Source organism: Duganella sp. BJB1802, assembly GCF_013369445.1.
In the GTDB taxonomy this organism is placed as follows: domain Bacteria; phylum Pseudomonadota; class Gammaproteobacteria; order Burkholderiales; family Burkholderiaceae_D; genus Rugamonas; species Rugamonas vulcania_A.
Genome location: NZ_JABWEF010000001.1, coordinates 506463 through 688707 on the forward strand (window position 1 = coordinate 506463; position 182245 = coordinate 688707).

Here is a 182245-nt window from a genome sequence, read left to right on the forward strand (position 1 = left end):
ACGGGAACTCCTGCGCGCCGCTGTTATGCACCGTGAATTGCGCATCGAGCGCGTCGCCGTGCAGCGTGAAGCGCAGCGTCAGCTCAAAGGCGTGCGGCCAGGCTTGCGCGTGTTCGGGCGCCAGGTCGTTTTGATCGAGGCCGAATTCGAGGAAGGACTGGCCGCCGTCGCCGCCGCTGCCGGTCAGGCGCCAGGTGCTGACGCGGGCGAAGCCGTGGCGCAGGCCGGGGCCGCGCACATTAAACTGCGGGAAGATCACCGGCACGCCGCCGCGTATGGCCTTGCTGCCGTCCAGCGGCGTCTGCGCGCTGACGAATAGGCGCTCCCTGCCGTCGCCCGTCTTCCATGACAGCAGGTGGGCGCCGAACAGCGACACCGTCGCCTGGCTGCCGTCGGCCGCTGTGATTTGTACTGCTGGCAGTGCGCCGTATTCCGTATTGATTACTACAGCCATGTCTCGTCCGTTTTAGTTTTAAGTCAGCCGGTTCTTTGCCAGCGGTGGGTTCTTCGCGAAATAGTGCCGGATGCCCTTGACGATGGCGTCGGCCAATTGGTTCTGGTAGCCGTCGTCGAGCAGCTTGGCTTCCTCCTCCGGGTTGGAGATGAAGGCGGTCTCGATCAGGATCGACGGAATGTCCGGCGCCTTCAGCACCGCGAAGCCGGCCTGCTCGACCGAGCCTTTGTGCAGGCGGTTGATGCCGCCGATCTCGCCCAGCACCGACTTGCCCAGCTTGAGCGAATCGTTGATCTGCGCCGTGGTCGACAGGTCCAGCAGCACGCTGGCCAGTTGCCGGTCGTGGTTCTTGACGTTGACGCCGCCGATGGTGTCGGCCAAGTTCTCCTTGTCCGCCAGCCAGCGCGCCGCCGAGGAGCTGGCGCCTTTTTCCGACAGCACGAACACCGACGAGCCGCGCGCGGTGGACTGCACGAAGGCGTCGGCGTGGATGGACACGAACAGGTCGGCCTGCACCTTGCGCGCCTTGTCGACGCGCGTGCCCAAGGGGACGAAGTAGTCGGCGTCGCGCGTGAGCATCACGCGCATGTTGGGGAATTCCTCGATCTTGGTCTTCAGGCGCTTGGCGATGGCCAGCACGATGTCCTTTTCGCGGCTGCCGTTCTTGCCGGAGGCACCGGGGTCTTCGCCGCCGTGGCCGGGGTCTAGCACCACGGTCAGCATGCGTATCAGCTTGCCGTTCTTGTCGGTTTTTTCGCTGGCGCGGACTTGCGCTTCGGCGGTTTTCAGCTCGTTGCGCAGCTCCGTGCGCGGATCGGCTTTGGATGCATCCGGCGGCGTTTGCGGTGCGTTGGCGAGGGCTTCGGCTTCGGCGGGCTTCAGCGGCGGCATGTCGCCCTTGGGCGCGCTGCCGGTTGCGGCCGCGCTGGACGGCGGCGTTTTGCCGTCGCCCGACCAGTCGCCTTTTTCGATCATCGCGGCGATCGGGTCGACCGGCTTGACCGGGTACAGGTCGAAGATCAGGCGGTGCTTGTAGTTGCCGGCCGGGGCCAGCGTGAACACCTGCGGCGTGATTTCTTCTTTTAAGTCGAACACCAGGCGTACCACGTTGGGCCGGTTCTGGCCCACGCGCACCTGCTTGATGTACGGGTCGTTGGACTGGATCTTGGCGACCAGGCTTTTGAGCGTCGGGTTCAGCTCCAGGCCTTCGATGTCGACCACCATGCGCTCCGGGTCCTTGACGATGAAGTGGGTGGCCTTGAGCGCGGCGTCGTTTTCCAGCGTGACGCGGGTGTAGTCCTCCGCCGGCCAGACCCGCACCGCCAGGATCTGCGCGGCGTAGGCGCGCACCGGCGCCAGCACGGACAGCAGCAGCGTGGAGCCGGCCTTGAGGACGGTACGGCGCGTAACAGCCTTGCTGTTTACATGTTGGGGGCGAATTTGAGGCGTTGAAGGCATGAGTTACCCAGTGCGGTGGTCGCCTGCAATTCTACATCACGGCCGTCCCCGGCCACGGTCAGAAACAGGTTGATATCGGCGGCAGGCAGCACGCGGTCGGCCTTTTCGGGCCATTCGACGATGCAGATGTTGTCGCCATTGAAGTCTTCACGGAAGCCGGCGTCGAGGAATTCCTCCGGGCTGCCCATGCGGTACAGGTCGAAATGGATCACGCTGACGCTGCGGCCGTCGAGCTGGATCGCGTACGGTTCGGACAAGGTGTAGGTCGGGCTCTTGACCGTGCCCACGTGGCCGGCCGCGTGCAGCAGGGCGCGGGTGAGGGCGGTCTTGCCGGCCCCCAGGTCGCCGTGCAGGTAGATCACCAGGCCGGGCGCCAGGGCGCGCGCCAGGGCCGTGCCCAGGGCGGCGGTGCCGGCTTCGTCATGGAGATGGGCTTGGAAGTGCTGCATCAATTAGAATGTCGTGTTGGTTGGATCGCCAGCCATTGTAACCGCCACCTGCCACCGATGTCCCTGCCAGTAACCAATTTAGCCCAACTTGCCCTCAGCATCAAGCGCTGGGGTGTGGAGCTTGGCTTCGCCGAAATCCGCATCACCGACATCGACCTCAGTCACGCCGAGGCGGGCCTGCAGGCGTGGCTGGACGCAGGCATGCATGGCGAAATGGACTACATGGCCACCCACGGCATGATGCGCGCCCGTCCGGCCGAGCTGGTGCCGGGCACGGTGCGGGTGATCAGCGCCCGCATGGACTATCTGCCGAGGGACACGGAAAACGATTGGCGCGAGCGGGAGGCGGCCCGTCTGGCCGATCCCGGCGCCGCCGTGATCTCGGTCTATGCGCGCGGCAGGGACTATCACAAGGTGCTGCGCGCGCGGCTGCAGCAGCTGGCCGACAAGGTGAAGGCGGAAATCGGGGAATTCGGCTACCGCGTGTTCACCGACTCGGCGCCGGTCATGGAGCTGCCGCTGGCCGAGAAGGCCGGTCTGGGATGGCGCGGCAAGCACACCTTGCTGCTGTCGCGCACCGCCGGGTCGATGTTCTTCATGGGCGAGTTCCTGGTCGATTTGCCGCTGCCGGTGGACGAGCCGACCGGCCGGCATTGCGGCCAGTGCTCGGCGTGCATCGACGTCTGCCCGACCCAGGCCATCCTCGGGCCGGGCAAGCTGGATGCGCGGCGCTGCATATCCTACCTGACCATCGAATTGAAAAGCGCGATCCCACTGGAGATGCGGCCGTTGATCGGCAACCGCGTCTACGGCTGCGACGACTGCCAGACCGCCTGCCCGTGGAACAAGTTCGCTCAGCGCGCGGTGCTGCCGGACTTCGACGAGCGCCATGGCTTGGGCAGTGCTTCGATGGTGGAATTGTTCGCGTGGACCGAGGAGGAATTCAACCGCAAGATGGAGGGCAGCCCGATACGCCGCATCGGCCATGAGCGCTGGCTGCGCAATATCGCGGTCGGCCTGGGCAACGCGGCGGCGGCCGGCGCCAAGGGCGATGCGGCCATCGTGGCCGCGCTGATGGCGCGCCGCGAGCACCCGTCGGCGCTGGTGCGCGAGCATGTCGAATGGGCGATCGCCCGTCACGCCTGAACTGCGCTACACTCGGGCGTTTCGATTATCAGGCCCGGGTCCATGCTTACTTCAACCAGATTCATCTCGCTGCTTGCGGGCGCATCCTTCACGCTGGCCGCGCATGGCGCGAGCTTCGACGACTGGGCCGACAAGGTGGCCAACGCCAAGGTGCGCAACGATCCCGAACAGGCCACGCTGAAGCAGTACTTCAGCGGCAAGGAGCAGGACCGGTTGGATCGCAAGCTGACGCCCAACACCATCGTCTACCGCGCCGGTGAAGTAGCCGCCGCCAAGACCGCGCTGGCGCAGCTGGCGAGGATCGACAAGCAGACGCTCACGCCGCAGCAGCGCGCCAGCGCCGCCAGCATCGCCTGGAATCTGCAGGGCGCGGTGGATGCGTGGCCGTATGCGGACTATAACTTCGTGTTCAACCAGTTCGGCGGGTTGCATGTGCAGCTGGTGAACTTCCTGACGCAGGCGCACCCGATCCGCAACCAGCGCGACGTGGAGAACTATCTGGTGCGCTTGAAGGCGGTGGCCGGCAAGATGGACACCGGCATCCTGCAGGCGCGCGGCCTGGGCGCGCGTGGCATCCTGATGCCGACCTTCCTGACGCAGTCCTCGATCGGGCAATTGGATCGCTTCCTCGACGGTGGGCCGGAGAACAACGTGTTCGTCGCTACGCTGAAGCAGCGCATGGGCGGCTTGAAGGATGTGACGCCGGAACAGCAGGCCAGGTTCGCGGCGGCGGCCGAGGACATCGTCAAGCGCTCGGTCATTCCCGTGTTCCAGCGCGCCCGCGCGATGCTGCAGGAGCAGCTGCCGCGCACCACCGACGATGCCGGCCTGTGGCGCCTGCCCAATGGCGGCAAGGCCTATGCGCTGCTGCTCAAGCAGATGACCTCCAGCGATTACACGCCGGAGCAGATCCACAACATCGGCCTGCGCGAAGTGGCGCGCATCGAGAAGGAGATGGATGGCTTGCTGGCGTCGTTGGGCTACATCGACGGCAGCATCAAGCAGCGCATGGCGCAGCTGGAGAAGGACTCGCAGCCGAAGGAAGCCGATCCGCGTCCGGCGCTGCTGGCCCGCTACGACAGCGTGCTGCGCGACGCCGAGGCGCGCGCGAAGGAGCTCTTCGATGTCACGCCGAAAGCGCCGGTGGTGGTCAAGCGCGAGCCGCCGTTCACCGAGAAGACGGCGGCGGCGCATTACACCGGGCCGGCCAAGGATGGCACGCGGCCGGGCATCTTCTGGGCGCCGATGCCGGGGCCTGAGTTCCGCATCGTCGGCATGCGCACGCTGGTGTATCACGAAGGCGTGCCGGGGCACCACTTCCAAGTCGCGCTGCAGCAGGAGAACGACAAGCTGCCGCGCTACCGGCGCGACCGCGTGTTCGCGGTCGGCTCGGCGTATGGCGAGGGCTGGGCGCTGTACGCGGAGCAGCTGGCGGCGGAGAACAACTGGTACGAGGGCGATGTGGTGGGCCATCTGGGGCAGCTGGATGCGGAGCTGTTCCGCGCACGGCGGCTGGTGGTGGACACGGGCCTGCACGCGATGAAGTGGACGCGCCAGCAGGGCATCGACTACGGCATCCCTGCGGCGGAAGTGGAGCGCTACGTTGCCATGCCTGGGCAGGCGTGCGCCTACAAGATCGGCATGATGCGCATCCTCGACCTGCGCGCCAAGGCGCAGAAAGCGCTGGGCGACAAGTTCTCGATCAAAGCCTTCCACAACGTGGTGCTGGAGACCGGCAACGTGCCGCTACCGGTGCTGGAGCAAGTCGTGGACGAGTGGATCGCCAAGCAATAAAACAATGGGGTCAAGTCTGACATTCGGACACGAGCTCTGCTGTAGCACGCCTATACAGCAGAGCTCATTGATGTCTGGCTGGTTGAGCAGGCCGGCGAGCTCGACGGCGGTTTTGACTTGCATCTTGTCGAAGATGTGGGCGCGGTGGACTTCCACCGTACGCATGCTGATGCCCAGTTGGTCGGCCACCACCTTGTTCATCTTCCCCGCCAGGATCAGGTCCAGCACTTCGCGCTCGCGCGCCGACAGCGTGGCCAGGCGCGCGTGCACCGCCGCCATCGCGCCGGCCTGGCGCGAGTTGGCCAGCGCTTCCTGCACACGGTCCATCAGCTGGTTGTCGTTGAAGGGCTTTTCGCAGAAGTCGAAGGCGCCGCGCTTGAGCGTGTCCACCGCCATCGGCACGTCGCCGTGCCCGGTCAGGAAGATCACCGGCATGCGCTGCGTCAGCCCGCGCGCGGACAGATGGTCGAACACGGCCACGCCGTTCATGTCCGGCATGCGTACGTCGAGCAGAACGCAGTCGCCTTCGGCGTCGAACTGCCCGGCCTCGGTGTGGGCCAGGAATTGCACCGCGCTGTCGTACGCGCGCGAGGGGATGCCGCGCGACGTGGCCAGCCAGGTCAGGGAGTCGCGTACGACCGCTTCATCATCAACGATATGCAGCATGCTTCAAGTCTCCTGTTCCGCGGCCGCCAGCATCGCCGGCAGCACGAAGGTAAATATGGTGCCACCTTGCGGATTGGCGCTGTAGGTCAGCGCGCCGCCGTGGAATTCTATCGCGGTGCGGCAGATGTTGAGCCCCATGCCCATGCCTTCCGCCTTGGTCGAGAAAAACGGCGAGAACAAGCGCTGCGCCACGTCCTCCGGTATGCCGTGCCCCTGGTCGATCACCGCCACGCTGACCTGCGCGCTGGCCGCATCATACGCCGCCACCACGTTGAGCATGCGCCGCTGCGGCGGGATGTGGGCCATCGCTTCGATGGCGTTGCGGGTCAGGTTGAGCAGCACCTGTTCGATCATCACGCGGTCGGCGCGCACCGGCGGCAGGTCGGCCGGGATGCTGGCGTTGAAGGAGACGTAGGCCTGGCGCGCCTGCAGCTCGATCAGCGCGCGGATCCCTTCCAGCAGCGAGGCGATGGCCACTTCCTGCCGCTGCGGTTCGCTCTTCTTGACGAATTCGTGCACGCTGCGGATGATCTGGCCGGCCCGCTGCGCCTGCGCGCTGGCCTGTTCCAGCGCCGGCTTGAGGACGTTGCAGTCGACCGCCGTGCCGCTGTCGGCGGCGCGCGCCAGCACGTTGAGCGCGCCGGTGGTGTAGCTGGAGATGGCGGCCAGCGGCTGGTTCAGCTCATGCGCCAGCATCGACGAGATCTCGCCCATCGTCGCCAGGCGCGCGCTGGCCTGCAGCTTTTCGTGCTGCTGGCGGTTCAGCTCCTCGATGCGCTTGCGGTCCGAGATGTCGAGGATGGAGCCCATCCAGCCGGTCTGCTTGCCGTCCTTGTCGACCAGTGGCGCTTCGAAGATCAGCACCGGCACGCGCTCGCCGTCGGGCCGCAGGAAGAAGGTCTCGAACTGCGGCGTGACGTTGCCCGCCAAAACGGAGGCGAAGCGGGTCTGGTATTCGGTCATCGCCTCCGGCGCCCAGTAGGGCATGGGTGGCAGCATGCCGACCAGCTCCTCGGCCGGATGGCCGACGATCTGGCAGAACGCCGGATTGACGTAGGTGATGCGTCCTTCGAGGTCGCGCGCGCGCAGGCCGGTCACCAGCGAGTTCTCCATCGCGGTGCGGAACGACATCTGCTGGCGCAGCGCGCCTTCGGCCTCCAGCCGCCGCGAGATGTGGCCCCACAACGCCAGCAGGCTCCATAACAATCCCAGCGACAGCACGATCACCGAGCCGACCAGCAAATTGGGCAGCAGCTGCGGTTCGCTCTTGACGCTGTCCGTCACCAGCGTGATGGTGGCGCCGGGCAGGTCGAGCGCGCGCTTGTGCGTGTAGACGCCGTGCCCCGGTCCGGCGGCGGCGCGGCGCGCCAGCACCTTGTCGTCGCGGTCGATCAGCGAGACCTGGTTGTCCTGCGCGAACCACCACGGCACCATCTCGTCGAGCAGCGCGCTGGTTTGGTAGGTGGCCACCAGGTCGCCCAGGTATTCGTCGCCGCGGTACAGCGGCACGTGATAGTCCATCAGCACGGCGGCGGGGGCGGCCGACAGGTTGGGCGTCTGCGCTTCCGGTTGGGTGTACATCGCGTGGCGGGTTTGGCGCGATAACTCCATGGTCGCCAGCGAGGCGGCCGACAGCTCCACCGGCGTGGCCTGCGGATCGCTGCTGGCGGCCAGTTTGCCGTCCGGCCGCAGCCAGATCACGCGCAGCAGTTCGTGGCCGTTCTTCAGCAGGCGCGCCAGCCGTTCGTGCAGCTGCGCTGGTGGCAGCTTGCCGGCGCTGATCTCGGCGCCCAGCCCGCGCAGGCTTTCCTCGTCGCGCCCCAGCTGGAAGCGGATGGTTTGTTCGACCCACAGTGTGTCGGCGATCAATTGCTCCTGGCGCTCGTTGCTCTCCATTTGGCGCGCTTGCCACGGTAGCCAGATCAGGATCGCCAAAAAGAACAGCACCAGCATGATGGGCAGCAGCCAGCGCAGCGAGGAGCTGTAATGTGCGCGGCGCGGCAGGGCTGGAGCGGGTGTGCTGGTCATGGACAATCAGGGTAAAGCCTTGGGAAGGCGGCGGTATTGTGGTTTTCCACAGTAGCCACCCTTGCCACGATTAGTAAGAATCAGTCAAACTAGAACAATACTGCATTTTAAATCCCTCTGGAGACTTCATGAAACTGAAATCCGTTTTACTGGCTATGAGCGTGGCGCTCAGCTTCAATGCTTACGCCCAGGCGCCGATCGTTATCAAATTCAGCCACGTGGTGGCGACCGACACGCCGAAGGGCCAGGCCGCGGAGCGCTTCAAGCAGCTGGCCGAGAAGGCCACCAATGGCCGCGTCAAGGTGGAAGTCTACCCAAACAGCCAACTGTATAAAGACAAAGAGGAACTGGAGGCGCTGCAGCTGGGCGCCGTGCAGATGCTGGCGCCGTCGCTGGCAAAATTCGGCCCGCTGGGCGTGAAGGAGTTCGAGGCGTTCGACCTGCCGTACATCTTCCCGTCCAAGACCGCGCTGTATAACGTCACCGAAGGCGAAATCGGCAAGGGCCTGATGAAGAAGCTGGAACCGAAGGGCATCACCGGCCTGGCGTTCTGGGACAACGGCTTCAAGGTCATGTCGGCCAATAAGCCGCTGCATACGCCGGCGGATTTCAAGGGCCTGAAGATGCGTATCCAGTCGTCCAAGGTGCTGGACGCGCAGATGCGCGCATTGGGCGCGAACCCGCAGGTGCTGGCGTTCTCCGAGGTGTATCAGGCGCTGCAGACCGGCGTGGTCGATGGCACCGAGAATCCGCCGTCGAACATGTACACGCAGAAGATGCACGAGGTGCAGAAGTATGTGACCGTGTCCAACCACGGCTACCTGGGTTATGCGGTCATCGTCAACAAGAAGTTCTGGGACGGCCTGCCTGCGGACATCCGCACCGCGCTGGATAAGGCGATGAAGGAAGCCACCACGTTCGAGAAGGCCATCGCACAGCGCGACAACGACATGGCGCTGGAAGCGATCAAGAAGGCTGGCAAGACCACCATTTATACGCTGAGCGTGAAGGAGCAGGCGGACTGGCGCAAGGCGCTGCTGCCGGTGCAGAAGGATATGGAAGGCCGTATCGGCAAGGACCTGATCGCGGCGATCAACAAGGAAGCAGCTAAATAATTTAGCTGGTTTTGAAATGAGAAGGGAGGCCAGCGGCCTCCCTTTTTTATTACATCAACCCCATCGCCTTGGGCAGCCACAAGGACAGCCCCGGCCAGTAGGTCACGATCACCAGGAACACCAGCATCGTCAGCAGCCACGGCATCACGGCCACGGTCAGCTCGGAGATGCTCATCTTCGAGATGCCGCTGGCCACGTACAGGTTCAGGCCGACCGGCGGATGGCACAGGCCCACTTCCATGTTCGCGTCGATCATGATGCCGAAGTGGACGGCGTCGATGCCCAGGCGGATCGCGGCGGGGTGCAGGATAGGCGCCATCACCAGGATGATCGACGACGGTTCCATCACGTTACCGGCCAACAGCAGCAGGATGTTGGTGAAGAACAGGAAGCCGGCCTGGCCCAGGTCCTTGGCCAGGATCCAGTCCGCCATCGCCTGCGGGATGTTCTCGTGCGCCATCAGGAAGGAGAACAGCACGGCGTTGGTGATGATGTACAACAGCATCGCGCTCAGGCTGGCCGATTTCTTCAGCACTTCCGGCGTCTTCTTCAGCGGCATGTCCTTGTAGACGAACACCGAGATGATGAACGCATACACCGCGCTCATCGCGGCCGCCTCGGTCGGCGTGAAGATGCCCTTGGTGATGCCGCCGATGATGATCACCACCAGCATCAGACCCCACACGCTGTCCTTGAAGGCCTTGGCGCGCTCGCCCCAGGTGGCCTTGCGCATGCGCGGATAGCCGTTCTTCTTGGCCAGCACCCAGGTGGTGGTGCACAGCATCACGGTCAGCAGGATGCCGGGGAACAGGCCGGCCAGGAACAGCGCGCCGATCGAGGTGTTGGTGGAGATCGCGTAGATCACTTTCGGGATCGACGGCAGCATCAAAATGCCCAGCGAGCCGGCGGTGATGATGACGCCGGCGCCGAAGCGCTTCGGATAACCCTGCTTGACCATGGCCGGCAGGATGATGGAGCCGATCGCCACGACGGTCGCCACCGACGAGCCGCACACCAGCGCGAACATGGCGCAGGCGATGATGCCGGCCAGCGCCAGGCCGCCGTGCCAGTGGCCGATCAGGCTGGTGGCGAACTTGATCATGCGCTTGGCCACGCCGCCGTGGGTGAGGAAGTTACCGGCCAGGATGAACAGCGGGATGGCCATGATCTCGAACTTCTCGATGCCGCTGAACAGCTTGAGCGCCACCGCCTCGACCGGCACGTGGGTCAGCAGGTACATGAACATCAGCACCGTCAGGCCGAGCGCGATCGAGACCGGGATGCCGGTCAACATCAGCGCCAGCAGCAGCGCGAACACGATGCCGACCTTGCCGCCGATGACGCACACCGACAGCAAAATGGCGGCGATGCCGATCAGCCAGGCCGCGGCGCGCTTCTTGGACATGACCTTGACCGAATCGAGTGCCGTCGCGCCGCTCATTTCGCACCTCCGTGGGCCGGGGCAGGGTGGGCGACGGCGAACATGTCGTCGTCTTCGTCATCGTCCAGGCCCTCGACGTGCGATTCGTCCTGGTGCGGCATCTCGCCGGTGCGCCAGTAGACCAGCGACACCTGGATGAAGCGGAAGCACATCAGGTAGGAGCCCATCGGCACCACCGAGTAGATGAACCAGGTCGGCCATTCGAGGTCGGGCGTGGTCGGCCCCTCGGTCAGCGCGCTGACGTCCATGCCCAGCTTGTTGAACAGCGCGTAGTGCATGCCGTTCTCCCACACGAAGGTCAGGCCCAGCGTGCCGATGATGCCGGTGAACAGCATGCCGCAGGCCAGCGCGACGTAGGTGGCGCGGCGGCGCCAGGCATCCGGCAGGCGGCTGACCAGCACGTCGACGCCCACGTGCACGCCCATGCGCACGCCGTACGCGGCGCCGAACTTGGCCATCCACACGAACATGATGATGGCCAGCTCCTGCGCCCACTCGAAGTGCAGCGACAGCAGGTAGTCCTGGACGCCGGGAATGGGCAGGCCGGTGCCGTAACGGTGCACCACGGACAGGAAGATGATCAGGGTGGCCCCTGCCATCAGGAAGGTGATGATCCACTCCTCCAGATGATCCAGTAGTTTTGTGAACATGATTGTCTCTAGTTTTATTGATGCCAGGAAATCCGGCATTTTCGCTTAAATTATATTTTTGTCGCGCACGGAGCAATGAGGGGTACTACTAGGTTTTTTGCCAAGAGCCATGCCTAATACCACAACTTTCCTGATGTGCGTCAAATTTGTTTCACGTTTAAAGCAAGGGGGGCGCGGGACCGAAAAAAAAGGAGAAAAAGCCAAATAGATACGATATGATTGCGTCGCTCTCAGGGATAACTGCATATCGATATGCGACCCGGTAGCAAGAGCCCAGAATTGTAGGTGGGGAGTGTGTAGAGAAACGGTACTGAATACCGGCGAAAGATCGAGGAGACACACGTTTTACAGAATGTCGTTGTTATAGTCGCTGCAGGCCGCCACAAGCGCGCTACGGGGACAGGCAAACGACCGGGAACGTGAAGCAGGATTTGAAAACGCACCGCAAGGTGCGTTTTTTTTCGCCTGTCGTCTTCGGCGCGGAATTACAATGCAATTGTGTGGTTTTTTTAATGTAGTTTGAATGCAACAAAATGGTGCATTTCGACAACTTCAGCCGGCTTTTTTGGTGCATAGAGTGTGATGAAAATACAACAGCAGCATGAATTGTTTTCCGCCGTTTTGGACTTGCCGCTTGGAAAATTGGGTGTACGCACGGCCAGTGGTCTGATCACCGAGCTCTGCTACCTGCCGCCCCACTTTGATGCAAAAGCGCCACAGGACTCGGCCGCGGAGCTGGCGGCGACGCAGCTGGCCCGCTACTGCGAGGACGCCGATTTCGCCTTCGACCTGCCGCTCAAGCGCGCCGGCACCGAGTTCCAGCACAAGGTCTGGGACGCCATCCGCTCCATCCCGCGCGGGAGCGTGCGGACCTACGGCGAGCTGGCCAGGCACATCGGCTCGGCGCCGCGCGCGGTGGGCCAGGCCTGCGGCGCCAACTGGTTCCCGGTGGTGATTCCGTGCCACCGCGTGACGTCCTCGTCCGGCCTGGGTGGCTTCGCCAACAGCGACGACCCCAACGGCTACCTGCTGGGCATCAAGCGCTGGCTGCTGGCGCACGAAGGATCGAGCGAATACGCATGGCAACAGACAACACTGCTCTGATCGACGAGTTCTGCGACAGCCTGTGGCTGGAGGACGGCCTGTCGAAGAACACGCTGGAGGCCTACCGGCGCGACATGCGCCTGTTCGCCACCTGGCTGGAGAAGAAGCGGCCGCAGGTGGCCGGGCTGGCGGCGGTGGCCGCGCACGACATCGAGGCCTATATCGCCGCCCGCCACCAGGACAGCGGCAAGGCCACCTCGTCGAACCGGCGCTTGTCGGTGCTGCGGCGCTTCTACCAGATGCTGCTGCGCCAGCGCCGCATCGCCGACGATCCGACGCTCAAGCTGGTGTCGGCCAGGCAGCCGGTCCGCTTCGTCCACACCTTGAGCGAAATTCAAGTGGAGGCGCTGCTGGCCGCGCCCGACGTCGCCACGCCGCTGGGCCTGCGCGAGCGCACCATGCTGGAGCTGATGTACGCCAGCGGGCTGCGCGTGTCCGAGCTGGTCACGCTCAAGCTGCTGGAGCTGAGTTTGAACGACGGCGTGCTGCGCATCACCGGCAAGGGCGCCAAGACGCGGCTGGTGCCGTTCGGGCAGCAGGCGCGGGTGTGGATCGAGCGCTATGTCAAGGAGGCGCGCGGCATCATCCTCAACGGCCAGGTCGACGACGCGCTGTTCGTCACCGCGCGCGGCGGGCCGATGACGCGGCAGATGTTCTGGGTCTTGATTAAAAAACATGCCTTGAAGGCCGGCATCACCGCGCCGTTGTCGCCGCACACGCTGCGCCACGCCTTCGCCACCCACCTGCTGAACCACGGCGCCGACCTGCGCGTGGTGCAGCTGCTGCTGGGCCATTCGGACATTTCGACGACGCAAATCTACACCCATGTCGCCCGCGAACGCCTGAAGCAGCTGCATGCGCAACATCATCCGCGAGGCTGAAAAACTTGCGTTGGCCTTAACTGCGTCATAATGTGGGCAGGTAATCGAACCGTATAAAGAAGAGGTGGCACATGGCAAAGACAAATTTCGCGTATGAAAAGCGGCAGCGTGAGCTGGAAAAGAAGAAAAAAGCGGATGAAAAAGCCCGGCGCAAGGCCGAGCTGAAGCAGAACCCCGGCTTGGCCCAGGAAGGCGAGCTGGACGAGGCCGACGCCGACGAGGCCGCCGACGGCGAAGCCGCCGCCGAGTAAGCACGAAAAAAAACCGGGCATGCAGCCCGGTTTTGCGTTTGTGAAGCCTGGTCAAGCCACTTCGTTGCGCGCCTTGACGTCGTGCATAGGCTCGATGGCGTCGTGCAGCGCGGCTTCCTCCTCGTGGGCGCGGCCCTTGAAGAAGCGCACGCAGCGCTTGCCCAGGCTGTCCAGGTAGGTGTAGGCCACCGGCACCACCACCAAGGTCAGCAGGGTGGAGGTGATCACGCCGCCGATCACCGCGCGGCCCATCGGCGCCTGCGTCTCGCCGCCGTCGCCCATGCCGATCGCCATCGGCAGCATGCCGAACACCATCGCCAGCGTGGTCATCACGATCGGCCGCAGCCGCACCTGGCCGGCCGACATGATCGCTTCGCGCTGGCCCATGCCGCCCTGCTGCGCGTGGTTGGTGAAGTCCACCAGCAGGATCGCGTTCTTGGTCACCAGGCCCATCAGCATGATGAAGCCGATCACCGAGAAGATGTTCAGCGTGCTGCCGGTGATCAGGAGCGCCACCAGCACGCCGATCAGCGACAGCGGCAGCGACATCATGATCGCCACCGGCTGCAGGAAGCTGCCGAACTGCGAGGCCAGCACCAGGTAGATGAAGATCACCGCGATGCCCAGCGCGATGATGGCCGAGGACATGCTCTCCTCCATGTCCTGCGCGTTGCCGCCGACGTCGAAGCGCACGCCGGCTGGCAGTTCGATTTCCTTCATGGCCTTCTTGACGTCGCTGTCGACGTCGCCGCCGGGACGGCCTTCGACCGACGCGTACACCGCCACCCGCCGCTGCAGCGCCTGGCGCTTGAGCACCTGCGGGCTGAACGAGGGCACGAAGTCCACCACCTGGCGCAGCGGCACCATCACCGGGCGGCCGTCCGGGCCCAGCTTGCTCGATGCCAGCGACAGGTCGGCCAGGTCGGCGATCTTCTGGCGGCCCGACTTGGGCAGCTGCACGTTGACGTCGTAGTTCTGGCCGTCGTCGGCCAGGAAGTGGCTGGTGGTGTCGCCCGCCACGAACGGCCGCAGCGCGCTGCCGATCTGCTGCACCGACAGGCCCAGGTCGCTGGCCAGCTCGTTGTTGATCTTGACCGTGGTGGACGGGTTGGCGCCTTCCTGGCTGTATTCCAGGTCGGCCACGCCCTTAATCTTGCGCATCTTGTCCATCAGGTGGTGGGCCACCGTGTCGAGCTTGCCTTCATCGGTGCCGAGGATGGCGATGAAGATCGGCTTCCAGCCCACCGACATGGTGATGCCGGCGATCTTGCTCAGGCGCGCGCGCACCACGCCCTCCAGCTCCTTCTGCGAGCGGCGCTTGTAGGTCTTGCGGTCCTGCAGCTTCATGTCGATCTGGGCGTTGTTGCGGCCTTCCTGCGTGCCGACCACCGAGATCACGCTGGCGATCTCGGGGAAGGCCTTCAATGCTTCCTCGACCTGGCGCACCTTGTTGTCGGTGTACTCCAGGCTGGAGCCGACCGGGGTCTTCAGGTGCAGATTGATCCAGCCGTTGTCCTGGTCGGGGAACATCTCGCCGCCGATCATCGGCACCAGCATCAGGCTGGCGACGAACAGCGCGGCGGCCGAGGCCAGCGTCAGCTTGCGCCAGCGCAGCGCCAGGCCCAGCACCTTGCCGTACACCACGTGCAGCCTCTCGACGCCGCCCTCCAGCCAGTGCATGAAGTTGCCCAGCCACGGCACGTACTTGAAGCGGTCCTTGACCGGGTCCGGCCACACCGACGACAGCATCGGATCGAGCGTGAAGCTGACGAACAGCGACACCAGCACGGCCACCGCGACGGTGATGCCGAATTGAAGGAAGAAGCGGCCGATGATGCCCTGCATGAAGGCCACCGGGATGAACACGGCGACGATGGCGAAGGTGGTGGCCATCACGGCCAGGCCGATTTCGTTGGTGCCGTCCTCGGCCGCGCGGCGGTGGTTCTTGCCCATGCCGAGGTGGCGCACGATGTTCTCGCGCACCACGATGGCGTCGTCGATCAGCAGGCCGATGCACAAGGACAGCGCCATCAGCGTCAGGAAGTTGAGCGTGAAGCCGAAGAACTTCATGGCGATGAAACTGGCCATCACCGAGATCGGCAAGGTCAGGCCGGTGATGATGGTCGAGCGCCACGAGTGCAGGAAGAAGAACACGATGATCATGGTCAGCACCGCGCCCTCGATGATGGTTTCCTTCACGTTGTCGAGCTGGCTTTGCACCTTCAGCGATTCATCGTTCAGCACGGTCAGCTTGATGTCGGCCGGCAGCGTCTTCTGCAGCTCGGCCGCGACCTTCTGGATGCGCTTGCCCACCTCGACCACGTTGGCGTCCTGCACCTTGGTGATGTCGAGCGTGATGGCGCGCTGGCCGTTCAGGCGCGACACCGACAGCTCTTCCTGCGCACCGTCGATCACGGTGGCGACCTGCTCCAGGAACACCGGGCCGTTGGCGCGGCGCGCCACGATGATCTTGTTGAAGTCGCGCGCGTCTTTCATCTTGCCCTCGACCCGCACCAGCTGCTCGTTGCCGGCGTAGCTGATCGAGCCGGCCGGCAGGTTGGTGTTGGTGGCCTGGATGGCGTTGATCACCTCGTCGACGCCGATGGCCTGCGCGTTCAGGTCGCTGGGGCGCAGGCTGATCAGGATCTGGCGCGAGGCCGTGCCGTTCAGGCGCACCTGGCCGACGCCGGCCACGCCCTGGAAGCGCTTGCCGATCAGCTGGTCCGCCATGGTCGACAGGTCGCGCAGCGTGTGGTCGGTGGCGGTCAGGCCGATCTGCGCGATGGGGCGGCTGTTCTCGCCCTCGAAGCGGACGATGAACGGATCCTTGGCCTCCTTCGGGAAGCGCGGGCGCACCTGGGCCACCTTGTCGCGCAGGTCCTGCATGGCCTTGTCCATGTTGGTGGACAGTTCGAAATCGATGTAGACGCCGGAGCGGCCCTCCCACGAGTTGGCGCGCAGCGTCTTGATGCCGCTGACGGTGTTGACCACGTCCTCGATCGGACGGGTGATGTCGTTCTCCACCGCCTCCGGCGAGGCGCCCGGATAATTCACCTCGATCATCGCGCCGGGGATGTCGACGTTGGGCATGGCCTCCAGGCCCAGCTCGCGGTAGGAGAACAGGCCCAGCACGACCAGCGCCACCATCACCATGGTGGCGAAGACCGGGTTCTGGATACTGGTTTTAGTGATCCACATGATCAGCCCTTCTGCGCCAGCATGGCGGACTTGGCCGGCTGGGCCGGCGTGGCGGCGCCGGCCGGCAGCTTGACCTGGCTGCCCGCCTTGACGCTGTCGAGCTTGGAGACGATGACATTGGCGCCTTGCGCCAGGCCGTCCACCACTTCGGCGTAGCCCTCGTCCTCGTTGCGCAGGCCCAGCTTGACCGGCTGCGCGATCACCTTGCCCTGCTCGATCTTGTACACCACCTGCTGACCCTTCTCGGTGCGCAGCGCCGTCACCGGCACGATGGGCATGACGGCCGAACGGTCGGTGACGATGCTGCCCTTGGCGAACATGCCGGCGCGCAGCGCGCCGTCGTCGTTCCTGACCGAGATGTAGACCAGCATCGCGCGCGAGCCGGCCTCGGTGGCCGGGTTGATGCGCGCCACCTTGCCGTTGAAGGCGCGGCCCTGGAAGCCGTCGACCTTGAACTGCACGTCCTGGCCGACCTTCACGCGCGGGATCTCGGAGGCCGGCACCTGCGCCTCCAGCGTCAGCTCGGACAGGTTGACGATGCTGTAGACGGGCATGTCCGGCGCCAGCTTCTCGCCGGCCTGCACGTGACGCTTGCTGACCACGCCGCTGATCGGCGCCTTGATGACGCCGTCGTTGAGCGCGATGCGGGCGATCTCCACCATCGCGGCGGCCGACTTGACGTTGGCGCGCGCCAGGTCGACGCTGTTCTGCGTCGCATCGTAGGCGGTCTGCGCGATGAATTTCTGCTTGAGCAGGGCCAGGCTGTTGGCCTCGTTCTTGGTGGCCAGCGACAGCTTGGCCTGCGCCTCGTCGAGCATGGCCTGCTGCTGTTGCAGGCGCGCGCGCAGGTCGGCCTGGTCGATGCGCGCCAGCACCTGGCCGGCCGACACCGCCATGCCTTCCTGCACCGTGGTGGCCTCCACCACGCCCGAGACCTTGGACTTGATGGTGGCCGAACTCAGGGGCGCCAGCGAGCCGGACAAGGGCAAGCTGACCGCCAATGATCGTGCTTCGACCGCCGCGATATCGCCGCTGGACAGTTCGAAGACTTCCTGTTTCTTTTTATCGTCCTTGGCCGCCTGCGCGCTGGGCGGCGGCGCGTCCTTCTTGCCGTGCATGACGGTCCAGCCGCCGCCGGCCAGGCCGATGACGATCAGCACCGCCAGCGGTGTGCGCCAGCGTTTGCCGCGCACGGGGGATTGTGGGGAGACGGGCAAGGTTTCAAGTTTCATATCGTTCTTCTGTCAAAAGGTCGCCACGGCGGATAGTGGCACTGTAGGAATTTTCAAGGCCGGCCGCCAGTCCGATGCGACAGGTGGCGCAAAAGCGCGGATGAACTGCAAAAACGCGGGATCGAGCGCGTTTGACCAAACTCAATGGGCGATTCCCCGCAGCGGCAAGAATGAAAGACTGGCCTGAGAGGGCGAAATGCCGGAGAGGGCCACGTGGCTACAGCAGACAACAGCGTCGACGCGGACTTGCTCGCGATGTACCGGCAGACCAGCGACGCGTTGCTGCTGTTGCAGGACGGCGTCATCGCCGGCTGCAACCCGGCCGCGCTGGCGCTGTTCGACGGCGGCCAGCCGGACCGCCTGCTGGGGCTGGGTCTGGTCGATTTGTCACCATTGCAGCAGGCCGAGGGCGTGCTGTCGGCGCGGGCGCTGGCCGACCTGCTGGCCGACGCCGAGCGAGACGGCAACCGGCAGTTCGAATGGTGTTGCGTGGGCTGCGGCGGGCGCCAGTTCTGGGCCGAGGTCTTGCTGACGGCCATCGGCCCGCGGCGGCTGTGCGTGGCGATCCGCGACATCTCCGCCCGCAAGCAGGACCAGCTGGTGCTGTACCTGGCGCTGCTGGCCGACATCGCCGACCGCCGCCGCTCCGACGAGCACACCCGCCACCTGGCCGAGCACGACTTCCTGACTGACCTGCCGAACCGCGTGCTGCTGCTCGACCGCCTGAGCCTGGCCCTGGCGGCGGCGCGCCGCAAGCGCGGCCGGCTGGCCATCCTGTTCCTCGACCTCGACCGCTTCAAGAACATCAACGACGCGCTCGGCCACCACGTCGGCGACCAGCTGCTGCGCGAGGTGGCGGCGCGGCTGGTGCGCTGCGTGCGCAGCGTCGACACCGTCAGCCGCCAGGGCGGCGACGAGTTCGTCATCATGCTGGCCGAGATCGGCGCCATCGACCAGGTGGCGCACGTGGCCGAGACCGTGCTCAACGCCATCGGCCAGGAGTTCGTGCTGGAGCCGCACCGGCTGCACGTGAGCACCTCGATCGGCATCAGCATCTATCCGGACGACGGCGCCGACATCGACACCCTGATCCGCAACGCCGACCTGGCCATGTACCACGCCAAGGAAAGCGGGCGCAACGGCTTCCAGTTCTTCAGTCCGGCGATGAACGCGCAGATCGTCGAGCGGGTGGCGTTCGAGAACGACCTGCGGCGCGCGCTGCGCGAGCAGCAGTTCGTGCTGGAGTACGAGGCCCAGGTCGACATCGCCAGCGCCCGGCCGATGGCGGCCGAGGCGCTGCTGCGCTGGCGCCATCCGGCGCTGGGCCTGCTGCGGCCGGAGCGCTTCATCGGCGTGGCCGAGGACTGCGGCCTGATGGTGCCGATCGGCCAGTGGGTGCTGGAGCAGGCCTGCCGCGAGGCGCGGCGCTGGCAGCAGGCCGGCCATCCGCTGACGGTGGCGGTCAACCTGTCGCCGACGCAGTTCCTGCAGCGTAACCTGGCCGACAGCGTGGCGGCCGCGCTGGCCGCCTCCGGGCTGGCGCCGGAGCTGCTGGAGCTGGAGCTGACCGAGGCGGCCATCATGAAGCACGTGGCGTCCGCGCCGGCCACGCTGCGGGCGCTGCGGGCGCTGGGCGTGCGGCTGGCGATCGACGATTTCGGCAGCGGCTACACGCGGGTGGGGCACCTGCGCGAGTACCCGTTCGACAAGCTCAAGATCGACCGCACCTTCATCCGCGACATCGGCGGCGACGGCGCGGCGCCGCCGACGGCGGTGGTGGCCATGATCGCGATGGCGCGCAGCCTGGGCCTGACGGTGCTGGCGGAAGGGGTGGAGACCGAGGCGCAGCTGCGCTTCCTGACGCAGCACGGCTGCGACCAGTACCAGGGGCATTACGTGGCGCGCAACGGCCTGCTGGACGGCCTCGATGGCTTGCTCGACGGCCCGGCCTGAGTCATTCCCGCCTGCGCGGGAATGACGTTACAACGCCCCGGCGGCGTCGCGCTCGCCGTACAGGCGCAGCCGCACCAGCACCTGGCCGTGGTCGGACGCTTCCGGCCTGTCCTGCAGCAGGTGGTCGTTCAGATAGCGCACGTCCAGCACCTCGCCCACCGCGTGGCGCGAGGCCCGGTTGAACTCCTCCGACACCAGCACGTGGTCGATGGTCATGCAGTGGCCGTCGTGGATGTTGGTGTAGCCGGAGCGGCGTATCGCGTCGTGCTCCAGCTGGATCTGGTTGCAGTCGAACATGCGCCCGCTCAGCTCCTCGCCCGGCAGGCAGCCCGCGCCCGCGCCCATGACGATGGCGGTGGTGACGGCGTCGGCGGTGTCGTTGAAGTCGCCCAGCACCACGCGCGGCCGGCGCGCGCCGCGTTCGAGCTGGCTGATCAGCGCGCGCAGCGCCACCGCCTCGGTGCCGCGCCGGATCAGCGAGCGCAGGTTGGCCTGGGCGTACTGCATCGGGTCGGCGCAGTTGTCGCCGCTGCTGTAGTCGGGGCGCTTGGATTTGAGGTGGACCACGATGACGTCGACGATGCGGCGGTCCGGCAGCAGCACCTGGGCGTGCAGCGGCGCGCGGGCGAAGTGGTCGGCGTCGCGGCTGCCGGGCGGCAGCGCCACGCCGTCGGGGAAGGCGCGGTACTCGGCGGCCGGCGCCGCCAGCGGCAGGCGCGACACCAGCGCCACCTGCGGCACCAGGCGCGCGGCGCCGGTCAGCGGATCGGGCGCGGCCTCGAAGCCGGCCAGCGTGGCGTCGCGGTAGCGGGCGCTGTGGGCCAGCACGTCGCGCAGCGCCGCCAGCGAGAAGATCTCCTGCAGGCCGATCACGTCGGCGTCCAATTGATCCAGCTGCTGCGCGGTCCAGCGGACTTTCGCTTGGTACTGGTCCGGCGTGAGCGGCTCCAGATTGTCGTACAATTTCGCCCCAGGCTGGGAAAGATTGCAAACATTGAAAGTGGCAAAGCGAATTTCCTGCTGCATAATAAGAAACTCCCGATCGAACATTACTTCACAAGCAGCGTATCACGCATGGCTAAAAAAGAGCACATCTCCGAAACCCCCGCGACCCAAATGCTGCGCAAGCACAAGGTGGCCTTCAGCGAGCACCCCTACACCTACGAGGAGCACGGCGGCACCACGGTGTCGGCGCGCGAGCTGGGCGTGGACGAACACCACGTGGTCAAGACCCTGGTCATGCAGGACGAGGCCGCCAAACCCTTGATTGTGCTGATGCACGGCGATTGCAAGGTCTCGACCAAGAACCTGGCGCGCGGCATCGGCTGCAAGTCCGTCGAGCCGTGCAAGCCGGACGTGGCCACCCGCCACAGCGGCTACCAGATCGGCGGCACCTCGCCGTTCGGCACCCGCAAGGCGCTGCCGGTGTACGTCGAGGATAGCATCCTTGCGCTGGAAACGATTTATATCAATGGCGGCCGCAGGGGCTATCTGGTCGGCATCGCGCCGCGGGTGCTGGTCGATCTGCTGCAGGCCAGGCCGGTGCACTGCGCGCTGGCCGATTAAGCCTCGGCAGTGTATATTCAGCGGCCCCCAACGGGCGTATGACAACTTTTGAGGAAATAATGAATACAGTTTGGATGACCGTCGCCGCCTATCTGATCGGCTCGATCTCGTTTGCCGTCGTCATGAGCAAGTTGTTCGGCATCGCCGATCCCCGCACCTACGGTTCGAAAAACCCCGGCGCCACCAACGTGTTGCGCAGCGGTAACAAGGGCGCGGCCATCATGACCCTGGTCGGCGACGGCGCCAAGGGCTGGCTGGCGGTGTGGCTGGCGATGCGCTACCAGGAGCAGTTGCACATCGGCGACGCCACCATCGCGCTGGTGGCGATCGCGGTGTTCCTGGGCCATCTGTGGCCGGTGTTCTTCCGTTTCGTCGGCGGCAAGGGCGTGGCGACCGCGCTGGGCGTGCTGCTGGGCCTGAATCCGTGGCTGGGCCTGGCCACCCTGGTGACCTGGCTGGCGGTGGCGTTCGCATTCCGCTACTCGTCGCTGGCCGCGCTGGTGGCGGCGCTGTTCGCGCCGTTCTACTACGGCCTGCTGTTCGGCGTCGAGCCACAGCTGTTCGCCGTGTTCGTGATGAGCGCGCTGTTGGCTTTCCGTCACAGCAAAAATATTTCCAATTTGCTTGCCGGCAAGGAAAGCCGCATCGGCAGCAAGAGCAAAGACGCCGTCAAAGCCAAGAAAAAGTAAGGCCATCCCCCGTCCCGGCGCTTGATTTCGCGCCGGGCGTCGCCATATGCTGAAAATTCCGTTTAGCAAAGGCACATCATGAGCACTCCCCTGAAGATCGATTTCGTCTCCGACGTTTCCTGCCCTTGGTGCGCCATCGGCCTCAAGTCGCTGGACCAGGCGCTGGCCAATATCGGCGACGAGGCGGCGGTGAGCCTGCACTTCCAGCCCTTCGAGCTGAACCCCAAGATGGTCCCCGAGGGCCAGGACATCGGCGAGCACCTGGCCGAAAAATACGGCTCGACCGCCGCCCAGCAGGAGCAGGCGCGCGAGATGATACGCGCGCGCGGCGCCGAAGTCGGCTTCGATTTCGCGATGGGCAAGCGCAGCCGCATCTACAACACCTTCGACGCCCACCGCCTGTTGCACTGGGCCGAGCTGGAGGGCAAGCAGAAGGAGCTGAAGGAAGCGCTGTTCGGCGCCTACTTCACCCAGGGCGAGGATCCGAGCTCGCACGAGGTGCTGCTGCGCGTGGCCGGCGAAGTGGGGCTGGACACCGATGCCGCCGCCGAGGTGCTGCAAACGAACCGGTTCGCCGACGAGGTGCGCGAGCGCGAGCAGTTCTTCCAGCGCCACGGCATCAACTCGGTGCCGGCCGTGATCATCAACGAGCGCCACCTGATTTCGGGCGGGCAGCCGGCCGCCGTGTTTGAAAAGGCGCTGCGCGAGATCATGGCGCAGACGGCCTAAAAAAAATGGACGCGGCGGGGGCAGGTGCTCCCGCCGTCCTTGTTTTGCGATAAACTGATCGGGTAGCACCATAGCTCGGTCCCGCGTCACGCCGGGTGCCCAAAAAAAGATCGACGTCGCTACAGGGAGGCCTATGCTGGCCGCAGAAAAAGTACACACACTGTCCATCGCCCGTCCGCAGGCCGACCAGTTCCGCCTGGCCGCACTGCACCGTTACCACATCCTCGACACCCCCGCCTGCGAAGACTTCAGCTTCCTCACCGAGCTGGCCGCCAAGGTGTGCGAAGTGCCGTATGCCTTCATCTCGCTGGTGGATGCCGAGCGCGTCTGGATCAAGTCCTGCGCCGGCATGCAGCTGGGCGAGCTGCCGCGCGGCGAGAGCTACTGCTCGCTGGCGGTGCTGGGCGAGGCCGCCACCGAAATCCCCGACCTGACGCAGGACTTCCGCACCGCCCACATGGCGCTGACGGTCAACGCGCCGTTCATGCGCATGTACAGCAGCGTGGCGCTGACCTCGTCGGACGGTTTCGCCATCGGCACGCTGTGCGTGATGGACACCAAGCCGGGCGGCCTGGGCGCCGAACAGCACGCCACGCTGGTCAAGCTGGCGCGCCAGGTGATGGCGCTGATCGAACTGCGCGCCAACCAGAAGACGCTGGAGTCCGCCGTGCGCGAGCTGGAGCAGCTGGCCACCACCGACGAGCTGACCGGCCTGCACAACCGCCGCTCGCTGCTGCACCGCCTGAAGTTCGAGGCCGCGCGCGCCAAGCGCTTCCGCTCGCCGCTGTCGGCGGTGATGATAGACCTCGACCACTTCAAGCGCATCAACGACGAATACGGCCACGCGGTCGGCGACCAGGTGTTGGCCAGCGTCGGCCGCCTGCTGCGCGAGAGCGTGCGCGTGATCGACGTGCCGGGCCGCTACGGCGGCGAGGAGCTGTGCGTGCTCCTGCCGAACACGCCGGTCGAAGGCGCCTGCAAACTCGCCGAGACCCTGCGCGCCAAGATCGAGGCGCAACTGCACTACGCCGGCCCGCGCCTGCTGCCGGTGACGGCCAGCCTGGGCGTGGGCTCGTTCGACCACATGGGCATCGCCGACGCGGAAAGCCTGCTGCGCCAGGCCGACGACTCGCTGTACCGCGCCAAGCACGCGGGCCGCAACCGCGTCGAATGCGGCCCCACCTGACACTCACACTGAAAGGAAGTCTCCATGCCCACCGCCACCTGGAACGGCGTCGTCATCGCGCAGGCGAAGGACGACGAGGTTGAAATCGTCGAGAACAACGTCTACTTCCCGCCGTCCAGCGTCAAGCGGGAATACCTGCAGGCCAGCGCGCACACCACGCGCTGCCCGTGGAAGGGCCTGGCCAGCTACTACAGCCTGAACGTCGACGGCAAGGTCAACGAGAACGCCGCCTGGTACTACCCGGAGCCGTCCGAGAAGGCCGCGCAGATCAAGGACCACGTGGCGTTCTGGCGCGGCGTGGACGTGCAGCGCTAGTCGATGGCGCTACAGGCCAAGCCTTACCTCCAACGGATCACCGCGCTGTTTGGCGACGGCGTCGATTGGGAGCGCCATCCCTACACCGTGCCGGCGGTGCGCAGCCTGGAGTCGATCGCCTTTCATCCGGATGTGACCTTCTTCATCGGCGAGAACGGCGCCGGCAAATCGACGCTGCTGGAATCGATCGCGCTGGCGCTGGGCTTCAGCATGGAGGGCGGCACCAAGGGCGTGCAACTGAATACGGCGCGCGAGGATGCGCCGCTGTTCGAGTCGCTCAAGCTGTCCAGGAGTTTTCGCGCGCCGCGCGACGGCTATTTTTTTCGCGCCGAGAGTTTTCACAACGTCGCCACCTACATGGAGGAAGTCGACTACCTGGTCGGCTACGGCGGCTCGCTGCACGCGCGCTCGCATGGCGAGGCGTTCATGGCGGTGCTGCTGAATAAATTCAAGGGCAAGGGACTGTACCTGCTGGACGAACCGGAAGCGGCGTTGTCGCCCAACCGCCAGCTGGCCGCGCTGACGGCGATCCATCAACTGGTCCAGGACGAGTCGCAATTCATCATCGCCACCCACTCGCCGATACTGCTGGCCTATCCGAACGCGAAGATACTGCTGTTCGATGGCAGCGGCATCACCGAAGTCGCCTACGAAGACACCGAGCACTACGCCGTCACGCGCGACTTCCTCAACAATTATCCGCGGCGGCTGGAACAGCTGCTGAAACCTGAATAGCACCATGGACAATATCACCCACAGCATCATCGGCTTCGGCGTTGGAGAACTGGTGCACCGCAGCCTGCCCGTCGAGACGGACGCGCCGGCGCAGCGAGTGAGGCATCGGCTGCTGCTGGTGTCCTGCGCGCTGGCCAGTAATTTTCCCGATCTCGACCTGGTCCTGAACAAGCTGCTGCCCGATCCGCTGGGCTATCTGCTCAATCATCGCGGACATACGCACACGGCCTTGCTGTTGCTCCCGCAGGCCTTGCTGCTGGCGGCGCTGCTGTGGTTGTGCTGGCCGTCGGCGCGGGCGCTGTTGAAGACCAGCCGGTCGGCGCGGCTCGGCCTGGCCTTGAGCGTGGGCCTCGGCTTCGCGCTGCACTTGGTGATGGACTTCACCAATTCGTATGGCATCCATCCGTGGTATCCGTTCACCGGCCGCTGGTTCTACGGCGACATGGTGTTCATCGTCGAGCCCTTGTTCTGGGTGGCGATCGGCGTGCCGATGGCGTTGATCATGCGTTGGCGTTCGCTGCGCGTGCTCGGCCTGGCCTGCCTGTTCGCCGCGCTGGTGGTGTTCGCCGCCAAAGGCTATCTGGGATGGACGTCGTTCGCGGCGCTGCTGGCGATCGCCCTTGCGTGCGGCGCCGTGCAGCGGCGCGCAGGTGCGCAAGGCCGCGCGGGACTGGTGCTGGCGCTGGCCGTCGGCGCCGGCTTCATCGCGGTGCAGGGCGTGGCCTCGCATTACGGACGCGAGCAGATCAGCGCCGCGCTGCTGAAGGCCGATCCCGGCGTGCGCGTGATGGATGTGGCGATGACCGCGTTTCCGTCGCAGCCTTTGTGCTGGTCCTACGCCAGCGTGGAGGCCAACGAGAAGCAGGGCTACTACCGCCTGCGGCGCGGCGTGACCAGCCTGGCGCCGGCGTGGCTGGCGCCGATGGCTTGTCCGGCGGGCCTGGTCGGATCGCCGGCGACGGTGCAGGCCCTGTCGCCGGGCGTGCAGCAATTCGGCACGGTGCTGGCCAGCCTGCCGGCGCTGCGCATGCTGAAGGCCGAGAACTGCCAGGTCGACGCCTGGCTGCGCTTCGCGCGCATGCCGGCGCTGATGCTGTCGACCGGTGAGCTGGCCGACTACCGCTTCGCCACCACGCCGCGCGGGAACTTCACCACGCTGCATGCCACGCAGGCCATTAAGTGCCCAGAGGGCGTGCCCGCGTGGGGCTATCCGCGCGAGGACTTGCTGTCGCTGCACCCGCCGGGCAAACTTTAAGCGGCCTTTTGCAGCGTATCGAAATCGGTCGATACCGCCAGCTCCAGCCACTGCGCCATCTCGGCTTCGACCGACAGGTTCTTGGCGCGCACGCGTTCGACCGTGTCCGAGCCCAGTTGCAGGCGCACCGGCGGCTGCGCGCTGTCGGCCAGTTGCAGCAGGGCGCCGGCCAGCTTGGCCGGATCGCCCGGCTGCTTGTGATTGACGCCTGCCGCGAACTCGCGCATCGCGCCCACGGTGGCGGCGTAGGCATCGATGCGGTCGTGGGTGGTGGCCAGCGACGAGGCGTCGAGGAAGTCGGTGCGGAAGAAGCCCGGTTCCACCACCGTCACATGGATGCCCAGCGGCGCCAGTTCCATCGCCAGCGCCTCGCTCAAGCCCTCGACCGCGAACTTGGTCGAGCTGTACAAGCCCCAGCCGGGAAACGCCGTATAGCCGCCCACCGACGAGAGGTTGATCACGTGGCCGCCGCCCCGCTTGCGCATCGCCGGCAGCGCGGCGCGGGTGACGTTGAGCAGGCCGAAGACGTTGGTGTCGTACAGCGCGCGCACTTCCTCGGCGCTGGCTTCCTCCACCGCGCCCAGCAGGCCGTAGCCGGCGTTGTTGACCAGCACGTCGATGCGGCCGAAGCGCGCCAGCGCCTGCTGGACGGCGGTGACGGCTTGCGCCTCCAGCCTGACGTCCAGCCGCAGCGCCAACAGGTTCGGATGATCGCCCAGCGCGGCGGTCACGGTGAGCGGATCGCGGGCGGTGGCGACCACGAAGTCGCCGCGCGCCAGCGCTTGTTGCGCCGTCAACAGGCCGAAGCCGCGCGAGGCGCCGGTGATGAACCATACTTTTTGTGCAGTGCCAGTCATGATCGTTTCCTTTGGATGGGTGAGTTCGTAGCGTGCAGTGTAGGCGGAGGCAAGCTGCTACACTAGCCATAGGAAAGCTGTTTGATTATCATCTTTTGGTTGTAAATATGGATAAAGCCCGAGTCCTCAGTTTGTTCATCGCCGTGGTGCGCGCCAAGAGTTTCAGCCAGGCGGCGGTGGATGCGGGCCTGACGCCGCAAGCCGTCAGTAAGGCGGTGCGGCAGCTGGAGGTGCACCTGGGCGTGCGCCTGTTCCACCGCACCACGCGCAGCCTGAGCCTGACGGAGGAGGGCGCCCGCCTGTTCGAGCTGGCCAACCCCGGCCTGCGCCTGCTGGACGAGGCGCTGGACCAGATTCAGAACAGCCGCCTCGAAGTCGACGGCCTGATCCGCATGGTGGCGCCGATGTCGATCGGCACCACCATCATCGTTCCGCTGCTGCCGGAGTTCCAGCGGCGCCATCCCGGCGCGCATTTCGATGTGCAGCTGGACGACCATTTCACCGATCTGGTGGAGAACAAGATCGACGTAGGCTTCCGCGCCGGCAGCCCGCCCGAGCGCAACCTGGTGTCGCGCAAGCTGGGCGAGATCCTGCTGCTGCCCTGTGCCACGCCCGGCTACCTGGCCGAGCATGGCACGCCGCAGACGGTCGACGAGCTGCGGCAGCACCGCTGCACCGGTTTCCGCCGCCCCAGCACCGGCCGTTTGATGCCGTGGGAGTTGCAGGTGGACGGCGCGACCGTCTATCAGGAAATGCCGGCCGTGGCCAGCTTTAATACCGTGGAAGGGGAGTTGACGGCGGTGCGCAGCGGCCTGGGCATCGGCCAGCTGCCGGTCTTCATGATCGAGGCCGAGCTGGCCAGTGGCGCGCTGGTGCCGCTGCTGCCGGACACGGCCACCTCCAACAGCGGCGTGTTCATGTACTACCAGCAGCGCACCCTGATGCCGCTGCGGGTGCGGCATTTCATCGATTTCATCGCCGAGCGGGTGCCGCAGCGGCTGGCGGCGCAGGGGCGCGCCCTGCGAGCCGCCTAGCCGGCCAATTGCCTACCCGTATCGTGTCGTATGTTTGCCACAAAAAGGCTTAGAATCAAGTCGTCTAGGCTACTTTTGACCTAGATGGTTGGCACGACAATTGCATTGCCCTCCAGAAAGGAACATGATCGACACACATGGAGGCTGTTATGAATACCGCAACTGAAAATAAATCAAACAACACAGTGGCCCACGAATCGTCGTCGGACGAGCATCGTCTGCGCAGCGAGCGCATTGCCGCGCGCGGTGTGCATCTGGGCCAGGGCAAGCTCAAATACCTGCTGGCGCTGGCCGGCCTGGCCGTGCTGGCCTCGGTGGCGTTTGCCTAGACGACCTTGATGTCGTCCAGCGGCCAGCGCGGACGCACGTTGAACGAGTAGTCCTTTTTTGCCGCGTCCGGGTTGATCATCAAGCGCATGGCCCCGGCGAAGGCGATCATCGCGCCGTTGTCCGTGCAGAATTCCAGTTCGGGGTAGTAGACCTTGAACTTCTTCTTGGCCGCCGCCGCGTTCAGCGACGCCCGCAGCTGCGAGTTGGCGCCCACGCCGCCCGCGATCACCAACCGCTTCAGGCCGGTGTGCTTGAGCGCGGACACGCATTTCGCGGTCAGCACGTCGACAATGGCGTCGACGAAGCCGCGCGCGATGTCGGCCTTGTCCTGCTCGCAGATATTCGCGATGACTTTTTCCTCGTGGTTCTTCACCACCGTCAGCACCGCCGTCTTCAGGCCGGAGAAGCTGAAATTGAAATCCTTGGTGTGCAGCATCGGGCGCGGCAGCTTGTAGGCCGTCGGATCGCCGAACTCGGCCAGGCGGGAGATCGCCGGCCCGCCCGGATAACCCAGGCCCAGCAGCTTGGCCGACTTGTCGAAGGCTTCGCCGGCCGCGTCGTCCAGCGTTTCGCCCAGCAGCGTGTACTGGCCGACGCCGTCCACCCGCATCAGCTGGGTGTGGCCGCCCGAGACCAGCAGCGCGATGAAGGGGAACTCCGGCGGCTGCGACGCCAGCAGCGGCGACAGCAGATGGCCCTCCAGGTGGTGCACGCCCAGCACCGGCTTGTCCAGCGCCAGGCCCAGGCTGCACGCCACCGACGAACCCACCAGCAGCGCGCCCGCCAGGCCGGGGCCCTGCGTGTAGGCGATGGCGTCGATGTCGGCCAGCGTCTTGCCGGCGCCTTCCAGCGTCTGCGTCAGCAGCGGGATGGCGCGGCGGATGTGGTCGCGCGAGGCCAGTTCCGGCACCACGCCGCCGTATTCCTCGTGCATCGCCACCTGCGAATACAGGGCGTGGGACAGCAGGCCGTGTTGCGTGTCGTACAGCGCAAGGCCGGTTTCGTCACAGGAGGATTCGACGCCGAGAACGATCATGGAGGGAGCACAAATGAAAAGAGGAATCCGCCATTGTAATGGAAAGTGCGTGCAAGCATGCACCACGGCGGGTCCGGGCCGCACTGGCGGAGTGCGGAATTTTGCCATTCGGTCAGGAGTTGGCGCGGTTTTCGTGGCACCGCTTTTGCTTAGACAACCGGGGTGAGTTGACTAGGGAGGCGCGCGATGTCTGGACGATGGAAGCTGATTTGCAAACTCAAGGATGTGCCCGTCAGCGGCGCGCGCCTGGTGCCGCGCGGCCTGGCCTGGCAGGAGCTGCCGGGCGTGGCGCTGTTCCGTATCGGCGAGGAGGAGGTGCGGGCGGTGCTGGAGTCCGACGAGCCGGAGCCGCGCCGCTACTCGGTCAAGGTGGAGGACTGCAGGGTGTATCTGGACCTGGATGAACTGAGCGCCCCGGCCAGCCAGGCCGAGGCGGCGCTGGCGGGGGCGTTCGGCGTGGCCACGCGGGTGATGGCCTTCGGCTAGCTTATGGACGGTGCTTGAGCTGCTTGTGCGCGTCGCGCAGCATCTGTTCGGTGGTTTCCCAGTCGATGCAGCCGTCGGTGACCGAACAGCCGTACTTCAGCTGAGTCAGGTCGGTCGGGATCTTCTGGTTGCCGCCGACGATGTTGGACTCGATCATCACGCCCACCAGCGACTGGTTGCCCTGCACGATCTGGTGGATGACGTCGGCCATCACCAGCGGTTGCAGTTCAGGCTTCTTGTAGCTGTTGGCGTGCGAGCAGTCCACAACCAGGTTGGCCGGCAGCTTGGCCTTGGCCAGCGCCTGCTCGGCGATCGCGATCGACACCGAATCGTAGTTCGGACGGCCGTCGCCGCCGCGCAGCACCACGTGGCCGTAGCCGTTGCCGCGCGTGCGTACGATCGCCACGTTGCCCTGCGCGTTGATACCCAGGAAGGAGTGCGGATGCGCCGACGACAGGATGGCGTTGATGGCGATGCTGATGTCGCCGTCGGTGCCGTTCTTGAAGCCGACCGGGGTCGACAGGCCGGACGACATCTCGCGGTGGGTCTGCGATTCGGTGGTGCGGGCGCCGATGGCGGTCCAGGCGATCAGGTCGCCCAGGTATTGCGGCGAGATCGGGTCGAGCGCCTCGGTGGCGGTCGGCAGGCCCAGCTCGCACACGTCCAGCAGGAACTGGCGCGCCTTCTCCATGCCGACGTTGACGCGGAAGGAATCGTCCATGTCCGGGTCGTTGATGTACCCCTTCCAGCCGGTGGTGGTGCGCGGCTTCTCGAAATACACGCGCATCACCAGCAGCATGGTGTCGGCCACTTCGGCTTGCAGTGCCTTCAGGCGGCGGGCGTAGTCCAGGCCGGCCACCGGGTCGTGAATCGAGCACGGGCCGACCACCACGAACAGGCGCTTGTCCTTGCGGTCGATGATGTTGCGCAGGGCCTCGCGGCCCTTCATCACGGTGTCCGAGGCGCTGTCGGTCAGCGGCAGCTTGCTGTGCAAGGCTTCCGGCGACGGCATCGGCGCGAACGAGGTGACGTTGATGTTTTCGATATCTGGGGAGATCATGATTCTCTACGTATATTTATTGCGGGGGAGGGATAGTGTAGCCGAAATGCGGCGGACTGGTTTAAGCTGACGCCATGACCACACCAACCACCATCGAACCATTCCCGGCCGCACGTTTCATCAAAGAAATAGGCCGGGGCAAAAACGGCGCCCGCAGCATGACCCGCGACGACGCCCACGACCTGTACGCCGCCATGCTGGACGGCCGCGTTTCCGAGCTGGAGCTGGGCGGCATCTTGCTGGCCATGCGCATCAAGGGCGAATCGGTGGAGGAGATCGCCGGCTTCCTCGACGCGGCCGAGGCCTCCTTCGAGCCGTTCAGCGCGCCGCCGGGCCAGTTCGCGCCGGTCTGCATCCCGACCTACAACGGCGCCCGCAAGATGGCCAACCTGACGCCGCTGCTGGCCATGCTGCTGGCGCGCGAGGGCGTGCCGGTGCTGGTGCACGGCGTGGCGCACGACGCCGGCCGGGTCGCCACGGCCGAGGTGTTCGAGGCGCTGGGCGTGCCGGCCGCGCGCCACCGCGCCGAGGCGGAGGAGGCCATGTCGCAGGGCCATCCGGCCTTCATCGCCATCGACGCGCTGGCGCCCAAGCTGGCGCATCTGCTGTCGCTGCGGCGCCGGCTGGGCGTGCGCAACTCCACCCACACCTTGGTCAAGATCATGCAGCCGTTCGCCGGGCCGGCGCTGCGGCTGGTGTCGTACACGCATCCCGAGTACCTGGAAATGCTGGGCGAATACTTCACCACGGCGGCCCTGCCGGAGCGCGGCGACGCCTTCCTGATGCGCGGCACCGAGGGCGAGACCGTGGCCAACGCCAACAAGGCGCAGCAGATCGACTGGTTCCACGGCGGCCTGCGCACGACGCTGGTGCCCAAGCAGACCCTGGTGGGCGAACTGCCGCTGCTGCCCGAGGACAAGAGCGCGGCCGCCACGGCGGCCTGGATCCGCTCGGTGCTGGACGGCGAGGTGCCGGTGCCGCCGTCGATCGCCGAGCAGGTGGCGCAGTGCCTGCTGGTGTCGCGCACCTTGCAGTCGCGCCAGCGGGTGAGCGAGCCGATTGAGTAAGCGGGCGGAGCCTTCAAGTACAATACGCCTTTGGACGATTGGATTTGATATGGCAAAGTTTGATGTAGCGGTAATCGGCGCGGGCGCGGCCGGCATGATGTGTGCGGCCACGGCGGCCCAGCGCGGCAAGCGCGTGGTGCTGATCGACCACGCCACCAAGCTGGCCGAGAAAATCCGCATCTCCGGCGGCGGCCGCTGCAACTTCACCAACATCAACGCCGGCCCGGCCAACTTCCTGTCCGACAATCCGCACTTCTGCAAGAGCGCCCTGTCGCGCTACACCCCCGCCGACTTCGTCGCGCTGGTCAAGAAGCACCGCATCGGCTACCACGAGAAACATCGCGGCCAGCTGTTCTGCGACGACTCCGCCGAACAGATCATCGACATGCTCAAGGACGAATGCTCGGCCGGCGACGTGCACTGGCGCATGCCGTGCAAGGTCGCCAGCCTGGCGCAGGCGGACGAGGGCGGCTTCGTGCTGCAGACCGACAGCGGCGACATCGAGGCCGACAGCGTGGTCATCGCCACCGGCGGCCTCTCGATCGCCAAGATCGGCGCCACCGACTTCGGCTACCGCATCGCCGAGCAGTTCGGCCTGCGCATGGTCGAGCCGCGCCCGGCGCTGGTGCCGCTGACCTTCGACCCGCAGCAGTGGGCTCCGTTCGTGGAAATGGCCGGCATCGCGCTGGAGGTGGACGTGGAAACCGGCTCCTTCAAGGGCCGCAACCCGACCGGCGGCCGTTTCCGCGAAGACTTGCTGTTCACGCACCGTGGCCTGTCCGGCCCGGCGATCCTGCAGATTTCCTCGTACTGGACGCCGGGCACGCCCATCGTCATCAACCTGATTCCCGAGCTGGACCTGGCGGCCACGCTGATCGAAGGCAAGGGCACGATCAAGAAGCAGCTGGGCAACGTGCTGTCGCAGTGGCTGCCGGCGCGCCTGGCCGAGGGTTTGCTGCTGGCGCACGGCCTGGCACCGGATGCTCGCCTGGCCGACCTGCCCGACGCCCAGCTGCGCAAGCTGGGCGCGGCGATCAACCAGTGGACCATCACCCCCAACGGTTCCGAAGGCTACAAGAAGGCCGAAGTCACGCGCGGCGGCGTCGACACCCGCGAGTTGTCGCAGCAGAGCATGATGGCCAACAAGGTGCCGGGCCTGTACTTCATCGGCGAGGCGGTGGACGTCACCGGGTGGCTGGGCGGCTACAACTTCCAGTGGGCGTGGGCTTCGGGTGTGGCGGCCGGGCAAGCGGTCTGATATACTGACGGTCCCTGGAAGTAAGTGGCGTCCCGCAATCGTTGAAGTTGTAGAAAGATTGCACCATACGCCGCGTTGTTTTTGCTGTCAAAGCTTGACGCATGGCCGTTCAGATGGCCAGGCGTCTTCCATTTTTCCGCAAAAGCTGCTATAGTCTCTTTCTCCCTATAACCTCAAACGGTTTGAATTTTTACATGACCACTATTCGCCTTAAAGAAAACGAGCCGTTCGAAGTCGCAATGCGTCGCTTCAAACGCACCATCGAAAAAACCGGTCTGCTGACCGAACTGCGCGCACGCGAGTTCTACGAAAAGCCAACGGCTGAGCGTAAGCGCAAGCTGGCAGCTGCAGTGAAGCGTCACTACAAGCGCATCCGCAGCCAGCAACTGCCGAAAAAACTCTTCTAAGACTGCGCTTGCAGATTCAACCCGGCAGTATGGCGCTCACGCCTCGGGTTGCTTAAGAGATACCCGCCCCGGTTCGCCGCGGCGGGTTTTCGCATTTTTACTCCTACAATTTTTTGAGAGAAACTCCATGGGCTTGAGAGAACAAATCACCGAAGACATGAAAACCGCCATGCGCGCCAAGGAAGCCGGTCGCCTGGCGACCATCCGCCTGATCCTGGCGGAAATCAAGCGCAAGGAAGTGGACGAGCGCATCGAAGTCAACGACGACCAGACCGTGGCCATCGTGGAAAAAATGATCAAGCAGCGCAAGGATTCGATCACCCAGTTCGAAGCCGGCGGCCGCGCCGACCTGGCCGACATCGAAAAAGCCGAACTGGTGGTGCTGACCGCCTACATGCCGGCCGGCCTGTCCGACGAGGAAATCGCCGCCGAAGTGGCCGCCGCCGTGGCCGCCTCGGGCGCCGCCGGTCCGCAGGACATGGGCAAGGTCATGGCCATCGTCAAGCCCAAGCTGGCTGGCCGTGCCGACATGACCGTGGTGTCCGCGCTGGTCAAGAAGGCGCTGGCTCCGGCCTGAGGCCTGTTGTTCCCGCCGCCGTCGCTTGATCCGCGTCAAAACCGGATCGGCGCGGCGGTATAGTCTGATCCATAACAAGACCGTATAGCCCTGTGATTCCACAATCCTTTATTTCCGATTTGCTGAACCGGGTCGACATCGTCGACGTGGTCGGACGCTACGTGCAGCTGAAAAAAGGCGGCGCGAATTTCATGGGCCTGTGCCCGTTTCACAATGAAAAATCGCCCAGTTTCACGGTCAGCCCGACCAAGCAGTTCTACCACTGCTTCGGCTGCGGCGCCCACGGCACCTCGATCGGTTTCCTGATCGAATATTCCGGCATGGGCTTTGTCGATGCCGTCAAGGAGCTGGCGCAAAACGTCGGCATGGTGGTGCCCGAGCAGGACGACAAGATACCGCCGGCCCAGCGCGCGCAAATGGCCGCGCAGAGCCTGGCCCTGACCGAGGCGATGACGCGCGCCAGCGATTTCTACCGCGCGCAATTGCGCGGCGCCACCGACGCCATCGCCTACCTGAAGAACCGCGGCCTGACCGGCGAAATCGCCGCCCGCTTCGGCCTGGGCTACGCGCCGGCCGGCTGGGACAACCTGCGCTCCATCTTCCCCGACTACGAGGCGGTGGCGCTGGCCGAGGCTGGCCTGGTGATCGACAAGGTGGACGAGGACGGCGGCAACCGCAAACGCTACGACCGCTTCCGCGAGCGCGTGATGTTTCCGATTAAAAACACCAAAGGCCAGGTCATCGCCTTTGGCGGCCGGGTGCTGGACCACGGTGAACCGAAGTACTTGAATTCTCCCGAAACGCCTTTATTTTCAAAGGGATTCGAACTGTATGGCTTGTTCGAGGCGCGCCAGGCGATCCGCGATGCGGGTTATGTGCTGGTGACGGAGGGATACATGGACGTGGTGGCATTGGCGCAGATGGGTTTCCCGCAAGCCGTGGCAACGCTGGGCACCGCCTGCACCACCCATCACGTACAGAAATTGTTGCGTCAAACCGACACGGTGATCTTCAGTTTCGACGGCGACAAGGCCGGCCGCCGCGCCGCGCGGCGCGCGCTGGAAGCCTGTCTGCCGCACGTGACGGACAACAAGACCATCAAGTTCCTGTTCCTGCCCACCGAGCACGACCCGGACAGCTACGTGCGCGCCCACGGCAGGGAAGCGTTCGAGCAGGAGATCCACGAGGCCATGCCGCTGTCGCAGTTCCTGGTCAAGGAGGCGGTCGGCGAGCATGATTTGCAGAGCCCGGAAGGCCGCGCGCGCGCCCAGTTCGACGCCAAGCCGATGTTGCAGTCGATGACGCCCACGGCGCTGCGCCTGCAGATCGTTCGCGGCCTGGCGCAGTTGACGCAGACCACGCCGTCCGAGATCGAGGTGTTGTTCGAGCTGGCCAAGCCGGTGGCCGTGGCGCGCCAGGCGCCGCCGCGCACCGGTCGGCCGGTGCCGGTCGGGCTGGAGTTGCAGATCGTGCGGCTGCTGGTGGCGCATCCGCCGCTGGCGCTGGACATCGACGCCGCCGCGCTGGCCGCGTTCAACTATTTCGGCGCCGAGCCGGCCGAGCGGCTGGCGCAGCTGGTGGCGTCGGCCCAGGCGCTGGGGCCGAACGGCAGCTTCGCCGCCTTCGCCCAGCACCTGAAGTCGCAGGGCGACGAGTACGACGGCATCATCGGCGAGATCGTCAAGGAGCCGGAGTCGGACTTCGACGCGGTGCGCTTGTTCCTGCGCGGCGCGATCCGCCAGGTGAAGAACGACGCGCTGAAGCAGGAACTGAGTCAGCTGTTCGCGGCCGGCCTGTCGTCCGACGAGATCGGCGTGCGCTACCGGGAACTGACGGCGCAGCAGGATCAACTGCTGCGCGAGGCGGAAGCGGAGTTGGCAAACAGATAAAGTTGCAGGTCGCTTTGTATAGTAATGTTTCTGTCATGGTTGCAGCGGGCCGAAGTGGGGTTCTGCCCTCTGGAAAATGAAAAGTGACGTGCTATAATAAAACGCTAAGTGTTGTATGTTTTGGCATCGTTTTTCAGTTCAGAGTGTGTTTGTTTTCAGTCAGTTAGGCTCTTGATCGACATGGGATGACGGGTGTCGGCGGCCGGGGCCAGCTTGGGTTGATCCAACCCGGTCATGGTTTCTCGCCCCCACGCGCGTGTCCGATGCAGTAGAATTTCCGCCAAGAGAGGGTGGAATTCTGTTGAGGTCGATCGGCCCGACCAGGTGTAAGTAAGTCGTAGTATTGTCGGACTTGTGCAGTCGGCATGTTCGAAGACGTAGGCCCGCGAGGGCCGCAAGAAACTTTATCCTAAATAAGCAAGTCGTTGTGTAATCGAAAGCGCCTGTGCCAATCAAGAAACCTGAATCCAAAGCGGCTGCAAAGCCGAGCAAAGTGACCGCAAAATCCGCTAAAACGGCGGATAAATCGGAAACGCGTGTCGCCAGCAACCCGCCGGCGGTCAGCCAGACCACCGACGCGGCCACGCTTGCTGCCATCGATACTTCGGGCTACGTGCTGCCATCGGTCAAAGTGCCGGGCCGGCGCGGCCGCAAGCCGAAGGAATTTCAGCCTGAAAACGACGAAGTCGCCGCGCTGAACGCGGTCGAACGCGCCGAACTGAAGGCGGTCGACAAGGCCAAGGCCAAGGACCGCAAGGCCAAGGAAAAGGCGCTGCTGAAGGACGCTTTCTCGTCGGACACGGAAGCCACCGAGGAAGAACTCGAACGCCGCCGCCAGAAACTCAAGACCCTGATCAAGTTCGGCAAGGAACGTGGCTTCCTCACGTATGCCGAGATCAACGACCACCTGCCGGAAAATATCGTCGATCCCGAAGCGATCGAAGGCATCATCGGCACCTTCAATGACATGGGAATCGCCGTCTACGAGCACGCGCCGGACGCCGAAACCCTGCTGCTGTCGGACAACGTCGCCACCGTGACCAGCGACGACGAAGCCGAAGCGGCCGCCGAAGCGGCGCTGTCGACCGTCGACTCCGATTTCGGCCGCACCACCGACCCCGTGCGCATGTACATGCGCGAGATGGGCTCGGTCGAACTACTGACCCGCGAAGGCGAAATCGAGATCGCCAAGCGCATCGAAGACGGCCTGAAGGACATGATCCAGGCCATCTCCGCCTGCCCGGTGACGATCGCCGAGATCATCGCCGCCTCCGACCGCATCCGTGCCGATGAAATCAAGATCGACGAAATCGTCGACGGCCTGGTCGACGAGAGCGAGGAAGTGGCCGCGCCGGTAGCGCCGCCCGCCCCGGCCGAAGAGGACGAGGAAGAAGAGGAAGAGGAAGAAGAGGAAGAAGAGGAGGAGGAAGAAGCGAGCGCCTCGGGCGCCGCCGGTTTCTCGGCCGAACAGCTGGAAGCGTTGAAAAACGCCGCGCTGGAAAAATTCGACGTCATCTCCCTGCAGTTCGACAAGATGCGCCGCGCCTTCGAGAAGGAAGGCTACAATTCCAAGGCCTACGTCAAGGCGCAGGAAGCGATCTCGTTCGAGCTGCTGGGCATCCGCTTCACCGCCAAGGTGGTCGAGAAGCTGTGCGACACCCTGCGCGGCCAGGTCGACGAAGTGCGCCACATCGAGAAGCAGATCCTCGACGTGGCCGTGAACAAGTGCGGCATGCCGCGCGCCCACTTCATCAAAGTCTTCCCTGGCAACGAAACCAACCTGGAATGGGTGGACGGCGAAGTGGCTGCGGGGCACGCCTACAGCGCCATCCTCGGCCGCAACATCCCGACCATCAAGGAACTGCAGCAGCGCCTGATCGACCTGCAGGCGCGCGTCGTGCTGCCGCTGCCGGACCTGCGCAACATCAACCGCCAGATGGCGGCCGGCGAAATGAAGGCGCGCAAGGCCAAGCGCGAGATGACCGAGGCCAACTTGCGCCTGGTGATCTCGATCGCCAAGAAATACACCAACCGTGGTTTGCAATTCCTCGACTTGATCCAGGAAGGCAACATCGGTTTGATGAAGGCGGTGGACAAGTTCGAATACCGCCGCGGCTACAAGTTCTCGACGTATGCGACGTGGTGGATCCGCCAGGCCATCACCCGTTCGATCGCCGACCAGGCGCGCACCATCCGTATTCCGGTGCACATGATCGAAACCATCAACAAGATGAACCGGATTTCCCGCCAGATTCTGCAAGAAACCGGCGCCGAGCCGGATCCGGCGACGCTGGCCATCAAGATGGAGATGCCCGAGGACAAGATCCGCAAGATCATGAAGATCGCCAAGGAACCGATTTCGATGGAGACGCCGATCGGCGACGACGACGATTCGCACCTGGGCGACTTCATCGAGGACAACAACACCCTGGCGCCATCGGACGCGGCGCTGCACGCCTCGATGCGCGGCGTGGTCAAGGATGTGCTGGACTCGCTGACCCCGCGCGAAGCCAAGGTGCTGCGCATGCGTTTCGGCATCGAAATGTCGACCGACCACACCTTGGAAGAGGTCGGCAAGCAGTTCGACGTGACGCGCGAGCGCATCCGCCAGATCGAAGCGAAGGCACTGCGCAAGCTGCGCCACCCGTCGCGTTCGGACAAGCTGAAAAGCTTCTTGGAAGGCAACTAAGACTTGACTAGTGGCCGCGCTAGCCTTTATCCTCGCGAGTTCGTTTTGAAAACGAGCGCGTGCAGGAGGGGCCGGCAAGGCTCCCAGCGCAAAGCAAGACTTCTGGGCCTCTAGCTCATGCTTGGTTAGAGCAGCGGACTCATAATCCGTTGGTGCCGTGTTCGACTCACGGGAGGCCCACCAAATTTAATATGAAAATCAAGCACTTAGGTAGTAGTCTATCTAAGTGCTTTTTTCATTGGCAACCGGGCTTCTAATTGGCTCCTACCACTCGCGCGCGCGACATCCACGACTATGAAGAACGAACCATGCTGTTCTGGTGATAATGCCTGCGCCAGCGGCGCCCCTGCGGCGCCAATCCGACCTGGGCCGGGAGTGAGCTCAACTGTCTACCATATTGAAAACATGGATTGTGCGGTCGAAGAGCGGCTCATCCGCAACAAGCTGGAGGGGATGTCCGGTGTCGTCGACCTTGAGTTCAATTTGATTGCGCGCAAGCTGACGGTCCATCAGGATGTGGAAAACAGGGCTGCCATCGAGCAAGCGCTGCGGTCAATCGGGATGCCGACCACCCTGGTGGCACAGGGGGAGCCGGGCAGCCGCGCCAAAGGCCCCTCGGCTGCGCTAAGTCTGCGGCAGAAGGCTCTCCTCGCGGTCTCGGGAATTTGCGCCGTGCTGGCGGAGGTGGCGGCTTGGACTACCGGCACCGACACATCTCCCTGGATAGCCGGGTTGGCGGCGGTATCGATGGTCGCGGCCGGACTGCCAACGCTCAAAAAAGGATGGATCGCGCTAAAGACACTGACCTTGAACATCAACTTCCTGATGTGTGTGGCGGTTGGCGGGGCGCTGGTTCTTGGCCAGTGGCCGGAAGCGGCGATGGTGACTTTCTTGTTCGCGGTCGCTGAGTTGATCGAGAGTTTGGCGCTCAATCGCGCCCGCAATTCCGTCAACAAACTGATGCGGCTGGCCCCCGAGGTCGCGTTGGTGTGGACGGCCGGCGAGTGGACGGAGGTGGGCGTTAAAGCGGTCAACGTGGGAGACCTGCTGCGCGTCAGGCCGGGCGAACGCATCGCCCTCGATGGAAGAGTCACAGCGGGATACTCCTCGGTGAATCAGGCGCCGATCACTGGCGAAAGCATGCCGGTGGCTAAGGTTGTCGGCGACACGGTGTATGCCGGCACGATCAATGAAAACGGTGTCCTGGAAATTCAAGTTTCCGCGAGCAATAGCGACAGCGTGCTCGCGAAAATTATTCGGGTGATCGACGAGACGCAGGGCAACCAGGCTCCAACCCAGCGCTTTGTCGATCACTTCGCCAGATACTACACGCCGGTGGTGGTGGGCTTGGCTATCGTTGTGGCTGTCCTCCCGCCTGTCGTATTCGGCGTATCGTTCAGCGTCTGGCTTTATAAGGCGCTGGTCATGCTGGTCATCGCGTGTCCCTGCGCCTTGGTGCTTTCGACGCCGGTCACGATTGTCAGCGGACTGACCGCCGCGGCCCGAGCGGGGATTTTGATCAAGGGTGGTCAGTTTCTGGAGATGGGCCATCAGCTGAAGGTGATTGCAGTCGATAAGACTGGAACTTTAACCGAAGGCCGCCCTCAAGTGACCTCGGTGAGCGCCCAAGGCAAGCATGCAAAGGACGACGTTCTTCTCCTGGCCGCAAGCCTTGACGCGAATTCCACGCATCCCTTGGCCATGGCCATTATGCGCGCGGGACCAGTCGCGACAGAACTGAAGTCCGTGAGCAAATTCGAGGCATTGCCCGGCTTGGGCGTGAAGGGCGAAATTGAAAAATGCGTCTACTTCCTGGGCAATGCCCGGCTGATGGCGGAAGCCGGTATTCCGCTGCCACATGAGGCGACACCTGGCCTGGGCGAAACGGACACGGCTTGCACCAAGGTTTTCCTGGCCGTGCAGACTGAGGTTGTTGGCGTTATTTACATCGCTGATGTGGTTCGTCCCGGCGCGGCCGCGGCTATCAAAGAGCTGAACGACATCGGTGTCAGGACCGTCATGCTGACCGGCGACAATGCCGCTATAGCGACGAGCACCGCTGCTCAAGTAGGTATCCAGCAGGTGCAGGCTGAACTGCTGCCCGAGCATAAATTGGACGCGATCCGAATTCTTCAAGCCGGGTACGGAGCGGTGGGCATGGTCGGCGACGGCATTAACGACGCGCCCGCGCTTGCCCAGGCAGAAGTTGGATTCGCGATGGGGGCGGCCGGCAGCGATACCGCAATCGAGACTGCGGACGTGGCTCTGATGGATGACGACCTGCATAAAATCGTAGGCTTCATCAGGCTGAGCCGTCGGACCCGCGCGATACTGATGCAAAACATCGCGACTGCCTTGGGCATCAAGCTGGTCTTCTTCGGGCTAGCTGTCGCTGGCTTCGCAACGCTGTGGATGGCGGTGTTCGCAGACGTCGGAGCTAGTCTCCTGGTTGTGGCCAATGGACTACGATTGTTGCGGCGAAAAAGCAGTCTCTAGTTTAGCGACGAGGCTAGGGTTTTTCGGCCGCCTCCGCCGTCCGCACATCCAGCATCGCGATCACCAGATCCACCTCGGTCAGCATGAGCTTCACCGGGAAGCCATCCTCCAGCGCCACCACGGCGCCGGCGGCAATCTTCTCGTTGCCGGCGGGGGAGTTCGGCATGAAGGCGAATTGCGGGAACTTGCTTTGACCGTGCTGGGCGATGTCGCGCAGGGTGCGCGGCGCGGCACGCAACAGGCCGTTGCGCACGTGGTGCTGACGCTCTTCGTTGCGCTCTTTGAGCAGCGCCGTCAGGCGTTCGATTTCCTTGTGCAGGCGGTCGGACTCGGCCTGCAGGTTGCGCATCGCCTCATCGCCGAGCGCGTCCTCCCACTGCGTCAATTTCAGCAGGCCGCGTTTGTGCAGCGCTTGCCGTTGCAGGTCGAGGTCGACCGTGGACAGGCGCGTTTGGTGCGCTTCCAGAGCCTGCTGTTCCTGCACGTCGCCGTTGGCGCGGTGCCATTTGTCGCCGAAGTCGAACACCAGCCCGTCGAAGTAGAAATACATCGGCAGGCCTTGTTCGAGCACTTGACGGCTGGTCTGGTTCCAACGGCTGGCCAGTTCGGCCAGCGTCAGGGTGATAGGTTCGATGATGGGCATTGTTGTCGCGAGTAGAATCCAATCCGGGATTTTCTCACAGACGGCACGGCGCCATCACTTTATCCGCTTGCGCATGAAGATGGTCGCCTGCGGATTGTCGTTGTAGCGCTCGCAGCGTTCATAGCCCAGCTGGTCGTACAGCCGGATCGCCGCGTGCAGGTCGTCCTTGGTGTCGAGGTAGACGGCGTTGTAGCCGGCCTGAGCGGCGTGGCTTTCCAGCGCCTGCATCAGCGCCTCGGCCAGGCCGCGCCGGCGGAAACGGTCGGCCACGTACAGTCGCTTGCATTCGGTCGCGCCGGCCACTTCCTGCAGCGGGCGCATGGCCACGCAGGCGGCCGCCTCGCCGTCCACGTAGGCGATCCACATCGCCGAGCTGGCGTCGTTGAGGAAGGCGCGGATGGCGTCGTCGTCGTCGCGCAGCACGACGTTGATGACGTCGAAGTATTCGTGCAGCAGGTGGCGGGCATCGTCCAGCTCGGCTGCGGTGGCGCGGATCACGCGCGTGGCCGGCGTCGACAGGATGTGCTGCACCTTGCGCATCGCGTCCAGCAATTCCGCGCGCTGCGTTGCGCCCAGCTGCGCCAGCATGCGCACCGTTTCGGCCGAGGCGCGGTGGTTGATGTCGGCGATCACGGCCTGGCCGGCGTCGGTCAGGCTCAGCAGGGTGGCGCGCTTGTCCTGCGGCGAGCGTTCGCCGTGGACCAGGCCGCGCTCGCCGAGGGAGCGCAGCAGCCGGCTCATGTAGCCGGCGTCCAGGTCCAGCTTGGTGCGCAGATGGTTGGCGGTACAGCCGGGATTCAGCGACAGTTCGTACATGATGCGGCCTTCGCTGAGCGAATAGTCGGTGTCCAGGTAGCGCCCGCGCAGCAGGCCCAGGTGCACGGTGTAGTAGCGGTTGAATTGCCGCACAACGTCGGCCTGCTGTTGCATATCCATCAAATCCTCCAAATGCTTGCTTTTGGCAACTATATGCGTGAAGGGCGGTGCAGTCAACCGGGCGTGCATGTAAAATGACTGCTTCCATTAGCGGAGTAGCGACAATGATGTTTTTAAAAGTTCCGTTTGCGGAAAAAGACGAAGCCAAGGCGCTGGGTGCGCGCTGGAATGGCGAGCGCAAATCGTGGTACGTGCCCGACGGCAAGCCGACCGAGCCTTTCGAGCGCTGGCTGGCACCGGGCGGGGCCGATTTCGTGCCGGCCAAGGCGTCTGTGGCGCCGAAAGCCAAGCCGCTGTCGGTCGATTCCTATGTGGGCAAGTCGGTGGTGGGCAAGTTCTACCAGGAGTTGCAGCACGACTGCAATCCGTTCGAGGCTTGCCCGGTCTGCGCGCCGGTGCTGGCCAGCTCGGGCTGGCAGGCGGCGCATGACAGCGTCGACCAGATGCTGGCCACCCTGCGCGCCTGATCCACTGCACATGCGGAGCGCGCCGGCATTTCGTACCCACGAGACGGCGCCGCCACCGGTCGCCGGTTTCCGGCATCCGGCCGATCTGTTCGAGGCCTTGTTCCAGAGCATACAGGGCGGCGAACAGCATGTGCGCCCGCCGCTGGAGTTGGCGCCCGGTTCTCCTTTCCTTCCGTTTATCGAAATCGGCTACGCGCTGCGCGCCTGCGTGGAAGACAAGTCGCGCCGCGACTATCTGCTGCAGCGCTTGCGTCCGCACCGCGGCGCGATCATCGGCACCTTGCCCGCGAGCTTGCTGCCGCATGGCATGTTGCCGCGCACCGCGCCGCCGCCCGATTTTCGTCCGTTGGAGCAGATCAGCGATGCCGAGCTGCGCGCCTGGCTGGTGGAGGACGGCGGCTTGATCTACGGCGAACTCCAGCGCTTCGAACTGGAGAATTACTTCGATGCGATCGCCACGGTCATCCGTCCCGGCGGCGTGATGGTCGATCTGGGCAGCGGCCTGGGCAAGGTGGTGATGTCGGCGGCGCTGGCGTTTCCGTTCCAGCGCTGCATCGGCGTGGAGCTGATGGGCTACCGGCACGCGCTGGCGGTCCGGCGCCTCGACGCTTTGCTGGCGCTGGCGCGTCAGGGGCTGGCCGCGCTGCCGACGCCGCTGGCGCCCGACACCCCGCTGCAACTGCCGTTTGGCGGCGAGGCCAGCGGCCGGCACCTGCTCGACCTGGCGTCGCGCATCGCCTTCATCGAGGCGGACCTGTTCAAGGTCGACGTGCGTGGCGCCAGTCTGGTGTTCATGTACAGCACCTGCTTCGGTCCTCTGATGGATGCCATCGCCGGAAAGCTGGCGCGCGAGATGCAGGAAGGCGCGCTGGTCAGCACCACCACCTATCCCTTGAACCATCCTGCGTTCAAATTGCTATACCAATTCCCGGCCGGGACGGTGGCCTGGACCTCGGTCATGCTCTACCAGCGCACCGGGGCCTTGCAGGCCTTGGGTCCGGCCGAGCCGTCCGTCACCTACGAACCGGACCCGGCCGAGTGGGAAGAACGCGTCCGGCAGGAGTTGGCGGCGCTGGACAACAGGCCTTAAAGCAGCCATTTGCGCGCGGTTGAGATCACATTGTCCGACAATGCGCGCGTAAAGGTGGTCTGGATGTCCCACATGTGCCAGATCAGCGGCACATCCAGATAATCGCCGGGGGTCAGCTCCACCATCTTTCCAGCCCTCAATTGCTGTTCGCACTGCAATATCGGCAGCATGCCGTAGCCGAAACCCGCCTCGACAAACCGCACAAACCCGTCCGAACTGGCGAAGGAATGATGGGGATAGTGGCCGGTGTAGCCGGTGCGGCGGGCGATGTAGCGTTCCTGCAGCGCATCCTTGCGGTCGAAATTCAGCGCCGGCGCCTGTTGCACGGCGGCGGCCGTCATGCCGTCCGGGAACCAGCGCCGGGCAAACGCCGGGCTGGCCACGCAGAGATAGCGCATCGCGCCCAGCGGCGTCGATGTTGTCCCGGCAACTTGCGCCGATTCGCTGGTCACGCAGCCGAATACCCGGCCTTCCCGCAACATCGTCAAGGTATGGTCCTGGTCGTCCAGGCGGATGTGGAGCAGGCATTCGCCGCTGCTCATCAGCGGCGTCACGGCTTCCTGGACCCAGGTCGCGGCGCTGTCGGCGTTGACGGCGATGGCGATTTCCGGCCTCGCCTCGCCGGACTCCGGCCGATGCAGCAGCACCGCCTCCAGCAGCCGGACCTGGCGGTAGTGGGCGATCAATCGCTGTCCGGCCTCGGTGGGCGAGGGCGGTTGGCTGCGGACGATCAGCAACTCGCCGGCACTGTTTTCCAGCATGCGGATGCGCTGCGAAACGGCCGATTGGGTGATGGAAAGCGCGACGGCCGCCTTGTCGAAACTGCCATAGTCGATGACGGCGTCCAACGCCGCCAGGCCGCGATAGTCAACTTGCCTCATTAGCGCCTCTAATATTTGGTCAGTAATATTAATTATACTTATCTTCCCGTGGAGTTTAAGCTGTCCTCATCGTTCTGGGAGAAAAAATATGGAAGTGACGGCTTTTTTAAAAGGGATGGGCCTTGGCGGTAGTTTAATTGTCGCTATCGGCTCGCAGAACGCCTACCTGTTAAAACAGGCGTTGAAACGCGAATTTGTTTTAACCTGCATCGCCATCTGTGTTATCTGCGACGTCGTTCTGATAGGAATGGGCGTGGCGGGCATGGGGAAATTAATCGTCGAAGCGCCGGCATTGCTATTCTGGATAAAAATCGCCGGCGCGGGATTTCTTTTCTGGTACGGCTTGCGCGCGGCGCGGTCGGCTTTGAATCCCGGTGTATTAAAGGCGGGCGAGAATAATCCCGCCGGCGATCGCGGCGCCGTCATTGCCGCCATGTTGGCTTTCAGCCTGTTGAATCCCCATGTTTATCTGGATACCGTTGTGCTGCTTGGGTCGATAGGCGGCCAGCAGCCGGGCAATGGGCGCCTGTATTTCGCGCTCGGGGCCATGCTTGCGTCATTGGTTTGGTTTAGCAGCCTGGGTTTGGGCGCCCGCTATTTAACGCCGATATTCGCCAAGCCGCGCGCCTGGCAGATATTGGATGGCGTGATCGCGGTGGTCATGTGGGCCCTGGCTATTTCCCTGTTTGTTTGACAGGCGCCGTCGGCGATCACCCAGGTCAAGCTGGAAGCTGGCAGGTACATGCCAATTTCTGGCATAAAAAGCAGGGTTGTACGCCCTTTTCCGGACGAAGATGGGTATTGTGCTAATAGGCAACACTTCGGCCGGCCTGCGATACCGTCTACGCGGCCGTTCAGCTTACAATGGAGATAGTCACCCCCCAAACAGCGCCACAGGATTCCGGGCCAGATGACGGCCGATATATATGAGCACGGACCTCAGTAATTACGCCCACCTCTCCGCAGTAGCGGCAGCCTTTGCGGCCGACGCTATTCTGTGCACATTGCTTATTTTCCTCTGGCTGATGCAGCGCAAGGAAAAGCACGCCTTATTCTGGGGATTGGGACAGCTGTCGGTAATGTTCGGAATTATCACCTGGTTTATCGGCGACCGGGTTTTATCTGAATCGTTGCGTATCCCGCTTTGCGCCGCTTTGCTTAGCGGCAGCATGATAGGTTATTGGAGTGGTACTAAATACTTTCTCGGCGAATTACATCGATATCAAATACGCTGGATACTTCCAGTTGGAATATTAATTGCCGGAATATGTTATGCCGTCTGGTTGAAGGATCCGGCGATAGTCCCGCCTGGCAGCGCCGCCATATTGGGCGTGGTCATGTTCTGGTGCGGGCAGCGTTTGATCAAGCATAAAAACCGCTATCGCCTGTTGGGTATTACGCTTATTCTGCGCGGCGGTTTTAATGTCCTGAGTGCGGTAACGCTGGGCCCCGAGTTATATCTGATCTGGTTTGCCGGCACGACCGTCCTTAAGACCCTGAGCATGCTGGGCTTGATCTACGCAGTGCAGGATGAAATCCAGCAACGCTACGCCCGCACCATCGACAGCCTGAGCAACGGCTTCCTGATCCGGGACCGGCGCGGCTATGTCATGGTGGCCAACGAACGCTGCGCCCGCCTGCTGGGATTCAATGGTCCCGCCGACCTGATCGGCCGCCATGTCTGCGAACTGCTTCCCGGCCTCACCCGGGAAATGGCGGATCAGTATTTCAGCCGCTTCCTGGCCCCCGGTGTGCAATTTCCCACCGTCGACAGGGTAACCATCACATTGCATAACGGCAATAAACTGCCGGTTGAGATGCTGGGCTCGCCGTATGAGGAGCGCGGCCGTTTGTACTGCCTGGTCCAGTTGCTGGACGTCAGCGAACGCCAAAAGAAGGACGATTTGCTGCACCAGGCGGCGCGCATCGATCCCGTTACCGGCTATTTCAACCGCCACGCGCTGTCCAAGCGGCTGGAGGAAGAGGTCGCCAACGCCGCCTTCTCCGACGGCGAGTGCGCCGTCCTGTTCATCGACCTGGACAAGTTCAAGCGCGTCAACGATTCCTTCGGCCACGCCGCCGGCGACGAATTGCTGCGTCAGTTCGCGCGCCGCCTGCACGGCATCCTCCGCCCGCAGGATGTGCTGGCCCGTTTCGGCGGCGACGAGTTCATCGTCGTCCTGCCCGGCCTGCCACGGGATGGCAGCGAGAAAATGGCCAGCGACTGCGCGGCCGCCGTCATCGCCATCATGGCCGACAGCTTCAACCTGTCGCACCACGCGATCGGCGTATCGGCCAGCGTCGGCATTGCCTGCTATCCCTTGCACGGCGGCGATAGCGATACGCTGATACGCAACGCCGACATCGCCATGTACGAAGCCAAGAAAGCCGGCCGCGGCGAGATGCGCTTCTTCAACGACGCCATGAACGCCGCCGCCAAGGATGCGCTGGTGATCGACGGCGCCTTGCGCGGCGCCATCGAGGCCGGCGAATTCCGCCTGGTCTACCAGGCCATCACCAATTCCCACACCGGCAAGCTGACCAAGGTGGAGGCGCTGCTGCGCTGGGACAGCGCCCTGCTGGGCGCGGTGCCGCCGGACCGTTTCATCCCGGTCGCCGAAGATAGCGGCATGATCGTCGAACTTGGCACCTGGGTGCTGAACCAGGCCTGCCGCCAGGTGGCTCAATGGAAATCCGGCGCGCTGGAGGAGATCACCATCAGCATCAACGTCTCGGCCTGGCAGCTGGCCGATCCGGCCTTTGTCGGCTTGGTGCGGCATGCGCTGGCCAGCAACGGCCTGGCCGCGCGCCAGCTGGAGCTGGAATTGACCGAGCGGGTGTTGATCGACGATGGCGGCCAGGTGCATGCGGTATTGGCGCAGTTGCGCGCACTTGGCGTCAGCATCTCGCTGGACGACTTCGGCACCGGCTACTCATCGCTCAGCTACCTGACCCAGTTCCACCTGAACACGCTGAAAATAGACCGCGCCTTCGTCATGGATATTGAGCACAGCGAGCGCAGCAACAACCTGGTGCACGCCATCATCGCCATGGGCCACAGCCTGGGCCTGCAACTGGTGGCGGAGGGCGTGGAGACCGCCGGCCAGGCGGCCATCCTGGAAAAGATGGGTTGCCATTATCTGCAGGGCTATCACATCTCCCGGCCCATCCCGGCGGAGGAACTGCTGCTTTTTGCATGCGGCCTGCTCGCCAGGCCGCACGCCGATAGCTTCGCTATTTAGCGCTTGACGCAGGGAGCTTCTGCGCCGCCTCGCCGGCGGTCAGGATCCAGATGCGGTCGATCCTGCCTTCGCCGTCCACCGTGTAGTTGACCACGATGTCGCTGCCGCGCAGCGCGGCCGGCATCTCGATCAGGTTGTCCTGGTTGAAGATGCGCGCGGCGGGCGACAAGCGGCGCGTGGCGCCGTCGATGCCCACTTCCGGGAAATAGCCGGGCGTCATCTTCCCGCGCTGGGCGTTGGCCGGAAAGGTCCGCTCGGCCGCCCACGCCGACAAGGCCAGGCAAGCTGCCGCCAGCAATACACACCATCGCCGCATGGGAACCTCCACAAAGGACAAGAACTTCCAGCTTACCTCAAGTCCGCCTGGTTGTTTGTTGTCATGTCACCAAGCCGTCACATTCCCGTCATCGCCGCGTCACATGCAGTTCCTACAATCTTGCGAGTTTAGTTCCAAGCCTAGTCCACACTAACCAGCAAGAAAGAAAAACAAATCATGCAACAGCGCTTCCCTTTGAAACCATTGTGCCTGGTGGTCCTGCAAGCCCTCGCTTGCCACGCTTACGCTGCCGCCGACGCGGCCGATGCCGCCGCCGACAGCTCGGTGGCCGGCGCCGTCGTCGGTCCTATGCAAACGGTGGAAATCACCGGCCGTGGCCAGTCGCGTCAGGTGCAGAACATCAACAAGGCCGACCTGGCCGAAGCGCTGCCGGGCACCAGCCCGCTCAAGGTGCTGGAAAAACTGCCAGGTGTGAACTTCCAGTCCGCCGATCCGTTCGGCGCCTACGAGTGGTCGACCCGCTTCAGCGTGCGCGGCTTCAACCAGAACCAGCTGGGCTTCACGCTGGACGGCGTGCCGCTGGGCGACATGAGCTACGGTAACAACAACGGCCTGCACATCAGCCGCGCCATCTCCTCGGAAAACGTCGGCAACGTGACGGTATCGCAGGGCGCCGGCGCGGTCGGCACCGCCTCGACCAGCAACCTGGGCGGCACCGTGCAATTCTTCACGCTGAACCCGAGCGACACGCGCGGCCTGACCTTCGCGCAAACCTTCGGCAGCGATTCGACCTCGCGCACCTTCGCCCGCGTCGATACCGGCCTGATCAACAACGTCGTCAAGGCCTACATCAGCGGCACCCGCCAGCGCACCGACAAGACCAAGGGCGAGGGCGGCCAGGACCAGGATCAGCTGAACTCGAAGTTCGTGTTCAACTTCGGCGAGAACAGCCTGACCGGCTTCCTCAACTATTCCGACCGCCGCGAAGTCGACTACCAGGACGTGTCGCTGGAAATGGTCAAGCGCCTCGGCTACGGCTGGGACAACTACCAGCCCGACTGGCAGCGCGCGGTGGACGCCGCACGCAACAAGTTCACCGGCGGCGTCAACAGCCAAGACGACGCCTACTACTCGGCCGGCGGCCTGCGCAAGGACACCATCGGCGGCCTGACCCTGGCGCTGAACTTCGGCCCATCGGTCGAACTGAAGACCACCATCTACCACCACGACAACGACGGCCAGGGCCACTGGTACACGCCGTATGTGGCGACCGACGCCGCCAACCCGATCTCGCTGCGCACCACCGAGTACTCGATCGGCCGCGACGGCGTCACCAGCGACCTGACCTGGGAACTGGGCAGCCACACCATCACCGCCGGCCTGTGGGGCGAGCGCAGCAACCACAACGTCAGCCGCAACTACTACAAGGTGACCGGCCCGGCCGACACCATGTTCTTCCTGTCGAATCCGTTCCGCACCGACTTCAAGCAGAACTTCGTCACCACCACCTCGCAGTACTACGTGGCCGACACCTTCAGCGCCATGGACGGCAAGCTGAAGTTCAACGCCGGCTTCAAGGCGATGGACGTGGACATCAAGGCCACCAACCTGATCGGCACCCGCGCCGCCGGCGAGCTCGACGCCGAGAAGAAATTCCTGCCGCAGGCCGGCGTCAACTACGCCATCAGCGCCGACGACGAAGTGTTCGCCTCGGCCTCGAAGAACATGCGCGCGTTCCAGCCGGGCGTGAGCGGTCCGTTCTCGCAGACCCAGGCCGCGTACAACGCCGGCATCGCCAAGCTCAAGCCTGAGACCTCGGTCAACATCGACCTCGGCTACCGCTTCAAGCGCGCCGACATCCAGGGTTCGGTGGCGGTCTACAACGCCCGCTTCGACGACCGCCAACTGAGCGTGGCCACCTGCGCCGGCATCGTCGGCTGCCCGTCGACCTTCGTCAACGTCGGCAAGGTCGACACCAAGGGCCTGGAAGCGATCGCCGTGTGGAAGATCAACCGCGAGATCAGCTGGTTCAACTCGTACACCTTCAACGACTCCAAGTACAAGTCGAACTACCAGGACGGCGCCAACCTGGTGGCCGTCAGCGGCAAGCAGGTGGTCGATGCGCCGCGCTCGCTGTTCAACACCGAAGCCTCGTATGAGAGCGGCACCTGGTTCGCCCGCGTCGGCGGCAAGTACACCGGCAAGCGCTACTACACCTACCTGAACGACGCCTCGGTGCCATCGTTCTGGCTGGCCAACCTGTCGGCCGGCTACAAGCTGAAGTCGATGGGCATGCTGAAGGACCTGTCGCTGCAAGTGAACGTGACCAACCTGTTCGACAAGCAGTACATCGGCTCGATCGGCACCAACGGCTTCCAGGCCAGCGATATCAACGGCACCGCGCAAACGCTGCTGACCGGCGCGCCGCGCCAGGTGTTCGTCACGCTGAACGGCAAGCTGTAAATGGCCCGTCCCCTGCTGGCGCTGGTCTGCGGTGCGTTGATATCTTCGGCCGCCGCAGCGGCCAGCGGGGCGGCCTCCACGCCGATCCAGCACGTGATCGTGCTGGTCGGCGAGAACCGCACTTTCGACAACCTGTACGGCGTCTACCAGCCGCGCAAGGGCCAGACGGTGGCCAACCTGTTGTCGAAGAAAATCGTCAACAGGGACGGCACGCCCGGCCCGCGCTTCGCGGACGCGGCGCAGAAACTGGGCCTGTCCACCGGCGCCTACACGCCGACGCCGGACTTCAACGGCGTCTACGGCACTTTGCCGCAGCCTTGGGCCGGCGGCGCCTTCGGCCAGCGGCAGGACGTGCCCGACGCGCGCTTCCCGTCCAACCTGCCCAACGGCCCGTTCCAGATCACCCACCACGTCGGCTACGGCGCCCACACCGGCGACCCGACCCATCGCTTCTTCCAGATGTGGCAGCAGGTCGACGGCGGCAGGAACGATATGTTCGTCTGGGTGGCGGACCAGACCGGTCCCGGCCCCAGCAATCCTGCGCCGCTCGCGCCCGGCAAGACCGGCCAGGGCGCGGTGGCCATGGGCTTCTACAACATGGCGCGCGGCGACGCGCCGCTGTTCAAGAAGCTGGCCGACCAGTACGCGCTGGCCGACAACTACCACCAGCCCGTCATGGGCGGCACCACCGTCAACTACTTCGCGCTGGCCACGGCCGACGTCGGCTACTACACGGAGGCCGGCGCGGCCGCCGTGCCGCCGGCCAAGCAGATCGAGAACCCCGACGCCCAGCCCGGCACCAACAACTGGTACACCGAGGACGGCTATCGCGGTGGCACCTATGTCAATTGTTCCGATCCGGCCCAGCCCGGTGTGGCGGGCATCCGACAGCTGCTGTCGCAACTGCCATACCCGGCCTTCAACGACGGCAACTGCGCGCCCGGCCACTACTACATGGTCAACAATCTCGACCCCGCGTTCGGCCCGATGGGCGAGGCGCTGCCGCTGGGACCGGACAAATTCCTGCTGCCGCCGCAGACCATGCCGCACATCGGCGACGCCATGACGGCCGGCGGCGTGTCGTGGAAGTGGTATAGCGGCGGCCGCAACGACGGCAAGAAAGTCGACAAGGAATACTGCGGCATGTGCGACACGCCGACCTTCTTCAGCTCGACGATGAACGGCCCCGACAAGGACAAGCTGGTCGACCTGATGCAGTTCTACGTCGACGTCAAGGATGCCGCCACGTTCCCGTCGGTGGCCGTGATCGCCCCGTACGACAGCATCTCCGGCCATCCCGGCTACGCGATGGAAACCAGCTTCGACGAGCTGGTGGCCGGCGTGCTGGAGCGGGTGCAGGCCAACCCGGCGCTGTGGAAGAACACCGTGGTGCTGGTCACCTTCGACGAGGGCGGCGGCTACTACGATTCCGGCTACGTGCAGGCGATCGACTTCTTCGGCGACGGCACGCGCATCCCGCTGCTGGCCATTTCGCCGTGGGCCAAAAAGGGCGTGGTCGACCACACGTATTACGACCACGCCTCGATCGCCAAGTTCATCGAGCGCAACTGGTCGCTGCCGCCGCTGTCGGCGCGCAGCCGCGACAACCTGCCCAACCCGGTGCACGACAAGGCCGCGCCCTACGTGCCGCGCAACCGCCCGGCCATCGGCGACCTGATGAACCTGTTCGATTTCGGCGCGGCCCATCCTTGAACTGTTGCTTTGAGAACACATTTCCCGCCTTGCGCTGGTGGCGGGCCCGACATCGTTGCATACTGGATGGCCCAAGTCAGCGATGAGGAGAATGTAATGAAATGGTTTTACGACCTGAGAATAGCCACCAAGCTCATCGTGTCGTTCGGCGCGGTGCTGCTGCTGACGCTGGTGATGGGCGTGTGCACCATTCTGTCGATGGGCAAGGTCAACCAGGCGTCCACCGACCTGGCGCAGAACTGGATGCCCAGCGTGCGCGCGGTGCTGGAGCTGCGCGGCGACGTCGGCGACTATCGCCGCTGGGAGCTGGCGCACCTGCTCAACGAAGACCCGCAGGCCATGGCCGGCTACGAAAAGCGCATGGACGACACCCTGGCCACCCTCAAGGCCCACCGCCAGGCCTACGAGAAGGTGATCAACGAGGGTGAGGAAAAAACGCTGGCCGGCGAATTCGACAAGAGCCTGGCCGCGTTCATGATCGAACACGAGAAAATGATGACGCTGTCGCGCGCCAACCAGAAGGTCGAGGCGCGCGCCGTGGCCAGCGCCAACTCGGCCAAGTTGCTGGGCGAGCTGACCGCCACCGTCAACAAGCTGGTCAAGCTGAACTCGGACGGCGGCGAGGCCGCCAGCGCGGCCGCCAGCGCCACCTTCAGCAGCGCGCGCTGGACCGCCATCGTGCTGCTGGTGCTGAACATCGTCATCGGCATGGCGCTGGCCGTGTGGGTGGCGCGCATCGTGGCCACGCCGCTGCAGGAGGCGGTGGCGCTGGCGCGCGACGTCGCCGGCGGCGACCTGACCCGCACCATCGCCGTCAGCTCGGCCTGCGAGACGGGCCAGCTGATGCAGGCCTTGCAGGACATGACCGGCAATCTGCAGCAGCTGGTCAGCCAGGTGCGCAGCGGCACCGACACCATCGCCACCGCGTCCAGCGAGATCGCCAGCGGCAACCAGGACCTGTCGGCGCGCACCGAGGAGCAGGCCAGCTCGCTGGAGGAGACGGCCTCGTCGATGGAAGAGTTGACCAGCACCGTCAAGCAGAACGCCGACAACGCGCGCCAGGCCAACCAGTTGGCGCAGTCGGCGTCCGGCATCGCGGTCAAGGGCGGCGACGTGGTGGGACAGGTGGTCGGCACCATGGCCTCGATCAACGAATCGTCGCGCAAGATCGTCGACATCATCGCCGTCATCGACGGCATCGCGTTCCAGACCAACATCCTGGCCCTGAACGCGGCGGTGGAGGCGGCCCGCGCCGGCGAGCAGGGACGCGGCTTCGCGGTGGTGGCGTCCGAGGTGCGCAACCTGGCGCAGCGCTCGGCGGCGGCGGCCAAGGACATCAAGCAGCTGATCGGCGATTCGGTGGAGAAGGTGGAGACCGGCTCGCAGCTGGTCGACCAGGCCGGGCAGACCATGGCGGAGATCGTCGCCAGCATCACCCGCGTGACCGACATCATGGCCGAGATCACCTCGGCCAGCGTGGAGCAGAGCCACGGCATCGAGCAGGTCAACACCGCCATCGTGCAGATGGACCAGGTGACGCAGCAGAACGCCGCGCTGGTGGAGCAGGCCGCGGCGGCGGCCGAGTCGATGCAGGATCAGGCCGGCAAGTTGAGCGAGGTGGTGAGCGTGTTCAAGTTGCTGGAGACCAGCGCGCCGGCGGTGCGTCCGGCGCCGCGCCGCAAGCAGGTGGCGGCGCCGGTGCGCGCGGCGGTGGTCAAGCCGGCGATCAAGCAGGCCGCCAAGGCTCCCGCCAGCGATGAGTGGGAGACGTTCTAGCGTCGTTCCCGCCTGCGCGGGAACGACTCAGGCGCCGGGATGCCGCTCGCGCCAGGCCGTGAGCGCGGCGCGGTAGCGCTCCAGCGCGTCCTGGTACAGGTCCTCGACGCAGAACGTGCAGCCGCTGTGGCAGCAATCGCCCGGCTCGGGCGGCTGTGGCGGCTGCGGCATCGGATCGTCGTCCGGCGCCGGGTTACGGTTCGCGTCCATCATGCCGGCGGCATGGCCAGCAACGCCATGTTGCGTCCCTTTTCCTTGGCGCGGTATAGCGCGCGGTCGGCCATCTGCACCAGCAGCTCGGGCGAGCTGTCCTCGGTCGGCCGCATCACCGCCACGCCGATGCTGATGGTCAGCATGCCGAACGGCGACTGCTCGTGCGGCATTTGTCTGCGCGCCAGCTCGGCGCAGATCTCCTCGGCCACGCCGAAGGCGTCGGCCGCGTCGGTGGCGGCCGCCAGCAGCGCGAACTCCTCGCCGCCGTAGCGCGCCACCAGGTCGGTGGTGCGCCGCCCGTGCGCGGTGATCAGCTCGGCCACGGTGCGCAGCGCCGAGTCGCCGGCCAGGTGGCCGTAGTGGTCGTTGTACTTCTTGAAGTAGTCCACGTCCAGCATCGACAGCGCCACCGTCTGGCCGGTGCGCGCCGCGCGCCGCCATTCGGCTTCCAGCGCCAGGTCGAAGCCGCGCCGGTTGCTCACGCCGGTCAGGCCGTCGGTGGTGCTGAGCGCGGCCAGCTTGCGGTTCGATTCCTCCAGCTCGCGCGTGCGCGCGGCCACCAGCTGCTTGAGCTCGGCCTGGTGGCGGGTCAGGCGGGCGATGCGGATCTTGTAGGCCAGCATCAGCGAGCCCAGCACCAGCGCGGCGGCGCCCACGCGGAACCACCAGCGCTGCCAGAACGGCGGCGTGATGGTGATGGCCAGCGTGGCCGGCTCCGGATTCCACACGCCCAAGTGGTTGGCGGCCTTGACCCGGAACACGTAGTGGCCGGGGTTGAGGTTGGTGTAGCTGGCGCTGCGGTGGGCGGCGTCGGTGTGCACCCAGTCGCGGTCGAAGCCCTGCAACTGGTAGGCGTAGCGGTTCTCGGCCGGCTCGGTGTAGTGCAGCGCGGCGAACTCCAGCGAGAACACCGAGGCCTGCGACGACAAGGTCAGCGCGGTGGGCGAGGTGACCGGACCCTCGGCCTTGACGTTCTCGCCCGGCTTGCCGTCCTGCAGCGAGTGGTTGAACACGGTGATGTCGGTGATCGCCACCTGCGGCGGCACCGAGCTGGTGCGTACCGCCGACGGCGTCACCGCCGTCATGCCGTGCACGCCGCCGAAGTACAGCACGCCGTTCTGGCCCATGGACGAGGAGTTGACGGTGTAGCCCTCGGTCAGCCCGTCCGACGGACTGAAGTGGCTGACCTGGCCGTTGGCCGGGTCCAGCCGGTACAGGCCGGCGATGGTGCTGCACCAGATCTTGCCGTCGAGGTCGTGCTCGATGGCGAGGATCTTGGGCGCGCGCATGGCGGCCGCGTAGGACTTGAAGCTGACCTGGCCGTCCGCGCCGAACACCACCAGGTCCAGGCCCTTGCTGGTGCCGACCCAGATGCGGCCCTGCGCGTCCTCGTGCAGGCTGGCGATGTTGTCGTCGCTCAGGCTGGCGCGGTCGGCGCCGGCGTGGCGGAAGTGGCGGAATTTGCCGGTGGCCGGGTCCAGCAGGTCGAGCCCGCCGCCGTTCCATTCCGAGCCGGCCCACACGCGCCCGGCGCGGTCCTCCAGCACCGCCGAGGTGCCGTTGACGCTGCGCGTGTTCGGGTCCTGCGGATCGTTGTAGTAGATCTTGCGGGCGTCGGTCTTGATCTCGTAGCGGATCAGGCTGTTGCCGGTGGCCAGCCACAGCACGCCGCCGGCGCCGGGCGCGATGGCGTTGATGTAGTCGCTGGCGGTGTTGCCGAAGTGGATGACCTGGAACGGGCTGTCGGGCGTGTCCAACCGGTTCAGGCCGTTGGACGTGCCCAGCCACAGCGGGCCCTTGCCGTCGTCGTCCTGGTACATGCTGTAGACGATGGAGTGGCTCAGCATGCCGGGTTTCTTATCGTCCGCGCGGTAGCTTTTTATCACGGTGCTGGTGGCCGGATCGTACAAGCTCATGCCGACGTTCCCGCCCAGCCAGATGCGCCCGCCCGGCGCGCGGGCCAGGCTCAGCAGCGCGTTGCTGGCCGGCGCCGAGCGGCTGTCGATGCGGAACGGCACGTGGCGGGTGAAGCCCTCGCTCGACAGGTTGGCCAGGCTGATGCCGTCGGTGAAGGAGGCGATCCACAGCATGCCGCCGCGGTCCTGCATCACCGCGCGCAGGTTGTCGCCGGGCAGGCTGTACGGATCGTCGGCCGCGTGCACGAACTGGTCGAACTCGCCGCTGGCCTCGTTCCAGCGCAGCAGGCCGGCCGACAGCGTGGTGCACCACAGCGTGCCCTTGTTGTCGAGGTTGAAGTTGGTGATGCGGCTGTACGGCGAGGCGATGGCCTGGCGGGTGTCCCAGTCGCGCTTGCCGTCCCAGCGGATCACGCCCGACTCGGTGCCGATCCACAGCATGCCGTTCCGGTCGAACTGCAGCGCGCGCACGATGTTCACGCGCGCGTCCGGCTTGGGCGCCGGATCGACCTGGTGGTGGCGGAAGGCGGTGGCGCCCGGCGCCAGGTAGTCCAGCCCGCCCGGCCAGGTGCCGATCCACACGCCGCCCTGCGCGTCCAGCGCCAGCGCGTTCAGGTCGTTGCTGGCCAGGCTGGCCGGGTCGGCGTCGTCGTGGGCGTAGACGGTGAACTTGCCGGTGTTGGGATCGAAGTGCTGCAGGCCGCCCCAGCTGCCCACCCACATGCCGTTCTTGCCGTCGGAGATGATGTTCTTGATGATGCGGTGGTTCTTGGGCGCCTTGCCGGTGGGCGCGAACAGCGTGAAGTCGTTGCTCTCCGGGTTGAAGCGCGCCAGCCCGTTCTGCGTGCCGGCCCAGATGCGGCCCTGGCGGTCCTCGTAGATGGCCGAGACGCGGTCGTGCGGCAGGCTGTGCGGGTCGGACGGGTTGTTGGTGTACTTGACCGCCTGGTAGCCGTTGTAGCGGTACAGGCCGTTGGTGTGGGTACCGACCCAGACGAAGCCCTTGCGGTCCTGCAGCAGCGAGAGCATCGACGGCTCATCGCCGCCCAGCGGCCCCAGCTTCTTGAAGCGCAGCGACGGCGCCGGCGCGGCGCCGGCGTCGGCGGGCGGCAGCCAGGCCAGCAGGAAACTCAGCATCAGCAAACAGGACAGCAATAGGGAAGGGCAGCGGCGCAGGACCGGCGGAAGCACGTGCATGGTGGTGGGATATCCGGTGGCGTAACGGGTTGCGCGGGCGGAGCTGCGCTCGAAAGTAAACGATATTCTGATCAGATTGGCTATTATACATACCATTGATGCAAGGGTTTTAATATAAAAGCCGGCGGTTTTTAGCGCAGTTGCCGGAAATTAGGGTATAGTTTACGGCGCTCATTGTATCCTGCTAAGCGCGCGCCGCCCCGCCGGTCCTTCCGCACTTCCTCCAAGTCGTACACCAAGCCCGGGCCGGCAGCGCAGATCTGTTAATTGAAGAAAGCTTGGCTGTCCGCCGCAGGGCCGCCGCACACACTATGTCCGAAACCGAGATCACCACCCCGACCGTTATTGAGTCCGCCGCTCCGGAAGCCGCTGCCGACGCCGTGGCCGCCGCCGCGCCCGCCGTCGAAGCCGCCCCAGCCGCCGAAGCCGCGGTCGAAGCCGCGCCTGTCGTCGAGGCCGCGCCAGTCGCCGCCGCGCCCGCCGCCGAACCCGACCAGGTCCGCTTCGCCGACTTCGGCCTGTCGCCGGCCATCCTGCGCGCGCTGACCGACCAGGGCTATGTCCACCCGACGCCGATCCAGGCCCAGGCCATCCCGGTGCTGCTGCAGGGGCGCGACGTCATGGGCGCGGCCCAGACCGGCACCGGCAAGACCGCCGGCTTCGCGCTGCCGATCATCCAGATGCTGCTGGCCCACGCCAGCGCCAGCACCTCGCCGGCGCGCCATCCGGTGCGCGCGCTGATCCTCACGCCGACCCGCGAACTGGCGGTGCAGGTGGCCGAGAACGTCAAGGCCTACGCCCAGCACACGCCGCTGCGCTCGACCGTGGTGTTCGGCGGCATGGACATGAAGGGCCAGACCGTCATCCTCAAGGCCGGCGTCGAGATCGTCATCGCCACGCCGGGCCGCCTGCTGGACCACGTCGAGCAGAAGAACATCAGCCTGGGCCAAGTGCAGATGCTCGTCATGGACGAGGCCGACCGCATGCTGGACATGGGCTTCCTGCCCGACCTGCAGCGCATCATCAACCTGCTGCCGGCCAAGCGCCAGAACCTGATGTTCTCGGCCACGTTCTCGCCGGAGATCAAGAAGCTGGCCAACACCTTCCTGACCAACCCGGTGACGATCGAGGTGGCGCGCAGCAACCAGACCGCCGACAAGGTCACCCAGGTGGTCTACAAGGTGCCGGAGAACCAGAAGCACGCGCTGACCGCGCATCTGCTGCGCCAGCGCGAACTGAAACAGGTGATCATCTTCTCCAACACCAAGATCGGCGCCTCGCGCCTGGCCAAGGGGCTGGAGCAGGAGGGCATGAAGGCGGTCGCCATCCACGGCGACAAGACCCAGCAGGAGCGCATGGCCGCGCTGGAATCGTTCAAGAAGGGCGAGATCGACATCCTGGTCGCCACCGACGTCGCCGCGCGCGGCCTCGACATCACCGACCTGCCGTGCGTGATCAACTACGACCTGCCGTACAACGCCGAGGACTATGTCCACCGCATCGGCCGCACCGGCCGCGCCGGCGCCTCGGGCGACGCGCTGTCGATCTACTCGGACAAGGATGAACGCCTGCTGGCCGACATCGAGAAACTGATCAAGCAGACCATCCGCCGCGGCGAGCTGACCGGCTTCAACCCGGCCCCGAGCTATGGCGGCGACGAGCGCGGCGAACGCCGTCCGCGCCGCGAAGAGGGCGGCCGTGGCGCGCCTTCGTCGTTCTCGTCCTCCTCGTCGTCATCCAGCGGACGTGGCGAGCGCAGCGACCGTGGCGAGCGTCCACCGCGCGCCGCCGGCGCACCGACCTACGGCAGCCGCCGCGAGAAGGTCGATCCGTGGTTCCTCAAGCCGTACGAGCCGGCCAAGGCGCCGGCGCCTGCCGCCACCGCCAGCCTCGGCGGCGCGGCCACGGCCAAGCCCAAGCAGAAGCTGGCCTTCCTGCTGGGCGGCGCGCCCAAGCAGTAAGCCACGCCCCCGGCGATCAGGGTTTGCGGTAGACGCAGACCACGATGTCGCTGGGGAAGGCGCGCAGCACCGGGATCGTCAGCATGACGGCCGCGTACTGCGCGTAGATGCTCAGCCAGCTACCCTGGCCGGCGCAGCGCAGGCGCTCCAGCATGCTCTTGGCGCGCACCGCAGGCAGTTCCGCCTTGAGCCGCAATTCCAGTCCCTGCTGCCCCACCAGCTTGCTCAGATTCCCGGCCTCGAAGTAGTGCACGTGCGGCGACGGCAGGCCCTTCTGCCACAGCCGCTCGAACGGCGCCCGCCAGCCGACGCGCGCGAACAGCTTGGACAGGCGGTAGAAAAATCCCCGGCTGTTGGGCAGGTTCAGGATCAGGATGCCGCCGGGCGACAGCCGTTCGCGGCAGGCGGCCAGCGCCGAGTGGATGTCCGGGATGTGCTCGATCACGTCGTTGAAGACGATCACGTCGAAGCGTTCGTCCGCCTCCAGCGCGTCGGGGAAGAAGCCGTTGCGCACCGGCAGGCCACGGGCGGCGGTCTTCTCCGCCACGGCCGTATCCGGCTCCATGCCCAGCACCTCGAACTGGCCGCGCGCCGCCTCCAGGAACCAGCCGTGCGCGGCGCCCACGTCCAGCAGCCGGCGCGCGCCGGGCGGCGCCAGCGCGGCCGCGTAGCCGACGATGGTCTCGAAATTTTCCTGGCGGATGGCCTTCAGGCCGGCTTCGCGCTGGGTCTCGTCCACGTGGACATGGACCTCGGCGTCGTTGATGGTGGGCAGCAGCGCCGCGCTCTCGTAGCGGCAGGACGGACAGACGCGGTGCCAGGCCGACAGCCCCGGCGCCGTTTGTTGCTTACAGACGATGCAATTCATTAGATCCTCTACATAGGGCATGCGGACAAGGGGTTAAATGTATAGCAATATTGGCGGCGGGGCCAGCGTTTTCAAGCGCGGCGCGCGGCCGGCATCGGCGCGGCCTGGGGCGCTGGCCGCGCCGGCAGCAGCTTGAGCAGGCCATCGCGCACCAGGTTGGACAGCCGCTGTTCCAGGTAATGGTGCGACAGCGCCGCCATCGCCACCGAGCACACGGTCGTCAGCATGACCGACGGCCAGGTGTGCCACAGCGGGTCCAGGCCCTTCGCCATCAGGCGGTGCTGCAGCAGGGCGCCGGTGATCAGATGGGTCAGGTACAGCGAGTAGGAGATCGAACCCAGCCAAAGGAACAGCGCCGGCACGCGGATCTGCACGGTCTTGCTGGCCAGCGCCATGGCCAGCACCATCAGCGCCAGCGGCCAGCCGTAGTGGCTGGGGCCGTGGGTGTTCACCGCGCCGCTGTAGGCCGCCCACAATGCGAACGTCACGCCCAGCGCCAGCATGTTCCAGGCCAGCTGGCGGCTGCGCAGGCGCAACCATGGCAGGCTGTACAACCAGCCGATCAGCACGCCGATCAGGAACTCCAGCACGAAGGGGCTGGTCACGATGCTCAGGTAGCCGACCGGGTACACCGGACCGCCCTCGACGCTGAGATTGAAGCCGCGTTCGGCGTACGGCAGCACCAGCACCGTCAGCGCCACCCAGCCCACCAGCGCCGCCCAGCGCAGGCGCTTGAACAGCATGCTGGCGGCGAAGATCAGGTAGAAATACATCTCGAATTCCAGCGTCCAGGCGACCACCAGGGTCAGGCCGAAGTACGGCGCCTGGCGCGGATCGAACGGCAGCATGCCCAGCGTGTGCCAGAAGGCCAGCCGGTTGGCGGCCACATGGAAGTATTCGACGCCGTAGCTGACATAGGCGAAGGCCAGCGTGGCGATGGCGTAGGCCGGCCACACGCGCGCGAAACGCTTGATCAGGAAGCGCGCCGCCTCGGCCGGGCCGCCGGCGGCGCCGGCGGTCGAGTAGTACATGATGAAGCCGCTGATGAGGAAGAACAGGTCCACGCCCATCGCGCCGGGCGTGAGCAGCTGCTCGGCCAGCGGCCAGGCGGGCGTGTCGAGCAACTGGTACCTGGCATGGGTCAGCACCACCAGCACGGCGGCGATACCGCGCAGCAGCTGCACCCAGTGCAGGTTTTTTTCTTGGTTCATGCGGCGTGTTACTTTCGGTGTTGGTTTGAGCGCCGCCATTCTATCCGCCCACGGCGGAAAGAATCTCTCCAAAACTCACCGGTGCGCCAACCACTCCGCCATATTCTGTTGCATCGCTTCCCAGGTGTAGAAGCGGCGCTGCTCGTAGTACAGCGGACCGTCGTGCGGGCGTTGCGCCAGCCGCGCCAGCGCGACCGGCTGCAGCTGCTGGCTGCCGTGGCGCAGGTAGTGCCACAGCACGAAGGGGAACAGGCCGACCCAGGTCTTCCACTGGCTCGGATAACGCAGCAGCCGGCCCAGGTGGCGCAGGCGCGCGCCCCAGCCGATGGCCGTGCGCTCGACCGCGCCGTTGGCCGCCAGCGGCGCCAGCACGTTGAACCACGGCGCCCGGCGGCCCCGGGCGTTGTACAGCGAGTACTGGCGCAGCCGCGCGAGCAGGCCCAGCTTCTCGGCCGCGTGGGCCGCCAGGAAGTGCAGCGCGTCGTGGTCGTGGTGGCCGCCTTCCCAGGCGGTCACGCAAATCAGTTCGACGTCGTCGAAGGACGCCAGCCAGTCCCGCAGCCAGTCGCCGGCCGCCGCCATGTGGCGCGGCAGGGTGCCGTCGACGATGGCCAGGCGGTCGCCGGCGAAGGCCACCTCGCGCGCGTCCACGCCCATGCCGGCCAGCACCGCCAGCGACTCGGCGTTGCGGCGCGGGCCGGAGCCGGCCGCGCCCTCGGTCAGGTAGGCGCAGGCCACCCGGCGCCCGCGTCGCAGGCTGTCCTCGATGGCCTGGAACACGCCGTACTCGTCGTCCTGGTGGGCGAACAGGAACAGCGCCGTGCCGGCGGCGCGCTTAGTAGGCATCGAAGTCGAGGAAGCTGAAGCGGATCGCCGACGGATCGAGCTGCGCCACGCGCCCGGACAGCGAGCGGTAGATCAGGTTCAGCGGCGACGGCCGCAGGCGCTGCGGGATCGACGGGTAGCCGGTGAAGCGGCGCTCGCTGTCCGGCACCAGGCCGAGGAACAGGCGCGCCGGCGCCCAGCCGCCGGCCACCTGGTTGGCGTCCGGCGCGGCGCCGGCCGGCAGCGCCAGTTCGCCGTAGGCGCGCGCCACGCTCAGCGCGGCGGCGTCGAATTGCCACAGCGCGCCGTGCCGGCGCATGCGTACCGGGTTGTCGGGATTGGCGCAGCGCCAGGCCAGCGCGGCCGCGCTGCGCTGGCGCTCGAAGCTGACTGCCGCGCCCTGGCCGTGCGGTCGCGTGCCGACCCCGCCCCAGCCCAGCCGCGCCTCCAGCGGCCGCACCAGCTGGAAGCCCAGCTTGCGGATGAAGCCGGGCGTGCTGTTGGCGTTGGCCACGCCGTAGACCGCGTCGTAGCCCTGTTCGCGGGCGCTGTCGTAGGTCAGCGCGGCCAGCTTGGTGAACAGGCCCTTGCCCTGGTAGTCCGGATGGGTGGCGGTGTTGAGCGAGAGCAGCACCCGCACGTCCTGGCCGCCGATGCGCGCCACGCCCGGCACGCACACGTAGTGCGCGGCCAGGCGCTCGCCGTCCCAGGCGTCGTAGCCGGCCGCCGCGCCGTCCGGATTGTCGGCGTACAGCCAACGCAGATAGGCCGGCGTGAACTTGGACGCGTCCGGGAAGCAGGCGGCGAACAGCGCGCCGTACTTGGCCAGCGCGGCCTCGTCGTAGCGCACCGGCGCGAAGGTCAGGGTGGGAGTGGCGATGTCAGCAGTCATTTGAATACCCAGAATTTACTCAACAGGAAACCGTTGGCGGCCACCACCGGCAGCGAGATCAGCTTGCCGGCCAGCGGACTGCCCAGCAGCGCTTGCGCCAGCGCCACCAGCAGCAGCGTCAGGCCGTAATTGATCGCCACCACCACCAGGTAGCGCCACATGCTGTGGCTCTGGCTCAGGCGGGCGAAGGTGACGCGGGCGTGGAAGGCGTAGTTGACCACCAGCCCGGCCACGAAGCCGAGGCTGGCCGAGGTCAGCGGCGGCAGGCCGGCGCGCAGCGCCAGCTGCATCAGGCCGATGTCGATCAGCGCGGTCAGCACGCCGCCGGCCACGAAGACCAGGAACTGGCGTTGCAGGAACATCTGTTTAACCATGAAGAGTGCGATCCGAGGGCCGAAGGGCTGCCATTTTAGCAGCGTCCGCCCGCAGCGGGGGCAAAGCGGCGGCCGGCTGCGGTGTGCGGCATGACCGGACTCCTGTACAATTTCGCAACCGATCCTCATAGATGCTCAATTGAATCCCTTTCCCCAGCACCGTATCGCCATCGTTGTCCCGTGCTACAACGAAGCCCTGACCATCGCCGCCATCGTCCGCGACTTCAACGCCTGCCTGCCGGGCGCGCCGGTGTACGTGTTCGACAATAACTCAAGCGACGACACCCAGGCCGTGGCGCGCGCGGCCGGCGCCATCGTGCGCAGCGTGCGCCAGCAGGGCAAGGGCAATGTGATCCGCCGCATGTTCGCCGACGTCGACGCCGACGTCTACGTGATGGTCGACGGCGACGACACCTACGACGCCAGCGTGGCGCCGCAGCTGGTGCGCCGGCTGCTCGACGAGGGCCTGGACATGGTGGTCGGCACCCGCCACGCCGACGAGCAGGAAGCCTACCGCTTCGGCCACCGCTTCGGCAACCGCCTGCTGACCGGCTGCGTGGCGGCCGTGTTCGGCAACACCTTCACCGACATGCTGTCGGGTTACCGCGTGTTCTCGCGCCGCTACGCCAAGTCCTTCGCGGCGCACGCGGCCGGCTTCGAGACCGAGACTGAGCTGACCGTGCACGCGCTGGAGCTGCGCATGCCGGTGGCCGAGGTGCCGACCCGCTACGGCGCGCGGCCGGACGGCTCGGTCAGCAAGCTCAACACCTACCGCGACGGCGTCCGCATCCTGTGGATGATCGTCAAGCTGTTCAAGAACGAAAAGCCGCTGCCGTTCTTCGGCCTGGGCGCGGGCCTGTGCGCGCTGCTGGCGCTGGTGCTGGCCGAGCCGCTGGTGGCCACCTATCTGCGCACCGGCCTGGTGCCGCGCCTGCCGACGGCCGTGCTGTGCACCGGGCTGGGCATGCTGAGCGTGCTGTCGCTGTCGTGCGGCCTGATCCTCGACACCGTGACCAAGGGCCGCATCGAGCAGAAGCGCTTCGCCTACCTGGCGGTGCCGGCGCCGCGCCCGGCGTCCGACGCCTGACCCATGCTGGCGCCGCACGTTCGCGTCCAGCTGCTGCGTTTTGCCGTGGCCGGCGTGGCCGGGCTGGCGGTCGACGTGCTGGTGCTGTACCTGGCGCTGGCGCTGGGCAGCGGCTTCCACGCCGGGCGCGTGCTGTCCTTCCTGTCGGCGGTATGGGTCACTTGGCGGATCAACCGCCGCTACACCTTCGACGCCGCCACCGGCAGCGCGTGGCGCCAGTGGTGGCGCTACGTCGGCGCCATGGCCTTCGGCGGCGCCGTCAACTATGGCGTCTCGGCCGCCGTGATCGCGCTGATGGCGCACTGGCCGGCCGCCGCGCCGCTGCTGCCGGCCGCGCCGTTGCTGGCGGTGTGCTGCGGCACGCTGGCCGGCCTGGCGCTGAACTTCGTCAGCGCCAAATTCCTGGTGTTCCAGCGCTGAGCCGGCTCAGGGCCGGGGCGCTGCGGCGTCGACGGTTTCCAGGCTGTACAGGCCGATGCCCAGCTTGCGCTGGTCGCTGCCGTTGCCCAGTTCCTGCGGCGAGGTCGGCTTCGGTACCTTGATGGTGATCACGCGCGCCGTGCCGTCGGTGTTGAAGCGCAGTTCCTTCATGCCGTGCGCGCCGTCCGCGCGCAGCGGCAGGGTCTGGCCGCCGGCCGTGACCTGGAAGTCCAGACCGGCGTTTGGCCCGTAGGCCGCCACGTCCAGGCGCAGCAGCAACTGCTTGGGCAGCGGCTGGGCGAAACGCAGCGTGACCAGCTCGCCGTCGGACCAGCGGCCCCAATGCTCCATGCCCGACAGGCCGGTGCTGCGCAGGGTGTCATCCTCGGCCTCGGCGAAGCGGTGCTGGCGCGCCTCCTCCGGCGGCACGATGCGCGCCAGCGTGAAGCCGCGCATGCCGCTGTGGCGCACCGCGCCGGCCGGCAGCGGATAGTCGCCCACCACCAGCAGCCAGGCGTGCGGCTGCGCCAGCGTGGCCGCCGGGATCGGCTGGCCGGGCGGCACCTGCAGCACGCTGGCCTCGACGCTGTCGACGAAGAAGCGGCTCTTGAGCAGGTTGCCGCCGTCGTCGCCGATGATGGTCAGGTGCTTGAGCTCCTCGGGCGCCAGGTAGTGGTGCGCGAACTGGCCGGCCTTGACGAAGGCGTCCGCGTGCTGCGCCATGCGGGTGTACTGGTTGAGCTTGACGCCGGAGACGATCACCACCAGCGGCGTGACGATGTAGACGAACCAGCGCGCCGCCTGGCGCGGCTGGACGATCCACAGCAGCAGCGCCGCCACGCCGAAGGCGGTCAGCCCGAGCATGCTGCCGTGGTCGCGCGTGATGCCGTACAGGGTGGGGCTGTCGATGTAGTTGGGGGTGTAGGCCGGGACCAGGTAGCGGCAGGCCGCCCAGGTCGCCAGCAGCAGCGGCAGCGCCGCCAGCAGGCGGGCGCGCCAGCCCGCGCCGGGGCGCGGCGCCGCCAGCTGGGTGCCGACCAGCATCAGCATCAGCGGCAGCGCGAAATCGTAGTAGCGCATGTGCAGGCGCGCGCCGCTTTCGCCGCTGCCGCCGCCGGCCACCAGCGCCGTGAACAGCGCCGTCACCGCCACCAGCGACGGGATCATCAGCGCGGCGTAGGCCAGCAGCGTGTTGCTGCCGCGCGCGGCGCCGTTGCGCTGGGCGCGGCTGGCGCACAGCAGCGCGGCGGCCGCCAGCGGCATGCCGGACATCAGCACCAGACCCATCAGGTGGCCCTGCAGGCTGGCCAGCGCCAGTTGGATCAGCACGCCCACGCCGGGCCGGGTCTGCGCCTGGTTGGAATAGAAGGTGCCCAGCAGGTAGAGGCCGTTGCGGCCGGCGTACAGGTAGCCCACCGCGTAGCGCACCGCGGCGGCCGTGGCCAGCGCCGCCGCCACCAGCAGCAGCGCCCGGCGCAGCCAGCGCCAGCGGTCGCCGGCCTGGCGCTGGGCGAAGGCGGCGTAGGCCAGGTAGACCACGTAGGCCGGGATCAGGAACAGCGCGTGCACCTTGACCATCGCCAGCAGGCCCAGGATCGCCGAGCTGAGCATCACGGCGCGGACGTCGACCCGGCCCAGGCCGCGCAGCACGGTCCAGCTGAACAGCCAGAAGCCGCAGAAGTACATGGCTTCCGGCATGAAGTAGGCGGTGTAGCTGTTGCTCGGCGCCAGCACGGCCAGCAGCGCGATCACGGCGGCCAGCCGGCGCGGCATGTACTGGCGCGCGATCAGGTAGAGGAAGGGCGTGGCGCCGACGTAGAACACGGCGTTGATCAGGCGCGCGCACTCGAGGAAGCCCTCGCCGCAGAAGCTGGTCAGCCGGTACACCGTGTAGTACAGGTAGGACGGCACCTGCGTGTCCTTGAACGGCGTCAGGCGGGTGAAGCTGCTGTACGACCATTCGTCGCCGAACACGGTCGGATACAGGCCGATGTTGCGGAACACGATGTACAGGAAGATGGCCAGCAACGCGATCGCAAACAGGGCCGGATCGGACAGGCGGGGAATACGGGCGGCAAGGCGGTGGAGTGGGCGCATGGACTATCGAATGGGTTGGAGTTGGCGGCGGCCTGGCGGCCGCGCGCCGCAGCGTCAGTTGCGGACGAGTGTGCTGCGCGTCAGGCGCACGCGGCCCTGCAGCGGCTTGCGCGGCACCGAGGCGATGTCGTAGGCCAGGAAGGCCAGCAGCAGCTGCATGCCCATCAGGATAGGCATGGCCGACAGCATGACCGTGCCGGCCGCGGTCGGCAGGCCGGCGCGGGCCGAGTCGATCCAGTGCAGGCCGCCGTAGACGCTGCCCGACACCAGCATCAGCGCGCCCAGCGGCAGCTCGATCGAGGCCAGCGACATATTGCGCAGGTAGTAGTTGTAGAACACCCGCTTGCAGAAGTTGCGCACGTGCTTGGCCATGAACTCGGTGACGATCTTGGAGATCTTCAGGTTGCTGACCTCGTCGCCGTAGACCGCGTCCATCGGCACGTCGTGCACCACCGCGTTCAGCGTGTTGAGGCGGAACAGCATGTCGGTCTCGAAGAAGTAGCGCTTGCTGATCTTGTGGAACGGCAGGTGGCGGGCGGCGTCGCGGTGGATCGCGGTGTAGCCGTTGGTCGGGTCGAACAGGTCCCAGTAGCCGGACGACAGCTTGGTCAGCAGCGACAGCATGGCGTTGCCGAACAGGCGCATCGGCGGCATGCTGCCGATCTGCTCCAGGTCGAAGAAGCGGTTGCCCTTGGTGTAGTCGGCCTCGCCGGCCAGGATGGGGGCGATGAAGGCTGGGATCAGGCCCGGGTCCATCTGGCCGTCGCCGTCGACCTTGACCATGATGTCGGCGCCGCCGGCGATGGCGGCCTGGTAGCCGGTCATGACGGCCCCGCCCACGCCCTGGTTCTCCGCATGCTCGACCACCACCACGCGCGGGTCGGTGTTGTGGGCGCGCACATAGGCGCCGGACTGGTCGGGGCAGCGGTCGTCGACCACGTAGATGCGGTCCACCTCGGGGCCGATCGCCGCCAGCACGCCGAGGATATGGCGCGTCACTTTGTAGCTGGGGATGACGACGGCGACGGACGGGGATTTGGTTTGCTGCATAGTCTTCGGTGGTTAGGGTGCGTCAATGCGGGGGCGTTTAAGGTACGGGGCGGCCATGGGTGCGGCAAGTGCCGTTACAGCCGGTTACATATAAGGCAAGTATAATCCGCCGTGATTATACGGCAGGTCTGCGATAATGTTCGCCCCGGCAATCTTTTTGTTGACTGCGGCGACCCGGCCGGTCCCCTATCGAGGTTTATTCATGGTTTTCAGTTCCGCCACGTTCTTATTCTATTTCTTCCCCCTGTTCCTGATCCTGTATTACGCGCTGCCGTGGAAAAACGGCGTGCTGCTCATCGGCAGCCTGCTGTTCTACGCCTGGGGCGAGCCGCGCTTCGTGCCGCTGCTGCTGGCGTCGGCGCTGCTGAACTACGGGGTGGGCTGGCTGATCAACGCGGCCCGGGGCCAGCGCCGCCGCCAGGCCATGCTGCTGCTGGGCGTGGCGGCCAACCTGGCGTTCCTGATGTACTACAAATATATCGGCTTCTTCGCCGGCATCTACAACCAGCTGGCGCAGCCGCTGGGCCACGGCGTGACGGTGCCGGCCGTGGTGCTGCCGCTGGGGATCTCGTTCTTCACCTTCCAGGGCATCTCCTACCTGATCGACCTGTACCGCCGCGACATCGAGGTGCAGAGCAGCTTCTGGCGCTTCGCCATGTACAAGGCCATGTTCCCGCAGCTGATCGCCGGCCCCATCGTGCGCTACCGCCAGATCGCCCACGAGATCGAGCACCGCGACCTGCCCAACGCCCGCATCTGGGCCGGCTTCCGCCAGTTCATCGTCGGCCTGGCGCAGAAGATGTTGATCGCCAATACCGTGGCGCTGTCGGCCGACCGCCTGTTCGCCCAGGACCCGTCGCAGCTGACCACGGCCGGCGCCTGGATCGGCATCGCCTGCTACACCATCCAGATCCTGTTCGACTTCGGCGGCTACTCCAACATGGCGATCGGCATCGGCCACATGCTGGGCTTCAGCTACCCGCCCAACTTCGAGCGCCCGTACGCCTCGCTGTCGATGACCGAGTTCTGGCGCCGCTGGCACATCAGCCTGTCGTCCTGGTTCCGCGACTACCTGTACATCCCGCTGGGCGGCAACCGCCACGGCCCGCTGCGCACCTACCTCAACCTGGGCCTGGTGTTCCTGCTGTGCGGCCTGTGGCACGGCGCCGCCTGGACCTTCGTGATCTGGGGCCTGTGGCACGGCGCCCTGCTGGTGCTCGAGCGCCTGGGCCTGGGCGCGGCGCTGGCGCGGCTGCCGGCGCTGGTGGCGCAGGCCTGGACGCTGCTGATGGTCATGCTGGGCTGGGTGTTCTTCCGCGCCGACAGCGTGCCGCACGCGCTGTCCTTCCTGCGCACCATGGCCGGCCTGCAGCCCGAGGCGGCCATGCCGCACCCGTGGCAGCTCGACTTCACGGCCTCGTCCGCCCTGGCGCTGGTAATCGGCACCTTGATCGCCACCGTGCGCCTGCCGCGCCAGACGCTGGACGGGCGCGCCTCCGCGCTGCTGCAGGCCGCGCCGCTGCGCTCGGCCGCGCTGGTCGCGGCCCTCCTGCTGTGCGTGCTGAACATGGCCGCCGGCACCTACAACCCGTTTATTTACTTCCGTTTCTGATGATGACGTCTGTTTCCTCCACCGGCCCGCTGCGCCGGCACGCGGCCAAGATCGCGCTGGTCGCGCTGCTGTCCATTCCCGCCATCGTCGGCGGCATGCACGCGGTGAAAGACCGCCGCGGCGAGAACCGCGTGCTGGCCTCGCTGCCGGACCGGCCCACCGACTGGCCGTCGGCGCTGGCGCTGCCGCCCAAGCTCGACGCCTGGATCAACGACAACTTCGGCTTCCGCGCCGCGCTGCTGCAAGCCCACAACCGGCTGCGCTACCGCCTGTTCCACGAATTCCCGTCGATCCAGGTCGAGGCCGGGCGCCACGGCCGCATCTTCCTCAGCGCCCACGGCACCAACGTGCCGCGCTTCTCCGCCGTCAAGGCCGCCTGCGCGGGCGGCGAGACCAAGCCCGGCACGCCGGAGTACATCGGCCGCCTGTTCCACGACTTCCACGCGATGGGGCTGCGGCCGCAGATGATGATCGTGCCGTCGGCGCCGGTGGTGGTGTACGACGACCTGCCGGCCTGGCTGGCGCCGGTGTGCGCCTCGGCCGCGACGCCGGTGGCCGGCTGGCTCGCCTCCGGCGCCTTCGGCCCGGAGGCGCAGCCGTCGATCTACTATCCGCTGCAGGAGATGCGCGAGATCAACCAGCGCGAGGTGCTGTTTCCCAAGCACTGGTTCCACTGGAGCGGCGGCGGCCTGGCCGACGTCGCGCGGCTGACGCTGCCGCGCTTCGGCCGGCCGCTGGAGCCGGCCGCGCCGCCGCTGACCGTGGTCACGCTCCAGGACATCCCGTCCGACATCTCGGGCCTGTTCGCCGGCATCCAGCTGAAGGGGCCGATCCAGGGCGTTGATTTCGCCGCGTCCGGCGTCGACTCGTGCTACGGCGGGCGCTGCTTCCCCGAGTTCAAGGAATACGCCGAGACGCTGTACGACATCTCGCGCTTCCACAATCCGAAGGCGCCCAAGCGCCGGCTGGTGATGTTGACCGATTCGTTCGGCTCGAAGGTGTCCGGCTGGTATGCGCGCTATTATTCGGATGTGGAGCAGGTGGCCACCAACAACATCGGGCAGCTGAGCACGGACCAGATCCGGCGCTTGAAGGAATATCTGTTCCGCGACCGCGAGAACATGGATCTGCTGATTTTGTATCACGACGTCGGCACCAGCACCGGCACCATGCAGGTCGGCCTGGAACGCTTCCACGAAAAGCCCTGAACGCTAGCCCGTCATTCCCGCGAAGGCGGGAATCCATGCGGCGCATGCGGGCCAGCTCAGTATGGACTCCCGCCTGCGCGGGAGTGACGGGGGCTTAGCGTTCGCCGCGCAGCACGGCCAGCAGGCCGGCCGCGTTGTCGGCCCAGGTCTGCCACGGCATGCCGGCCGACGATGGCGCCTTGCCCTGCGCGTCGAGCGCCAGCCAGGCGCGCACCGCCTGGGCCAGCGCGGCGCCGTCGGTTCCGTCGAAATACTGCGCATGCCCGCCCGCCACCTCGCGGAACACCGGCAGCGCGCGCGCCAGCAACGGCAGCCCGTGGCTGGCGGCCTCGATCAGCGGCAGGCCGAAACCTTCCCCCTCGCTCGGCACCAGCAGGCAGGCGCTGTCGCGGTACAGCTGCTGCAGCGCCTGGTCGTCCAGGCCCTGCAGCCAGAACAGGCGCTTGCCCAGTTGCGGATGCTGCCGCAGGCGCTGCACGATGCGCGGAATGGTGCGGCGCTCGTGCGCCGGCAGCGGCTTCCAGCCCTCGGCGCCGACGATCACCAGATGCGCCTCCACGCCCTCGGCCCACAACTGCTCGAACGCGTCCAGCGCCTGCAGATGGCCCTTGCGCGGCTCGATCGTGCCCACCATCAGGAAGCTCGGCAACGCGGTGCAGCGCGCCAGCTCGGCGTCCGGCGCCGATGGTGCGGCGGTCTCGGCGCCGATGTCGGCGCCGTGGTGCAGCACCGCCAGCTTCGGCAGGGGCGCCTCGGCGTCCTGCTGTTGCAGCCACTCGCGCAGCTCCTGGCGCACCGCGTCGGAGATGCAGATCACCCGGTCGGACTCGGCGGCGATGCAGCGCAGCCAGGCGCCGTGGTGCTGGTCGGCGCCGGACGGGAAGAATTCCGGCCGCAGCACCGGCAGCAGGTCGTGCACCAGGAAGTTGACCTGCACGCCGCGCGCGCGCCAGTGCGCGTACAGGCCGGCTTGGGCGGCGGCCATCACCGCGCCCGGCGTGTAGTCGGCGCTGTAGAAGATGTCGCCCGTGCTGGTGTCGGCCACGCTGTCGTGCAGCTCGACCTTGATGCCCAGCAGTTGCGCGGTGTAGCGGCGCGCGTAGCGGTAGTGCCAGCGGCCACCCTCGTCGGTCAGGTAGACCGGCTCCACGCGCCAGCCCGGCAGCGGCGCGCGCAGCAGCTCGGCCGCCTGGGTACGCACCACGCGCTCGATGCCGGTCTTCAGGTCGTGGCGGGCGATGGCGGTGACGTCGACCAGCAGCTGGCGCGGCAGCGCCGGCTCCGGCAGGCGGGCGATGGCCGCCGCCAGCTGTTGCAGCGAGGCTTCGTCGGCCGGCAGGTCGTCGCGTTCGGCCAGCGCGCGCAGCAGCGCCGGGCGGTCGTGGCGCGCGTCGGCGGCCGCTTCGGCCATCGCCTCGGCGTACAGGCGCGCGCATTGCGCCGGGCTGTGCGCGGTGTGCAGCAGGTGCGCGGCGGCCGCGCCCAGCGCCTGGCGGCGGCCGGCGTCGTCGCGCAGGCCGTCCAGCGCGGCGGTCAGCGCCGCCAGCTCGAAGTGGTCCGCCAGTTGCCAGACGGTGTCGGTGGGCAGCGCGGCCATCGAGCCGTTGGCGTTGACGATGGTGGCCAGGCCGTAGTTCATGCAGTCGAGCACGGCGGCCGAGGTCTCGCCGCGCGACACGCTGCGCAACTGCACGCCGATGTCGGCCGCCTGCAGGTACTGGTGGTAGACCGCTTCGTCGGTCCAGCCGGCGATGCGGATGCGTTCGTGGCCGGCGATGGCGGCCGTGACTTCGGCGCCGTAGTCGCCGCCGTGGTTCTCGCCGACCAGCACCAGCACGCAGCGCGGGTCGGCGTGCAGGCGCGAGGCCAGCCAGGCTTCGATCAGTTCCAGCGTCAGCTTGGTCGGCGCGATGAAGCCGAAGCTGCACACCAGCAGCGCGTCGTCGGCGATGCCCAGCGCGCGGCGGGCGGCGCCGCGGTCCTGTTGCGCCGGCAGCGCGCGCGGCAGCGGCACCACGTTCCAGTTGGCCGCCGCCTGTTCGCCGTACCACTGGCGCGCCAGGCTGCGGGCGTGCTCGGAGTGGACGATGACGCGGGTGGCGTCCTGCAGCACCGCCAGGTTGCACGGATAGACCCGCATCGCCTCGGCCTGGTCGGTGTGCTGGCCGGCCAGCAGGGCGGGGTAGCCGTGGCTGTCGAACAGCGCCTGCGACCACACGCCCGGCATGTTGCCGGTGCGCTGTTCGTAGGCCAGCACGCCGCTCAGGAAGAAGTCGTGCAGCACCACCACGCCCGGATGCCGGCGCAGCAGGCCGAACATGTGGCTGTGGAAGGGGCTGTTGCCGAACTGGTAGAGGATCTGGTCGTAATCGTCCGCGTGCTGGTCGAACCAGTCGACGCTGCGTTGCGGCAGCGCGGCCAGTTCCGGCGCCAGCGTCAGCTGTTCCTGCTTCAGCACCAGTTCGATGTCGAAGTGGTCCAGCAGCGCTGGCAGCAGCTGCGCGGCGTAGTCGGCGATGCCGGTGCGCTCGGGCGGCAGCGGCGTGACGAAGGCCAGCTTCGGCTTGCGCGCCGGCGTGGCTGCAACCGCCGGGGCCTGGCCGCGCCAAGCCTCCAGCGCGCGCACGGTGCGCTGCGCGGACGCGTCCCACGAGAAGCGCTTGGCCTGCCGGGCGCCGTGCGCGCGCAGGCGCTGTTGCAGCGCGTCGTCGGTCAGCACCTCGGCGATCTTGGCGGCGATGGCGGCCGGGTCGTCGGCGTTGAACATCGCCTCGTCGCAGCCGATCACTTCCGGAATGCTGGTGTTGTCGGCGCCGATCACCAGCGCGCCGCAGGCCATGGCCTCCAGCGCCGGCAGGCCGAAGCCCTCGTGGCGCGATGGGAAGACGAACAGCGCGGCATTGCGGTACAACTCGATCAGGTCGGTGTCGCTGACGTAGCCGGTGAAGATCAGCTCGTCGGCGGCGAGGCCGGCGCGCGCCGCGTGCGCCAGCAGCGCGTCGCGGTCGTGCTGGCCGACCTTGCTGGCGATCAGCAGCTGGTGGCCGGCGCGCACCGCCGGCGGCAGCAGGCTGAAGGCGGTGATCAGGCCGTCGATGTTCTTGCGGGCGTCGAAGCCGCCCGGCGCGTACATCAGCATGGCGCGCGTCAGGCCGTAGCGGCTACGCAGCTCGGACCACAGGCGGGCATCCGGCGCGGCCGGCTGGAAGCTGTCGTCCACCGCGGTGGAGATGGCCACCACCTGCTCGGGCGTCAGCCGCAGCGCGTCGATGGCTTCCTGGCGAGAGTAGTCCGAGATAGCCAGCAGCAGGCCGGCGCGGCGCAGCGAGGCGATCTTGCGCTCGTAGTACTGGCGCTGGGCCGGCGTGCCGAGGTAGGCGTCCGGATTGAGGAAGGGGATCAGGTCGTACAGCACCACGGCGGTGCGCTCGGCGCCGGCGAAGGCGCCGACCGAGACCACGGCGTCGTCGACAAAGCCCTCGAACAGGCTGGTGACCAGCACCGCGTCCGGGCGCAACTGGGCGATGGCGTGCTCGCGCAGCAGCTCGGCGGCGCGGGTGCGGGCGCTGTTGTCGGTGTGCAGCTCGGCCAGCGGCACCGGCACCTCGAACACGCGGATGCGCTCGGGCGGCACCAGGCCGGCGAAGGCGGTGCGCAGGTCGGCGATGGCGTCGGCCAGCGCGCCGTTGAGCAGCAGCCAGACCTCGTGCGGGCCGGCGTTGCGCGCCACGCCCAGCGCCAGCGCCAGCGAATAGCGGCCGATGCCGCGGAAGCGGCTTTCGGATTGGGCTCCCTGCAAATCGATGACGATACGCATCAATGTTTCCTTGTCTTCTCGAGCGCGGATTGAAGGTCGCGGTAGACGCGCAGCGCGCGCGGCGACATGTCGCCCAGCGGCGCCTGCGGTTCGGGCGGCATGGCCTGGCCGGCGGCGATGCTGGCCTGGTAGACCCGGGTCACGCCGGGGATGCGCAGCAGCACGGGCCGCAGCAGGCGCTTGAGGCGCGGCGCCCGTTGCAGCGCGCGGGCGGCGCCCAGCAGCGCGGCCTTGGCGCGCGCGCGCAAGGCGGCGCGCCCACGGTGCGCCCAGCCGCCCACCATGCGCCACGGCGCGGTGATGCGCCACGAGCTGCTGGCCAGCAGCGCGGCGATCTGCCGGCGCGCCTCCTCGGCCTGCTGCTGCGCCACCTCGGTGGCGTGCACGCGGTTGGAGAGATCGGCCAGCGCGTGCGCCAGCTCCTCGCTGCGGGCGGCGTTCGCCTGGCTCAGGCGGGTCACGCCCTCCAGGCCGGACTCGGCGCCCGCCAGGCGCAGCTTGCTGTCGATGGTGTGCTTTTCCAGCTCGGCCAGCGCGGCGCGCAGGGCGTCGTCGCGGCCTTCCAGGCGCTGCTCGAAGCGCTGCGCCAACTGGCCCAGCGCCAGGCCGTAGCCGGCGCCGAAGGCCGTTTCGACCGGCGCCAGCCCGGCCGCCTCGGCCCGCTTCTGCGCGACCACCGCGTAGTCCGGGCTGACGCCGTCGAGCACGTTGATCAGGGCGACCGGCGTGTCGCCGCGCAGGCCGGCCTCCTCCTGCAGGCGCACCACCTTGTGGCGGCCGAAGCCGCCGAACTCGGTGACGAAGGCCAGCAGCTGCGGCGGGATCGGCCGCAGGTGGGTCGGGTCGAGGTAGAAGCTGGACGCGCCCACCACCAGGTTTTCCGGGTTGGGCGTTTCCATGATCAGCAGGCCGCCCGGCAGCAGCACGCGGCGTGCCTCGGCCACCAGCGTCTGCAGCAGTTCGAACGGGATGTGCTCGACCAGGTGGAAGGCCGACACCACGGCCAGGCTGTTGTCCGGCAGCGCGCGCAGGCAGGCCACGGCGTCGCCCAGCTCGACATCCAGGCCGCGCTCGCGGCAGGCCGCCAGCATGCCGTCGTCGAGGTCGACGCCGTGGGCGCGGAAGCCCTGTTCGCCCAGCAGCTCCAGCCACTCGCCGCGGCCGCAGCCGAGGTCGAGCGCGGCGGGCGGCTCCTGCAGCGTGCGCAGCGGCGCGAAGAAGGGCTCGTAGGCGCGCAGGCGCTGCTTGATCAGCTCGCGCGAGCCGCGGTAGCGGTCCTCGAAGGCGCGGTAGAAGCCGGCGCTCATCGGGCGATCTCGATCGCCGGTTCCAGCCAGCTGGTGCCGGCGAAGGGCTTGCGGTTCATGTTCATCACGGTAAACAGCAGCGCCAGATCGCGCCACTCGTAGTTGTCGGCCAGGTGGGTCTCGCTGCTGGTGAGCGCGGTGGTCACCGAGTAGCTGCCGGGGCCGAGGTTGATCGGGAAGCTGAAACGATACTCGATCTGTTCGCCGGCGCGCAGGTCGGTCAGCGGCTGCTCCATGTGGTGGGTGTTGGTGCCGTAGATGTGCTGGCCCAGGCGGTCCTTGAACAGATAGCCCAGCACCAGGCGCGGCAGGTCCTCGTGCACCTTCACCTTGATGCGCAGCGTGACCGGCACGCCGACGTTGATGGTCTCCACCGGCGCGCCGTCGGCGTTCTCCAGGCTGATGGCGGTGACCGTGGCCTTGCCGTTGCCCGAGCTGGTCTGGGTGCGGCCGTCGGCGGCCACGCCCTGTTCGATGTTGACGCCGTCGCGCTCGGCGATCAGGGCGTTGTAGTAGTCCATCACTTCTTCCGGTTTGCCCTGGTAGGCCAGGCGGCCGCGGTCGAGCAGCAGCGCGCGGTCGCAGATCGACTGGATCGCGGCGCGGTCGTGGCTGACGATCAGCAGCGTGGTGCCGAGCTTGCGGAACTGGCGGATGCGCTCGAAGCTCTTGTGTTGGAACCAGGCGTCGCCCACCGACAACGCCTCGTCGACGATCAGCACGTCCGGGCGGCGCACCGTGGCCACGCTGAAGGCCAGCCGCATCTGCATGCCGGACGAATACACCCGCACCGGCTGGTCGATGTAGTCGCCGATGTCGGCGAAGGCCTCGATCTCCGGCATCAGCGCGCTGATCTCCTCGACGGTCAGGCCCAGCAGCTGGCCCGCCATGTAGGCGTTCTGGCGGCCGCTGAACTCGGGATGGAAGCCCATGCCCAGCTCCAGCAGCGCGGCCACGCGGCCGGTGATGTGCACGCTGCCGGTGGTGGGCTGGGCGGTGCCGGTGATCAGCTTGAGCAGCGTGCTCTTGCCGGCGCCGTTGATGCCGATGATGCCGACCGCCTCGCCCGGCGCGACGTCGAAGTTGATGTCCTCGATCACCCACTTGAGGCGGTGGCGCGGGCCCAGCGACGGCAACACCCACTCGGCCAGGCGGCTCCAGCGGTTGCCGTATTGTTTGTAGGCCTTGCCCAGTTGTTTGACGCTTATGGTGCCCATGATGTGCTCTCGGTGTGCGGCTTACAGTTCATCGACCATCTCGCCGGCGCGCTTGCGGAACAACTGCAGTCCCAGCGCGCAGCACAGCAGGCCGGCCACGGCCACCGGCAGCAGGCTGCCCCACTGCGGCGCCTGGCCGTTGACCAGGATCTGCTGATAGGCGCCGATCACGGCCGCCATCGGGTTCCACACCAGCAGCGCGCGCACCGGCGCCGGCAGCGTGGCGGCCGGGTAGACGATGGGCGTGAACCAGAACCAGAACTGCAGCACGATGGTGAAGAACTGGCCGACGTCGCGGAAGAAGACATTGAGCACGCCCAGCACCATGCCCAGGCCGATGGCGAACATGATCTGCAGCAGCAGCACCGGGAACACCGCGAAGTAGACCCAGCCGGGAAAGCTGCCGGAGAGCACCAGGAAGACGGTGAACAGGCCGAAGATGATGGAGAAGTTGACCAGCGCGTTGAGCACCACGATGATGGGCAGGCAGATGCGCGGGAACTGGAGTTTCTTGATCAGGTTGGCGTGGTCGATGAACACCGACTGGCTGCGCCCGGTGATCTCGGCGAACAGGCCCCAGGTCAGCGCGCCGGCGCACAGGTAGATGCTGTAGGCGAAGGTGGCGGTGCTGCCCTGCAGGCGGCTGCCCATGACCTGTGAGAAGATGACGGTGTAGACCACGATCATGGCCAGCGGGTTGAGCACGGTCCACGCCGCGCCCAGCAGCGAGTTGCGGTAGCGCGACTGGAATTCGCGCTGCACGCTGCCCAGCACGAAGCCGCGATAGCGCCACAGGCCGCTGAACATCGCGCGCGAAATCATCGTGCCACTCCCGTCTGGCTGGCGGGCCGGCGCGGGGCGCGGCGGTGGAGCGGATGGATGCTTTTCGTCATGGGGCGGTGGCGCGCGGGCCGGGTGGCAAAGCGGCGGATTATAACATGGCCCCCTGCGCGGCCGAGCGCGCCGGACGGGGCGGCGCGCCAGTCGGGACGGGGCGAACTGCTATATAATCACCGCTCTCCAAATCCTGGATGGAATTTGTATCCAGATGTTTCCAGCCACCTGTCCCAGCGCCTGCCCATGATTAAAATCCACCCGCACACCGACCTCGTCACCGCCGCGCCCGCGCTGCCCGTCACCGAGGCGCGGCCGCAGCCGGTCAACGATTGGTCGGTGCAGCCGGAAGTGTTTTTCCTGGAGCTCACCAACCACTGCAATATGCACTGCACCTTCTGCCCGTCGGACTACCTGAAGAAGGAACGCGGCAACGCCGACGATGAGCTGGCGGTGCGCTTCATCGAGGAGGTGCGCGACCTCGGCCTGAACAAGCCGATCCAGTTCAACGTGCTGGGCGAGCCGCTGCTGAACAAGAAGATCTACAAATACATCGACCTGTGCGAGCAGTACGGCATCGAAGTCTATTTGATCAGCAACTTCGCCATCCTGGACGCCGAGCGCGCGAAGAAGATCTTCCAGCACGATAACGTCGCGCTGGTGCTGAGCCTGCAGACGCCGACCGAGGATTCGTACAAGCGCATGCGCGGCTACGACAAGCTGACCTTCGAGCAGTACTTCAACCGCATCCTGCCGGCGCTGCGCGAGAAGTTCGCCAACGGCAGCGCCTCGCGGGTGGAGGTGCACGTGACGTCGACCTCCAATATGCGGGCCGACTCGACCATCCAGTCCGACTTCGACCTGAACATGTGGGACCCGTTCGCGATCGAGGACAAGGACGCCTTCGTGCTCAACCTGCTGAACCTGTTCGACGGTTTTTCGGAGCAGTTGCGCGCCGAGTTCCCCGAGCAGTTCGAGGCCGAGCGCGTGCGTTCGCTGGAGCAGTACAAGGAACAACTGGCGCGCAACCACCTGGCCGCCAGCCGCGACACGCTGCCCGACGGCGCGATCGACATGACCGAGGACCAGTTCTGGGGCTATATGTTCGCGCCGAACTGCTTCATCCGCTTCAAGACCTTCGGCCTGTGGACCAAGGAGGAGTCGTTTATGAAGACCTTCCTGCCCAAGGAGTCGGTGGTGTACGTGGAGGAGCGCGAGGAGGCGCTGGACTGCTCGATGGCGCACAACGTGTCGATGCTGGCCGACGGCCAGATGTCGCTGTGCTGCCTCGACTACGAAGGTGAGATGGGCTTGCCCAACCTGCGCGACACCTCGATCGTCGAGCTGCTGCGCGCGCCGGAGCGCGAGGCCATCGCCAAGGATTCGATGAAGGCCGAGGTGTGCCGCCGCTGCCAGGGCAATATCTTCGTGTTCGACAGCGCGGCGCAGGATGAGCGTGCGATCCGTATCGACAAGTTCGGGCGCGGCTGGCATCCGTTTGAACCGGACATGAACGGCATCGGCGGGCGCTGGTCGAACGGCGACGGCTGGCTGTATTTCCTGGCGCGCCAGGACAGCAACATCCTGGACCTGCGCATCCTCAGCATCTACGACTCGTCGATGCCGCTGACGGTGCGGCTGCGCGCCCAGGACGGCAAGGAGTTCGGCGAGGTGATCGCGGAGCAGGTGTTCTTCGGGCAGCAGAACCAGATGATCGATGTAGAGCTGCCGCTGGCGTTGAAGCAGGGCCAGTTGTACCGCATCGACCTGCTGTCACCGACCTTTGTACCGGCCGAAGCGAACGGTGGTGACGACCGCCGCTCGCTGGGCATCATGCTGTTCGAGGCGGGGGTGCGGCAGGGCGCGTTGAAGGTGGCGGAGCCGGAACCGGCCGCCATCCCTGAGCCGGTGGCCGCGCCTGAGCCGGTGGCCATGCCTGAACCAGCCACCGAGATGCCGGCCGGCCGTTTCAAGCGCTGGCTGTCGGCGCTGACCGGCAAGGCCTGAAGCGCCGGCCCGGACTAGCTCTGGGCCAGTTTCTGCAGCGCTTCCGGATCGATGATGATCAGGCGGTGCGTGCCCTTCTTGACGATGCCCTGCTGGACCAGCGCCAGCAGCGTGCGGGTGACGGTCTCGCGGCTGGTGTTGATCATGTTGGCGATGTCCTGGTGGGTCGGCAGGTTCTCCACCACCTCGACGTCGCCTTCCTTCTTTTCCTTGACCAGCTCGAGGAAGCTGTAGATGCGCTTGGCGGTGTTGTGGATGCTGAGCAGGGCGCGGAACTCCGAGTCGCGCTGCACCTTGGCGGCCAGGAAGCGCAGCATCTGGTTGGCCACCGACGGCGAGTGCGAGAACAGGTGCAGCGCGGTGTTACGCGGCAGCAGCGCCACCAGCACCGCCGTGGTCGCCACGACCGAGGCCGAGCGCATGGTGCCGTTGATGACCGCGATCTCGCCGAAGAAGTCGCCCGGCGCCAGCATGCGCAGGCCGATCGCGCGGCCGTCCTCGGTGATGTCGACCACCTGCAGCTGGCCCTGCAGCAGGAACAGCAGGCTGTCGCCGTTGGCGCCCTTTTGCAGCACCACCTCGCGCTTGGCGTACTGGCGGATGCGCAGGTCGGCGCGCACCATCGCCATTTCCTCTTCGGTCAGGTTGGCCAGCAACGGTATCTTGCGCAGGTGGACCTGCATGCTGTACGGCTGGCCGGACTCCAACGCCGCCGCGACCGGATCCAGCGGCGGTGCGGCCGGATCCAGCGGTGCCGCAGCGGGCGCTTGCTCGTCGGGCGCCGTCATGGGGACGGCGCCGCGGTGGCGGTGAGGGCGGGGCGGTGTGAAATCATCGGATACGGTGTTAGAAATTATCCCAGCGCCAGTTGAGCTGGATTGCATGGCTATTATATTGAAACAGCGAGATGTTTTCCTGATTTCTTACCGCGCGCCATTCCAGCTGCAGGCTCTGGTGCGTCCCCATCGGCATCACCACGGCCGCGCGCAGCTGCCGCGTGTCCTGGTGGCGGATGATGTCGATGATCTCCGGCGAGTACACGTCGCTGCTCTGCCAGACCTGGCGCGTCCAGCCCAGCTCCGCCTTGAGATTCTTGTACGGCAGCGGCTGGGTCATCTGCAGCGCGCTGTACCAGCCGTGGCGGTCGCCGCCCAGGCGGCCGTTCTGGCCCTTGTCCAGCAGGCCGCTCAGCGAGAACGACACCTGCTGCGTGCCGCGCCAGTACAGGCTGGTGCCCAGCTCCAGCGTGTTGGAATCGTACTTGGTGCGGGTCGGATAGCGCACGTGGCTCAGGCTGGCCAGCAGCGACCATTGCAGGTTCTCCGGCACGGCCAGCGGCGGCGTGGCGCGCAGCTGCACCTGCTCCTGGCGCTGGTACAACTGGTGTTCCAGCTGCAGCACGCTGAAGGCCGCCGTGCCGTAGCCGCGCCACGCGCCCAGTTGCCACGGCCGCTCGTAGCCCAGCTGCAGCGAGGCCGAGTCCTGGGCGTGCACGTTGTCGTTCTGGCGCACGCGCAACTGGGCGATCAGCAGCGAGCCGGTCTCGTCGAGCTGCTGCAGATAGTCGACCCCGGCCGTGGTCTGGCGGTCCGGCTTGGGCATGTAGTCGGCCGGCAGCTCCCACTGCGTCAGCGTGCTGCCGCTGCCGGTGGAGAACTCGCTGCTGCTGGCGCCCTGGTTGATGTTGTTGTCGTAGCCGCGGCCCAGCGACACCGCCCACAGCGGCCGCCACGACGGCTTGGTGTCGCAGCCGCGCGCGCGGTGCTGGTCGATCAGCTCCTGGATCGCCGGCGGCGGCTTGAAGCGGTGCTCGATCTCCTGGAACAGGCGCTCGGCCTCGGCGCCGTGGCCCAGCGTGCACTGGCTGAACGCCAGGTCCAGCCAGGCGCCGGCGTGGCGTGGTTCGCCTTCCAGGAAGCGCAACAGCAGGGCGTTGGCGCGCTCGGGCTGGTCGGCCGCCAGCGCCCGCATCGCCTCCAGGTACAGCTCTTCCTGCTGGATGGGCGCGTACGGCGCCGGCTCGGCGTTGGCGCCGCCGTCGGCGGCGGCCGCCACCACGATGTCGTGCTGCTGCGCCTGGCCGGCCGCCGACGCGCCGCACCACGGCAGCGTCAGCAGCAGCGCCAGCAGCAGCGACGGGCTTACGGCGCGCATGGCGCGTCCTCGAGGGTGTACAGATTAATCGGGTGCTCCTTGCCGCGCAACGTGCGCTGGCCTAGTTGGCGGAAACGGTGGCGGCTCGCGCGGCTCACCGTTCCTTCGCCGATGATGATGTCGTACGGGTAGTCGCGCGCCGCCTGCTCCAGCCGCGAGGCCGTGTTGACGCTGTCGCCTACCGCAGTATAGATGCTGCGCATGGCCGTGCCAAAGTCGCCCGCCATCGCCAGCCCGCTTTCGATGCCGATGCGTACCCGCAGCGGCGGCTGGCCGGCGGCGGCGCGGCGCGTGTTCAGGTGGCGCACCGCCTGCAGCATGGCGCGCGCCGCGTCCAGCGCCAAGTTGGCGTGGTCGGGATTGGGCAGCGGCGCGCCCCAGAACGCCACCATGCCGTCGCCGGTGTACTTGTCGAGGGTGCCGCGCATGGCCAGCACCGGGCGCGTCAGGCAATCGAGGAACTCGGTGGTCAGGCGCGCGGCCTCCTCGACCGGCAGCGACTCGACGTGGGTGGTGTAGCCCTCCATGTCGGCGATCAGCGTGGTCACCTCCAGCTGGCGCGGGGCCAGCGGATCCTCCAGGTTGCTGCGCAACAGCTCGTCGACCACGTCGCCGGCCACGTACTGGCGCAGCGTGTCGAGCAGGCGGCGCGAGCGGGTCTGCGCCTGCTGCCAGTGGAAGGGCACGGCCACCAGCAGCAGGAACAGGATGGACAGCAGCGGCCCGGACGGGCCGAAGCCGGCGTCGTGCGGGGCGACCAGGTAGGCCAGCGGCAGCCACAGCGCCGAGCCGGCCGCCAGCAGCGCGATGTTGACGGCGGCGGTGCGGCGCGGCAGCGTGTAGATCGACAGCGCCGTCACGGCCAGGCAGAACAGCAACGCGATCAGGCTGCCGGGCCAGGGCGCCGGCGCCAGGCCGGCCTGGCGGTCCAAGAGGCCGGTCAGCATGGAGGCGTGCACCATCAGCCCGGCGCTGAGCGCGCCCAGCGGCGTGGCCACGCGGTCGCCGATGCTCAGCGCGGACGAGCCGATCAGCACCAGCCGGCCCTGGATGAACTCGGGCGGCACGCGCTGGTCCAGCAGGTCGGCGGCCTTGGCCACGTCGTAGGCGGGCCAGGCGCGGGTGTAGGGGACGCGCACCCAGCCGGTGGCGGTGGGCGGCAGCGGCCGGCCGGCGGCGCAGCAGTCGAACAGCGCGCGCGACAGCGTCGGATAGCTGCGGCCGTTGAAGCTGGTGTACATCGGCACCCGGCGCAGCACGCCGTCGCCGTCGGGGGCCACGCCGATGTTGCCGAAATGGGCGGCCTGCGCCAGCCCGGCGTGGTTGGCGATGTAGCCGTAGGCCGGCACCGCGCCCGGGACGGCGCCGGGTTCGCCGCCGGACAGCACGCCGCTGTGCAGCGGATCGTCGCGCTCGCTGAAATCGAACAGCTGGGCCATGACCAGCGGCGCGTGCTGCGACAGCATGGTCATGCGGGCGTCGCCGGCGGCGTCGGCCGCCTTCTCCTGCAGGATGTCGAGCGCCACGCCGCGGGCGCCGTCGGCCAGCAGCGCCTCCACCATCTCCGCCATGCGGGTGCGCGGCCACGGCCACGGATAGCGTTCCAGGCTGGTCTCGTCGATGTCCACCAGCAGCACGCGCCGCTCCGGCTGGGCGCTGGCGCGCATCAGCGTGTAGCGGTCGCGCAGCCAGTTGTCGAGCCGCTGCGAGGCGCCGCCCTGGTCCCACTGGACCCAGGCGGTGATCAGCAGCGCGGCCAGGGCGATGCAGCTGCGGGCGACGGCGGTGGCGGTGAACGGGATGCGCAAGATGAGCGGTGGTCTGGTGGCTGGCGGCCGGCGGGCCGATAGTTGCTGAGGTAAAATAATCGCCCAGTATAACGGCTTGTGCCGGGATGGAATAGAGCAAAATTGACTGTTTTACATCTCTTTCGTCGGCTTTGTCGGCCGTGTTGTCGCGGCGGTTGGTCAATTGTATCCAATTGAAAGAATGTGACCCGGGTCACATACTTTCGGGGACGATAGCGGACAATGTAGGCTGAGGGAGAAACTTATTATGCGCAATCAATTTCACACCATATATGCAGCGATGTTGCTGGGGCTGGGGATGCTGGCATCCGCCGCCCAGGCCGGCGAGGCTGGGAAAGTCGTGTTCGTCACTGGGCAGGTCAGTGTCGCCGCGCGCCCGCTCGCACTCGACGCCGCCGTCCAGGAAGGTGATGAATTGACCACCGGCGCCGACGGCTATGTCTATGTCAAGACCGTCGACCAGGGTTTCCTCGTGCTGCGCCCGAACAGCAAGGCGCGCATCGTGGCCTACCACATCGATGCGCAGAATCCGGCCAACACCCGCGTCAAGCTGGAGTTGTTGCAGGGCGTGGCGCGCAGCATTTCCGGCGTCGGCGTCAAGCAGGCGCGGCAGAACTTCCGCTTCAACACGCCGGTCGCCGCGATCGGCGTGCGCGGCACCGACTTCGTGGTCTACACCGACCAGCAGACCTCGCGCGTGACGGTGATGTCCGGCGGCGTGGTGGTCAGCGGCTTCGCCGGCAGCTGCGGCCCCGAAGGCGGCGGCCCCTGCGAGGGCGGCGCGAGCCGCGAGCTGTTCGCCGGCCAGGCCGGGCTGATGCTGCAGGTGCAGCGCGGCCAGACCAGTCCGCAACTGCTGCGCAGCCCGGTGATGTCGCCGGCCGACCAGGGCGCGCCGGCGCGTCCGGATGAGCCGGTGGGCAAGGTGGGGGGCAGTAGTCCCGGCGCCGACGTCAACCTCGACGCGCAGAAGTCCAATAATGTGCTGAACAACAGCAAGCAGATCACGCAGAACAATGTCACGCCGGGTGGTGGGGCGTCCGTGCCGCCGCTGGTGGATCAGCAGCCGGAAACCGTTGTGCCGGTGAAGCCGGTCACGCCGCCGGTCTTGCCGCCCGTGGTGACGCGAGGCCCGGAGGAGGTGATCTGGGGCCGCTACGAGGCGATCGCTGGCGCAAACGTGGATGCCGCGACTCAAGCCAGGATGAAAAATGGCACTTATGACCTGGAGTTGGTGTTGGGGCCATATAACATCGCCCGCCTGAAATCGACCGCCTACGTGGCGCCGCGCGAAGGGACCGCCTCGTTTGTGCTGACCGGCAGCGATGCGGTGCTTCAGCGTACAGGTGGAAACTGGGTCCAGGCGACGGTCGAAAATGCGCAACTGGATGTGGATTTCGCCAAGCGGACTTTCAAAACTAGCTTGAACGTGATCGGTGACAATATGACCGTGCCGTACAGTGTCGCTGGCAATATCGACAAGAACGGTCTGCTGGTTAATCCTAATCAGATCACCGAATCGCGCATCAAGGGATATCTGGGCGGCGCCAATGTGGAGGAGGCGGCTTATTTATTCCAATACAAGTCAAATTTCGTCACGGTGAACGGCGCGACCAAGTGGAGCCGTTGAACGGTCTGTTTTCAGTAGTTGGGTGAAAAAAATGGGTAATGTTGTGCAAGCAACATTACCCATTTTGTGTATACCGGCCGCATATGATATAAAGGCGCCCGGATGGGGCTGATAGCGCAAACTTAATGTGATTATTTGTGTATATTTATGGATCTTGCATAAATAATGCGCAGATAATTTACAACTAGTTGCAAAGTCGGAAGAAAAACATTTGTTTTGTGATGCCCGTCACAACAATTGTCCCTTGGTATGGCAATATACTCCCACCTTCTGCAAAAGGGCTCAGTGTGATACGGCGCTGTATGCTCTGAGCCGCAGAAATTTCTGGTTTAAACCAAACTTTTTAAGGAACTATCATCATGGCGGCAATCGATTACACTCAAGTCGTACAGCAACTGTACATTTCCTACTTTGGCCGTCCTGCAGACCCAACCGGTCTGGCTAACTTCACGGCCCAGCTGCTGGTGGCTGATCCATTCGCTGGCACCGACACCGCGCTGACCACGATCCCTGCTCTGAGCGCATATTCCCAAGCTAACCCAACTTCGGCTGTAGGCAAGCTGGTTGGCAGCTTCGCCAACAAAGTTAACCCACCAGGCAACGATCACCTGTCGATCCTGAAGTTCGTTAACGACATCTACAACAACGTATTCCACCGCGACGCTGACGCAGGCGGCAACTACTGGGTCAACCTGATCGAAACCGGTGTTGTGAGCCGTGAAAACGCATCGCTGGCCATCACCGAAGGCGCCGTGAACGGCACCAACACCTCGGTACAAGGCCTGCTGGATACGCAACTGGTTGCCAAAGTCAATGCCGTCGCTACCGACTTCACCGCCTCGCTGGACACCATCGCCAAGGTCGTCTCCTTCCAGGGTGACGCTGCTGCCGCTAAGGCTGCTGCCCTGCTGACGCAAGTTACCGCGACCACCGACCTGACCGCGTTCCACGCCAATGTGACCCAGGCAATCGCCGGTCTGATCGTTCCAGTAACCGTTAGCACCGCTCTGACCACTGGTGTTGATATCTTGGTTGGCACCGCAGCGAACGACGTGTTCAACGCCGTTCCAAGCGCCACCAACACCGCAACCCTGACTGCTCTGGACAGCATCGACGGCGGCGCTGGTACCAACACCCTGAACGTGATTGATACCTCTGCTAATGCTATCGCTGGATTTGCAGTTCCTTCCTCTGTCACCGTGAAAAACGTTCAAAACGTGAACGTCACTTCGGCAAACAACGCCGTTTCCGTTGATACCTCCGGCTTCACCGGCACGACCGCACTGAAAGTCGTTTCGGCTGGCGGCGCTACCGCGATCGCTGCTACCACCACCACCGTGTCGGTAACCGACTCGGCAGTTGCTACTGGCGCCATCTCGGTAACCGGCGGTTCCGATGTTACCGTGAACGCACTTGCCGTTGGCAATGCTGGTACCGTGACCGTGACCGGCGCTGTTGGCAACGTCGTGGTTAACGCCGCTGAAAAAGCAGCTGGTAACACCGCTGCTGGCATTGTCAGCGTCACCGGCGGCACGAGCATTACTGTTAACGAGACCGCGACCGCTTCGGCCGCCGCTGCGGCCGGTGCAACCTTCACCCAAGGCGCAGTGTCGATCACCGGCGACGCGACCACTGCCGCAGTCACCGTGACCCAGACCGCTGCTGCTGCTGCTGCTGGCGTTGTTAAAGAAGTGTTCTCCGCAACCTTCACCGGTACCGCTGTTGCTGGGGACACCGTGGCGTTCGACGGCTTCACCTTCACCGCCGGCGCGACTGCTGCTGCTGCCACCGCAACCGCGTTCGTTACTGCCTACAACCTGGCCGCTGGTACCACCTGGGTTGCTGTTGATAACGGTAGCGGCGTTGTAACCTTCACCGCAAAAACCGCAGGCGCTCGTACTGACGCGACCGCTGGTTCCTTCGTTGAAGGTGGTGCTAATGCTGGTACCAATGCTGTTGGTACGGTCACCGTCGGCACCCAAGGTACTTCGTCGCAAGCCATCGCTGAAGGCGGTGTGACCATCGCCGACCTGAACGCTGGCAGCACCACCAAAGCCGCGACCATTTCGTCGGTAACCCTGGCTAACTACGGCGCATCGACCATCTCGTCGAACGCGCTGTCGAAGCTGACCCTGAGCGGCACCGGCGGCACCCTGAGCCTGACCAGCGGCCTGGCTACCGAAACCGTCAAAACCCTGGCGCTGAATGTCAACAACCTGACCGGTGCAACCATCACCGACGCCAGCAACCACTTCACGACCATCAACGTGACGACCGCAGGTAAGGATTCGACGATCGCTAACATCGCCGACACCGCTGCTACGGCCCTGACCGTTGCTGGTTCGAACGCGCTGACCATGACTTCGGTTGCTGGCCTGTCGAACCTGAAGACCATCGCCGTTTCCGGCGCTGCTGGCCTGACCGCTGACGTTAGCGGGCTGACCGCAATCACCGACGTGAACGCTGCTGCTTCGAGCGGCGCGAACACCGTGACCGTGAACGCCGCTCAAACCACCTACGAAGGTGGCTCGGGTGTGGACACCGTCGTGGTATCCGCAGCTGCTACCTCGAAGATCGACGGCGGCGCTGGTTCGGCTGACGTGATCAACCTGGTTGGCGCAGGCGGTACCCTGCTGACCGCTGCAACCGGCGCCAAGCTGGTCAACTTCGAAGTGGTGGATGCTACCGGCGGTACCGGTGTGTACGACGTTTCCGTGCTGACTGGCATCAAAGGCGTGCAGGTCGGCGCGGACGGCGGTTCGGGCGTAACCTTCGCCAATGTCGCTGCTGGCACCTCGCTGTCGCTGCTGGCCAACGCTGGCCACGCTGTCACCTACGGCCTGAAGGCTGACACCGCTACCGACAGCATCCAGCTGAACCTGGGTACTGCGAAAACCACCGGCGTGACCTTCGTTGGCGGCGCCAACATCGGTTCGATCGAAACCGTCAACATCGCCAGCAATGGCACCGTGACGAGCGGCGTGAGCACCGGCACCAACGCGCTGGCACTGACCGATGCGGCTGTGACCAAGCTGGTAGTTACCGGCGCTGAAAGCCTGAACCTGACCGGTCTGACCAGCAACACCATCACCACCGTTGACGCAACTGGCGTGGCTAAGGGCGCAACCTTCACCCTGACCACCGCTGCTACCGCAACTGCTGGTGCAACCGTAACCGCTGCCAGTGGCAACCTGGTATTCACCGGCGCCGCTGCTGTTGGCAAGGCTGACACCATCACCGCTGGCAATGGCGACAACACCATCACCGAAGCTGCGGGTAACAACATCGTTACCTTGGGCAATGGCACGAACACCGTGTCGCTGGGCGGCGTTGGCAACAACACCCTGACCGTTGGTACCGGCGTGAACCACATCACTGTGGGTTCGGGCCAGAACACCATCACCCTGGGTGCACACACTGCAGCTGATGACATCACCTTCGGTCTGCCAACTTCGGCTAACACCTACTCGACCGTGACCGGCGCCGCTCATGGCGACAGCCTGATCTTCACGACCGTTGGTACCGGTGCGAGCGATGCATGGTTGGGTGCTTCGGTAAGCAGCGCCAAGATCGTCCTGAACACCTCGACCGCGCTGTTCGCTGACTACATCCAGGCAGCAACCGCTGGTGGTGTAGCTAACGGTGGTATCTTCAGCTGGTTCCAGTTCGGTGGCAACACCTACATCGTGGAAGATCGTTCGACCGCCGGCGCATTTGCTGCTGGTACCGACATGATCGTCAAACTGACCGGCCTGGTTGATCTGGCTGCAACCGGTTCGGCAGCTGCGATTGCAGCACACGGCGTTACTCTGTAATTGACTGGGACCTAGTCCTAGTTCTCTAAAAGCCGGGCGTAAGCCCGGCTTTTTTTATTTCTGTTCGTTTCCGTTCCTGTTGATGCTGGCAATGGTAAGGATTACACTACTTTGCTTAGCAATAATTTGCGCCAGTTCATTGTTCAAATCACCTCGATTCCATTTTTTGTGCTATTTAAGCTAAAAAATGTGATCTGCGTCACATTTCCAGTTCATTTTAGGCGATAATCTCTCGTCCGCTACTTCGTAGCGTTTTTTGTGAAATCCTTCGCTCATTACCTCAAGCATATGCATTGGCTGGTTGTGGGTATTCTTCCAGTCGCTGAGCCAAGCTTCGCCATAGCACTGTGTAGGTATAGATATGAAAAATAACTTTCTCAATAATCCCAAGAGTGAAATTGAACAGGTACTGCTGAAGTTTAAGAGCACCTTTGTCACCGTCGGCACGTTCAGCGCCATCAGCAACCTGTTGATGTTGGTACCGTCCCTCTATATGTTGCAGGTCTATGATCGCGTCCTGGCGAGCCGCAACGAAATCACGTTGTTAATGCTGACCCTGATGATGCTGGGCGCTTATGTCCTTATGAGTGCGCTGGACCTGATACGCAGCTTCGTGCTGATACGGGTCGGCGCCAAGTTCGACATGGAGCTCAACAAGCGGGTCTACACTGCGGCGTTTGAATCCAATTTAAAGCGTTCAGGTGGCAATGCGAGCCAAGCGTTGGCTGATCTCACTAACCTGCGTCAGTTCTTGACTGGTAATGCCTTGTTCGCCTTTTTTGACGCGCCTTGGTTTCCGGTCTATTTGATCGTGATCTTTGTATTTGAACCGTCGCTGGGCCTGTTCGCGCTAGCGGGCACGATCGTGCTGGTAGCGCTGGCCTACATCAACGAGCGCGTCACGCACAAGCCGCTGGCCGATGCCAACAGCATGGCCATCGTCTCCAACAACCTGGCCGGCAATAATCTACGCAACGCCGAAGTGATCGAGTCGATGGGCATGCTGCCCGACCTGATGGGTCGCTGGTTCAAATTGCACGGCCGCTTCTTGCACCTGCAAGCGGACGCCAGCGAAAAGGCCGGCAAGATCGGCGCGATCACCAAGTTTGTGCAAGTCTCCCTGCAGTCGCTGGTGCTGGGCTTTGGCGCACTGCTGGTTTTGGAAAACAAGATCACCCCCGGCATGATGATTGCCGCGTCGATCTTGGTGGGCCGTGCGTTGGCGCCGGTGCAGCAGCTGATCGGCGTATGGAAGTCGTTCGCCAGCTCGCGCAGCGCTTACGAACGGCTGAATAAACTATTGGCCGATAACCCAGAGCGCGCAGTCGGCATGGCGCTGCCGAAGCCGCAAGGCACGTTGACCGTGGAGAATGTGACGTCGGCACCACCGGGTACGACGGTGGCGGTGCTGAAGGGTGTCGGCTTTGCTGTCCAGCCTGGCGACGTGCTGGGCGTGATCGGCCCCAGCGGTTCGGGTAAATCGACCCTGGCCCGCCTGTTGGTGGGCGTGTGGCCGGCGATGGTCGGCAAGGTGCGCCTGGACGGCGCGGACATCTACCAGTGGAACAAGGGCGAACTCGGCCCGCATCTGGGTTACCTGCCGCAAGACGTCGAACTGTTCGGCGGCAGCATCAGCGACAATATTGCCCGTTTTGGCGAGGTTGACGCGGACAAAGTGGTGTTGGCGGCAAAGCGCGCCGGCGTCCACGATATGATTTTGCACTTCCCTAAAGGTTATGACACCTTGATGGGCGAGGGTGGAGCAGGTTTGTCCGGTGGACAGCGCCAGCGCATCGGCCTGGCACGCGCCATGTATGGCGATCCGTCAGTGCTGGTGCTTGACGAGCCGAACTCCAATCTGGATGACGTCGGCGAAGCCGCGCTGCTCATGGCGATCAACGATCTGCGCGCGCGCGGCAAGACCATCGTGCTGATTACCCATCGCACCAGCGTCATCAGCGCCACCACCAAGCTGCTGTTGCTGCGCGACGGCGCTGTGGCAGCTTTCGGCCCGACCAACCAGGTGCTGGCGGCGTTGCAGGAGGCTCAGAACAATCATATGCAACAACAGCAGGCGGCAGCCCAGCAGGCCGCAGCGCAGCAGGCGGCCCAGCAGCAAGCCGCCCAGCAGCAGGCTGCACAGCAAGCTGAGCAGCAACTGGTCGTCCAGCAGCAGGCCGCACAGCAACAGGCCGCCTCGCAAAATGCGGCACCAACGGAACAGGATTAAATCATGTCGAATCTCATTACCAAGAAGGAAGCTCCGGTGGAGGTCATTAGCCATGACGTCACTCCACTGACGGTTAACACGGATGCCGGGTCATATGCTAGGCTGGGTTGGATCATTGTGTTGTGTGGTGTGCTGGGTTTCCTGGCTTGGGCTATTTTCGCCCCGCTCGACAAAGGTGTGCCGCTGCCTGGAACACTGGCCAGCGAGTCCAGCCGCAAGTCCGTCCAGTCGCTGCCCGGCGGTATCGTGCAGGACATCCTGGTGAAGGACGGTGACGTGGTCAAGGCCGGCCAGGTGTTGGTGCGTATGAATAGCGTCCAGGCAAAGGCTGCGCTGGAAACCACTCGCGCACAATATTTGTCTGGCCGCGTGACCGCAGCCCGCATGCAATCCGAGCTCCTTGGGCAGTCGGCAATCACGTTGCCGGCATCGCTCAACCAGTACAAGGACGATCCACGCCTGGTCGAGAACCTGGCGGTACAGAGCCAATTGATGAGCTCGCGCCGCATGGCGCTGCAAAGCGAACTGGGCGGTGCAGATGAGAATATCGCCGGCCTGGGATTGCAAATCGCCGGCGTGCAAGAATCCCTGGCGGCCAAAAAGGAACAAAAAGCTCTGCTGAAGCAGCAGCTCGACGATACGCGCGAGTTGGCCAAGGATGGCTATATCGCCCGCAATCGTTTCCTGGAACTGGAACGTACCTATGCGCAGATCAATGGTGCGATTTCCGAAGACATCGGCAATATCGGACGCTCACAGCGTCAAATCGCAGAAATGAAATTACGCAAACTGCAGCGTACTCAGGAGTACCAGAAAGAACTGCGTAGTCAATTGAGCGATGTACAGAAAGAAGCTGATGCGCTGGAAAGCCGTCTGCAAAGCCAAGTCTTCGATTTCGCCAACGTGGAAATCAAATCGCCGGTGGCCGGTACCGTGGTGGGTTCGAGTGTGTTCACGCGCGGCGGCGTGGTCGGTGCGGGCGCGCGCCTGATGGAAATTGTGCCCAGCAACGATACGTTGGTGGTGGAAGGACAACTGGCTGTCAATCTGATCGACAAGGTTCACCCGGGCCTGAAAGTGGATTTAATCTTCTCGGCATTCAACGCGAACAAAACGCCGCATATTCCTGGCGAGGTGATCCAGGTGGCCGCCGACCGTACCGTGGATGAGCGTACTGGGCAGGCGTACTACAAGGTCCGTTCGCGCGTCACGCCGGAAGGCGCCAAGCTGATCGCTGACAAGAAACTGAATGTCGTGCCCGGCATGCCGGTCGAGATGTTCGTCAAGACGGGCGAGCGCTCGATGATGAGCTATCTGCTGAAGCCGATCTTCGATCGCGCCAAGACTTCGATGACGGAGGAGTAACCGTGGCCAAGATGTCAAAAGCACAGCCGCGTCGGTTTGCGGCCATGATGGCGAGGGCTTGCGTTGCCGGAGTCCTGCTGCAAGCCTCGGGCGCTCACGCGCTGGGCTTCCTGCAGGCTTACGAGGCGGCGCTGAAAAACGATCCGACCTTCCGCTCGGCGTATTACACCAATGAGGCTGGCAAGGAAAACAAGGCGCTGGGTTTGGCCAATCTGCTGCCGAATCTGAGTGGTGGCTACAGCGCCAGCCAGAACCGTACAACGTTGACGCAAGGTGAACACGTTGTACCATACGATTATATTTCGCGTTCAGCGACCGTGCAGTTGCGGCAGCCCTTATTCAATCTCGACGGGTGGGCGCGCTTCAAGCAAGGTAAGGCGCAGACCGCTTATGCGGCCTCGGTGTACGACAGCCAGCGCCAGGAAGTTATTTTCCGTGTAGCCAACGCGTATATCGACCTGCTGTTCAAGGAAGACTTGCTGGCGCTTGCCACCGTCGAACGCGACATGTATGCGGAGCAGCGCAAGGTCAACGACCGCATGTTCAAGAATGGTGAGGGCACCAAGACCGACATGCTGGAAACCCAGGCCCGGCTCGATGGCGCGGAAGCTCAAGTGCTGGAGTACACGGAAAACTTAATGGTGTCGCGCGAGACGTTAGCGACCATCATTGGGGGCGAGGTGGGAGAAGTCGACCGTTTGTCGCCGGACTTCCGCATTCGTCCAAGTGACGGCCAGACGTTCGAGTACTGGAAGCAGATCGCGATTGAAACCAATCCCGATATCAAAGCGATGTCGTCGAATGTGGAAATCTCGCACCAGGAATATAACAAGGCACTTGCAGCGTTTGCGCCGCGCGTTGACTTCATAGCGACTTACGGCAAGACCGCGTCGGATGCAATCTCGACCGTAAATCAGGACCAGACCATTCGTAGCATCGGTGTCCAAGTGAATATCCCCTTGTATTCTGGCGGTCAGCTCAGCGCGCAAAAACGCCAGACGGTGGCAAGTGAGGAAAAAGCCAAGGCCGATTTGCAGGCGCAGATCGATAAGGTTCTGTTGGAGTTGCGCAAGGATTATGGCGTCATGTTCAGCAGCGTCAAGCGCGTGGATGCGCTCATGAAATCGGTTGCCTCGGCCGAGTTGTTGATCACTGCGACCGAGCAGAGCATCAAAGGCGGCGTGCGTATTAACCTCGATGCGTTGAACGCCAAACAGCAGCTGTACACTGCGAAGCGTGACCTGGCCCAGGCGCGCTACAACTATTTGCTGACTTCGCTCCGCATGCGGGCTTCCGTCGGCACGCTGGGTGACAGTGACGTGCGCGAGATCGCGGCATACTTCCGTTAAGCCGATATGGACGATGAAATCGAAGTCACCGTCGACGGCATCAGCTACAAGCTCAGCGAACTGAGCGAGGCGGCGCAGGAGCAGGTCGCCAACCTGCAGTTCGTCGATGCGCAGATGGCCGAGCTGAACGCCAAGCTGGCGGTGTTCCAGACCGCCCGCAACGCCTACCAGTCGGTGCTGCAGCAACTGGTGCCGCGCGTGCCGCAATAAACCCTGCAACAACGAGCCATACAACAACGGCGCCCTCCGGCGCCGTTTTTTTACTTCTTGCCGTAGCAGTGCGGGCAGGATTTCTCGTACACGTATTCCGGCGACAGCTGCTGGCGCGGCGTGACCACCGAACGGCAGACGAAGCATTGCACGGTCTCGGTCGGTTCCAGTTTCGGATTGAGCGCGGTGCGGTAGTCGAAGACGAAGCAGTCGCCGGTGTAGTGGGCGCCGCCGACTTCCTCGAAGTACTTCAGGATGCCGCCTTCGAGCTGGTACACGTTCTCGCAGCGGATGCCGCCGGTCGTTGTCGTTGACGCCGTTGTCGAGCCAGCGCTCAAGCGCGTGCGCTTCGACGAAGGGCGCGCGACCTTCTTGCGGCTGGATCAGTGAAGCGAGTGCATAAACGGTGCTATATTAGATGCTTTAATCCACATCTAATTTGGCGATCGGATTTGACGATGGACACCGTACTTACCAGTATTACCGTTAGCGTGACGGAGTTGAAGCGCAATTATTCCAACATCCTGAAAGCGATGGAAAACACCCCGGTCGCGGTCCTCAATCACAACCGGCCGGAAGCATATCTTTTGTCCGCCGATTACTATGAGCAGTTGATGGCGCGCATGGAGGATTTGGAGGACGTTCAGTTGGTGCGGGAGCGGCAAGACGGCCCTTTTGTCGAGGTCGCCTTACATGACCTTTAAGCTACGCTTTCATAAGCTGGCCTGGGCCGAATGGCAAAAGCTCGACGGCAGCGTCAGGGAGCCCTTCAAGAAAAAGCTGTCGGAACGACTTGAGCAGCCGAGAGTGCCCAGTGCGGCCTTGTCCGGTATGGCCGATTGCTACAAAATCAAGCTCAAGACTGCTGGCTACCGGCTGATTTATCGGGTCGAAGACGACGTCGTGTATGTGACGGTCATCGCGGTCGGCAAGCGGGAGCGCGGTCGCGTGTACGTGGAGGCAAAAGACAGGCTGGTTTAAATGTCCAATGGCCGGTCGCTTCCGTTTCGTGCAGTCAGCCATGCAACAACGGCGCCCTCGGGCGCCGTTTTCAATTATTCCTTGCCGTAGCAGTGCGGGCAGGATTTCTCGTACACGTATTCCGGCGACAACTGCTGGCGCGGCGTGACCACCGAACGGCAGACGAAGCATTGCACGGTCTCGGTCGGTTCCAGTTTCGGATTGAGCGCGGTGCGGTAGTCGAATACGAAGCAGTCGCCGGTGTAGTGGGCGCCGCCGACTTCCTCGAAGTACTTCAGGATGCCGCCTTCAAGCTGGTACACGTTCTCGTAGCCGATGTTCTGCATGTGGATGGCGGCCTTTTCGCAGCGGATGCCGCCGGTGCAGAAGGTGACCACGGTCTTGCCGGCGAAGTCGTCCTTGTGGGCGGCGATCACTTCCGGGAACTCGGTGAACTTCTTGATGCGGTAGTCGACCGTGTTGTCGAAGGTGCCGACGTCGACCTCGAAGTCGTTGCGGGTGTCGACCATGACCACCGGCTGGCCGTTGTCGTCGACGCCGTTGTCGAGCCAGCGCTTGAGCGTGGCCGCGTCGACGAAGGGCGCGCGGCCTTCCTCCGGTTTGATCAGCGGCATCCGCATGGTGATGATTTCTTTTTTGATCTTCACCAGCATGCGCTTGTGCGACTGCTCGGCCGAATAGCTTTCCTTCACTTCCAGGTCGGCGAAGCGGGCGTCGCCGCGGACCCAGGCCAGGAACTCGTCGATGTGGCTGCGCGGGCCGGACAGGAACATGTTGATGCCTTCCGGCGTCAGCAGGATGGTGCCTTTCAGGCCCAGGCGCTGGCAGATGTCCTGGTACAGCGGGCGCATCGCCTCGGTGTCGTCGAAGGTGACGAATTTGTAGGCGGCGATGTTGACGTGAGCGGCAGCGGCAGCGATGGCGGCGGCATGCGCTTCAGCTTGTAAAGCGGTATTAGCGTGCATGGTGGATGTGATCAAAAAATATGAAGAGCCGGTATTATACGCGCTTTTCGTGCTCAAAAAACAGGCAGATTGGCGTTCTTGGGCGTTAGCGCGGCCACATCGATGGAAATGACCGCCCAAATCCAACCGGCAAACTCAGGATTTGCGTAGTGCTCCGTGAAGGAGCGCGCTTGGGGAAGATCGCCACCGTCCTCAATGACTGTCGTCAGCCAGAGTTCCGCCGCTTCACAAGCGTTGTCGATTGCTTCATCCAAAGTGTCTCCCGCTGAGAAACAGCCGGGAAGATCGGGTATGACAACACCAAATGCATGCGTTGCGTCACCGGGCTCGATTGCGATTGGATACCTCATGGTGATCTCCCCCATCGTACGCACAGCGTAACACCGGATGCTGAACCGCCGCAAATCAGATTCATCGCACCGGGCCGCCGCACGGTAAAATAGCTGGTTATTGAACCAGCATTGAGCGGCGTATGAACATGGTAGCAAACGAACAAGCAGTGGCGGCCCCGGCCGTGGCCAAGGCCGGACCGGATTTCGTCCACCTGCGGGTGCACTCGGAATATTCCATCGTCGACGGCCTGGTCCGCATCGACGACCTGGTCGCCACCGCCGCCAAGGACAAGCAGGCGGCGCTGGCCGTCACCGACCTGTCCAATATGTTCGGCATGGTCAAGTTCTACAAGGCCGCGCGCGGCAAGGGCATCAAGCCGGTGGTCGGGGTCGACGTCTGGATCACCAACGACGACAACCGCGACAAGCCGCACCGCCTGATGTTGTTCGCCAAGAACCGCATGGGCTACCTGCAGCTGTGCGAGCTGCTGTCGCAAGCCTGGCTCACCAACCAGTACAAGGGCCGCGCCGAGATCCGCACCGAGTGGCTCGTCGAGCTCACCGCCAAGACCTACGCGCTGCTGCCCGACGACAGCCCGGCCAACGGCCTGATCGCGCTGTCCGGCGCGCACTTCGGCGACGTCGGCATGGCGATCGAGAACGGCAACCCGGCGCTGGCCGAACAGAACGCCGAGAAGTGGGCGCGCATCTTCCCCGGCCATTTCTACATCGAGATCCAGCGCGCCGGCCAGGCCAACCAGGAAGCCCAGGTGCGCCACGCGGTGGCGCTGGCCGCCAAGCTGGGCCTGCCGGTGGTGGCGACCCATCCGGTGCAGTTCATCCGCCAGGACGAGTTCATCGCCCACGAGGCGCGCACCTGCATCGCCGAGGGCGAGATGCTGGCCAATAACAAGCGCGTGCGCCGCTTCAACGAGCAGATGTGCTTCATGTCGCAGGCGCAGATGCGCGAGCTGTTCCACGACCTGCCGGCCGCGCTGCAGAACTCGGTGGAGATCGCCAAGCGCTGCAACCTGACGCTGACCCTGGGCAAGCCGCAGCTGCCGAACTTCCCGACGCCGGGCATGACCATCGACGACTTCCTGCGCGCGGAAACCAAGAAGGGCCTGGAGGAACGCCTGGAGCAGCTGTACCCGGACCCGGTCAAGCGCGAGGCGCAACGCGAGCGCTACGAGGCGCGCCTGGAGTTCGAGAACAACACCATCATCAACATGAAGTTCCCCGGCTACTTCCTGATCGTGGCGGAGTTCATCCAGTGGGGCAAGAACAACGACGTGCCGATCGGGCCGGGCCGGGGCTCGGGCGCGGGCTCGCTGGTTGCGTACGCGCTCAAGATCACCGACCTCGATCCGCTCAAGTACAACCTGCTGTTCGAGCGCTTCCTGAACCCCGAACGCGTTTCGATGCCCGACTTCGACATCGACTTCTGCCAGGAAAAGCGAGAGCTGGTGATCCAGCACGTCAAGGACCTGTACGGCCGCGACGCGGTGTCGCAGATCGCCACCTTCGGCACCATGGCGGCCAAGGGCGCGATCCGCGACGTCGGCCGCGTGATGGACTTCGGCTACAACTTCTGCGACGGCGTCTCCAAGCTGATCCCGTTCAAGCCGGGCAAGCCGGTGTCGATCGCCGAGGCGATCGAGGAGGAGCCGATGCTCAAGGAGCGCCAGCAGAACGAGGAGGAGGTGGCCCAGCTGCTGGACCTGGCGCAGCAGGTCGAGGGCATCACCCGCAACATCGGCATGCACGCCGGCGGCGTGCTGATCGCGCCGGGCAAGCTGACCGACTTCTGCCCGCTGTACACCCAGGGCGGCGACGCCGGCGTGGTGTCGCAGTACGACAAGGACGACGTCGAGGCCGTCGGCCTGGTCAAGTTCGACTTCCTGGGTTTGACCACGCTGACCATCCTGGACCGCGCGGTCCGCTACATCAAGGCGCTCGATCCGGCCGAGGCCGAGTTCGACCTGTCCAAGCTGCCGCTCAACGACCGGCCGTCCTACGAGCTGCTGACCAAGGCCAAGACCGTGGCCGTGTTCCAGCTGGAGTCGCGCGGCATGCAGGGCATGTTGAAGGATGCCCGTCCCGACCGCTTCGAGGACATTATCGCGCTGGTGGCGCTGTACCGTCCGGGCCCGATGGACCTGATCCCGGACTTCTGCAAGCGCAAGCACGGCGAGAAGTTCGACTATCCCGATCCGCGCACCGAGTCCATCCTGTCCGAAACCTACGGCATCATGGTGTACCAGGAGCAGGTGATGCAGATGGCGCAGATCGTCGGCGGCTACTCGCTGGGCGGCGCCGACATGCTGCGCCGCGCGATGGGCAAGAAGAAGGCCGAGGAGATGGCCGAGCACCGCGAGATCTTCCGCGCCGGCGCCGCCAAGGACGGCCTGTCGGCCGAGAAGGCCGACGAGATCTTCGACTTGATGGAAAAGTTCGCGGGCTACGGCTTCAACAAGTCGCACGCCGCCGCCTACGCGCTGCTGTCCTACCACACGGCCTACCTGAAGGCGCACCATCCGGCCGCGTTCATGGCGGCCAACATGTCGCTGGCGATGGAGGACACGGAGAAGGTCAAGATCCTGGTCGAGGACGCGATCGACATCTGCGGCCTGACCATCCTGCCGCCGGACATCAACAAGTCCGACTTCCGCTTCATGCCGGACGGTCCGCCGCCATCGGTGACCGGCAAGAAGGTCACGCAGATCCGCTACGGCCTGGGCGCCTGCAAGGGCGCCGGCCAGAACGCGATCGAGGCCATCATCGCGGCCCGCACCGCCGGCGGCCCGTTCACTAGCCTGTTCGATTTCTGCAAGCGCGTGGACAAGAAGCAGATCAACCGCCGCACCATCGAGTCGCTGATCCGCGCCGGCGCCTTCGATTGCCTGGCGATCGACCGCGCCATCCTGCTGGCCACGGTCACCTTCGCGATGGAGTGCGCCGACCAGGAAGCCAAGGCGGCCAACCAGGTGAGCCTGTTCGGCGGCGACGATTCCGACCTGGTGGCGCCGCCGGAATACGTGAAGGCCGCGCCGTTCACCGACCGCCAGAAGCTGGCCGAGGAAAAGATCGCGCTGGGCTTTTATCTGTCGGGCCATATGTTCGATTCGTTCGCGCCGGAGGCGCGCCGCTTCGCCCGCACCAAGCTGGCCGAGCTGGAACCATCGCGCGAGCCGCGCATGCTGTGCGGCGTGATCACCGGCATCCGTCCGCAGATGACCCAGCGCGGCAAGATCCTGATCGTCACGCTGGACGACAAGACGGCGGTGGTGGAGGTGACGGTCTACAGCGAGGTGTTCGAGGAGAACAAGCGCATGTTCAAGGACGACGAGTTCCTGGCCGTGGTGGGCAAGGTGTCGGAGGACCGCTTCTCGGGCGGGCTGCGCATCTCGGCCGAGAAGGTGTTTGACATCGTCACGGCGCGCATCAACTACGGCAAGCAGCTGGGCATGGCGCTGCCGGCCTCGGTGGACGTGCGCAAGATGGCCGAGGTGCTGGCGCCGCACCGCCACGCGGACGGCTTGCCGGTGTCGGCGCGCATCACGCCGCAGGGCGTGGGCTGCGTGGTGCAGCTGGGCGAATCGTGGCGCGTGGCGCCGTCGGACGAGTTGCAGCTGGCGCTCCAGCAGGTGCTGGGCGCCAGGGACGTCGCGATCGAGTACTGATCAGCGTTCGATCAGCGTCCGGTCAAAGCTGGCCGTCGAGGCTGGTGATGGCATACCCCTTGGCGCCGATCTGCTCCAGCGGGTGGACGATGTGGTAGCGCGGCAGGTCGTCGCGCGCGTCGTCGACCTCCACGTGCCGCGCCTCCGGATGCCAGTCGGTGTTGGTGGCTTCCTCGGGGATGGGTTTGCCCTCCGGCACAGCCAGGTAGCTGTGTTTGCCTTTTGCTTCATCTCGGTAATAAATATCCACACGCATGGTATTTCTCCTTGGACGAAAGGCCCATGGTACCGGATTTTTCAGGCGAGTGCGTATTCGTCGCCGTCGTGTGCGGCGACCGTCAGGGTGCTGTAGTTCTGGCTCAACGGCGTCGGCACGGTCTCGAAGCGCGGCGCGCTCAGGCCGGCGCGGATGACCGCGCTGAGGGCCAGCAGCGTCTCGTGGCGCTTGCGCGCCTCCGAGCGCTTCTTCGACGCGATCGCCGCCAGGTCCGGCGGCGCGATGGCCTCGCACGGCAGGCGCCAGTCGCCGTCGGCGCGGCGGCCGGCGTTCAGCTCCTGCCACAGGGTGTCGTAGTCGGCGTGCACCTTGCCCTGGCGGGTGGCGCCGCACACCACGCGGTTGGCGTTGCTGACCAGGCGCAGCTCGGCGCAGCCGTAGTCGTGGCCGATCTGGCCGAGCAGCTTGACCATCATATTGGTCGGCCGCAGGCCGTGCAGCTCGCGGGTGGCGTCCTTGATCCGTTGCAGGCCCAGCTCGCTCTTCGAGCCCTGCATGCAGCCCACGCTCAGCACCATGCCGCGCACGCCCTGCTGGAAGGAGAACGCGCAGCTGTAGACCAGCCCGTCGTCCTGGTACAGCTGCAGCACCAGTTCGCCTTCGCGCTCCATCGGCTCGATGGCGGACAGCCGGATCTGGTAGGGCAGGCCGGACTTGCCCTCGATGCCGCCCAGCACCACCGAGCCGCGCGCGGCGCGCACCGTCAGCGGGCCCAGGCCCTGTCGGAAGATGAAGCGGTAGTGTTGTTGCAGCAGGTCGACGCGCTCGGCGCAGCCCATGGTGTTGCTCAGGTAGGGACGGTAGATCTTGTACAGCAGGCGCGGACGGGCCTTGACCAGTTCCATGAACAGCGGGTGGGAGTTGAGCAATTGCAGCCAGCCGCCGGTGGCCTGGCGGTGCATCAGGGCGCGCAGCGACAGCTTGAGCGATTCGCGGACTTGCTTGAGGCCGTTGAAGCCGGCCACGCCGGAGCGGATAGTGATTAACTGCGACATCGAACGACTCTCATCAAAAGCGGCTGCAGGGGTGGCGCGGCGCGGTGGCTTAATATCGTCCCGGCAACGGTAGGTGCCATTACGACATTTTTACAGTGTAAATCCTGTGTAACGTATTGTAAATTGGGGTAAAGGCTTACGGTTTTCCCTTAATAATTGCCGCTTAAGAAAACCAAGTGTTGTATAGAGGTGCAAGCGCAGGCCTAAGGGGAACCCGTAGTTGCAAAAAGCAATGCGCGATGAATTCCAGCAATGCATAATGCTACATAACGATACAAAGCCCCGTATGTCACTTTCCCGCCTGCGCCACCTGGAAATACCCGCCTTCGTGGCGCTCTATCTGCTGTTCGACTGGGCCACGTATATCGACCCGTTTTACGGCTTGAACATCACGCCGTGGAACCCCGATCCGGCGCTGGGCCTGGTGTTCTGGCTGCGCCATGGCTGGCGCGCGGCGCCGCCGTGGTTCCTGGCGCTGCTGGGCGGCGAGCTGCTGGTGCGCGGCATGCCGGCCGGCTGGGCGGTGAGCGTGCTGGGCTCGTTGTGGCTGACCGCCGGTTACGGCCTGCTGGGCGCGGCGCTGCGGCGCCAGTTCGGCGACGGCGGCGTGTTCGACAGCCGCGACCGGCTGTTCCAGTGGCTGCTGATCGTCGTGGCCGGGACCATGATCAACGACGTCGGTTACATCTCGCTGCTGTCGGCGGCCGGCCTGATTCCGGCCGGGCAGTGGGGCGAGGCGGTGCTGCGCTTCGGCATCGGCGACATGGTCGGGGTGCTGGTGTCGATGCCGCTGATCTGGATGCTGTCGAGCGCGGCCGGACGGCGGCGCTTGCGGGCGACCGTGTGGCGGGCCGAGACGCTGGGCTACCTGGCGCTGGCGATCTGCGTGCTGTACATGGTGTTCGGCACCATCGCCACCTCGGAGTTCAAGCATTTTTATTTCTTGTTCCTGCCGGTGATCTGGGCCGCGTTCCGCCAGGGCCTGTTCGGCACGGCGCTGATCGTGTTCGTGCTGCAGGCCGGCATCGGCGCGCTGGTCAAGTGGAACCACGCGGTCAACATCGCCGTGCACGAGTTGCAGATGCTGGACGCGGTGCTGGCGCTGGTGGGCTTTTCGATCGGCATCGCGGTGGACGAGTTGCGCAAGGTCGCGAGCGAGCTCAAGCAGACGATGCGGCTGGCGGCGGCCGGCGAGATGGCGGCCGCGCTGGCGCATGAATTGAACCAGCCGTTGACGGCGCTGAGCGCCTACGGCAAGGCCTGTGAATTCCTGCTGGAGCGGGGCGAGAGCGGCGACGTGCTCAAGGGCGCGATCCAGCGCATGATCGCGGAGTCGGGCCGGGCCGCCGAAGTGGTGCGGCGGCTGCGCGATTTCTTCCGCACCGGCGCGATGAAGCTGGAGGCGGTCGATCCCGGCCAGCTGGTGGCGGGCATCAGCCAGCAGTTCTTCGCCCAGATGCGCGAGCACGGCGTCGAGCTGAAGGTGGGCGAGATCCCGCCGCTGCCCGTCCTGGCGGACCGGCTGCAGCTGGAGCTGGTGCTGCGCAACCTGCTGGCCAACGCGCTGGAGGCGGTGCAGGAGCAGCCGGCGGGCGCGCGCCGCATCACGGTGACGGGCGAGCGGCTGGACGGCAAGCGCCGCGGCGGCAAGCTGCGCAAGGGCGGCTGCCTGCAGTTGACGGTGGAGGACAGCGGCAAGGGCGTCTCGGCCGCGTTGGCGGCGCGCTTGTTCGAACCGTTCGTGTCGTCCAAGGCCAGCGGGCTGGGCCTGGGGCTGGTGCTCAGCCGCGCCATCATGGAGGCGCACGGCGGCTCGCTGTGGGCGGAGGTGGACGATCATGGCATTTTCAGGTTGGCGCTGCCGTTGGCGCGCCCTTTGGAGCAGGATGGAGAGCAGGTGAGCTATGCAGCATGATTTGACCGTATTCATCGTCGACGACGACCCGTCGGTGCGCGACGCGCTGAGCCTGCTGCTGGGCGTGCGCGGCTACCGCACCGCGATGTTCGCCAGCGGCGAGGCCTTCCTGCAGGCGTGGCAGCCGGCGTGGCGCGGCTGCATGCTGATCGACATCCGCATGTCCGGCATGGACGGGTTGAGCCTGCAAATGGAACTGCGGCGGCGCGACTGCCGCATCCCGGTCATCATCATGAGCGGGCATGGCGACGTCAGCATGGCGCGCGCGGCGTTCAAGGCCGACGCGGTGGATTTTTTGGAGAAGCCGGTCGACGACGGCAAGCTGATCGCCGCCATCGACGAGGCGCTGGCGCGCGCGCGCAGCGTGCACACCGAACAGCAGCGGCGCAGCCGCAGCGACACCCTGCTGAGCGAGCTGACGCCGCGTGAGCGGGAGGTGATGGAACTGGTGGTGATGGGCCGCCACAATCGGGAGATTGGGCCGGCGCTGGGCATCAGCGTGCGTACGGTGGAAGTGCACAAGGCGCGGCTGATGGCCAAGCTGGGGGTCGACAACGTCGCCGACCTGGTGCGTATAACAATGCAGGACTAGGCGGCAACTCCCCGGCGCGAGCCTTGTTTTTCGTCAACTGAGAATCACCGCTTTGATGGCAGCATGGCCTGTCATGAAAAGCGGGAGCTGGCGATGAAAGATCTCTTGCCGCATTACGAAGCCGAGCTGGCACTGTTGCGGCGCCTTGGCCGCGCCCATGTATAACTTCTCGCTGCACAACCCTAGATGATATTGGGCGTAAATCGCGGCAGTATTAAAGTTTCGCTGGACGGAAAAGAAGTGATAGTTCCAGGCGAGATGTTTTTTCCTGCGAATGGAAAAATTGGATTTGTGCTGTCTTTAAATGATTTGAAGCACTGGGCTTATCCACACCAGGACGTTGAACTCACCTGCGGAGATGTGATGAGAATTATCACCGATATCCGGCTGGATTTTGAGATGGGCGGTCATGTATTGGAGATCGCATAGGCTGTTGAAAAAATCGCGCCCTTTGCCGGAGCCCGTAGGTTTTGCAGTCCAGGAATCCCAGATGAATAAGAACGTGAAATTATTCGAGTTTAATGACCTCGAAATTTGGCAGAGAGGTGCCCGTTTCTTTGCTCGCTACGACGCTGGAGCGCATCAAGTAGCTATGCGTGAAGATGAGATTTCCCAGTCAGAGGCGGAGCTCGCCATGCAAGGCAAGGAAGCCGCCATCAAGATGCTCTTTGGGCTGCAAAGGAGACTGGAGGATGCTGGTATTAATCCCTATGTGCCCAAGGGGGGGAATTTATTGTGTAATTGTCGGGGGATCCGCAGTCAAAAAATTTTTTCTGGATGGTCAGATTTTGACGCATTCGAAGCTAAGTTAAATAATGATGTTGTTTGGGTGGGAATTCCGGTTGAGACCCCATATTCTAACGTGGGGATATCGGAAAAATGGTACAAGTGCTTGAAGTGTCAGAAGGTTTGGCGACTTGTCGAACCTGATCCGCCGTTTGCCGGTTTGTGGGACGAAGTGCCATCTTTTCCTTGAAATGATATTTATATCAAAATTGTCGGCGATGAGACTGTTATCTTGAAAATTATTAAAATTATTTTTACTAACGTGATAAAAATAAGTATATGTCAATTAGGAATTTTAGGTTCCGTGAAAATGAACAGTTCGCAAGTTGGATTGATGAGAAAACAGCGGTGAGCCTTGGTGACGTGCGTCGAGCGGTATTTGATGCGGATCAAGATTTGGTAGTTGCTATTGGCGCGAGTTCAGCTGCAACTCTTAAAGTCTATGGACCGCAAGGACTCTTAATGGAGCTCGAAGCGCCGGATAATTCGGATTTCCAGTACCTGTTGAGCGACAAAAATAGAGGGACTTTGGTCGTGTGCTCGGAGAAAAATTCGAAAGGCGATGTCTTGGATTGGTATTACAAGATCGATTTGCTCAATCGATCTTTGGTTAAAGATGGTCGTTCATATTAGCTGCGATGGTCGCGATCAAACGATGTGGCAGTTTGCGTGGGCCGCGACCACGATAATTTAAGCCGGCACCAGCGCTTCGGCGCGCCACGATTCCACCACTTCCAGCACTTGCTGAGGCGTGATCGCCAGCATGCAGGTGCAGCGCGCCGCGTCCTCGCAGTGGCCGCAGGCGACCGGCGTGCACAGGCTCTGCGCGCGCGGTCCCAGCGCGCCCCAGCGCACGATGTCGATCGGCTTGAGCGGCGGGAACAGGCCCAGCGCCGGCCGCCCCAGCGCCGACGCCAGGTGCAGCGGCCCGGTGCCGCTGGCGATCAAGCCGTCGCAGCCGCCGATCAGCGCGGTGAAGCCGTCCAGGTCCAGCCGGCCGCACAGATTCTCCACATTCGGCAAGGCCAGCAGGGCCGGCGCCTGCTGCGCCAGCAGTTCGCCCTCGGCCGCGCTGCCGGTCACCAGCACCCGCACGCCCTCGACCCCGCCCAGCAATTCGGCCAGCGCCGTGTAGTGCTGCAGCGGCCACTCGCGGCCGTTGCCGTTGGATTTCGGATGCAAAATCAGCTTGAAGCCGGGACCGGCCAGCAGCGCGTCGGCGGCCGGATGGCGCGGCGTGTTCAGGCCGTACATGGTCTTCAACTGCTCCAGCGGCGGCTCCACGTCCACGCCCAGCGGCAGCAGCAGCTTGAAGTTCAGCTGCGCCTCGTGCAGCGGCGAGTTGGCGCGGCTGAAGGTGGCCAGGCGGTTGCAGTGGTACCAGTGGTGGATGCGGTGGCTGCTGCCGATGCGGCGCTCGATGCCGGCGCGGCGCGCGGCCGCCGCCAGCGTACGCATCGGGAAGGTGAAGATCATCGTGTCGCAGCCGCTGTGCGCCAGGCCGTCGGCCCAGTCCTCGCCCAGTTCCTCCTGCGTCAGCACCCGGTCCACATGGCGGCACTGCGCCACCACGGCGGCGGCGTAGCGGCGGCACAGGAACACGATCTCGGCCTGCGGATACAGCTGCTTCAGATAGCCGGCCAGCGGCAGGGTCAGCACCACGTCGCCGATGTTGTCGGTGCGGGCGATCAGGATGCGGCGCGGCACCGGCGCCGGGTACTGCGCGGCCAGGCACATGCCCACCAGGCTGCACACCATCATCACGTAAAACACCTTCGGCATCATCAGCCAGAACATCACGTCGGTCAGGCCGAAACCCATGAAGGCCACCACCACCACCATGCCGGCCAGGGCCAGCGGGCGCTGGCCGCGGTCCACGCTGCGCAGCTGGCGGGAGAAGAAGCGCAGCGGCGCCACGTACATCATGATCAGCAGGCTGAAGTCGAGCAGGCCGCCGGTGGCCAGGCAGTTGAGCATGTCGTTGTGGCTGCTGCTGTAGAGCAGCGCCGGCGACTGCTGCAGGCGGCCCTGGGCCGCCAGCGCGTGCAGCGCCACGTCGAATTGGTCGCGGCCCACGCCTAGCCATGGATGTTCGAGGAACATCATGACCGACGCCTTCCACAGCTCCAGGCGGATGCCGACCGAGGTGGTGGCGTCGCCCAGCGTCAGGTAGCGCTGGATTTCGGCCAGCGCCTGTTCGATCCGCCCGGCCACGCCGGTGGCCGGCACGGCCAGCGCCAGCACGACCAGCGCCAGCAGCGCGGCGCCCACCACCAGCAGGCGGCGGCCGTACAGCTGCACGCCGTAGCGGGCGACCGGGATCATGACCAACGGCAGCGCCAGCCAGCCGCCGCGCGAGGACGACAGCAGCGACGCCAGCAGGCCGCACAGCAGGCCGACGCCGGGCAGCCAGGCCATGCGCGTGTTGCGCAGGTCGGTCAGACCGCACAGCGACATCAGGCCGCAGGCCAGCGCCAGGTCGCCGAAGGTGATCTCATGATGGGTGAAGCCGATCGCGCGGTCCATGCCGAGTACGGTCACCTGGTACAGCGCGACCACGGCCGCCAGCACGGCGGCAAAGCACAGCCCCAGCCAGAAGTGGCGGGCGCGCGGGCGCAGGTAGTAGACCACGCCGATGCAGCTCAGGCCGAACAGCAGGCGCGACGGCCCGTCCAGGGTGTTCAGGCGCTGGTGGTCCAGCGCCAGCCGCGCCAGCGACACCAGGAAGTAGCCGCCGAAGGCCAGCACCACGCCGCCGATGTCGTTCCAGTGGCGCTTGTACAGCGGCAGCAGCGTGCGGCCGCGGCGTATCAGCAGCAGCAGGATCATCAGCTGGACCAGGCCGAGGCCGACCTTGCTCGACAGCGCCAGCGCCGGCAGCAGGAAGATCATGGTCGAGGAGAGCGGACCGCCATATTCGGTGTGCGGCGTCGAGGGGCTGGCTGGAGTCATGGTCACGCGGTCGGGGCGGCGGGGGCCGGCAAAAAGGCTGATTATAGCAGCATGGCCGGGCCCTTCCAGAGGCGGTCCCGGCTTGTGGCCGCCGCCGCGATGGGCGATAATCGAGCCGGCATGGGCCACCGGCCTGACGATGAAAGATTCCGTGTTACCCGATAAAACCGTCACCGCCGGGACCGCCCCGCGCACCTTGGTCATTTCCCCCAACTGGATCGGCGACGCCGTCATGGCCCAGCCGCTGCTGCAGCTGCTGCGCGCCGCCCATCCCGATCGCCCGATCGACGTGCTGGCGCCGCCGGCGGTGTCGCCCGTGTGGCGCCAGATGGCCGAGGTCGACGAGGTGCTGGAGACCCCGTTCCGCCACGGCGCGCTGCAACTGAAGCAGCGCTGGCAATACGCGCGCCTGTTGCGCCAGCGCGGCTACGCCGACGCCTACGTGCTGCCCAACACCATCAAGTACGCGCTGATCCCCTGGCTGGCTGGCATCAAGCGCCGGGTCGGCTACAAGGGCGAGAGCCGCCACGGCCTGATCAACGTGATGCACCACGACGATACGCCGCCCCGGCCGATGGTGGCGTTCTACGCCGCGCTGGCCGGCGCGCCGCTGGCACCGCCGCCGGCGGCGCCGCGCTACCGCGTCGCGCATGGCGGTCGACACGGCGCAGATCGCCGCGGTGCGCCAGCGCCACGGCATCGACCTGGCGCGGCCGCTGGTGGCGTTCGCGCCCGGCGCCGAGTTCGGCGGCGCCAAGCGCTGGCCGGCGGCCCACTTCGCCGGCCTGGCGCAGGCCATCCTGGCGCGCGACGGCGCGGCCAGGATCGTGCTGCTGGGCTCGCCCAAGGACCAGCCGGCCTGCGCCGAGGTGGCGGCCGGCATCGCCGGCGGCGCCGTGTTCAACCTGGCCGGCTCGACCAGCCTGGCCGAGGCCATCGCGCTGATCGCCGGCAGCGCCGCCGTGGTCGCCAACGATTCCGGCCTGCTGCACATCGCCTCGGCGCTGAACCGGCCGGTGGTGGCGCTGTACGGCCCCACCGATCCCGACCACGCGCCGCCGTTTTCCGACCTGGCGGCCTCGCTGTCGCTGCGGCTGGACTGCGCGCCGTGCAGGCAGCGCGAGTGTCCGCTGGGGCACCAGGACTGCATGGTCAAGTTGACGCCGGAGCTCGTATGGCACAGCCTCGAACCGATGCTGACCACGCCTTGAACGGCGCGGCACGCCCGATTTCCTGTATAGCCGCGCCCACCGGCTGTTTCGCCCATGTTTAAGCGCTATACGATCACGTTCTGGGCCACGCTGTTCGTCGGCGTGGTCTGCCTGTCGCTGGTGGCGGTCGACGTCTGGCGCAGCCTGATCGCGCGCGACGCCCAGCTGCAGGAAATGCAGCGCCTGGCCTCCAACGTGGCGCGCGCGATGGCGCAGCACGCCGACGACACCATCAAGGCCGCCGACACCGCGCTGGCCGACATCGTCGAGCGCATCGAGGCCGACGGCCTGGGCGCGCCGCAGCTGGCGCGGGTGCGCCGCCAGATGCAGGCGCACGTGGCCAATCTGCCGCAGCTGGCCGGCCTGTTCATGTACGACGAGCGCGGCCAGTGGCTGGTCAATTCGCCCGCCGTGCTGGGCGCCTCGCTCAACAACGCCGACCGCGAATACTTCGAGTACCACCGCACCCACGCCGGGCGCGGCCCGCACGTGGGCCCGCCGGTGATCAGCCGCACCAGCGGCAAATGGATCATCCCGGTGTCGCGCCGCCTCGACAGGGCCGACGGCGGCTTCGGCGGCGTGGTGCTGGCCACGCTGGACATCGACTACTTCCGCCGCTACTACCAGAGCTTCGACATTGGCGCGCGCGGCGCGGTGGCGCTGATCTCGGGCCAGGGCGCGCTGATGCTGCGCCAGCCGTTCGACGAGAACCGGGTCGGCGTCAACCTGGCCGACAGCACGCTGTTCCGCGCCTACCGCGCGCACAGCAGCGGCAGCGGCCTGTTCGCCTCGTCCTACGACGGCGAGGTGCGCTACAACAGCTACCGCGGGCTGGAGCACTATCCGCTGTTCGTGACGGCCGCGCTGTCGCAGCAGGAGATGCTGGAGCAGTGGCGCCACGACAGCTTCACGCGCTCGATCGGCGTGATCGTGCTGGCCGCGCTGCTGGGCTTTTTCGGCAAGCGGCTGGTGGACCAGATCAATCTGCGGGTGCAGGCCGAGGCCGAGCTGCGCCGCGCGCGCGACGCGCTCGAGGGCGCCAACCGCACGCTGGAGCGGCTGGCCATGCAGGACGGCCTGACCGGGCTGGCCAACCGCCGCCAGCTCGACGTCACGCTGGGCAACGAGTTCAGCCGCGCGATCCGGCACGAGGACACGCTGTCGTGCGTGATGATCGACGTCGACTACTTCAAACAGTACAACGACCTGTACGGCCACGGCGCCGGCGACGACTGCCTGTGCGCGGTGAGCAAGCTGATCCGCGCGCTGACGCCCAAGCGCCCCGGCGACCTGGTGGCCCGCTACGGCGGCGAGGAGATCGCCATCCTGCTGCCGAACACCGGCCTGGAGGGCGCGGTCGCGGTGGCCGAGCGCATCCGGCAGGCGATCGCCGCGCTGCGGACGCCGCACCACGGCAGCCCGTTCGGCATGGTGACCGTCAGCGCCGGCGTGGCGGCGATGGCGCCGCGCCGGGGCGACCTCGCCGGCCGGCTGGTGGAGGCGGCCGACAAGGCGCTGTACGCGGCCAAGTCGGCCGGCCGCAACCAGGTCGGCACGGCCGCCGTGCCGCCTGCGGCCCCGGCCGGCTAACGTTCGCTCAGCTGGCGCAGCGCCGCGTGCGCCAGCGGCGGCGACACCAGGTGGGCGCCGTCGAATTCCCCATACTGCACCGCGTAGCCTTCGCCGGCCAGGCGCATGGCGATGGCCTTGCCCCGTTCCACCGGCAGCACCCGGTCGTGCTTGCCGTGGGCGATGAACACGCGCGGCATGCCGCTGCGCCGCAACGGCGACATGAAGCCGGGCGAGAAGGCGAAGATGTCGGCGAACAGTCCGCCGTTCATCAGGCCGACCGACAGCGCGTACGAGGCGCCGTCGGAGAAGCCGCCCAGCGCCACGGCGTCGGCGGCCACGTCGTAGCGCTGCATGGTCCACTGCAGCAGGCGGTCGATGAAGGCCAGGTCGGGGCCGTAGCCGCCGCGCAGGAAGTCCCAACTGGTCGACTGCGCCTCGGGCAGCAGCAGCAGGAAGCGCTGCTGGGCCGCGTGCGCCAGCGCCAGCAGGTCGCCGCCGCCGTGCTGGCCGCCGGCGCCGTGCAGCAGCACCAGCAGCGGCAGCGGCGCGTCGCCGTCGTGGCGCGGCACGTACAGGCGGGCGTGGCGGTTATGCGGGAAGGCCAGCCGGTGGATGCCGGCCGCCAGCGGCACCGGCGGCGGACGCGGCCGCGCCAGCCCGGCGCGGGCGTGCAGCAAGCCGTCGCTGTAGGGCGCGGGCGGCGTGGCGTCGGTCGGCATGGCGGCTCATTCGCGTCTATTTGCGCACGAAGGTGGTCAGTTCCCAGCTGTCGCGGTTGAAGATGCGGCCGTTCCAGTCGGTGTCGCGATAGTCGAGCTTGACGAAGTTGTTGACCGCCGGCGCGAACCACACGGTCTCGGTCAGCTGGCCGCTGCCGCCGGGGCTGTTCGGTTCCTCGCCGTGGTACAGCGCCTCCACCTCCAGCTTGAGCGCGTCGAACTCGCCGGCCGCCACCTTGATCTTTTCCCAGTTCAGCACCTTGCCCTTGATGCGGTAGCGCCAGTGCTTGCCGGACTTGGGATTGTCGCCGGTGGCGTCGGTGGTCCACTCCTTGCCGGGCGTGAGCGGGAAGGCGTAGCGCGTGAACGCCGGCGCGAAGTGCATGGCGCCGCGGTCGACCGGATTCATCTCGGCGTTGAACAGCTGTTTGCCGACCAGCGCGCCGCTGGCGGCGCGCTTGATGTCCACGTGCACGCCGGCGGCGTCGACGCCGGTCACCTCCAGGCGGTTGAGGTTGCCCTTCGCGCCCTTCCAGACGTCGGTGTACTGGTAGGTCCAGGAATCGCCGACGGCGGGCGCCGGCGCCGCCACCGGTGCGTGTTCGTCCGCCAGCGCGAGCTGCGCCGCCAAAGTCAGTCCCAATGCCGCCAGGATGTGCCGAGTCGCCATGCCGCCTCCGAAATGGTGTGTGGTTAATATTATGATTATGCCATCACATTGGCTGGAGGCATGCGCGAAATCGTGCGCGCTGTGGCGCTGGCAAGACAGCGGGGGCGGCGCAGATTGGCCGCCAGGGTCAGCATTGAGTGGCCCACCGCCGCGCGGGCGATGCTAGCATTGCGTCATGGCCGCACTCAATCACAGAGACCCGATGAAGCTCACCCGGATTTTCACCAGCATCGCGCTGCTCGGCGCGCTGTCCAGCGCGCACGGCGACGAGGCCGCGGCCAGGCTGCGCGCCCTGAACGATGCCGAGCTGCGCGGCGTATCGACGCCGATCCCGGCGCCGGTGCCACGGCCGCCGGCGCGCTCGCTGCATCGCGGCCTGTTTCCCCTGCACGGCCTGTTCGGCGGCGTGCCCGGCGCCGACGCCAGGGGCGCCGAGATGGGCTCGGTGCTGTTCCCGCTGCTGGGCGTGTTGAACGCCGACGTGACGGCGCGCGACGTCGTGTACGGGCCGAACGGCAGCGCACCGCGCCTGAATGCGGACGGCTCCGTCAACCTGGCGCTGCCGGCGTCGATCGGCGAGCTCGACCTGCAGAACATCCGCGCCGGCGTCAACGACAACAGCAATTTCGGCTCGGTGCAGATCCGCGGCATCGACCTGAGCCGTACCGTGATCACGGTCGCGCCGACCCGCTGAGCCGGCGCAGCTCAGCCCATATTCTCCAGCGCGGGGCGGTCCTGCCCGGATGCCTGATCCGGCTGCGGCCGGGCCAGGCGCACGGCGTTGCGGCCCTCGTGCTTGGCCGTGTACAAAGCGGCGTCGGCTTGCGCCAGCAACGCCGTCACAGCCGGCTCGCCCCGGCTGATGCAGGCGCAGCCGATGCTGGTGGTACAGGCCGGCAAGCCGGCCGCGCCCACTTCCTGCTCGACGGCCAGGCGCACCCGCTCGGCGACCACGGCCGCACCCTGCAGGTCGTTGTCGGGCAACAGCACGATGAATTCCTCGCCGCCGTAGCGTCCCAGCGTATCGATGGAACGCAGCGCCGATTTGACGGTGGCCGCGAATTGCGCCAGCACCTGGTCGCCGACCACGTGGCCATGGCGATCGTTGATGCGCTTGAAGTGGTCTATGTCGAGCAGGAGCACGGAGAACACGCGGCCGGTGCGCTGCCAACGCGCCACTTCGCCCTCGAACGCCTGCATGATGGCGCGCCGCGACGCGGCGCCGGTGAGCAGGTCGACATTGGCCAGGCGTTCGAATTCCGTCCGCACCCGTTCGCTCGCCAGCAGCACCAGGCCCAGGCAGGTGACCATGCCGCCCACGCTGAACGAGCTGAGGTAGAGCAGCTGTATCCAGGTCGCGCCGTAGCGGCTGGCGTCGGCGGCGTCGATGAAGGGCGCGCTGCCGGCGCGCAGCAGCAGGATGGCGCAGCGCACCAGCAGCAGCGCGGCGAGCAGGCGGCCGGCAAAGCTCAGGCCGTACCGCCAGTGCATCGATGCGTGGACGCCGGTGTAGACCGTCATCGCCAGCGCGAACACCATCACGCGCACCCGGTAGTCCGGCCAGGCCAGCATGAAGCAGGCCATGACGGCCAGCACGGCGACGGTGAACGCCAGCCAGCGGCGGCCGTTCAGGCGGTGCTCATAGAACGCGGCGGTGCCGAACAGGTTCAGCGCGGCGCTGGCGAACGCCAGCGAGTTGCCGAGCATGGCCGCCAGCGCGCTTGGCAGCAAGCCGTCCAGGCCGTACGCGAGCGAGGAGAGGCCGCCGACGATGGGAGACAGCCCCCACAACAACGTTCCCTGGATGCGGCGCGGATAGTAGTGGCGCATTCCGAGCAGCACGAAGGCCATGAGCAAAGCCATCATGCCGGTGATGGAGTTGATGGTGCGGAGGTCGAGCATGACGCCACCGGGTTGGTTGTGATGACTGGGAATTATACGCAATCGACAACAGGCGGCGCACCGTACGCCTTGTCATCTGCAAGTCATGCTGGGCCTTTAGCATGGGCGCTTTCACATTGCTGGGGGCGTAACCATGGAAAAGATGGCACAGGATGCACAACGGCGGTCGCTGCTCAAACTGGGACTGGCGTCGGGCCTGTCCGCCGGCGGGCTGCTGGCCGGCTGCGGCGGCGACAGCGCGGCCGCGCCGGACACCCGGATCTCCAGCTTCGCACTGGCGGTGCTGCCGGACACGCAGTTCTATTCGCGCTATGCGACCTCGTCGGAAAGCAGCCAGTACGAACGCCACTACGGCACCGAACCCTACGCGGCGCAGACCAGCTGGGTGGCGCGCAACGCTCAGGCCCTCAACATCCCGTTCCTGATCCACCTGGGCGACGTGGTCGACCAGGTCGGCAAGCCGGAGCAGTGGAAGGTGGCCGACGGCGCCATGCAGGTGCTGGAGGCGGCCAAGGTGCCGTACTCCATCCTGGCCGGCAACCACGACGTGCTCAACGATATCGATTTCGACAGCGACCCGGCCAAAGGCACCGACACCCAGCGCGTGCTGGCCAACGAGCCCTACCTGCAATGGTTCGGCGCGCGGCGGGCGCAGCGCCAGGCCACCTTCGGCGCGCGCGACAGCACCGGCTTCCACGAGTACCACATCTTCACGGCGCAGGACCAGCAGTTCCTGGTGCTGTCGCTGTCGTGGCGCATCTCGGACGCCGGCATCGCCTGGGCGCGCAAGGTGCTGGCCGACCATCCGACCTTGCCGGCCATCCTGGTCAACCACCAGCTGCTCAACATCGCGCCGGACGCGGTCAGCCCGCTGGAAACCGGCTACGGCAAGATGCTGTGGGAAAAGCTGATACGCGATAACGACCAGATCTTCATGACGCTCAACGGCCACCACCACGGCGGCGCGCGGCTGACCAAGATCAACGACTTCGGCAACGCGGTCGAGGAAATGGTGGTCGACTACCAGATGGCCTACCAGGGCGGCAACGGCCTGATGCGCCTGTATGAATTCGACCTGACCAACAACCAGATCAAGGTGCTGTCGTTCTCGCCGTGGGTGCCGATGAAGCCGGCCGACACGCTGAACGCGTTCGACCGCGCGGTGCTCACCGAGGGCAATCACAGCTTCACCATCGACATGAACTTCGCCAAGCGCTTCGCCCGCTTCAACAGCGGCTTCGGCGCCGGCAAGGCGACGGTCGCGTCGTCGCTGGTCGAGCAGGCCAGGGCGCTGGTGCTGAAGGGCTACACCGAGCCGGCCATCGTCGCGCCGGTGGCGCCGAAGGACGCGGACGATTATCCGAAAGTGGCGTCCACGGTGGCGCACTGGCGCTTCTACGGCGGCAGCGACGGCGCGCCGGTCGCGCCCGGCACGCGCATCGCCGACGTCACCGGCGCCAATCCGCTGGTGCGCGACCAGCTCAACCAGGGCGGCATCGTCGGCGCGGCGGTTGGCGACATCGTCTGGAGCAGCGACCATCACCGCCTGTCGTCGGCGCCGGGTTCGGTCAGCTTCCTCAACACCGACAAGAACGCGCCGCGCCTGAGCTACTTCCTCACCGACGCCACGGCCGCGATCAACGCGCAGACCTTCGCCACGACCGGCTACACGATCGAGGCCTTCGTCAAGATCAACCCGGCGTGGGACAAGGCCAAACACGCGTGGATGAACATCATGACGCGCGACGGCAAGCGCGGCGGGCTGGCCGGCTTCGACGGCGGCGACCCGGAATCGCCGCCGCTGCTGTTCGCCATCTCCAGCCTGCGCGAGGTGCAGTGGGAAGTGGTGCCGGACGTCGGCGGCCAGCGCGACGCCATGGCCAGCTGGTCGGGCGAGATCATCGCCGGCAACTGGGTGCACATCGCCATCGTCAACGATCCGACCACGCACGACACCGTCATGTACGTGGAGGGCGCGCCGGTGCTGCGCAACAGCAGCCATGTGGTGGGGCTGGCGACCTTGTCGGCGTCGTCGCCGTGGGTGGTGGGCGGCGGCTCGTGGGATGGCGCGCGGGCGGACGGCTTCTTCGGCAATATCGGCGAAGTGCGCGTGGCCGGCGCCGCGCTGCCGCCGAGCCAATGGCTGACGGCGCGCCGCAGCTGAGCGCCGCGTGGGCCGGTGGAGGGCCGATGGTGGCGGCTTTTAAACCTGGCAGCCTTGTGCAGCCGCTTCTGCTAGCGGCTAACTATCGATGCGCCGTAAATCCGCACCCCTAAGCGGACGTTATCGCATGCAGTTAGATTAGACTATGACTTCAAGCGGCCGCGTACCGCCAATTCACTGACTGAGCTAGGGTAACGATATGTGGCAGGAAGAGTATCAAGCATGGACGGAAGAAGAGAAATATAGTCTGTTCGCCTACGCTGGAACGTATTGGTATGTCGCACCGACCCTGACTGAGCCTGACTCGCTGGAAATACCCGTGCTCCACTTGGCCATGACTTTGCATAACGCAAAGCTGAACAAAGGGCGGGCGAGGCCTCATCTGTCTTCGCTGAAAGAGGTAAATGCCTCCATTGGGCGGCCTGATGCTGCTTTGGAGCCGGAGAGCGGGGGCGCATTCAAACGTGAGGCTGAAAAGTTTCTCGAAGGAGTACGGCAGGAGGTGAACCCCGATGCTCCGTCCAGATTGGCGTGTTATTTCGTGAGCATTGATGAGGACACTGCCAGTCGCCGAAAGGCAGATATTCGAGGGCAACGCGAGATATTCCCCTGTCGGCTTCTCGCTGATGGGGGAGTGCATTTTGCGGACATTACCCTGTTCGACGACATCGTGAATTCAATGGGTTCTCCTCGGGCCAGAAGGCTGGCCGAGCAATACTGGAGCCGGGATAACTCCCCGGTAACGGTGCCAAGCACAAACCTCGAAATTCTGTTCGGAGGGTCGCTGTATTTTCCTGCGTGGGAACAGTTACCTTCGTTGGATTTTGGGCGTATCGCGAGCTGGTGTATTGCGCGAGAAGCTTTTCTTGAGAATGGCTGATCGCTAAACGGATCGTAGTTCGCAAGCACAATGGACTCCTCACGAAAATCAGAGTGCGAGCGCGTTGTCCCAGCTGATCCTGGCGGTTAGGTCACATCAAAATCACGTCGTACTGCTCCTGATGATAAGCAGTCTCCACCTGCAGCGAGATCTTCTTGCCGATGAAGTCGCCCAGCATCGCCAGGTGCTGCGATTCCTCTTCCAGGAACATGTCCACCACCTCCTGCGAGGCGAGGATGCGGAACTCGCGCGGGTTGAACTGCTTGGCTTCACGCAGCAGTTCGCGCAGGATCTCGTAGCAGATGGTGCGCGACGTCTTCACCTGGCCCTTGCCGGCGCACGCCGGGCACGGTTCGCACAGGATGTGCGCCAGCGATTCGCGGGTGCGCTTGCGCGTCATCTCCACCAGCCCCAGCGCCGAGAAGCCCGACACCGACACCTTGGTGCGGTCGCGCGACAGGGTCTTCTTCAACTCCTGCAGCACCGCGTTGCGGTGCTCGGTGTTCTCCATGTCGATGAAGTCGAGGATGATGATGCCGCCCAGGTTGCGCAGCCGCAGCTGGCGCGCGATCGCGTGCGCCGCCTCCAGGTTGGTCTTGAAGATGGTGTCGGCGAAATTGCGCCCGCCGACGAAGCCGCCCGTGTTGACGTCGATGGTGGTCATCGCCTCGGTCTGGTCGACGATCAGGTAGCCGCCGGACTTGAGGTCCACGCGCCGCCCCAGCGCGCGCAGGATCTCTTCCTCCACGCCGTACAGGTCGAACAGCGGCCGCTCGCCCGTGTAGTGCTGCAGGCGCGGCAGCACGCCCGGCGTGTAGGCCAGGCCGAATTCCTGCAGCTTCAGGTAGTTCTCGCGCGAGTCGACCTGGATGGTGGCGGTGTCGTCGTGCACGAAGTCACGCAGCACGCGCTGGGCCAGGCTCAAGTCCTGGTGCAGCAGGGTGGTGGCCGGCTTGGTCTTGGCGCCGTGCAGGATCGCGCCCCAGGTCTTGCGCAGGTATTCGACGTCGGCCGCGATGTCGGAGTCCGACGCGTCCTCGGCCTGCGTGCGTACGATGTAGCCGCCTTTCTCCTCCGGCGGCAGCAGGCTTTGCAGCCGCGCGCGCAACGCTTCGCGCTCCGCTTCCTTTTCGATCTTCTGCGAGATGCCGATGTGGGCGTCCTGCGGCAGGTAGACCAGCATGCGGCCGGCGATCGAGATCTGGGTCGACAGCCGCGCGCCCTTGGTGCCGATCGGGTCCTTGATCACTTGTACTGTTAGCACCTGGCCGTCGAACAGGATTTTTTCAATCGGGGTGGGTGCGGCGTTCTGGCCGCCGTCGTGCGGGCGGGCTTCCCAGATGTCGGCCACGTGCAGGAAGGCCGCGCGTTCCAGGCCGATGTCGATGAAGGCCGACTGCATGCCGGGCAGCACCCGCACCACCTTGCCCGAGTAGACATTGCCTGCCAGGCCGCGCGTGAGCGTGCGTTCGATGTGCAGCTCTTGCACGGCGCCCTGCAGGATGAGGGCGACCCGGGTTTCCTGCGGGGTGATGTTGATCAGGATGTCTTCGTTCATGCTCGGCTTCTGTAGGGGCTGTGAACGACGATCATACACGCCGCTCAGGGCAGCGGCAAACCCGCCTGGCGCAGCAGTTGGACGGTTTCATACACCGGCAGGCCCATGATGCCGGAATGGCTGCCGGTGATGTGTTCGATGAACGCGGCGGCCGGGCCCTGGATGCCGTAGGCGCCGGCCTTGTCGTAGGGCTCCTGGGTGGCGCAGTAGGCGGCGATGGCGGCCGGCGACAGCACGCCGAAGCGCACCTCCGACACCTGCGTGACCTGGCCGGCGAAATCGGCCGAGTGCGCGGCGATCGAGGTCAGCACCTGGTGCGTGCGGCCGGACAGCTGCTGCAGCATGGCGATGGCTTCGTTGGGCGTGGCCGGCTTGCCGAGGATGGCGCCGTCGATGGTGACGGTGGTGTCGGCCGCCAGCACCACGCGCGGGGCCATGCGGCGGCGCACCACCAGGTCCGCCGCGAAGGCGGCTTTTTCACGGGCCACGCGGGCCACGTAGTCGAGCGGCGCCTCGCCGGGCAGCACCTCCTCGGTGACGTCGGCGCCGCGCGGGCCGTCGCTGCGCAGCAGCAGCAGTTCGAAATCGATGCCGACCTGGCGCAGCAGTTCGCGCCGGCGCGGGCTCTTGGAGGCGAGGTAGATCTTTTTGTCGACCGGTTTCATATGGTTTTGTTTTAAACGCGGTGATACGGATGGTTCTGGGTGATCGACCATGCACGGTACAGCTGCTCGGCCAGCATGACCCGCACCATACCATGCGGCAGCGTCATGCTGGAAATGCGGATCAAGCCCTCGGCGCGCGCCTTCAGCTCGGGATCGAGGCCATCGGCGCCGCCGATCAGGAAGGCCGTGTCGCGGCCGTCCTGCTGCCAGGCTTCCAGCTGCTGCGACAGACCGACCGAGGTCAGGTCCTTGCCGCGTTCGTCGAGGGCGATGATGCGTACGGACTTGGGCAGCGCCGCCTCGATGCGCTCGCGTTCGAGCGCCATCGCGGTGGCGGCGGTCTTGCTGCCCGAACGGTCGACCGGCTTGATTTCCTTCAGCACGATCTTCAGTTCCGGCGGCATGCGCTTCGCGTATTCGGCGAAGCCCGTTTCTATCCAGGCCGGCATTTTATGGCCGACCGCAGCGATGATCAGCTGCATGCCCGATTACTCTTCGACTTTTTTGATGCGCTTGATGACGGTCTTGACCGGCGCTTCGTCGGCCTTAGGCTTGGCCACTTTACGCTTAGGCGGCAGGGCCTTCAGCGCTTCGGCGGCGGCGACGGCGGACTTGGTCTTGCCGACCTTGATGGTTTTACCGGCTGGCACAGCGGCAGCCTTCTTGGCGGCCGGCTTCTTCGCGGCGGCCGGCTTGGCGGCGGCGGCTTTGCGTGCCGGGGTTTTCTTTTCGATGACCGGGGAGGCGTCGACCGCTTTTTTGCCGGCGGCCAGGTGGCTGCTGACTTTCTTCGGTGCGTCGGCTTCCTCGCCTTCCTTGGTCGACTTGCGCTTGGCGGCGCCCAGCTTGACCGGCTTGTCGCCCCAGATCTCTTCCAGGCGGTAGTAGGCGCGGATCGGCGCCTGCATGATGTGGACGATCATGTCGCCCAGGTCGACCAGCACCCATTCACCGGTGTCCTCGCCTTCCATGCCGTAGACGTCGCCGCCGGCGGCCTTGACCTTGTCGCGCACCGAGGCGGCCAGCGCCTTGGTCTGGCGGTTGGAGGTACCGGACGCGATGGCGATCCGGTCGAACAGGCTGGTCAGATGGGTGGTATCGAACAGGGCGATGTCTTGGGCCTTGACGTCTTCGAGGGCGTCAACGACGAGGGATTGCAGTTTTTTGATGTCCATTTAGCTTTTGTATAGATTGTGTTGTTCAATATAGTCTAGCACTAGCGGCGGGATAAGCGAGTTTGCCGATTCCCCCCGTTGTAATGCCGCACGTATTTCGGTGGCGGAGATATCCACCGCGAAGTCTTGTGCCAGATAAGTCAGACCGTGCGGCGTGTTGCGGATTTGTTCAGGCGTTCCCAGACGGCGGGAAATCGCCTCGGCCACTGCCGGCGGAAGGCCGGCGGTGGCCAGGTTAAAGCCAGGGCGGGCCGCTACGCAGATATGGGCGTAGTCGAACAGCGCCTGCCATTCATGCCAGGTGTCGAGCCGCTGCAGCTGGTCGGCGCCCATCAAGAAGCTGATGGAGGCCGATGCACCCAGTTCGGCGCGCACCTGGCGCAGCGTGTCGATGGTGTAGGTGGCCAGTCCCTGTTCGCCGCGCTCGATTTCCTGCATGTCGACCGCGACGCCGTACGGGGCGCCGGCAAAAGCCAGCGCCACCATCTCGGCGCGCTGGCGGGGCGTCGCCTTCAGGGTGGACTTCTGCCATGGCAGGCCGGCGGGGATCACGCGCAACTGGTCCACCTGCAGCAGTTGCGCGAAGTGCGCGCCTAGTGCGACGTGACCGTGATGCACCGGATCGTAGCTGCCTCCCAGCAGTGCGACGCGGTAGGCCATCGTCACGCGGCGAGCCAGTCGCGATGCGGCAGGAAGTCGCTGTACAGCGCCGCCTCCGGGCTGCCCGCTTCGGGCTCCCAGCGGTAGCGCCATTTGACGATGGGCGGCATCGACATCAGGATCGCCTCGGTGCGGCCGCCCGACTGCAGGCCAAACAGCGTGCCGCGGTCGAACACCAGGTTGAACTCGACGTAGCGCCCGCGGCGATAGGCCTGGAAGTCGCGTTCGCGCTCGCCGTACGGCGTGTCCTTGCGGCGTTCCAGGATGGGCTGGTAGGCCTTGATGAAGGCGTCGCCGACGCTTTGCATCATGGCGAAGCTTGGCTCGAAGCCCGCTTCGTTGTAGTCATCGAAGAAGATGCCGCCGACGCCGCGCGCTTCCTGGCGGTGTTTCAGGTAAAAATACTCGTCGCACCATTTCTTGAAGCGCGGGTGCAGGTCGCCGCCGAACGGCGCCAGCGCATCGGCGCAGGTTTGGTGGAAGTGCTTCACATCCTGCTTGTCGCCGTAGTAGGGCGTCAGGTCCATGCCGCCGCCGAACCACCATGCCGGTTCGCCGCTGGCGGTGGTCGTGGTGAAGAAGCGCACGTTCATGTGCACCGTCGGCGCGTACGGATTGCGCGGATGGATCACCAGCGACACGCCCATCGCTTCCCACGGATGGCCGCCCAGGTCCGGGCGGTGCGCGGACGCCGACGGCGGCAGCTTGGCGCCCATCACGTGCGAGAAGTTGACGCCACCGCGTTCGATGACGTTGCCTTCCTCGATCAGGCGCGAAATGCCGCCGCCGCCCTCGGGCCTCTCCCACGCGTCGCGCAGGAAGGGTTTGCCGTCGACGGCCTCCAGCGCCTGCACGATGCGATCTTGCAGGTCGAGCAGGTAGGCCTTGACGGCGCCGGGGTTCGGGAGGGACGACATCTGGTCCTAGTGCTTCAGGCCGCGCCAGCCGATGTCGCGGCGGCACTGCATGCCGTCGAACGAAATCTGGTCGACCACTTCGTAGGCCTGCTTCTGGGCGATCTTGATGCTGTCGCCCAGGCCGACCACGCACAGCACGCGGCCGCCGGTCACCTGCAGATGGCCGCCCACGTCGGCGGTGCCGGCGTGGAAGGTCACGGATTCCGGCGTCTCGGCCGGGATGCCGTCGATGACGGCGCCCTTGAGCGGCGCGTCCGGGTAGCCGGCGGCCGCCAGCACCACGCCGACGGCGGTGCGGCGGTCCCATTCCAGCTCGACCTGGTCCAGCGTGCCGTTGACGGCGTGTTCCATCACCGCCACCAGGTCGGTCTTCAGGCGCGACATGATCGGCTGCGTTTCAGGGTCGCCCATGCGGCAGTTGAATTCCAGCGTGCGCGGATTGCCCTGGGCGTCGATCATCAGGCCGGCGTACAGGAAGCCGGTGAAGACGATGCCGTCCTTCGCCATGCCGGCGATGGTCGGGTTGATGATCTCGCGCATCACGCGGGCATGCATGGCCGGTGTGACGATCGGCGCAGGGGAGTACGCGCCCATGCCGCCGGTGTTCGGGCCTTCGTCGTTGTCCTTGAGGCGCTTGTGATCCTGGCTGGTGGCCAGCGGCAGGATGTTTTTGCCGTCGCACATGACGATGAAGCTCGCTTCCTCGCCTGCCAGGAATTCCTCGATGACGATGCGCGCGCCGGCGTCGCCGAAGCGGTTATCGGCCAGCATGTCGTCCACCGCGCGGTGGGCTTCTTCCAGCGACATCGCCACCACCACGCCTTTGCCGGCGGCCAGGCCGTCGGCCTTGATGACGATCGGTGCGCCGTTGGCGTCGATGTAGGCGTGCGCTTGCGCCACGTCCGAGAAGGTCTGGTACTTGGCGGTCGGGATGCCGTGGCGCTGCATGAAGGCCTTGGCGAAGTCTTTCGACGACTCCAGTTGGGCCGCTTCTTTGGTCGGGCCGAACACCTTCAGGCCGCGCGCGCGGAACAGGTTGACGATGCCGCCGGCCAGCGGAGTCTCCGGGCCGACCACGGTCAGTCCGATGTGCTCCTGCTCGACGAAGGTCGCCAGTTCGTGCAGGTCCGTGATGTTGACGTTGACCAGGCGCGGATCGCGCGCGGTGCCGCCGTTGCCGGGGGCGACGTAGACCATCTGGATGCGTTCCGATTGCGCCAATTTCCAGGCCAGCGCGTGTTCACGGCCGCCGGAGCCGACTACCAATATTTTCATAAATCCTCAGTCTTCGATCAGCGTGTTGGAATAGACTTCCTGGACATCGTCCAGCGCTTCCAGCGCGTCCAGCAGTTTTTGCATCTTGACGGCGTTGTCGCCGGTGAAGACGGTCTCGGTGTCCGGCTTCATGATGATCTCGGCCACTTCGGCCTTGAAGCCGGCCGCTTCCAGCGCATCCTTGACGGTCGCGAAGTCGTGCGGGTTGCACAGTACTTCGAAGCCGCCTTCATCGTCGGCCACCACGTCTTCGGCGCCCGCTTCCAGCGCCACTTCCATCAGCGCGTCCTCGTTGGTGCCGGGCGCGAACAGGAACTGGCCGCAGTGCTTGAACATGAAGGCCACCGAGCCTTCGTTGCCCATGTTGCCGCCGTTTTTGTTGAAGGCGTTGCGCACTTCAGCCACGGTGCGTACGCGGTTGTCGGTCATGCAGTCGACGATGACGGCCGCGCCGCCCACGCCGTAGCCTTCGTAGCGGACCTCTTCGTAGGCCGCGCCGTCCTCGCCGCCGGTGCCGCGGGTGATCGCGCGTTGCACGTTATCCTTCGGCATATTGGCGTCGGCCGCCTTGTCCACGGCCAGGCGCAGGCGCGGGTTGGAATTCAGGTCGCCGCCGCCCATGCGCGCAGCCACGGTGATTTCCTTGATGAGACGGGTCCAGATCTTGCCACGTTTAGCGTCGGTTGCTGCTTTTTTGTGCTTGATATTGGCCCATTTGCTGTGTCCAGCCATGTTCGGTCTTCCTTCGGCGGTAAGTCATTGGTGTGCGGTGAGGGCGGTATTCTAGCATAGGGGCCAGCTCAAAACCTTTTCCATCACCTCTGGCAGCTCGATTTTCGTTACCCACGCGTCCATTTCCTTGACCAGGATGACGGCGCTGTTTTCCTGGTCGATCGGCACCCATTCCGGGTTGTTTTGGCGCATCAGGGCGATCACCGGCACGTGGACCGCGTTCGCCAGGTGCATCACCGCCGTTTCCACCGTGATGATCAGGCTGCACAGGCTGAGCACGGCCGGCAGCTGGAAGAAGTTGTCCACCGCCGAGAACAGGTGGGTGTCGGGCGGCGCCAGGCGGTCGTACAGGGCCTGGGCGTTCGCCATGTCTTCCGGCACAACGTTGACAATAAAGCCAGCTTCGCGCCACTTGGGCTGGGCGCGCATCTGCTCGATCAGCTCGAAGGCGCGCTCCAGCGGCCAGCAGCGCTCTTCGCCCTTGGAGTAGGCGTTGATGAAGACCACCTGCGGCGGCAGCTTCCATGTGGCGAATTGATCGCGCGCATAACGCATCCACTGGTCGGGGATCTGGATGGTCGGGTAGCGGTCGGCCTTAGGGATGTCGATGCCGAAGGCGGTCTGGAACCATTGGGCGTAGATGTCGCTCACGTGCGGCACGTCGCGTTCCTGCGACTCGTACAGCGGCATGGTGGCGTTGAATTTCAGGATGCTGAGCTTTTTCGACAGCTCGAAGAAGCGGTACTTCTGCTTCTTCAGGCCGACGATGAAGCCGCGCGGGCTGATCTCGCGCGTCAGGCGCGCGTAGCGGTGGCAGGCCATGTGCGTCAGCGAGACGACGATCGGATACTCCTCGCGCTGGGCCTTGGCGATCGATTGCGCGTGCAGGGCGGGGCTGTAGTTCTGGGTGTAGGTCTGGTCGATGTAGGGGCTGGCGGTGAGCCAATCGTACAGCGAGTAGTTCTTCAGGTGCGGCCAGTCCTCGGGGTTGTCCGAGCGCCGGCGTTCGTCCACCCACAGGTGGATCTGCAGATGGGGGTGGGCCTGCTTCAGCGCGCGAAAGCACATTTGCATGTAGGTGAAGTCGCCGATCGCCATGTGGGTGACGACCAGGATTTTGTCTGCCTTGGCGAGCAGTGGTGCGGGTATCAATTGTTTCATGTCGCGGGCTGGCAATAAAAATAAGTCAAGACGGTAACACGTTGTCGGCTCTAGAGGCAGGCCTCCACTTTTTGTAGGGAAGCTGTCATATCCTCCTGCTACGATTTTTCTTTTACATAACTACAAGACGGAGTACACATGGATAGGCGGCAGTTTCTGAAATTCGGCGGTTTTGTCACGGTATCGGTGGCCTCGGGCGCAGGCCTGAGCGCTTGCGGCGGCAGCAGCGCCGCACCGGGCAGCGATTTGCCACCGGCCAGCGGCGCCTGGAAATTCCCGCAAAGCGTGGCCTCCGGCGATCCGCACGCCGACAGCATCATGCTGTGGACGCGCGCCGTGCCGGCATCTGCCGACAATGTCGCCGCCGCCACCGGCAGCGATGCCGCCATCCGCCTGGTCGTGACCGCCGTGGATAATAGCAGCTCGCTGGGCGGCGCCGTGGCCCTGAGCGGCGCCACCGTGGCCGACGTGACCCTGCCGCTGCAGGTCAAATACGACAACACCGTGCGCCACAAGCTGACCGGCCTGTCGGCCGGCACCACCTACTACTACCAGTTCATCGCCGGCGACAGCCGCTCCAACGTCGGCCGCTTCAAGACCGCGCCGGCCGTTGACGCCGACGTCTCGCAGCTGCAGTTCGCGTACATGACGTGCCAGGACTGGAGCGTCAACCACTGGGGCGCGATGAGCAGCATCGCGGGCGAGAACCTGGACTTCATCGTCCACTTGGGCGACTACATCTACGAGACCGTGGGCGACTCCTTCCAGCTGGGCGCGGTCGAATCGCGGCACGACGCGCTCGCGCTGCCGGACGGCGCCTTCAAGAGCGGCACCTCGGGCGCCAAGTACGCCACCACGCTGGCCGACTACCGCTACCTGTATAAGAAGTACCGCACCGACAGCCGCCTGCAGGCGCTGCACGAGCGCTTCGCCTTCATCGCGATCTGGGACGACCACGAGTTCTCGGACGACGCCTGGCAGGATGCGCAGACCTACGACGGCAGCTTCAACGCCGACGGCTCGGACCTGCACCAGACGGGCCGCCGCCGCAACGCCAACCAGGCCTGGTTCGAGTACATGCCGGCCGACGTCGACTTCGACGCGGCCAGCACCGGCTTCCAGAACATCAAGATCTACCGCGATTTCCAGTTCGGTAAGCTGATGCAGCTGGTGATGACCGACGAGCGCCTGTACCGCGCCGACCACGTGATTCCGGAATCGTCGATCAATCCGGCCACCGGCCAGGCGCTGGGCCGCATCGGCTCGCGCTACCTGGTGCCGCAGGATTTGTTCAACACGGTCGAGGCGCAGAAGATGGCCGGCGCCACCACCATCGGCCTGGAACCGCTGGCCACCGTGACCATGCTGGGCACCACGCAGCGCCAGTGGTGGATGGACAAGATGAAGGCCGCCACCGCGACCTGGAAACTGTGGGGCAATGAAGTGTCGCTGCTGCGCATGGGCCTGAACGGCGTGGACGCCATCGCGACCCTGCTGGCGCTGAACGCGGTGCCGACCATCGCCGCGTCGATCGGCAGCACGGCCGCCGCCGTCGGCGGCAACTTCCCACTGGCCTCGGCGATCGTCGCTGCAGCCACTGCGGGCGCCGCGGCGGCCGTGGCACAGCAGGGCGGCGGCGCGATCATGCAGGCCTACGCCACCGCCGGCAGCACGCCGGAGGCGCAGGTGGGCGCGGGCGTCAAGGCCGGCCTGACGGTGGCGCAGGCCACCATCGCGGTGGCCGCGTACAGCCGCGTCTACATCGCCGCCAGCGGCATCGTCGCCTCGACGCCTGCCGCGCTGGCGGGCACCGGCGCGCAGACCATCGCCTTCGGCTACATCAAGCCGGACATCCAGGCCAAGAAGATCGACTCGCCGTTCGTGGCGGCGTCGGGCAAGAAGGCGGCGCTGGCGCCGTTCTTCACGCGCTTCCTGCTCAACTGCGACCAGTGGGACGGCTACAACAGCGAGCGCAAGGCGCTGATGGCGCATTTGAAGACCAACAGCATTGGCAACGTGGTGGCGATCACCGGCGACATCCACGCCTTCTTCGCCGGCACCGTCAGCGACGACTACGACGCCACCGGCGGCGGCACGCCGGTGATGGTGGACCTGGTGTCGGCCGGCATCAGCTCGGATTCGTTCTTCAGCTACCTGCGCGACGCGGCGTCGGCGCTGGGCGACATCGCCACGCTGGTGGCCTACCCGCTGGCGATCCCGGTCACGGGCCTGGGCACCCTGAACATCTCGATCGACCTGTTGGACTACACGATGGGCAAGGCCGCACCGACCGTGGCCAGTTTGGCGGAGCAGGTCCGCGTGCAGGTGCGCGGCGCGCTGGCCGCCAAGGGCCTGCCGGAAGCGCAGCTGGACGCGACCACCGGCGCGGTGCTGGCCGGGCTGCAGGCCAGCAGCGACTTCAGCGTCTCGTTGCTGGCGCTGGCGCAGCAGCTGTCGGGCCTGGGCAACAACCCGTGGATCAAGCATCTGAACACCGATGCGCAGGGCTACACGCTGGTCACGCTCACGGCGGGCAAGATGGTGGCGCAGTTCAAGCAGGTCAACCGTCTGGTGGGCGCCAGCGCCCCGGCCAGCGTAGTGGCCCGCGTGACCACCGCCACCGTGACTGCCGGCTCGGCGGCCGTGGCCATCAGCTAAGGCTCCTCGTCGCTCCCGCGAAAGCGGCGGTCCGCCGTCGCGGAGCCCATACGGCGCGAGATCGGATGCTGTGTATGGGTTCCCGCCTGCGCGGGAACGACGTTTTGGGCCTCGCCAGCGGCGCTGTCCGTTTGCCCGTACAATTCCGGTATGGAAAAAAGCATCACGGACAGCGCGCCGGCGCGCGCCGCCTATCTGGGCGGACTGGGTATCGCCATCGGCGGGGCGGTTCTGTTCTCGACCAAGGCGGTGGTGGCCAAGCTGCTCTACCGCTATCACATCGACGCCGTCACCCTGATCGCTTTCCGCATGATCTTCTCGCTGCCGGTGTTCGCCGCCATCGCGCTGTGGAAGATGCGTACCGAGGCGCCGCTCACCAGCAACGACCGCTGGCGCTTGGTCGGCCTCGGACTGGTCGGCTACTACCTCTCCAGTTTCCTCGACTTCCTCGGCCTCCAATACATCTCGGTCGGCCTCGAACGGCTGATCCTGTTCCTGACGCCCACCTTCGTGCTGCTGATCTCCTCCACGCTGCTCAAGCAGCACATCAGCCGCAAGCAGTGGCTGGCGCTGCTGATCTCCTATTGCGGCATCGTGTTCGTCTTCCTGCACGACCTGCACAGCGGCAGCCAGAACGTGGTGCTGGGCGCCTTGCTGGTCACCGGCTCGGCCGCCGCGTATTCGGTCTACCTGCTGCTGTCGGGCGAGATGGTGCGCCGGCTCGGCGCGCTGCGGCTGGTGTCGTATGCGATGTGCGTCTCCAGCGCCGCCTGCATCGGCCAGTTCTTCCTGCTGCGGCCCGCCTCCGGTCTGATTCAGCCGCTGCCGGTGTACGGCCTGTCGCTGGTCAACGGCATCCTGTGCACCGTGATGCCGGTGTTTATGACCATGGCCGCCGTCGAGCGCATCGGCGCCGGCACCGCCTCGCAGGCTGGTATGATCGGCCCCGTTTCAACGCTGTTCCTGGGCGCGCTGCTGCTGGGCGAGCCCGTCACCTCCTGGCAGTTGGGAGGCACCGTGCTGGTGCTGGCCGGGATTTATCTGCTGTCAAAAAAATAGGATCAAGACTTGACGTCCTCTCCGCCCTAAAGGGCGGAGATTCCTACTACTAGCGTCGCACGTCCGCGACGGAGAATATTGACCGCAGCATTGAGATCACGATCATGTACAGCACCGCAATCGCTACAGCACCACTCTCTTACTCCAAGGTCTGCGATACCTTTCGGCCGCGTATCGGGCAAAGCGCCGCAATTCGAGCAGACCTGGGTGGTGAAACGTTCGTCGACTTCCTCGAACCAGGCGCCATGCTTAACAGTCTTGTACGCCAGTTGTGTACGGAAGGACGACCAGCCGGCATCGTAGACCGACTTTGCCATGCTGGTTTTGGCGAGGCCCTGCGCGTTGACATTGCCGACCACGATATAGTCGAAGGCGGCGATGATCGCGCTGGTATGGGTGTGCAGAAAATTGAGTCTGCGGTTGGCGATCTTGGCGTGGATGGCCTTGATACGCCGCTTCTTGCGTGCGCGCTGGGCGCATGCCAGCGCCGCCTCGGCCTCCCGGTAAAAGCGAGGTGCCTCGATCATGCTGCCGTCGCTCAATGTCGCCAGCGTCTTCAGGCCCAGATCGATGCCGACCCCGCGCACGGGGGCGCGGACCGGCGCGGGCTCCACCTCGACGACGATATTGAGGAACCAGTTGCCGCGCCGATCGCGCGAAAAGTTGGTGCCATCGAGGATTTTCCCGTCCGGCAGCGGGCGCGAGTAAAACACACGAAACGTGCGGCCAGCGAATCGGAAGGCGTTGCCTTCGCGTTTGAGTTCACGTCCCTTCAACGGCACCCAGCCCATCGCCTTGCGGCCGCGATAGCGCAGGTAAGGCCGGTGCGACAGGGCGCGCGAACTGGCGTAGCGCTGACAAATGTCGTTGATCGTGCCAGAATGCAGACCAAGCTCTTTGGAACACCCGGTGGTCAGCTTGATCAGGTCAAACCCCGTACGCCAGCGCTGACCGAAGCGCAACGCGTCCTTTTGCCGGTCGTTGCAGTAGTTCCAGACGAAATTGACCGTCCGTGCTTGCTGGTTCAGCAGGCCGGTCAAGGATTTGACACGATATCGATAAACCAGGTTCATATTTATTTGACCACCACGGAACGCATGAGTTCCGTGTTTTCTTCCCGCGCACCGACTCCTGCGGAGTCGGGTCCTTTAACTCCTCGTCCTGAAGGACGAGGTTTCTCGGAACAATTCTGATGAAAACCCGTATTGCCCTGATTGCCCACGACAAGAAAAAAGACGACATGATCGCCCTGGCCGCCGAGTACAAGGACTTCCTGGCCACCTGCACGCTGACCGCGACCGGCACCACCGGCGGCCGCCTGATCAACGAGCTGGGACTGACCGTGGACCGCAAGCATTCAGGTCCGTTCGGCGGCGATTTGCAGATCGGCTCCATGCTGGTCGAGGGCGGGATCGACTGCGTGATCTTCCTGCGCGATCCAATGACGCCGCAGCCGCACGAACCGGACATCAACGCGCTGGTGCGCGCCTGCGACGTGCACAACACGCCGTGCGCCACCAACGTCTCGTCGGCGCACCTGGTGCTGTCGCAGCTGCAGCTGCGCGCCGCCACCGCCTGACCGGCGCTACACTTTTCGCATCGAGCACAACGGAGGTACACATGACCAAGGCAATCCGCATCAACCGCTTCGGCGGCCCCGAGGTAATGGAACTGGTGGACGTGGAGCTGGGCCCGCCCGGCCCCGGCGAAGCGCAGGTGCGCCATGAGGCGATCGGCCTGAACTTCATCGACGTGTACCACCGCACCGGCCTGTATCCGCAGCCGCTGCCGGCCGGCCTGGGCATGGAGGGCGCCGGCGTGGTGGAGGCGGTGGGCGAGGGCGTGACCGAGGTGCAGGTGGGCGACCGCGTGGCCTATGCGGGCCGGCCGATCGGCTCCTACGCGCAGGCGCGCAACATGCCGGCCGCGCAGCTGCTGGTGCTGCCGGAGAAAATCGGCTTCGACACGGCGGCCGCGATGATGCTGCAAGGGTTGACGGTGCAGTACCTGCTTCACCGCACGGTGGCGCTCAAGGCCGGCGACACCATCCTGTTCCACGCGGCGGCCGGCGGCGTCGGGTTGATCGCCTGCCAGTGGGCCAGGGTGATGGGCGTGACCTTGATCGGCACGGTGGGCTCGGAGGAGAAGGCGGCGCTGGCCACCGAGCACGGCGCGCACCATGTCATCAACTACAACAAGGAAAACTTCACCGAGCGGGTGAAGGAGATCACCGGCGGCAAGGGCGTGACGGCGGTGTACGACTCGATCGGCAAAGATACGTTCATCGGCTCGCTGGACTGCCTGCGGCCGCTGGGCACGATGGTCAGCTTCGGCAATGCGTCGGGACCGGTGCCGCCGTTCAGTTTGACCGAGCTGGCCAATCGCGGCTCGCTGTACATCACGCGGCCGTCGATGATGGCCTACCTGTCCACCCGGGCGGAACTGGAAGCGGCGACCAAGTCGCTGTTCGGCGTGGTCGGCAGCGGCGAGGTGAAGGTCGAGGTCCGCCAGCGCTACGCCCTGGCCGATGTGGCGCAGGCCCACACCGAACTGGAAGCGCGCAAGACCACGGGCTCGTCCATCCTGTTGCCATAAGCTATGGCCGAACGCGGCCGGCTTTGTGTACGCGAGCGTACCGAATTAAAACCGCCGGGCCGCTATGCTGTTCTCCGTGCCCAAGCTATTCCAGCTTGGGCCCCTACAGGAGCAACATCATGAACAAAGACCAAGTCGAAGGCAAACTGAAAGACATCAGCGGCAAAATCCAGGAAGAAGTTGGCGATCTGATCGACAGCCCGGAACAGGAAGCCAAAGGCCTGCAAAAGCAGGCTGAAGGCAAGCTGCAAGGGAAAGTCGGCGACCTGAAGGAAGCCGTGCACATCGCCACCAAGTAATCGGCGAGCCACGAAAAAAATGCGCCTTGCGGCGCATTTTTTTTGTCAGCCGGCCTTGGGCGGCGTGGCGTCGACCGTTTCGGTCTTCGGATCGATGGTCAGGTCCACCTTGCGCGGCACCCCGTTCACGCCGGGGAAGCCGGTGAAGGCGCTTTGCACCAGCGCCGGCATCACATGCGGCGTGGCCTGCACGCGGCTGGTGTTCTGCACGGTCACGTCGTACAGCTTGCGGCCGTCGATGGTGTTGATGGTCACGCGCAGCTGGCGCTGGTACTCATGCTTGATGCGCTCCTCCACCATCATCGGACCGTAGTAGCGGAACGGATCGTAGAAGTATGGACGATAACCCCAGCGCGAATACCCCCAGCTGTAACGGCCATAGCCCGGACCCCAATACGGCCCCATGAAGGGATCATCCGCCTCCAGCACCCGCACCGGATGGTCGATGGTGCTGAATTTCATGCCGACAAGCAACTTCGGCTGCTGGTTGCCGGCCGCCTGGTGGAAGCCCAGCTTGCCCAGTTCATTGCTCACAAGCACTTGATAATTGCGGTATTCCAGCGTGTCGTCCGCGCCCTGCGGCGCTTCGAAGGCATAGGATTTGTCCTGCAGGTCGGCCGGCCAGGCGTTGAAGGCCGTGACGTCGCTGTGGATGGTGGTGGCGCAACCGCTCAGCAGCATGACTGCTGCGGTGGCCAGTAAGGCGAGATATTTCATGATGTTGCCTCTCTCGGTAACAGACGGTATTTTACAAATCTAAGTTTACGACGGCGGCTTCGCCCTTGCATGATTATTACAGAATGTTACGGCAAGGTGGAAACCAGCAACTTATCTGCCGCCGATCCGGGCCGGCTCAGGCAATTCGCCCGTCCTCCGGCGGCTGGTATTGGTAAAATAGGCTTTTGCTTACGTCACCAGAGTCCTCCAATGCGCACAGACAGCAGTCCACAGACGATATTCCGCAAAGATTACACCCCTCCCGCCTACCTGGTTGATACCGTTGAACTCGGCTTCGACCTGGATCCCGACCGCACCGTGGTGGCCAACCGCATCACCATGCGGCAGAACCCGGCCAGCAAGAGCCGCGACATCGTGCTGCACGGCGAGGAGATCGAACTGGTGGCGCTGCGCCTGAACGGCAAGACGCTGGCGCCGACGGAATACCATCTGAACGGCAGCACGCTGACCATCCGCAAGGCCCCGGCCAAGGCGGTGCTGGAGATCGAAACGCTGTGCGCGCCGGTGCAGAACACCAGCCTGTCCGGCCTGTACGTCTCGAACGGCAATTTCTTCACGCAGTGCGAGGCCGAGGGCTTCCGCCGCATCACCTATTTCCCGGACCGTCCGGACGTGATGGCCAAGTACACCGTGATGCTGCGCGCCGACAAGGCCGCCTATCCGGTGCTGCTGTCGAACGGCAACCTGATCGAAGAGGGCGAGCTCGGCGACGGCCGCCACTACGCCAAGTGGGAAGACCCGTTCAAGAAACCGTCCTACCTGTTCGCGCTGGTGGCCGCGCGCCTGGTGTGCCAGGAGGAGCGCTACACGCTGCAGTCGGGCCGCGAGGTGCTGCTGCAGGTGTGGGTGGAGGAGGGCAATCTCGACAAGACCGACTACGCCATGCAATCGCTGAAGAACTCGATCCGCTGGGACGAGGAACGCTTCGGCCTGGAGCTGGACCTGGACCGCTTCATGATCGTCGCCGTGGGCGACTTCAACATGGGCGCGATGGAGAACAAGGGCCTGAACATCTTCAACACCAAGTTCGTGCTGGCCAACCCGCGCGTGGCCACCGACATCGACTACGCCGGCATCGAAGCCGTGGTCGGCCACGAATACTTCCACAACTGGACCGGCAACCGCGTGACCTGCCGCGACTGGTTCCAGCTGTCGCTGAAGGAAGGCCTGACCGTGTTCCGCGACCAGGAATTCAGCGCCGACATGATCGGCACCGACAGCGGCCGCGCCGTCACCCGCATCGACCAGGTGCGGACCTTGCGCCAGGCCCAGTTCCCGGAGGACGCCGGCCCGATGTCGCACCCGGTGCGGCCCGACTCCTTCGTCGAGATCAACAACTTCTACACCGTCACCGTGTATGAAAAGGGTGCCGAAGTGGTACGCATGTACCAGACCCTGGTGGGCCGCGACGGCTTCCGCAAAGGCATGGACCTGTACTTCAAGCGCCACGACGGCCAGGCCGTCGAATGCGACGACTTCCGCGCCGCCATGGCCGACGCCAACGGCCGCGACCTGCGCCAGTTCGAGCGCTGGTACTCGCAGGCCGGCACGCCCATCGTCACCGCGCGCACGCGCTACGACGCCGTCAAGCGCAACTTCGACATCATCCTCAGCCAGCGCTGCCCGGCCTCCGCCGGCCAGGCCGACAAGCTGCCGTTCCACATCCCGGTGGCGGTCGGCCTGCTGAGCGCCAGCGGCAAGGACCTGCCGCTGACGCTGGAAGGCGGCAAGCACGCCAAGGGCGCCACCACGGTCGTGCTGGAACTGACCGAGCAGGAGCAGATCTTCCGCTTCCGCCACGTCGACGAGCGGCCCACGCCATCGATCCTGCGCGACTTCTCGGCGCCGGTGATCCTCGAATACGACTACACCGACGACGAACTGCTGCACCTGTTCAGCCACGACAGCGACCCGGTCAACCGCTGGGAAGCGGGCCAGCGGCTGGCGATGGAGCGCCTGCTGAAGCTGACCGCGCAAGTGGCGGCCGCCGGCGGCAGCGACGCCGGCCTGAAACTGGACGCCACCTTCATCGACGCCCAGCGCGCCGTGCTGACCGACGACACGCTCGATCCGGCCTTCCGCGAACTGGCGCTGATCCTGCCGTCGGAAATCATCATCGCCGAGCAGATGGACGTGGTCGACCCGCAAGCCATCCACGTGGCGCGCCAGTTCATGCGCCGCACCATCGGCGCGGCCCTGAAGAGCGAGCTGCTGGCGCAATACCACGCCAACCAGACGCCCGGCGCCTACAGCCCGGACGCTCTGTCGGCCGGCAAGCGCGCGCTGAAGAACCTGTGCCTGTCCTACCTGATGGTGGCGCCGGACATGGCGGAACTGAAGCTCGCGCAGCAGCAGTTCGAAAAGGCCGGCAACATGACCGACCGCTCCGCCGCGCTGGTCTCGATGATCCACAGCGGCGCCGAAGCGGGCCCGTACCTGAAGGCCTTCTATCAGGACTTCGAACACGAGGCGCTGGTGATCGACAAATGGTTCGCCATGCAGGCCGCCGCGCCGACCACCAACGTGGCCGCCGTGCGCAAGCTGATGCAGCATCCGGCCTTCACGCTGAAGAACCCGAACCGTGCGCGCAGCCTGATCTTCAACTTCACCAGCGCCAACCCGTCGCAGTTCCACGCGGCGGACGGCAGCGCGTATGAATTCTGGGCCGAATTCGTCATCAAGCTCGACGCGATCAACCCGCAGGTGGCGGCGCGCCTGGCGCGCGGCATGGACCGCTGGCGCCGATACGCGCCGGCGCTGCAGGCCAAGATGAAAAAGGCGCTGGAAAAAGTCGCCGGCCGCGCCAAGCTGTCGAACGACGTGCTGGAAGTGGTCACCAAGGCGCTGGCCAATTAAGCATAACAATTTATACGATTTATATTCAACGCAAGGGAAACCATGAAACGCATCAGCCTCACACAATACCTGGTGGAAGAACAGCGCCAGAACAACTCGATCCCGGCCGAACTGCGCCTGCTGATCGAGGTGGTCGCACGCGCCTGCAAAACCATCAGCCACTCGGTGGGCAAAGGCGCGCTGGGTGAAGTGCTCGGCACCGCCGACACCGAGAACATCCAGGGCGAAGTGCAGAAAAAGCTGGACATCATCTCCAACGAAATCCTGCTGGAAGCGAACGAATGGGGCGGCCACCTGGCAGCGATGGCGTCGGAAGAGATGGAATCGATCCACCCGATTCCGAACCGCTATCCAAAAGGCGAATACATGCTGCTGTTCGACCCGCTGGACGGCTCGTCGAACATCGACGTCAACGTCTCCATCGGCACCATCTTCTCGGTGCTGAAGGCGCCGGAAGGCATGGGCCAGCCGACCGAGGCCGACTTCATGCAGGCAGGTACCAAGCAAGTGGCCGCAGGCTACGCCGTGTACGGCCCGCAGACCATGCTGGTGCTCACCACCGGCAACGGCGTCAACTGCTTCACGCTGGACCGCGAGATGGGTTCGTGGGTGCTCACGCAGCGCGACATGCAGATTCCGGCCAAGACCAAGGAATTCGCGATCAACATGTCGAACCAGCGCCACTGGCACGCGCCGGTGCAGCGCTACGTCAGCGAACTGCTGGCCGGCGACACGGGCCCGCGCGGCACCAACTTCAACATGCGCTGGATCGCCTCGATGGTGGCGGACGTGCACCGCATCCTGAACCGCGGCGGCATCTTCATGTACCCGGCCGACACGCGCGACACGTCGATGCCAGGCAAGCTGCGTTTGATGTATGAGGCGAATCCGATGGCGTTCATCGTCGAACAGGCGGGCGGCGCGGCCACCGACGGCCAGAACCGCATCATGGAGATCCAGCCGCACAAGCTGCACCAGCGCGTGCCGGTGTTCCTGGGTTCGCGGGACGAAGTGGCGGTGGTGACGGGCTACCACGCGGGCTGAGAAGCTTCAAAACCGCACAAAGCAATGATATTTTTGCAGCATGGCTAAAATTTATCGTGCAGGGACTAGCGTGTAGCAAGAAATATTTGTTAGAATGTGCGACTTCGCCGCTTTAGCTCAGTTGGTAGAGCAGTTCATTCGTAATGAAAAGGTCGCCAGTTCGATTCCGGCAAGCGGCACCAGAACACAGCAGTAAGAAATACAAAGAAGTCTAAAAACCCGCTCTCCTCATAGGAGAAGCGGGTTTTTTGTTGTCCTTGAAAATCCGAGGGGTTAACATAAAATTAAGGACGTATACCGACAATTTTGTCGGTATCTCGTTGCTGAGCTCGATTTCGTATACCGACAGAGGGAGGCTCCCATGGCACTCACCGACACCTTTGTTCGTGTGGCCGCGTCGGCCCGGAACTCCGGCGTGTATGTGGTTGATTTCATGTTTTCACTCCCTTTGACAAGTTTATCAAGGGGAATTGTCCGAAAATGTCAGGCTACCTCAGTCGGCGATGCCTTCCAGATTGCAGATGTCGATGCGGTAAGAAAGGCTGGCTTCCATTGCACATCTCCCTTCAATCCACCGACAGCAGTTTGCGCACCTTGGCAAGATGCCTCTCGCTGACCGGCACCAAGCTTGCGCACCGTAGTCTCAGAGTGGGCGCGCCGTCGGCGCTGGTGCGAAGCGCTACTATCTGGTCCAGGCGCACAAGCACGCTGCGATGGACTCGCACGAAAACCGCCGGATCGAGGTGACGCTCCAGCGTGCTGATGGGGACACGATGTAGCACGCGACGCTGCGCCAGGTGCAGTTCGACGTAGTTCCCGGCCGCCTCGATGTACGAAACTTCCTCAAGTTGCACGAGGTCGATGCGACCGACTGAGCGGACGTTCAACTGGCGCAGATATACGGGGGCCTGGCCCTGTGCCTGCTGTTGCGACGCGGACCAGTCTCGCAGAGCGCCGGAGTGGGCGGCCAACTGGCGCTGCGTAATCAATGCGTCGGCGCGCGCTAGTGCTTTCGCGAGATCGGCGTCGTCGAGTGGTTTGAGCAGGTAATCCAGCGCGTGGACCCGGAACGCCTCCACCGCGTGGGTATCGTAGGCTGTCACAAAAATGACGAGCGGCGGCGACGGTTGCTGCGCAAAGTCGTGGGCCAGCGCCAATCCGGATTCGCGCGGCATGCGGATGTCCAGGAACACCAGGTCGACCGTTTGCGTGGCGAGGAACGAGCGCGCCTGAGCCGCATCGGCACATTCGCCGGCTATCTCCCATGATGCATGCGCGCCGAGTGCTAAGCGCAGATTGATGCGGCCAGGCTCTTCGTCGTCGACAATCAGCACCCGCCGGCGGATTTCCTCCATCATGCCGCCTCGACATCCATGGGTAGGTGCGTGGGCAAATGCAGGATGGCCGAGAAGAAGCCGTCGGCCTTGTCGATGGCCAGGCTGGCTGTCCCGCCGTACGCGTTGTGTAGGCGCTCCCTGACGTTGGAGAGTCCGATGCCAGCGCCTGGGTTGGGCAACGCGCTGGGCATTATGGGATTGGTAATGTGCACCTTGAGCGCTTGCCCCATCTTGGCAAAAACGATCGTCACTGCGCCGGGTTCCATCGCCGCGTCCAGGCCGTGGCGCAGCGCGTTTTCCACGAGCGGTTGCAGCAGCAGGGCAAGGCAGTCTGCGCGCAGCACGTCGTCGCTGTCGCCTTCGATGCGAACTTGCAGACGCTCGCCGTAGCGCAGACGCTGCAAGGCCAGGTAGTCGCGTGTGAATTGCAACTCGTCGGCGACAGTCACCCACTCGCTCTGGCTGGTGGCCAGCGCGTAACGCAGCAGGCTGCTCAGCCGGGTGATGCCGGACAGCGCCATTTCGGGATTGTTCGAGCGGACCAGGGCGCTGATGGCGTTGAGCGCGTTGAACATGAAGTGCGGCTCGAGCTGTCCTCGTAAGGTCTGCAGCTTCTGCTCTTCGAGGGCCAAGCGTAGCGTGAGATTGTCGTGCTCGGCCTGGCGCCATATCTGTTCCCGCTGCCGGTGCCTGTGCCAGATACAGAAGGCGACCACGCCGATATATGTCCCGCTCGTCCAGGCGAATTCAATGAACCAGCCAAAGCGCGGCATTTCCAGTACGCGCCTCCACAGGTCAAACGATAAGGACCAGCCATGTTCGATGCGGTCGTGCGCGACGGTGAAGAGCAGTTCGCACGGCAGAAACAGTACCAGCACAAGCAGATAGCCGATCGCCACGCGCTTTGCACTGACGAACCATTCCGGCTGGCGGCGATTGAACAGGTGCAGTGCAACGCCTAGCAGGAAGACGGGAACGTGGGCCCAGCACCATGTGGTGAGCAAAGCGGAGAACGCGGTGTGGTCCTGACGCCGCAAGGCATCGCTGTAGGCTCCGGCCGCGCCGATCAGGCACAAGGTAAGCCAGAACAGCGCATTCGATACCACGATCCGGGCAACGGGGAAGCGCGTCGACAGGCGCGAAAACGTACGGAGGAGTGGCTTCATGGCTTGAGAGTATAGCAGCCAACCTTCTCGCCAAACGGCGGTGGTGGGAGCGTTCGTCACGCGGCTATCCGCGTTGGTCACTTGCCGTCCCGCCCAGCCGTGCGCCTTCATATACTGCCGTCACAGGCAACCGCTAAGCCGCATCTTTTTGCACCAGAGGGCTTGGTGGCCAGTCTCCGCCACCTCCGGGAGCGCCTGCAATTTCGAGCATTGATTTGATTTTCCCACTCAAGAGTGTACCCATGAAGCGATTGATTCTTGTTGCCGGCCTGTTCGTAAGCATATCCATGACACTGGCCACCTCGTCAGTGCATGCCCAGCAATCCGCGACCACCAAGAACGTTGCGGCGTTCACGGACGACAAGGACTCGAAGGACAGCAAAGTGCAGCAGATCGCGGTGCGTGGCTCGCTCGACGCCTATGATCCGCGCCACGATGACACCGCCAGCAAGATCGTGGTCAACCACGACGAGATCGTAAAGTATGGTGATACTAATGTGCTCGATGTTCTCAAGCGTGTGCCTGGGGTGACGGTCAGTAGTAACGGCGGACGCGGCAGCGAGGTGCAAATGCGCGGCCTGGGCGGAGGATATACACAGGTCCTGATCAATAGCGAAAAAGCCCCGCCGGGCTTCACTCTAGATTCGCTGTCCCCTGACGTCATCGAGCGAATCGAGGTGTTGCGCGCCGCCAGTGCGGAATTCTCGACCCAGGCGATTGCCGGCACCATCAACATTGTGCTGAAGAAAACAGTCAAGGCCGGGCGGCGTGAGCTGAAGCTCGGTTATTCGCACGCTCACGACACCAACGGACCAAACGCCAGCTTGCAGTTCGACGACACGGCGGGCGCCCTGTCCTGGTCGATCCCGGTCAATGTCGTGCGCGAGCGCTTTGCGCGCGCAGTGCAGAATGTCGAGGAGCATGCTGATCCAGTCGGCAGCCAGGACGGCCGTCGCCTGGGCAAGCTGCCTCAGGACGGGCGCGTCACGCGGCTCAACCTGAGCCCGCGCCTGATCTGGAGCCTCGACAACGGCGACAAGGTGGTCTCCCAAACCTTCTTCACGATGGGCCACTTCCAGAATGCCGTCCACACGCTGATCACCACCGAGCTGGGCCCGCCGCCGGATTATCCCAACCTTGAGCAGACCATGAGCAACGACAATAACCTGCTGCGCGAGGAAGTCAACTGGACCCACAAGTATGCCTCCGGCACCAAGCTCGATACTAAACTGAGTGTGACCTCCGGTTCCGCCTCCAATATGATTTACCGCATGATGGATGGCAGCCCGGGAGTGGGCACGCTGCATGAGCTGGTCCGGTCGGACAACAATGTGCGCGGCTTCAATACGATGGGCAAAGTCACCAATGCCAGCTGGGAAGGCCACGCGCTCGCCTTGGGCTGGGACGGCGGCTACATGAAATCGCATGACGCGCGCCTGGTCCGCGACGCCTACCAGCCAGACGTGTCGCTCCCTGGTGGCGACGAGTTTTACACCTCCGATATCGCGCGCCTGGCGGTGTACATCCAGGACGAGTGGAACGTCACGCCACAGTGGTCGGTCTACATCGGCGCACGATGGGAAGGCATCCAGACCCGGGTCGAAGGCAATACGTTTGCGGACTCGGACAACCGTTCGAGCGTCTTCAGCCCTATGTTGCAAACGCTGTACAAGCTGCCCAACACGACAGGTGACCAGTTGCGCTTCGCGCTCAACCGCACCTACCGCGCGCCCACCGTGCAAAGTCTGATTCCGCACCGCTTCACCTCAGCCAACAACAGTCAGACCAATCCCGATTCGATCGGCAACCCGGACCTGCGGCCGGAACTCGCGTTCGGCATCGAGAGCAGCTGGGAGCATTACTGGGGCGAGGGCGCGCTGGTATCGGTCAGTGCGTCGGCCCGCAACATAGACAATAGCACGCGCAACCAGACCGTGTTCGACGGTGGCCGCTGGGTCTCGCTGCCAATGAACACCGGCCGCGCCCGCACGCATGGGTTGGAGCTGGAGGCTAAGTTCCCATTGAAGGTGCTGACCGCTACCACCACCGCGCTCGATCTGCGCAGCAGCCTGTCGCGCAACTGGTCGCGCGTCGATGCGATCCCCGGACCGAACAATCGTTTGCTGAATCAGACTCCGCTGTCGGTTACGCTAGGCGCCGACTATAAGCTCGACGCCGTCACGACTGGCGGCAGCTTCGTCTTCAAGCAAGGCGGAGAAGTGCGGGTGTCGGACGCCCAAGTCACCTACGAGAGTGCGCGCCGCGATCTTGACCTGTACGTGCTGTGGAAGTTGACTCCGCTGACCCAGCTGCGCGTGGCCGGCTCCAATCTGCTTGGCCAAGATTATATCTACGAAAGCAGTTACACCGTAGCGAGCAGCGGCACGCAGCGCAGCCGCACCATCTATCCGGGCTGCCCGATGTTCCGTGCGACTCTGGAAATGAAGTTTTGAGCACTTTAAAAATTTCGTTTGAAAACAGATCGTCACCTTCTGGCTGGTTACGATCTGCGAGCCCTGCCATCCAGTAACGTAGTCAACTAGTACCCCGAGAAGGGATTAAATCGGCTCAGCGTGGGAATTCGTGAGTTTTGTAGTTAAGCAAATTGCTATCCTGACAGCTGTTAGCCGGGTTCGGCCAGCAGCAGACGGAGCTAGGTGTCCCAAATGATTATTTTTCGGAGATTCGGATGTCATATGATTTGATGGTCTACCTGCAACGCAGTAGCATGCCTGCGCCCAGCTTATGGAAAAAAGCCATTTCCGATGCTGGCTTCGCTGTGGCTCTGGATGATGATTTTGATGTGTTTTCTTTCGTTGGATTTCTCCCTTGTTCAGTCGATGGAGAGCCAGCTGGATTCGAATATTACGTGGCACCGACTTCCTCGGAAGACTTCTCTGAACTTGCGCTGGCGCCAGAGTTCGATTTCTCGGTTCAATTCTGTATTGGCCCGCAGCCATTGGAATTGACGGCGGCCCTCGCCGCTTCCAGCGTGCTCGCATCGATGTCTGGCGGCGTTCTTGTTGACCCTCAAGAAGGCGATATTATTGCTGGGCGGGATGCCATAGAATGGGCAAACAGCCAAGTTCAGTAATTGGCTGTCCTCGGCCAGCAGCCGACATTGAATACCAACGTCGAGTATCTGTGGAGTTTCAAGAGATTTTAGAAGGCCCGTTGCTCAGCATCGAGTTGGACCAGAGCCTGACCTTCGCCGGGTTAAGTCTATGCACGGTCGAAGGTACGAATGCCAGGAGCGTACCAGAACACAGCAGTAAAAAGCATCAAGAAGTCTTAAAACCCGCTTCCTCTCTAGGAGAAACGGGTTTTTGGTTGTCCTCTTGGCCCCGAAGAGTGGTGGGCGCGAAAGATCGGCATGGACAATATCATCGCGGCATGGCGTGACAAATTGTGAGCTTCTCATAGTGGCAAGAATGTTATGCTGGTTCTGAACGTGCTCAGAAAACTGAAGGGACTCTATGCCGCAAGACAGATGGGAACGAATTCGCGGTGGCCTATATGGCTTGCTCATCGGAGACGCGCTCGGCGTACCTTATGAATTTTCATCTCCGGCAGATATCCCTGAACGACACCTCATCGAAATGTCCCCACCCAGCGGATTTGCGCGAGCACATCGTGCTGTTCCCGCGGGAACCTGGAGCGACGACGGCGCACAAGCGTTGGTGTTGTTGGACTCCTTGGTAACGTGTCCGTCGCTAGACCTCAAACAGTTCTCCGACGGATTGCTGTCCTGGTATCGCACGGGATTCATGACACCTGACGAGCATGTTTTCGACGTCGGCATCCAGACGATGCAAGCGCTCGACAACTATGCCCGAAACGGCGATCCCCTCACATGTAGCCCTTCCGATGAATGGAACAATGGAAACGGGTCCTTGATGCGTACCCTTCCATGCGCTTTTGTTGTGAGGCCGAGGTCAACGGATGTTATCGCTCTCGCCAGAAAACAAAGCATGCCGACTCATGCACATTTGCGATCGCAACTAGCCTGCGCACTTTACTCGCTCATGGCATGGCAGATGGTGGAGGGGAGAGCGCCCGTCGAAGCCTTGGATTACGCGCAGGATGCACTGGAGGAAGCGGTCCATCCGAGCGAACGGCTTGAGTTAAGCATTGTGCTGGACGGGCGCCTGGAGCCTTCCAAGGGTTCGGGATATGTGGTCGACAGCTTATGGTCTGCAATCCGCTGCGTTCTTGCCACTTCGGACTATCAGAACTGTCTCCGTAACGCCATTGCTCTTGGAAATGATACAGACACGACTGCCTGTATCGCTGGCGGCTTGGCCGGCATCCTCTATGGTGAGCGAGGAATTCCAGCGCGCTGGAAGGAGGCCTTGAACGGTCGAACAATCGTTGAAAATACACTCAATCGCTTGGCTATTTCCCTGTCAACTGCGGCTCCAAAGCCGCCCATCATAATTTGAGAGCGATGGCGCATAAGACAATCAAGTCCCTTACTTTGAGGATCTTCTTTGCTGTGCGGAGTCGATCGGTCAACGCAACACGTCGGTCAAATTAGCACAATGTGATAATATTGGCAATTAACTTAAAGGAAGACTTGATGAGTAGGATTGATGCGCTATCGTACAAAGTTTTCTTTGCAATATTATTTGCCACATCGCATGGAATGGCCCAAGCCAACACGATATATTACGTCGATAATAGTACGGGAAATGACACCAATAACGGGACTAGTCCGAGTACCGCTTGGAAGACGGTGGGCAAAGTCAGTAGCGCTACATTAAGCGCAGGTGATTCGGTGCTGTTCAATCGGGGCGGAGAATGGCGAGGCTCGTTGACCACCACGCCCGGCTCTGCCGCCGGCGGCAAGATTGTGTATGGCGCTTACGGTGCGGGTAACAAGCCTCGACTGCTGGGATCCATTGCATTGAACAATCCCGCTTATTGGGTAGAAACGTCCAGTGGCAGCCATTTGTGGGAGACCCAGGCGGTGTTGGTAGGCAGCGAGCAGTTGCTGCAAACCTATAGCACATATAGCGCCGCTTTCATGAGCGATCCCTCCACGCAAAAGCAATACGCTAGGCTCGACAAGGATTATTCCAACCACTCACCCAATACGAGCTATAGCATAAAGGTCGCGATGGACTTTGCTAGTAGCGCAAACAATGTTCAGATTTTCAAGACTATAAAACAAATTGTCGCTGGGCACTATTATAAGTTCTCTTTTAATGGGCGCGCTGATCAGCCAGTGACGTTGTCGGTTCCGACGATCATTAGCAGCAGCTATGCTAGCTATGCTACCCAAGTTGCACCGGCCTCCGCTGGCCCATCTCTTGGTACTGCCTGGGCATCATATGAGTTTTATTTCTACGCTAGCACGACTGCGACGGATGCGACCGTCCGTCTGTTCCTTGGAAATGTGCCGGCCGGTGTGAATTTGAATATCGACTCCTTCAGCGTGCTCGAATACGATGGCCTCTTCAAAAACGACGTGGGCAGTTTGATTTTTGATGATGGTGCGTCCATTGTGGGCTTCAAAAAACTGGACGCTGCGTCGCTCGCACAAAGTGGCGATTTTTGGTACGACGCCGCGAGGAGCAAAATTCGTTTGTTTTCGGTCCTGAACCCCGGCTCGGCATATTCGCAGCTCGAAGCGGCAGTGACTCAAAGTATTGTCAATGCCACTAGCGATGTGGAGTTACGTGATCTGGACCTGCGTTACGGTGGCGCGCACGGCGTGAGTTTCCCACGTGATACGTCACGCGTGCTCGTGGATGGGCTGAGCCTCTCTTATATCGGTGGTGGCATGCTTGATAAGACGACCCGTTACGGTAATGGCATACAGTTTTGGGAAACAACAAATGAAGCCGTAGTCAGCAATAACACTTTGTCTCAAATTTATGACTCCGGGCTTACTGCTCAAGGCAGAACTTCTGGGGTGGTGAACGGTATCACCTTCAGCAACAACTATATCTCCAAAGCCGAGCAGTGTTATGAGCTGTGGTCGAGTAGCGCCAATGGCGTAACCTCCACCATGACAAATGTGACTTTCACGCGGAACACCTGCGTGGACTCGGGCTCTGGTTGGAGCCACGCGCAACGCCCGATCCTGGTGGGTTACGATGTGATGCTGTACGTGAATACTGGCACGACTTCGAACGTTAAAATTACCGATAACATTTTTTACAACGCGATCAATGGCGTTGTATACCTAGATCTGCCTTGGAACGGGTACCAGGCCATCGACTTTGCTGGGAATTGCTATTTTCCTAAGCAGAGTACCGATGCGAACCTGGGAAAACTGTTACAACTGGACGTCACCTCAGGGAACACCGGGCCTGCCACGCCGGTGTCAACCAAGAGCGTGGCCGTCTTTAACTCTGCATTTGCCAGTAACACCTCGGCTTCTACGTTCGGCGATCCGGCGATGATTTCATCGGGCAGCCTGCTCGTACCGAATCCAGTTGGTGGGTGTTCGGGCAAGGGATATGTACCGCCGTTCGGTAGCTGATCAGTAAGTGCCCAAAGTTTCTTCTCAAGTCTAAATAACAACCTCCGTGGCGTGAGCTGATGCATCAGGGGGCGGGTGCTGGCCAACACGCTGCAGCACGTCCACGAAGTAATCGTACGGCTTAATGTTGGGCAGGCGGCAGGGAGGCAGCAGGCTTTGCACAATGCCGATGTGCTTGGCGCTATTGCCTATTTCGACCGCCTCGCGTACCCCGGTTCTCATAACCTCAACTACTCGAACCGCTTGGTGCGGAACCGCATACAGGGCGGTGTGGCAGGGGCGACGGCATGGGCGTCGCCTACCTGCAGGACTTCGTCGTGGAAGACGCTATGAACCACCAATCGCTGCTGACGGCGCTGGAGGAATACAACGTCGTCGAAGGCAATTTCTGGATGCTGTGGCCCTCCAACCGCTACGTGCCGCCCAAGCTGCGCGTGTGGATCGACCACCTCTCCGGGACCTTGGGAAAGCGCGGCGGGATGGCGACATAAGCCGGGAGTTTTTGTCCGTTGAGTCAGGGCCGTCAGGCCTGGTAGGTACGTCTTCGTATGGTTCGAGGAATGCCGATGCCGCGAGTACCGCATTCAACTCGTCGAGAGAGGCCATCATTTGACTTGTTTTCATGTAGTGAGTTCTTGAACGAAATCCAGGAAGTCCCCCGGCGCCTCATCGATGATGCCATGCCCGGTTGGCAACGACTTCACTATCCAGCCCGGATCAAGCTTCAAGCGCTCGTAGGTCGAGGTGAAGGGTGTGTGATCCCATCCGCTCGCATAGATGAACATCTTTTTGGGAATCTCTTTCCATCGACCGCTGAGATGTATCGCCTGACGAAACGCCGCAAGTTGGTGGGGAACGCGCCTCGGATCGGGGCCGGGTGGCGGAGTCACGCTAAAGCCATCCGCCGCCGATCCATCTATCGCAAGCTTGCGGAAATAGTCCCCGGCCAGCGTCCACCAGGCATCGCCATCCTCCGGGACAAATGCGTCCACATACACCAGTGCAGCGATCCTGTCTGGCAACCTGTCCGCGACGCCGGTGATGACCATCCCGGCATAACTGTGACCGCAAAGAATAACGTCGCCAAGATTTTCGAAGGTGAGAACGTTCGCTACATCCATGATGTGCGTGTCCAGGTTCGGACGGGCGTGCGCGAGATGGACGCGTTCACCGAGGCCGGTCAACGTGGGTGTGTAGACGTCATGCCCGAGACCGCGCAGTGTTCGCGCTACTGACGCATAGGTCCAGCCGCCACGCCAGCCACCATGGATCAGAACAAGAGTACTCATCGAAGATCTCCCTGCACCCTGCAGAACATGGGCGGATAGTCGAGCACAAGCCCGTGCGGATCCACGTTCAGTTCGGCGAAAAACCCGCCGGGAATTCCGTCGTACCGGTAACGCGAACCGGTAACGAGGCAAGTATAGCGTTGTCGTTCGCGATGGGGCACGAACTGTGCTGTGACTTCGCTTGGCAAAGGAATGTAGGCGACCTCGATCTCCGCGCTCGCCTGCGCCACCAGTTTCAACCGCCTGATCGGCAGGGTGTTGGTTGCCGGCGTTACGCCAATGTCGATGTCCAGGCAACCGTCAAGAGAGGAAAGCGGCTCGCCGCTGAGCCGGTCCCACCAACGCCCTTGACCGTCGGCTTCCACCTCCAGGCAAGGTCCGCCCAAATACGCGACACGAACCTGTCGCGTGTGAAAGTGCGCGTCGGTACGGACCAGATAATGGGCGCCGTAGTGTCCTTCTCGAGTGCCGATGAGCACTCCTTCGAGGGTGAACCCTTCAGCGGTTTCGGAAAAAAGGCACCGTTCCAGTCCTTCGCCGTTCCAGTCGCGCCAGTGAACAATGGCAGGCATTCGGCACCTCGCTTCCGCGCTCAATTGACCGATTCGATCGTAGCGTGTTGCGCCGCTATGAGAAAGACAATTCTTCCTCAGCACAGATCTTACAAAGCCGCTTCCAACTCGACGAGCTTCTTTTCAAGGATTTTGCGTTCTTCTGGATTTTTAATTTCCGGCATAACCTGACGCAGGGCCAGCGCGTTTGCTTTGGCAAGGGCCTTGTCCGCTGCGACGGCGACATCCGGCTTGACTCCGGTACCTTCCCAATTGCCTTTGGTGACCAGGTTGATCGAACGCCCGACCGGGATCACGGCGACCATGTTCGGCTCGATAGGGAACGGCCGGATCGGATGCGCGCCGCCGCCGCTGGTTTCACCAACCACAGTGATGCGCTTGATGGCCTGGAGGTTGTACGTGAAATCTTCGGCTGCGGAGAAGGTTTTGCCGCTGGTTAGCACGTAGACGGGCTTATCCGCACCAAAGCGCTGTCCCGGAACGGATGGGTCGCTCCAGAAAGAATCGGTTTCATTGTCAGCCCTGAAGTAGATGTCCGACAGATGGATCTTCTTATCGCCGAGCAGGTAGCTTGCCACGAATGCCACCATGCGCGGGTCGCCGCCGCCGTTTTCGCGCAGGTCGATGATCATCGCGTTGCCATTGGCTGCGAAGTTCATGGCTGCCGTAGCGGCTGCCTTGGCGTAAGTCGCTTCAAAGAATCCGTTCAACTTGAGGTACATAATATTGCCCGGTAGGCGCTCCACCTTTTCAAATCCGAAATTCACGTAGTTCCCGAAGGTCACGCTCTTCTTATCTCCGGCAGGCATGGCTTGCGTGGCCGAGGAGCGAGGCATATCGGGCTTTGCGCTTGGGGCGTAGCGGATGCGCAGGTGTTTGTCTGGATTGGAGGCTTGGATATGGGCCGTCAGCAATTCTGCGAATTCCGCGTCCGTCGCAACCTTTTCGTAGTCGCCCTTGCGCAAATGGTCGCGGATGGCGGCGGCCATCTTGTTGCCGACGTCGGCATAGACGTAGTTGGCGGCGAGGCGTTGGGCCAGGAGTTCGACGGCTGCGGCCTTGTCCGCCTTGGTCAACGGCTTGGCCTGTTGCGCCGTTGCTGCGGGCCGCTGTTCTTGTGCGCCTGCGTTGGTGAGGGTGATGGCGCAGAGGGCCATGATTGCTGCGGGAAGAAATTTACGCATTGTTGAGTTTGTCTCCGTAAAAAAGCGAATAATTCATAAGGACTTATGTATTTGGATACTAAGTCAACATTTTCAAATTTGCAAACCATTTCAATTGGCGATACTTCAACGTTGTCATGACGGTACCGCCATCAGAGTACACTGGCGGCTGTCAGCTGGATTTTGAGCCAGGAAAGGAGTGATGCGGTGAGCGATGAAAACAATGAGGTGCCGGCAGAGCAGTCGCTCCGAACAGGCTTGGTACGTTTGTTTAACGAGACGCGCAAGCGTCTTGTCGAGACCGGCACGCGCAACCGGCTGGTTCATGTCAATCGGACCAACGGGCGGGGCAATGTCATCAACGTCGTCAACGAGCGTTCCGATGAGGTGTACGCCATCCTCTCACACCACAAGGCCATGCGCTTCCTTGCCATCGGCCGCGATCAGGACGATGACGGCACATCCGTTCGCCTTGCGGACGCGGGCGAATTGGCTTTCGATCCAAGCCGCTACACCGACGCCTACCTTGAGACGCGGTTGGGACCGGACGCGCTGCAAAAACGGCTCTTGAAGATCGCACGTGAGGCGCAAACAGCGGAGGAGGAATCCGGGGTCAACATCCTGTACCTGGCGCTTGGTTTCCTGACCTGGTTCGAGGACAAGTCTTCCAGCGTCGCCCGCGAAGCACCGCTGATTCTTCTGCCGGTTGAGCTGACTCGTAACCAGCGCACATCGACTTATGATGTGCGAATTCGAGATGACGAGCTGGTGACCAATTTACCGCTGCAGCAACGGTTGAAGGATGATTTCGGCATTCAGTTGCCCGAGATTCAGTCTGACGAACAGTGGATACCTTCTGTCTATTTCGAACAAGTCCAGGAGGTCATCCGTGGCCTGAGGGATTGGCGCATTGAACCCGACGCAATTCAGCTCGGCTTTTTCTCGTTCTCCAAGCTGCTGATGTATCGCGATCTCGCGCTTGAAGCGTGGCCGGAGGGCGCGATAGCGGATCATGGCCTCACGCGCGGCTTGCTGTTTGAAGGCTTCGAGCCGGCGCCTTCGATCTTCGACGCCAACGGCAAGCTCGATGACATGCTGCCGCCCGAAAAGCTACTGCACGTGGTCGATGCCGATGCCTCGCAGGCTCGTGTGATTGAAGAGGTCAGGTCGGGGCGCAACCTGGTTGTTCAGGGGCCTCCCGGAACGGGGAAATCCCAAACGATCACGAACATCATCGCTGCGGCCGTCAAGGACGGGAAGCGTGTGCTTTTCCTGGCCGAGAAGATGGCGGCGCTCTCCGTTGTTCATGATCGCCTGGTTCGCGTAGGGCTGCGGGATGTTTGCCTTGAGCTTCATTCCAGGAATGCGAATAAAAGCACCGTCCTGGCGGAACTGGCGCGAACCCTCGGGGCTGCGGCTGCCGTTCCTTCGGTCCCTGATGCGCCGACGGAGCTGACTGCGGCGCGCGATAAGCTCAATCAATTCACGGAGGCGCTGCATCGGCCCATCGGAAATACCGGTGCCACACCTTTTTCAGTGCTCAGTGTACAGACGCGTTACATCGGTTCAGGCGCGCCGGCGCCAAGCATCGACAGCGCCGGCCTGTCCACGATGACGGAGGACGAGGAGCGGCGTCTGCTCGACACCGTAAGGCAGTACGGAGACTTGCTGAAGAAGGAGACCGCCAGCGAGAAGCATCCGTTTGAGGGAACGCGGAATCTCGACCTGCAGCCCGTTGACCTGAAACGTCTGGAGACTTTGCTGTTAGAAGCTTGTGAGGCGTTGTCGGCATTGATCCTCGCGATTAACGATGCCGTCGCTCAGCTGCAGGTCAATGTTCCGATTGCCTTGTCCTCGGTCGCTGCGCTTGATGACGTGCTTGCCCGGTTGGAGGGGATGCCTGCTGGAGCGGTCGAGATATCGAAGGCTTTCTTGTCCGCCGCAGACATCGCGCGAATAAAGCAGACATTGACGGAGGGAGCTGCCTGGCGATCTGAGCGAGATGCGGCCGAAGCCACCTTTGTCGAGCCGGCATTTTCCGTGTCGACGATAACGCTGCGCGGTGCGCTGGCCGCCGGGGTGAATTCGTTCTTTGCGCGCTGGGGTGGCGCCTACCGCCGCGCATCGCGCGAGCTCGCGGGCCTTTTGCGAGGGGCTTTGCCAAAGTCCGCCAAGGACCGACTCGAACTCCTGGATCGACTGGGAAGTATCGAGGCGAGCAAATCGCGATGGGCGCGCGACTCGGAGTATTGCGCTCATGTCTTGCAAGGAGAATGGCGTGGTGAACTCACGGAGTTTCACCGGCTGTTGGCAATTACCGCGTGGTGCGAACGTCTTGATGGTGCGCCGCTGCGCTGCGATCCCAATGCGCTGCTATCGATGGCCTCTCATGCCGACTCCGTCGCGGCATTGCGGAAGGCTTTGCGTGATCGCGAACCAGCCGCGCGCCGCAAACTGAGCGGCGTCGTTGGCCTGCTGGATCTTGATTCGCGCTGGACCGATTTGGATGCGGTCGCCGAACGATTCGGGAAAATGGCCAGCTCGATCGACCGCTATTCAGGATGGAGCAATTTGACGCGCCTTCACAACCGTATCGAGGAAGCCGGCGTGCCTGAGCTGGCAAGGCGGATGCAGTCCGGCGAGCTCGATAGCGGCAGGGCGGCCACAGAGCTTCGATATGCGCGAGCCGAACGGCTTTGGCACATCGCCCGTGATTCGATTCCCGTGTTGCGCGACATGGCGCTGGAGAACAAGCACGAACTGGTTGCGTCGTTTGCGGCGCTTGAGCGGCAGCGCCTGTCTGAAAACGTCACCAGCGTACTGGCCGGGCATTTGGCCCAGGTGCCGCAGGGTGCGCTGGGAGAGATGAAGGTGGTGCGAGGGGAGATAGCGAAGAAGCGCGGGCATATCGCGCTTCGAAAATTATTCCAGAACGCTGGTACTGCGGTGCAGAGAATTAAACCAGTGCTGCTGATGAGCCCTATTTCGGTCGCGCAGTTCATTCCACCGGGTGCATTGGAATTCGATTTACTCGTTATCGACGAGGCGTCGCAAGTCCGCCCCGAGGATGCCCTCGGCGCCATCGCGCGCGCGACCCAGATCGTGGTTGTCGGCGACCAAAAGCAATTGCCGCCTTCGTCCTTCTTTGATCGGCTGCTGGCCGATGAGTCCGACGAAGAGCCGGAAGATGAAGACGATGGCTTGCTGGGCAATGCCGCGAAGCTCGGCATGATGGAGAGCATCCTCAGCCTGTGCGAAGCACGGGGCCTCAGTTCACGCATGCTGCGCTGGCATTACCGCTCGCGGGATCCATCATTGATATCGGTGTCGAATCACGAGTTCTATGAGGATGGCCTCATCTTGCCACCATCGCCGTTGCAGGAGGATCCGGCATACGGCCTGTGTTTCACGCGCGTCGACGGCGTCTACGACAAGGGCGGCAAGCGGGATAATCGCAAGGAGGGCGCTGCGATTGTGGAGCGGGTTGCCGAGCATGCTCGCCTGCATCCGAGCCTGTCGCTGGGCATCGTCACGTTTTCTTCGGCGCAGAAGAGCTTGATTACGGAGCTGTTGGAATCCGCGCGCCGCAGCGATCCGACCTTGGATGCATTTTTGCGGGAAGGGCAGCCGGAAGACGTCTTCGTCAAGAACATTGAAAACGTGCAGGGCGATGAGCGGGATGTCATTCTGGTCAGTGTTTGCTACGGCCCTAGCGTGGCCGGCGGCCGGCTCGCCAGCATGACGTTCGGGCCGGTCAACCTGGAGGGCGGAGAGCGACGGCTTAACGTATTGTTCACCAGGGCGCGCGTACGCTGCGAGGTTTTCGCCTCCTTCGATCCGGGCGACGTCGACCCAAGTCGAACGGTCCGGCAAGGCACCCGTATCCTGAAGCGCTTCCTGGAGTTTGCGAACAGTGGGGGCGTGAGCGATGCGGAACCAACCAGGCTGCAAGCGGATACGCCCTGCGAGGAGGATGTGGCCGATGCGATTCGAAGTCTTGGCTATCTGGTCGATACGCGGGTGGGTTCGGCCGGCTTCCGTATCGATATGGGTGTCCGCCATCCGGACCGTCCAGGAACCTATATCGCGGCGGTCGAGTGCGACGGCGCGACTTATCACGGCGCGTTGTGGGCGCGCGAGCGGGATCGTCTGCGGCGGGATGTGCTGGAACATCTGGGTTGGCGTTTTCATCGGATATGGAGCACTGACTGGTTCTATCACCGCAGTGCGGAGATCGAGCGCTTGCGCGTTGCCCTCGACGATGCGCGGACTTCGGCCGAGGCTGGTGTAAAAATCGAAGGAGCCAATCGCGCGCGGCCGATGCCGGCTGTGGATCCGCAGATGGAAGTTCCTTTGTCATTTGATGTTCCGCGAGTCGAACCGCGACAGATGCCTGCCTATCGGCGCGCGCATTTTCCGGTTACTGGAGGCCAGGAGCCGCATGAGGTGGCTGTCACCGTGCTGGCGGATCTGGTTAAGTGCATAGTCGATGTCGAAGGGCCGATTCACATCGAGGAGATGGCTCGGCGCCTGGCGACCTGTTTTGGGAAGGAAAAAGCGGGGACGCGCATCGTTACAAAAACTCGCGAAGCGCTAAGCCACGCGCAATCGAATGGGCACGATTTGCTTTCCGACGGAACGTTTTGGTTCACGCGCCAGCAGTCGGAGGTGCCGCCGGTCAGGGATCGGTCGGCGGAGAGTGGGGCGACGATAAAGCCGCTAAGCATATCCATGCTGGAGGTCTCCGCGGCCCTGAAGATGGCGCGCAATGACAATGCGGGCGGCGCCGAGAGCGATCTGATTCGGACGGCCGCCAGGTTGCTTGGTTTCCGTCGAGTGGGGCCGGACTTGCACGAACGGCTCGCAGCGGGCCTGGAACAGCAGAATTGAGATGAGAAGGCCCGGTGACGCCATGCGGAGCAGTACGACTCCTGTCGCGCTGACCGCGCTCAACGAAATCGGCGCAATTTCCGCCTACGACCATGACATCGCGTTGACGCGCGATGGATACGTGTGCGCGTGGGGCGTTAACTCGTATGGCGCCGCCCGTCCCGACAGCACGCAAAGAATTGTCCCCGCTCCGGCCCCGGTCATGCTGGATGATGGCAAGACGCCGTTGAAGCTCTTGGGAAGTCGGAATGCGGATGGCAAAGAAAAGTCGATGATCTGCGGGGCGAGCAATAGCGCGGACAAGGATCAGGGCACCAGCACGGCAGCGCCATCCAGATCGCCGGCGCGCAACGCGGCCAGTGCGGCGTTGGCCTGCGCCAGCGGGAACGCCGTCGTGTGGGTTTGCAGCAGGTATTGGTCTGCCAGCTGGAAGAAGGCCTCCCCATCGGCTCGTGTGAGGTTGGCTACGGACCGCAGCGTCCGCTCTCCCCACAGCAGCGCGTAGGGAAACGCCGGCACTTCGCTCATGTGGATGCCGGCGCAAACCACGCTGCCGCCGGCGCGGACCGCCGCCAGCGCACGCGGCACCAGTTCGCCGTCGGCGATATGCAGGTCGGTACGGCATACGCCGCAAGCCGCCACGCGCAACAGCAGTTGTTGCGGCGTGGGCGTGGGTATCGCTATTTGCGCGGCACGCAGCGCTTGTCCCGGCCGCTCCAGCAGCATGGCCAGCATCCGCCCGTCCGGGCCATGCGTGCCGCTCATGATGTCAGCGGAACACCAGCACCGGTATCTGGCTGTGGGTCAGCACTTTCTGCGTTTCGCTGCCCAGCAACATCCCTTTGACGCCGCGCCGGCCATGCGAGGCCATGCAGATCAGGTCGCAGCCGTGCAGGCGCGCGGTTTCGATGATCTGTTCGTACGGCTGGTCGTCGGTGCAGATGACCGTCTTGCATTGCACGCCCATTTCACGCGCAGCCTTTTCGATGTCCTCGAGATAGCGCTGCGCATGCGCCTGGCTGTCGCGCAGATATTCGTCGCGGGTGGCTTCCAGCATGTCGGCGTGCGCCGTCAGGACGTGGAAGGGCGCGATCACGTGCACGGCGGTGACCGTGGCGCCGCTCTCCTTGGCGAAGGCGATGGTCTTCTGGATGATGGCGGAGGAAATGGCCGAGCCGTCGGTCGGCAGTAAGATGTGCTTGAACATGATCTTCTTTCCGTTGCGTGAGCGAGTGGGTGGCTGGTTACACTGTACTGCGGATCAAATAAATTGGACGTACGACTAACGCTTTGTGCCGCCGGCAATGGCGACTTTGGGTTTGCGCGGCGCGGCCTGCTTGTCCTGCTCGCGCTGCAGGCGCGCCATGCGGCGCCGGATTTCATCGGAGTCCATCCACAGGTCGGAACCTTTCAGGATGTTCTTGATTTCGCTGGCGGCCAGGAAGGGCTGGCAGGTGCGCGACATGAATTTCTCGAACCAGTTGCTGAGTGCCAGCGATTCGGCCTGCTGCTCGTTGCCCTTGCCGGTGAAGACGCCGGAATAGATGTGGAACAGCAGCTGGCAGTTGTCGTGCACCACCAGTTCGTCGCCGGCCAGGAAGATGAACGCGCCCATCGAGTAGGCGCGCGCTTCCAGCACGGTGACCACGTGCGCGTTCGATGCCTGCATGTTGTTGATGATCTGCAGCCCGGTGTCGAAGTCGCCGCCGGAGGTGTTCAGATGCAGGAACACCAGGTCGTTCTCGCTGGCGGTACGCAAGGTGTGGAACAGATCGGTGTAGTAGCTCGCCTGTACAATGCTGCCCGACAGGTAGTAGGAAATCTGCCGCAGCTGCGTATGGTATTCGTAGCGCATCAGGCCTTGAAACGGTTCCGGTCCGGCGTCATCCGCTTCCTGCTCGTGTTCCGTGAAGACAGCTTTCTTCATCGTGCGGCTCCTGCGGCGGTCGGTCTTTTCGTCACGGAGCGCAGCGCCGAGACCATGGACAGCCATAGGGCGCGCGGGCGGGTTTGCGTGCGATAACGTTGAATCACGGGCATGATGGTTCCTTGGTGAGTTAGCGGTGCGTCGGCCGTGACGGCCTGCCTGATTCACAAGGTAGTGCATCACCTCAACAGAAGCATCAGCGGCGCTTGACTCAAATCAAAAAACCAAGAAATTGTTTGTGGCGGCTTCCTCGTCCTGCCGTTCCTTGATGCACCAGTCGACAAAGCCGCGCAACGCCGCCGACATGTGCTTGCGGCTCGGGTAGTACAGGTGGAAGCCGGGCATGGCCGGGCACCACTCCTCGAACAGGCGCACCAGCTTGCCCTGCCGGATGTGCTCCAGCGCGTAGGACTCATGCACGAAGGCGATGCCGACGCCGTCGCGTGCCGCCTCCACCATCATGGCGTCGTCATCCAGCACCAGCGGGCCGTCGACGCCGACCGTCATGCCCTGGCCGTCGCGTTCGAATTCCCATGCGTAGATCACGCCGCTGGGGAAGCGGCGGCCGATGCAGGGCAGTCCGCGCAGGTCGGGCGGGCTGACAGGGCGGCCGTGCACATCGAGAAAATCGGGCGCGGCCACCACCGCGAAGCGCTGCGCCGCGCCGATGGGGATGGCGATCATGTCCAGCGCCAGGCTCTCGCCGAAGCGCACGCCGGCGTCGTAGCCCTCCGCCACGATGTCGACCAGCTGATCGTCGGTGACGACTTCGATCTTGACGCCCGGGTGCATCTTCAGGAAGCCGCTCAGTATCGGCGCCAGCAGCAGGCGGGCGGCGGGGCGCGGCACGTTCAGCCGGAGCGTGCCCTGGATGGTGTCGCGGAAACCGTTGATTTCATCGAGCGCCTGGTCCAGGTCCTCGATCACGCTCTTCACCCGCGCGTACAGGTGCTTGCCCGCCTCGGTGGGCTCCACGCTGCGCGTGGTGCGGTTCAACAGGCGTATGCCCAGCCGCGTCTCCAGCGCGCGCATGGCGTGGCTCAGCGATGAGGCGGTGACGTTGCGTTCCTCGGCCGCCTTGCGGAAGCTGCGGTGGCGCGCGACGGCGACAAAGATTTCCAATTCGTTGAGGTCATGTCGCATAGGGGCTATTGCTGAATTCCGTTCAGTGGTTCAAGTGGTTTCCTGGTGATTGTATAGAGGATAGAGCAAACGTATCATTTTCACCATTGATCACAGAAGGAGCAGGGAATGAAACAGCGAAAATTAGGTAGCGGCGGCTTGCAGGTTTCGGCCGTTGGCCTCGGTTGCATGGGTATGAGTTTCGCCTACGGCGGCGGCGACAGTGCGGAGTCCATCCGCACCATGCACCGGGCCGTCGATCTGGGTGTGACCTTCTTCGATACGGCCGAGGTGTACGGGCCTTACGTCAACGAGGAGCTGGTCGGCAAGGCGGTCAGGAGCGTGCGGGACAAGGTGCAAATCGCCACCAAGTTTGGCTTCCGCATCCTGCCGCACGGCGAGGGCTTGCAGCGCATGGCGGGCGTCGACAGCCGGCCGGAGCATATCCGGGAAGCGGTGACGGGTTCGCTGCAACGGCTCGGCATCGAGACCATCGACCTGCTGTACCAGCACCGTCCCGATCCGTCCGTGCCGGTGGAGGAGGTGGTGGGCGTGATGGCGGAGCTGGTGCGCGAGGGGAAGGTGCGCCACCTGGGCCTGTCGGAAGTGTCGGCCGCGACGGTGCGGCGGGCGCACGCGGTGCATCCGATCGCCGCCGTGCAGAGCGAGTATTCGCTGTGGAGCCGCGATCCGGAACGGCAGGTGCTGCCGGTGTGCCGCGAGCTGGGCATAGGCTTCGTGCCATACAGCCCGCTGGGCCGGGGCTTCCTGACCGGCGCGCTGACGTCGGCCGAAGGCTTGGCGCAGGATGATTTCCGCCGCACGCTGCCGCGTTTCCAGGAAGCGGCCATGCGCGGCAACCTGGCCCTGATCCACCAGTTGCGGCGGCTGGCGGACGGCCACGGCGTCACGCTGGCGCAGCTGGCGCTGGCCTGGCTGCTGCATCAGGGTGAGGACATCGTGCCCATCCCCGGCGCGCGCCAGCTCGGCCATCTGGAGGAGAACTGCGGCGCGGCGGAGATCGTACTGGGCGCCGCCGACCTGGCCGACATCGCCGCCCTCTTCGACGAGGGCAACGTGCAGGGCGCGCGCTACGCCCAGGGCGATTTTGATTTGCTGGAGAATTGAACCTGTGGGCTGACCGGCGTCTGATATCATCGCCCGATGAACAAGAAACTGCTCTCCGTTGCCGCCGTCGCCGGCCTGCTGGGTGTGCTCAACCTGATGAGCCACGCCGAGCAGCGCGGCCAGGCGCCGTTCAAATCGCTGGTGAGTCCGCTCAGCTGCGCGCAGCCGCAGTGGCCGGACGAGGCGCGGCGCTATGAAATCGAAGGCGTGACGACGATACGTTTCCAGATCGGCGAGGACGGCAAGGTGGTGCACCCGGAAGTGTCCCAGGGCAGCGGCTGGAAGATCCTCGACGATGCCGCCATCAGCGGCATCTCCCGCTGCGTGTTCCAGCCTCACCTGGACGAAGCCAAAAGCGGTGCTTCCTTCCCAATGCAATTTGCCTGGCAGTTCAGCGACGGCCCGGCCGTCCGGCCCAAGCTGGTGGCCGACAGCTGCCAGCCATCGGACCGCTTCGCCGGCTTCAAGGAATTCGACCGCCGGCCGAGCGGCGGCGACGGCATCCTGCTGCGCTTCCTGGTCAACAGCGACGGTGCGCCGATCCGCGTGATCGCCGAACCCAGTGGGCAGGCGCCGGACGTGGTGGCGCAGGCTGCCGGCTATCTGCAGAGCTGCCGTTTCGCGATCGATCCGCAACTGCCGGGCCAGCACACGGACACGGCTTTTGGCCGCGTGCTGCTCAAGCCCTAGCTATTTGCCGGAACGCAGTGCTTGCAGTTCGCTTTTGAGCCAGACGCCGCTGGCGACGGCCGGCTGGGTGCCGCATCGCACCTGATAATTTTTTCCCGAGCTGCTGCTGGAGCTGGCCGCCAGGTCGATGAATTGTTCGGTGCTCTCGACCTGTTTTTTCTCGATCAGATAGTCGAGCTTGCGCGTCAGATGGGTCTTGGCGTCGACCGGGGTGTACCAGCTGCCGTTGCGGTTGAACTGGCAGCCCGAGCTGGCCAGCCGGTTGAGCAAGGCGTTGATTTCCGTGCGCGAGGCCGGTGACAGTTCGGCCGCCATGCCCGAAGTCATGGCCAGCATTAAAATGGGCAGGGTTAAATATTTGATTTTCATGGGCCTTCAGCGCAGGTCTTCGGCGCGGCGCTTGTCCGGTTCCGACAGCACGCGGGCAATCACGGGCAAGGGCACGCCCGCATCTTCGAGGAAAGTGGCGGCGGCTTCGCGGCCGGCGGTTTCAAGCAGGGCCAGGCCCGCGTTGACGGCGATGGCTTTGACGCGATCTGGACGCGAACGGCGTTCTATTTGCATGGGTGACTCCGGTTGTTGGTCAACAGCAGCATTTGAGCTTATCACAAAAGCAATTGAAAGATCCTTCTTTTGGCCGGCTTGAAGAACCGGGGAACGTCGCTAAATTGTACAGAGATACTCACCAAGGATGGAATATGACGACAACTGAAAAAGCGATATTGGCCGGCGGATGCTTCTGGGGCGTGCAGGATCTGCTGCGCAGGTACCCCGGCGTGCTGGCGACGCGGGTCGGCTACACCGGCGGCGATGTGGCGAACGCCACGTACCGCAACCACGGCACCCATGCCGAGGGACTGGAAATCATCTTCGACCCGGCCGTCATCAGCTATCGCAAGATCCTGGAATTCTTCTTCCAGATCCACGATCCGACCACCCGCAACCGGCAAGGCAACGACATGGGGACGAGTTATCGCTCCGCAATTTACTATGTCGACGAGCAACAGAAGGCGATCGCCGAGGATACCATCGCCGACGTCAACGCATCCGGTCTGTGGCCGGGAAAAGTCGTCACCGAAGTGGCGCCTGCCGGCCCGTTCTGGGAGGCGGAACCGGAGCACCAGGACTATCTGGAGCGCGTTCCCAACGGCTACACCTGCCATTTCATCCGTCCGGACTGGCAGTTGCCCAAGCGTTGATGCTGGAAACATCTTCAATCTAATCAAGCACTTGTCGGCCGGAAGGTATTCGGAAGGCAAGTTTCCGGTTGCGCCGCTACAGTTGACTCATGTTTCATCTTCATTCGTCAGGAAGCACCATGAGTCAATTATTTACAGCAGTGTATGAGATCACCAGCGCCACCGAAGGCAATCCGACGTTGCGCTTGAACCTGGTCGTCAATGCCTTGAACGACAGCGTGATGGGCCACGCCCGCGTGGAGTTCAGTAACGGCGAAAGCGCCGGGATTTCCATCCGCGGCCATCACACGGAAATCGACAGCGGCCAGCCTTTGCGGGCCGTGGTGCTGGCCGGATTGCCGTCGATTTTCCCGTCGGTGGAGGAGGAGCCGAGCGCCTTCCAGCTGCTGATGGTGTTGCCTACCGCATCCAAGGACGGTCAGGTTTGCTACAAGATGAGCTTTGGCGATGCGAGGCAACCGCGCATCGTCGAAGTCCGCGACGGCATCGCGCGGGCCATGCTGCCGGAGCTCGCCGGCGCCGAGTAGCCGGCCGTACCACTTGCCGGACGCGCAAAATTGGTACTCGCCATTTAACACCATGTTCAATTTGAGACATTCGAAAGTTGGGGGCAAGCCGCGCCGGTTTGCCTGCTGAATTTGGTTGGTGAGCACTTACATACTCTTTCAACTCCCACATCTAATCTTTCCGCAATAACTCTTCCTTGGTTGAAACTGGTATTCGAATGGTTGTAACAAAATAAAACCACTTGACTACCACTTTTTTAGACTCCATCCTGAAAAAATAATAAAAGCAGAGAGTCACCCACCCAAGGAGGAGAGAGCATGGAACGTGCAGTCAAGGGTAATGCGGCCGTACTCGGCCTGATCGCCAGTATGTTGGCGGCTTGCGGCGGGGGCAGCGACAGCCCCGCCACCACCGCACCACAAAAATTGCTGGCCGGCGTGCAAACCGCCGACGCCACCGCCGATTGTCCGGCGTGGTCGTCCAGCGCCATCTACACGGTCGGCATGTGCGTGACCTACAACGGCTCGACGTACAAGGCCAAATGGTGGACGCAAAATAACGTGCCGGGCACCGAGGAGTGGGGACCATGGGCGCTGCAGTCCGTGACGCCGACACCTACGCCAACGCCAACGCCGACACCAACGCCAACGCCGACGCCGACGCCGACACCGACACCGACTACCGACACGACACCGACTCCAACACCGACGCCGACGCCGACACCGGTCGGCGGCCGCGAGATCGGCTCCTACTTCGCGCAGTGGGGCGTGTATGGACGCGGCTACGAGGTGGCCGACATCCACACCACCAAGACCCCGGTCAACGGCGTACAGACCAGCATCGCCGACCAGCTCACCTTCATCAACTACGCCTTCGGCAACACCTACGCCAAGAACGGCGGCTACGAATGCGACATGGTCACCAGCGCCGAAGTGGGCAACGACACGCCAACCTCGCCGGCGGCCGGCACCGGCGGCGACGCCTACGCCGACTATCAACGCCAGCCGGCGCGCACCGTCGATGGCAAGACCGTCGCCTGGGACGCTCCGCTGACCGGCAACTTCCTGCAACTGAAGCTGCTCAAGGCCGCGCATCCCAACCTGAAGGTGTTCATCTCGCTGGGCGGCTGGACCTGGTCGAAGAACTTCTCGGCCGCAGCCAAGACCGACGCGCTGCGTAAGCAGCTGGCCAAGTCCTGCGTGAAGATGTTCATCGCCGGCGACCTGCCGGTGCAGGATGGGCGCGGCGGCCCAGGCTCCGCCAAGGGCGTCTTCGACGGCATCGACATCGACTGGGAATATCCGGGCGGCGGCGGCCAGCCGTACAACACCGTCGACGCGGTCAATGACAAGCATAACTTCACGCTGCTGATGGCCGAGTTCCGCGCGCAGCTGGACGCGCAAGGCGCCATCGACGGCAAGCGTTATGCGCTCACGGCCGCCATCGGCGCCGGCAGCGAGAAGATCGCCCAGACGGAACCCAACCTGTACGCGCAGTACATGGACTGGGTCAACCTGATGAGCTACGACTTCCACGGCGCATGGGAAAGCACCACCAACTTCCATGCGCCGCTGTACCACGATCCCGCCGATCCGGCCACCGGCGTCCTCGCCAAGTACAACACCAACGACGCCGTGACGGCGCTGGTGGCAGCCGGTATGCCGCGCAATAAGATCCTGCTCGGCGTGCCGTTCTACGGACGCGGATGGAAAGGCGTGGCCGCCGGCCCGAACGCCAACGGCCTGTATCAAACCACCACTGGCGGCGCGGCGGGCACCTATGAAACCGGCATCGACGACTACAAGGTCCTGGTCAACAAGGCCGGCACGCGCTGGTACCATCCGCAGACCAAGCAGCTGTTCCTGTACACCGGCACCGGCGAATGGTGGAGCTACGACGACCCGACCGTGATCGCGACCAAGATGCAGTACATGCGCGACCAGAGCCTGCGCGGCGCTTTCTCGTGGGAGCTGGACGGTGACGCCAGCGGCGCCCTGACCAGTGCCGTCTGGAAGGGACGCTAAGCCATGAAGCGCCATGCCGTTGTCCAAACCATCGGCGTCAGCGATGCATGGCGCAGCTGGATCGCCGAGAACCTGATCCTCGGCAGCCGGCCGGATACGCTGGCCGGCATCCTGATCCAGTCCGGCATCGGCGCGCGCGATGCGCACGCGGAGATCGCCGCCGCGCTGCACAGCCCTTACCTGAAGGGCGTATCGCGTTTGCACAACCGGCTGGCCAAGCGCGACTGGGTGATCGGCATCCAGTCGCAATTGAACCGGCTGGCGCCTGTTGAACTTCCGCGACGGGCGCGCCTGTCCGGCGCGGAGTTCCTGGACCAGCACTATCGCCGCAATCTGCCGGTGATCATCACCGGCATGCTGGACGACTGCGCCGCGCGCGGCAAATGGACGCTGGATTATCTGGGCGCGCAGCTGGGCGATCGCATGGTGGAGGTGCAGTTCGGCCGCAGCGCCGATCCGGATTATGAGATGAACAGCCAGTCGCACAAGCGCCGCATGCGCTTCGGCGAGTACGTGGCGCTGGTGCGCGACAGCGGCCATACCAACGACTTCTACATGACCGCCAATAACGACGGGCAGAATCGCGAGTCGTTGCAGGAGCTGATGGCGGATGTGCCGCCGCTGCCGGAGTATCTGAATCCGGAAGGGCGGGGCTTCTTCTGGTTTGGACCGGCCGGCACGATCACGCCGTTTCATCACGACCTGACCAACAACTTCATGATCCAGATCGCGGGGCGCAAGCGCGTGCGGCTGATCGCTCCTTGCGATACGCCCAAGCTGTACAACCAGCGCCACTGTTTCACTCCGGTCGATGGACGCGACATCGACCTGCGGCGTTTTCCGATGATGGCAGACGTGCCGGTCATCGACTGCGTGCTGGAACCAGGCGAAATCCTGTTCCTGCCCGTCGGTTGGTGGCACTTCGTCGAAGCGCTGGATATCACCATCACCATCTCCGCTACCCACTTCAGGTGGGACAACGATTTCTACAGCCGTTACCCGAACAATCACGATTTCTAAAATACGGGAATACAAAATGAGACACAACCTTTTGATGCTGGCGCTGATCGGCAGCGCTGTTGCCGCCTGTGGCGGCGGTTCCGACCCACAAAGCGCCACGCCCGCGCCCAAGCTGATGGCCGGCATACAGACTGCCGCCGCCGATTGCCCGGTGTGGTCGTCCAGCGCGGTCTACACGGTCGGCATGTGCGTGACTTACAACGGCTCTACCTACAAGGCCAAGTGGTGGACGCAAAATAATGTGCCGGGCACCGAGGAGTGGGGGCCGTGGGCGCTGCAGTCCGTGACGCCGACTCCGACGCCAACGCCGACGCCAACGCCAACGCCAACGCCGACGCCAACTCCGACACCGACACCGACACCGACACCGACACCGACACCAACTCCGACGCCGGTCGCGTGCCGCCCGGACGGCCTGACCTCGCCGGTGCCGAACGTGAACTACTGCGGCGTGTACGACGCCAACGGCCGCGAGAAGCTGGCCAATGGCCTGAACCGCCGCATCGTCGGTTACTTCACCAGCTGGCGTACGGGCGCGAACAACACGCCGTCCTACCTGGTCAACAACATCCCTTGGGATAAAATCACCCACGTGAACTACGCCTTCGCCTCGGTGGACGCCAACGCCAAAGTCCAACTGGGCAGCGGCGCCAACAACCCCGACACCGGCATGACCTGGCCCACCATCCCCGCCGCAGCGATGGACCCGTCGCTGCCATACAAAGGCCACTTCAACCTGCTGGCGCAATACAAGAAGCGCTACCCCGGCGTGAAGGTGATGTTGTCGGTAGGCGGCTGGGCGGGCAGCGGCGGTTACTACACCGCCACCACCAACGCCGACGGCTCGCTCAACAGCGCCGGCATCAACACGCTGGCCGATTCGATGGTGGCCGTGCTGCGCCAGTACACCTTCTTCGACGGCATCGACATCGACTACGAACACCCGACCACCAACAACGAAGCCGGCAACCCACTGGACTTCAGCCTCTCCAAGCCGCGCCTTGCGGGCCTGATGAAGAGCTACAACGTGCTGCTGAAAACCGTGCGCCAGAAGCTCGACACCGCGGCCGTCACCGACAACAAGTACTACATGCTGACCATCGCCGGTTCCGCGTCCGGCTGGATATTGCGCGGCGAGGAAAACCTCTCCGGCCTGCAGTACCTTGATTACGCCAGCCTGATGTCCTACGACCTGCACGGCGGCTGGAACCAGTACGTCGGCCCCAACGCCGCGCTGTTCGACGACGGCAACGACGCCGAACTCAAAGCCGGCAACGCCTACTCCTACGGCGGCATCGGCTACCTGAACGTCGACTGGGCCTACCGCTACTATCGCGGCGCATTGCAGGCCGGCCGCATCAACATCGGCGTGCCGTACTACACGCGCGGCTGGAAGGACGTCACTGGCGGCAGCAGCGGCCTGTGGGGAACCACGCCGCTGGTGAGCGACACCGTCACCTGCGCCGGCGTCAAAACCTGCGGCACCGGCGCGGTCGGCATCGACAACGTCTGGTACGACCTCGATGCCAACGGCAAGCCGGTCCCCGGCGGCGGCAATCCGCTGTGGCACGCGCTCAACCTGCAGAACGCCATCGTGCCGGACTACCTCGATGCCTACGGCGTGACGGAGAAGACCATCACCGGAACGTACACCGCCAACTACAGCGCCACGATGGCCGCGCCGTGGTTGTGGAACGCCACGCGCAAGGTCTTCATCTCCACCGAGACGGCGCAATCGATGGCGGCCAAGACCCAGTACGTGATCGACAACGCCATCGGCGGCATCATGATCTGGGAACTGGCCGGCGACTACGCCTGGGACGCCAGCAAAAACGGCGGCAAGGGCGAGTACTTCATGGGCTACACGCTGACCACCAACATCTACAACGCCTTCAAGGCCGCCAGCCCTTACGGCGCTACGCGGGCGGAATCGGCGATGCCGGCCACCAGCGCGAAGGTCGGCATATCGCTGGGCGGCTGGGCGCTCGGCGACAGCAACTACCCGATCAACCCCGTGATGACGGTGACGAACAACACCACCGTCACCATCCCGGGCGGCTCGGTGGTGGAATTCGACTATCCGGTATCGGCGCCCGCCAACATGAGCGATCAATCGGGCTATGGCCTGGTGGTGACCAAGGCCGGCTACACGGGGCCGAACAACATCGGCGGCTTCAAGGCCAACTTCAACCACGCAAAGTTCACCATCCCTTCGTGGCAGTCGCTGGCGCCGGGGGCCTCGGTGTCGCTGACGCTGAACTACTCGCTGCCGATCTCGGGGCCTTCCGCCTACGTGGTCACGGTCAACGGCGTGCGCTATGCCTTGAGCGACGAATATCCCGGCCTGCCGGTCGCACTGAAATAGGGAGAAGCGATGAAACCAGTTCACAGCATCGCTGTGCTGAGCGCCTTGCTGCTGGCCGCCTGCGGCGGCGGCGGCAGCGGCGGCCAGTCCGACAGCAGCGCTCCGCGCGTACTCTCCGGCGGCATCAGCACGGCCGCCGCCACCGCCTGCCCGGCATGGACCGCCACGGCGGTCTACACCGCCGGCATGTGCGCGATCTATCAAAGCAAGCAGTACGAGGCCCAATGGTGGGTGCAGGGCACCGCGCCCAATCCGGCCGATACGTGGGGGCCGTGGAAGTACATCGGCGACGCCACCGATCCGACGCCGCCCGACCCGGGCACGCCGCAACCGGGTGGCGTGCCGACCAAGGCGCAAGCCGAGGCGCGCGAGGCGCAGCTGACGGACAACGATTTCTTCCGCACGGTGAAGGCGTCGATCCGCACGCTGGACAACGCGGCGGTGGAAGCCGTATCGTCCGGCGCTGCGGCCAATCCGGCCAACGTCAAGCGGGTGGAGCGTTTGCTCACGTCGGCCAAGTGGGACTACTACTTCGGCATCCGTGAGCCCAGCTACACTTACGGCCGATTCCTGCAGGCGGTGGCGAAGTTCCCGGCGGTCTGCGGCGACTACACCGACGGCCGCGACGCGGACGCCATCTGCCGCCATTCGCTGGCGACGATGTTCGCCCACTTCGCGCAGGAGACGGGCGATCACAACGCCAGCCTGCCGCTGCCGCAATGGCGGCAGGGCCTGAAGTACCTGCGCGAGATGGGCTGCGACGAAACCGGCACCAACTGCGGCTACAACGTCGAGTGCTCGGACCCGGTGTTCAACACCGTCTGGACCTGCGGTAAAAACGCCGACGGCAGTTTCAAGAAGTACTACGGGCGAGGCGCCAAGCAGCTCTCGTACAACTACAACTACGGACCGTTCTCGCAGGTGATGTACAACGGCGACCAGTCGGTGCTGCTGAAGAATCCCGACCAGGTGGCGTCGACCTGGCTCAATCTCGCCTCGGCGACGTTCTTCTTCGTCTACCCGCAGCCGCCCAAGCCGTCGATGCTGCATGTGCTGGACGGGACCTGGGTGCCGAATGCGGCGGACAAGGCGGCCGGCGCGGGCAACAACTTCGCCACCACCATCATGATCATCAACGCCGAATGCGGCACCGGCACCGAGAAGGCGGCGGCGCAGAACCGCATCGACTACTACAAGCAGTTCGCGGCGGACCTGGGCTGGAACATCGGCAGCGAGCAGCTGTCCTGCGCGACGATGCAGCGCTTCAGCGGTTCCAGCTCGGCGGCCTACAACATCTACTGGGAGAAGAACTGGAGCAGCGGCGGCGACTACCAATGCCAGTTGGTCAATTATCAAACGCCGTACAGCGCTCTAATCCCTGGAAACTACACCAAATGCGTGGAGAAGAACTGGGGAGTAACGCTGAAGTGATGTGATGGCATACAATGGACGGGCCGACAGCAACAAGGAGGCCTTCCATGCCTATGCACTACCTGCGAGCGATGACAAGCCCGCAACGCACCGATATCAGCAACCGCCGCCTTGGCCGTTCGCTGGCCTTTGTGGCCGGCGCGGTCAACGCCGGCGGCTTTTTCGCGGTGGGACAATATACCTCCCACATGACCGGCGTCGTCTCGTCGGTGGCGGACAACGCCGCGCTGGGCGAGGTGCACCTGGTGCTGGCGGGCGTGGCGTCGCTGCTGTCGTTCCTGCTGGGCGCGGCCACGTCGGCGATCCTGATCAACTGGGGCCGGCGGCGCGGCGCGCACAGCCTGTACGCGCTGCCGCTGATCGTGGAGGCGGCGCTGCTGCTGTGTTTCGGCCTGATGGGCGCGCGGCTGGACGCATCCGGCCAGGTGTCCGCCATCGTGGCCTTGCTGTGCTTTGTGATGGGACTGCAGAACGCCATCGTCACCAAGGTGTCGCGCTCCGAGATCCGCACCACCCACGTCACCGGCCTGGTGACCGACATCGGCATCGAACTGGGTAAACTGTTTTACTGGAACGACAACGCCATGGCCGACCGCGTGCTGGCCGACCGGGGCAAGCTGCGGTTATTGAGCTCCCTGCTGGCGATGTTCCTGCTCGGCGGCCTGGCCGGCGCCTTCGGCTTCAAATACCTGGGCTACATCGTCACGGTGCCGCTGGCGGTGGGCTTGCTCTCGCTGGCCATCATTCCCGTGTTCGACGACCTGCTGCAGGCGAAGAGTTAAGAATCAGTCTATACTTTGCCGCAAGGAGAACCCACCGGATGATGAGGACTTACCAAGGCAGCTGCCATTGCGGCGCGGTGCGCTTCGAGGCGGATGTCGACCTGGCGCACGGCACGCTGCGCTGCAATTGCTCGTTCTGCCTGAAGATACGCTGCTGGGCCGTGATGGCCAGGCCCGAGGCCTTCCGCCTGCTGGCCGGCGAGGGCGAGATGAATGTCTACCAGTTCGGCGCCAAGAACGAGCATCACTACTTCTGCAAGCACTGCGGCGTGCGTCCATACGGCATCGGCAACTCGCCGCGCTACGGCGTGTTCTATGGCGTGAACGTCGCCAGCCTCGATGGTGTCGGTGACGAGGACCTCGCCAACGCGCCCATCACCTATGTCGACGGCCGCGCCGACAACTGGATATTGCCACCCACCGAAACCCGCTATCTTTGAATCCGATGATACGACCCGCCACGCAGGACGATGCATCAGCCATCGTCGCCATCTACAATCACTACATCGCCACCACCACCATCAGCTTCGAGGAGCACGCGGTCACGCCGGAGGACATGGCGGGCCGCATCCGCGACATCACCGCGCACCTGCCATGGCTGGTGTATGAGCGGGATGGCGAAGTGCTCGGCTACGCCTACGCCACCAAATGGCGCGCCCGCAGCGCCTACCGGTTTTCCGCCGAGACCAGCGTCTACGTGGCGTTCGGGCAGGGCGGCAAGGGGATAGGATCGGCGTTGTACAAGGCGCTGCTGGAGGAACTGCGCGCCCGCGAGATCCACATGGCGATAGGCGGCATCGCCCAGCCCAACGAGGCCAGCGTGGCGCTGCACGAAAGCCTGGGCTTCGAAAAGGTCGCCCACTTCAAGCAGGTTGGCCGCAAGTTCGATCGCTGGATCGATGTCGGCTACTGGGAGCTGCGGCTTTCCTAGGCCATCCGCGCCTCGGTGTCCTCCGGCGCCAATACGCTGCGGTTGCCGCCTTCGGAGCGGGCCAGGTACAGGGCCTGGTCGGCAGCCAGTATCAGGTCTTCGGTGGTGTCGTCCTGCGTCGCCGGTAGCGATGCGACGCCGATGCTGGCGCTGATATTGCCCGACCTGGCTTTCACGTTAGGCAGGTTCAACGCGGCGAGCGCCGCCTCCATGCGGCGCGCGATCCGCATCGCCTCGTCGCCGGCGGTGGCGGGGGCGAGGAAGGCGAATTGGTCGGCGCCGTAGCGCGCCACCAGATCGCCGGCGCGCTGCACGGCGCCGCTCAGCGCATGCGCCGCCAGCCGCAGGACTTCGTCGGCGGCCTGCTGGCCGTAGTGCTCGCGGTAGGCCGCCAGCTGGTCGATCTCCACCAGTCCGATCGCCATCGGTTTCTTTTCACGCGCGGCGCGGCGCCATTCGCGCGCCAGCTGGTCGTCGAAGCAACGGCGGTTGGCGATGCCGGTCAGGTTGTCGGTGGCCGACAGGTTGGCCAGCTTGTGCTGCGCGATGCGCAGCGCTTCGCCGCGTTCCTGCAATTGCGCTTCCAGAGCCTGCGCCCGCGCGCTCACGCGCCGCACCGCCCAGCGGAACAGCAGCAACAGCAGCACCACCGCCATCAACGCCACTGCGCTGCGCACCCACCAGGTCTCCCACACCGGCGGCGTGATGGTGATCGGCAGGACGATCTCGTCGCGGCTGGCCACGCCCTTGTTGTTGCTGCCCTGGAGATGGAAGCGGTATTTTCCGGGCGCCAGGTTGGTGTAGGTCGCCACGGGATGGGCGGCGTCGGCCTGCACCGGTTGCGTGTCGAAGCCTTCCAGCCAGTAGCTGTAGGCGTTCCTGCGCGGTTCGGCGAAATGCAGCGCGGCGAATTCGATCGAGATGGTGTTGGCGATCCACGGCAGGCTCAGTGCACGCGGCTGCGTCACGCCGCCTTCCAGTATCACGTCCGGCGGCGGGTTCTTGCCGCCCAAGGAACGATTGAGCACGCGGATGTCGGTGATCGCCAGCTGCGGCGGGCGCGAGGCGCTGCTGTGGATCGCCGGGTTGACGGCGGTGACGCCGCTGCTGCTGCCGAAGTACAGGAAGCCGTTGCCGCTGTTGGCGGCGGAGTCGATGTAGAAGCCTTCGGTCAGGCCGTCCTCCACCGAGTATTCGGTGACGGTGCCGGAGACCGGATCGATCTTGCTCAGCCCCGCCGCCGTGGTCACCCAGATCATGCCGTTTTTATCCGAGCGTATCGCTTCGATCAGGCGCGTACCCAGTTCGCCTTTTTCCTGAACGCGGGTGATGCTGAAGGCGCCGTCCTTGCCGGCCACCACGTGGTTCAAGCCCTTGGAGGTGCCGACCCACATGCTGCCGTCGGCATCCTGGTGCAGGCTGCTGACACGGTCGCTGCTCAGGCTTGCCGGGTTGTTCGGGTCGAAGCGGAAGTGGCGGAACTTGCCGCTGGCCGGATCGAGCATATCGAGCCCGCCGCCGCGATAGAACTCGCCGCTCCATACGCGGCCGGCGCTGTCCTCCGCCACGGTGGAGGCGCCGTTGACGCTGCGGCTGGCCGGGTCCTGGTCGTCGTGCGCGTAGCTCCGGACCGCGCCGCTGGCCGTATCGTAGCGCAGCAGGGCCGTGCCGGTGCCGAGCCACAGCACGCCGCCGCGTCCCGGTGCGATGGCGTTGATGAAGTCCGTGGTCTTGCTGCCGAAGTGGATCACCTTGAACGGTGCGTCCGGCTTGTCCAGCCGGTTCAGGCCTTCCGAGGTGCCGACCCACAGCGTGCCGTCCGGCGCCTGGTAGGTGCTGTAGATGACGTTGGAGCTGAGGGCGCCCGGCCGCTTCGGCGTGGCGCTCCAGGTGCGTACCATCTCGCGCGTGGCCGGATCGAACAGCGCCAGGCCGTCGTCCAGCGCGAGCCACAGCTGGTTGTTGGCGGCCGCGCCCACGCTGCGCACGAAGTTGCTGGACTTGACGAAGTCGGGATCGATGTCGCGCGGGACGAAACGTTCGAAGCCGTGGTAGCCCAGGTTGGCGCGGCTGACGCCATCGGTCAGCGAGCCTACCCACAAGGTGCCGCTGCGGTCGCGCATGGTGGTGTTGATGGCGTCGCTGTTGAGGCTATGCGCGTCCTCGGCGCGGTGGCGGTAGCTCTGGAACTGGCGCCGCTCGCGGTCCCAGCGCAGCAGGCCGCTGGTGCGGGTGCTGATCCACATGTCGCCGGATCGGTCCTCGTCGATGTCGGTCACGCGCTTGGCCTGCACCGTCAGCGCTTCGCGCCGCTCCCACGGCTGGCCGGACTTCCACGTCACCAGGCCGTCGGCCGATCCTATCCACAGTGTGGCGGCGCTGTCGAAGTACAGCGCGCGCACGTCGTTGGCCTTGGGGTTGGGGTGCTCCGGGTCGTCGACGCGGAAGTGCTGGAAGCCGGTGGCGCCGGGCGCCAGGTAATCCAGGCCGCCCGGCCAGGTGGCGGCCCAGACGCCGCCCTTGGTGTCGACGGCGACGGCGTTGACGTCGTTGTAGAGCAGGCTGTCCGGCCTGGCCTCGTCGTGCCGGTAGGTGGTGAAGCTGCCCTTGCGCGGGTCGAAGTGCTGCAGGCCGCCCCATGTCGCCACCCACATGCCGCCCTTGTAGTCGGAGACGATGCGGCGCACGATGCGCGCGTTGCCAGGGCCGCCGGCGGGCACGTGGCGCGTGAAGCTGTTGGTCACCGGGTCGTAGCGCGCCAGGCCTTCGTCGGTGCCTATCCACAGCCTGCCCGTTTCGTCCTCGTACAGCGAGGTGACGCGGCCGCCCGGCAGGCTATGCGGGTCGGCCGGGTCGTTCATGTAGCGCACCTGTTTATGGCCGTCGTGGCGGAACAGGCCTCCCTCGATGGTGCCGATCCAGACGAAGCCCTGCCGGTCCTGCAGCATGGCGAGGATGGCGCGGCTGTCGGCGCCCAACGAATCGACGGCGGTGAAGGCCAGCGGACGCGGAGCCGCGTGCACCGGCGCGGCATGCAGGCAGGCCAGCGCGCCGCACAGCAGCAGGCGTAGGAGAGGGCGGACGGAGGTGCGCGGCATTCGGGAACCTTGATATTTTGGCCAGCCAAGTAAAGCACAGATTCGCCCGCCGTGGAAGCGTTGGGCGCTAACAGTTTTCCGCTATAATCCCTTGACAAATCTACATGCTACGCAAGGCGCCATGGACGGATCTTCAGACGGAGTACCCCTGCAACCGGCGCCGCTGCCGGCCCACGCGTCCTTGCGCACATGGCGCTCGGCGTGGGGCGCGGTGCGCCGGCGCGGCCTGCCCGGCCGCCAGGCCATGCGCTGGGCCGCGCTGGCGCTGCTGCTGGGCGGCGCCGCGGTGCTGGTCCAGCGCCAGGTGGTGTTTCAGCAGCACAGCCGCGACCTGAAGGCGGCGGCCGACGACATCGCGCGCCAGATCCAGATCGACAGCACCGACGGCCGCGTGATGGGCGGCGCGATTCTCATGGGCCTGGTGGAGGACAGCGTCAAGCTGCTGCTTTCGGGAGAGCTGGCGGCGGACGCCTACCGCCTGCACGTGGATTTCGCCGCCGTCCTCGATCAATACAGTGCCGACACCGTGTTCGTGCTCAATGGCGACGGCACCACCGTCGCTTACCTGAACAAGGAGGGCAAGGCCATCGGCGTGGGCCGCAGCCTGCGCTACCGCCCGTATAGCCGGCGCGCGCTGGCGGGGCAGGCCAACGTCTACGCCGCCATCGGCAGCAATTCGCACGAGCGTGGACTGTATTTCGCGGCGCCTATTTACAGCGGCAATTCGCGCGACACGCCCATCGCCGGTGTCTACACGATCAAGATGCCGGCCGGCGAGATCGACCGCATCCTCGCCCGCAGCAAGGACCCGGTACTGCTGCTGTCGCCGGACGGCGTGGTGTTCGCCACCAACCGCAACGAGTGGCTGTTCATGCAGGCCGGGAAGGCCGCGCCGGCGCGCGTCGCCCAGCTGGAAAACGAAAAGCAGTTCGGCGAGTTGTTCTCCGGTGCGGGGCCGCTGCAACTGCCGTTTGAACCGGTCGGCAAGCAGGCCGAGTTCCAGGGCCGCACGCAGGCGCTGGCCGCCACCGAGTTGAACTGGCCGGACGATGGCGGCGCCTGGCGCGTGGTGATCATGCAGGACAAGGGCGACTGGCTGCCGCTGTGGAACCAGCTGGCGCTGGCCTTCGGCTGCATGGCCGCCGTCTGGCTGTGCGCGATGGTGGTGACGGGCCGCACCCGTGCCGCCGAAAGCGCGCGCCGTTTGCGCTTCGAGAACGAGCGCCGCATGCGCGAGATCACCAACAACCTGCCGGTGGCCGTGTACCAGTTCCAGATGGACGCGGCGGGCCAGCCGCGCTTTCGCTTCATGAGTCCCGCCATCACGGCCATCACCGGCCTGCAGGCCAGCGACGTGCTGGAGGACGGCGCCATGCTGTTCGCGCTGCTCGATCCCGACGGCCGCGCGGGCCTGCTGGCGCAGATCGCCGACAGCGCGCGGCAGCACTGGTCGGTGCACCGCCGCGTGGAGTTCGGCGCGCAGGGACTGGTGGCGGCGCGCTGGGTCGATATCCATTGCACCTGCGTGCACCAGCACGCGGGCGAGGAGGTGTGGAACGGCTACCTGGCCGACGTGACGGCCGAGCACACGGCGGCGCAGACGCTCAGCGCCGCCAAGCAGACCGCCGAAGACGCGACACGCAGCAAGTCGCTGTTCCTGGCGAACATGAGCCACGAGATCCGCACGCCGATGAACGCCATCATCGGCATGAGCCACCTGGCGCTCAAGACGGACCTGACGCCGCGCCAGCACGACTACGTGCAGAAGATCCAGCGCGCCGGCCAGCACCTGCTGGGCATCATCAACGACATCCTGGACTTCTCCAAGATCGAGGCCGACAAGCTGCAGGTGGAGAACCAGCCGTTCGAGCTCGATCAGCTGCTGGAGAACCTGGCCACGCTGATCGGCGAGAAGGTCGGCGCCAAGGGCCTGGAGCTGGTGTTCGACGTGGCGCCCGACGTGCCGGCCGCGCTGGTGGGCGACGCGCTGAGGCTGGGCCAGATCCTGATCAACTACGCCAACAACGCCGTCAAGTTCACCGAGCGGGGCGAGGTGGCGGTGACGGTGCGCGTGCGCAGCCAGGACGAGCAGCGCGTGCTGCTGCACTTCGCGGTGCGCGACACCGGCATCGGCTTGAGCGAGGCGCAGATGCGCCAGCTGTTCCAGAGCTTCCAGCAGGCCGACGCCTCCACCACGCGCAAGTACGGCGGCACCGGCCTGGGACTGGCGATCTCCAAGAAACTGGCGCAGCTGATGGGCGGGGAGGTCGGCGTCGAGAGCGAGTTGGGCAAGGGTTCGACGTTCTGGTTCACCGCGCGCCTGGACATCGGCCAGGATGCGCGCCCTTCGTTGCTGCCGTCGCCTGACCTGCGCGGCAGCCGCTTGCTGGTGGTGGACGACAATGACAGTGCGCGCGGCGTGATCGCCGAACTGCTGCTCGGCATGCGCTTCAATGTGCGGGTGGCGGCGTCCGGCGCCGAGGCGGTGGCCATCGTGCGCGATGCCGCCGCCGCCGGCGAGCCGCTGGCCGCGGTGCTGCTGGACTGGCAGATGCCGGGCATGAGCGGCATCGAAACCGCCGCCGCCATCAAGGCGCTGGCGCTGCGCGAGCCGCCGCGTTTGATGATGGTCACGGCCTACGGGCGCGAGGAGGTGCAGCAGCAGGCGCGCGGCGCCGGCATCGACGATGTGTTGATCAAGCCGGTCAACGCCTCGGTGCTGCTCAACACCTTGATACGCCTGCTGGGCGGCGAGGTGGATGACAGCGCGCTGGCGCGTCCGGCGCCGGCCGACAAGCTGGCCGCGCTGGCGACCCTGCGCGGTGCGCGCGTGCTGCTGGCCGAGGACAATGAACTGAACCAGCAGGTGGCGTCGGAGTTGCTGGCCGACGCGGGCCTGGTGGTGGACATCGCCAACAACGGTGTGGAGGCGGTGGCGATGGCGCAGGGTGGCCAGTACGACATCGTGTTGATGGACATGCAGATGCCGGAGATGGACGGTATCGAAGCCACCCGCGCGCTGCGCGCCTTGCCGGCGCTGGACGGCTTGCCGGTGGTGGCGATGACGGCCAACGCCATGCAGGCCGACCGCGACCTGTGCACGCAGGCGGGCATGGTGGACTTCGTGATCAAGCCGATCGAGCCGGACGACTTGTGGCGCGTGCTGCTGCGCTGGATACCGCCGCGTCACGCGCTGCCGGCGCAGGACGCGGCCGGCGCGGAGCCGCGCTACGAGCCGCGCACCGAACCGGGGCACGATTCGCAGACCGGGCCGGGCGGCGAACGACCAGCCGCTGCGGGCCGCGAACCGCAAGCCGCGCCGGACGACGGCTTCCCGCAGGAGATACCGGGCCTGGACATGGTGTCCGGCCTGCGCCGCGTGCTGGGCAAGCGGCCGCGCTACCTGGCCATGCTGCGCGGCTTCGTCGCCAACCAGGCCGGCGCGGTGACTCAGATATCGGCGCTGCTGGCGGCCGGCGACCGCGCCGGCGCCGAACGCGGCGCGCACACACTCAAGGGATTGGCCGGCAATATCGGCGCCAGCGCCCTGCAGCTGCTGGCCGGCGAAGCCGAACATGCGCTGTCGCCGGCGGTGGTGGGCGATACCGGCGCCGCCGCGCTGGCCGAACGCCTGGCGCCGCAGCTGGCGCAGCTGGAATCGGTGCTGGCCGGCCAGGTGGCGGCCATCGCCGCATGCCTGCCGGCGGAAGCCGAGCTGGCGGTGGTGGATGTCGACCCCGGACAGCGCGACGCCGTGGTGCGCGAACTGGGCGAACTGCTGGCCGACGACGACGCCCGCGCCGAACGGCTGCTGGTGGAGCATGGCGCGCTGCTGGCCGCCGCCTTCCCCCGGCACTACCGCAAGCTGGAACAGGCGGTCGGCGATTTCGACATGGAGCAGGCGCTGGAAATCCTGAACGGCGCCGTCGCCGACATCAAGGCCGACGGCGCGCTACATCAGTAGGTGGTCAGCGCAACCGGCTGGCCGCCCTTGAAGTGGAAGATGGTGACCGGCGACTGCTTCATGTCGCCGCGCTGGTCGAACGAGTAGGTGCCCGCCACGCCCGTGTACGAACCGGCGCCGATCGCGGCGCCCACTTTTTGCGGATCGATCGAATTCACCTTCTGCATCGCCTGTGCGTACATCATGGCCGCGTCGTAGTAGGCCGCCGCGTAGACATCCGGCTCCTGCTTGAAGCGCGCCTTGTACCTGGCCTTGAAGGCCGGGCCGCTGGCCAACTTGTCGAGGCTGGCGCCGCCCTGCGGGCACAGGACGTTCTCGCCGACGGCGTCGCCACCGAGCTTGCCCATCTCCGCGGTGCAGATGGTGTCGCCGCCCAGCAGCTTGGCGTTGATGCCCAGCTGCTTCATCTGGCGCGCCATCGGTGCGCCCTGCGGCGCGTAGCCGCCGAAGAAGATCGCCTCGACATTCTTGGTTTTCAGCTTGGTCAGGATGGAGCTGAAGTCGAACGACTTATCGGTGGTGAACTCGTGGCCGGCCACGGTCATGCCGGCGGCCTTGGCCTGCTTCTTGAATTCCTCGGCCAGGCCCTGGCCGAAGGCGGTGCGGTCGTCGATCACGGCCACGGTCTTCAGTTTCAGTTCCTTGGCCGCGTACAGCGCCATCTTGCTGCCCAGTTGCGAGTCGCTGGCGTTCACGCGGAACAGGCCCTTGTAGCCCTGCTGCGTGAGCTTGGGATTGGTGGCCACGGTGGCGATCAACACGCCGGCGTCGTTGTAGGCGCGCGAGGCGGGGATGGCCACGCCCGAGTTGTACGGGCCGACCACGTACTTGACGCCCTGGTCGATCAGCTTCTGGGCAGCCGCCATGCCGGCCTTCGGATCGCCCTGGTCGTCCTCCGATTGCAGTTCGAACTTGAGCTTCTTGCCGCCCACGGTGATCGGCTTGGCGTTCAGTTCCTCGACCGCCAGGCGCGCGCCGTTCTCGTTGTCCTTGCCCGAAAACGCCTGGGCGCCGGACAGCGGGCCGCTATGGCCGATCTTGACCAGGGTGTCCTGCGCGTGGACGCCGGCGGCGCCCAGCAGTGCGGCGGCGGCTGCGATGTGCTTCAGTTTCATGCGATCTCCCGATGTGGTGTTGTAAGGTGATGGCGAGATTATCGCCAAAAACGCAAAATATTATCGTGCGACTTGCACTTGCGAATGGCCTGTTTTGCGGCATATCGCCTTTCGAATCGGCTGCGGCCGAAATTTAATTCGGCGCGTGCTGGCGCCTGGCGTCCTCCTCGCGCTTGCGGATGCGCGCCAGCGCAGCGTTGATGCGCTCGATGATGCCGTCGTCCTGGTCGCGGGCGATGGCGAAAAACTGGCCGCTGTCGGTGATCAGGGGCTTGGGCAGCACGCTGAAGCCGGCGTTGGCGGCGGCGCCGATGGCCGGCAGGCGCGAAGCCATGAAGTCGCGGATGCTGTTCTCCAGGTCCTTGGCGGTCAGGCCCTCGGGCTGGAACAGCAGCACCGCGTCCACGCGCTTGAGCATCAGGCGGGTGAGGCGCGTGCCGCGCGAGGAGATGTCGTCGTCGGTGCGGAACAGCTTACCGCGCGCCGCGTCGAACGCCGGGCCGTAGCTGTAGCCGCGCACCGTGCTGATGGTCTTGCCGCGCAGGTCTTCGAGGCCGTTGAAGGGGAAGGTGGCGTCGCTGCGCGTGACCACCCACAGGCTGTTGTGGGTGGCGGGGTCGGAGTAGTGCAGCGCGCGCAGGCGGTCGGCGGTTTTCGGCAGGCCGAACACCAGGCCTTCGCCGTTCAGCGCGTGGCGTTCGGCGCGCGCCCATGGATAGGTGCGCGGCTCGAAGGTCACGCCCAGCTCCTGCGCCACGGCGTCGAGCACCTTGCGCTTGACCGCCGGCATGGGCCGGGGCTTGCCTTGCTCGTCGAGCGTGTCGCCGATCAGCAGCGGCACCTTGGGTGCGGCGGCGGCGAGCGCCGGGGCGGCGCACGACAGCGCGGCGGCGAGCAGTATTGCGGTGATGTTCAAGCGCTTCATCGGCAACAGGGCAGTGGGCAAGCGCCGATTATTGCATGGTTTTGGAGAAGGCCCGGCGCTTATGGCGTGTGGCCGTTGGCGCGCGTGCGGGCGGGGGCGGCCACCGCCGGCACGCGCGGGATGGCGCTGCCCGCCGTTTGCGCGAGATGGCTGGCGGCGCCGGCGATGTCGTTGATGCGGTAGGCGGCGATGGCGGCGGCCAGCGCCGGATTGGCGCCCAGCGGATCGTTCTGCTGCGCGAAGGCCAGCCGCGCGGCGAAGTTCTCCGCCACGGCGTCGAAGCTGCCGAGGGTCGCCTGCAGGGTGGCGGCGGTGGCCTGCGGGGCGGTGTGGAAGGCGGTTTGCAGCTGCACGTCGTCGAGCGACAGGCTGTTGTGGGCGTCGGGCGGCAGCGTCGCTTGCAGGGACAGGCCGATCTGCGCCAGGTTCTGTGCGACCGCCGGCGGTTGCAGGCTCTGCACCAGCGTGTCCAGCAGGGACGATTCCGGTCCTTGGGCGCGGTCGGTCTCGGCGGAGGGGAGCAGGTTGAATGCGTCGACCACGTCGCGCGTGCGGTCGCTCAGGGTGGTATCGCTGTTGGGCGGCGCGGCGCCTTGGGCCAGGGCCGCCTGCAGCTGGGCAAGATGTTGCTGGGTCTGCGACACGGTCAGCAGGAAGTTGGCCACCGGCGACAGGTCGACCGTGACCGCGGCGGGGGCGGGAGCGTCGGTGGACGAGCCGATTGCCGTCACCAAGTCGGCGTCCAGCGGCCCCAGGGGCGTCACATTGCTGGCCGGCGTGGATGAGATGGGAAACATGCGGCGCTCCAGAGCGGTATTTTTAGCTCAGCATGCGCCATCCGTCCGCCGCCGTCCGTGTGGCAGCTCACATAGCCGCGCGATTGGTGGGGTCAAGTCTGACATTCGGACACGGCCTCTGCCGTAGGCGCGCGTTGGCCGTCACGTCGGCGGGCGTCAGCGATGGCCGCAGAGTCGGACCCGGCAGTCCGTGTGCCAGTTCACATACGCGGCGCGTTGTTGCAATGCCGCGCTCTGCCCGCCACTTTGTTAGTTTCCGCACGGTTAAGCGCCGCTGGGGGGCCTATCGTATCCCTTGCAGTTCCAACATTCACTCGAAAAAGGAAAGCATCATGGACAACAACCTCGACAGCAAAATCAACGCCACCCGCGACGGCGTCACCCAGATCGGCAACAATCTGCGCGCCGATGCCCACGCCGCCATCGACAAGGTCGCCGACAAGGTTCCGCCCGCCACCGACCGCCTGGCCAACAGCGCGCACAACAGCGTCGACCGGGTCGCCGATGGCGTCGGCAAGATGGCCGACACGGTGGAACACACGTCCGACAGCCTGATCGAACGCGGCAAGCGCGTCACCGCCAGCTGCAAGGCGCTGACCGAATCGGGCCGCAGCCGCGTGCGCGCCAGCCCGGCCATGTCGGTCCTGCTGGCCGCCGCCGCCGGCTACGGCCTGTCCAAGCTGCTGGGCTCACGCAGCGCCAAATAACACCATGCCTCCCGGCCGGTGTGCCCGCCGGGATAAGCGGCGGCCCGGCCGGGCGACGGCATGCGCTTCCTGCAGGCTCTCCCTTTTGAGTGGGCTGTAATATACGCAACAATGACGAGCATAGTGATATGCTCGTCATTGTGCAGTTTACGCCCCATACAATTCGCATCCGGACCTTCTGACCACCATGGACGTTTACGCCCCCCAGGTATGGCTTCCGCACGAGCGCCCGTCCTTGCCGGGATCGCCGTCGACACCGCTGCACACGGCCGAGCGCCGGCTGGCCTTCCTGGTGGTCGGCTTCATCGTCGCCGTCACCGGCGGCCTGGGGAACGCGCTGGTGTCGGTCAACCTGCCTTACCTGCAAGGCTCGCTGGGCGTCTACTCGGCCGAGATCCAGTGGCTGCCGGCCGCCTATGTGATGGCCAACGTGTCGATGAACCTTCTGCTGGTGAAGTTCCGCCAGCAGTACGGCCTGCGCCTGTTCACCGAATTATTCCTGGTGGTGTACGCGGTGGCCACCGTGGCCCACTTGTTCGTGCACGGCCTGGCCTCGGCCATCGCGGTGCGCGCGGCGCACGGCATGAGCGGCGCGGCGCTGACCACCCTCGGCCTGTACTACACGCTGCAGGCCTTCCCGGCCCAGCACCGGCTCAAGGCGGCGGTGTTCGGCATCGGCTTCTCGCAACTGGCGCTGCCGATGGCGCGGCTGTTCTCCTCGGAGCTGATGGAGTTCGGCGAGTGGCGCGGCCTGTATTTCTTCGAGCTGGGATTGGCGCTGTTGTCGCTGGCCTGCGTGCTGGCGCTCAAGCTGCCGCCGGGGGACCGCGTCAAGGCCTTCGAGAAGATGGACTTCCTCACCTTCGGCCTGTTCGCGCCCGGCGTGGCCTTGCTGTCGGCGGTGCTGGCGCTGGGCCGCACGGTGTGGTGGTTCGAATCGCGCTGGCTGGGACTGTGCCTGGCCGGCGCCATCGTGCTGATCGCCGCCGCGCTGCTGGTCGAGCATAACCGCGCGCGCCCGCTGCTCAACACGCGTTGGCTCAGCAACGGCAATATCGCGCGGCTGGCCCTGTCGGTGCTGCTGATCCGCGTGGTGCAGTCGGAGGCCAACGGCACCGTGGGCTTCCTGCAGGCGCTGGGCCTGAACAACGACCAGATGCAGATGCTGTGGATCGTCGTCATGGTCGGCACGGTGGCGGGGCTGGTGGCCAGCGCGCTGACCATCACGCCGCCGCGCATCCCCTTGCAGCTGATGTTCTCGCTGGTGCTGATGGCGGTCGGCGCCTACATGGATTCCGACGCCACCAACCTGACCCGGCCCGCCGACCTGTATGTGAGCCAGTTCCTGCTGGCCTTCGGCGGCGCCTTCTTCATCGGGCCGACCTTCATCTCCGGCTTCGGCGCGGTGATCGCGGCGCCGAATAACCTGGTCAGCTTCTCGGTCATGTTCAGCATCACGCAGACGCTGGGCAGCCTGCTTGGCTCGGCGCTGGTCGGCACCTTCCAGGTCGTGCGCGAGAAATTCCACTCCAGCATACTGGTCGAGCATCTGACCCTGCTCGATCCGATGGTGGCGGCGCGCATCCAGAGCGGCGGCGCCAGCGTGGGCGCGGGGCTGGCCGATCCCGCCGCGCGCGGCGCCACCGGCGTGGCGGCGCTGGGCGCGGCGGCCACGCGCGAGGCCAATATCCTGGCCTACAACGATGTCTTCCTGATGATTACCCTGGTGGCGCTGCTGACACTGGCCTGGATGCTGGGCCGCTATCTGTGGTCGGTGTGCGTCGTCTGCCCCGGCAGCCCTGCGCACAACGCGCAGACCGGCATGGCCAATGTCTCCCTCAACAACTCCGGATCACGCTGAACCACATGGCTAACACGACTCCCGACAATACCTCCTCCTCCGAAACCCGCGTCGCGGCGGTGGCTGCCGCCGCTGCGGCGGCCGCCCTCGCCCCCCCCCCCCCCCCCCCGCCGG

Annotated in this window: 147 protein-coding genes, 2 tRNA genes and 5 pseudogenes (1 of these 154 running past the window's edge); 85 read left to right on the forward strand and 69 right to left on the reverse strand. The window is 64.7% G+C overall.

The annotated features are described in order from the left end of the window. The 3 genes in view from HUX88_RS02365 to tsaE are tightly spaced (at most 18 nt apart) and all read right to left on the reverse strand, a layout consistent with a single transcriptional unit that may run on beyond the window. A protein-coding gene (locus HUX88_RS02365; protein WP_176360676.1) for a D-hexose-6-phosphate mutarotase crosses the window boundary here: on the reverse strand, positions 1 to 454 show its 5' portion. The gene continues 389 nt to the left of window position 1, outside the view; 454 of the gene's 843 nt are visible here — the first part of the coding sequence; it begins with the start codon at positions 452 to 454; its stop codon lies off the left edge, out of view. Positions 455 to 472: 18 nt separating this feature from the next. Beyond that, entirely contained in the window at positions 473 to 1912 is a 1440-nt protein-coding gene (locus HUX88_RS02370) for an N-acetylmuramoyl-L-alanine amidase (protein WP_176360677.1), read from the reverse strand. After that, complete coding sequence (gene tsaE / locus HUX88_RS02375; protein ID WP_161097099.1) at positions 1876 to 2361, reverse strand: tRNA (adenosine(37)-N6)-threonylcarbamoyltransferase complex ATPase subunit type 1 TsaE; 486 nt, start codon at positions 2359 to 2361, stop codon at positions 1876 to 1878. Before tsaE ends, HUX88_RS02370 begins: the two co-directional genes overlap by 37 nt. Positions 2362 to 2418: 57 nt before the next feature. Here tsaE and queG point away from each other — a divergent pair, with 57 nt between their 5' ends. After that, positions 2419 to 3507 carry a tRNA epoxyqueuosine(34) reductase QueG gene (gene queG, locus HUX88_RS02380; RefSeq protein ID WP_117011981.1) on the forward strand — a complete coding sequence of 363 codons (1089 nt, stop codon included), beginning with the start codon at positions 2419 to 2421 and terminating at the stop codon, positions 3505 to 3507. A gap of 42 nt (positions 3508 to 3549) precedes the next feature. After that, entirely contained in the window at positions 3550 to 5301 is a 1752-nt protein-coding gene (locus tag HUX88_RS02385) for a DUF885 family protein (RefSeq protein ID WP_176360678.1), read from the forward strand. Positions 5302 to 5385: 84 nt separating this feature from the next. Here HUX88_RS02385 and HUX88_RS02390 read toward each other — a convergent pair. Continuing rightward, positions 5386 to 5967 (reverse strand): annotated as a pseudogene (locus HUX88_RS02390) (response regulator transcription factor); the annotation flags it as partial. 3 nt (positions 5968 to 5970) lie between these two features. Continuing rightward, positions 5971 to 7995: a nitrogen regulation protein NR(II) gene (locus HUX88_RS02395; protein WP_176360680.1), complete on the reverse strand. Its 2025-nt coding sequence runs from the start codon at positions 7993 to 7995 to the stop codon at positions 5971 to 5973. Between the two features lie 128 nt (positions 7996 to 8123). On the opposite strand from HUX88_RS02395, the gene HUX88_RS02400 reads away from it, so the two are divergent. Beyond that, the gene (locus tag HUX88_RS02400; protein WP_176360681.1) at positions 8124 to 9110 is read left to right on the forward strand and encodes a TRAP transporter substrate-binding protein; all 987 of its coding nucleotides are present in this window, start codon (positions 8124 to 8126) and stop codon (positions 9108 to 9110) included. A 49-nt stretch (positions 9111 to 9159) separates the two neighbouring features. Here HUX88_RS02400 and HUX88_RS02405 read toward each other — a convergent pair whose 3' ends face one another. Together HUX88_RS02405 and HUX88_RS02410 are read right to left on the reverse strand one after the other, a co-directional pair. Then, complete coding sequence (locus HUX88_RS02405; protein WP_117011976.1) at positions 9160 to 10551, reverse strand: TRAP transporter large permease; 1392 nt, start codon at positions 10549 to 10551, stop codon at positions 9160 to 9162. Continuing rightward, a complete protein-coding gene (locus HUX88_RS02410) occupies positions 10548 to 11201 on the reverse strand; it encodes a TRAP transporter small permease (RefSeq protein WP_176360682.1) in 654 nt (217 codons plus the stop codon). The genes HUX88_RS02405 and HUX88_RS02410 overlap by 4 nt, the downstream gene beginning before the upstream one ends. A 582-nt stretch (positions 11202 to 11783) precedes the next feature. Between HUX88_RS02410 and HUX88_RS02415 the strand changes: the two genes are divergently transcribed. The 3 genes from HUX88_RS02415 (at position 11784) to HUX88_RS02425 (ending at position 13437) form a co-directional block, all read left to right on the forward strand. Further along, positions 11784 to 12305, forward strand: coding sequence for a methylated-DNA--[protein]-cysteine S-methyltransferase (locus HUX88_RS02415; protein WP_176360683.1), 522 nt, complete (start codon positions 11784 to 11786; stop codon positions 12303 to 12305). Continuing rightward, a complete protein-coding gene (xerD, locus tag HUX88_RS02420) occupies positions 12281 to 13186 on the forward strand; it encodes a site-specific tyrosine recombinase XerD (protein ID WP_176360684.1) in 906 nt (301 codons plus the stop codon). Before HUX88_RS02415 ends, xerD begins: the two co-directional genes overlap by 25 nt. Positions 13187 to 13257: 71 nt before the next feature. Next, the gene (locus HUX88_RS02425; protein ID WP_117011972.1) at positions 13258 to 13437 is read left to right on the forward strand and encodes a hypothetical protein; all 180 of its coding nucleotides are present in this window, start codon (positions 13258 to 13260) and stop codon (positions 13435 to 13437) included. Between the two features lie 51 nt (positions 13438 to 13488). On the opposite strand, the gene HUX88_RS02430 is transcribed toward HUX88_RS02425, so the two are convergent. Both HUX88_RS02430 and HUX88_RS02435 read right to left on the reverse strand, forming a co-directional pair. After that, entirely contained in the window at positions 13489 to 16635 is a 3147-nt protein-coding gene (locus HUX88_RS02430) for an efflux RND transporter permease subunit (RefSeq protein WP_176360685.1), read from the reverse strand. 2 nt (positions 16636 to 16637) lie between these two features. Then, on the reverse strand, positions 16638 to 17867 hold the full coding sequence (locus tag HUX88_RS02435) for an efflux RND transporter periplasmic adaptor subunit (RefSeq protein ID WP_176360686.1): 1230 nt from the start codon (positions 17865 to 17867) through the stop codon (positions 16638 to 16640). Positions 17868 to 18080: 213 nt separating this feature from the next. Between HUX88_RS02435 and HUX88_RS32905 the strand changes: the two genes are divergently transcribed. Further along, positions 18081 to 19820, forward strand: a complete 1740-nt coding sequence (locus tag HUX88_RS32905; protein WP_373886741.1) for a putative bifunctional diguanylate cyclase/phosphodiesterase — start codon at positions 18081 to 18083, stop codon at positions 19818 to 19820. Positions 19821 to 19847: 27 nt separating this feature from the next. Here the strand turns inward: HUX88_RS32905 and HUX88_RS02445 are convergent, their stop codons facing one another. Further along, the gene (locus HUX88_RS02445; protein WP_176360687.1) at positions 19848 to 20846 is read right to left on the reverse strand and encodes an endonuclease/exonuclease/phosphatase family protein; all 999 of its coding nucleotides are present in this window, start codon (positions 20844 to 20846) and stop codon (positions 19848 to 19850) included. Positions 20847 to 20894: 48 nt separating this feature from the next. On the opposite strand from HUX88_RS02445, the gene ybaK reads away from it, so the two are divergent. The 7 genes from ybaK (at position 20895) to HUX88_RS02480 (ending at position 26295) form a co-directional block, all read left to right on the forward strand. Continuing rightward, positions 20895 to 21386 carry a Cys-tRNA(Pro) deacylase gene (gene ybaK / locus HUX88_RS02450; RefSeq protein ID WP_175041602.1) on the forward strand — a complete coding sequence of 164 codons (492 nt, stop codon included), beginning with the start codon at positions 20895 to 20897 and terminating at the stop codon, positions 21384 to 21386. Between the two features lie 59 nt (positions 21387 to 21445). Beyond that, positions 21446 to 22075 carry a glycerol-3-phosphate 1-O-acyltransferase PlsY gene (gene plsY, locus HUX88_RS02455; RefSeq protein ID WP_117011966.1) on the forward strand — a complete coding sequence of 210 codons (630 nt, stop codon included), beginning with the start codon at positions 21446 to 21448 and terminating at the stop codon, positions 22073 to 22075. Between the two features lie 78 nt (positions 22076 to 22153). Then, on the forward strand, positions 22154 to 22804 hold the full coding sequence (locus HUX88_RS02460; RefSeq protein WP_176360688.1) for a DsbA family oxidoreductase: 651 nt from the start codon (positions 22154 to 22156) through the stop codon (positions 22802 to 22804). A 133-nt stretch (positions 22805 to 22937) separates the two neighbouring features. Beyond that, positions 22938 to 23990: a GGDEF domain-containing protein gene (locus HUX88_RS02465; protein ID WP_176360689.1), complete on the forward strand. Its 1053-nt coding sequence runs from the start codon at positions 22938 to 22940 to the stop codon at positions 23988 to 23990. Between the two features lie 24 nt (positions 23991 to 24014). Continuing rightward, positions 24015 to 24305 carry a DUF427 domain-containing protein gene (locus HUX88_RS02470; RefSeq protein ID WP_117011963.1) on the forward strand — a complete coding sequence of 97 codons (291 nt, stop codon included), beginning with the start codon at positions 24015 to 24017 and terminating at the stop codon, positions 24303 to 24305. Positions 24306 to 24308: 3 nt separating this feature from the next. Further along, positions 24309 to 25040 (forward strand): AAA family ATPase, encoded by a 732-nt coding sequence (locus tag HUX88_RS02475; protein ID WP_176360690.1) that lies wholly within the window; start codon positions 24309 to 24311, stop codon positions 25038 to 25040. Positions 25041 to 25044: 4 nt separating this feature from the next. Then, positions 25045 to 26295, forward strand: a complete 1251-nt coding sequence (locus HUX88_RS02480; RefSeq protein ID WP_176360691.1) for a metal-dependent hydrolase — start codon at positions 25045 to 25047, stop codon at positions 26293 to 26295. Here HUX88_RS02480 and HUX88_RS02485 read toward each other — a convergent pair. Then, entirely contained in the window at positions 26292 to 27152 is an 861-nt protein-coding gene (locus tag HUX88_RS02485) for an oxidoreductase (RefSeq protein ID WP_176360692.1), read from the reverse strand. The two genes, HUX88_RS02480 and HUX88_RS02485, sit on opposite strands and share 4 nt — an antisense overlap. 107 nt (positions 27153 to 27259) lie before the next feature. Here HUX88_RS02485 and HUX88_RS02490 point away from each other — a divergent pair, with 107 nt between their 5' ends. Then, positions 27260 to 28186, forward strand: a complete 927-nt coding sequence (locus tag HUX88_RS02490) for a LysR family transcriptional regulator (RefSeq protein ID WP_176360693.1) — start codon at positions 27260 to 27262, stop codon at positions 28184 to 28186. A gap of 149 nt (positions 28187 to 28335) precedes the next feature. Next, complete coding sequence (locus HUX88_RS02495) at positions 28336 to 28515, forward strand: hypothetical protein (RefSeq protein WP_117011958.1); 180 nt, start codon at positions 28336 to 28338, stop codon at positions 28513 to 28515. On the opposite strand, the gene tsaD is transcribed toward HUX88_RS02495, so the two are convergent. After that, positions 28512 to 29552: a tRNA (adenosine(37)-N6)-threonylcarbamoyltransferase complex transferase subunit TsaD gene (gene tsaD, locus HUX88_RS02500; protein ID WP_117011957.1), complete on the reverse strand. Its 1041-nt coding sequence runs from the start codon at positions 29550 to 29552 to the stop codon at positions 28512 to 28514. The genes HUX88_RS02495 and tsaD overlap by 4 nt on opposite strands. A 186-nt stretch (positions 29553 to 29738) precedes the next feature. Between tsaD and HUX88_RS02505 the strand changes: the two genes are divergently transcribed. Continuing rightward, positions 29739 to 30038 (forward strand): hypothetical protein, encoded by a 300-nt coding sequence (locus tag HUX88_RS02505; protein ID WP_176360694.1) that lies wholly within the window; start codon positions 29739 to 29741, stop codon positions 30036 to 30038. Between the two features lies 1 nt (position 30039). Here HUX88_RS02505 and HUX88_RS02510 read toward each other — a convergent pair whose 3' ends face one another. Beyond that, entirely contained in the window at positions 30040 to 31098 is a 1059-nt protein-coding gene (locus HUX88_RS02510; protein WP_117011955.1) for a 3-deoxy-7-phosphoheptulonate synthase, read from the reverse strand. 74 nt (positions 31099 to 31172) lie between these two features. Between HUX88_RS02510 and ybiB the strand changes: the two genes are divergently transcribed. The 8 genes from ybiB to HUX88_RS02550 all read left to right on the forward strand — a co-directional run bounded on the left by ybiB (position 31173) and on the right by HUX88_RS02550 (position 41481). Then, the gene (ybiB, locus tag HUX88_RS02515) at positions 31173 to 32165 is read left to right on the forward strand and encodes a DNA-binding protein YbiB (protein WP_176360695.1); all 993 of its coding nucleotides are present in this window, start codon (positions 31173 to 31175) and stop codon (positions 32163 to 32165) included. 49 nt (positions 32166 to 32214) lie between these two features. Then, entirely contained in the window at positions 32215 to 33423 is a 1209-nt protein-coding gene (locus HUX88_RS02520) for an NAD(P)/FAD-dependent oxidoreductase (RefSeq protein WP_176360696.1), read from the forward strand. A 194-nt stretch (positions 33424 to 33617) separates the two neighbouring features. Beyond that, positions 33618 to 33830 carry a 30S ribosomal protein S21 gene (rpsU, locus tag HUX88_RS02525; RefSeq protein ID WP_008451879.1) on the forward strand — a complete coding sequence of 71 codons (213 nt, stop codon included), beginning with the start codon at positions 33618 to 33620 and terminating at the stop codon, positions 33828 to 33830. A 127-nt stretch (positions 33831 to 33957) separates the two neighbouring features. Further along, positions 33958 to 34407 carry a GatB/YqeY domain-containing protein gene (locus tag HUX88_RS02530; RefSeq protein WP_161092076.1) on the forward strand — a complete coding sequence of 150 codons (450 nt, stop codon included), beginning with the start codon at positions 33958 to 33960 and terminating at the stop codon, positions 34405 to 34407. A gap of 92 nt (positions 34408 to 34499) precedes the next feature. Next, positions 34500 to 36296 carry a DNA primase gene (dnaG, locus tag HUX88_RS02535; protein ID WP_176360697.1) on the forward strand — a complete coding sequence of 599 codons (1797 nt, stop codon included), beginning with the start codon at positions 34500 to 34502 and terminating at the stop codon, positions 36294 to 36296. 445 nt (positions 36297 to 36741) lie between these two features. After that, on the forward strand, positions 36742 to 38985 hold the full coding sequence (rpoD, locus tag HUX88_RS02540) for an RNA polymerase sigma factor RpoD (RefSeq protein WP_176360698.1): 2244 nt from the start codon (positions 36742 to 36744) through the stop codon (positions 38983 to 38985). A 104-nt stretch (positions 38986 to 39089) separates the two neighbouring features. Beyond that, positions 39090 to 39168: transfer RNA gene (locus HUX88_RS02545), tRNA-Ile, on the forward strand. 111 nt (positions 39169 to 39279) lie between these two features. Beyond that, positions 39280 to 41481, forward strand: coding sequence for a cation-translocating P-type ATPase (locus HUX88_RS02550; protein ID WP_176360699.1), 2202 nt, complete (start codon positions 39280 to 39282; stop codon positions 41479 to 41481). A 13-nt stretch (positions 41482 to 41494) separates the two neighbouring features. Here HUX88_RS02550 and HUX88_RS02555 read toward each other — a convergent pair whose 3' ends face one another. Together HUX88_RS02555 and HUX88_RS02560 are read right to left on the reverse strand one after the other, a co-directional pair. Beyond that, positions 41495 to 42124 (reverse strand): hypothetical protein, encoded by a 630-nt coding sequence (locus tag HUX88_RS02555; RefSeq protein WP_176360700.1) that lies wholly within the window; start codon positions 42122 to 42124, stop codon positions 41495 to 41497. A 54-nt stretch (positions 42125 to 42178) separates the two neighbouring features. Next, entirely contained in the window at positions 42179 to 43060 is an 882-nt protein-coding gene (locus tag HUX88_RS02560) for a helix-turn-helix domain-containing GNAT family N-acetyltransferase (protein WP_229219159.1), read from the reverse strand. A 104-nt stretch (positions 43061 to 43164) separates the two neighbouring features. Here HUX88_RS02560 and HUX88_RS02565 point away from each other — a divergent pair, with 104 nt between their 5' ends. Together HUX88_RS02565 and HUX88_RS02570 are read left to right on the forward strand one after the other, a co-directional pair. Then, on the forward strand, positions 43165 to 43527 hold the full coding sequence (locus HUX88_RS02565; RefSeq protein WP_176360701.1) for a DUF5710 domain-containing protein: 363 nt from the start codon (positions 43165 to 43167) through the stop codon (positions 43525 to 43527). Between the two features lie 10 nt (positions 43528 to 43537). Continuing rightward, positions 43538 to 44617, forward strand: coding sequence for a histone methylation protein DOT1-like protein (locus tag HUX88_RS02570; protein ID WP_176360702.1), 1080 nt, complete (start codon positions 43538 to 43540; stop codon positions 44615 to 44617). Here the strand turns inward: HUX88_RS02570 and HUX88_RS02575 are convergent. Continuing rightward, positions 44614 to 45498, reverse strand: a complete 885-nt coding sequence (locus HUX88_RS02575; protein WP_176360703.1) for a LysR family transcriptional regulator ArgP — start codon at positions 45496 to 45498, stop codon at positions 44614 to 44616. The two genes, HUX88_RS02570 and HUX88_RS02575, sit on opposite strands and share 4 nt — an antisense overlap. An 88-nt stretch (positions 45499 to 45586) precedes the next feature. On the opposite strand from HUX88_RS02575, the gene HUX88_RS02580 reads away from it, so the two are divergent. Both HUX88_RS02580 and HUX88_RS02585 read left to right on the forward strand, forming a co-directional pair. Beyond that, positions 45587 to 46192: a LysE/ArgO family amino acid transporter gene (locus HUX88_RS02580; RefSeq protein WP_176360704.1), complete on the forward strand. Its 606-nt coding sequence runs from the start codon at positions 45587 to 45589 to the stop codon at positions 46190 to 46192. A gap of 808 nt (positions 46193 to 47000) precedes the next feature. After that, positions 47001 to 48740: a bifunctional diguanylate cyclase/phosphodiesterase gene (locus HUX88_RS02585; protein ID WP_229219160.1), complete on the forward strand. Its 1740-nt coding sequence runs from the start codon at positions 47001 to 47003 to the stop codon at positions 48738 to 48740. Here the strand turns inward: HUX88_RS02585 and HUX88_RS02590 are convergent. Beyond that, a complete protein-coding gene (locus tag HUX88_RS02590) occupies positions 48733 to 49056 on the reverse strand; it encodes a hypothetical protein (protein ID WP_175041603.1) in 324 nt (107 codons plus the stop codon). The two genes, HUX88_RS02585 and HUX88_RS02590, sit on opposite strands and share 8 nt — an antisense overlap. 195 nt (positions 49057 to 49251) lie before the next feature. Here HUX88_RS02590 and HUX88_RS02595 point away from each other — a divergent pair, with 195 nt between their 5' ends. The 3 genes from HUX88_RS02595 (at position 49252) to HUX88_RS02605 (ending at position 54969) form a co-directional block, all read left to right on the forward strand. Continuing rightward, positions 49252 to 51480, forward strand: a complete 2229-nt coding sequence (locus HUX88_RS02595) for a TonB-dependent receptor (RefSeq protein WP_229219161.1) — start codon at positions 49252 to 49254, stop codon at positions 51478 to 51480. After that, positions 51481 to 53193 (forward strand): alkaline phosphatase family protein, encoded by a 1713-nt coding sequence (locus tag HUX88_RS02600; protein WP_176360706.1) that lies wholly within the window; start codon positions 51481 to 51483, stop codon positions 53191 to 53193. Between the two features lie 96 nt (positions 53194 to 53289). After that, positions 53290 to 54969, forward strand: a complete 1680-nt coding sequence (locus HUX88_RS02605) for a methyl-accepting chemotaxis protein (protein WP_176360707.1) — start codon at positions 53290 to 53292, stop codon at positions 54967 to 54969. Between the two features lie 27 nt (positions 54970 to 54996). On the opposite strand, the gene HUX88_RS02610 is transcribed toward HUX88_RS02605, so the two are convergent. Both HUX88_RS02610 and HUX88_RS02615 read right to left on the reverse strand, forming a co-directional pair. Then, a complete protein-coding gene (locus tag HUX88_RS02610) occupies positions 54997 to 55182 on the reverse strand; it encodes an oxidoreductase-like domain-containing protein (RefSeq protein ID WP_373886742.1) in 186 nt (61 codons plus the stop codon). Next, complete coding sequence (locus HUX88_RS02615) at positions 55179 to 58295, reverse strand: diguanylate cyclase (protein ID WP_176360708.1); 3117 nt, start codon at positions 58293 to 58295, stop codon at positions 55179 to 55181. Before HUX88_RS02615 ends, HUX88_RS02610 begins: the two co-directional genes overlap by 4 nt. 311 nt (positions 58296 to 58606) lie before the next feature. On the opposite strand from HUX88_RS02615, the gene HUX88_RS02620 reads away from it, so the two are divergent. Continuing rightward, complete coding sequence (locus HUX88_RS02620) at positions 58607 to 60256, forward strand: DEAD/DEAH box helicase (RefSeq protein WP_176360709.1); 1650 nt, start codon at positions 58607 to 58609, stop codon at positions 60254 to 60256. Between the two features lie 16 nt (positions 60257 to 60272). Here HUX88_RS02620 and HUX88_RS02625 read toward each other — a convergent pair whose 3' ends face one another. The 5 genes from HUX88_RS02625 to HUX88_RS02645 form a co-directional block, all read right to left on the reverse strand. After that, on the reverse strand, positions 60273 to 61124 hold the full coding sequence (locus HUX88_RS02625; protein ID WP_176360710.1) for a bifunctional 2-polyprenyl-6-hydroxyphenol methylase/3-demethylubiquinol 3-O-methyltransferase UbiG: 852 nt from the start codon (positions 61122 to 61124) through the stop codon (positions 60273 to 60275). Between the two features lie 71 nt (positions 61125 to 61195). Then, on the reverse strand, positions 61196 to 62335 hold the full coding sequence (locus HUX88_RS02630) for an acyltransferase (protein WP_176360711.1): 1140 nt from the start codon (positions 62333 to 62335) through the stop codon (positions 61196 to 61198). A 75-nt stretch (positions 62336 to 62410) separates the two neighbouring features. After that, positions 62411 to 63181, reverse strand: a complete 771-nt coding sequence (locus HUX88_RS02635) for a PIG-L deacetylase family protein (protein ID WP_176360712.1) — start codon at positions 63179 to 63181, stop codon at positions 62411 to 62413. Further along, positions 63171 to 64052 carry a GNAT family N-acetyltransferase gene (locus HUX88_RS02640; protein ID WP_176360713.1) on the reverse strand — a complete coding sequence of 294 codons (882 nt, stop codon included), beginning with the start codon at positions 64050 to 64052 and terminating at the stop codon, positions 63171 to 63173. The genes HUX88_RS02635 and HUX88_RS02640 overlap by 11 nt, the downstream gene beginning before the upstream one ends. Then, positions 64049 to 64426, reverse strand: coding sequence for a GtrA family protein (locus tag HUX88_RS02645; RefSeq protein WP_117011933.1), 378 nt, complete (start codon positions 64424 to 64426; stop codon positions 64049 to 64051). The genes HUX88_RS02640 and HUX88_RS02645 overlap by 4 nt, the downstream gene beginning before the upstream one ends. Positions 64427 to 64565: 139 nt before the next feature. Here HUX88_RS02645 and HUX88_RS02650 point away from each other — a divergent pair, with 139 nt between their 5' ends. Together HUX88_RS02650 and HUX88_RS02655 are read left to right on the forward strand one after the other, a co-directional pair. Then, positions 64566 to 65513 carry a glycosyltransferase family 2 protein gene (locus HUX88_RS02650; protein ID WP_117011932.1) on the forward strand — a complete coding sequence of 316 codons (948 nt, stop codon included), beginning with the start codon at positions 64566 to 64568 and terminating at the stop codon, positions 65511 to 65513. Between the two features lie 3 nt (positions 65514 to 65516). Then, positions 65517 to 65933, forward strand: a complete 417-nt coding sequence (locus HUX88_RS02655) for a GtrA family protein (protein WP_176360714.1) — start codon at positions 65517 to 65519, stop codon at positions 65931 to 65933. Positions 65934 to 65939: 6 nt separating this feature from the next. Here HUX88_RS02655 and HUX88_RS02660 read toward each other — a convergent pair whose 3' ends face one another. Next, on the reverse strand, positions 65940 to 68030 hold the full coding sequence (locus tag HUX88_RS02660; RefSeq protein ID WP_176360715.1) for a glycosyltransferase family 39 protein: 2091 nt from the start codon (positions 68028 to 68030) through the stop codon (positions 65940 to 65942). A gap of 54 nt (positions 68031 to 68084) precedes the next feature. Further along, complete coding sequence (locus HUX88_RS02665; RefSeq protein WP_117011929.1) at positions 68085 to 69080, reverse strand: glycosyltransferase family 2 protein; 996 nt, start codon at positions 69078 to 69080, stop codon at positions 68085 to 68087. A 202-nt stretch (positions 69081 to 69282) separates the two neighbouring features. On the opposite strand from HUX88_RS02665, the gene HUX88_RS02670 reads away from it, so the two are divergent. Both HUX88_RS02670 and HUX88_RS02675 read left to right on the forward strand, forming a co-directional pair. Continuing rightward, positions 69283 to 70692: an MBOAT family protein gene (locus HUX88_RS02670; protein ID WP_176360716.1), complete on the forward strand. Its 1410-nt coding sequence runs from the start codon at positions 69283 to 69285 to the stop codon at positions 70690 to 70692. Further along, positions 70692 to 71900, forward strand: coding sequence for a hypothetical protein (locus tag HUX88_RS02675; protein ID WP_117011927.1), 1209 nt, complete (start codon positions 70692 to 70694; stop codon positions 71898 to 71900). Before HUX88_RS02670 ends, HUX88_RS02675 begins: the two co-directional genes overlap by 1 nt. 94 nt (positions 71901 to 71994) lie before the next feature. Here HUX88_RS02675 and HUX88_RS02680 read toward each other — a convergent pair whose 3' ends face one another. The 4 genes from HUX88_RS02680 to HUX88_RS02695 are packed head-to-tail and all read right to left on the reverse strand — an operon-like array spanning position 71995 to position 79063. Further along, on the reverse strand, positions 71995 to 75717 hold the full coding sequence (locus tag HUX88_RS02680) for a glycosyltransferase (RefSeq protein ID WP_176360717.1): 3723 nt from the start codon (positions 75715 to 75717) through the stop codon (positions 71995 to 71997). After that, complete coding sequence (locus tag HUX88_RS02685) at positions 75717 to 77024, reverse strand: bifunctional 2-polyprenyl-6-hydroxyphenol methylase/3-demethylubiquinol 3-O-methyltransferase UbiG (protein ID WP_176360718.1); 1308 nt, start codon at positions 77022 to 77024, stop codon at positions 75717 to 75719. The genes HUX88_RS02680 and HUX88_RS02685 overlap by 1 nt, the downstream gene beginning before the upstream one ends. Next, a complete protein-coding gene (locus HUX88_RS02690; RefSeq protein ID WP_176360719.1) occupies positions 77021 to 78241 on the reverse strand; it encodes an ABC transporter ATP-binding protein in 1221 nt (406 codons plus the stop codon). The genes HUX88_RS02685 and HUX88_RS02690 overlap by 4 nt, the downstream gene beginning before the upstream one ends. Before the next feature lie 21 nt (positions 78242 to 78262). After that, entirely contained in the window at positions 78263 to 79063 is an 801-nt protein-coding gene (locus HUX88_RS02695) for an ABC transporter permease (RefSeq protein ID WP_301549455.1), read from the reverse strand. A 258-nt stretch (positions 79064 to 79321) separates the two neighbouring features. Between HUX88_RS02695 and HUX88_RS02700 the strand changes: the two genes are divergently transcribed. Beyond that, positions 79322 to 81082 (forward strand): radical SAM/SPASM domain-containing protein, encoded by a 1761-nt coding sequence (locus HUX88_RS02700; protein ID WP_176360720.1) that lies wholly within the window; start codon positions 79322 to 79324, stop codon positions 81080 to 81082. 14 nt (positions 81083 to 81096) lie between these two features. Here the strand turns inward: HUX88_RS02700 and HUX88_RS02705 are convergent, their stop codons facing one another. Genes HUX88_RS02705 through HUX88_RS02715 form a run of 3 tightly spaced genes read right to left on the reverse strand, consistent with a single transcriptional unit; the run spans position 81097 to position 85044 of the window. Further along, a complete protein-coding gene (locus HUX88_RS02705) occupies positions 81097 to 81870 on the reverse strand; it encodes a Crp/Fnr family transcriptional regulator (protein WP_229219162.1) in 774 nt (257 codons plus the stop codon). Between the two features lie 58 nt (positions 81871 to 81928). Continuing rightward, complete coding sequence (locus HUX88_RS02710) at positions 81929 to 83236, reverse strand: M48 family metallopeptidase (RefSeq protein ID WP_176360721.1); 1308 nt, start codon at positions 83234 to 83236, stop codon at positions 81929 to 81931. Then, the gene (locus tag HUX88_RS02715; protein ID WP_217916192.1) at positions 83224 to 85044 is read right to left on the reverse strand and encodes a CHASE2 domain-containing protein; all 1821 of its coding nucleotides are present in this window, start codon (positions 85042 to 85044) and stop codon (positions 83224 to 83226) included. Before HUX88_RS02715 ends, HUX88_RS02710 begins: the two co-directional genes overlap by 13 nt. Before the next feature lie 247 nt (positions 85045 to 85291). Between HUX88_RS02715 and HUX88_RS02720 the strand changes: the two genes are divergently transcribed. The 6 genes from HUX88_RS02720 (at position 85292) to HUX88_RS02745 (ending at position 95643) form a co-directional block, all read left to right on the forward strand. Further along, positions 85292 to 86674, forward strand: a complete 1383-nt coding sequence (locus HUX88_RS02720) for a FecR domain-containing protein (protein WP_176360722.1) — start codon at positions 85292 to 85294, stop codon at positions 86672 to 86674. Between the two features lie 359 nt (positions 86675 to 87033). Beyond that, positions 87034 to 90489: a DUF4214 domain-containing protein gene (locus HUX88_RS02725; RefSeq protein WP_176360723.1), complete on the forward strand. Its 3456-nt coding sequence runs from the start codon at positions 87034 to 87036 to the stop codon at positions 90487 to 90489. Between the two features lie 361 nt (positions 90490 to 90850). Further along, positions 90851 to 92719 carry a type I secretion system permease/ATPase gene (locus tag HUX88_RS02730; RefSeq protein ID WP_161092438.1) on the forward strand — a complete coding sequence of 623 codons (1869 nt, stop codon included), beginning with the start codon at positions 90851 to 90853 and terminating at the stop codon, positions 92717 to 92719. 3 nt (positions 92720 to 92722) lie between these two features. Further along, positions 92723 to 94084 carry an HlyD family type I secretion periplasmic adaptor subunit gene (locus HUX88_RS02735; protein ID WP_176360724.1) on the forward strand — a complete coding sequence of 454 codons (1362 nt, stop codon included), beginning with the start codon at positions 92723 to 92725 and terminating at the stop codon, positions 94082 to 94084. A gap of 11 nt (positions 94085 to 94095) precedes the next feature. After that, positions 94096 to 95433 (forward strand): TolC family outer membrane protein, encoded by a 1338-nt coding sequence (locus HUX88_RS02740; protein ID WP_176360803.1) that lies wholly within the window; start codon positions 94096 to 94098, stop codon positions 95431 to 95433. A gap of 6 nt (positions 95434 to 95439) precedes the next feature. After that, positions 95440 to 95643 carry a DUF6447 family protein gene (locus HUX88_RS02745; RefSeq protein ID WP_161092436.1) on the forward strand — a complete coding sequence of 68 codons (204 nt, stop codon included), beginning with the start codon at positions 95440 to 95442 and terminating at the stop codon, positions 95641 to 95643. 50 nt (positions 95644 to 95693) lie between these two features. On the opposite strand, the pseudogene HUX88_RS02750 reads toward HUX88_RS02745, so the two are convergent. Further along, positions 95694 to 96030: pseudogene (locus tag HUX88_RS02750) on the reverse strand (sulfurtransferase); the annotation flags it as partial. A 71-nt stretch (positions 96031 to 96101) separates the two neighbouring features. On the opposite strand from HUX88_RS02750, the gene HUX88_RS02755 reads away from it, so the two are divergent. Together HUX88_RS02755 and HUX88_RS02760 are read left to right on the forward strand one after the other, a co-directional pair. Continuing rightward, the gene (locus HUX88_RS02755) at positions 96102 to 96347 is read left to right on the forward strand and encodes a type II toxin-antitoxin system Phd/YefM family antitoxin (protein ID WP_117012145.1); all 246 of its coding nucleotides are present in this window, start codon (positions 96102 to 96104) and stop codon (positions 96345 to 96347) included. Continuing rightward, positions 96337 to 96624, forward strand: a complete 288-nt coding sequence (locus HUX88_RS02760; protein WP_117011916.1) for a type II toxin-antitoxin system RelE/ParE family toxin — start codon at positions 96337 to 96339, stop codon at positions 96622 to 96624. The genes HUX88_RS02755 and HUX88_RS02760 overlap by 11 nt, the downstream gene beginning before the upstream one ends. A 74-nt stretch (positions 96625 to 96698) precedes the next feature. Here HUX88_RS02760 and HUX88_RS02765 read toward each other — a convergent pair whose 3' ends face one another. Together HUX88_RS02765 and HUX88_RS02770 are read right to left on the reverse strand one after the other, a co-directional pair. Next, positions 96699 to 97589 (reverse strand): sulfurtransferase, encoded by an 891-nt coding sequence (locus tag HUX88_RS02765; RefSeq protein WP_117012144.1) that lies wholly within the window; start codon positions 97587 to 97589, stop codon positions 96699 to 96701. A gap of 53 nt (positions 97590 to 97642) precedes the next feature. Then, entirely contained in the window at positions 97643 to 97939 is a 297-nt protein-coding gene (locus HUX88_RS02770) for a type II toxin-antitoxin system HicB family antitoxin (protein ID WP_117012143.1), read from the reverse strand. A 122-nt stretch (positions 97940 to 98061) separates the two neighbouring features. Here HUX88_RS02770 and dnaE point away from each other — a divergent pair, with 122 nt between their 5' ends. Next, positions 98062 to 101604 carry a DNA polymerase III subunit alpha gene (dnaE, locus tag HUX88_RS02775; RefSeq protein ID WP_176360725.1) on the forward strand — a complete coding sequence of 1181 codons (3543 nt, stop codon included), beginning with the start codon at positions 98062 to 98064 and terminating at the stop codon, positions 101602 to 101604. Positions 101605 to 101626: 22 nt separating this feature from the next. Here dnaE and HUX88_RS02780 read toward each other — a convergent pair whose 3' ends face one another. Both HUX88_RS02780 and HUX88_RS02785 read right to left on the reverse strand, forming a co-directional pair. Then, positions 101627 to 101860: a DUF6139 family protein gene (locus tag HUX88_RS02780; RefSeq protein WP_117011914.1), complete on the reverse strand. Its 234-nt coding sequence runs from the start codon at positions 101858 to 101860 to the stop codon at positions 101627 to 101629. Between the two features lie 41 nt (positions 101861 to 101901). Continuing rightward, a complete protein-coding gene (locus HUX88_RS02785) occupies positions 101902 to 102876 on the reverse strand; it encodes a VirK/YbjX family protein (protein WP_176360726.1) in 975 nt (324 codons plus the stop codon). A gap of 286 nt (positions 102877 to 103162) precedes the next feature. On the opposite strand from HUX88_RS02785, the gene HUX88_RS02790 reads away from it, so the two are divergent. From HUX88_RS02790 to HUX88_RS02810, 5 genes are all read left to right on the forward strand, one after another. Beyond that, complete coding sequence (locus HUX88_RS02790) at positions 103163 to 104791, forward strand: ATP-binding protein (protein WP_117011912.1); 1629 nt, start codon at positions 103163 to 103165, stop codon at positions 104789 to 104791. Beyond that, on the forward strand, positions 104781 to 105383 hold the full coding sequence (locus tag HUX88_RS02795) for a response regulator transcription factor (RefSeq protein ID WP_117011911.1): 603 nt from the start codon (positions 104781 to 104783) through the stop codon (positions 105381 to 105383). The genes HUX88_RS02790 and HUX88_RS02795 overlap by 11 nt, the downstream gene beginning before the upstream one ends. Before the next feature lie 186 nt (positions 105384 to 105569). Further along, entirely contained in the window at positions 105570 to 105812 is a 243-nt protein-coding gene (locus HUX88_RS02800; RefSeq protein ID WP_176360728.1) for an Imm74 family immunity protein, read from the forward strand. 61 nt (positions 105813 to 105873) lie between these two features. Beyond that, on the forward strand, positions 105874 to 106359 hold the full coding sequence (locus HUX88_RS02805; protein ID WP_176360729.1) for a hypothetical protein: 486 nt from the start codon (positions 105874 to 105876) through the stop codon (positions 106357 to 106359). Between the two features lie 89 nt (positions 106360 to 106448). Continuing rightward, positions 106449 to 106802, forward strand: coding sequence for a hypothetical protein (locus HUX88_RS02810; RefSeq protein WP_176360730.1), 354 nt, complete (start codon positions 106449 to 106451; stop codon positions 106800 to 106802). A gap of 57 nt (positions 106803 to 106859) precedes the next feature. On the opposite strand, the gene HUX88_RS02815 is transcribed toward HUX88_RS02810, so the two are convergent. Continuing rightward, positions 106860 to 109121, reverse strand: coding sequence for a glycosyltransferase family 9 protein (locus HUX88_RS02815; protein WP_229219163.1), 2262 nt, complete (start codon positions 109119 to 109121; stop codon positions 106860 to 106862). Positions 109122 to 109353: 232 nt separating this feature from the next. Here HUX88_RS02815 and waaF point away from each other — a divergent pair. Together waaF and HUX88_RS02825 are read left to right on the forward strand one after the other, a co-directional pair. Next, positions 109354 to 110332: pseudogene (waaF, locus tag HUX88_RS02820) on the forward strand (lipopolysaccharide heptosyltransferase II). A gap of 54 nt (positions 110333 to 110386) precedes the next feature. Beyond that, complete coding sequence (locus tag HUX88_RS02825; protein WP_176360732.1) at positions 110387 to 111922, forward strand: sensor domain-containing diguanylate cyclase; 1536 nt, start codon at positions 110387 to 110389, stop codon at positions 111920 to 111922. On the opposite strand, the gene HUX88_RS02830 is transcribed toward HUX88_RS02825, so the two are convergent. Together HUX88_RS02830 and HUX88_RS02835 are read right to left on the reverse strand one after the other, a co-directional pair. Continuing rightward, a complete protein-coding gene (locus HUX88_RS02830; RefSeq protein ID WP_117011908.1) occupies positions 111919 to 112623 on the reverse strand; it encodes an alpha/beta hydrolase in 705 nt (234 codons plus the stop codon). The two genes, HUX88_RS02825 and HUX88_RS02830, sit on opposite strands and share 4 nt — an antisense overlap. A 16-nt stretch (positions 112624 to 112639) precedes the next feature. Then, positions 112640 to 113293: a hypothetical protein gene (locus tag HUX88_RS02835; protein WP_176360733.1), complete on the reverse strand. Its 654-nt coding sequence runs from the start codon at positions 113291 to 113293 to the stop codon at positions 112640 to 112642. Between the two features lie 202 nt (positions 113294 to 113495). Here HUX88_RS02835 and HUX88_RS02840 point away from each other — a divergent pair, with 202 nt between their 5' ends. Beyond that, positions 113496 to 113987 (forward strand): hypothetical protein, encoded by a 492-nt coding sequence (locus tag HUX88_RS02840; protein WP_176360734.1) that lies wholly within the window; start codon positions 113496 to 113498, stop codon positions 113985 to 113987. Positions 113988 to 113998: 11 nt separating this feature from the next. Here the strand turns inward: HUX88_RS02840 and HUX88_RS02845 are convergent, their stop codons facing one another. Then, entirely contained in the window at positions 113999 to 115195 is a 1197-nt protein-coding gene (locus tag HUX88_RS02845; protein WP_176360735.1) for a GGDEF domain-containing protein, read from the reverse strand. A gap of 133 nt (positions 115196 to 115328) precedes the next feature. Here HUX88_RS02845 and HUX88_RS02850 point away from each other — a divergent pair, with 133 nt between their 5' ends. Both HUX88_RS02850 and HUX88_RS02855 read left to right on the forward strand, forming a co-directional pair. Beyond that, a complete protein-coding gene (locus tag HUX88_RS02850) occupies positions 115329 to 117359 on the forward strand; it encodes a LamG-like jellyroll fold domain-containing protein (RefSeq protein ID WP_176360736.1) in 2031 nt (676 codons plus the stop codon). A 199-nt stretch (positions 117360 to 117558) separates the two neighbouring features. Beyond that, positions 117559 to 118239 carry a hypothetical protein gene (locus HUX88_RS02855; protein ID WP_176360737.1) on the forward strand — a complete coding sequence of 227 codons (681 nt, stop codon included), beginning with the start codon at positions 117559 to 117561 and terminating at the stop codon, positions 118237 to 118239. A 91-nt stretch (positions 118240 to 118330) separates the two neighbouring features. Here HUX88_RS02855 and rng read toward each other — a convergent pair whose 3' ends face one another. The 9 genes from rng to HUX88_RS02900 are packed head-to-tail and all read right to left on the reverse strand — an operon-like array spanning position 118331 to position 126382. Continuing rightward, positions 118331 to 119797 carry a ribonuclease G gene (rng, locus tag HUX88_RS02860; RefSeq protein WP_117011899.1) on the reverse strand — a complete coding sequence of 489 codons (1467 nt, stop codon included), beginning with the start codon at positions 119795 to 119797 and terminating at the stop codon, positions 118331 to 118333. A 44-nt stretch (positions 119798 to 119841) separates the two neighbouring features. Next, positions 119842 to 120462 (reverse strand): nucleoside triphosphate pyrophosphatase, encoded by a 621-nt coding sequence (locus HUX88_RS02865; RefSeq protein WP_176360738.1) that lies wholly within the window; start codon positions 120460 to 120462, stop codon positions 119842 to 119844. A gap of 11 nt (positions 120463 to 120473) precedes the next feature. Beyond that, the gene (gene rlmH, locus HUX88_RS02870) at positions 120474 to 120944 is read right to left on the reverse strand and encodes a 23S rRNA (pseudouridine(1915)-N(3))-methyltransferase RlmH (protein ID WP_008451768.1); all 471 of its coding nucleotides are present in this window, start codon (positions 120942 to 120944) and stop codon (positions 120474 to 120476) included. A 6-nt stretch (positions 120945 to 120950) separates the two neighbouring features. After that, positions 120951 to 121637, reverse strand: coding sequence for a ribosome silencing factor (gene rsfS / locus HUX88_RS02875; RefSeq protein WP_117011897.1), 687 nt, complete (start codon positions 121635 to 121637; stop codon positions 120951 to 120953). Then, on the reverse strand, positions 121638 to 122297 hold the full coding sequence (locus tag HUX88_RS02880) for a nicotinate-nucleotide adenylyltransferase (RefSeq protein ID WP_176360804.1): 660 nt from the start codon (positions 122295 to 122297) through the stop codon (positions 121638 to 121640). Positions 122298 to 122299: 2 nt separating this feature from the next. Beyond that, positions 122300 to 123214 (reverse strand): oxygen-dependent coproporphyrinogen oxidase, encoded by a 915-nt coding sequence (gene hemF, locus HUX88_RS02885; protein WP_176360739.1) that lies wholly within the window; start codon positions 123212 to 123214, stop codon positions 122300 to 122302. 6 nt (positions 123215 to 123220) lie between these two features. Next, positions 123221 to 124489: a phosphoribosylamine--glycine ligase gene (purD, locus tag HUX88_RS02890; protein ID WP_176360740.1), complete on the reverse strand. Its 1269-nt coding sequence runs from the start codon at positions 124487 to 124489 to the stop codon at positions 123221 to 123223. A gap of 6 nt (positions 124490 to 124495) precedes the next feature. Then, complete coding sequence (locus HUX88_RS02895) at positions 124496 to 125221, reverse strand: YebC/PmpR family DNA-binding transcriptional regulator (RefSeq protein WP_117011893.1); 726 nt, start codon at positions 125219 to 125221, stop codon at positions 124496 to 124498. 51 nt (positions 125222 to 125272) lie between these two features. Beyond that, on the reverse strand, positions 125273 to 126382 hold the full coding sequence (locus HUX88_RS02900; protein WP_229213043.1) for a glycosyltransferase family 9 protein: 1110 nt from the start codon (positions 126380 to 126382) through the stop codon (positions 125273 to 125275). Positions 126383 to 126520: 138 nt separating this feature from the next. On the opposite strand from HUX88_RS02900, the gene HUX88_RS02905 reads away from it, so the two are divergent. Both HUX88_RS02905 and HUX88_RS02910 read left to right on the forward strand, forming a co-directional pair. Next, the gene (locus HUX88_RS02905) at positions 126521 to 129040 is read left to right on the forward strand and encodes an alkaline phosphatase (RefSeq protein WP_176360741.1); all 2520 of its coding nucleotides are present in this window, start codon (positions 126521 to 126523) and stop codon (positions 129038 to 129040) included. Between the two features lie 150 nt (positions 129041 to 129190). Beyond that, positions 129191 to 130099 (forward strand): DMT family transporter, encoded by a 909-nt coding sequence (locus HUX88_RS02910; protein WP_176360742.1) that lies wholly within the window; start codon positions 129191 to 129193, stop codon positions 130097 to 130099. Positions 130100 to 130125: 26 nt separating this feature from the next. On the opposite strand, the gene HUX88_RS02915 is transcribed toward HUX88_RS02910, so the two are convergent. Continuing rightward, entirely contained in the window at positions 130126 to 131172 is a 1047-nt protein-coding gene (locus tag HUX88_RS02915; RefSeq protein WP_176360743.1) for an RNA-guided endonuclease TnpB family protein, read from the reverse strand. Between the two features lie 119 nt (positions 131173 to 131291). Here HUX88_RS02915 and HUX88_RS02920 point away from each other — a divergent pair, with 119 nt between their 5' ends. The 3 genes from HUX88_RS02920 to HUX88_RS02930 all read left to right on the forward strand — a co-directional run bounded on the left by HUX88_RS02920 (position 131292) and on the right by HUX88_RS02930 (position 132993). Then, complete coding sequence (locus tag HUX88_RS02920; protein ID WP_176360744.1) at positions 131292 to 131678, forward strand: methylglyoxal synthase; 387 nt, start codon at positions 131292 to 131294, stop codon at positions 131676 to 131678. Between the two features lie 41 nt (positions 131679 to 131719). Beyond that, positions 131720 to 132694, forward strand: coding sequence for a quinone oxidoreductase (locus HUX88_RS02925; protein WP_176360745.1), 975 nt, complete (start codon positions 131720 to 131722; stop codon positions 132692 to 132694). Positions 132695 to 132813: 119 nt separating this feature from the next. Beyond that, on the forward strand, positions 132814 to 132993 hold the full coding sequence (locus tag HUX88_RS02930) for a CsbD family protein (protein ID WP_176360746.1): 180 nt from the start codon (positions 132814 to 132816) through the stop codon (positions 132991 to 132993). Positions 132994 to 133038: 45 nt separating this feature from the next. On the opposite strand, the gene HUX88_RS02935 is transcribed toward HUX88_RS02930, so the two are convergent. Further along, positions 133039 to 133710, reverse strand: coding sequence for a DUF4136 domain-containing protein (locus HUX88_RS02935; RefSeq protein ID WP_176360747.1), 672 nt, complete (start codon positions 133708 to 133710; stop codon positions 133039 to 133041). 210 nt (positions 133711 to 133920) lie between these two features. On the opposite strand from HUX88_RS02935, the gene pepN reads away from it, so the two are divergent. From pepN to HUX88_RS02950, 3 genes are all read left to right on the forward strand, one after another. After that, positions 133921 to 136587, forward strand: a complete 2667-nt coding sequence (gene pepN, locus HUX88_RS02940) for an aminopeptidase N (protein ID WP_176360748.1) — start codon at positions 133921 to 133923, stop codon at positions 136585 to 136587. Positions 136588 to 136629: 42 nt separating this feature from the next. After that, positions 136630 to 137631, forward strand: coding sequence for a class 1 fructose-bisphosphatase (locus tag HUX88_RS02945; protein ID WP_117011885.1), 1002 nt, complete (start codon positions 136630 to 136632; stop codon positions 137629 to 137631). Between the two features lie 106 nt (positions 137632 to 137737). Continuing rightward, a tRNA-Thr gene (locus HUX88_RS02950) sits at positions 137738 to 137813 on the forward strand. A gap of 384 nt (positions 137814 to 138197) precedes the next feature. Here the strand turns inward: HUX88_RS02950 and HUX88_RS02955 are convergent. Next, positions 138198 to 138989 carry a LytTR family DNA-binding domain-containing protein gene (locus HUX88_RS02955; RefSeq protein ID WP_229219164.1) on the reverse strand — a complete coding sequence of 264 codons (792 nt, stop codon included), beginning with the start codon at positions 138987 to 138989 and terminating at the stop codon, positions 138198 to 138200. Next, positions 138986 to 140134 carry a sensor histidine kinase gene (locus tag HUX88_RS02960; RefSeq protein ID WP_176360749.1) on the reverse strand — a complete coding sequence of 383 codons (1149 nt, stop codon included), beginning with the start codon at positions 140132 to 140134 and terminating at the stop codon, positions 138986 to 138988. The genes HUX88_RS02955 and HUX88_RS02960 overlap by 4 nt, the downstream gene beginning before the upstream one ends. A 242-nt stretch (positions 140135 to 140376) precedes the next feature. Here HUX88_RS02960 and HUX88_RS02965 point away from each other — a divergent pair, with 242 nt between their 5' ends. The 4 genes from HUX88_RS02965 (at position 140377) to HUX88_RS02980 (ending at position 146624) form a co-directional block, all read left to right on the forward strand. Further along, the gene (locus HUX88_RS02965) at positions 140377 to 142587 is read left to right on the forward strand and encodes a TonB-dependent siderophore receptor (RefSeq protein ID WP_176360750.1); all 2211 of its coding nucleotides are present in this window, start codon (positions 140377 to 140379) and stop codon (positions 142585 to 142587) included. A 236-nt stretch (positions 142588 to 142823) separates the two neighbouring features. Next, positions 142824 to 143228, forward strand: a complete 405-nt coding sequence (locus HUX88_RS02970) for a hypothetical protein (protein ID WP_176360751.1) — start codon at positions 142824 to 142826, stop codon at positions 143226 to 143228. Positions 143229 to 143610: 382 nt separating this feature from the next. Further along, positions 143611 to 144576, forward strand: coding sequence for an ADP-ribosylglycohydrolase family protein (locus HUX88_RS02975; protein ID WP_176360752.1), 966 nt, complete (start codon positions 143611 to 143613; stop codon positions 144574 to 144576). Between the two features lie 137 nt (positions 144577 to 144713). After that, complete coding sequence (locus tag HUX88_RS02980; protein ID WP_217916193.1) at positions 144714 to 146624, forward strand: right-handed parallel beta-helix repeat-containing protein; 1911 nt, start codon at positions 144714 to 144716, stop codon at positions 146622 to 146624. Positions 146625 to 146668: 44 nt separating this feature from the next. Here HUX88_RS02980 and HUX88_RS32055 read toward each other — a convergent pair. Further along, a pseudogene (locus tag HUX88_RS32055) lies at positions 146669 to 146819 on the reverse strand (transposase domain-containing protein); the annotation flags it as partial. Between the two features lie 92 nt (positions 146820 to 146911). Here HUX88_RS32055 and HUX88_RS02985 point away from each other — a divergent pair. Next, a complete protein-coding gene (locus tag HUX88_RS02985; RefSeq protein ID WP_176360754.1) occupies positions 146912 to 147115 on the forward strand; it encodes a LysR substrate-binding domain-containing protein in 204 nt (67 codons plus the stop codon). A gap of 129 nt (positions 147116 to 147244) precedes the next feature. Here the strand turns inward: HUX88_RS02985 and HUX88_RS02990 are convergent, their stop codons facing one another. The 3 genes from HUX88_RS02990 to HUX88_RS03000 form a co-directional block, all read right to left on the reverse strand. Beyond that, on the reverse strand, positions 147245 to 147913 hold the full coding sequence (locus HUX88_RS02990) for an alpha/beta fold hydrolase (RefSeq protein WP_176360755.1): 669 nt from the start codon (positions 147911 to 147913) through the stop codon (positions 147245 to 147247). After that, complete coding sequence (locus HUX88_RS02995) at positions 147910 to 148485, reverse strand: putative glycolipid-binding domain-containing protein (RefSeq protein WP_176360756.1); 576 nt, start codon at positions 148483 to 148485, stop codon at positions 147910 to 147912. Before HUX88_RS02995 ends, HUX88_RS02990 begins: the two co-directional genes overlap by 4 nt. Before the next feature lie 89 nt (positions 148486 to 148574). Beyond that, a complete protein-coding gene (locus HUX88_RS03000) occupies positions 148575 to 149669 on the reverse strand; it encodes a S41 family peptidase (protein WP_176360757.1) in 1095 nt (364 codons plus the stop codon). A 186-nt stretch (positions 149670 to 149855) separates the two neighbouring features. Here HUX88_RS03000 and HUX88_RS03005 point away from each other — a divergent pair, with 186 nt between their 5' ends. Further along, positions 149856 to 154538, forward strand: coding sequence for a DUF3320 domain-containing protein (locus tag HUX88_RS03005; protein ID WP_217916194.1), 4683 nt, complete (start codon positions 149856 to 149858; stop codon positions 154536 to 154538). Between the two features lie 306 nt (positions 154539 to 154844). Here the strand turns inward: HUX88_RS03005 and HUX88_RS03010 are convergent. The 4 genes and pseudogenes from HUX88_RS03010 to HUX88_RS03025 all read right to left on the reverse strand — a co-directional run. Beyond that, positions 154845 to 155135, reverse strand: a pseudogene (locus HUX88_RS03010) (alcohol dehydrogenase); the annotation flags it as partial. 172 nt (positions 155136 to 155307) lie between these two features. Beyond that, positions 155308 to 155745, reverse strand: coding sequence for a universal stress protein (locus HUX88_RS03015; protein ID WP_117011881.1), 438 nt, complete (start codon positions 155743 to 155745; stop codon positions 155308 to 155310). 75 nt (positions 155746 to 155820) lie between these two features. Further along, entirely contained in the window at positions 155821 to 156465 is a 645-nt protein-coding gene (locus HUX88_RS03020) for an ATP-dependent Clp protease proteolytic subunit (protein WP_176360758.1), read from the reverse strand. A 216-nt stretch (positions 156466 to 156681) separates the two neighbouring features. Next, on the reverse strand, positions 156682 to 157608 hold the full coding sequence (locus HUX88_RS03025; protein ID WP_117011879.1) for a LysR family transcriptional regulator: 927 nt from the start codon (positions 157606 to 157608) through the stop codon (positions 156682 to 156684). Positions 157609 to 157716: 108 nt separating this feature from the next. On the opposite strand from HUX88_RS03025, the gene HUX88_RS03030 reads away from it, so the two are divergent. Together HUX88_RS03030 and HUX88_RS03035 are read left to right on the forward strand one after the other, a co-directional pair. Next, positions 157717 to 158715: an aldo/keto reductase gene (locus HUX88_RS03030; RefSeq protein WP_176360759.1), complete on the forward strand. Its 999-nt coding sequence runs from the start codon at positions 157717 to 157719 to the stop codon at positions 158713 to 158715. 36 nt (positions 158716 to 158751) lie between these two features. Next, on the forward strand, positions 158752 to 159405 hold the full coding sequence (locus tag HUX88_RS03035) for an energy transducer TonB (protein WP_176360760.1): 654 nt from the start codon (positions 158752 to 158754) through the stop codon (positions 159403 to 159405). Here HUX88_RS03035 and HUX88_RS03040 read toward each other — a convergent pair whose 3' ends face one another. Continuing rightward, positions 159406 to 159732, reverse strand: coding sequence for a DUF5329 domain-containing protein (locus HUX88_RS03040; RefSeq protein ID WP_229219165.1), 327 nt, complete (start codon positions 159730 to 159732; stop codon positions 159406 to 159408). A gap of 48 nt (positions 159733 to 159780) precedes the next feature. Beyond that, positions 159781 to 159969, reverse strand: a complete 189-nt coding sequence (locus HUX88_RS03045; RefSeq protein ID WP_117011873.1) for a hypothetical protein — start codon at positions 159967 to 159969, stop codon at positions 159781 to 159783. 134 nt (positions 159970 to 160103) lie between these two features. Between HUX88_RS03045 and msrA the strand changes: the two genes are divergently transcribed. From msrA to HUX88_RS03090, 9 genes are all read left to right on the forward strand, one after another. Beyond that, a complete protein-coding gene (gene msrA / locus HUX88_RS03050; RefSeq protein WP_117011872.1) occupies positions 160104 to 160604 on the forward strand; it encodes a peptide-methionine (S)-S-oxide reductase MsrA in 501 nt (166 codons plus the stop codon). A gap of 119 nt (positions 160605 to 160723) precedes the next feature. After that, entirely contained in the window at positions 160724 to 161131 is a 408-nt protein-coding gene (locus HUX88_RS03055; RefSeq protein WP_117011871.1) for a DUF1842 domain-containing protein, read from the forward strand. 297 nt (positions 161132 to 161428) lie between these two features. After that, a complete protein-coding gene (locus tag HUX88_RS03060; RefSeq protein ID WP_176360762.1) occupies positions 161429 to 163135 on the forward strand; it encodes a glycosyl hydrolase family 18 protein in 1707 nt (568 codons plus the stop codon). Between the two features lie 3 nt (positions 163136 to 163138). Beyond that, positions 163139 to 164155, forward strand: coding sequence for a cupin-like domain-containing protein (locus HUX88_RS03065; RefSeq protein ID WP_176360763.1), 1017 nt, complete (start codon positions 163139 to 163141; stop codon positions 164153 to 164155). Between the two features lie 16 nt (positions 164156 to 164171). After that, positions 164172 to 166520 (forward strand): chitinase C-terminal domain-containing protein, encoded by a 2349-nt coding sequence (locus tag HUX88_RS03070; protein ID WP_217916195.1) that lies wholly within the window; start codon positions 164172 to 164174, stop codon positions 166518 to 166520. 9 nt (positions 166521 to 166529) lie between these two features. Next, positions 166530 to 167951, forward strand: coding sequence for a glycoside hydrolase family 19 protein (locus HUX88_RS03075; protein WP_217916196.1), 1422 nt, complete (start codon positions 166530 to 166532; stop codon positions 167949 to 167951). Positions 167952 to 167998: 47 nt separating this feature from the next. Continuing rightward, positions 167999 to 168733 carry a YoaK family protein gene (locus HUX88_RS03080; RefSeq protein ID WP_176360764.1) on the forward strand — a complete coding sequence of 245 codons (735 nt, stop codon included), beginning with the start codon at positions 167999 to 168001 and terminating at the stop codon, positions 168731 to 168733. Between the two features lie 38 nt (positions 168734 to 168771). Beyond that, positions 168772 to 169173 (forward strand): GFA family protein, encoded by a 402-nt coding sequence (locus HUX88_RS03085; RefSeq protein ID WP_176360765.1) that lies wholly within the window; start codon positions 168772 to 168774, stop codon positions 169171 to 169173. Between the two features lie 5 nt (positions 169174 to 169178). Beyond that, entirely contained in the window at positions 169179 to 169664 is a 486-nt protein-coding gene (locus HUX88_RS03090) for an arsinothricin resistance N-acetyltransferase ArsN1 family B (protein ID WP_117011864.1), read from the forward strand. Here HUX88_RS03090 and HUX88_RS03095 read toward each other — a convergent pair. Then, entirely contained in the window at positions 169661 to 172762 is a 3102-nt protein-coding gene (locus HUX88_RS03095) for a ligand-binding sensor domain-containing diguanylate cyclase (RefSeq protein ID WP_176360766.1), read from the reverse strand. The two genes, HUX88_RS03090 and HUX88_RS03095, sit on opposite strands and share 4 nt — an antisense overlap. 121 nt (positions 172763 to 172883) lie before the next feature. Here HUX88_RS03095 and HUX88_RS03100 point away from each other — a divergent pair, with 121 nt between their 5' ends. Further along, positions 172884 to 176726: a response regulator gene (locus HUX88_RS03100; RefSeq protein WP_176360767.1), complete on the forward strand. Its 3843-nt coding sequence runs from the start codon at positions 172884 to 172886 to the stop codon at positions 176724 to 176726. Here the strand turns inward: HUX88_RS03100 and HUX88_RS03105 are convergent. The 3 genes from HUX88_RS03105 to HUX88_RS03115 all read right to left on the reverse strand — a co-directional run bounded on the left by HUX88_RS03105 (position 176720) and on the right by HUX88_RS03115 (position 179563). Further along, positions 176720 to 177841: a branched-chain amino acid ABC transporter substrate-binding protein gene (locus HUX88_RS03105; protein WP_117011861.1), complete on the reverse strand. Its 1122-nt coding sequence runs from the start codon at positions 177839 to 177841 to the stop codon at positions 176720 to 176722. The genes HUX88_RS03100 and HUX88_RS03105 overlap by 7 nt on opposite strands. Before the next feature lie 133 nt (positions 177842 to 177974). Then, positions 177975 to 178766: an ABC transporter substrate-binding protein gene (locus HUX88_RS03110; protein WP_176360810.1), complete on the reverse strand. Its 792-nt coding sequence runs from the start codon at positions 178764 to 178766 to the stop codon at positions 177975 to 177977. A gap of 59 nt (positions 178767 to 178825) precedes the next feature. Beyond that, positions 178826 to 179563 (reverse strand): hypothetical protein, encoded by a 738-nt coding sequence (locus tag HUX88_RS03115; RefSeq protein ID WP_176360768.1) that lies wholly within the window; start codon positions 179561 to 179563, stop codon positions 178826 to 178828. Between the two features lie 332 nt (positions 179564 to 179895). Between HUX88_RS03115 and HUX88_RS03120 the strand changes: the two genes are divergently transcribed. Both HUX88_RS03120 and HUX88_RS03125 read left to right on the forward strand, forming a co-directional pair. Next, positions 179896 to 180270 (forward strand): hypothetical protein, encoded by a 375-nt coding sequence (locus HUX88_RS03120; protein WP_117011858.1) that lies wholly within the window; start codon positions 179896 to 179898, stop codon positions 180268 to 180270. A 187-nt stretch (positions 180271 to 180457) separates the two neighbouring features. After that, a complete protein-coding gene (locus HUX88_RS03125) occupies positions 180458 to 182131 on the forward strand; it encodes an MFS transporter (RefSeq protein WP_176360769.1) in 1674 nt (557 codons plus the stop codon). Positions 182132 to 182245 lie beyond the last annotated feature (114 nt).

What these genes read in the sequence shown, in the direction of transcription:
- HUX88_RS02370 (WP_176360677.1), bottom strand. Translation starts at nt 1,912, where the DNA reads ATGCCTTCAACGCCTCAAATTCGCCCCCAACATGTAAACAGCAAGGCT.
- tsaE (WP_161097099.1), bottom strand. Translation starts at nt 2,361, where the DNA reads ATGCAGCACTTCCAAGCCCATCTCCATGACGAAGCCGGCACCGCCGCC.
- queG (WP_117011981.1), top strand. Translation starts at nt 2,419, where the DNA reads ATGTCCCTGCCAGTAACCAATTTAGCCCAACTTGCCCTCAGCATCAAG.
- HUX88_RS02385 (WP_176360678.1), top strand. Translation starts at nt 3,550, where the DNA reads ATGCTTACTTCAACCAGATTCATCTCGCTGCTTGCGGGCGCATCCTTC.
- HUX88_RS02395 (WP_176360680.1), bottom strand. Translation starts at nt 7,995, where the DNA reads ATGACCAGCACACCCGCTCCAGCCCTGCCGCGCCGCGCACATTACAGC.
- HUX88_RS02400 (WP_176360681.1), top strand. Translation starts at nt 8,124, where the DNA reads ATGAAACTGAAATCCGTTTTACTGGCTATGAGCGTGGCGCTCAGCTTC.
- HUX88_RS02405 (WP_117011976.1), bottom strand. Translation starts at nt 10,551, where the DNA reads ATGAGCGGCGCGACGGCACTCGATTCGGTCAAGGTCATGTCCAAGAAG.
- HUX88_RS02410 (WP_176360682.1), bottom strand. Translation starts at nt 11,201, where the DNA reads ATGTTCACAAAACTACTGGATCATCTGGAGGAGTGGATCATCACCTTC.
- HUX88_RS02415 (WP_176360683.1), top strand. Translation starts at nt 11,784, where the DNA reads ATGAAAATACAACAGCAGCATGAATTGTTTTCCGCCGTTTTGGACTTG.
- xerD (WP_176360684.1), top strand. Translation starts at nt 12,281, where the DNA reads ATGGCAACAGACAACACTGCTCTGATCGACGAGTTCTGCGACAGCCTG.
- HUX88_RS02425 (WP_117011972.1), top strand. Translation starts at nt 13,258, where the DNA reads ATGGCAAAGACAAATTTCGCGTATGAAAAGCGGCAGCGTGAGCTGGAA.
- HUX88_RS02430 (WP_176360685.1), bottom strand. Translation starts at nt 16,635, where the DNA reads ATGTGGATCACTAAAACCAGTATCCAGAACCCGGTCTTCGCCACCATG.
- HUX88_RS02435 (WP_176360686.1), bottom strand. Translation starts at nt 17,867, where the DNA reads ATGAAACTTGAAACCTTGCCCGTCTCCCCACAATCCCCCGTGCGCGGC.
- HUX88_RS02445 (WP_176360687.1), bottom strand. Translation starts at nt 20,846, where the DNA reads ATGCAGCAGGAAATTCGCTTTGCCACTTTCAATGTTTGCAATCTTTCC.
- ybaK (WP_175041602.1), top strand. Translation starts at nt 20,895, where the DNA reads ATGGCTAAAAAAGAGCACATCTCCGAAACCCCCGCGACCCAAATGCTG.
- plsY (WP_117011966.1), top strand. Translation starts at nt 21,446, where the DNA reads ATGAATACAGTTTGGATGACCGTCGCCGCCTATCTGATCGGCTCGATC.
- HUX88_RS02460 (WP_176360688.1), top strand. Translation starts at nt 22,154, where the DNA reads ATGAGCACTCCCCTGAAGATCGATTTCGTCTCCGACGTTTCCTGCCCT.
- HUX88_RS02465 (WP_176360689.1), top strand. Translation starts at nt 22,938, where the DNA reads ATGCTGGCCGCAGAAAAAGTACACACACTGTCCATCGCCCGTCCGCAG.
- HUX88_RS02470 (WP_117011963.1), top strand. Translation starts at nt 24,015, where the DNA reads ATGCCCACCGCCACCTGGAACGGCGTCGTCATCGCGCAGGCGAAGGAC.
- HUX88_RS02475 (WP_176360690.1), top strand. Translation starts at nt 24,309, where the DNA reads ATGGCGCTACAGGCCAAGCCTTACCTCCAACGGATCACCGCGCTGTTT.
- HUX88_RS02480 (WP_176360691.1), top strand. Translation starts at nt 25,045, where the DNA reads ATGGACAATATCACCCACAGCATCATCGGCTTCGGCGTTGGAGAACTG.
- HUX88_RS02485 (WP_176360692.1), bottom strand. Translation starts at nt 27,152, where the DNA reads ATGACTGGCACTGCACAAAAAGTATGGTTCATCACCGGCGCCTCGCGC.
- HUX88_RS02490 (WP_176360693.1), top strand. Translation starts at nt 27,260, where the DNA reads ATGGATAAAGCCCGAGTCCTCAGTTTGTTCATCGCCGTGGTGCGCGCC.
- HUX88_RS02495 (WP_117011958.1), top strand. Translation starts at nt 28,336, where the DNA reads ATGAATACCGCAACTGAAAATAAATCAAACAACACAGTGGCCCACGAA.
- tsaD (WP_117011957.1), bottom strand. Translation starts at nt 29,552, where the DNA reads ATGATCGTTCTCGGCGTCGAATCCTCCTGTGACGAAACCGGCCTTGCG.
- HUX88_RS02505 (WP_176360694.1), top strand. Translation starts at nt 29,739, where the DNA reads ATGTCTGGACGATGGAAGCTGATTTGCAAACTCAAGGATGTGCCCGTC.
- HUX88_RS02510 (WP_117011955.1), bottom strand. Translation starts at nt 31,098, where the DNA reads ATGATCTCCCCAGATATCGAAAACATCAACGTCACCTCGTTCGCGCCG.
- ybiB (WP_176360695.1), top strand. Translation starts at nt 31,173, where the DNA reads ATGACCACACCAACCACCATCGAACCATTCCCGGCCGCACGTTTCATC.
- HUX88_RS02520 (WP_176360696.1), top strand. Translation starts at nt 32,215, where the DNA reads ATGGCAAAGTTTGATGTAGCGGTAATCGGCGCGGGCGCGGCCGGCATG.
- rpsU (WP_008451879.1), top strand. Translation starts at nt 33,618, where the DNA reads ATGACCACTATTCGCCTTAAAGAAAACGAGCCGTTCGAAGTCGCAATG.
- HUX88_RS02530 (WP_161092076.1), top strand. Translation starts at nt 33,958, where the DNA reads ATGGGCTTGAGAGAACAAATCACCGAAGACATGAAAACCGCCATGCGC.
- HUX88_RS02550 (WP_176360699.1), top strand. Translation starts at nt 39,280, where the DNA reads ATGAAGAACGAACCATGCTGTTCTGGTGATAATGCCTGCGCCAGCGGC.
- HUX88_RS02555 (WP_176360700.1), bottom strand. Translation starts at nt 42,124, where the DNA reads ATGCCCATCATCGAACCTATCACCCTGACGCTGGCCGAACTGGCCAGC.
- HUX88_RS02560 (WP_229219159.1), bottom strand. Translation starts at nt 43,060, where the DNA reads ATGGATATGCAACAGCAGGCCGACGTTGTGCGGCAATTCAACCGCTAC.
- HUX88_RS02565 (WP_176360701.1), top strand. Translation starts at nt 43,165, where the DNA reads ATGATGTTTTTAAAAGTTCCGTTTGCGGAAAAAGACGAAGCCAAGGCG.
- HUX88_RS02570 (WP_176360702.1), top strand. Translation starts at nt 43,538, where the DNA reads ATGCGGAGCGCGCCGGCATTTCGTACCCACGAGACGGCGCCGCCACCG.
- HUX88_RS02575 (WP_176360703.1), bottom strand. Translation starts at nt 45,498, where the DNA reads ATGAGGCAAGTTGACTATCGCGGCCTGGCGGCGTTGGACGCCGTCATC.
- HUX88_RS02580 (WP_176360704.1), top strand. Translation starts at nt 45,587, where the DNA reads ATGGAAGTGACGGCTTTTTTAAAAGGGATGGGCCTTGGCGGTAGTTTA.
- HUX88_RS02585 (WP_229219160.1), top strand. Translation starts at nt 47,001, where the DNA reads ATGCTGGGCTTGATCTACGCAGTGCAGGATGAAATCCAGCAACGCTAC.
- HUX88_RS02590 (WP_175041603.1), bottom strand. Translation starts at nt 49,056, where the DNA reads ATGCGGCGATGGTGTGTATTGCTGGCGGCAGCTTGCCTGGCCTTGTCG.
- HUX88_RS02600 (WP_176360706.1), top strand. Translation starts at nt 51,481, where the DNA reads ATGGCCCGTCCCCTGCTGGCGCTGGTCTGCGGTGCGTTGATATCTTCG.
- HUX88_RS02605 (WP_176360707.1), top strand. Translation starts at nt 53,290, where the DNA reads ATGAAATGGTTTTACGACCTGAGAATAGCCACCAAGCTCATCGTGTCG.
- HUX88_RS02610 (WP_373886742.1), bottom strand. Translation starts at nt 55,182, where the DNA reads ATGATGGACGCGAACCGTAACCCGGCGCCGGACGACGATCCGATGCCG.
- HUX88_RS02615 (WP_176360708.1), bottom strand. Translation starts at nt 58,295, where the DNA reads ATGCACGTGCTTCCGCCGGTCCTGCGCCGCTGCCCTTCCCTATTGCTG.
- HUX88_RS02620 (WP_176360709.1), top strand. Translation starts at nt 58,607, where the DNA reads ATGTCCGAAACCGAGATCACCACCCCGACCGTTATTGAGTCCGCCGCT.
- HUX88_RS02625 (WP_176360710.1), bottom strand. Translation starts at nt 61,124, where the DNA reads ATGAATTGCATCGTCTGTAAGCAACAAACGGCGCCGGGGCTGTCGGCC.
- HUX88_RS02630 (WP_176360711.1), bottom strand. Translation starts at nt 62,335, where the DNA reads ATGAACCAAGAAAAAAACCTGCACTGGGTGCAGCTGCTGCGCGGTATC.
- HUX88_RS02635 (WP_176360712.1), bottom strand. Translation starts at nt 63,181, where the DNA reads ATGCCTACTAAGCGCGCCGCCGGCACGGCGCTGTTCCTGTTCGCCCAC.
- HUX88_RS02640 (WP_176360713.1), bottom strand. Translation starts at nt 64,052, where the DNA reads ATGACTGCTGACATCGCCACTCCCACCCTGACCTTCGCGCCGGTGCGC.
- HUX88_RS02645 (WP_117011933.1), bottom strand. Translation starts at nt 64,426, where the DNA reads ATGGTTAAACAGATGTTCCTGCAACGCCAGTTCCTGGTCTTCGTGGCC.
- HUX88_RS02655 (WP_176360714.1), top strand. Translation starts at nt 65,517, where the DNA reads ATGCTGGCGCCGCACGTTCGCGTCCAGCTGCTGCGTTTTGCCGTGGCC.
- HUX88_RS02660 (WP_176360715.1), bottom strand. Translation starts at nt 68,030, where the DNA reads ATGCGCCCACTCCACCGCCTTGCCGCCCGTATTCCCCGCCTGTCCGAT.
- HUX88_RS02665 (WP_117011929.1), bottom strand. Translation starts at nt 69,080, where the DNA reads ATGCAGCAAACCAAATCCCCGTCCGTCGCCGTCGTCATCCCCAGCTAC.
- HUX88_RS02670 (WP_176360716.1), top strand. Translation starts at nt 69,283, where the DNA reads ATGGTTTTCAGTTCCGCCACGTTCTTATTCTATTTCTTCCCCCTGTTC.
- HUX88_RS02675 (WP_117011927.1), top strand. Translation starts at nt 70,692, where the DNA reads ATGATGACGTCTGTTTCCTCCACCGGCCCGCTGCGCCGGCACGCGGCC.
- HUX88_RS02680 (WP_176360717.1), bottom strand. Translation starts at nt 75,717, where the DNA reads ATGCGTATCGTCATCGATTTGCAGGGAGCCCAATCCGAAAGCCGCTTC.
- HUX88_RS02685 (WP_176360718.1), bottom strand. Translation starts at nt 77,024, where the DNA reads ATGAGCGCCGGCTTCTACCGCGCCTTCGAGGACCGCTACCGCGGCTCG.
- HUX88_RS02690 (WP_176360719.1), bottom strand. Translation starts at nt 78,241, where the DNA reads ATGGGCACCATAAGCGTCAAACAACTGGGCAAGGCCTACAAACAATAC.
- HUX88_RS02695 (WP_301549455.1), bottom strand. Translation starts at nt 79,063, where the DNA reads ATGATTTCGCGCGCGATGTTCAGCGGCCTGTGGCGCTATCGCGGCTTC.
- HUX88_RS02700 (WP_176360720.1), top strand. Translation starts at nt 79,322, where the DNA reads ATGATTAAAATCCACCCGCACACCGACCTCGTCACCGCCGCGCCCGCG.
- HUX88_RS02705 (WP_229219162.1), bottom strand. Translation starts at nt 81,870, where the DNA reads ATGACGGCGCCCGACGAGCAAGCGCCCGCTGCGGCACCGCTGGATCCG.
- HUX88_RS02710 (WP_176360721.1), bottom strand. Translation starts at nt 83,236, where the DNA reads ATGCGCGCCGTAAGCCCGTCGCTGCTGCTGGCGCTGCTGCTGACGCTG.
- HUX88_RS02720 (WP_176360722.1), top strand. Translation starts at nt 85,292, where the DNA reads ATGCGCAATCAATTTCACACCATATATGCAGCGATGTTGCTGGGGCTG.
- HUX88_RS02725 (WP_176360723.1), top strand. Translation starts at nt 87,034, where the DNA reads ATGGCGGCAATCGATTACACTCAAGTCGTACAGCAACTGTACATTTCC.
- HUX88_RS02730 (WP_161092438.1), top strand. Translation starts at nt 90,851, where the DNA reads ATGAAAAATAACTTTCTCAATAATCCCAAGAGTGAAATTGAACAGGTA.
- HUX88_RS02735 (WP_176360724.1), top strand. Translation starts at nt 92,723, where the DNA reads ATGTCGAATCTCATTACCAAGAAGGAAGCTCCGGTGGAGGTCATTAGC.
- HUX88_RS02740 (WP_176360803.1), top strand. Translation starts at nt 94,096, where the DNA reads ATGTCAAAAGCACAGCCGCGTCGGTTTGCGGCCATGATGGCGAGGGCT.
- HUX88_RS02745 (WP_161092436.1), top strand. Translation starts at nt 95,440, where the DNA reads ATGGACGATGAAATCGAAGTCACCGTCGACGGCATCAGCTACAAGCTC.
- HUX88_RS02755 (WP_117012145.1), top strand. Translation starts at nt 96,102, where the DNA reads ATGGACACCGTACTTACCAGTATTACCGTTAGCGTGACGGAGTTGAAG.
- HUX88_RS02760 (WP_117011916.1), top strand. Translation starts at nt 96,337, where the DNA reads ATGACCTTTAAGCTACGCTTTCATAAGCTGGCCTGGGCCGAATGGCAA.
- HUX88_RS02765 (WP_117012144.1), bottom strand. Translation starts at nt 97,589, where the DNA reads ATGCACGCTAATACCGCTTTACAAGCTGAAGCGCATGCCGCCGCCATC.
- HUX88_RS02770 (WP_117012143.1), bottom strand. Translation starts at nt 97,939, where the DNA reads ATGAGGTATCCAATCGCAATCGAGCCCGGTGACGCAACGCATGCATTT.
- dnaE (WP_176360725.1), top strand. Translation starts at nt 98,062, where the DNA reads ATGAACATGGTAGCAAACGAACAAGCAGTGGCGGCCCCGGCCGTGGCC.
- HUX88_RS02780 (WP_117011914.1), bottom strand. Translation starts at nt 101,860, where the DNA reads ATGCGTGTGGATATTTATTACCGAGATGAAGCAAAAGGCAAACACAGC.
- HUX88_RS02785 (WP_176360726.1), bottom strand. Translation starts at nt 102,876, where the DNA reads ATGTCGCAGTTAATCACTATCCGCTCCGGCGTGGCCGGCTTCAACGGC.
- HUX88_RS02790 (WP_117011912.1), top strand. Translation starts at nt 103,163, where the DNA reads ATGTCACTTTCCCGCCTGCGCCACCTGGAAATACCCGCCTTCGTGGCG.
- HUX88_RS02795 (WP_117011911.1), top strand. Translation starts at nt 104,781, where the DNA reads ATGCAGCATGATTTGACCGTATTCATCGTCGACGACGACCCGTCGGTG.
- HUX88_RS02800 (WP_176360728.1), top strand. Translation starts at nt 105,570, where the DNA reads ATGATATTGGGCGTAAATCGCGGCAGTATTAAAGTTTCGCTGGACGGA.
- HUX88_RS02805 (WP_176360729.1), top strand. Translation starts at nt 105,874, where the DNA reads ATGAATAAGAACGTGAAATTATTCGAGTTTAATGACCTCGAAATTTGG.
- HUX88_RS02810 (WP_176360730.1), top strand. Translation starts at nt 106,449, where the DNA reads ATGTCAATTAGGAATTTTAGGTTCCGTGAAAATGAACAGTTCGCAAGT.
- HUX88_RS02815 (WP_229219163.1), bottom strand. Translation starts at nt 109,121, where the DNA reads ATGACTCCAGCCAGCCCCTCGACGCCGCACACCGAATATGGCGGTCCG.
- HUX88_RS02825 (WP_176360732.1), top strand. Translation starts at nt 110,387, where the DNA reads ATGTTTAAGCGCTATACGATCACGTTCTGGGCCACGCTGTTCGTCGGC.
- HUX88_RS02830 (WP_117011908.1), bottom strand. Translation starts at nt 112,623, where the DNA reads ATGCCGACCGACGCCACGCCGCCCGCGCCCTACAGCGACGGCTTGCTG.
- HUX88_RS02835 (WP_176360733.1), bottom strand. Translation starts at nt 113,293, where the DNA reads ATGGCGACTCGGCACATCCTGGCGGCATTGGGACTGACTTTGGCGGCG.
- HUX88_RS02840 (WP_176360734.1), top strand. Translation starts at nt 113,496, where the DNA reads ATGAAGCTCACCCGGATTTTCACCAGCATCGCGCTGCTCGGCGCGCTG.
- HUX88_RS02845 (WP_176360735.1), bottom strand. Translation starts at nt 115,195, where the DNA reads ATGCTCGACCTCCGCACCATCAACTCCATCACCGGCATGATGGCTTTG.
- HUX88_RS02850 (WP_176360736.1), top strand. Translation starts at nt 115,329, where the DNA reads ATGGAAAAGATGGCACAGGATGCACAACGGCGGTCGCTGCTCAAACTG.
- HUX88_RS02855 (WP_176360737.1), top strand. Translation starts at nt 117,559, where the DNA reads ATGTGGCAGGAAGAGTATCAAGCATGGACGGAAGAAGAGAAATATAGT.
- rng (WP_117011899.1), bottom strand. Translation starts at nt 119,797, where the DNA reads ATGAACGAAGACATCCTGATCAACATCACCCCGCAGGAAACCCGGGTC.
- HUX88_RS02865 (WP_176360738.1), bottom strand. Translation starts at nt 120,462, where the DNA reads ATGAAACCGGTCGACAAAAAGATCTACCTCGCCTCCAAGAGCCCGCGC.
- rlmH (WP_008451768.1), bottom strand. Translation starts at nt 120,944, where the DNA reads ATGCAGCTGATCATCGCTGCGGTCGGCCATAAAATGCCGGCCTGGATA.
- rsfS (WP_117011897.1), bottom strand. Translation starts at nt 121,637, where the DNA reads ATGGACATCAAAAAACTGCAATCCCTCGTCGTTGACGCCCTCGAAGAC.
- HUX88_RS02880 (WP_176360804.1), bottom strand. Translation starts at nt 122,297, where the DNA reads ATGGCCTACCGCGTCGCACTGCTGGGAGGCAGCTACGATCCGGTGCAT.
- hemF (WP_176360739.1), bottom strand. Translation starts at nt 123,214, where the DNA reads ATGTCGTCCCTCCCGAACCCCGGCGCCGTCAAGGCCTACCTGCTCGAC.
- purD (WP_176360740.1), bottom strand. Translation starts at nt 124,489, where the DNA reads ATGAAAATATTGGTAGTCGGCTCCGGCGGCCGTGAACACGCGCTGGCC.
- HUX88_RS02895 (WP_117011893.1), bottom strand. Translation starts at nt 125,221, where the DNA reads ATGGCTGGACACAGCAAATGGGCCAATATCAAGCACAAAAAAGCAGCA.
- HUX88_RS02900 (WP_229213043.1), bottom strand. Translation starts at nt 126,382, where the DNA reads ATGAAACAATTGATACCCGCACCACTGCTCGCCAAGGCAGACAAAATC.
- HUX88_RS02905 (WP_176360741.1), top strand. Translation starts at nt 126,521, where the DNA reads ATGGATAGGCGGCAGTTTCTGAAATTCGGCGGTTTTGTCACGGTATCG.
- HUX88_RS02910 (WP_176360742.1), top strand. Translation starts at nt 129,191, where the DNA reads ATGGAAAAAAGCATCACGGACAGCGCGCCGGCGCGCGCCGCCTATCTG.
- HUX88_RS02915 (WP_176360743.1), bottom strand. Translation starts at nt 131,172, where the DNA reads ATGAACCTGGTTTATCGATATCGTGTCAAATCCTTGACCGGCCTGCTG.
- HUX88_RS02920 (WP_176360744.1), top strand. Translation starts at nt 131,292, where the DNA reads ATGAAAACCCGTATTGCCCTGATTGCCCACGACAAGAAAAAAGACGAC.
- HUX88_RS02925 (WP_176360745.1), top strand. Translation starts at nt 131,720, where the DNA reads ATGACCAAGGCAATCCGCATCAACCGCTTCGGCGGCCCCGAGGTAATG.
- HUX88_RS02930 (WP_176360746.1), top strand. Translation starts at nt 132,814, where the DNA reads ATGAACAAAGACCAAGTCGAAGGCAAACTGAAAGACATCAGCGGCAAA.
- HUX88_RS02935 (WP_176360747.1), bottom strand. Translation starts at nt 133,710, where the DNA reads ATGAAATATCTCGCCTTACTGGCCACCGCAGCAGTCATGCTGCTGAGC.
- pepN (WP_176360748.1), top strand. Translation starts at nt 133,921, where the DNA reads ATGCGCACAGACAGCAGTCCACAGACGATATTCCGCAAAGATTACACC.
- HUX88_RS02945 (WP_117011885.1), top strand. Translation starts at nt 136,630, where the DNA reads ATGAAACGCATCAGCCTCACACAATACCTGGTGGAAGAACAGCGCCAG.
- HUX88_RS02955 (WP_229219164.1), bottom strand. Translation starts at nt 138,989, where the DNA reads ATGATGGAGGAAATCCGCCGGCGGGTGCTGATTGTCGACGACGAAGAG.
- HUX88_RS02960 (WP_176360749.1), bottom strand. Translation starts at nt 140,134, where the DNA reads ATGAAGCCACTCCTCCGTACGTTTTCGCGCCTGTCGACGCGCTTCCCC.
- HUX88_RS02965 (WP_176360750.1), top strand. Translation starts at nt 140,377, where the DNA reads ATGAAGCGATTGATTCTTGTTGCCGGCCTGTTCGTAAGCATATCCATG.
- HUX88_RS02970 (WP_176360751.1), top strand. Translation starts at nt 142,824, where the DNA reads ATGTCATATGATTTGATGGTCTACCTGCAACGCAGTAGCATGCCTGCG.
- HUX88_RS02975 (WP_176360752.1), top strand. Translation starts at nt 143,611, where the DNA reads ATGCCGCAAGACAGATGGGAACGAATTCGCGGTGGCCTATATGGCTTG.
- HUX88_RS02980 (WP_217916193.1), top strand. Translation starts at nt 144,714, where the DNA reads ATGAGTAGGATTGATGCGCTATCGTACAAAGTTTTCTTTGCAATATTA.
- HUX88_RS02985 (WP_176360754.1), top strand. Translation starts at nt 146,912, where the DNA reads ATGGGCGTCGCCTACCTGCAGGACTTCGTCGTGGAAGACGCTATGAAC.
- HUX88_RS02990 (WP_176360755.1), bottom strand. Translation starts at nt 147,913, where the DNA reads ATGAGTACTCTTGTTCTGATCCATGGTGGCTGGCGTGGCGGCTGGACC.
- HUX88_RS02995 (WP_176360756.1), bottom strand. Translation starts at nt 148,485, where the DNA reads ATGCCTGCCATTGTTCACTGGCGCGACTGGAACGGCGAAGGACTGGAA.
- HUX88_RS03000 (WP_176360757.1), bottom strand. Translation starts at nt 149,669, where the DNA reads ATGCGTAAATTTCTTCCCGCAGCAATCATGGCCCTCTGCGCCATCACC.
- HUX88_RS03015 (WP_117011881.1), bottom strand. Translation starts at nt 155,745, where the DNA reads ATGTTCAAGCACATCTTACTGCCGACCGACGGCTCGGCCATTTCCTCC.
- HUX88_RS03020 (WP_176360758.1), bottom strand. Translation starts at nt 156,465, where the DNA reads ATGAAGAAAGCTGTCTTCACGGAACACGAGCAGGAAGCGGATGACGCC.
- HUX88_RS03025 (WP_117011879.1), bottom strand. Translation starts at nt 157,608, where the DNA reads ATGCGACATGACCTCAACGAATTGGAAATCTTTGTCGCCGTCGCGCGC.
- HUX88_RS03030 (WP_176360759.1), top strand. Translation starts at nt 157,717, where the DNA reads ATGAAACAGCGAAAATTAGGTAGCGGCGGCTTGCAGGTTTCGGCCGTT.
- HUX88_RS03035 (WP_176360760.1), top strand. Translation starts at nt 158,752, where the DNA reads ATGAACAAGAAACTGCTCTCCGTTGCCGCCGTCGCCGGCCTGCTGGGT.
- HUX88_RS03040 (WP_229219165.1), bottom strand. Translation starts at nt 159,732, where the DNA reads ATGACTTCGGGCATGGCGGCCGAACTGTCACCGGCCTCGCGCACGGAA.
- HUX88_RS03045 (WP_117011873.1), bottom strand. Translation starts at nt 159,969, where the DNA reads ATGCAAATAGAACGCCGTTCGCGTCCAGATCGCGTCAAAGCCATCGCC.
- msrA (WP_117011872.1), top strand. Translation starts at nt 160,104, where the DNA reads ATGACGACAACTGAAAAAGCGATATTGGCCGGCGGATGCTTCTGGGGC.
- HUX88_RS03055 (WP_117011871.1), top strand. Translation starts at nt 160,724, where the DNA reads ATGAGTCAATTATTTACAGCAGTGTATGAGATCACCAGCGCCACCGAA.
- HUX88_RS03060 (WP_176360762.1), top strand. Translation starts at nt 161,429, where the DNA reads ATGGAACGTGCAGTCAAGGGTAATGCGGCCGTACTCGGCCTGATCGCC.
- HUX88_RS03065 (WP_176360763.1), top strand. Translation starts at nt 163,139, where the DNA reads ATGAAGCGCCATGCCGTTGTCCAAACCATCGGCGTCAGCGATGCATGG.
- HUX88_RS03070 (WP_217916195.1), top strand. Translation starts at nt 164,172, where the DNA reads ATGAGACACAACCTTTTGATGCTGGCGCTGATCGGCAGCGCTGTTGCC.
- HUX88_RS03075 (WP_217916196.1), top strand. Translation starts at nt 166,530, where the DNA reads ATGAAACCAGTTCACAGCATCGCTGTGCTGAGCGCCTTGCTGCTGGCC.
- HUX88_RS03080 (WP_176360764.1), top strand. Translation starts at nt 167,999, where the DNA reads ATGCCTATGCACTACCTGCGAGCGATGACAAGCCCGCAACGCACCGAT.
- HUX88_RS03085 (WP_176360765.1), top strand. Translation starts at nt 168,772, where the DNA reads ATGATGAGGACTTACCAAGGCAGCTGCCATTGCGGCGCGGTGCGCTTC.
- HUX88_RS03090 (WP_117011864.1), top strand. Translation starts at nt 169,179, where the DNA reads ATGATACGACCCGCCACGCAGGACGATGCATCAGCCATCGTCGCCATC.
- HUX88_RS03095 (WP_176360766.1), bottom strand. Translation starts at nt 172,762, where the DNA reads ATGCCGCGCACCTCCGTCCGCCCTCTCCTACGCCTGCTGCTGTGCGGC.
- HUX88_RS03100 (WP_176360767.1), top strand. Translation starts at nt 172,884, where the DNA reads ATGGACGGATCTTCAGACGGAGTACCCCTGCAACCGGCGCCGCTGCCG.
- HUX88_RS03105 (WP_117011861.1), bottom strand. Translation starts at nt 177,841, where the DNA reads ATGAAACTGAAGCACATCGCAGCCGCCGCCGCACTGCTGGGCGCCGCC.
- HUX88_RS03110 (WP_176360810.1), bottom strand. Translation starts at nt 178,766, where the DNA reads ATGAAGCGCTTGAACATCACCGCAATACTGCTCGCCGCCGCGCTGTCG.
- HUX88_RS03115 (WP_176360768.1), bottom strand. Translation starts at nt 179,563, where the DNA reads ATGTTTCCCATCTCATCCACGCCGGCCAGCAATGTGACGCCCCTGGGG.
- HUX88_RS03120 (WP_117011858.1), top strand. Translation starts at nt 179,896, where the DNA reads ATGGACAACAACCTCGACAGCAAAATCAACGCCACCCGCGACGGCGTC.
- HUX88_RS03125 (WP_176360769.1), top strand. Translation starts at nt 180,458, where the DNA reads ATGGACGTTTACGCCCCCCAGGTATGGCTTCCGCACGAGCGCCCGTCC.